This is a genomic window from Streptomyces sp. NPDC014734, assembly GCF_043083325.1.
Taxonomy (GTDB): Bacteria; Actinomycetota; Actinomycetes; order Streptomycetales; family Streptomycetaceae; genus Streptomyces.
On record NZ_JBIBYN010000010.1, the window covers coordinates 115,344 to 305,263 of the forward strand.

Sequence of the window (189,920 nt, forward strand, 5' to 3'; positions counted from 1 at the left end):
AGTGCTCAGACGCTGAGTCTGCGAGGGGCACGACCGTCCAATCGAAATGCGTGTGGCTCGGAAAAGAAATAGAGGAACAGGCGCATGGTGTTCCCTCCGGATCTCTCCTACAAGATCCCGCAGAAGGGGCATGACATTCATCACGGCGTTCATAACAAGCGTCATTGCGGCGCGCCTGGTGACTGATGTCATCCATCGGCTGATGGATGTCATGGGACCCCACTCGCCGGTGGTGGGCGTGAATTTTCTGTAGTTACCTTTGCGCGGTCCGATGGGCCTGATGCGAAAAGGGAGAAGTATGCAGCCGGGAGTCATCCACCCTTCACGCACCGGCACGAATGATGTGCTTGCTTTTCGGGACGACGTCCGGGTGGAGTTCGAGGGCACATCGGTCACTCTGATCACCCCGGTGAGTACCTTCACGCTGCGCCGGGTGAGCGAGGGTCTGCAGGGCGCCTTCCGGAGGCTGTTGGACGGGCCGGTGGCGATGAAGGAGGTGTCCGACGGCCTCGCCGCAGGTGAGCATGGCCAGTTCGCCGCCTTCGTGGACCGCGCCGGTCATCTGCTGGTGCGCAGTGTGGTGGTGAGCGGGCGGGAGCTGGTGCGCCTGGAGCTCACCGCTCGCGATGCGAAGTACCAGGTGGCCGATGTGGCGGCGGACAGCGTGGTGCGGCTGTCGCGGTTCGCGCTCTGCCGTTCCCGCGAGGGGCGGCTCGTGCTGGAATCTCCGCTGAGCACTCTGCGTGTGCTGCTGGTCGACCGCCGGGCGAGGGAACTGGTGGCGCAGCTCGGCTCCCCGGTGCCCCTTCGGGACCTGGCCGTCGACGGCCTCGGTCCGTCGGAGACCGCCGAGTTGCTGGGGCATCTCGTGGGTGCGGGCTTCGTGGACGCGGGCACGGTGGAGTCGGGGTTCATGCGGGACGAGGACCAGACACTGCGGCAGTGGGACTTCCACGATCTGCTGTTTCACTCGCGCATCCGCACAGGACGCTACGACGCTCCGGTGGGAGGCGTGTTCCCGCACACGGGGAAGATCGATCCGCAGCCCGCGGTCAAGCCCTTGCCCTCAGGACCCGCGCTGGCGTTGCACCGGCCGTCGCTGGAGGAGATCGCCGCCCGCGACCCGGCGCTGACCGCGGCGATCGAGGGGCGCAGGTCGCTGCGCGACTACGGCGAGAGTCCGCTGACCGCCGCCCAGATCGGTGAGTTCCTCTACCGCACGCAGAGGGTGCGGGTCCATTTCGTGCCCGGACCCGGCGAGCAGCCGGGCGGTGAGATCGTGGGCCGGCCCTACCCGACCGGTGGTTCCGCCTTCGAGCTGGAGCTGTATCTGACGATCCGGAGGTGCAAGGGGATCGACCCCGGCATCTACTACTACGACCCCATCGGGCATCAGCTGATCCTCGTCAACACGGACACCCGGGACAGGGAGTCGATGCTCACCGTCGCCGCCCTGTCGACGGGCATGGAGGCCAACCCGGATGTGCTGATCACCATGACGTCGCGTTTCCAGCGGCTGTCGTGGAAGTACAGCGGCATCGCGTACGCCACGACGATCCGGCACACCGGGGTGCTTTACCAGACGATGTACCTGGTCGCCACCGCGATGGGCATGGCCCCGTGCGGCCTGGGAATCGGTAACGCCGACCTCGCCGCGCGTGTACTCGGCCTCGATTACCTGCGGGAATCGTCCGTGGGGGATTTCATCCTGGGGAGCCGGCCCGACGGCGAGCTGGGAATCTGGGATTCCGAACAGGGCTGGAACTACGTCAACGATGCGGAATGGGCCGCATGGGCGGGTTCGGAACTGAACGGTCAATGACTCTTCCGGATTCCGGCCATGACATATGTCAATGGATGGCATCCGCCTCTGGTAATGCCGACCGGAATTCGGAAGTATTGTCGGTGCAGCCGCCCGGTTGCGCCGCAGCATCCAAGAAAGGGAATTGATATGAACGCGATTCAGACGGCCGACGTGGACCAGGTCTTCGAGGGCTTCAACCTCGACGAGCTGGAGGTCCTCGAGGTCTCGCAGGGCGCGGCCCTGCCGGAGATGGGTGCCTCCAACGGCTCCATCGGCACCTCGTCCTCCTCCTCGACCTGCTCGTCCTGCACCTGCTGATTCCAGTACCCAACTGGTCGGCATTTCGCTGAGCACGGCTGCGCCCGTCCGTACCGTCGGGCGGGCGCAGCCGCCCGACGCAACCGGTCAGCGGTGGCGTGCCATGCGCAGCGCGGTCGCCCACAACACCAGGGCGGCCCCGAAACCGACCACTGCCCGGACGGCGCCGGCTCCCGCGTCGGCGGCGAAGACCAGGATTCCGGCAAGGGAAACGGCCGTCATCAGGGTGCCCGCCCAGCGGTACCGGGGCTCACCGAAAGTCCGGGCGAGAGGCAGGAAGTGAAGTCCCACGATCAGACAGACGACCGGGGGCACAAGCGCCCACTGGCCGATTCGGCCGAGAATCACGAGGGAAACGAAAATCGCCACCGTCTGGGCGAAGTTAATCAGGCCGAAAGACCGGTAATTACCCGTCGCGGCGTTCTCGTCCCGGTCGTCCGGCTCCGCCGGCTGGCTCCGAAGGGAAAAGAAAATCGTGGCCGCGATGAAACCGGCGGCCAGTACGACGGAAGCCGCCGTAACCGCCATTCCGCCAGGAATGACCGAAATGCCGAGTGTTGCCCAGAGGGATGCGAACACGGTCAGGATGAGTATGCCTGTGGTGAGTCCGCTCCGGCGTGGGCGGTGGCTCCTGGTTTCTTCGATCACTGAACGAGTCTACAGGGGTCGGCCGGCACGTCGCCAGCCCTACTGATGTCATTCGGTCCATGACATGTGTCAGGAAAAATGGACCCGGATATTGCCGCACCCGAGTCGACTGCAAATAATCCGAAATCAAGTTCTCGGGCCTATGGGACCCGTCCTCGATCCGTGAAAGATGTGTGAACATGAGGACTGAAAAGGCCGATGTGGCAGGCCTCCGGTTCTTCACCCGGAACCCCGTGACTCTGCCGTGGCTGTCGCGATCCGTGATTCCCGTCGCCCGCGCCGCGCGCGAACACGACGGAGCACTCGTACGTCTGCGCCGGGGGTGGCTGCACGGACCGCACATCGACCTGATGGCACGCGGGGGCATGGGGCGAGCGCCGGACTGGGACCGCCTGGCCGACGGATTCGACGCCGGTGAGCCGGCCACGACGGGCCGGCTCACCGAGGAGAAGTACCTCACCCAGGCAAGGGAGTTCGGGCGACTCGAGAACGTCCCGCCGCCCTACCTCCCGCTGCGGGACCACGGCGTGATCGAGTACCTGGGATCCGACGACGTCCACGTACACGACCCGCTTCTCAGGAATCTGCAGGAGATCGAAGTCGTCGACAGCGCCCTGTGCGCACCGATGATGGACACGATCGACACGCTGGCACACCGGCCCGAGCAGGCGACCGTCCGCCTCGCCGAGGCGTTCACCGCGCTTGCCGACTCCTACTTCCTCGGCCTGGCACACGGCACCTTCTCCTTCCGCTCGCACGCCGAGGCATTCCTGGCCTGGGCCGCTCCCACCAAGGACGCGCGGCCCGCCTTCGAGGCACGGCGCGCGAAGGAGGCCCCGCAGCTGCGCCAGGTCGTCGAAGAACGGCTCTCCGGCGACGTCAGCGCCCTCGCCGGCGCCTGGCGCACCGCGTTCGCCTACGCCACGGGCTCCCTGGACAGCGCGGTCAGGGACGGCCGGCTCACCGTACAGATGCTGGACTCCGTCCTGGCAACGGCCGACATCACGCACATGGGGCCGCCCGGTGCGCCCGGGACCGTTCCCCTGGGCGAGCAGCCCGACTCCGATTTCCACCGGACGGTCCTCGACTCCGGCGTCATCGACAGCCCCACGCCCTGGTACGCCTCCTACCGCCTGCTGATCAACCTCTTCTACCCGCAGCTCCCGCTTCTGACCGTCTCCCCGATCCAGCGCGCCTACATGTGTTACGCCCTGGCGGAGACGACCGACGAGGTGCTCGGCGAGACCTGGCGAGAACGCCTGGCCGCCGGGCAGGCGCGGATGGCCCGGGTCGCCTCGAAGGCAGAGACCGCGTGACCGAGTCGTCCGCCCGCCCCGCCCGTGGAGAGTCGCCATGACCACGCAGTACCCCGTCCTGCCGCCCGCATCGCAAACAGCTCCGCGGCCCGGACCTTCCGGGGACCCGGTCCCCTCCGTCGAGACCGTTGAACCGCTGTGGATCCTGAGGATCAACCCGCTGCGGCGCAAGCGGCTGGGCGACGCCGCCCTGCGGCCGCTGCTGGCGCGTCTCGCCGACGCCGAACGGACCGTGCGCGAGAGCGCACGCCTGTGTTCCGACGAGCTCTACGAGCTCATCGGCGCGACCGACGACGAGGAGACCCGGCGCCGGATCGTTGCCCTGCGGCGCACGATCCACAACGACCGCACGCCCAAGTTCGCCGCCCCCGCACCCGGCCCCGCCGTCGCGCAGTGGCTCGCCGCACGCAACAACCGCGCGGCGCTGCGCGAGGAGGTGGCCCACGCCTACGCACCGGCGGCCGACCGGGAACGCGGAACTCTGGCGGACCTCCTCGACGACGAGGACCTCAACCGCTCGCTGGCCCTGGTCTCCCCGGAGGTGTACGAGGAGTCGAGGCGCTACCGTTCCGCGGTCGCCGCCGGCGCGTCCCTGTCCGCGCGGGCTCGCAAGTCGGAACGCGGTCTGATCCAGTACGTCACACGGGCGATGGTGCGCACCAGCCCCCTCGCCCGGTTCACCGCGGTCGGTATCGCCGTCCCGGACCCCGGGGGCCTTTCCCCCGAGAATCCCCGGTTCACCTCGGCCGTCCCCTTCGCCGGCCTCGACCGGGTCATGCTCGCCTACGTCCTGGGCGGCCTGAACCCACCGGTCGGCGCGCAACTGCTGGAGGCGTGGGTGGGCATGTCGCCCACCTCCGCCCTGGAACCGGACGGCAGCAAGCTCTTCTTCCTCAGGCCCACGGAGACGGGATACCAGCGGCTGGCCATACCGGTGAAGGGAACCCTCCAGGCCTTGGTCGACGCCACCGTCATGGGACCGCGGCCGGTGCGTTCCGTCGTGGCGCACATCGCGGCCCAGGCCGGCTGCTCGCCCCAGGACGCGGCCAAGGTGGTCATGGGCGGTGTGCACCAGGGCATCCTGTGCACCTACAACGAGGCCGAGGACGGTGCGGTGGAGCTGTCGGCCACGCTCGACCGGCCCTCCACGCCCGCCGCACACCTCCTGGGGGACGTCCGTGACCGGCTGGCCCGCCTCGGCGCCACGCCGGCCGCCGACCGGGGCGCCGAACTCGCCACCATCCGGGACGACTTCGCGCAGGTGAGCGGGATCGCGCGGCGCCCCGCACAGATCACCGTGGAGGAGGACTTCGTTCTCTCCCCTGCCCGGGTGGCCTCGCAGCACTGGCAGAAGCCCTTGGCGGATCTCGGCCCGGTCGTAGAGCTCCTTTCGGTCTTCGACTGGCTGCACGACGTGCGCGTCGTCACCACCGCCGCATTCGTGCAGCGTTTCGGCGCCGGCGCGAACATCCCCCTTGCCGAGCACGCCGAGTCCCTCGTCAAGGAGGTCTCCCGGCGCGCGGCGGTGATGGGCGAGGTGTATCTCGAAGGCAATGTCGGCGCGCTGACCGGCCTGGGGACCGATGACGGCAGCCTTGAACAACTGCACGCCCTCCGCCGGCGGATCGTCGAGGCGACGGAGCACCGCATCGGCGCAGCGGCCGACGAGGGCGGTCAGGAGGTGTCGTTCTCCACCGAGGAGGCGAACGAGTTGACCGGGGAGCTGCCCGAGCGGCTGCGGCGCGATCCCCTGAGCTACGGCGTGCTGACGCAGTCCGCGGGCGACGGGCGGCTTGTCTTCAACGACGGACTTCCCGGACACGGCATGCTCTACGCCCGTTTCCTGGACGCCGACCGGCGACTGGGAGGCGACGCGCTGGCCCGGCTCGCCGAACGGCTGACTGCCCGTTACGGCTGGGACGGCAGCCGGGTCGTGGAGGACCTCGGCCTGCACCGCCTCAACGTCAACGCCCACCCGCGGATCCTGCCGGACGGCCTGCGGCCCGACGACTGGTATGCGCTGCGCCTGGTCCACGACAAGGGCACCGACCAGCTCAGGGTCGAGGACGCCGACGGCCGGGCGCTGCGCATCCTGCCTCTGGGCACGGGCCACCCGGGTCTCTTCCCGCCTCCGCTGTCCCTGGCGTCCTGCCTGGCCACCGGGGGGCGCCTGAACAACGACCTGCTGGACGGCTGGCACCGGTCCCTGGCATGGGATCAGCGGACCACACGGGTGGCTCCGCGGATCTCGGTGGGCGAGGTCGTGCTCGCCCGCCGCCGCTGGTACGGCGGGGAGGAGCTCGAAGCTGCCCTGAACAGCGGTGGCGCCGAGCACGAACGGCTCGCGGCCCTGACGGAATGGCGCGGCCGGTACGACGTCCCCGAGGAGGTCGTCGTCAAGACCGCGCTGGAGCAGGTGTCGCCCCGCACGCTCGACCCGGCCGACGTGATGCCGCGGCGCCGTCAGCTCAAACCGCAGTACGTCGATCTGGCCTGCGCGCTCGGCACGCGGGTGCTGCCGCGGATGCTGGAGCGCCGGGCCACGGACGTAGGCACCGTCAACTACCTGGAAGAGGCGCTGCCCGGCGTCACGGACGGTACGCACGCGTCCGAGTGGATCGTGGAGATCGGCCGGAAACCGGGCGGGCTCTTTCACTACGAGGGGGATTTCGGGTCATGAAGCTCAGGGCGAAGCCGTACCTGCACTGTGCACCGTTGCCGGACGGCGTCTACTTCAGCGGTGCCCGGACCGAGTTCACCATCCGGGGATGGGACCAGCTGTTCAAGATCGCCGATGTGTGCGTGCCCATGCTGGAGGACGGTGCGAGCGAGGACGCGCTGGTCTCGGCGCTCGGGTCCGAGCGGGCCCGGCCCGTGGTGCGGCGGATCGTTCAGGGACTGCGTGAGCACGGCATGCTGCTGGAACCGGAGCGGTGGACCGCCCCCGAGCCGTCCGCGGACGTACGGGAACGGTACGCGGGGCCGCTCGCACACCTGGAGTCGGTGAGCGCGGACCCCTACGCCGCCTTCGCACGGGTCCGGGCCGCCACGGTCGTGGTGTTCGGCCCCGAGCAGGTGGTGCGTCCCGCGACGCGCGGACTCACCCGGGCGGGCGTGGGCCGGGTGATCGCCCCCGGCACGGCGTCGTGGGATCCCTCGGTCGTGGCCGGGGCGGACGCGGTCATCTGGTGCGCGGCTCCCGGCGAGGGCGACGAGCGGACACGGCTGCTGCCGGACCCGCGGCCGGGCGGGCCCACCGACGTGGCCCCGGTCGTACCGGTGTGGCTCGACGACCGGCTGCTCCTGGCCGGCCCGGTGCTCGGCTCCGCCGTGCCCGGAGCGGACGTATACGGTCCCGAGACGTTCATCGGGCTGCGCAACAGAGCTCTGGCCTGGGCCGATGCCGAGGGCGTGAGCGCGGCGGCCCGGCCGGTCGCGGACGCGCTGGCCGGAGCGCTCGCCGCTCAACTGGTGTTCGAAACCCTCACCGGTTCGACCGACAGCGGCGCCGTACATGTCGTTCACGGCGCCGAGCTGAGGAGCGACCGGATCGCGGTCGAAGCGTCCGGCCCTGCGGACGGCGCCGGGTCCTCGCTCCCGGGCCCGGCCGACGGCGTCCCCGCGCCCGGCCCCGAGGAGGCCGTGGAACTGGCGCGAACCCTCACACAGGAGTGGACCGGCCTGTTCCGGCGCAGCGCCGACGAGGACGCACTGCCGCAGATGCCGCTGGCCCTGCGCGAGCTGACCTGCGTAGCGCGGAACACGGGCACCGTCACGGTCTGGGCGGCGGACCAGCAGGCTGCCACCCTGGCCGTGTCTCTGGAGGCGCTGCGGCGCTCCTGCACGGGTGAGGGCACGGCCGCCGCGGGCCTGAGCGAGGAACAGTGGCTGCTCGACGGCGCTCTGCGGCTGCTGGCGGACGAGGCGGCCGAGTCGGACGTCGCGGCCGGGGAGATCATGGCGGCGGAGACGCTCCGTCTCCGGAAGATCCTGCGGGAACTGCGGCCGGACGCCGACAGCGTGCGCCTGTTCCATGTTCCGGGCGTCGACTGGCACCTGGGCACCGTCGAGGCGGCGAGCACGGGGGAGGTACTGGGCCGGGCCTGGGCCGCCGACGCCGATGGCGCCGTACGCGACGCGATCAGCACGGCACTGGCCCGGGCCCAGGTCGCCGCGTTCGACAGCGACCGGACCGTCCCGGTGATGTGCACCAACGCGCTGATGCTCGCCGACGCGACGGCACTGGCGACGCTGCGCGCCCAGCTCGGCGCCGCCGCGGACATCCGCGGGATCACCTACCGGGGCCGCCCGCAGCGCGTCGACCCGGTGTTCGGACACGTCCCGTTCTGGCACGGCCCGATCCAGGCCCGGCCCGCCCAGACCCGCCCGCTCGCACAGGAGGCGACCGATGCGCGCTGAAGCCGAACTCATCCACACCGGCCCCGGCATGGCCGCCGCGCCACCGGCCGACTGGGCCGATTCCCTCGCGTCTCTGGGCACCCTGGCGGGCGGCGGCGAGGTGGCGGTCAACCGCGGCTGGAACCTCGCCTGGGAGCGGGAGCGGTGGCAGCGCAGCGCCACCGCGGGACGCGAGCTGCTCTCCGTCCGCCTGTACGACGACGAGGTCGTCATCGGGCCCCGGTGGGTGCCCGGCACGGCCACCGGATGCGCCGGATGCACGGAGGTGCGCGAACGCACCACCCTGGAACATCCGTTGGTCGAGTTCGTGGCGGAACAGCGCACACGGCCGGGCGCCACCCACCCGCTGCTCCCCGAACTCTTCGGTGCGGCCGTGACCCATCTGGCGGATGTGCCCCTGCGTCCGGGCGAGTTGTGCGCGGTCGGCGTCGGCGGCACCCGCCGTCATCGCATGGCGCGCAGCTTCCACTGCCCGCTCTGCGCGCCGGCCCGGCCGGAGCTCGACGACCGCTGGCGTCCCGCACCGCTGGAGCTGCGGCCGCTGCCCGCCCTGCCGCAGGATCCGACCCGGGGCGCCGAAGGGGCCAGGGTCCTGACGCCGGGCAGGCTGCGCGAACAGCTCGTCGACATCCGCTACGGACCCGTGCAGACCATCATGCGCGAGTCGGTCGTACCGTTCGCGATGAGCATGGCGCTCGAACTCGACGCGCCGGCCATGGGCCACGGACGGGCCAGGACCTACGCCGAGACCGAACCGGTCGCGATCATCGAGGCGTACGAGCGGCTCGGCGGCTTCCCGTTCCAGGCACCGGTCCTGATGGACCGTTCCTATGACGACGTACGCGGCCATGCCGTCGACCCGGCCTCGCTCGGTGAGCTCACCGAGGAACAACTGGCCCATCCCACCTGCAAGGTCAAGCCCTTCTCGGCGAGCACGCCGATGGACTGGGTGTGGGGGCACGATCTCGCGACCGGGGAGCCCCGTCTGGTGCCCGCTGAGATCGGCTTCTACCAGTACGAGAACCGCTACCGGCTGAACCGGCACCGGGCGCGCGCGGACCGGGCGGCCGGACCGAACCGCTTCGACAAGTTCTTCCACGACTCCTCCAGCGGCTGCGCGGCGGGATCGAGCCTCGAAGAAGCGGCCCTGCACTCGCTGCTGGAACTGGCCGAACGCGACGCCTTCCTGCTGGCCTGGCACCGGGCCGTACCGCTGCCGTACATCGACGACGCCTCCATCACCGATCCCGAGAGCCGCGCTCACCTCGACCTGATCCGGGCCCGCGGCTTCGACGTGCACGTTCTGGTCGCCGCCCAGGACATCGAGCTGCCCATCGTGTGGGTCCTGGTGGTCAATCGCGAGAACCCCTTTCCCGCCAGCTACTCGTCGGGCGGCTCGGGCGCCAATCCCGCAACCGCCATCCGCGGCGCGCTGCGTGAGGTCGCGCAGCTTGTCACGTACAACGCCGAGTGGGACCGGGCAGAGGTCGAACGAATGGCCGACGACCCGTGGCTGCTGGAGGAACTGGAGCACCACCTGCGGCTCTACGCCCTTCCGCGGAATCTGTCGCGGGCCACCGCGGCCCTGGGCGGTCCGCGCGTGACCCTGGACGAGGCGTTCCCCGACTGGCCCGGCACCCTGCGCCGTGCGGCGGGCGGACATGTGCGCGGCGCCCTCGACCACGTCCGGAGCCTGTACGCCAAGGCCGGGCTGGAACAGATCGTGCTGGTCGACCAGACCACGACCGAACACGCGGATGCCGGTATCGCGGTCGCCAAGGCGGTCGTCCCGGGCATTCTGTCGATGTGCTTCGGCCATGCCCAGCAGCGGCTGAAGAACGTGCCGCGGCTGACCGCCGCCCTCGCGGGCACCGAGCAGGCGGACCGGCCCCTTCCCTATGACCCGCACCCCTTTCCGTGACGAGCGGGCGTACCCGTGAGTCCCCCGGCATCCCAGCGCCCTCAGGAGTTCCGCATGACGATGGATACGCAGCGGCGTGCTCCGGTCGATCTGCCCTCCCCGTTCGGCAACAACAACATCGAGCGGGAACCCCTGTGGTACGCCTTCGCGACCGGGGACGACGAGCCGCCGGTCCCGCCCTGGGTCTGGGCGACGGAACCACCGATGACCGCGCACGTGCATCCGCCTGCGCCCGAGGTCGTTTGTGACGGTGCCCGCACCGCGCTGCCCCTGGGCACCACCGAACTGCTCGAAGCGGCCCCGTACCCGAAGGGCCGTCCCGCGCGGGTGGCCCACGGGCGCGTGGCCGGGACGGACGACCGTCTCGGCCACGCGCTGACCGCCGCCTTCGGGGTGCAGTGGTTCGACCCGGACAACGCCTACAACCCGCACCGGGGATACGCCTCACCGCGCTGCCTGTACCCGGTGCAGGCATTCCTGCGAAGCGCCGGGCGCTGGCGGCTGCTGGCCCCGGAGCTGCACTCGCTCATCGACCTCGACGTGCCGCCTTCCGACCGGTCCGGAACATCCGCGGAACACCGGTTGGCGCTCCTCGGCCGCTACACCCGTATTCCCCGTGGCTACAAGTGGTTCCGCGGATCGCTGGTCAATCTCGAACTCGGCTTCGTCCTGCGGTCGCTGGCGCTCGGTCTTGAACTCTTCGGTCTCACCGGCCACGTGCGACTGCCCGGGGCGAACGCGGTGCATCTGCTGGCCGAGTTGGGCCTGGAGCCGGCCGGCGATTGGTCGCTGCCGCTCATCGTCGATGTCGGCGAGGGTGCCGACGGTCCCGACCCGGTGCCCGCCGTCCGTCGCGCCGGCGCCGCGCCCGGCGCCCGCCGTAAGAACGCGATGCCCGGCGTCCCGTCCGCCGACGCCTCCCTGGTCGAACTGGTGCGCGTCAACCGTGCTCAGAGCTTCGCGGAGCCGCCTGCCGAGCTGGGCCCGGCGGCACCCCCCGGTGCCAGGCCGTCGGCCAAGGCCGCTTCCTGGGCGGAGCTCATCTGGCAGCGCAACTCCGGGCGGATGCCTCGCGGCCTGCTCGGCATGAGCGGACGGCGCCGCCAGGTCCAGGCCGACACCCTGCACGACGCCATCGACTGGCTCGGTGTGCCCCCGCCGGGCGCGACCCTGCGAGCCGTCTTCGACGCCATCGATGTCACCGTGGTCGTGCAGGCCGTCGACGGCTACCCCGACGGCATCTACCGGATCCGCGACGGCCGGGCCGTCCTGTGGACCGAGGATCCCCGCACCGCGGCACGCATCGAGCAGGAGTACGGCTACCCGCTGAGCCCGGGCGCCGGCTGCGACATCCGGCATGCCTCCACCCTCTGGTTCCTCTCCGTGCGTCCCCGGGAGCTCGTGGACGCCTTCGGCCCGGCCGGGTGGAGCGCGCTGCAGTACGTGTGCGGATGGGCCATGCACGGACTGTGCCTCTCCTCGACGGCCTCCGGCATGTTCGCCCGGCCGGTCCGCGCGTTCAACGAAATTCCCCTCCAGGCTCTCCTCGGGCTCGGCACGGACCACATGATCGCCCTGGCGGCGGTGGTCGGCACCCCGCGCCACCCCACCGGGGCACTGCTGGACATCCGGCTGTGACGGCCTGGCCCGACGCTGCCGCCCACCAACCCGTTAGTGAGGAAGCACCGCATGACACTCCCGGCCCCGGCCCCGACAGCGGCCCCGGACAGCCACCGCTGGACGTCCTGGAACCTGCATCTGGCCTCCAACGCCCAGTCGTTGCTCGACCGGGTCGTGACCGAAGTCGTCGGACCCGTGGCCGGCTCCCACCCCTGGTTCTTCATCCGCTACTGGCAGGGGGGTCCGCACGTGCGGCTACGGATGGCGGACCTGGACGAAGCGGCCCTCGAACGTGTCGAGGACGAGCTCACGCGGCGACTCGGGACAGCCGGACGGCTCGCCGCGGACGAGGAACCGCTGAGCGAGGCCGCCTATCGTGCCGACGCGACACGGTTCGCGGCGAGCGAGCGAGGTGTGGACCGGAATGTCCAGGGCCTGCGCGCACCGGGTGTCCACCGCGCCGTCTACGAGCCGGAATCCGAGCGCTACGGCGGCGCACACCTGATGCCCAGCACCGAGGAGCTGTTCCAGCTCTCCAGCGAACTCGTGCTCGCGCTGATGCCCCACATCTCCACCCCCGCCTCCCGCTCCGTCATCGCCCTGCGTGCGACGATCGCCGCGGCGGCCGCCCTGGGGGACACCCGGGAACAGGCCGCCTTCTACGCGAACAGCACGGCGGCATGGCGCGCCTGGGCCGCGGAATCCGGCTGCCCCCCGGAACAGATCGACGCGCTGTGCCGGGTCGAGGGGGGCACGGCCCCGACCCGCACAACCGACCCGGAACAGCACGGGCCGTTCCAGGGGTGGCACACGGCGCTCGCCGGTCTCGCCGGTGAGATCTCCCGCACCACCCCGGTCCATCCCGGACAGATCCTCTTCTCGCACGTGCACATGTTCCACAACCGCCTGGGCCGCAGCCTCTTCGACGAACTGCGCACCTACGCCTGGCTCGCGCACCACTTCCCCGCCGCCGCGGACGGTTCCGGGGACGCGGGATGAGGGCACATCCGCGGATCGCCGTGATCGGCGCCGGAATCGGCGGCCTGACACTGGCGGCGGCGCTCGACCGGGCCGGCATCCCGTGCCAGGTCTTCGAGCAGGCCAGGCAGCTCACGGAAGTGGGCGCCGGCGTCCAGCTCGCCCCGAACGCGATTCGTCCCCTGCGTCAACTCGGCGTCGTGGAAACGCTCCAGCGCAGCGCGGTGCGGATCGAGGCGATGGAGACGCGGAGCTGGGCCGGTGCCCCGATCGCGCGCACACCGTTCGGCCCCGCCTGCGAGAAGCTCTTCGCCGCCCCGTACTACGCCATCCACCGCGCCGACCTGCAGGCGGCGCTGCTGGCGAGGGTGGGGCCGCGGCCGCTGCGGCTGGGGCATGCGCTCACGCGGATGGAACCCGCCGAAGACGGGGTCCGGCTCGGCTTTCGCGACGGGACCACGTACCACGCCGATCTCGTGGTCGGTGCGGACGGCATCCACTCCGTGGTGCGCCAGGCGCTCACGGACGACGCCCCGGTCTTCTCCGGTCTGGGGGTCTTCCGCGGCCTCGTGCCGGTGCGGGACCTTCCACAGGCGGCACGCGAGCCGCTGATCCGCATGTGGCTGGGGCCCGGCCGGCACTTCGTCTGCTACCCCGTCCGCGGCGGTGAGCTGATCAGCTTCGCGGCGATCGCCCCGCTGTGTGACGCGCCCGTGGAATCCTGGTCCGCCGATGGGAGCCCGGGCGACCTCGTCGAGGCCTTCGACGGCTGGCGCGGCCTGGTCCGGGACGTGACCCGCGCGGCCCGGACCGTCCGCCGCTGGGCGCTGTACGACCGGGAGGAGCTGACGACCTGGTCGGCCGGTCGCATCACGGTGCTGGGCGACGCGGCCCACCCCATGCTGCCCTTTCTGGCCCAGGGCGCGAACCAGGCCGTCGAGGACGCCGTGGAACTGGCGTCCCGTCTCGACGGCACGACGCGCGCGGACATCCCAGCGGTACTCGGCGACTACGGGGCCACGCGCGGCGACCGCACCACGGCGATCCAGCAGGGCGCGCGCGGTCACTCCGAAAGCATGCACCTGCCCGACGGCCCCCGTCAGCAGGAGCGCGACCTGGCGCTGCGGGCGTCCTCCGGCATCGCCGGACTACGAGGGCGCGCGTGGCTCTACGCATACGCGGCCGGGGCCACCCCGGCGGCAGGAACGTGAGGACGTGGAGACGTGAACAACCACATGCGGGTGGCCGTCGTCGGCGCGGGCGTCTCCGGGCTGGCGATCGCCACCCTGCTGAGACGGCGCGGTGTGCACTGTGAACTGTTCGAGAAGTCCACAACGCTGAGCGCCGTCGGTGCGGGCATCCAGCTCTCGCCCAACGGGGCACGCATCCTGCACGAACTGGGGGCGGAGCGGCTCATGCGGCGCCGCGGCATCACGGCTCAGGCCATCGAGACGCGGCGCTGGGACAACGGCGGTCTGCTGTCCCGGGTCCCCCACGGCCCCGCCTGCGAAGCACGCTTCCAGGCGCCGTACTACCTCATCCACCGCGCCGACCTGCAAGCCTGCCTGGTGGATCTGCTGCCGCCGGGCTCCTTGCACCTCGGCCGGGCAGTGAAGGACGTCATCGAGCAGGCCGACGGGGTGGAACTGCGGCTGGCCGACGGCGAGTCCGTCGAGGCCGACGTGGTGATCGGCGCGGACGGTGTGCATTCCGCGGTACGCGGCGCGGTGGTGTCCGACGAACCGCTCTTCTCCGGCTACTCCGTCTACCGGGCGTTGGTGCCGGCCGAGGCCGTACCGTCCTTCGCCCCGGATCCCCGGGTCATGTTCTGGCTGGGCCCGGACCGCCACATCACCTACTATCCAGTCTCCGCGGGACGAACCGTCCACTTCAGCGCGGTCTGTGCCCATCCCGACGGGGAGGGCGCCCCGAGAACGTCGGACGCCGACGCGCACCGTCTGCTGGAGGAGTTCGACGGCTGGCACGTCTCGGTGAGGCAGGTGCTGAAGGCGGCGGAGTCCGTAACCCGCTGGGGACTCTTCGACCGCGACATCGCCGAGCGGTACTGCCTGCAACGGGTGGCGCTGGTGGGAGACGCGGCCCACCCGATGCTTCCCTATCTGTCGCAGGGCGCGGGGCAGGCGCTGGAGGACGCCCGTGAGCTGTCCGACTGCCTCATGTCCGGCATGGATGTGCCGAGCGCACTGCGCCGGTACGACACCCGGCGGCGCGCACGCACCGCAAACGTGCACCGTCAGTCACGGCTGCGTGCCACGACATTCCACTTGGCGGACGGGCCGCTCCAGCGCCGACGTGATGCCGTGCTGGGCAGCCAGAACACGCTCGACCACCTGGAGTGGCTGTACGGGACGCCCTTTTAAGAAGAGCCGTAGACGCCGGTGGGGAGGGACAGCGAGTGACGCTGTCCCTCCCCACCGGCGTTCCGGGCCTCCGCTCCGCTTCCGGCCGCTACTCCGGGCGGGGGTCCCAGCGGAAGCGCCGCACGGCCACCACCGCACCGACGACGCCCCAGGCGGCCAGGATGCCGAGTTCCTTCCACTGGAAGCTGCCGTTCTGTGTGAATGGTGCCAGCATGGCGTCGTTGAAGGGCTTGACCGGAAGCACACCCGCGATGGTGTTCAGAACGCCGGAGTGGATCGGGAAGTAGCTGCCCGACACGAAGACCAGCGGGAACTGAATGAACTGCACTACGGCCGGGGCGGCTTCGGCATTACTGATCACCGAGGAGACACCCGCACCCAGGGCGCAGAAACTCGCCGCCCCCAGAAGGAGGGTCAGCCCGATGGCGGCCCAGTGCGTGGGCAGTTCGACCCCGTACAGTGAGCCGACGGAGATGACGAGCACGACGTCGATGAGACTGACCAGCACGCAGTGGAAGAGCAGGCCCACGAAGTAGGCCGAGGGCGGCAACGGTGTCGCGTGCAGGTGTTTGAGCATGCCGGTCTGACGCCGCTGGGACAGCACGATGGCCAACTGCGCGTAACAGGCGCCGAGCACCGACACCGCGGCGATCGTCGGCGTGTAGTACTGCATACCGCTCAGGCCGAAGAAGAATTCCTCCTCGCCCTCCGCGCCGAACACTGCCCCGAAGATCAACACCACGACGATGGGAAGCAGGAAGGTGAAGATCACCGCCTGCGGGTTGCGCCAGAACGACAGCTGCTCGTAACGGATCTGATGCAGCATCAATTCAATTAGGCTCCGCCGATCGGGGCGTTGGCGGGACGCCTTTCCCTCATCGGTGGCACCTTGCTTCTTCGAGGCGGCCACGGAAGACATCGTGGTCATGAGCGGCTCCGCTTCGCTCGGCGGCCAGCCGCGACGGCGGGCTCGGCCGGGGACTGTTCATCGAGGGGACGGGTCAGGCTCAGATAGACGTCTTCGAGCGAGGGGCGTTCGACGGTGAGGTCGTGCAGGTCCAGCCCGCGGTCCAGGGCCCAGCCGGTCAGGCGGTGCAGTACGGCGGTGACCTCCTCGGCCGCGGCCTCGGTCGTGACGGTCCCGGCGTCGTCGGCGGGCGCCGCGAGCGGCAGGTCCGCGAGCGAACATCGCGCCGGGAGCAGGAAACTGATCCGAGTCAGGGCGTCGTCGCGTCCGCCGAGCGTGGCAGGCGTACCGGAATCGATGATCTGCCCGCCGGCCATCACCGCCACCGAGTCGGCCAGGGCCTGTACCTCGTCCATGTAGTGCGTCGTCAGCACAATTGTGGTGCCGCTGTCCCGCAGGTTCCTCACCACCTCCCAGGCACCGCGCCGGGCACCGGGATCGAATCCCGTCGTGGGTTCGTCGAGGAACAGCAGTTGCGGATCTCCGATGACTCCCAACGCCAGATCGAGGCGCCGCTTCTGCCCGCCGGACAGGTCCTTGACCTTCGCGGTGCGCTTCTCGTCCAGACCGACGAGCGTGATCACCTCGTCGACGTCGCGGGGCGCCGGGTAATAGCCCGCGTTCCGTGTCACCGTCTCCAGCACCGAGAGATGCGGTTCCACCGCGATGTCCTGCAGGACCAGTCCGATCCGCTCGCTCAGCCGGCGCCGGTCACCCCGCTCCGAGGGATCGAGTCCCAGCACTTCGACGCGGCCGCCGTCCCTGCCACGGAAACCTTCCAGAATCTCCAGCGTGGTGGTCTTGCCGGCACCGTTCGATCCGAGCAGCGCGAAGATCTCCCCCTCCTCAACCGAGAAGTTCATGCCTCGCAGCACCTCGTGCGTCCCGTAACTCTTGCGCAGGTGTTCCACCACCACGGCGGTCACAGAACCAGCTCCGCAGTTCTCACTGTCACCCTCCGTACCTCCTCGGTTCGCCTCGCGGGCAGTGCCAGGCAAACCTGACGTTAGGACCGCTCCGCGTCGCTCCGCGATATCCGGGGAAGGAGCAGTGACCTCCGTCATGAAAGTGACGACACTTGTCAGCGGACTTGGACGGCGTCGGCTCCCGCCGCCGTGCAGGCGTCGGCCCACCGCGGCGCCGCACGGAGTACGCCCTGAGCGAAAGACACCGTCGCCGGCATGAGCCGGGGGACGACCGCGTCGCCGTCCGGCACGCCGTCGAAGTCGGTGAGCATGATGTCCGGGTGCTGCGCGGGGGCCTTGACCCCGAATCCTGGACACCCGAGACATTTGGATCTTGATGGTTCAGGAGAACGGATGTTCCGTAGTCATGACGCCGACCTGGTCCTGACCACGCTGGAGTATGCCCTGGCCAGCCGCGAAGTCGCCCCCGGTGAGAGTTCATCCACCACGCCGACCACGGCTGTCGATACACATCCGTGAAGCTCACAACACGCCTGCTCAGGGCAGGTATCCAGGCGTCCATGGACTCGGTCGGCGACTCGTTCGACAACGCCCTGGCGGAGAACCTGTGGACGGTCATCAGGACCGAGTGCATCCGCGGCCGCGTCCTCGCCACCAGAGCCGGAGCGAACCTCACGCTCTTCGAGTACATCGACGGACTCTGTTGCCCAATTGGTCTCATGCCGCAAGGTCGAGTGCTGCCAGGCGGGACGTACGTGTGCGGGCGAGGGGCGTTTCGTTCCACCATGCGTCGAGACGGATCAGATTGATGGCGGTAGCTGTGAGGATGTGCGCGAGACGTGTCTTGGCTTGGCCGATCTAGCGGGTCCGCCGGGCTCCGGCAGCAGCGACGGCCTGGTGGATGGTGCCTTCCACTCCGGCACGTGCCGCATACCAGTCCTTCCACTCGTCCGTGGACTGCCCGGCGCGGACGCGTTCCAGCAGTGCGTCCTGGTCCTGGGGACGGACGGTGAGCTGCCGCCCGTACCTTCGCCTCCCCGGGATCGTCGCAGCTCTCGCTGAGGTGGATCTTGCAGCCGACCCAGGCGGACCCGCGCTTCTTCGCGTAACGGGCCTCGGGATCATAGGGCGAAGCGACCACCGCCTCTGCTCGGCGGGAGATCGTCTTTCCCCCGCCAGGCCACCTCTTCCTCGCCGTCGGTGACGGTGCGGGTGAACTGCCGCACCCACACCGTGCGCAGGACGGAGACGGCGGGCACCTGCCTCAGCCATACCGGCGCCGTCGGGGCGAAGACGGCTTCGAGCAGCCGGTATCCGTCGGCGGCGATCTGCTGGGCGAGATCGCGCCGCTCCTGCTCGTCGGCCGGCAACCGGTAAGCGTCGACCATCGCCAGACACCCCTTGGGGAACGCTGCCCGGGCGACATCCCGTGTCACCGCAGGAACCTCCACCTCCGAACTCGACCGCATCGACACAACGCCACCCCCGATTTCCGCGGCCAGACGCCCAGTTCACGCCCTCGAAACCGCCTGCACCACACACTCGCGAACCGGAATGCCACGCGACAGGCGATCACGGCAGCTTCACTCAATTGGGCAACAGGGTCATCGACGGCTTCTACAACCCCCGCCGCATCCAGAAACGACTCGGCTGCCTCAGCCCCATCGAGTACGAGGAGAAGCACTACGCCAACCAGACAACGACCGAACAAGTGAACCTGAAACCACGTCAAACCGCCCTGACCAGCTAGTCAGCCACCCCCACACAGCGGGGGAACCTCACCGTGGTGTACGGTTCACCGCCTGTCTGGCCACTGGGTTCGGATTCTTCGCCTGTCTGTGGCTCGAACGCTGTGTGGCTCCCGACTCTGGAGAGCCGCCTGAGCTCAAGCCGCGACACGCGTGGGGAGCATCGCTTGCGACGGGTGTGATCCTGGCGGTGGGCAGATGGGGATTGGTCTATTTGATGCGGTGGACGCTGGCTTGATCTTCCAATAAGGTCTGCGCGGACTTCGAGTTCGTAATACCCGAGTCTTGGCGGCGTTGGGGACTGGCACGGTTGCGAATGCTCCGTTTCCAGTCCCCACTGCTTCAAACCGTGCGGGCGGTCGGGCCCCGATCCCGCCATGCCCCAACGACCAGCCGACGCTGACGTTCATCCAGATGCGGCAACAACGCCTGGAACTTCGCAGCCAGGACGGCCTCGATCCCCTCCGGTCTTCCTATACCAGAACAACGACCCCCACAGCCGGAAGCTACGACTTGTTTCCCTGCAAGCCCTATAGAGGTGGTGGCGGCTTCGTCTTGGGCTGAGCAGCCGGTCTCATCGTGCAGAAGTCGAAGAACGCACCGGGCGTCGGGGGTAGCAAATCGGTCACCGTCTTCGCCGCTTCGGAGCACCCAGCGGCGATACAGCAGAAGCCAGCTGAGGCACCGCAGGTGTCAGCACCTTTCGCTCCCCGCCGCTCGCTGACCCTGCACACCAGAACAGGCGGCTGGGCGCCGCGGCCCTGCCGTCCCACCCTCTCGGCCCCCTGTCGCGACGTAAGACCCCAGTCGCACGCAGCGAGGCCCCAGGCCATGCCGGAGAGGACAGACCGCAGGGGCCGGAGACCAGCACTGGCCTCCGGCCCCTGCGGCGATTTCACCCAGATTCTCCCTCCTCGGCCAGGCGGGAAACTGGGAAACCGAGGGGAAAATGATCATGCAGATCGCTGCAACGCACTGCGCGACGATGCGACGATTCACTCGAACGTGCATGCTGCGTCGCAGGTCGGAGGGATACGCACGCCGCGACCTGCTGCGGCTCAGAGCGTGATGCTGTTCATGACGCTCAACCCATTCCCGCGGGAGCCCGGAGGCGCCGGTACCCACCCCGACTATTTAGTGGAATATTCAACCACTATGCCGTGTTGCCGCAAGCACGGGAGGACCGGGCACATGGGCGGGCCGGAGCCGCACGGGCCAGGGATCCCGGCGTTCGGTCCATGGACGAGGAGGTCACATGAGCGACACCTATTTCGAGTTCGGTACGGCGGCCGACCGCTGGGACCGTGCACAGATGTTCTTCGAGGCGAAGGAGTACATGAGCGCCGCCCGGATTCTCGAAGGGCTGGTCGAGGAAGTGCCGGATCAGGTGTCCGCGCGGCTGCTGCTGGCCCGCACGTACTACCACTCGGCCCGGCTCGGCCGGGCGGAGGCGGAACTGCGGGTGATTCTGGAGCGCGACCCGGTGGAGCCCTACGCCCGGCTGATGCTCGGCCGCACGCTGGAGCGCCAGGGGCGGGGGCGGGGCGCGGAGGCGAGCGGTCATCTGCGGATGGCGGCGGCGTTCTCCGGGGACTTCGGCCCGAACCGAAGCGGCCGGGGGTGAGAGGCGGGGGCCGCCGGGTGATTCCCGGCGGCCCCCGTTGCCCAGGCGTGGCGGGTGATGCGTCAGCCCGCCGCTGCGGCGGTCCGGTTCGAGGCGGCGGCCGAGGTCCCGGCCGAGGCGGCGCCCGGTGCGAGGAGCCGTTCCGTCAGGTGACCGAAGACGACGCCGAAAACGGTCCAGAGGGTGACCTGGACGGCGAGGGTGGCCAGTCGGAACTCCCACAGCAGCGTTGCCGGGAAGTCCTTTCCGACCTCGTTGAACGAGGGCAGGAACGCGTAGGCGAGGCCGATCACGACGACGTAACCGGCAGCCGCGGCGATCGTCGCGTTCCAGTTGCCCAGGCGGGGGGCGAGCCGTCGGCCGAGGATGACGGCGGCGACGGCCAGCAGCACGCTCAGGGCGACCATCAGGAAGAAGAGCCCGGTACGCCTGCCGATGGTGTCGGGGTTGCCGACGGCCGGCGGGTTGGCCGGGTACTTCAGGAACGGCACCACGTACACGGTCAGCAGTGCCGCGCCCGCGATCAGCGCCGCGGTGGCCCGCGGACCGAACCTGCCGATCCGGCCGAGGGCGTAACAGAAGACGAGGGCGGCGATGCCGCCGATCGCCACGCCGAAGACCAGCACGCCGGTGGCCAGACCGGCGGTGGACTGCAGGGCGCGGCTGACGAGTTCCTCGCCGTCGTGCTCGTGGCTGTGCGCCTCTTCGAGCGCGATGGCCGCGTCCACCCGGGACTCGCCCAGGAAGTACGCGACGGCGAGAGCGAGCACGCCCGCGATCAGTCCGGCCAGCATGCCGCGGACGAGAAGGGCTCTGACGGATATGGAGTTCATGAGGTTTTCCCCTGGTTCGGACGGTACGTCAGTGGCAGGGGAAACCGAGGAGGTGGCGTCCGTCGTGGACCCACTCATGTACTCCGGCGCCGGAGATGACGGAGGTGGCGCCCTGCTCGGCGCCGACGAAGTACAGCAGGACGAGCATGAGGACGCCGAAGAAGACCGCCCAAGGGGCGAGGGCCTTCAGGGATATGGGGGTGATCGCCGGTACGACGGTGGCGGGGGCAGCGGACTGTGCCATGGCAGAACCTCCTGAGGGAACACGCGTCCCGATCGTGGTGCTGAGGCGAAGGCGCTGGGTCTGACTTCCCGTACGGGTACGGGTACACAGTGGCGCGACCGTGCCGGAGTCTCACCGGGCTTCCGTCACGCCTTCGTCATGTGCCCCGGACGATACCGCCTGGACGTGGGCACGGCCATGGCCCCCGCACGCCGTCGCGGACCGGCGTGGAAGGGTGGGCACGCTCCATGCCCACAGCTCAAGGGGGTTGACCTGACCATGACGGAACACGTGATGTTGATCTCACCCGCGCTCAACGCGGCGCTGCGCGAGGCGCGTTTCGACGGTGACGCCCCGCTCGACCCGGCCGGGGCCCGGCAGGCGCGGGAGGCCGCGGCGGCGGTGCCGTCCGCCGACCGGTACGTGTGCGGGCCGTCGGAACGCTGCGCCGGCACCGCCGACGCGTTGGGGCTGCGCGCCGCCCGCGAACCCGCGCTCCGCGGCTGGGACATGGGCCGGTGGGCCGGACGGCGGCTGGCGGACGTGGGCGCGGACGAGCCGGACGCGGTGTCGGCGTGGCTGGCCGATCCCTCGGCGGCTCCGCACGGTGGCGAGTCGCTCCTGGCGTTCTGCGGGCGGGTCGGCGAGTGGCTGGAGTCGGTACCGGGCCCGGACGGCGGCGACCGCGTCCGGTGGGTGGCGGTCGCCGAGCCCGCCGTGGTGCGGGCCTCGATCGTGGCCGCGCTCGCTCTGCCGGCGTCCGCGTTCTGGCGGCTGGACGTCGCCCCGCTCACGCTGACCGGACTGCGTGGCCGGTCGGGGCGGTGGAACCTGGAGTGCGGGCGCCCGCTCCCGCCCGCCCCGGCACGGTGAATCCGCCCGGTGCGGGTGGAAGCGGGTCCGGCCGCCGACTGCGCGGCCGGCCGGTCGTCCCACCGCCGCCTACGCGTCCCGGTACGCCTCCAGCAGGCGCAGCCAGATCTCGCTGATCGTCGGGTAGGAGGGGACGGCGTGCCACAGCCGGTGCAGGGGGACCTCGCCGGCGACGGCGATCGTCGCCGAGTGGAGCAGTTCGCCGATGCCGGGGCCGACGAAGGTGACCCCGAGCAGGATCTGCCGGTCGAGGTCCACGACCATGCGGGCACGGCCCCGGTAGCCGTCCGCGTAGAGCCCGGCACCTGCCACCGCGGCGAGGTCGTGATCGACGGCACGTACGCGGTGACCGGCTCGTTCCGCCTCGGCGAGGGTGAGGCCGACCGAGGCGGCCTCGGGATCGGTGAAGACGACCTGGGGGACGGCTCCGTGATCGGCGGTGGCCGCGTGGGCACCCCAGGGGCCGGTCTCCAGCGGCGCGCCGTGGGCGCGGGCGGCGATCGCCGCGCCGGCGACGCGCGCCTGGTACTTGCCCTGGTGGGTGAGGAGCGCCCGGTGGTTGACGTCGCCGACGGCGTACAGCCAGGTGCTGCCGTCGACACGGCAGCTGTCGTCGACGGTGAGCCATGAACCCGGGGTCAGGCCCACCGTTTCGAGTCCGAGGTCGTCGGTGCGCGGGGCTCGGCCGGTGGCGAAGAGGATCTCGTCGGCCTCGATGAGCTCGCCGCCGTCCAGTTCGACGGTGACCGGGCCGTCGGGCACCGGACGGCGTACGGCGGTCGCCGACGTTCCGGTACGGATGTCGGCGCCCGCCTCCGTCAGTGCCCGCGCGACAAGTTCGCCCGCGAAGGGTTCCATCCTGGGCAGCAGTCCCTCGCCGCGGATCAGCATCGTCACGTGGGCGCCGAGCGCCTGCCAGACCGTGGCCATCTCGGTGCCGACGACGCCTCCTCCGACGATCACGAGGCGGCCGGGCACCTTCTTGGCGCTGGTCGCCTCCCGGCTGGTCCAGGGGCGGGCCTCGTCGATGCCGGGCAGGTCGGGTACGACGGCACGGCTGCCGGTGCAGACGGCGACGGCGTGCCGGGCCGTGAGGCGGCGTTCGGTCCCGTCGGGGCCGGTGACCGAGACCGTCCGCTCGCCGGTCAGTCGGCCCCGGCCACGGAGGATGTCCGCCCCGATGCCGTCCAGCCAGGCGACCTGTCCGTCGTCCTTCCAGTGCGAGGCGTAGTCGTCCCGGTGCGCGAGGACAGCGGCGGTGTCCAGCGGCCCGCGCACGGCGTCGGCGAGGCCGGGCACCCGGCGGGCGTCGGCGCGGGCGACGACCGGGCGCAGCAGCGCCTTGCTGGGCATGCAGGCCCAGTACGAGCATTCGCCACCGATGAGTTCCGACTCGACGACCGCCGTGCTCAGGCCGGCGGCACGGGCCCGGTCGGCGACGTTCTCGCCCACGGGGCCCGCTCCGATCACCACGACGTCGTACTCGGCGTTCAGGGAGGGATTCGTCATGGGAACAGTCTGGTGTCGGGTGTGGACGGTGGCCACATGGGCAAGCGGAATACCGCGGGTACAGGGCACCGTTGTGCCGGACAGATCCGTGCCGCCGAGGGAAGAGGTAAGAGGCATGAGCACCATCGAGCTCACCAAGGAAAACTTCGATCAGGTCGTCAACGACAACGACTTCGTCCTGATCGACTTCTGGGCTTCCTGGTGCGGCCCGTGCCGGCAGTTCGCGCCGGTGTACGACGCGGCGTCGAAGCGCCACGAGGACCTGGTCTTCGCCAAGGTCGACACGGAGGCGCAGCAGGAACTGGCGGCGGCCTTCGACATCCGTTCCATTCCCACGCTGATGATCGTCCGGGACAACGTGGCGGTCTTCGCCCAGCCCGGGGCGCTGCCTGCGGCCGCGCTGGAGGACGTCATCGGGCAGGCCCGGAAGCTGGACATGGACGAGGTCCGCAAGTCCATCGAGAACCAGCAGAAGGAGCAGCAGCAGTAGGACGGCGGCGGGGGCCGTGCCCGTGCGAAGGGGCGGCCCGGACCGTCCCACCGTGCGGGCCGCTTTCCCGGACGGTGGGGCGGTCCGGTCTCAGATGTCGGTGGCGGCTTCGGAGCCGCCACCGGTGTCCGTCTCCCTGATCCGGACGGAGAGCCCGTAGTCCAGTTCGGCCCCGTCCACGAGGAGGGCTTCGACGGCGTGCGTCGCCGGGTCGATGTCCGCCACGACTCCTTCGCCCGCGTACCGCGGGTAGCCCGATGCCCCGGTCTCGCCGGTCGCCGCCACCACCGCCGAGCGGATGGCGGCGCCCGTCCGGGTGGTGCCGGTGGTGTCCTCGGTGAATTCGGGGACGATCAGGATCTCGTAACTCTGCGGGTGGCTCATGGGCACGACGCTAACGACCTCGCCCACGATCGGCAGTGGGCGAGGAGCGGCGCCCGGTGCCCCCGCGTCCCGGGCGGGAGACGCCCCGGCCCTCCCCGTGCGCCCGTCGGTGGGCACGGGGCAGCCGTGGGGCGCGGGCCCGGGCACGCGCCCCGTCCGGGCGCCACGGCCCTGCCGACGGGTCTGCCGTGGGGTGCCGGGCTCAGCTGGATTCGCGGTGGACCACGTCGACCCGTAGCAGGTCGTGGTGCTCGGGTGCGCCTTTCGGGTGGCGCACCAGCCGGTCGACGAGGTCCGCGAGCGGCCGGGCCGTGGCGGGTTCCATCCGCACGGTGCTGAGCCGGGGCCGCAGCAGTCTTCCGAGCATCAGGTCGTCGGCACCGACCACGGCAGTGTCGTGGGGCACCTCGACACCCACATCCTGCAGCGCCCTCATCAGGAGCATCGCGTACTCGTCGTTGTACGCGAACACGGCGTCCAGGCCCAGGGCGGGCCAGGCGGAGGCCAGTCGGGCGGCCGACTCCTCCTCGTAGCGCAGCGGCAGCGGTTCGATGTGGGCGCCGCGGCCCCGCGCGACCTGCCGGGCGCCGGCCAGCCGGGGTTCCGCAGTGGGGCCGAGGCCGTCCTCCTCCGGCATGACGACGCCGATGCGGCGGCGGCCGCGGCGCAGCAGGTGCCCGACGGCGCTGCCGCCGACCTCCTGCTGGTCCATGATCAGTGCGTGGGCCCCGGCCACCGGCCGGGGTCCGAGAGTGATGACGGCCTTGGCCCCCGAACGCCTGAGCACGGATATGCCCCGCGGGGTGAGGGCGATGGTGCCGGGCGCGACGACGGCGACGGGGCGCAGTTCGGCCCAGGCGCGGGCGGCCTCGTCGGCGTCCAGGCCGGTGCTGCCGTACTGGACCGCGGTGTAGTCGAGGCGACGCAGCCCGGTCTCCAGGTCGTGGACGAATCGGTGGTGGAGCGGGCCGGACGGAACGTCGACGGTGGGCAGGACCACCGTGCGGGTGTGTCCGGCGCGCAGGCTGCGGGCCGCCGCGTGCGGGACGTAGCCGAGTTCGGTGGCGGCCTCCCTGACCCGGCGTCGGGTGGGTTCGCTGATCCGGACGGCGCTGTTGTCGTTCAGGACGTACGACACGGTGGCCCGGGAGACTCCGGCGACTCGTGCGACATCGGCACTGGTCGGGACGGGCCCCTCGGTGGACTGGTTCGGTAACTGGCTCATGGCGACGGGCAGTCTTGCAGACCCGGGTGCCATGAGCGGCTCGTTCAGGCCGATATGACGCCCTGTCGGGACATCGGGCGGTCACCGCCGGGGGCGGCGGGCCCCGCGGGCCCGCCTCGGCGGACCTTCCGCCCCGCTCGCCGGGCCGGGCGAAGCGGGCTCTACGGTGAGGGGATGAACACGCAGCACCATGACGACGAAGCCGGGGCCCCTGCCTCCGTTCCCGGTCGTACCGGGCCCGCAGCGACCCACGAGGCCGATCCGCGCGACGTGGGCACGGTCCGCACCTCGTACGCCCCCGACCGGGACGGTGATCCCGATCCGGGCGAGATCGTCTGGACGTGGGTGCCGTTCGAGGAGAACGACGGGCGCGGCAAGGACCGTCCGGTGCTGGTGGTGGCCCGGGAGGCGGCGGGCACGCTTCTCGCCGTGCAGTTGTCCAGCAAGCAGCACGACCGGGACCGCGAGTGGGTGGCGCTCGGGGCCGGGCCGTGGGACAGCTCGGGCCGCCCGTCCTGGGTCGACCTGGACCGGGTGCTGCGGGTCCACGAGGACGGGATGCGGCGTGAGGCGTGCGCCCTGGACCGCGACCGGTTCGACAGGGTCGTCGGGCGGCTGAGGGAACGCTACGGCTGGGGCTGACCGCCGAACACCCGGGTGAAGGCGGACCGGGTGGCGGCATCGGGGCCGCGGTCGAGGATGCCGAAGACGATCTGCTCGAAGTGCCCGGCGAACCTGCCCCCGTCCAGGAGCAGGGTCCGGAACGTGCGGGCCACCTGTACCGGGTCGTTGCCGAACACACCGCATCCCCAGGCGCCCAGCACCAGTCTGCGGTAGCCGCGCACCGCGGCGACCTCCAGCACCCGTTCGGCGCGCGAGGCCAGGGCGGCGGGGATGCGGTGGGCCTCCTGGGGGGTGCGGTTGCGGACGGCCGAGGCGTTGGGTGCCGCAGAGGTGAGGAATCCGACGGTGAACGGCTTGTCCAGCAGCCTGCCGCGGTCGTCACGGAAGACCGGAACGCCCGGTGAGTGAATCACCCGGTCGGTGTAGAGGACGCTGCGTTCGGCGCGGTGGTGGGCGTAGTACTCGGGCGCGCGCAGCAGTGTGGCGTGCAGTGCCGAACTCCGGCAGAGGGCTTCCTCCTGCGCCTGGGCGCCGTTGAGGTATCCGCCGCCCGGGTTGCGGGCGGAGGCGTAGTTCAGGACCGCGATCTTGCCGGATGCCTCGCCGGTCATGCGGTGCGCGGCCCGCAGGCTGCTCTCGTCGGTCACTTCCACGGCGGAGGCGCGGTCCGCGTCCAGCGCGGCGACCGGCACCGGCGCGGGGCCGTACATCCGGGTGCCCGAGAGCGCGGCGGCCAGGGCCCGTTCGATGGTCACCTCGCGGCCCTGCGGTGTGCGGTAGCGGCCGGCCTCCACGATGTCCTCGGTCTCGCGCGCGATGGCGCGCAGCCGTGCGCTCATCGATACTCCCCCATGTGGTGCATACGGGGCATGTTCGATGCTCCGACGGCACGCGCGCAACCGAATTTCCGACCCGTCGGGGCGCTCTTGTGCGATCCCCCCGGCAGGGGTTTGGCTGGTACGGACGAACCGAGCAGAAGGAGGCCCGGCATGTCATCCGACGCATCCGGCGACCACGGTCCGCCCTACCCGGCCCCGCCCCTGGACGAGAGCGGGGCGGAGGATTTACTGCGCTGCATCTGCTTCAAGACCGGACCGCCCACCGCGGTCGGTGTGGAGCTCGAATGGCTCATTCACCACCGGGACCGTCCCCGGGTCCCGGTCCCGCACGACCGTCTCGACGACGCCGTCGCCGCCCTGCGGGCGCTGCGTCTGAGCGCGGCGCTCACCTTCGAACCCGGCGGCCAGCTGGAACTCAGCTCGCGCCCCGCGGACTCCCTGATGGCCTGCATCGACGCCACGGCCGCCGATCTCGCCGCCGTACGCGACGCCCTGGACCGGCTCGGTCTCGCTCCGGTGGGCTTCGGTGTCGATCCGTGGCACGCGCCGCGCCGTCGACTGCGTGAGCCCCGCTACGACGCCATGGAGAGCGCGCTGGACCGGTCGGGTCCCTCCGGTCGCGCCATGATGTGCACCTCGGCGTCCGTGCAGGTGTGCCTGGACGCCGGGGAGGAGGAACCCGGACCGCTCGGCTACGGGCGGCGCTGGCAACTGGCCCACCTGCTGGGCGCGGTGCTGGTCGCGGTCTTCGCCAATTCACCCCTGCGCCACGGTCGTCGGACGTCGTGGCGGTCCACCCGGCAGTCGCTCTGGAACGACCTCGATCCGTGGCGGACCCTGGCACCGGCCGGTCATCTGCCGCCCCGTGACGCCTGGGCCGCGTACGTCCTGGACACGCCGGTGATGTGCATCCGGGAGGAGGCGGGGCCGTGGGCCGTGCCGAACGGTCTTACCTTCCGTGACTGGATCCGCACCGGCGTACCGCGGCCACCGGTGCGCGACGACCTCGACTACCACATCAGTACCCTCTTCCCGCCCGTACGTCCGCGCGGGCATCTCGAACTCCGCATGATCGACGCACAGTACGGCGTGGACGGGTGGCTGGTGCCGCTGGCCGTCATCACCGCCGTGTTCGACGACCCGGAGGCCGCCGAGACCGTGTACCGCACCGTCAAACCACTGGCCGAGACGGCGGGGCCGGGGCCCGCGCCGCGCAATCCGTTGTGGGTGGGTGCCGCCCGTGACGGACTGACCGACCCGGACCTGCGGGCGGCCGCCACGACGTGCTTCGAGGCCGCGCTGGAGGCACTGCCCCGGATGGGGGCGACCGCGGCCGTGCAGCAGACGGTCGCGGAGTTCAACGATCGCTTCGTCGCCCGGGGCCGGTGCCCCGCCGACGATCTTCCCGGACTGCTCGCACCGGACCCTGCGGGCGGCTCCGGCCACGACGAGGGGCCCCGCTCATGACCCACTCCCCCGCACCCGACGCGGCCGGGGCCGGTGTTCCGGCCGGCCCCGCGCTGACGGACCCCGAGGCACTCCGTCGGCGCGCACTCGCCGCGCTGCTCGCCGCCCGGGAACGCACCGCGCTGCTGACCGACAGCGTGGAGGACCATGAACTCACCTCCCAGCACTCGCCGTTGATGTCGCCTCTGGTCTGGGATCTCGCACACATCGGTAATCAGGAGGAGCTGTGGCTGCTGCGCGCGGTGGCCGGACGGGAGGCGATGCGCCCGGAGATCGACGGGCTCTACGACGCCTTCGAGCATCCCCGGGCGACCCGCCCCACGCTGCCGTTGCTGCCGCCCGCCGAGGCACGCGCGTACGCCTCGGAGGTGAGGGGGCGTGCCCTGGACGTCCTCGACGGGACGGCCTTGCGCGAGGACCGGCCGCTGCTGCGGGACGGGTTCGCCTTCGGCATGATCGCCCAGCATGAACAGCAGCACGACGAGACGATGCTGATCACCCATCAGCTGAGGTCGGGGCCCGCGGTGCTGAGCGCGCCGGTGCCGCCCGCCCCCACCGATGCGGACGCCCTCCCCGTCGAGGTCCTCGTCCCGGGCGGACCGTTCACGATGGGGACGTCGACCGAACCGTGGGCCCTCGACAACGAGCGCCCCGCCCATGTGCGCGACGTGCCCGCGTTCTTCCTCGACACCGCCCCGGTCACCTGCGGCGCCTACCTGCGGTTCGTCGAGGACGGCGGGTACACCGAACGGCGCTGGTGGGCCCCGGAGGGCTGGGCGATGGTCCGCGAGCACGAACTCGCCGCTCCGCTGTTCTGGCACCGGGACGACGGCCGGTGGCTGCGCCGCCGCTTCGGGGTGACGGAGACGGTGCCCGAGGAAGAGCCGGTGCTGCACGTCAGCTGGTACGAGGCGGACGCGTACGCCCGCTGGGCGGGGCGCCGGCTGCCCTCGGAGGCGGAGTGGGAGAAGGCGGCACGCCACGACCCGGTGTCGGGGCGTTCGACGCGCTATCCGTGGGGCGACGAGGACCCGACGCCGGACCGGGCCAACCTGGGACAGCGTCACCTGAGACCGGCCCGGGCGGGGGCCTACGCCGCCGGGCAGTCGCCGCTCGGCGTGCGGCAGCTGATCGGTGACGTGTGGGAGTGGACGTCGAGCGACTTCCTGCCCCACCCGGGCTTCGCGGCGTTCCCGTACCGCGAGTACTCGGAGGTGTTCTTCGGTCCGGCCCACAAGGTGCTGCGCGGCGGTTCGTTCGCCGTGGATCCCGTGGCCTGCCGGGGAACGTTCCGCAACTGGGACCTGCCGGTGCGGCGCCAGATCTTCTCCGGTCTCCGGACCGCGAGGGATGCCTGATGTGTCGTCATGTGGCTTACCTGGGACCGCCGGTGGCCCTGGGAGAGGTGCTCGTGCTGCCCCCGCACGGTCTGGTGCGCCAGTCCTGGGCGCCACGGCGACAGCGGTACGGGACCGTCAACGCCGACGGCTTCGGTGTGGGCTGGTACGCGGACGGCGATCCGGTGCCGGGGCGGTACCGGCGGTCGGGCCCGGTCTGGGGCGACCGGACGTTCTCCGATCTGGCCCGGGTGGTGCGCAGCACCGCGCTGCTCGCCGCGGTGCGGGACGCGACCGAGGCGAGCGACGACGGCGAGGCCGCCGCCGCGCCGTTCGCCGACGGCACAGTGCTGTTCAGCCACAACGGCGCGGTGGCGGGCTGGCCCGGTTCCCTGGAACCGCTCGCCGCCGCGCTGCCCCCGGCCGCGCTCCTCGCCCTCACCGCCCGTTGCGACTCGGCCCTGGTCTGGGCCCTGGTCCGGCACCGCCTGTCGGACGGCGACGCGCTGCCGCAGGCCGTCGCCGACACCGTGCTCGACGTGGCGTCCGCCGCTCCGGGTTCGCGGCTGAACCTGCTCCTCACCGACGGCACCCGGATCGTGGCGACGGCCTGGGGCGACACCCTGTGCTATCTCACCGGGCCCGGCCCGCGCACGGTCGTGGCCTCGGAACCGTACGACGACGACCCGCGCTGGCGCGCGGTCCCCGACCGGACACTGCTGACCGCCACCCGCGACGACGTTCTGCTGACCCCGCTCAAGGAGCCCTCCCCGTGAGTCCCTTCCTGTTGACCCGCACCCTGCCGGCGGACGCGACGGACGCGGCGCTGCGCGCCGATGTGCTGCACGGTCTGACCCGGCGGCCCAAGACGCTGCCGCCCAAGTGGTTCTACGACGCGCGCGGCAGCGAACTGTTCGAGGAGATCACCCGGCTCCCGGAGTACTACCCGACCCGTGCCGAACGCGAGATCCTCGTCGAGCGCGCGGCGGAGATCGCCGCGGTCTCGGGGGCGCGGACCCTGGTGGAACTGGGCTCGGGGTCGTCGGACAAGACCCGGCACCTGCTGGACGCGCTGCCCGCACTGCACAGCTACGTGCCGGTCGATGTGAGCGAGAGCGCGTTGCGCGGTGCGGCCGAGGCCCTGCTGGCGCAGCGCCCCGGGCTCTGCGTGCACGCGCTGGTCGCCGATTTCACCGGCGGTCTCGCGCTGCCGGGAACCCCGGGGCCCCGGCTGGTGGCGTTCCTCGGCGGCACGATCGGCAATCTGCTGCCCGAGGAGCGGTCGGTGTTCCTGAGATCGGTGCGTTCGCTGCTGTCCCCCGGCGACGCCCTGCTGCTCGGCACGGATCTGGTGAAGGACGAGGAGGTACTGGTCGCCGCGTACGACGACGCCGCGGGGGTGACGGCGGAGTTCGACAAGAACGTGCTGCGCGTCGTGAACCGGGAGCTGGGCGCGGACTTCGATCCCGCGGACTTCGACCACGTGGCGCTGTGGGACCCGCGGCGGGAGTGGATCGAGATGCGGCTGCGGGCCCGTGAGGCGCTGACGGTGAAGATCCCGGGACTGGACCTGGTGGTCCCGTTCGAGGCCGGCGAGGAGGTGCGCACGGAGGTGTCGGCCAAGTTCCGGGAGGAGGGCGTCCGGGACGAACTCGCCACCGCAGGGCTCCGAATGGATCAGTGGTGGACGGATTCCGCCGCCCGGTTCGCGCTGTCGTTGGCCACCGCGGTCTGAACGAGCCGGGCCAGGGCCCGGCGATCCGGCCGGTCGGCGGCCCGGATCGGTGGCAGGACGTGGATCTCGGCGGTCAGTCCGACGGCCGTCACCACGCGCCAGAGCGAGGCCGTGAGCGGGTCGTCGCCGACGAACGCGGCGGCGCCTGCCGGGGCGTCCGGCGCCGCCGGCAGGGAGCCGCCGGCACCGGAGGCCCGGCCGTCGCGCTCGGTGTCGCGCGGCGGCCGGGTCCGGTAGCCGATGCGCACCGGCCGGACCTCGGCATCCGCGTCGATCGCGGCCTGGAACACGGCGGGTCCGTAGCGGCCGCCGCCGCGCCCGCAACGGGTCGTGCCCTCCGGGAAGGCGATCACCCGGGAACCGCCGCGCAGCGCCGCCCCCATCTCGCGCACGGTGGCGGGCAGCGCGCGCAGCCGGTCGCGGTCGACGAACAGGGTGCCGCCCGCGGCGGCGAGCGGGCCGAGAACCGGCCAGGCGGATATCTCCCGCTTGGCCAGCATCCGGCCGGGGAACACGGCGGCGACGAGCGGGACGTCCAGCCAGGAGATGTGGTTGGCGACGACGAGGGTGCCCGGTGCGGTGCGGGTCCCGTCGTCCGGTGCCCGTCCCCCGGTGATCCGCACGCGTACGCCGAAGGCCCGCACGACCCCGTACGCCCAGCGCCGGATCAGCCGTTCCCGCGGAGCCGGGCCCAGCATCAGCGCGAAGGGGGCGCCCAGGGCTCCGGCCAGCACGAGCACGCAGCCGGCGCACAGCAGCGCCGCGGCGAAAAGGCGCGGCCGGGTGGGACCGTCGTGTCCGGCACAGTCGTGCGGTGTGCAGGACGCGGCGGGCAGCCAGGGGTTCATCGCAGCGGGGCGAGCGAGAGGAAGTGGCGCAGGTAGCGGGGGTCCGTGCTGCTCAGCGACAGCAGCACGTACAGGTCGGCGACGCCGAAGTCGGGGTCGTGGGCCGGTGCCCCGCAGACCCTGGCGCCCAGCCGCAGGTACCCGCGGAGCAGTGGGGGGAGCGCCGCGAGACCGGTGGGCAGGTCCGCGCGTGCGGCGACGGCCGCGTCGGCCCGCCAGAGGCGGTGCGGGGTCACCCAGTGGTCCTCGGGTGCCAGGTACTTCGTGCGAACGGTCTCCCAGGCCCCCGCAGCCGCCAGGCCGCCGTCGGCAAGGGGTACCGAGCAGCAGCCTGCCAGCCAGTTGTGGCCGGTGCGCTCCATGTAACGGGCGAGTCCGGCCCAGATCAGCGCGATGACGGCACCGTCGCGGTGCGCCGGATGGACGCAGGACCGGCCCACCTCCACCAGGTCGTCGCGGATCGGGGCGAGCCGTGCGAGGTCGAACTCGCCCTCCGCGTAGAGCCTCCCGGCGATCCGCGCCCGGTCGGGCGGCAGCACGCGGTAGGTGGCGACGATGTCCCCGGTGCTCTGTTCCCGCACCAGCAGGTGGTCGCAGTAGGCGTCGAAGGCGTCGCTGTCCAGGCCGGGCTCGGAACCGTCCAGCCGCGCGCCGAGTTCCCCCGCGAAGACCAGATGGCGCAGGCGCTGGGCCGCGCGCACCTCCTCCTGGTCGACGGCGAGGGACACCCGGTAGCGCGGTGGGGCGGGAGGACCGGGTCGCGTCGGAGCGACGGGGGCGACGGGGGCGACGGGGAGGGACGTGACAGGCAGCGCGTTCATGACGGTCTCCGATGACGGATCGGCAAGGGCGGCCGCCGGGCCGTCGCACCGCTGCGAAGGCCCGGCCCCCTACTTCTTCCGTCACCGGCTGGATTCGACATGACCGGCCGGGAGAGCCGGGATGTGCGAAGGCTGAATCCCGGGTGCGCCCCCCGAGCCGGGCGCGGCCGGATCCCCGGTGTCCCCGGGCGCGGCCCGCCGCGGCCGGCCGCGCCCCCGCCCGACCCGTGCGAGCCGCAGGCCCCCGGATCAGCTGCCCGCGAGCTGCTCGCTGATCTTCTCCGACGCTTCCTTCGCCGCCTTGCGCGGGTCACCGCCCTCCAGCACGGTGGTCATGTACGGCTTGATCGGGTTGGCGCCCTCGACCGCCGCCCACTGCGGCGAGTTGGGGGTCGCCCGGCCCTTCGTCGCTCCGTGGGCCATCGCCGCCGTGCCCTCCTGGCCGTCGATGACTTGGGCGAGGCTCGGCTTGTTGGGCACGTAGCTCATGGTCTTGGCGAGCTCCTCCTGCCACTTGCTGCTCGCCAGCGCCTTGACCACGTCGATGCCCGCGGCCCGTTGATTCGCCTTCTCGGGAACGATCAGGTCGGACCCGCCGGTGAATACGGAGCCGGGTGCTTTCGCGGTCTTGCCCGGGATCGGGAAGTAGCCGAGTTTTCCCTTGAGTTCGGGGTTCAGCCGCTCGATCTGCGCCGCATCACCCGGTATCGCGATGATCTGTGCGACATCTCCCTTGGCAAACACCTCGGCCTGCGGGGGCTTTTCCTCGTCCGCGTTCTTGGGGCCGTCGCCGAGCGCCTGGAGTTTCTTGTAGAAGCTCATGCCGCGCAGCGCCTCGGGACTGTCGAGGGTGCCTTTCCACTCGCCGGTGCTGTCGTCGGCGAGTTCGCCCCCCTCGTCCCAGATGAATCCGGCGAGCACGTACCAGTTCTGGCCGGCGAGGTAGATGCCCTGGTTGCCGTCCCGGTCGAGTTGCTCGCCGGCCTCGATCCACTCGTCGCGGGTCTTGGGCAGGGACTTGATTCCGGCCTGCGCGAAGAGGTCCTTGTTGTAGATGACCACTCGGTTGGCCGCGTACCAGGGGATTCCGTACTGGACGCCGTCGATGCTGCCGGGGTCGGCGAGGCCGGGCAGCCAGTCCTCGCTGCCGAGGTCGCGCACGGACTCCAGTGTGAGGTCGCGCAGCCCGCCGCTGCCCGCGTACTGGGACACCTGGGTGTTTCCGACCTCGATGACGTCCGGCGTGTCCTTGCCGTTGAGCGCGTCCATGACCTTCGGGCCGATGCCGCTCCAGTTCTGGATCTTGAACTCCAGCCGAATGGAGGGATGCTCGTCCTCATATGCCTTCGTGAACCGCTTGAGGAAATCGCTGGACACGCTGTTCTTCATCAGCCAGATCGTGACCTTCTTGTTGCCTGACCCCTCAGCCCCCTGAAGGATTCCGCATCCGCCCAGGGCGAAAGTGGAAACGAGCGCGACGGCTCCGACGATCATGCGGTTCTTCACCAGGTTCACCTTCTGCGAAACGGCACGACTAAATCCAGAACCCGGTGTGGGGGACTGCGGGCTGCGCTCGCACGGGCGTGGCTGGATTTTGGTATGGACCATTGAATTGGTCAAGGCCCGTTCACGGGACATTCTGCACACCGACCCCTCGCGTACCCGGTCCGGGTGGGGCACCGTGGTAGGAGCGAGAGGGGACATAACATGTCGAACCACACCTATCGGGTCACCGAGATCGTAGGAACCTCCCACGAGGGCGTCGATGACGCCGTCCGCAGGGCCGTCGCGAGGGCTTCGGAAACGTTGCACAATCTCGATTGGTTCGAGATCACAGAGGTTCGCGGAGAGATCAGAGATGGCCGGATCGAGCACTATCAGGTGGGCCTGAAGGTCGGCTTCCGGCTCGACGAACCGAAGTGAGCGAGGGCGACCGGGCCGACGGGACCAGGTCGGCGGAACGGGGCCTGCGCGCCCCGGCGGTGCGCCCCCGTCGGCGGCCTGCGCGCACCGCCGGGAACGCGGCGACGACCGCGCCGGGCCGCTCGCGCATCCCGTCGACGCACCGGCACGTCGGCCGGCGGTGACGCGGCGTGAGGTGTCGCGGTGCGACGCGGCGTGACGTGCCCCGGTGTGCATCCGGCACGTCGGACCTCAGGTGCGGCCCTCGCGCTCCTGAGCGTCTTCGAGCGCGGGTGACACGGCGGCCCAGCGGGCCCGCACCACGGGGAATCCGGCCCGCTCCGCCGCGTCGCAGACGAGTTCGTCGTCGTCGACCAGCACGCGCACCTCACGCTCCCGGCCCAACCGCCTCAGGATGTCGAGCTTGGTGTGCCGGGCGGGCCTGCGGTCGTCGTTGCGCCGCATGTACAACCGCCCCTCGGGCAGGCCCTGCTCCGCGAGCCAGGCCAGGGTGTCCCGACGGCACCGCTCGGGCCGCCCGGTGAGATACCTGATCTCGCACTCCTCGGCACTGCTCAGGACGAGGCTCACCCCTTCGGGCAGCGGCGGGTCGTCGGTGGCGGCGGAGAAGAAACCGTTCCAGTCCCGACGGGCCCCCGCGAGGAAGTGCTGGCGATGGCCGGTGTCCGCGAGCGTGCCGTCCACGTCGAATACGGCCAGTGGCCGGTGGTCGCTGTTCACAGCGGTCAGTCTCCCGCACGCGCGACCACGCGTCCTCGCGCCCGAACCGGCCGAGCGACGGAACAGGACCGGCCGAGGCCGGGAACGGTGGCCCACCGGTCGAACCGGCGGGCCACCGAACCGCTGGACGCCGGCGTCAGAATTTCTTCATGACGTCTTTTATCCAGTCCAGGCTGCGGGGGACCGAGGCGTAATTATCGCCCCGCCCGGCACACTCCGTGTCGCCGCTGGACAGGACACCCACCTGATAGCGCTTGCCATCGACCAGCTTGAAGAGCGGACCCCCCGAATCCCCGTGACACACCGCGCCATTACTGGCAACGACACGTATCGCCTCGCCGCCGTACAAGTCGGTCCATGAAGTGGAGTCCACGTACTGCTCGGCACGCTTGAGGGTGAGCGACGAACCACAGTTCTTACATGTCGCACCCCACCCGAATGCATAGGTCGTCGCCTGCCACTTGGGATTGGCGGATGCCAGCGACACCGGCTCGGCATTGGCGGAGCGATCAAGCTTCAGCATGGCGATGTCGTTGTTCGTTCGCACCTTCGAGAGCGATACCTTGACCACTCCGCCACCGGTGCTCCGGTTCAGGCTCTTCACCCGGACCGAGAGCGACGAGTCCGGATATCTGGACGAGCCGTTGTACAGACAGTGTTTGGCGGTGAGTATCCATCGATTGTCGACAATGGACCCGGAGCACTGGTAGGCGCCGTACGCGTGCACCGCCGCCATGCCTCTGGAGGAGGATGCCTTTTCACCGTTGGCTATCCGGGCCTCGGGGCCCTCCCTACCGGTTTTGGTCACATCGCCGTCGGCATCGACCGCGACGGGTGCAACCGCCGGCCCCTGGTCGGCGGCGACCGCCGGACTCCCGGCGAGTACCAGGAGTCCGGCGACCACGACGGAGGACCGCTGCCATTTGACGCGCTTCATGCGTACTCCCCTATCACTCACGCGTGCATACGTTGACGGCTCTCTTTCCAGCCGTCCATGAAAGGGCCGGGATACATGCCGATTCGTGCCGCCATCGACGGGACCAGCCGTCATGAAGGACCCTCGAAAGGCTTCTCGAAGAGGGTCGCGACCGCAAAAAGGAGCACGTCGGTACCGGACGGCGGCGCCGTGACGCACGCCCCCCCAGAAGGGCCGACAGGACCGGAATGACCGGAAGGAAGACATCGGAAGATGCCGAGGGAGCCCCTGCCTGCGGAATCGCATTCGTTCGAAGCCTGAGCCCGTCGAACATCCCCCCGCCCCAGAAAAACCTGATCATGAAGATAACGCAGCCATTTGGTATAGACAAGGTTCACATCATGTAAAGGACGCGCCCGTTCAGGAGGACCGAAAGACACAGACAGCGCATTAGGAAGATTTTTCTTTTCCGTGCAGAAAGCACCCAAGCCCGCGCATCCCCTTGGGCACGCCTCCTCGGAGCCCCATCGCCTCCCACGCTCCGAGTCGCCGCCGATCACGGGCGGGCGCTCGGCGCGGGCCGAGGCGCGCCGCCCGGTCGGCGCGTACGCCGGGACGCGGGGCCCGCCGCCGTGCGATGCACCGCGTCCGGCGCCGCGCACCGATCCACCACGGATTACGGGACAGCCTTAAAATCGAGAAGATGCGGCCGGGGCCGCACGAACCATCCCGAGCCGTACGGAGACCCGCCATGCACTCCCCCCACGATCCGTACGTCCGGGTGCGCGGCGCGCGTGAGCACAACCTCCAGGACGTCTCGGTCGACATCCCGCGCGACACCCTCACCGTGTTCACCGGTGTCTCGGGGTCCGGAAAGTCCTCGCTCGCGTTCGGCACCATCTACGCGGAGGCGCAGCGCCGCTACTTCGAGTCCGTCGCGCCGTACGCCCGTCGGCTGATCCACCAGGTCGGCGCTCCCGCGGTCGGCGAGGTCACCGGACTGCCGCCCGCCGTCTCGCTGGAGCAGCGCCGCTCGGCGCCCGGCGCCCGGTCCTCCGTCGGTACGGTCACCACGCTCTCCAACTCCCTGCGCATGCTGTTCTCGCGTGCCGGTGACTACCCGGCCGGCGCCGAGCGGCTGGACTCCGACGCGTTCTCGCCGAACACGGCCGCGGGGGCCTGCCCGGAGTGCCACGGTCTCGGCCGGGTGCACCGCACCAGTGAGGAGCTGCTCGTCCCCGACCCCTCGCTGTCGATCCGGGACGGTGCGATCGCCGCCTGGCCGGGGGCCTGGCAGGGCAAGAACCTGCGCGATGTGCTGGACGCCCTCGGATACGACATCGACCGGCCGTGGCGCGATCTGGACGCCGGGGACCGCGAGTGGATCCTGTTCACCGACGAGCGGCCGGTGGTGACGGTCCATCCGGTGCGCGACGCTGGACGCATCCAACGCCCTTACCAGGGCACGTACATGAGTGCGCGCCGCTATGTGATGCACACCTTCGCGGACTCCAGGAGCCGCACCCTGCGCGCCAGGGCCGAGCGTTTTCTGACCAGCGCGCCCTGCTCGGTGTGCGGCGGAAGCCGTCTGCGGCCCGAGGCGATGGCCGTCACCTTCGCCGGCCGTACCATCGCCGGTCTCGCCGCGCTTCCGCTCGGTTCGCTCGCCGAGGTGCTGCGCGCGGCGGGCGGCGGTGAGACGGCGCGGGTGCTGACAACGGAGCTGCTGGCCCGGATCGATACGGTCACCGAGCTCGGCCTCGGCTATCTCAGTCTGGACCGGACGGCTCCGACGCTGTCGTCCGGCGAACTGCAACGCCTGCGCCTCGCCACGCAGTTGAGATCCGGACTGTTCGGTGTCGTCTATGTGCTGGACGAGCCGTCGGCCGGTCTGCACCCGGCGGACACCGAGTCGTTGCTGACGGTCCTGGGCCGGTTGAAGCGGGCCGGGAACTCGGTGTTCGTCGTCGAGCACCAGATGGACGTGGTGCGCCGGGCGGACTGGCTCGTGGACGTGGGGCCGCTGGCGGGCGAGCACGGGGGGCGGGTGCTGCACAGCGGTCCCCCCGCGGGTCTTGCCGACGTGGCGGAGTCGGCGACCCGGCGTTTCCTCTTCGAGGACGGGCCCGCGCCGGTGCGGCCGGTGCGCACCCCCTCGGGGTGGCTGGGGCTGAACGGGGTGAACCGGCACAACGTGCGGGACGTGGACGTCGCGTTCCCGCTCGGTGTGTTCACGGCCGTCACAGGGGTGTCGGGCTCCGGGAAGTCGACCCTGGTGGGGCAGGTGCTGGCCGGGGTTCTCGCCGGCCGGCAGTCCGCCGCCGACCGGGTCCCGGACGCCCCCGCCGCGGGGTGCGCGTCGGTCGAGGGTGTGGAGGCGGTGGACCGGCTCGTGCAGGTCGACCAGAAGCCGATCGGCCGCACCCCCCGGTCCAATCTGGCCACGTACACCGGGCTCTTCGACGTGGTGCGGAAGTTGTTCGCCGGGACGGACACGGCACGGGAGCGCGGCTACCGGGCGGGGCGGTTCTCCTTCAACGTGGCGGGCGGGAGGTGCGAGACCTGCCAGGGCGAGGGGTTCGTCTCCGTGGAGCTGCTCTTCCTGCCCAGCACGTACGCGCCCTGCCCGGACTGTCACGGGGCCCGGTACAACCCCCGGACCCTGGAGGTGACCCTGCGCGGCCTCGACATCGCGCAGGTGCTGGATCTGACGGTGGAGTCGGCGGCCGGTTTCCTCGCCGGCACGCCGGCCGCCGAGCGCAGTCTGCGGACGCTGCTCGATGTCGGGCTCGGTTATCTGCGGCTCGGTCAGCCCGCCACGGAGCTGTCGGGCGGCGAAGCCCAGCGGATCAAGCTCGCCGCCGAGCTCCAGCGCGCCCGCCGGGGCCATACCGTGTACCTCCTCGACGAGCCGACGACCGGCCTGCACCCGGCCGATGTCGAGGTGCTGATGCGGCAGTTGCACGGTCTGGTCGACGCGGGCGACACGGTGGTGGTCGTGGAGCACGACATGGCGGTGGTGGCGGGCGCCGACCATGTGATCGACCTCGGCCCCGGTGGTGGCGACCGGGGCGGCCGGATCGTGGCGGCGGGAACGCCCGCGGAGGTCGCCCGCGCGGATGTGGGCCGTACGGCGCCCTTCCTCCGGGCCGCCCTCGGATCCGGCTGAGGCACGGGTCCGTTCAACTCGCCGCATGCCATGGCAAGTTGCTGTTTCAGGCAAGCAATCGGACATGAAACGGCAAAGAACATTGACCATGTGTTGGTCCAGACCAATCATGGGCATGCCTCACGGCCGCTCCTCGCCGTGCGGCATGTGACCCCGGCCGGGATTCACAGGAACGGGCCGCGCCCCTCCCCGGGCGCGGCAGAGCCGCGCACATCCGCCCGTTGCCTCACCCCGCTGGGAGCACCCCATGAGACGTCCAAGAGCACTCGGCGCAGTCCTGAGTGTCCTGGCGACGACCGTCGCGTCCGCCGGCCTCGTCCTCGGATCGAGCGCCGGCGCGCAGGCCGCCGCGACCGCCGCCACCCCCATGCCCGCCCATGTCTTCGCGCCGTACTTCGAGTCGTGGAACGGCGAGAGCCCGGCCGCGCTCTCGCAGCAGTCCGGCGCGAAGTACCTGACCATGGCCTTCATCCAGACGGAGGCCCGTGGTTCCTGCACCCCGTACTGGAACGGTGATTCGGACCAGCCGATCGCGCAGTCCGTGTTCGGCGCCGACTTCACGACCATGCGGTCGCGCGGCGGCGACGTGATCCCCTCGTTCGGCGGCTACACGGCCGACAACGAAGCCACCGAAATCGCCGACAGCTGCACCAACGTCGACTCGATCGCCGCGGCGTACGAGAAGGTCATCACCACCTACGACGTGTCCCGCCTCGACATGGACATCGAGGACAACTCGCTGGAGAACAACGCCGGGATCGACCGTCGCAACAAGGCGATCAAGAAGGTGCAGGACTGGGCCGCCGCGAACGGCCGCCCGCTGCAGATCTCCTACACCCTGCCCACCACCACGAGCGGCCTCGCCGACAGCGGACTGGCGGTGCTGGAGAACGCCGTGTCCAACGGCGCGAAGGTCGACGTCGTGAACCTGATGACGTTCGACTACTACGACGGTGCCTCGCACAACATGGCGCAGGACACCAAGACGGCGATCAGCGGCCTCAAGGACCAGCTCGCCGATCTGTACCCGTCGAAGACCGACGCACAGCTGTGGGGCATGACCGGCGTCATCGAGATGCCGGGCATCGACGACTACGGTCCCGCGGAGACGTTCACCACGGCGGACGCCCCGGTGGTCTACGACTGGGCCGTGTCCAAGGGCCTCAGCACCCTGTCGTTCTGGGCGCTCCAGCGTGACAACGGGGGCTGCCCCGGCACCGGGGGCAGCGACACCTGTTCCGGCATAGCGCAGGACACGTGGTACTTCAGCCACACCTTCGCGCCCTTCACCAGCGGCTCCGGCCCGGCGACGGACGACTACTCGGTGGCCGTCGCGCCGGCATCGGCGACGGTGGCGCCGGGCGGTTCCACCACGGCGACCGTGAACACGGCGGTGACCTCCGGCAGCGCGAAGACCGTGGACCTCACGGTGAGCGGGGCGCCGTCCGGCGTGAAGGCGATCCTCGAACCGGAATCCGTCACGGCGGGCGCGACGTCGAAGCTGACGGTGGCCACGTCGGCGTCCGCCGCACCCGGAACGTACCGGCTCACGGTGACCGGCGCCTCGGGCACGCTCAGCCACACGGCGACCTTCACCCTGACGGTGTCGGGGCCGGGTGGTTCCACCGGCTCCCTGGTGAACGGCGACTTCGAGTCGGGTGCGCTGAACCCCTGGACCTGCCAGCCCGGCGGTGCGGTCGTGTCGACGCCGGTGCACGGCGGTTCGCACGCCCTCGCCGTCGCGGCGACCACGTCGCAGACGGGTGAGTGCGCGCAGGCGCTGACCCTGGCCCCGAACACCAAGTACACGCTGAGCGGCTGGGTGCAGGGCAGCTACGGCTACCTCGGGGTGCGGGGCGACGCCTCGGCCGACACCTGGGGTTCGTCGAGCGGTTACACGAAGCAGTCGGTGACCTTCACCACCGGTTCGACCGGAGCGGTCACCGTCTATCTGCACGGCTGGTACGGGCAGGGCACCGTCTACGCGGACGACCTCTCCGTGACGTCCTGATCCTGCCGGGCAGGACTTCCCGGTCCCGGGGGTGGGCGGCCCCCGGGACCGGGAACCCGTCGTTCCCGACGGGCTCTCAGCGGCGCACCTTGCGGGTGGCGCGCAGCCATTCCCTGTTCATGGCGGCGATCGACGGCAGTGGAATGCCCTTCGGGCAGGCCGTGGCGCATTCCCCGGTGAGCGTGCAGCCGCCGAAGCCCTCGCTGTCCATCTGCCCGACCATGTCGAGGACCCGGGTCTCGCGCTCGGGCGCGCCCTGCGGCAGGACGTTCAGGTGGTTGATCTTCGCCGAGGTGAAGAGCATCGCCGAACCGTTGGGGCAGGCCGCGACGCAGGCGCCGCAGCCGATGCACTCGGCGTGCTCGAAGGCGAAGTCGGCGTCCGGCTTCGGCACGGGGGTGGCGTGCGCCTCGGGGGCGGTGCCGGTCGGGGCGGAGATGTAGCCGCCCGCCTGGATGATCCGGTCGAAGGCGGAACGGTCCACCACCAGGTCCTTGACGACCGGGAACGCGGCGGCGCGCCAGGGCTCGATGTCGATGGTGTCGCCGTCCCGGAAGGACCGCATGTGCAGTTGGCAGGTGGTGGTGCGCTCGGGTCCGTGGGCGTCGCCGTTGATGACGAGACTGCACGCGCCGCAGATGCCCTCGCGGCAGTCGTGGTCGAAGGCGACGGGGTCGTCGCCTTCGAGGATGAGCTCCTCGTTGAGGGTGTCGAGCATTTCGAGGAACGACATGTCCTGCGAGATGCCGTCCACCTCGTAGGTGGACATGGCGCCGGGGGCGTCGGCGTTCTTCTGGCGCCAGACGCGCAGGGTGAGCTTCATGCGTAGCTCCGCTGAGTGGGGTGGACGTACTCGAAGACCAGGTCTTCCTTGTGCAGGACGGGTGGCTCGCCGGTGCCGCCGAACTCCCAGGCGGCGGCGTAGGAGAACTCCTCGTCCCGGCGGGCGGCCTCGCCGTCCGGGGTCTGGGACTCCTCGCGGAAGTGACCGCCGCAGGATTCGGCGCGGTGCAGGGCGTCGAGGCACATGAGCTCGGCGAGCTCCAGGTAGTCGACGACGCGGTTGGCCTTCTCCAGGGACTGGTTGAACTCGTCGCCGGTGCCGGGCACCTTGATGCGGCGCCAGAACTCCTCGCGGATCCGCGGGATGCGCGCGAGGGCCGTGCGCAGTCCGTCCGCGTTGCGGGCCATCCCGCAGTACTCCCACATGAGTTCGCCGATCTCGCGGTGGAAGGAGTCCGGGGTGCGGTCCCCGTCGACGGCGAGCAGCAGGTTCAGCCGGTCCTCGGTGTCCGCGACGGCCTCCTCGACCGCGGGGTGCGTGGCGTCGATCTCGTCGTGGTGCGGGTTGCGCGCCAGGTAGTCGTTGATGGTGGAGGGCAGGACGAAGTAGCCGTCGGCGAGGCCCTGCATCAGCGCGGACGCGCCGAGCCGGTTGGCTCCGTGGTCGGAGAAGTTGGCCTCGCCGATGGCGAAGAGGCCGGGGACGGTGGTCTGGAGGTCGTAGTCGACCCAGAGTCCGCCCATCGTGTAGTGCACGGCCGGGTAGATCCGCATCGGCGTCTCGTACGGGTTCTCCGCGGTGATCCGCGCGTACATGTCGAAGAGGTTTCCGTACTTCTCCTCGACCTTCTCGCGGCCCATCCGCCGGATGGCCTCGGCGAAGTCCAGGTAGACGCCCTGTCCTCCGGGGCCGACGCCGCGCCCCTCGTCGCAGACGTTCTTCGCGGCGCGGGAGGCGATGTCGCGGGGCACGAGGTTGCCGAAGGAGGGGTAGATGCGCTCCAGGTAGTAGTCGCGCTCGTCCTCGGGGATCTCGTTCGCGGGGCGGTCGTCGCCCTTGGCCCGCGGTACCCAGATCCGGCCGTCGTTGCGCAGCGACTCGCTCATCAGCGTCAGCTTGGACTGGTGGTCGCCGGTGCGCGGGATGCAGGTGGGGTGGATCTGGGTGAAGCAGGGGTTGGCGAAGTACGCGCCTCGGCGGTGGGCGCGCCAGATGGCGGTGGCGTTGGAGTTCATGGCGTTCGTCGACAGGTAGAAGACGTTGCCGTATCCGCCGCTGGCCAGGACGACCGCGTCGGCGAAGTAGGTGTCGATCGCGCCGGTGACCAGGTCGCGGGCGACGATGCCGCGGGCCTTGCCGTCGACGACGATCAGGTCGAGCATCTCGGTGCGGGCGTGGAGTTCGACGTTGCCCGCGGCGATCTGCCGCGACAGCGCCTGGTAGGCGCCGAGAAGGAGTTGCTGCCCGGTCTGGCCGCGGGCGTAGAAGGTGCGGGAGACCTGTACGCCGCCGAAGGAGCGGTTGTCGAGGAGGCCGCCGTACTCGCGGGCGAACGGGACGCCCTGGGCGACGCACTGGTCGATGATCTCGACGGAGATCTGGGCGAGCCGGTGGACGTTGGACTCGCGGGCGCGGAAGTCGCCGCCCTTGACCGTGTCGTAGAAGAGACGGTGGATGGAGTCGCCGTCGTTGCGGTAGTTCTTCGCGGCGTTGATGCCGCCCTGGGCGGCGACGGAGTGGGCGCGGCGGGGCGAGTCCTGGAAGCAGAACTGGACGACGTGGTAGCCCTGTTCGGCAAGGGTCGCGCCGGCCGAGCCGCCGGCGAGGCCGGTGCCGACGACGATGACGGTGTGCTTGCGCCGGTTGGCCGGGTTGACGAGCTTGGCCTCGAAGCGGCGGGTGTCCCAGCGCTCGGCGACCGGGCCGTCGGGGGCCTTGGTGTCGAGGACGGGCGAGCCCGTCCCGTAGTGCGAGTAGTCGGTCATGTCAGTTCACTGCTCCGGTCATGACGGCGACGGGTACGGAGACGAAGCCCACCGTCAGCGCCAGGGCGAGGACGTCGGCGAGGGTCTTCAGGAGACGGTCGCGGGTCGCGTTGCCCGCGCCGAGGGTCTGGGCGGCGCTCCAGAAACCGTGCCGGACGTGGAGTCCGAGGGCGAGCACGGCGACGATGTAGATGACGTTGCCGTACCAGGTGGAGAAGGTGTCGACGACGTTCTGGTAAGGGTGCCCGGCCTGGAATCCGCCCGGATGCACCGTTCCGGTCGTCAGGTCGAGGATGTGCCAGACGATGAAGAGGGCGAGGATGATCCCGCCCCAGCGCATGGTCCTCGTGGCGTAACTGGCACGCGGCCTGCGGTGGACGTACCCGGTGGGGCGGGCCCGGATGTCGCGCCGGCTGAGCTGGTACGCGGAAACGGCGTGCAGCACCACGGCGGCCACCAGCACCACACGCAGCAGCCACAGGGCCCACTCGTAGTGCAGGACCGGCTCGCCCATCGTGCGCAGCCAGTGCGCGTAGTGGTTGAACTCCACCGCCCCGAAGAAGATCTTCAGGTTGCCCACCATGTGCGCGACCAGGTAGAGGAGCATGATCAGGCCGCTCACGGCCATGATCGTCTTCTTGCCGACGGTCGAGTCCCAGAGCGAGCGTGCCATGGACGGCCGTCGGTCCGTCCGCGTTGCCAATGCCATGGACACGACGCTAGGGCCGAACGTCCCCATCAGTCCAAGACATGAAGTAGCTCATGTTCATAGTTTCTGGCTATCGTGGCCGCTGAGGGCTGTCCCGCAATGCGTGGTGGACCGGCGCGCCGCGTCGGATGTGATGCCTCGCAGGACGGAGGAGCGTCCGCATGCTGGACGTATGCGGACGTTCCGACCACGCGGCGAGGTGCCGCAGCTCTCGTCGCGCGCCCGCCGGGGACCACGGAACAGCTCTTAGGCTGTCGTGCATGCAGTTCCAGCAGCTGACGTATTTCGTGGCCGTCGCCGAGACCCGGCACTTCACCCGTGCCGCCGAGGAGGTCCACGTCTCGCAGCCCTCGCTCTCCCAGCAGATCAGGGCTCTGGAGACCGAGCTGGGGGCGGAGCTGTTCAGCCGGGCCCGCGGCAACATCACGCTCACCGATGCCGGTGAGGCCCTGCTGCCGCTGGCCCGGCGCATCCTCGCGGACGCCGACACCGCACGCCACGAAGTGCAGGAACTGGCCCAGCTGAGGCGCGGCCGGGTGCGGCTCGGGGCGACGCCGAGCCTCTGCACGGGGCTGCTCCCCGACGTCCTGCGCGCCTTCCACGACCGTCATCCGGGGATCCGGTTGCTGCTGGAGGAGGGAGGTTCGCTGGACCTGGTGCGGGAGCTGGCGCGCGGTGCCCTCGATCTCGCGCTGGTGGTGCTGCCGCTGCCGGCCTCCTCCCCCGCGCTCACCACGGTCGAGCTGCTCCAGGAGGATCTGGTGGTGGTGTCGTCGGCGCACGCCCCGCGCCCCGGCCGGGGCGGAAGCGTGGCCGTCGCCGATCTCCGGAACGCGCCCCTGGTGATGTTCCGGCACGGCTACGACCTGCGCGACATGACGGTCGCCGCGTGCCGGGCCGAGGGCTTCGAACCTTCGTTCACGGTGGAGGGCGGGGAGATGGACGCGGTGCTCGGGTTCGTCCGGGCGGGGCTCGGCATCGCCGTGGTGCCGAGCATGGTCGCCGGCCGGGCCGGTCACGACCTGCGGACCACCCCGCTGGCCCGGCCGGGCCTGCGGCGCACGATCGCGCTCGCGCACCGCAGCGACGTCGCGCCGCCGCGGGCGGCCCGCGAGTTGCAGAAGGTACTGCTGGCCAGCCGGACGGTTCCCCCGGCTCCGTCCGGCGCTTGAACGCTGACGTCCGTCCCCCGTCGCATCCCCGTCTCCCCGGCCTCCGCCCGTCCCGCGCCCCCGTCCCGTCGGCCGGCGGTACCGTTCACACCGCGTCGGCCAGCAGCAGCGAGTGGATCCGGTCGGGTGCGCCGGGCCTGGCGTAGTACCAGCCCTGGGCGGTGTCGCAGCCCAGGTTCCGCAGCTGCTCGGCCTGTGCCCCGGTCTCCACGCCCTCGACGGTGACCGCGAGGTCCAGGCTGTGCGCCAGCGAGACGATCCCTTCGACGATCTTCAGGTCGACCGGGTCCGCCGGATGCCGCTGCATTCCCTGGGTGAAGGAACGGTCCAGCTTGAGCACGCTCACCGGAAGCCTGCGCAGGTTCGCCAGGTTGGAGTACCCCGTGCCGAAGTCGTCGAGCGCTATGTCGACGCCCATCTCGGCGAGCTGGCGCAGCGGCTTCAGCAGGTCGTCGTCGGCGCCGATGAGCGCGGACTCGGTGACCTCCAGGCACAGGGCCCCGGGCTCCAGCCCCAGCCGCTCCAGTACGTCCACGGTCTCGGCGACCAGTCGCGGGTGGTGCAGCTGGGCCGGCGAGACATTGACGTTGATCCGCAGCGGGCCGCCGTCACTGTGCCGTTCCTGCCAGAAGTGCGCCTGCCGCACGGACTCCTCCAGGACCCACCGGCCGAGCGGCACGATCAGTCCGGTGTGCTCGGCGAGCGGGATGAACCGGTCCGGCCCGAGCACTCCGTGCTGCGGGTGGCACCAGCGCACCAGCGCCTCCGCCCCGTGCACCGTGCCGTCCCCCAGGTGCACCAGCGGCTGGTACTCGATGAAGAACTCGCCGCGTTCCAGGGCCGCGGGCAGAGCGGTGGTCAGCCCGTGCCGGGTGATCGCGCGGGCATCGGCCTCGGCGTCGGCGAACTCGAAGCGATTGCCGCCGGACGACTTGGCCCGGTACATCGTGATGTCCGCGCTGCGCAGCACCTCGGCGGCACTGCGCTCACCGGCCCGCCCCTCGACGATCCCGATGGAACCGCGGACCGTCAACTCGCGGCCCTCCAGACGGATCGGGGCGCCGAGCGCGCCGAGGATGCGGCAGGCGAGTTCGTCGACCTCCTTCTGGGTGTCGGGCCCGGTGGTCAGGGCCACGAACTCGTCGCCGCCGAGCCGGGCCACCATCTCGCCGGGCGCGGTCGCGCAGCTCTGCAGCCGGTCGGCCACCTCGACCAGCAGCCGGTCCCCCGCCGCGTGGCCCAGGCTGTCGTTGATCGCCTTGAAGCCGTCGAGATCGAGGTAGCACAGCCCGAAACGGCTGCCGTCCTCGGCGGACAGCGCCTTCTCCAGCCGTTCGAAGAACAGCGTGCGGTTCGGCAGACCGGTGAGCGCGTCGTGCGTGGCCTCGTAGCGCAGGCGCAGGTTCAGCAGCCGACGCTCCGTCGTGTCCTCCATCAGTGCCAGCTGGTACTCCGGTCTGCCCTCGGAGTCGCGCAGCAACGACACCGTCAGATTGGTCCACAGCACCGTGCCGTCGTTGCGGTAGAACGGCTTCTCGACCCGGAAGTGGTCGCGTTCGCCGCGCACCAGCTCGTCGTAGTACCTCCAGACCTGCGGCGAGTCCTCGGGATGGACCCACTCGTTGACCCGATGGCTGCGCACATGGTGTTCGAGCCCGCCGAACATCCGGGTCAGGGTGTCGTTGATCTCCAGCACATTGCCGTCCAGGTCGGCGATCCCGATGCCGATGGCCGCGTCCTCGAAGACCGCGCGGAAGCGTGCCTCCGTGGCGTGCAGGGCCTGTTCGGCGCTCGAACGCGCGGTGAGCGCCGAGCGGGCGATCGCCTCCTGTTCGGCAAGGGTCCGCTCGCGCAGCGCCTGGGTGAAACCACCGGCGAGGGCGTGCTGGATGCGGGCGCAGCGGGCCCTGCCGTCCTCGGTCGGCAGCGCGGACGCGCCGTTGCCGCCGCAGTAGAGCACGAGGTAGGAGTCGATGACTCCGAGCGTGCTGCTCAGCGCGTCCGGGTCCGTGCAGTGCGCGGCGACCAGGGAGCCGCCCACCCCGCTCGCGGGGGCGGCGTCGAACGGCCGGGCGTGGAGGATCTCGCTGAGCCTCCGGGCGAGCGGCAACAGGTGCTGTTCGAATTCCGGGCGTGTCATGGAGGTGGCCGTCGACGGGAAGATGGCCCGGCTCCAGATCGTGGCGAATCTCCGGAGCCGGTCCTCGGGGCCGTCGGGCTCCGTTCCTGCCGTTCCGGACGACTGGGCGGGGATGCTCACGCCTTGCGTCCCACTCCGGCGAAGCCCGAGAAGGCGAACGGGTCCTCCTGTGCCGGGGCCGTCGGGGTGTCGGGGCGCCAGTTCGGCATCGGGACGAGTCCGGGCTCGACCGTCTCGTACCCCTCGAAGAAGCGGGCGACCTCGTCCTTCGACCGCATGACCAGGGGGTTGCGGATGTCCTCGTACACCCCGACCGCGCCGCCCGCCTTCTCCTGGCTGAGCGGGATTCCCTCGTAGGAGGCGTGGGTGATGACGACGAGGCTGCCGGGGGCGAGTGCCTCGCGCAGTTCGGCGACGGCGGCCTGCGGCTCGTCGCGATCCTCGATGAAGTGGAGCACGGCGACGAGCAGCAACGCCACCGGACGGTCGAAGTCGAGCAGCCGGGAGATCTCCGGGGACTTCACGATCTCCTGCGGGCGGCGGATATCCGCGGCGGCGACCACCGCCCGCTCGTTTCCGTCGAGCACGGCCTGACTGTGCGCGACCGCAACGGGATCGTGATCGACATACGCCACCCGGGCCTCCGGATCGGCAGCCTGGGCGACTTCATGCACATTGCCGAAAGTCGGTATTCCGGAACCGATGTCCAGGAACTGGGTGACGCCCTCGCTCACCGCGTATCGCACGGCCCTGCGCATAAAGGCGCGATTCGCCTGCATGATCTTGGGGAGCCCCGGCATGAACTCCATGGCCTTGCGGGCCGCTTCCCGGTCCACCTCGAAATTGTGCGATCCGCCCAGATAGAAGTCGTACATGCGAGACACGCTCGGCACCGAAATGTCTATGCCTTGCGGTGCCCAGGCGGGACGCTCCATCGATGTCTCCAACAAGTCGCCACGGCGGTCCGGCCATGTTCATGGTCAGTGTGGACCAGAGGCTACTGATCGACCGCCAAGAGAGCGAGCGGAAACGGAAATTAGCCGTCCGTTATTGGTCACACACCAGTGGCATGTGCAACCGGCCCGTCGCTGCGTGTGACATTCCCCGACGGCTCCGTCGGCGCGGGTCCTTCGAGGGGCAATCGGGCCCGGCCGGCGGAAGGCCGGGAGACACCGCGTCCCGAACCGGAATGCCGTTGTTTCCGGGCTCCGTATCGTCTCGCCGCGTCGCCGTTCGCCACCGCGCACGTCGCCGTGGCACCCGCCCTCGTCCCGGGGTGACCGGCCGGACCGTTCCCGCCGTCCGGCCCGACGGGCCGGTGTGCCGCACGGGTCCGCGATCCGCCCGCGCGAGCGTCCCGCGGGGAACGAAGTCCCCCTGAAAGCATCCCGGTTCACGCGGGAGAGGAATCGGCACGGGTGTCGCCGCCCGGCCGCGTGCCCGGCCCCACGAGGGCATAACCCCTTCCGTCAGGGGGAGTTCAAGGTTTTCCCTCGGCCGCAACCCACTTGACGTTCATGTCCCTCCATCAGGGGAATCCCGCCCGTCCTCGGCGCGGCGTACGACCGGCAGGACCATGCTCGCCGTCGTGTACGGATCCCTCATAGCGCGGCTCACGGCGGCCGTGGTGCTCCTCTGGCTGTCGGCCGCACCCTCACCGGCGATGGCGGACAGTTGCGCGTACGCCGTCGTCGGGGACGGCGGCGGAAGTTCGGCGGTCGCCGTGGCGGGCGGCGATCGCTGCCGGCCGGGCCCGGTACCCGAGCCGTCCCCGTCGCCCACACCGCCGCCGCCCTCGCCCTCACCGTCCCCACCGCCGGCGTCCCCACCGCCTCCGGCGTCGACGCCGCGGGTGCGCCCGGCGTCGACGCCCCCACCGCTCCCGGCCCCGTCCCGCCCAAGGCTTGAGCCCGTGCCGCCGTCGCCGTCACCCACCCCCGCCGTGCGCTCCGCACCGCCCACGCCCCGGCCCGCCGCCCTCCCCCACTACCGGCGGCCGGTCCGGCAGGTCCCTCGGCACGGCCCCTCCCTGGTGACCCTCACTCTGCTGATCACGGCTCCCGCGGTGTTCGCCGTCGCCGTCCTGCGTCCCCGCTCCCGCTGAGCTCCGGAGAAACTCATGTCGGAATGGCTCGTTCTCGCCCTCGCGATGGTCGCGGTCACCGCCGTGGTCCTGACCATCGCCGTACTGAACAACCGTCGGGTCGGCGTGGACGACGACCCGTCCCAAACCCCTGATGTGATCGAGTACATGACGATGATGATCGGTGTGGTCTACGCCATTGTCCTGGGCCTCGCGATCGCCGGCGTCTGGGAGGGCCGCAGCTCCGCCCAGGAGTACGTACGCCAGGAGGCCCAGGCCCTGCACGAGGTGAGCGCCCGCTCCTCGGTGTATCCGGCCGAGGTGCGCACACGCATCCGCACCGATGTCAACGCCTATGTGAGCCATGTTGTCCACCAGGAGTGGCGGACGATGGCCGAACACGGCTCCCTCGACGCCGAAGGGACCCGGCTCCTGGCCCGGGTGCGCGCCGACGTCACCGACTACCGGCCGAATGACGACCACGAGAGGGAGGCCTACCAGCCGCTTGTCGATCAGGTCGCCGCCGTCGACGACGCCCGCAGCGCACGCGGGCAGAGCGCCGGAGCCACCATGCCGGGTGTCGTCTGGTTCGGCCTGATCATCGGGGCGCTGGTGACCGTGGGGCTGATCTTCACCCTGCAGATCCGCAGAACCTTCCGCGAACTGCTGCTGGCCGGGCTCTTCAGTGTTCTGATCGCCTTTCTGCTCTTCCTCATCTGGGACTTCGACACGCCCTTCGGCCGGGGCATCTCGGCCACCGCGGCGCCGTTCCTCGACCTGTTCCCGGAGGCGGCGGGCGGCTGAGGACGGTCCCCCGTGCGACGGCGCGGTGCGCCGCACGGGGGACAGCGGTGCCCCGTGCGGCGCACTGCGATCGACGACGGTGGACGCGACTCCTAGCGTTCGGTGCGTCGAGGTGCATGTCTGACGCTCCGTGGAAACCCGTTCCGCGACTGCTCCTCGGGGACTCGGAGGACACACCCATGCGCGCGATAGACGTCGCACCCGTCGTCCTGCTGGGCGCCGCCGCCTACGCCCTGACCGCTCCGGCCGCGACCGCGTACGCCGAGGGTCCGGGAGGCGCGTCCTCCACGACCGGATACACCGTCACTCCGTCGGTGGTCGCGCCGGGGAGCCAGGTCGTCCTGGCCGCCCGGGGGTGCTCTGCAACAGCCACGGCAGGCTCCGGAGTGTTCGACACGGTCACCATTCCCCCCGGTGGCACCGCGGCGGCCACGGTCGACCGGGACGCGAGACCCGGCGTCGCCCACGAGGTGACGTTCATCTGCGACGCGTCGCCCGCCGCCACGGTCGCGGTCGCCATCGTGGTCGGTCCCGCCCCGGGCGCCCCGGCCACCGCCGCCGCGGTACGGGGCGGGCGGGGCGGCGACACCGACCGGACGCGCACCGCCGAGGTGGCCGCGGGAACGGCGGCGGCGGTCGTCACCGCCACCGCCGCCGTCCACGTGGTGCGTCACCGCAAGGAGAGCCGTCCGCGCTGAGGGCAGGACAGCGCGGTTCGACACGCCCCTCGCCCCGGGACCTCCACCAGGTCCCGGGGCGAGGGGCGTGTCGGACCGGTCACCGACGCCGCGGCACGGTGATCCGGTAGCCGTCGTCGAGCAGTTCCGGCAGGTACCGTCGCAACGCCGCCACGCTCTGTGAACGGTCTCCCCCGGCGTCGTGCGACAGCACCACGACACCGGGCGCCGCGCCCGCCCGGACCCGGCGGACGATGGCTCCGGCACCGGGCCGCGTCCAGTCCAGGGTGTCGACGGTCCAGGCCATCGGCTCCATGCCGAGTTCGGCGCCGGTCTCGAAGGAGCACCGGTTCCACGCCCCGTACGGTGCCCGGTACCAGGACGGTGGAGCGCCGGTGGCCCGCTCGATCACGTCGCTGGTACGGCCGAGCTCGTCGCGCACCCCCGCCCGGGAGAGCCTGGTGACCAGCGGATGGCTCCAGGAGTGGTTGCCGATGGTGTGGCCGTCGGCGGCGATCGCCCGCACCAGGTCGCGGTTGTCGTCGGCCATCTCGCCGCAGACGAAGAACATCGCGCGGACATCGTGCTCGCGCAGTGTCGCCAGGATGTGCGGTGTGTGGATCGGGTCGGGACCGTCGTCGAAGGTCAGCACCATGGCCCGGCCGATCTCGGGCAGCGCCTCGAACGGCCGGGTGCGGACCGGTGGCGCGGCGGGCCGGAAACGCGGCGCGGCGCCGCCCGTCATGGGACTCAGCCGGTACCCGGAGGACCGTGTCCGGAGGTCCGCGGGCGGCCCCGCGGCCCCCTTCGGAGGCCTTGCGGGCTGCCGGAACGGCGTTCCGGCCGGATCCGCCGCGATCACCCGCACGGCACCGGCCGTCCCGAGCCCGGCGGCAAGCCGCAACAGCGTCCTGCGCCCCGGCAGCCTCTGATCGTTCGTCATGACCAACAGCTCGCACGTCCGTCGCCCCGGACCGGTGAACGACACCGGTGGCCGGCCGTTTTGCACCCCATGGGGGTACTGCCCATGAGGCAACCGGCGCGCGCCACCCCGCCGTGCCCTCGTCGGGGCCGATTCCGTGAACGGATAGCCTCACTGCCGTGACAGATCAGCAGCGCAGTATGTTCGAACGCGGCACAGATGGACCGAAAGTGATCGTCGCTGGACTGGACGGGTCCGACTCCTCCATGCGTGCCGCCGCGTACGCGGCGGGGCTCGCCCGTCGGCAGGGCGCCGTGCTCGCCCTCGTCTACGTCCAGCCCGTGATCCCCGCCGGTGCGGCGCTGGGCGCCCCGGTCGCCGACACGACGGGGGAGGTCGCGGAGAGCCTGGTGAACGAGATCCGGGAGGCGACGGAGCGGATGAAGGACATATGGAACGTGCGCTGGGAGTTCCACACCTTCCGCGGTGACCCGTACAACGGGCTCGTGACGGCGGCGGACGAGCTGAAGGCCGACGCGGTCGTCGTGGGTGCCTCGGAGTCGGCGGGACACCGGTTCATCGGCTCGGTGGCGGTACGGCTGGTGAAGGCGGGCCGTTGGCCCGTCACGGTGGTCCCGTAGCCGTCGCGGAAGCCTTGCCCCGCCCCGACGGCACGCCGTCTTTCGTCCCGGCTCCGCCTGGGCCATCATGAGCGCCCGTCAGCGACAGCCGTCAGCGAAGAGGTGGGTCATGGCCAGGCTCCGGGTGGGCGAGGGCGTGCTGCGCCGCAAGCCGATCGAGCAGATCGACGAGAAGGGGCCGGCCGGGGACACCACCACTCAGCTCACCCGGACACTCGGCCTCTGGCAGCTCACCGCGATCGGGGTCGGCGGCATCATCGGCGCGGGTATCTTCACCCTCGCCGGAACGGTCGCGAACGGCACCGCCGGTCCGGCGGTCCTGATCTCCTTCCTGATCGCGGGGGTGGCGAGCGCCGCGGCGGCGTTCAGCTACGCGGAGTTCGCGGGCCTGATCCCCAAGGCAGGGTCCGCCTACACCTACGGATACGCGGTGCTCGGCGAGCTGGTCGGCTGGTTCATCGGCTGGGACCTGCTGCTGGAGTACACGGCGATCGTCGCGGTGGTCGCGATCGGCATCTCCGGGTACTTCGGTTTCCTGCTCGGCGAGGTCGGGCTCGACCTGCCGAAGTGGATGCTGGGCGCTCCGGGCACCGGCGACGGCCACCGGGTGGACCTGTTCGCGGCGCTGCTCTGTCTGCTCGTCGCGTACCTCCTGACCCTCGGCATCAAGAACGCCGCCCGCTTCGAGACCGTCGTGGTCGTACTGAAGGTCCTGGTCGTCCTGCTCGTCGTCGGGGTCGGCGTGTTCCACATCAACACCGCCAATTACCATCCGTTCTTCCCCTTCGGCGTGAGCGGTGTCTTCACCGGGGCGGCCACCGTCTTCTTCGCCGTGTTCGGTTACGACGCCATGTCGACCGCCGCCGAGGAGTCCAAGGACGCCCAGCGGCACATGCCGAAGGCGATCCTGTACTCGCTCGCGATCTCCATGGTGCTCTACGTGGCGGCCTGCCTGGTGCTGACGGGGATGCAGAGCTACCAGGACATCGACCCGGAGTCCGGCTTCTCCACCGCCTTCAAGTCGGTGGGACTCAGCAGCCTCGCCGACGTGATCGCGGTGGGCGCGATCATCGGCATCCTCACGGTGATGTTCACCTTCATGCTCGGGGTGACCCGGGTGTGGTTCTCGATGAGCCGTGACGGGCTGCTGCCGAAGTGGTTCGCCAAGACCCACCCGACCCGGCACGTGCCGACGCGGGTGACCTGGATCGTCGGCGGGGCGTCGGCGGTCATCGCCGGGTTCCTGCCGATCGGCGAGGCCGCGGAACTGACGAACATCGGCATTCTGCTGGCGTTCGTCGTGGTGTGCATCGCGGTGATCGTGCTGCGCTACAAGCAGCCCGGTCTGCCGCGCACGTTCCGCACCCCGGGCATGCCGTTCGTTCCGGCCCTGGGCGTGGTGTTCTCCATCTGGCTGATCACCTTCCTGCAGTGGCAGACATGGGTGCGGTTCGTGGTCTGGTTCCTGGTCGGACTGGTGATCTACTTCGGGTATTCGTACCGGAAGTCGGAGTTGGCCGGGGCGTCGCGAAAGGACGCGCGCTGACCGGCGCGGCCGGTCGCCGGTACCCGGTCGCGCCCCCGCGCCGGCCGCCCGCCGTCGTTCGTGACCCCGCCCGTCGTCCGTCGGACCGTTCACCGCACCATTCGCCGCACTGTGCGACCGCTCGTCGCACGGCACCGCTCTTCGCCTGTTCCCGGGCGCCCCGATGCGTTCGGATACGCCAGTCGGCAGGGAAGCGGCAGGGGCCACTGCGGGGAAGGGCGTTCATCATGACCACCACGACGACGGACGAGCGGGCCCTCGCGGATCTTCAGCGGGAGCACGGCCCCGCCCTGTTCCGTTTCCTGCTCGGCCTGACCTTCGGCGACCGGCAGCGCGCCGAGGATCTGCTCCAGGAGACGCTGGTACGGGCCTGGCAGCACCCGGAGGCGTTCGACGCCCCCTACGCGTCGATGCGTCCCTGGCTCTTCACCGTCGCGCGGCGCCTGGCGATCGACGCGCGCCGGTCGCGGCAGGCCCGGCCCGTCGAGGTCGGTGACGTGGTGCTGGAGACCGCCGCGGAGGAGGAGGACAGCGCCGAGGCCACGGTCTCGGCCCTCGACGTGCGGGAGGCGGTGCGCGCCCTCGGTCCGGAGCACCGGGCGGTCCTCGTCCACATGTACTTCCGCGGGCTGAGCGTCGGCGAGACGGCACAGGCCCTCGGCATTCCGCCGGGCACGGTCAAGTCTCGGTCCTACTACGCGCTGCGCCGGCTCTCCCGCAGTCTGCCGGGCTACTCCAGCAGTTCGTCACCGTCCAGCAGCGCGAGCAGTGACGCCGCCTGCGCGACCTCCACGTAGTCGGCTGCGCAGGAGTCGCAGGTCCCGAGGTGGCGGGTGACGGCACCGGTCTCGGCGGCCGTGAGCGCGTCGAGGACGTAGGCACCGAGCAACTGCCGCACGTGCGGGCCCTCCCGGGGATCGGCGGTCATCGCATCCTCGTGTCGTGGGCGGATCGGTTCGTAACGGATCCTGTCCTTCTGGCCACGCGCGCCGGGCTCCCCCGGTTCAATGCTCCCTGGAGCCCGGTACCGAGAAGAGGAAGAGGCGAGACGGGATGCGCCCGGAACGTCAGGACGGAACCAGCGGGGGCGGGCCGCTGGTTCCGATGGCCTGGATGTACGCCGAATACGTCGCCGACGAACTGCTGCGGACCGGCGATCTGATGGAACCGTGCACACTGGAGTACCGGGCGGGCCGCGACGCACTCGCGCTGACGGTCTTCCTGTCCGACGTCAGCCACCCCGATGGCGGGTCCGCGGGTGCCCTGCCCGTGATCCGGATCGACGAGTTGCTGCTGTTGACGGCGTACGGCGCGGCCTGGCGCGGCTGGGTCCGTGAACGGCTCGGCACCCTGGAGGACGGACCGGGGCGGACCGGCGGCGGGCCCGGTCCGGATGCCGCACTGGCCCGTGCGGCCTGGCGGTGGCTGGAGGAGACCGAACTGCTCGCGGCCGACCTCGACGCGATCGGTTCGCCGCCCCGTGAACCGTCCGGGGACGACGAGGGTGCGCAGGGGTCGGCCCAGGTGTGGACACCGGCCTGGCAGCTGGGCCTGCCGCTCGGGCACCTGGCGGTCCAGCTCCACTGACCGCCGGCCGGTCCGGTGGTCAGGAACCGTGCACCCCCGCGCGGTACTTCGGCAGCCGCACCGTGATCTTCATCCCGGCACCGATGCCCGTCTCGATGACGAGTCCGTAGTCGTCCCCGTACACCTGGCGCAGCCGTTCGTCGACGTTCGGCAGACCGATGCCGGCGGACCGGCCGCCCTCGCCGCGCAGGATGTGGCGCAGGCGTTCGGGGTCCATTCCGGCTCCGTCGTCCTCGATGACGACCTCGGCCTCCGAGCCCGCGTCGAGTGCGCGGATGGTGATACGGGTCGCGGTCCGGGCCGGCCTGCCGGTACCGGGGGCCCGGGAGGGGGTGACCGCTCCTTCGAGTCCGTGCTTGACGGCGTTCTCGACCAGGGGCTGGAGGCAGAGGAACGGCAGTGCGACGGGCAGCACCTCGGGGGCGACCTGGAGGGTGACCGAGAGGCGTTCGCCGAACCGGGCCCGGACGAGCGCGAGGTACTGATCGATGGAGTGGAGTTCGTCGGCGAGGGTGGTGAAGTCGCCGTTGCTGCGGAACGAGTAGCGGGTGAAGTCGGCGAACTCCAGGAGCAGTTCACGGGCCTTCTCGGGGTCGGTGCGGACGAACGAGGCGATGGCGGCGAGCGAGTTGAAGATGAAGTGCGGGGAGATCTGTGCCCGCAGTGCCCTGATCTCCGCCTCGATGAGCCGGGTGCGGGAACGGTCGAGTTCGGCGAGTTCCAGCTGCACACAGACCCAGCGGGCGACTTCGCCGGCCGCCCTCGCCAGCACCGCCGACTCGCGGGGGGCGTAGGCGACGAGGGTGCCGAGGACCCGATGGTCGACGGTGAGGGGGACGGCGACGGCCCAGCGCAGGGGGCAGTCGACATCGTCGCACTCGCTGGTGAAGGCGGTGCCGCGAGCACTGTCGAGGAGGTCCCGCACCCGGTCCATGACCTGCCTGCCGTGGTGTTCGCCCTCGCCGTCCCAGACGAGCACCCGGTCACGGTCGGTGAGGCAGAGGGCTTCGGTGCCGAGCAGGGAACGGAGCCTGCGGGCGGCCTTGCGGGCGCTCTCCTCGGTGAGGCCCGCGCGCAGGGGGGGTGCGGCGAGGGAGGCGGTGTGGAGGGTTTCGAAGGTGGCGTGCTCGACGGGGGTGCCGATGTCGCTCGGGCGGGCCGTGCGGGCGGTGCGGCGGCCGAGCAGGAAGCCCGCGACCGGCAGCAGCAGGACGAGCACGACGAGAGCCGCGCATCCGGCCCCGGTCATCGCTGTCTCCCCGAGGTGAGTGCCTCCGGCAGATGGAAGCGGGTCATGGCGGCGTTCGTTCCGGGGGGTATCCGGCCGGGCGTGGCCAGGGACACCAGGACCATGGCGAGGAAACCTACGGGCACCGACCAGACGGCGGGCCAGGCGAGCAGTGCGTGCGGCCAGCCGGGCGGGCGCACCGCGCCGCTGACGGTGATCGCGACGGACAGGAACGCGGAGCCGCCGCCGAGGAGCAGCCCGGCGATCGCGCCGGGCGGGGTGAGCCGCCGCCACCAGATCCCGAGGACCAGCAGCGGGCAGAAGGAGGACGCGGAAACGGCGAACGCCATGCCCACCGAGTCGGCCACCGGCACCCGGCTGACCAGCAGCGAACCGGTGAGCGGTACGCACATGGCGAGCACGGTGGCCAGTCGGAAGTTCCGTACGCCCCGGGAGGGGAGCACATCCTGCGTGATGACCCCGGCGACGGCCATCGTGAGACCGGACGCGGTCGACAGGAACGCCGCGAAGGCACCGCCCGCGATGAGCGCGCCGAGCAGGTCCCCGCCGGTCCCGCCGATGAGTCTGCCGGGCAGCAGCAGGACGGCGGCGTCCGCGTCCCCGCCGTGGATCAGTTCGGGGGCGTACAGCCTGCCCAGGGCCCCGTAGACCGGTGGCAGCAGGTAGAACACGCCGATGAGGGCCAGAACGGCGACGGTCGTGCGGCGGGCGTCGCGGCCGTTGGGACTGGTGTAGAAGCGCACGACGACGTGCGGCAGGCCCATGGTGCCGAGGAAGGTGGCGATGATCAGGCCATAGGTGGCGTACAGCGGGTGGTCGGCGCGGAAGACCGAGAGGTGGTCGTCGAAGGTGACGCGGGGCCGTCCGTCGCCCTGCCAGGCAAGGACCAGGAAGATCGCGGGAACGAGGAGGGCGGTCAGCTTCAGCCAGTACTGGAACACCTGAACGAAGGTGATGGACCGCATGCCTCCGGCGGCGACGGCGGCGACGACGACGACCGCCACCAGGACGTCGCCGAGGCGGCCGGGCGCACCGGTGAGGATCTTGAGGGTCAGCCCCGCGCCCTGGAGCTGCGGCACCAGGTACAGCCAGCCCGCGGCGACGACGAGGACGCTGACCATGCGGCGCACCCGCCGCGATTCCAGCCGCCCCTCGGCGAAGTCGGGCAGGGTGTACGCCCCGGACCGGCGCAGCGGTGCCGCGACGAAGACCAGCAGCACCAGGTAGCCGGCGGTGTACCCGACCGGGTACCAGAGCATGTCGGGTCCGTGCACGAGCACCAGGCCCGCGATGCCGAGGAAGGAGGCGGCGGAGAGGTACTCGCCGCTGATCGCCGCGGCGTTGAGCCGGGGCCGCACGGTGCGCGAGGCGACGTAGAAGTCGGAGGTGGTGCGGGAGATCCGCAGTCCGAACCCGCCGACGAGGACGGTCGCGGCGACGACGACGGCGACGGCCGTCACCGCGTACGTACGGCTCACTGCGCGGGGCGGCCTTCCACGAGCCGGGCGAAGTCTCGTTCGTTGCGCTCGGCGCGTCGCACGTACCACCAGGCGGCCAGGGTCAGCGGCGGATACGCGGCGAACCCGAGGGCCGCCCACACCAGGGCGTCGCTGCTCAGGGCCTCGAAGACCAGCGGAAGCGTGCCCACGACGACGGCGAGCACGGCGAACACGGTTATTCCGGCCCGTAGTTGACTGCGCATCAGCGAACGGACGTAGGCGCCGCCGAGCGCGGTCTGCTCGTCGATCTCCGACTGGGTGCGGTAGCGCGGCAGCGGGCGCACCCGCCGGGGCTCCCCCGTCACCACTTCGCGCCGGGGTGTGGGCTCTGCGGACATGGGCCCGGAGTGTACGCAGCACCGGGCCGCCGTGGGAAGGGGGTTGGCCCCTGGTCGGCCCTGGTCAGCGGCCGGTCCGGCGCATGAGCAGATCTCTCAGGGCGCGGCTGTGGCGGCGGCTCACCGCGAGTTCCGCGGTGCCGATGCGCACACTCATGCTGCCCGCGTCGAGGCGTAGTTCGTCGATCCGGCCCAGCGCGACGAGGTGGCGGCGGTGGATGCGTACGAAGCCCCGGGAGCGCCAGCGCTCCTCCAGTGTGGTGAGCGGGACCCGGACGAGGTGGCTGCCGGTGGCGGTGTGCAGCCGGGCGTAGTCGCCCTGGGCCTCGGCGTAGGCGATGTCGTCGATGGGGACGAACCGGATCACTCCGCCGAGCTCCACGGGTATCTGGTCACCGGCGGTGTCCAGTACCGGCGCGGAGCGGTCGCCGACCTGTTCGGCCACGCGGCGGACCGCCTCGGCGAGGCGTTCGCGGCGCACGGGTTTGAGGACGTAGTCGACGGCCTTGAGGTCGAAGGCCTGGACGGCGAAGCCCTCGTGGGCGGTGACGAAGACGATGAGCGGCGGCGCCGCGAATCCGGCCAGCAACTGGGCGACGTCGAGACCGGTGAGGCCGGCCATGTGGATGTCGAGGAAGACGACGTCGAGGGCGGTGGGGTCGTCGGGTCCCGCGTCGACGGCGCCGCCGATCCGGCGCAGCGCCTCGGTGGCGCCCGAGGCGCCCTCGGCGCTGCGGATGCGGGGATCGGCGCGCAGGAGGTAGAGGAGTTCCTCCAGTGCGGGTTCTTCGTCGTCGACGGCGAGTACGCGCAGCATGGGCGGAGTGTAGAACGTGTGTGGGGGTGCCGGGCCGTCGACGGAGCCTGCCGTCCGGCCCCGGGGCGGGAGCCGGTGGCCGGGCCGGGTCATTTGAGGAGTCGGGAGAGCCTGCGGTCGGCAAGCGGTCTGCCGCCGGTCTGGCAGGTCGGGCAGTACTGGAGCGAGGAGTCGCTGAAGGACACCTCCCGGATGGTGTCCCCGCACACGGGGCACGCCTCACCGGTGCGTCCGTGGACGCGCATCGCGCTCCGCTTCTCGGCCTTGAGCTGCCCGGCCGCCAGCCCGCCGGAGCGGACGACCGCGTCGCGGAGCGTGGTGCGCAGCGCGGTGTGGAGCAGGGTGATCTCGTCGTCGGTGAGGCTCGTGGTGAGCTTGTACGGCGACATCTTCGCGGCGTGCAGGATCTCGTCGCTGTAGGCGTTGCCGATGCCCGCGATCAGCGACTGGTCGCGCAGGGCGCCCTTCACCCGCCGGTTGTCCCGCGCGAGCAGTGCGGCGAGCGCGTCGCGGTCGAAGGAGTCGTCGAGCGGGTCCGGGCCCAGCCGGGCGATGCCGGGGACCTCGGCCGGGTCGTGCACCAGGTGTACGGAGAGGCGTTTGGTGCTGCCCGCCTCGGTGAGGTCGAAGCCGTCGCCGCCGATCAGGACGGTGCGCAGGGCCAGGGGCCCCTTGCCGGGGCGGGGCGGGGCCGCGGGGAAGGCGTCCTGCCACCGCAGCCAGCCGGCCCGGGCGAGATGGGTGATCAGGTGCAGCGGCCCCGCCTCGATGTCCAGGAACTTGCCGTGCCGGGCGACGCCGGTGACCGCGGCGCCGTGCAGGGCGGTCAGGGGCGGGTCGTACGTCTTGAGGACGCTGACGGCGAGCGGCAGGACGCGGTCGATCTCCCTCCCGGTCAGGCGGCCGTCGAGGAAGATCCGCAGCGCTTCGACCTCCGGCAGTTCGGGCATGGTTCCAGACTGCCGGACGCGTCGGCCGGTCGCTCGTCAGAGCCCGTACACGCGCTCGGCCGTGGTGGCGAGGACGCGGCCGCGCTCGTCGGCGGTCAGCGAACCGGTGAGGGCGTGTGCCGTGTCGACCACCTCTTCGTACGTCGCGGCGAGTCGGCACACCGGCCAGTCGGAGCCGAACATCAGCCGGTCGGGGCCGAAGGCGTCGAGGACGGTGTCGGCGAAGGGGCGCAGGTCGCTCACCGTCCAGGAGTCCCAGTCGGCCTCGGTGACCAGGCCGGAGAGCTTGCACACGGTGTTGGGGAGGGCGGCGAGGGCGCGCAGGTCGTCGGCCCAGGGGCGCGGTTCACCGGCGGCGACGGGCGGCTTGCCCGCGTGGTCGAGCACGAAGGTCAGCCCGGGCAGCCGGGCGGCGGCCTCGACGACGGCGGGCAGTTGGCGCGGCCGGACGACGACGTCGTGGACGAGTCCGGCGTCGGCGACGGCACGCAGTCCGCGCAGGACGTCGGGGCGCAGCAGCCATCGGGGGTCGGGCTCGTCCTGGACCTGGTGGCGGATGCCGACGAGGCGGTCGCCGCCGGGCAGTTCCCGCAGTGCGGCGAGCGTGTCGGGGACGTCGGGGGCGGTCAGGTCGCACCAGCCGACGACACCGGCGACCAGGTCTTCGGCGTGGGCGAGGGCCAGGAGTTCGGGGGTCTCCCCGGGGACGGTGACGGTCTGGACGAGGACGGTGGCGCACACTCCGGCGGCGCGCGCCTCGGGCTCCAGGTCGGTGAGGGCGAAGGTGCGCCGCAGGGGTGCGAGTGCCTCGCCGGTGATCCATTCCTGGTCGCGGACCGACAGGTCCCAGACGTGGTGGTGCGCGTCGACGACGCGGTCGGGGCCGGTGGTCATGTCACAGCTCCCAGACGACCGGGAGACCGGCCGCGGCCCCGTCCGGCGAGTAGTCGTGCGCGACGTCGAGGAGCTCGGCCATGCGCGCCTGCCAGACGACGTTGGCCGGGAGCGCGTCCAGTTCGGCCAGGAGCGCGGCGTAGTCGTCGCAGTCGATGACGTGGAAGAGGTGGGTGCCGCTGCGCCAGATCGTCCAGGAGGTGGCCCCGGCCGCCCGGATCGCGGCGGTGAGTTCCGCCGGGACCTCGCGGTGCGCGGCCTCGTACTCCTCGACGCGGTCGGCGCGGACCTCGGTGTGCAGGGCGATTCTCATGTCAGTGTCCGTCCTCGGTCAGCAGTCCCTCGGCGCGCAGTTCGGCCCAGAGGTCGTCGGGTATCGGGCGGCGGAGGAGGGCCGCCGCGTCGCGGACCTCGTCCGGGGAGCGGGCACCGACGAGCACTCCGGCGACGGCGGGGTGGGCGAGCGGGTAGTGGAGGGCGGCGGCTCTCAGCGGGACGCCGTGGCCCTCGGTGACGGCCTTGATGCGCAGGGCCCGGTCCAGCAGGGTCAGAGGTGCTGCCGCGTAGTCGTACGTGGCGCCGGGGCGGGGGTCGGCGAGCAGCCCGGAGTTGAACACCCCACCGATGACGACCCCGCGCCCGCGGGCGGCCGCCTCGGGCAGCAGTTCGGTGAGGGCCGACTGGTCGAGGAGGGTGTGGCGGCCCGCGCAGAGCACGACGTCGACATCGGTGTCGCGCAGGAAGCGGGTGAGCAGGGCGGTCTGGTTCATCCCGGCGCCGATGGCTCCGACGACGCCCTGTGCGCGCAGCCTCTCCAGCTCCGGGTAGGCCTCGCCGAACGCGGCCTCGGCGTGGTCGTCGGGGTCGTGCAGGTAGGCGATGTCGACGCGGTCGAGGCCGAGGCGTTCCAGGCTGTCGCCGATGCTGCGTCGTACGCCCTCGGCGCTGAAGTCCCAGCGGCGGCGGTGGGTGGCCGGTACGGCGAAGCCCTCGGAGAGGCCGCCGGACGGGTCCGCGGGGGTGGGACTTCCGGAGGGCAGCGGGTCGAGCACCCGGCCCACCTTGGTGGAGAGCACGTACGCGTCGCGGGGTCTGCCGCGCAGGGCCTCGCCGAGGCGTCGTTCGGAGAGGCCGAGTCCGTAGTGGGGCGCGGTGTCGAAGTAGCGGACGCCCTCGTCCCAGGCGGCGTCCACGGCCGCGGCGGCCCGGTCGGGGGCCACGGCGGCGAAGAGGTTGCCGATGGCAGCCGCTCCGAAGGACAGCTCGGTGACCTCGACCGCACTGTTCCCGAGCCTGTTGCGCCGCATGGATCCGTCGCCCTCCCCCGTGATCATGTCCCGCATACAGCGAATATTCATCGGATCACTTGGGGGCGTCAACCTCTCAGGCGGCACTGATCACCGGGGCTTCTCGGAAAATTCCAGGCAATCTGTCCGATCTATGACGTTCAATGGGCGTGAAAACGCGAAGGGCGCTCGACGGCGCGAGGACGCGGGTCGCTCACTCGGGCGGCAGCAGCGTGAGCAGCTCCGCCACCTCGTCGCCGGCACGGACCGCCAGCCGTTCCAGGTCCGGCAGCGCCTTCCCGTCGGCCACCAGCCCGACGTGCACCCGCCCGCCGTACGTGGACAGCGCGACGGCGAGTGCCTGGCCCCGTGCCAGCGGCGCCATCGGGTACACCGCGCGCAGCGGGCAGCCGCCGAGCGAGAGGGCCGAGCGCGGCAGCGGCACGCTGGTGACCAGGACGTCGAACAGCATCCGGGCCGCGCCACCGGCGATCGGCGCCCCGAAACGATGGGCCAGCGACGGCAGTTGATCGGCGAGCACGGCGACCGCGCCGGCTCCGCGCAACGGCCCCGCGGACTTGTTCCGGTCCATGGCCGCGCGGACGCGACCGAGCCGTCTCCAGGGGTCGGGTTCACGCACGGGCAGTCCGAGCAGGTAGCCGGAGAGCCTGTTCCCGGTCGCGGCGGCCCGACCCGGCCGGCGTCGCGAGACCGGAACGAGTGCGCGCGGGTCGTCGGCGGGCAGCGACTCCCCCCGCTCCAGCATCCAGCGGCGCAGCGCCCCGGCGACGATGCCCAGCAGGACGTCGTTGACCGTGCCCCCCGCGGCCCGGCGGATGCGCCGGACGGCGGCGAGGTCCAGATCGGCGGTGGCCAGTCGCCGGGTGCCGCTGGACCGCGCGGTGAGCGCGGGCACGCCTCGCGGGTCCAGCCGGCTGGCACGCACCATGGACGCCCCGACGCCCAGAGCCCGCCCGAGATCCTCGATCCGTCCCAGTGCCAGGCCCGCCACCTGGCGCGGGCCCGGCATCCAGGAACGGGGCGGGACCGCACGCGCCCGGACCGACGGGGCACCACCCCGGGGCCGGTCGGCGAGCGGGGCGATCTCGTCGAAGATCCCGGCGCCGATGGCGACCGCGCGCATGCCGTCGGCGAGCGCGTGGTGGAGCTTGACGAGAACGGCGAACGGACCGCCGTCCGGGCTGCCGATCACGTACATCTGCCAGGGCGGCCTGCCTCGTTCCAGGGGCCGTTCCATCAGCTCACCGGCGAGCCGGGTGGCGTCCGCGAGAAATCCGGCATCGCCGCACCGCGCCCATGGCCGGCCCGTCGTCACCCGCTCGATGTGGTGGCGTACGTCGATGTCCTTGTCCGTGAACCAGGCGGCGCCGCCGACCGGCAACAGGACGTCCCTGACCCGCATCCGCAGCCGGGGGATCGCCTCGGTGCGGGCGGCCAGCAGGTCCACGACGGTTCCGGGGCCGGCGGCGCCCTCCGGGCCGGTGGCCGGGGAGAAGACGGCGAGCGCGCCGAGGTGCATGGGGTGGGTGTCGGATTCGAGGTGCCAGAAGGCCAGGTCCAGCGGTGTCAGGAGTTCGGTGCCCAACGGGTCCCCATGTCATCGGCGGACGAAGACGAACGGAGTCGCTCTCGGAAACGCGACCGGAAGCACGGCAGGACGACCCACCGATCCGGAGTCAATCGCTTTCGGTCAATCGCGGTCAAGCACCGACATATGATCTTCTTCCGCGACCGCGAGACGGAGGAAGGGCCGCCACGTTCCGAGGGGCCGGCCCCGGCCCAGGGGCTGTCACGCACCCGGCCCGGTCGCACACAGCCCCGGTCCCGTTCCGGCGGTCAGTCCCGTTCCGGGATGACGAACTCGCTCCACACGCACTTTCCGGTACCGCGCGACTCCACTCCCCAGAGGTCCGCGAGCCGGTCCACCAGCATCAGCCCCCGGCCCGAGACCCCCGTCTCCCCCGCGTCCCTGCGGCGGGGCAACGCACTGGAACGGTCCTCGACATCGACGCGCAGACGTCGCTCGGGGCCGGTGAGCACCCGGATCGTGACGATCGCCCCACCGTCCGTGTGCATGAGCGCGTTCGTGATCAGCTCGTCGGCGGCGAGTTCGATCTCGTCGGCCCGTACCCCGGCGCCCCAGGCCCGCACCGCCGCCCGGATCATGTGCCGCGCGGCGCTCAGCGCCTCCGACTCGCCCTGGGCTACGTGCTGCTGGAGCCGACCGCCGGGCTGGGGCGCGTGCGCCGCCTCGCGGCCCAGCAGCAGCACCGCCACGTCGTCCTCCCCACCGCGGTCGTCGACCGCCTCGCAGAGCTGGTCGGCGAGCTTCTGGAGATCCCGGGGCCCCGTACGCACCAACGACGTCAGCAGGTGCATGCCCTCGTCGAGATCGGCGCCGGGCAGTTCGACAAGACCGTCGGTGAACAGCACCAGCGCCTGCCCCGGGTCCAGCTCCACCGTGCCGACCGGGTACTCCAGCCGTCCGAACTCGGCGGAGAGCCCCAGCGGCAGCCCGCCCTCGGCGGGAAGCCTGCGGCAGTCGCCGTCGACGTCGCGCACCAGTGGGTCGACGTGACCGGCCCGGACCAGTTGCACCACCCCGGTCGTCAGATCCACCTCGGCATAGGTGCAGGTGGCGAAGCGGTCCGTGTCCAGTTCGTGAAGGAAGACGGACGCCCGGGCCATCACCGTCGCGGGACTGTGCCCCTCGGCCGCGTAGGCTCTCAGCACGATGCGCAGCTGCCCCATCACGGCCGCCGCGTGTGTGTCGTGGCCCTGCACGTCCCCGATGACCGCCCCCACCCGTCCGCCGGGGAGCGGGATGACGTCGTACCAGTCGCCCCCGATGTCCCGGCCCAGCCGGGCCGACCGGTAGCGCACCGCCACCTGCGCGCCCGGCACGTCGGGAATCCGGCGCGGCAGCATGGCCTGCTGGAGGCCCTCGGCGAGATCGTGCTCCTGCTCGTAGAGCATGGCCCGCTGAAGACTCTGGGCGATGGAGCTGCCGAGCGCGACCAGCAGATTGCGTTCGTCGTCGGTGAAGCCGCCCTTGTCGCTGTACAGCAGCCCGAGGGCGCCGATGGGCCGGGCCTGGGCGATCAGCGGCAGATAGGCGGCGGACGTGATGCCCAGGTGGCTGATGTGGGGCCACAGGATCGGGTAGGAGGCGGCGAAGTCCGCCGCCGATTCGATGAAACGGGGCGCGAGCGTGCGCACCACCTCACTCATCGGGTACGGCTCGTCCGTCCGGGTGTAGCGGGTGCCGGGGACGAACGAGCCCTCCGGGCCGTCCGCGACCAGGTGGATGCGTCCGGCCTCGATCAGCCCCACGACCAGACTGGTGGCGCCGAGGTGCGCCAGCCCCTGGGAGTTCCGCAGCACCTCGATGACGTCCCCGACCGTCCGCGCGTGGGCAAGCGCGGCCGTGGTGCCGTCCACGAGACTGGTGCGCCGTCGGCGCCGCCGGTCGAGGTCCTGCCGGACGGTGGCGTCGGAGAGCTCCTGGGTCGCGTCCCGGACGATGCCGATGATGCGCCGGGGGCGGCCGGTCCCGTCGCGGCGGATGAACCCCTGTGTGTGGGTCCATCGCAGGCTCCCGTCGCGTCTGAGGACCCTGAAGTACGCACCGTAGTTGCTCTCCCCGCTCTTGAGCGCCCGCGCGACCATGGCGTCCAGGCGCACCGCCTCGTCCGGCGGCACCCGCACCCCGAGCGACTCCGGCCGGTCGTCGTACTCCTCGGCCCGCAGATCGAACACGTCGAGCGCGGGCCGGTCCATGTGCATGAGGCCACTGTCGAGGTCCCAGTCGAAGCAGCCCATACGGTTCAGGGCGAGACTGAGATCCGGGTGGGCGGGCCAGTCGTCCGGGAGTGACAGGGCACCCGCTACCCGATCATCCATGTGGGTCACTCTGCCATCATTTGTCCGATTCTTCGAGCGAACGCCGCGCCCCCCGGGGGCTTCCGGGGCGGACACCCGGGGACGACGCGGGGCGGCGCGGCGAGCCGCCCGGAGCGGCGCCCGCCCGGAGGCGGCAGGTCAGGAACGGTTACCGTGTCCCATGAAGCTCGGTAAGCCGAGCCTTACAAGCTGGGGAGCAATACGCCGGGAGCCCGCCCTTCCCCTGCCCCCCAGCTCGTCACTTCGCCCTGCGTCCGCACCGCCCGCATCGGCCCGTTCTAAGGACCTGCACTCCATGACCCGCCCCGTCCGCGTCGCCATAGTCGGAGCCGGCCCCGCCGGAATCTACGCAGCGGACGCGCTGCTCAAATCCGAGGCCGCACAGGACCCGGGTGTTTCGATCGACCTGTTCGAACGGATGCCCGCCCCCTTCGGCCTGATCCGCTACGGGGTCGCCCCCGACCACCCGCGGATCAAGGGCATCGTGCAGGCGCTGCACCAGGTGCTCGACAAGCCCCAGCTTCGCCTGTTCGGCAATGTCGACTACCCCTCCGACATCGACCTGGACGACCTGCGGTCGTTCTACGACGCCGTGATCTTCTCCACCGGTGCCGACGCGGACCGCGCGCTCGACATCCCCGGCAGCGATCTGGACGGATCCCACGGCGCGGCCGACTTCGTCTCCTGGTACGACGGCCACCCGGACGTGCCGCGCACCTGGCCCCTGGAGGCCGAGAAGGTCGCCGTGCTCGGGGTCGGCAACGTGGCCCTGGACGTGGCGCGCGTCCTCGCCAAGACGGCGGACGAACTGCTGCCGACCGAGATACCCGCCAACGTCTACGACGGGCTCAAGGCCAACAAGGCCCTGGAGGTGCACGTCTTCGGCCGCCGCGGTCCGGCGCAGGCCAAGTTCAGCCCGATGGAGCTGCGCGAGCTGGACCACTCACCGAACATCGAGGTCATCGTCAACCCCGAGGACATCGAGTACGACAAGGGCTCGATCGAGACCCGGCGCAACAACAAGCAGGCCAACATGGTGGCCTCCACACTGGAGAACTGGGCCATCCGCGACGTGGGCGACCGCCCGCACAGGCTCTTCCTGCACTTCTTCGAGTCCCCGACGGAAATCCTCGGAGCGGACGGCCGGGTCGCCGGCCTGCGGACCGAGCGGACCGAACTGGACGGCACCGGCAACGTCCGGGGTACCGGGCAGTTCACCGACTGGGACGTGCAGAGCGTCTACCGCGCCGTGGGCTACTACTCGCAGGAGTTGCCCAAGCTCCCCTTCGACGTGACCTCCGGCACCGTGCCGCACGCCGCGGGGCGGGTCGTCGAGGGCGGGGAGCCGATGGCCTCGGTGTACGTCACCGGGTGGATCAAGCGCGGCCCGGTCGGCCTGATCGGCCACACCAAGGGCGATGCCAACGAGACGGTCGCCTGTCTGCTGGAGGACCGCGCCGCGGGCCGGCTGCCCGCCCCGGCCCGGCCCGAACCGGAAGCCGTCACCGCCCTGCTGGAGGACCGCGGCGTCCGCTACACCACCCGCGAGGGGTGGCACCGCCTGGACGCGCACGAGCAGGCGCTGGGCGCCGAGCAGGGACGCGAGCGCATCAAGGTGGTGGAGCGGGAGGGCATGCTGGACGCCTCCGAGCCCCGTCCCTGACACCTCCGGGCCCGGCCCCTGCCGTATGCCCTCGGCCCCTGCTGCACGACGAAGGGCGGCTCGGTACGCCCCGGGGCTGTCCCGCGATCCGCGTTGAAGCACCACGGATCGCGGGACAGCCCTTCGGCGGAGCCGCCCGGTTCACGGTGTGCTCAACGGCCCTGGAGTGCCTTGACGTTGTCGCCGAAGGTCCAGTTCCTGGAGCCGTCCCAGTTGAGCGACCAGGTCATCAGGCCCTTGAGGGCGTTCCCGTAGTGGCTCCACGCCTGCGACACCTGACTCGGCGTCATGTGGCCGCCACCGGCGCCGGGCTGGGCCGGGAGTCCGGGCACCTGCTTGTCGTAGGGCACCTTGATGGTGGTGCCCTGGACGACGAGCCCCTTGTTCAGGCAGTCCGTCTGGGCGGTGAATCCCTCGACCGTGCCCGCCGAGTACGAGTCCCCGGAGCATCCGTACATGCTGCCGTTGTAGTACTGCATGTTCAGCCACCACAGGCGGCCGTTGTCCGCGTACTTCTTGATGATGGGCAGGTAGGCGCCCCAGATCGACCCGTAGACGATGCTGCCGCCGGTCACGTAGGCGGTCTCCGGAGCCATCGTCAGGCCGAAGTTCGACGGCATCTGCGCGAGGACTCCGTCGATGATGCGGATGAGGTTGGCCTGCGACGCGGACAGCGTGTTGATGTTGCCGCTGCTCGACAGGCCGGTCTCGATGTCGATGTCGATGCCGTCGAAGTTGTACTTCTTCAGGATCGGCACCACCGTCTCGACGAACCGGTCGGCGACGGCGCTGGAGCTGAGGTCGATACCGGCCGTGGCGCCGCCGATGGACATCAGGGTGGTGAGCCCGGACGCCTTGGCCTGACACATCTCGGCGGGGGTCGGGACCTTCACCGTCGAGTCCATGCCGTCCTCCCACAGCACGGTGCCGTCCGAGAGGATGACGGGGAAGGCCGCGTTGATCACGTTGTAGCCGTGCGCCGTGATGCGGCTGTCGGTGACCGGGATCCAGCCGAGGGGCGGGTGCACGCCGTTGGTGGCGCCGTCCCAGTTCTCCCAGTACCCCTGGAGCACCCTGCCGGCGGGCTTCGACTTCACCGCGCACGTGTCCTCCTGCGCGACACCCGGCCTCTCCTGCGCGGCACCCGATGTGGCACCCACCAGCATCTGCACGACGCACGCCGCGGCGACGCCCAGCCCCAGCAGGCGCGATGTCCGACCGATCATGTTCCGTTCCCTTCCGGACGAATGAAACAACGACTACGAAGCTGTCATGGTCCTGACAATCTCGACAGCCGTCGACCGCGAACTCCACGCCACGATGCGCACAACGTAAGTTGGTCCAGACCTTTCGTCAAGAGGTCTGAACCAAAGACGATCCGTGAACCGCGGCCGAACACCGGCACCCCGAGTCGGCCGCGACCTGGGCGATGACTTAGCTTAGGCTTACCTAAATCCCCGCACCGTTCGCGGGGCCCTCCTTCGCCAACCCATGAGGAACACCCATGTCCCGGTTCACCCGCGCGCGTCGCCGGACGCTCGTCGCAACCGCCGCCGCCGCGGCCCTCGCCCTCGTCCTCGGCGGCTGTTCGTCGGGCGACGACGGCAAGGAGACGTCCGGCGCGTCCGGGAAGAGCGGCGGGGCGTTCCCCGTCTCCGTCAGGAGCGCACTCGGCACCGCGGAGATCAAGAAGCAGCCCGAGCGCGTCGTCACGCTCGGTCAGGGGTCGGCGGAGACCGCCATCGCCCTGGGCCACACCCCGGTCGGCATCGAGAGCTACGAGTGGGGAAGCGACAGGACGGGCTACCTGCCCTGGATCCACGAGGCGGTGAAGAAGCGGGGCGAGAAGCTGCCGACCCAGTTCAAGGGCGGCGAGGACATCGACTTCGAGGCCATCACGGAGCTGGAGCCGGATGTCATCCTGGCCCCGTGGTCCGGGATCACGCAGAAGCAGTACGACATCCTCAAGGACATCGCCCCCACCGTCGCCTACCCCGACCTGGCGTGGAGCACCGACTGGGACCAGCAGATCGACATCATCGCGAAGGCGCTGGGGCAGCCCGACGACGGGAAGAAGCTCATCGCGCAGGTCGAGAAGCGGCTGTCCGACGCGGCGGCGACCCGGCCGGACTACAAGAAGTACACGTTCTCCTACATCTACACCTCCGGCCCCGGCACCCTCGGTGTGTTCAAGCCGGAGGAGCAGCGCGTCAAGATGGTCTCCTCGCTCGGCCTCACCGTCGACCCGGTGGTCAACACCTTCAAGGAGACCAAGGGCACCGACTCGGCCCTCATCGGCCTGGAGAGCGCCGAGAAGCTGAAGGACAGCACCTTGGTCTTCACCTTCTACACCGATGACAAGACCCGCAAGGAGATCGAGGCGCAGCCGCTGTACGCGGCGATCCCCGCGGTCAGGAGCGGCGCCGTGGTCGCGAGCAAGGACAACTCCTTCGTCACGGCCTCCTCGATCATCAACCCGCTCACCGTTCCGTGGGTGATCGACCGCTACCTGCCGCTGATCGACAAGGCCGTCGAGGCCGCCGACGGCGCCCGGGGCTGACCGGCACACAGATGGCCGCCACCACCCACGCACCGTCGAGCGGTGTCGGCGCCTCACGGACCGGCGCCGCCCGACGGGCGTTCTCCGTCGTCCTCGCACTCGCCCTGCTCCTGCTCGCCGTGGTCGCGAGCGTCATGTTCGGCAGCCGGACCACCTCGTTCGACGACGTGCTGCACGTCGTCTCCGGAACCGCCGATCCGAATGTCACCGCCGTCGTCGAGAGCCGGTACCCGAGGACCGCGCTCGGGATGCTCGCCGGTCTCTGCCTGGCGGTCGCGGGCACGCTCATGCAGGGCGTGACCCGCAATCCGCTGGCCGAACCCGGCCTGCTCGGCATCAACGCCGGCGCCTGCGCGAGCATCGTCACCGCGACGGCCTTCCTGGGGGCGTCGGGCAGCACGGACACCATGTGGTGGGCGCTGCCCGGCGCGCTGGTCGCGGGTCTGCTGGTCCACACGATCGGCTCGGCGGGCCCGGGCGGCGGGCTGGTGCGGCTGGTGCTCGCCGGTGCGGTGCTCTCCGCCGTGCTCATGGCGTACATCCAGGCTGTCACGCTGAGCAGGCCGCAGGTCTTCGACAGCTACCGGTACTGGGTCGTCGGAGCGCTCGGAGGCCGGGACTTCGACGTGTTCTGGTCGGTCGTGCCGTTCGCGGCGGCCGGTCTGCTGATCGCTGCGCTGTCGGGCCCCGCGCTCAACACGCTCGCTCTCGGCGACTCGGCGGCGACGTCCCTCGGGGCGAATCCGGCCCTGGTGCGGGCGGGCGGGCTGCTCTCGGCGACGCTGCTCGGCGCCGCGGCGACGGCAGCGGTCGGTCCGATCGCCTTCGTCGGCCTGGCCGTACCGCACGTGGTGCGGGCGCTGGTGGGTGTCGACTTCCGTCTGCGGATCGCCATGTCGGCGCTGGTCGGCCCGGCACTGCTGCTCCTCGCGGATGTCGTGGGCCGGGTGGTGATGCGACCGCAGGAGTTGATGGTCGGCGTGGTGACCGCGTTCCTCGGGGCGCCGGCGCTGCTCGTCGCCGTACGCAGGATGAGAAGTGACGCGAGATGAGAAGCGACACGGTATGAGGGGCGACACGGGATGAGGAGGAACGCATGACGTCGCGGCGGACGGGTTCTCGTCCCGCGTCACCTCGGGTGCTGCTGAGGGTCGGCCGGGGCCTGGCGCTTCCGGTGCGCCGGGTGTCGGTGGTGACGGCTCTTGTGCTGTTCGTACTCCTCGCGGCGGCAGCCGTGGCCACGCTGTCGCTGGGCCGGCTGGGCATCGCGCTGCCCGATCTGGCCGGGGCGGTGACCGGTGGAGCCGAGGGAAGGAACGCGTTCGTCCTGGAGCGGCTCCGCGGGCCGCGCCTCACGGTCGCGGTGGGCACGGGCGGGGCGCTCGGGCTGTCCGGGGCGCTGTTCCAGTCCGTCACCCGCAATCCGCTCGGCAGCCCCGACGTGATCGGCCTGGCGTCCGGCGCCGGCGCGGGTGCGGCGATCGCGGCGCTGCTGTTCCCGGACACCGTGCCGGTGGGGCTCGGCGCGCTGCTCGGCGCCGTGCTCGCCATGGTGCTGGTGTACGTGTCGACCGGTACCGGATTCCGCAACCCCGCCCGGCTCGTCATCGCCGGGATCGGGGTGGCCGCGATGGGTACGGCGATCACCCAGTACGTCGTCTACGCCATGGAACGCGACCGGGCCGCGGTACTCACCGCCTATGTGAACGGCAGTCTGTCGGCACGGTCCTGGGACGATGCCGGCACCATCTGGCTTGTCCTGCTGGCGGCGGCCCCGCTCACCGCCCTGGTCTCCCGGCGGCTGTCCGTCGGGGAGATGGGGGACGACATCGCGGGCGCGCTCGGCTCCGAGCCCCGCGGCACGAAGACGGTCGCCGTGGTGCTCGCGATCGTGCTCTCGGCGGGCGCCGTCGCCGTCGCCGGGCCCATCGCCTTCATCTCGCTGACGGCCCCGCAGATCGCCAAGCGGATCACCCGGGTCCCCGGCCCTCATCTGGCGCTCTCGATGCTGACGGGGGCGCTGCTCCTGGTGCTCGCGGATCTCTGCTCCCAGCAGCTGCCGCTGTTCGACAACCTTCCCGTCGGCATCTACACGATGGCCATCGGGGGCGTGTACCTCGGCTGGCTGCTGGTGCGGGAGTGGCGCCGGGGAGCCCTGTGACGGAGCTCGCGGGCCGCCGCACGCCGGTGCGCGGCGACGGATGTTCCGGGCGGCCCGTCGCCCCGCACCGGCCGGAACCGAAAAACCGGAACCGAAAGGTCTGAGCCGAAAAGCCGGTGCCGGAAGACCGGTGCCGGAAGACCGGAGCTGAAAGGCCGGGGCGACGGGCCGATACTGGAGGGGATGGACTGGTTCACCGCAGACGGGTACTGGCTCAGCCGGCTGATCTTCCAACGCGCGCTCGCCGGTGTCTATCTGTTCGCCTTCCTCACCGCCGCGCTCCAGTTCCGGGCGCTGATCGGTGAACGGGGCATGCTGCCCGTCCCCGACTTCCTGCGGCGCACGGACTGGCGCAGTGCGCCCGGCCTGTTCCGCCTCCACTACTCCGACCGGTTCTTCGCCCTGGTCGCCTGGACGGGCTGCGCGCTGGCCGCGGCCCTCCTCGTGGGCGCTGACGCGTATCTGCCGCTCTGGGCCGCGATGATCCTCTGGGCGCTGCCGTGGGCGCTGTACCTGTCGGTCGTCCAGGTCGGGCAGACCTGGTACGGCTTCGGCTGGGAGTCGTTGCTGCTGGAGACCGGCTTCCTCGCGGTGTTCCTCGGCAACGCGCACACGGCTCCGCCGGTTCTGGTGCTGTGGCTGCTGCGCTGGGTGCTGTTCCGGGTGGAGTTCGGTGCCGGGCTGATCAAGATCCGGGGCGACGCGTGCTGGCGCGAGCTGACCTGCCTGTACTTCCACCACGAGACCCAGCCGATGCCAGGACCGCTGAGCTGGTTCTTCCACCATCTGCCGAAACCCGTCCACCGGGCCGAGGTGGCGGCGAACCACGTCACCCAGCTCCTGGTCCCGGTGCTGCTCTTCACCCCCCAGCCGGTGGCGAGCGTCGCCGCGGGGCTGATGGTCGTCACCCAGTTGTGGCTGGTCGCCTCGGGAAACTTCGCCTGGCTGAACTGGCTGACGATCACGCTCGCCCTGTCCGCCGTCGACTGGTCGTTGTTCTCGGAGCCTCCGGCGCAGGCCGCGCCGCCGCTCTGGTACGAGATCGTCGTGATCGCGGTCGTCGCGCTGGTGGTGTTCCTCAGCTACCGGCCGGCTCGCAACCTGGTCTCCCGCCGCCAGGTGATGAACCGGTCGTTCGACCCGTTGCACCTGGTCAACACCTACGGCGCGTTCGGCAGCATCAGCCGGGTCCGGCTGGAGGTCGTGGTCGAGGGGACGGACGAGCCGGCACTCCACGAGGACACGGTGTGGCGGGAGTACGGGTTCCGCGGCAAGCCGGGCGATCCGTGCAGGCTCCCCCGCCAGTTCGCCCCCTACCATCTGCGGCTCGACTGGCTCATGTGGTTCGCGGCCCTCTCCCCCGCCTACGCGGGCCCCTGGTTCGGCCCGTTCGTGGAACGGCTGCTGGAGAACGACCGGGACACCCTGCGGCTGCTGCGTCACAATCCGTTCCCCGATGCCCCGCCCACGCATGTCCGCGCACGGCTGTACCGCTACCGGTTCACGACCTGGCGCGAGCTGCGTGCCACCGGACGCTGGTGGCACCGGACGTATGTACGGGACTTCATGCCACCCGTCGCGCTCGGCCCCTCCCGGGCGGGACGGACCGGGCGGGCCTGAGAGCCTGTCGGGTGGCCGCTGACCGGGCGGCCACCCGACAGGCTCCGAGCGCGGCCGGCCGATCCGTCGTGCGGCGGGGCCTCACTTGGACTCCTCGCGGGCCCGCAGCAGCCGGGTGATCTGCCGGACGAGTTCGTCGTCGCTGGTGACCGCCTTGCCGGAGACCAGCGCGCCGAGGCGTTCGGCGGTCTGGAAGTCGTAGGCGCGCTCCACCTCCGAACCGGGGACCTTGTCGTACTCGTCGGCCGCACGGAATCCGACCGTCAGGTTCACCACCTTCGCGATGATCCAGGTGAGGACGAAGGAGAACGCGATCACCGCGACGATCGCGACGACCTGCTTGCCCAGCAGCCCCCAGCCGCCGCCCTCGAAGAGCCCCTTCTTCCCGCTGATCCGGGCGGTGGCGAACAGACCGACCATGATCAGCCCGACCAGTCCGCCGACGCCGTGCACCCCGACCACGTCGAGCGTGTCGTCCACGCCGACGCGGTACTTGAGCGTGATCGCGTAGGCGCAGACCGCCCCGACGACGAGCCCGGTGACGACCGCGCCGAGCGTGTCGATCTCGCCGCAGGCCGGCGTGATGGCCACCATGCCCGCCACCGCCGAGGAGACGACGCCCATGGTGGTGACCCGGCCGGTGCGCCACTTCTCGACCAGCGGCCAGGTGATCATCGCGCCCGCGGCGCCGAGCTGGGTGTTGATGAACGCGGCGGCCGCCGTTCCCCGGTCGGCCAGCGCGGATCCGGAGTTGAAGCCGAACCAGCCGAACCAGAGCAGGCCCACGCCGATCACGACGAGCGGGATGTTGTTGGGCCGCTCCTCCCGTCGGGCGAAGTCCCTCGGCGCCCGCAGCACCAGTGCGACCGCGAGCCCCGCGACGCCGGAGTTGAGTTCCACCGGCAGACCACCGGCGAAGTCGAGGGCGCCGAGGTGCTTCACGATCCAGCCGTCCTTGTCGAACACCCAGTGCGCCAGCGGGACGTACACGATCAGCAGCCACAGCACGACGAAGACCAGCCAGCCCTTCATCGTTGCGCGGTCCGCGATCGCACCGCTGATCAGAGCCACGGTGATGATCGCGAAGCCCATCTGGAACGTGCTGTAGACGTAGGTGGGGATGTGGCCGGACAGCGTGGTGAGTCCGATGTCGTGCATGAAGACATGGTCGAGATTGCCGATGAGTCCCAGGCCGCCGACGTCGGGGCCGAACGCCAGGCTGTAACCGAGCACCCACCACAGGAGCGTCCCGAAGGCGAGCGCGGCGAAGCTCATCTTGATCATCATCAGGATGTGCCGGGTGCGCACCATGCCGCCGTAGAAGAACGCCAGTCCCGGCGTCATCAGCAGCACCATGGCGGTGGAGGCGAGCAGCCAGGCGGTGTCCCCGGAGTCGTACGCGGCCGGCATCGGCGCGGGAGCGGTGTTCATCGGCGGTACCTCGTCGGTGTGGGGGCGGGTCGGTGGCCGGTCTACGGTTTGCGCAGGCCCGGGGCCTGATGGCCGGTGAGCAGCAGGTGCGCGGAGCACCGGGCGGCGTCCTGGGCGGCGGCGACCCGCACCGGGTCGTCGGCCAGGAACCGGACCCAGGCGCCGCAGTCGTGGGGCAGCACGCTGACGCCGTACAGGACGCCGAGTCCGGCGAGGGCCTCGTGCAGGGTGTCGGCCAGTTCGTCGGGGGGCACGCGGTCGGTGACGACGAACAGCGAGCCGACGTGGTCGTGCCCGGCGAACACCCCCGGTCCCAGCACGCCGCGGGGCCGCCCCGGCGCGCCGGGAACCAGGCGCATCGTGTCGATGACCAGGAGGGTCCCGTCGGGCCTGGCGATCCGCAGGTCCGTGGTGAGGACCCGGTAGTCGTGGTGCTCCCCCCGGGCGAGCCGCCCGGAGGTGACGGTGTCGCCGACCAGCAGGGTGGCGCCCTGCGCGACCACGGCCTCGGTGCGCTGGTGGAACCGCGCGTCCCGGAACAGGATCAGCGGGTCGGGCAGGTACTCGGCATAGGCACCCGCCTCCGCCGCGATGTGGACGCGCTGGGTCGCGTAGTCGTGCTCCATGCGGAAGACCTTGGTGGCCGCCTGGGTGGTCAGGTGCACCTCGGTGTCCGGTCCGCAGTGGAAGTCCATCCGGTAGCGGTCGGCCTGGGCGATGCCGCCGCCGGTCGCCATCAGGTAGACGTAGCTCATGGCGGGCATGGCGGGGTCGATCCACAGCGGTCGCATGATCTGCAACGGGGTCTTCTGGTAGCGCTCGACGAGTTCGGTGCGCCCGCCCCGGACCGCGAAGGCCAGATCGAGGATGCCGACCTTGGCCGGGGAACCCGGGGCGAGCGTGTCGGGTACGGAGGCCAGGGCCGCCACGTCCGGCGGGACGCGGGGCACGGTGTAGTACGCGGGCGCGAGCCGGTCGGGGGCGGTCCGGGGCAGGGCTGGGGGCACGTCAGATCAGCACCTTGCGACGCGACTCCAGGAAGAGCGCGATGTCGTCGATGCCGATGCCGGTCAGGCAGTCGGTGAGCACGACGGGACCGTCGCCGCGGACCCGGTGGGCGTCGGACTCCATGACGTCGATGTCGGTGCGCACGTACTTCGCGATGTCGATCTTGTTGATGACGAGCAGGTCGGAGTCGGTGATGCCCGGACCGCGCTTGCGGGGCATCTTCTCGCCCTCGGCCGTGTCCAGGACGAAGAGGAAGAGATCGACGAGCGCGGGACTGAAGGTGAGGGTGAGGTTGTCGCCGCCGGACTCGTAGAGGAGTGTGTCGGTGTCGGGGAACCGCTCCAGCAGCTCGGCACCGGCCGCCAGGTTCATCGTGGGGTCGTCGCGCACCGCGGTGTGCGGGCAGGCCCCCGTCTCCACCCCGACGATCCGGTCCGGTGCGAGGACTCCGTCCAGGGTACGGCGGATGTGCTGGGCGTCCTCCTGCGTGTAGATGTCGTTGGTGACGACGCAGGGCCGGTGGCCGCGTTCGATCAGTACGGGGACGAGCGCCTCGATGAGCGCGGTCTTGCCGGATCCCACCGGACCGCCGACGCCTACCCGCAGAACCTTGTCGTCCATGGTGCTGGTGCTCCTTCGATGTGTACGTGGTGGATGGATTCAGCTGGCGAAGAGCCGTGCGTCGGCGCGCTCGTGACGGCACGACATGATGTCGGAGGCGAACACGGTGGCTCCGACGTCGTCGAGTTCGCGGCGCAGCGCCTCCTCGACGACCGCCTCGATGACGGGCGCCGTGCCGTGCAGCAGGATCTGTGCGCCCCGGTGATCGGTGAGCCGCAGCCTCAGTGCCGCGCCCGCGAAACTGGCGCAGAAGGCGAACAGGTCCGAGGCGACGGCCTGCGCCACCGGCACCCCGGTCGCCGCGTGGACGATCCCGGCGGCCACCGCCTGGGTGCCTGGCGCCTGGCTGCGTACGACGCGTGCGAAGTAGTCGTCGATCTCCGGGTGCCCGAAGACCTCCCGGGCGAGGTCGAGGAGCTGCCGCCCGGTGCGGGTGGCGGCCCGGCGCATCTCCCGGCCCAGCTTGGTGGCGTACAGGTGCCGGTCGATCTCGACGACGGTCTCCGGATCGCCCGCGCCGATGGCCCGGTGGGCGAGCGCGAGCGCGGTGGCGTCGGCGGGGCCGACGCCGTTGCGCAGCAGGTCCTCCAGCAGCAGACGCAGGGTACCGGCCTCGACCGCACCGGCCTGGGCGAAGCCCTCCAGGCTGTGCGACAGCGTGTAGAAGCCGCTGGGGAAGGCCGAGTCGGTCAGTTGGAGGCTGACCAGCAGCGGACCGAGCCCGGGCTCGGGTGCGGGCTCGCGAGACCCCGGTCCGGTGACGGTCCTCGCGGCCGGCGGACCCGCCGGGCCCGCCGGGCGGGCTTTCTCGTCCCGGTACATGGCGGCTAGACCAGGAAGTACAGGTGGTTGAGGGGAAGTTCCTCGGCCGGGTCGATGGTGGCGACCTTGCCGTCGAGGGTGACCTTGAACGTCTCCGGGTCGACCTCGACCTTCGGCAGCGCGTTGTTGCGGATCATGTTGTGCTTGCCGATCGTCCTGGTTCGGCTGACGGGCAGGACCATGCGTTCCAGACCGAGTTCGGCCGGTACTCCGGCGGCGATGCCCGCCTGGGACATGAAGGTGGCGTGGGTGGCCTGGATCGCCTTGCCGTACTGCCCGAACATCGGGCGGTAGATCACCGGCTGCGGGGTGGGGAGTGAGGCGTTGGGGTCGCCCATCTGCGCCCAGGAGATGATGCCCCCCTTGATCACCATCTTCGGCTTGGCCGCGAAGGAGTGGATCGGCCAGAGCACGATGTCGGCGAGTTTGCCCTTCTCGATCGAGCCGATGTGGTCGGAGATGCCGGTGGCGATGGCGGGGTTGATGGTGACCTTCGCCAGGTAGCGCAGCACTCGCTGGTTGTCGTTGCGGGCGCTGTCGCCCTCCATGACGCCCAGTTTGTCCTTGCAGTGGTGGGCGGTCTGGAAGCACCGGGTGACGGACTCCCCGACCCGGCCCATGGCCTGGGAATCGGAGGAGAACATGCTGATCACGCCGAGGTCGTGGAGGACCGTCTCGGCGGCGATGGTCTCGGCGCGGACCCGGCTGTCGGCGAAGGAGACGTCCTCGGGGATGTCGTGGCTGAGGTGATGGCAGACCATGACCATGTCGAGCAGTTCGTCGACCGAGTTCTTGGTGTACGGCAGCGTCGGGTTGGTGGAGGACGGGAGCACGTTGGGCTCGCCGGTGACCCGCAGGATGTCCGGGGCGTGGCCGCCGCCCGCGCCCTCGCTGTGGAAGGTGTGGATGGTGCGGCCGTCGATGGCGGACCGGGTGTCCTCGAAGAATCCGCTCTCGTTCAAGGTGTCGGTGTGGATGGCGACCTGGATGTCGTGACGGTCCGCCACCTTGAGCGCGTTGTCGATCACGGCGGGGGTGGCACCCCAGTCCTCGTGGACCTTGAGTGCGCAGGCTCCCGCCACGACCTGTTCGTCCAGGGCCTCCGGCAGGCTGCCGTTGCCCTTGCCCATGATGCCGAGGTTGACCGGGAAGGTCTCGGCCGCCTGGAGGAACCGGGCGATGTTGTACGGGCCCGGCGTGCAGGTGGTGCCGTTGGTGCCGTCGGACGGGCCGGTGCCGCCGCCGATGAGGGTGGTGATGCCGTTGGTCAGTGCCTGCTCGGCCTGTTGCGGCGCGATCAGGTGGACGTGGCTGTCGATGGCGCCCGCGGTGGCGATGAGGTGCTCACCGGCGATGGCCTCGGTGCCGGGCCCGATGACCAGATCCGGGTCGACGTTGTTCTGGGTCTGCGGGTTGCCGGACTTGCCGATGCCCGCGATGAACCCGTCCTTGATGCCGATGTCGCACTTGACGATGCCGGCGATCGGGTCGATGACCACGACGTTGGTGATGACGGTGTCCAGTGCGCCCTGGCAACTGGTGGCCTGCGGGTCGGAGGCCATGCCGTCCCGCATCGTCTTCCCGCCTCCGTAGAGGACCTCGTCCCCGTACTGGCCCTCGCTGAAGTCCTTCTCGACCTCGACGACGAGGTTGGTGTCGCCGAGGTGGAAGCGGTCGCCGACCGTCGGACCGAACATGTCGGTGTACTGCTTGCGCGGCAGGATGGGCATCAGCGCGACCCCTTCTTCTTCACCTTGGACTTCTTCGGTTCGCCGGCGGCCCCGGCCGAGGCCGCGTCGGTGTTCTTGGACTTCCTGGACTTCTTGCGGCCCGGGGCGTACGCGTCGGCCCCCTCGAAACCCTGCTCGATCGCCTTGCGCACGGCCTCGACCTTCGCCGGGTGGGAGGCGAGACTGCCGTTGAGCAGTCCGCTGAAGCCGACGAGACGCCCCGTGCCGGCGTACGTGCACAGCTCCACCTCGCGCGAACCCCCGGGTTCGATGCGTACGGAGGTGCCGGCGGGAATGTTGAGGTGCATGCCGAGCGTCTGCTGGCGGTCGAACGACAGCGCCGAGTTGACCTCGAAGAAGTGGTAATGCGAACCGATCTGGACCGCCCGGTCGCCGGTGTTGGTGACGGTGAGCCCGACCGTGCGGCGACCGGCGTTGATCTCGACAGGGTCCTTGCCGTAGAGGTATTTCTGACGGAACGTCATGAATTGCTCCTGGTGACTCGGCCCGCACCGCGGGCATGCGGGTGATGGTGCGCGTGCGGATGTCCGTGACCGCGGCCGTGGTCGTGGTCGTGCCCGTCGCCCTGCGGACGGGGGTGGGAGTGGGTATGCCCCGCGCCCGGCGGGTGCGCGTGGGAGTGGCCCTCACCGACCGCGTGGGAGTGGGCGTGGCCGTGGTCGTCGGCGGCGGACAGGCCGGAGTCGATGCCGTCGTCGCCGTGCTCGGCCCACCGCCGTTCGGCGTCCGCCACGCGCTCGGCGAGGATCCGGGCCAGCGCGGCGGGCGATACCGGCGGACCGGCGCACTCGACGCCCGCGTCCGGGACGCCGGGCAGGTCCGGCAGGGCGAACGCCGCGGGAAGCAGCACCACGTGGGAGGCACCGAGCAACCGGCAGCGCCGCACCCCCTCGACCGGATCCGGGTCTCCGCGGCCGAAGGCGACCTCGACCACCGGATGGCTGCCGTACCGGCGTACCAGGCTCGCCACCCGGTACAGCTCGGCGTCCTCGAACGGGTCGCCCGAGGGGGCCGTGACGAGCAGTGCGGCGGTGGCGGGGACCCGGACTGCGGCGGCCCGCAGCCAGGCGATCAGATGCTGCGGGGTGCCGAAGGGTTCGGCGAGCAGGGTCCCGGCGCGTTCGGCTGCGGGCAGTGCGCGCAGGGTGCGGGCGGCATCCGCGACGAGTCCCGGTTCACGGCCCAGCGTCATCGGGACCACACAGCAGCGCTCGCCCGCGCGCCGTGCCGCGACGACGCGGCGGTAGAGCTCGCGGCCGCGGGTCACCACGGTCACCGCCGGGGCGACCGCGCCGCGCAGCGCGGCGCCGTTCGCGGCCTCGTGGCCGCACACCGCGATCACCCGGGATGCGTCGGACACGGGTTCAGCCGCCGATGGGGTCGTGGCAGGACACCAGCTTGGTGCCGTCCATGAAGGACGCCTCGACCTGGAGCAGCCCGAGCATCTCCCGGACGCCGGGCATGGTGTCGTCCTCACCGACGACATGACGGCCGAGTTCCATGCAGTCGGCGACGCTCCTGCCGTCCCGGGCCGCTTCCAGGATCGCCTCGGTGATCAGTGCCACGGACTCGCTGTAGTTGAGTTTGAGGCCGCGGCCCTGACGCTTGCGGGCCAGGTCGGCCACCACGTACACGAGCAGTTTGTCGATCTCGCGAGGTGCGAGGTTCATCGTCGGTCCCTTCATCGGAAGGTGCGGGGAAGGAGGCGGAAAGGAGGGGAACGCGCGGGTGGGTCAGTCGCTCGGGCGGAACCTCGGCAGCAGCGGGACGGCTGCCATGAGTGCCCAGGTCGTGAGGATGAACGGCCAGGTGAAGGTGTGGCCGCCGAACGGTTTGAAGAACGAGGTCAGCGAAGCCGTCAGACCGGTGCTGGCAGCGGCGCCGAACAGGGCGTAGGCCCCGTTCCAGACGGTGGGGCCGAGGAAGACCGCGCCCACGGCGATACCGACCAGGACGGCGTTGTACCCGTAGATGCCCTCGGCGATCAGCGCCGTGGGGGCGCCGAGCGCCCAGGCCGCGAGGATGCCCATGGCGCTGCCGCCCGCCGCGAAGAACACGACGCGCCAGCCGGAGCACGCCAGACCGACGAGCATGATGAGCCCGACGTACCAGTCGCCGACCAGGAAGATCTGCGACACGTTGCTGAAGAAGGCGTGCCACAGGTCGTTCCAGGACATGCCGGTGTCGCCGCTGGTGGTACTGGCGACGGCCCGCGGCGCGCCGTGCCAGATCCGCGCGAAGGACGGCGCGCCCAGCACCATGACGCCGGAGACCAGGCAGAACGGCGCGGTGAGCGCGGTCAGCCCGTAGGGCTTGAGCAGCGTCGTCAGGGTGGCCGTGAGCAGGGTGCACATGATCGCGCCGATGACGGTGAGTACATAGGTGGCGGGGTGGTGTCCGAGCGAGGTGACCAGGGCGATACCGGTGAGGCAGCCGCTGTAGCCCTGGAGTCCGAGGGCGATGCCACGGCGGTCGGCGCCGAGCACGCAGGCGGTCGCGGTGGAGATCAGCGTGCCGAGGCTGGCGAACAGTCCGATCTGCCAGCCCGCCGCCCAGAGCCCGGCGAGGATGAGCGCCCCCGTCCAGATTCCGGGCTGGAGGTCCACCTGTCCGACGCCGCGCACGGAGGCCAGCAGATAGCCGATCGGCCGGCGGCTCTCCAGCCTGCGGATGACGTCCGGTTCCGCGACGGGCACAACGGTCTCCAACGGTAGTGAGGACGGTCGCCCCCGCGCGCACTGCGGACAACCGGGGAGTCACTGACGCCCTGGCGGGCGACAGGGGCGGCCTCCGCAAATCGTTACCGTCATCCACACACGTGGTGTGCGTCTTTTCCTGCTGGGAGGCCCTCCGCTGCCCCATTGGAGTCCTGTTGGGGCCCGTCCGGCGCGCTGTGCGCACCGTGCATGCGCGCGCTCATTACCGTCGCCGGATGTTCCCGAAGTTGCGGTTGCACCACTTCAGCCACCCCGATCACCACCCCGGAGTCCAGTTCTCCGTCGTGGCGGCCGTCGCGGTCGGCGGTGCGGCAGGGGCCTGTGCCCGCCGCGGCGCAGAGGTGCTCTGGCCGCACGGCCCGGCGGCGTTCCCGTGGACGATCCTGCTGGTCAACGTGGTGGGCTGCTTCCTCATGGGCGTCCTGATGGTCGCCCTGAAGCAATATTTCTCCGATGCGCCGCGGCTGATCAGCCCGCTTCTGGGCACCGGTCTGCTGGGCGGGTTCACCTCGTTCTCGCACTACACGAACAACGTGCGCGAGCTGTTCGAGCACGACCGGCCGGGCTATGCCGTCGGCTGCCTGCTGCTGACCGTGGCGGCGGCGTTGGCCGCGGTGACAGCGGGCGCGTTCCTCGCGCATGCCGTGTTCGGGCGTGGTCGCGTGATCCGGGAGGTCGCGTGATGCTGGCGGACTGGCTCCTGGTGCTCGCCGGCGGACTGGTCGGCGCGCCGTTGCGCTATCTGCTCGGGGTGGACGCCAAGTTCCGCCTCCACGCCGCCTTCCCCTGGGGCACCTTCGCCGCGAACACGGGTGCGGCACTCATCCTGGGCTTCGTCTCCGAGGCCGTGACCGACGGGGATCTCGGTCCCCGTCTCCACCTGCTGCTCGCCACGGGCTTCTGCGGCGCCCTGTCGACCTGGTCGACGTTCTCGTACGAACTGATGACCTTCGGTTCCGCCCGCCGGCTGGGACTCGCCGCCGGCTATCTGACGCTCAGTGTCGGCGCGGGAGTCGGCCTGTCGTTCGCCGGGGCCGCGGTGGCACGGGCCGCCTTCTGAGAGCCTGTCGGGTGGCCTTCGACCGGAAAGCGGACGGGGCATGGTGCGTGCGGTTCCGGGGCGCCGGGAGGGCCCGGTGGCGGAGCTGCTCGGTCAACTCGGCAACGCCGGAAGCGTGCGTGCCAGGACGTGGCCGCCCGGCCGGTGGCCGCCCGACAGGCTCTGAGCACGCCCGCGCCCCGGACGCGCACCCGGATCGCCGTGCCCGGCGCGCGGACACGCCCGGACACGGCGTTCCGGGCCCACCCCGTCAGGAGATGGACCCGGAACGCCGGTGCGATGCGGTCAGTCGATGCCCGGCAGGATGTGCGGCTCGGCGAGGTCGTCCTCGTAGCCGGCCAGCCTGATGGGTGCGGACCTGGCCCAGACCTCGATGTTCCGGAGCTTCTCGGGTCGTCGGGACCGTTCGCCGTACTGTTCGGCGGGTCGCTTCTCGTGCTTCGTCAGTTCTGGTGTCGTCACCGCGCACTCCTTCGTGTCGCGTGGCCCGGGGCGCCGTCGGCCTCGTACCGGGAGTCGGCCACCCGTGAGGGGCAGGGAAAGGAAACGGTTCGGTCGCGGTGGCGCCGGATGGGGGGTGGGACGGCGGCCCGGTTGACGAGCCCGTCCCAGGACGGTCGGGGAAGGTTTGTGGACTCCCCGATGGCGTCCGTTCGCATCAGAGTAACCACATGAGCACGTTCCCGCTCGATGGAACGTGTGCTATGGGTCACTTTCAGCCACCGATCACAAAAAGACCCGGCCAGGAGCGCTGTCCCGGCCGGGTCCTCGGCGCCGACGGCCCGCGGCGCCCCGTCCTCACCAGTTGCCGGGGGCGTAGTCCTTGAGGAAGCAGCCGTACAGGTCCTCGCCCGCTTCGCCGCGCACGATCGGGTCATAGACGCGGGCGGCGCCGTCGATCAGGTCGAGCGGGGCGTGGAAGCCCTCCTCGGCGAGGCGGATCTTGTCGGGGTGCGGGCGCTCGTCGGTGATCCATCCGGTGTCGACGGCCGTCATCAGGATGCCGTCCTTCTGGAACATCTCCTGGGCGCTGGTGCGGGTGAGCATGTTCAGCGCGGCCTTGGCCATGTTGGTGTGCGGGTGTCCCGCCCCCTTGTAGCCGCGGCCGAAGACGCCCTCCATGGCGGAGACGTTGACCACGTAGGCACGCCCGGCCGCGGTGGCCGCCATGGCCGGGCGGAGCCTGCTGATGAGAATGAACGGGGCGGTGGAGTTGCAGAGCTGGACTTCCAGCAACTCGATCGGACCGACCTCGTCGACCGTCTGGATCCAGCTGTTGGTGTCGTGCAGATCGGGCACCAGGCCCCCCGCGTCGATCGCCCGGCCGGCGGCGATCCGCTCCAGCGAGGCGGACCCGGTCACCAGGGCGAGTTCGGTGACGTCCTGCGCGGTGAGGCCGTCCTTGCGGGCGGCGGGCAGCGCCGCCACGCGGTCGACGGAGCCGCTTCCGAAGGTGCCGATGACCTCGGCGGAGGGCAACTCGCCCGCCGGGAGCGGAGCGGACTCGGCCTGGACCAGCTCGCTGTACGCGTTGGCGGAACGGCGCACGGTCTGAGCGGCGTTGTTGATCAGGATGTCCAGCGGGCCCCCGGCGGCGACGGAGTCGGCGAGGGCGACGACCTGGCCGGGATCACGCAGATCTATGCCGACGATCTTCAGCCGGTGGATCCACTCGTCGCTGTCCGGCATCGCCTTGAAGCGGCGGATCGCGTCGTTGGGGAAACGCGTGGTGATGGTGGTGTGCGCGCCGTCCCGCAGCAGCCGCAGCGCGATGTACATGCCGATCTTCGCGCGGCCGCCGGTGAGCAGCGCCCGCCGCCCGGTGAGATCGGTGCGCGCGTCGCGGCGTGCCCGGTTCTCCGCGGCACAGGACTGGCAGAGCTGGTGGTAGAACGCGTCGACCTCGACGTACCGGGTCTTGCAGATGTAGCAGGACCGGGGGCGTCGGAGCACGCCCGCGATCTCGGCCGTGGCGGAGGAGGACGGCAGGACACCATTGGTCTCGTCGTCGATCCGGTCGGCCGAGCCGGTCGCGGTGGCCTCGGTGACCGCCTTGTCGTGGGCGGTCTTGGCGGCGCGGCGTTCCTGGCGGCGACGCTGCTTCACCGTCCGGTAGATCCCGGCCGTGGCGCGGCGCACGGCGATGGCGTCGGGGTGGTCGACCTCGATGGTGTCGAGCTCGTCCAGCACGCTCAGACAGACGGCCAGCCGCTCCGGGTCGATGCCGGGGCCGAACTCCTCGGTGCCGGGAGCGAGCTCCGGACCGTCCTGTGTCACCGTCACTGCCATTCCTCTGTCACTCGTCGCTCGTGCTGTCACTCGTGGCTCGTGGCGAAGACCGCCGTGCCTGCTGCCGGGCAGAACGCCCCGGTCAAGTCTGCCATGCACCGGGGGCTGCTCCGTTCGCGTGACGCCGGGCGCACGGACTCGCCGCAGGCCGCGCGGACGGAGCCGACGGCCGGGCCCGTCGCGGGCGTCCCGAAGGGGCCCGGCCACGGCCCGGATCCACTCGGTCCTTCCCGGAGTGGGACCGTGCGTCGCGGGTATGCGAACGTCCGGAAGCTTTCTCCCGACACCCCTGTCGACCTGGCTGGAGCACATGAACGAACGGGTCACCTCGCGACCGGCCGACCGTCCCCGTCTGGACCGGCACACGGAGGTGCTGCACAGCGCCGAGGTCTTCGACGGAGAGCCCGGCTGCATCGCCAGCGCCCGTGCGCTGGCCGACCGTTTCCTGGTGCGGCTCGCCGCGGAGTGGCTCGCGGTGTTCGGTGAGCGCACCCGCGGCGACCTGATGCTTGCCGTGAGCGAGCTGGTCACCAACGCGGACCGCTACAGCCAGGGCCCGTATCTGCTGGAGCTGGAGGGCACCGCGGAACGCGTCAGCGTCACGGTGTACGACAGCAGCACCGCGCTTCCGTTGTTCTGCTCGCCCGACCCGGCCCGGCCGGGCGGCCACGGGATGGAGATCGTCGTGGCGCTCTGCGACCGGCTGACCGCCGAGCGGGTGCCGGTGGGCAAACGCATCCGGGCCGAGTTCGAGCTGAGCGGCTGAGCTCCGGGGCGGGCGGGACGCCGCCCGCCCCACGACCGGGCGGCCGGGCACACCGGCGCGAGGGCGGGCCCGTTCCCCGGTCCGTCGTGCCCGCCGGACGCGGCGGGTGTTCCGTCCGGGGGCGTCCACCGCCTCGTGCCCGCCCTCGTCCTGGTCGCCGACCGCGCCTCAGGAACGCGCGAAGACGCAGTCGCCGCACAGCCCTCCGGCGGGACAGCGGTAGTAGAGGCAGCAGCTACGGCGGCGGAACGCGGTGTCGTGCGGGGCGCCGGTGTCCCGCAGGTCGGGGTGGTCGAAGAGTTCCGCGGTCAGCGCCCGGGCCCGGGCCGCCGCGTCGGGGCGGCGGTGGGTGCGGGACCAGTCGACCAGCTGGCTCAGGGCGCCCGCCAGCGCGGACCCCGCGTTGCCCCACATCAGCCGGTCCGCCAGCGGTCCGTCCCGGTGGACCGCCTCGGCCAGCGGCACCAGGTGGCCGTACTGGACGATGTCGCGGATCCGGTCGGCGGTGGCGGGCAAGGTGTCGGTGGTGTCGAGCCACAGGTCGTCGGGGGTGGAGAGCCGCGGGTCCCAGTGCACGGCGCCGGGCCGGAGGTCGGGGACGCGCCCGGTCAGTACCGCCGGACCGAGTGCGATCGACCAGAGCCGGGCGGCGAGTCCCAACTGCGCGATGGAGGCGGCGACTCTGCGCTCGTGCGTGCGATGCCGGGCGGCGACCGCGTCGATCCGGGCCGTGAGCGGTGCCGTGTCCCCCGCGTACAGCCGAGCCAGCGGGCGGTGCGCGCCCTCGGGCGGGGCGGTGGTGCGCAGCGCGAAGAAACCGCCCGGCGCAACCGTCGCGGACTCGTCCATCGTTCCGATTCCCTCCGCCTCACCCACGGTCGCCGGTCGCCCCGCCACGGTCGCCGGTCGCCGTGCCCGGGGTTCACCGTAACCCCTTCGGCCCCGTGCGTCGCGGGTCGTCCTGAAGGAGGAGCACGACCGGACGAAGGCCCCGGGGGGCCACCCCCGTACTACCCCGGCAGTACGGAAGATCGCCGACTCAAGGACGACGACGCGACGGCCGTGAGGAGACATCGTGGGGTACATGAGTTCCCTCGCGCTGTCCGTGCTCCTCTCGTTGGTCTCGGCGGTCGCCTACGCGGCCGGGGCGATCGTCCAGGAGCACGTGGCCACGGCCGGTGACGGTCGCGTGCTCGCCCTCGTCCGCGACCGTGTCTGGTGGGCGGCGGTGACGCTGAACGGAACGGGCGCGGTGCTCCATGTCGCGGCACTGGCGTACGGTCCGCTCAGTCTCGTCCAGCCGCTCGGCGCGCTGACCATCGTCTTCGTGCTGCCGATGGCGGCGATGTTCGTGGGGCGTCGGCCGGGGGCCGCCGCCTGGCGCGGAGCGGTCATGGCCTCCGTCGGCCTGGCGGGCCTGCTCGCCCTCACCGGCGGCTCAGGACCGCACGCGCTGGACGACCGGGAGCAGTTGAGGCTCGCCGGTGTGACGCTCGGGGTGCTCGGTGCGCTCCTCCTGATCTCCAGGGGTGCGCGCCGCTCCGTCGTACGCAGTGTGATCCTGGCCGGGGCGGCGGGCGTCGCCTTCGGCATGGCGTCGGTGTTCACGAAGACGGTGGCCATGCAATGGGGTTCGGGCACGCCGACGGCCGGTGTGCTGTCGCTTCCGGCGATCGCGGTCTTCGCCGCCGCCGGCTTGCTGCTGTCCCAGGCCGCGTACCGGGGTGCCGGGCTGACCGCGCCGCTGGCGACGGTGACCGTGGCGAATCCGGTGATGGCCGCGGCTGTCGGCATCACGATGTTCGACGAACGGTTCCGGTACGGCGCCTCGGGAACCGTGCTCGCCCTGGTCTGCGGTGTGGCCGCCGCCGGGGGGCTGGTCCTGCTCACGACGGAACGGCTTGGCGCGGAACAGGGCGCCCGGCGTCCCGCGGACGACGGGCGACCGTGCACCACCGCGAAGGCGCCGGACCCGGCGTACGCGAACGCGGGGGCGGGCGATGTCGCGGACGGCGGGCGCCCGGCACACGCCGGCCCCGCACACCTCGGCGACACACTGGCCGGGGCCGACGGATCCGGGCCCCCGGCGGCGGTTCAGACCCTGACGCCGCCCGCCCTGAGGTAGGCCAGCGGGTCGACGTCCGAACCGTAGCCGGGGCCGGTGCGGATCTCGAAGTGCAGGTGCGGACCGGTCACGTTCCCCGTGGAGCCCGAGCGGGCGATCCGCTGCCCCGCCGAGACGTGCCTGCCCTCGCGCACGTGGAGCGCGGACAGATGCGCGTACTGGCTGTACTTGCCGTCGCCGTGCCGGATGACGACCTGGTACCCGTACGCCCCCGCCCAGCCCGCCGAGACAACGGTGCCGGAGGCGATCGCCTTCACCGACGTGCCGGTCGGAACGGGGAAGTCGACTCCGGTGTGATAGCCGCTGGCCCAGGAACCGGCCCGGTGGTACGGGGTTCCGATGCCCGCGGCGACGGGCGCGACGAGACCCGGCCGCTGCTGTGCGCGCGAGGGGTGCTGCGCCTCGGTCTTCTTCGGCTGCGGCTTCGGCTTCGGCTTCGGCTTCGGCTGCGCGGACGATCCCTGTGATGTGGCGGCCCGTTCCGGGGACTTGAGGGCCTGTTGCCGGGGCTTCGCCGCCTCGTGCCGCTCCTCGGCGACCTGCTGCTGCGGCGGGACCGTTCGTCCCTGCTGCCCGGTCTGCCCCTTGCCTGGTTCGGCCCGCGGGGGCTGCGGCTTCGCCTTCGGTTTCGTCTGCGGTTTCGTCTGCGGTTTCGCCGTCGCGGCCCGGCCCGCTTCGGATCCCGGTCCCGGTGTTCTGCCCGTATCGAGGCTCAGCCGCTGTCCGGGAAAGATGAGATCCGGGTCGGTTCCCACGACTTCGCGGTTCGCCGCGTAGAGATGTTGCCAGCCACCCGAAAGGCGCTCGCTCTCGGCGATCGCGGACAGCGAGTCACCGCGGGCCACGGTGTACGACTCGTGCGTGCCGGGCACGGTGGTGGGCGTGGCGGGCGCGGAGGTCCGCTTCGTCGGGGCCTTGCCCGCCGCGGTTCCGCCGGACGACCGCGTGCCGTGTGTCTCCTGGGCGGACGGCCGCTTCCCGGGAGCCGACCTCTCGGAGGTCTTCCCGGACGTCTGCTTCCCGGAGGACTGCTTCCCGGAGGACTGCTTCTCGGACGTCGGCTTCCCGGACGTCTGTGCGCGGCCGCTGTGCTCCGACTGCGGTGCGATCCCGGAAGCTGCCCCGCCGGTGGTCAGCCCGGCCCGGCCGGAGCAGCGCGGCCAGGCGCCGGGCCCCTGTCCTGCGAGTACCTTCTCGGCGACGGCGATCTGCTCGCCCCTGGTGGCCAGGTCGGCACGCGGGGCGTAGACCGTGCCGCCGTACGCCGCCCAGGTCGACCGGGAGAACTGAAGGCCGCCGAAGTAGCCGTTGCCGTTGTTGATGTGCCAGTTGCCGGTGGACTCGCAGGCCGCGACCTTCTCCCAGACGTCCGCCGACGCGGCGCCCGCCGAGGCCGCCGTGATGAGCGGGAGCGCGAGTCCGGCACCACCGGCGGTGACCGTGAGCGAGACACGGTTCAGCCGACTTGGCTGGTATCTGCGGTGCCGTCCGGTTGCGGCCATGTTGTGGCTCCCCCACTTGCGGTTGGACACGTCGCAAGCGCCCAACTTATGGGCAGACAAAGCAAGATGACAAGAGCTCCCCGTCGGTCCGCCCCCGGTTCCCCGCCGTGGCGCCGCGGCACAGTCCACGGTTCGCCGCCGGTGGCGTGCTCGGACCGGGGAGGGATCGACGGGCCGCCGGAACGGCCGCCCCCGCAGGACCCACCGGGTCAGAGGCGGCCGCCCGCCCGGTTCAGTCGAGCAGAACCTCCCGCAGCCGGTCGGCGAACGCGTCGGGCTCCTCGACCGAGCCGATGTGACCGCCCGGGAACTCCACAAGCCCGCTGCCGGTCCGTTCCGCCAGCCGGACGCCCGGAATCGCCGTCAGCAGGCCGCGCTGCTCCCGCCCCACCGCGACGGTCAGCTTCTTCGCGTTCCGCCCGAGGGCCTCCAGGTCCGGGACGTAGCCGCTGAAGGAGCACAGGACGTGTTCCAGGAACACCGGCATGTTGGCGCGCATCCGCCCGAAGGTCTCGATCTCCCGGGGAGTGGGGATCACCGCGGTCCGCTCGCGCCCGCCCCCGCCGGACCCCTCCGTCGGCGAACCCACGAGCCCCTGGGCCATCGTGGCGAGCGCCGCCTCCGCCCCGTTCTCGCGGAAGGACGCGCGTACGGAGGCGAAGAGCGTGCGTCCCACCTCCGGGTCGGGCAGGAGCTCCACGACCGGCGGCTCGTGCGCGATCACCCGGTTCAGCCGGTCCGGGTGACGGGCGAGCAGGTCCAGGGCCACGACGGCACTCGAACTGGTGCCGAAGACGTCGGCGGGCCTCCCGTCCGGCGCCAGCAGTTCGATGAGCCGGTGGGCGTCCTCGCTCTGCACCTCGACCCGCTGCTCGGCGGGGCCGTCGTCCAGGACACTGCGCGAGTATCCGCGCGGGTCGAACGCGGCAACCGTCCACCGGTCGGCAAGACGGGCCGCCAGCCGGTCGTGGATCCCCGCGTCGGCGCTGCCGCCGGGCATCATCAACAGGAGCGGTCCCTCGCCCCGCACCTCGTAGTACAGCGTCGCCCCCGGCACCCGCAGCAGGCCCGTGCGGTCGGGCCCGTCGTGCTCGGGCTTCCCTCGGTCAGTCATCGTGCTCCCCCTCTTTCATGGCGGACGGCCAGTGCTCCAGCAGGAAGTGCAGGGCCCCGACGGCGCGTTCCCACGACGTCCGCACGTCGCGGGGCGCGCCGAAGCCACCGTTCGCCTCCAGGGCGCAGTAGCCGTGGAGGGTGCTGCGCAGCAGCCGTACCACGTCCGTGAGGTCGGGCTCGGCAAGTCCGTAGGCGCGCAGCATCGCGCCGATGGTCTCGATGGTTCTCCGGTACGCGGAGGTCCGGGCGGCGAAGGCGGGATCGACCCGCATCTGCGTCGCCTCGTAGCGGCCGGGGCATTCCAGCGCGAAGGAGCGGTAGGCGTCGGCGAACGCCATCAGGGCGTCCTTGCCCGCCCGGCCCACGACCGCGGCGTTGATGCGGTCGATGAACTCCCCCGCGGCCAGCAGGGCGACCCGGGTCCGCAGGTCGTGCAGATTCCTCACATGGGAATACAGGCTGGCGTCCTTGACCCCGAAGCCGCGTGCCAGCGCGGAGATCGTGACCTTGTCGAAGCCGACGGAATCCGCGAGATCGGCCGCCGCCTCCACCACACGTTCGGTCGTCAGGCCCGCGCGAACCATTCCCCACCCCACCGGAACCACAAGCGATATCGATGCCTAGAGGCCCTAGGCACCTGCCTAATATACCTAAGAACGCCCCGGACGGCCCATGCCGAACGGCCCGCACCCCACGCCGTGCCCATACTGAGGAACCCGGCCTCCGACACAGATTGCAGGCACACGGATGAGCGGCACCGCACAGATCGGCGTCACGGGACTCGCGGTCATGGGCCGCAACCTCGCACGCAACTTCGCCCGCAACGGCTTCGAGGTCGCCGTGCACAACCGGACGGCCTCGAAGACGGATGCCCTGGTCGAGGAGTTCGGCCACGAGGGTTCGTTCGTGGCCGCGCGGACGCCGCAGGAGTTCGTCGCGGCACTGGAACGGCCTCGCCGGCTGGTGGTCATGGTGAAGGCGGGCGATCCCACGGATGCCGTGATCCAGGAGTTCGCCCCGCTCCTGGAGGAGGGCGACCTCATCATCGACGGCGGGAATGCGCACTTCGAGGACACCCGACGCCGGGAGAAGGACCTGCGCGGGCGTGGCATCCACTTCGTGGGGGTCGGCATCTCCGGCGGAGAGGAGGGCGCGCTGAACGGGCCGAGCATCATGCCCGGCGGCTCGTCCCGGTCGTACGCCTCGCTCGGGCCGATGCTGGAACGGATCGCCGCCCGGGCGAAGGACGGCACCCCGTGCACCACCCACATCGGTCCCGACGGCGCCGGGCACTTCGTGAAAATGGTCCACAACGGCATCGAGTACGCCGACATGCAGCTGATCGCGGAGGCGTACGACCTGCTGCGCAGGGTGGCGGGCTACTCCCCCGCGCGGATCGCCGAGACCTTCCGCCGCTGGAACACCGGCCGCCTCGACTCCTATCTGATCGAGATCACGGCGGAGGTCCTCGCCCACACCGACGCGGCCACCGGAGAACCGTTCGTCGACATCGTGGAGGACCGGGCCGAGCAGAAGGGGACCGGCCGCTGGACGGTGCAGACCGCGCTCGACCTCGGAGTTCCCGTCTCCGGTATCGCGGAGGCCGTGTTCGCCCGGTCGCTGTCGGGTCACGCGGATCTGCGCGAGGCGGCGAGGGACCTGGCGGGACCGTCGGCCCGGGCGCTGGACGAGGCGGACGCCGCCGCCTTCGCCGACCGGGTGGAGCAGGCCCTGTACGCGTCCAAGATCGTCTCGTACACGCAGGGGTTCCACCAGATCAGGGCGGGCAGCGAGGCATACGACTGGGACATCGATCTCGGCGCGGTGGCGGCGATCTGGCGGGCCGGATGCATCATCCGGGCCGCTTTCCTGGACCGGATCCGGGAGGCGTACGACAGTCGGCCGGGGTTGCTGAGTCTGCTGTCCGACGAACGGTTCGCCGAGGAGATCGGCGCGGCGCAGGACGACTGGCGCGCGGTCGTCGCCGAGGCGGCGCGGCAGGGGGTGCCGACGCCCGGATTCGCGGCCGCTCTGTCGTACTACGACGGGCTGCGCGCGGACCGGCTGCCCGCGGCGCTCACCCAGGGGCAGCGGGACTTCTTCGGCGCGCACACCTACCGGCGCACCGACCGCGCGGGCTCCTTCCACACGCTCTGGGGCGGGGACCGGTCCGAGGTCGAGACGGGCTGATCGCCCGCCCGCGGTGTCCGGCCGAGGACGCGAACGACGGCGGTCGCCGCGGAGCCCGGTCCGAAGCCGTCCCGCACCTGGCCGGCCCGGCCGCGGGCCCGCCGGACCCGGTGCGGACGTCGTGGACGTGCTGACATATGGACGTGCGGACGTGCGGACGTGTCCCCGCGCCGATCACGGGGACGGCTGGGCCGAGCACCCGTCCCCGACCGAAGTCCTGTCCCCCACCGAAGTCCTGTCCCCGGCCCGAGCCCCGTCCCGGACCGGATGCGCCTGAGTCCGCGCCTGCGATCCGTCCGCCCCCGATCCGTCCGGCTCCGCGTCACCCGGTCCTCCGGCGGCGGTCACCCCTCCGGACGCCTCCGGGTGCGGCGGCGCCCTCCGTATGCGTAAGTAGCAGCGAGCCCGCCTTCCGGCGCGTCTCGGACCGACGGTCGCGAAGGCCGCCGCGGCCGGACCGCCGTCACCGCCCCGCGGTGTCCGGCAGACGCCCCGGGCGACGCCGACGCCAATGACCCTGGAGCCTTCGTATGCCCGACGTTCCACCGGATCCGGCCGCGGCCCAGCCCGTCGTCACCCCGTTGACCAGCGCCGCCCTCATCCTGGTCGCCGCGGTCGAGCCCGGGGGCGAGAGGACCGTGCACGCGGTGCTGCCGGATCTTCCGGCGATCGCCCGCTCCCTCGCGTTCCGGTTTCCCGGTTCGGAACTGGCCGCGGTGGTCGGCTTCGGTTCCGACGCCTGGGACCGGCTGTTCGCCGGTCCGCGGCCCGCCGGGCTCCACCCGTTCCCGGAGCTGCGCGGTCCCCGGCACCATGCCCCCGCCACCCCCGGCGACCTGCTGTTCCACATCCGGGCCGAGCGCATGGACGTGTGCTACGAATGGGCCGCCCAGCTGCTCGACCGGCTCGGTCCGGCGGTGACGGTGATCGACGAGACTCAGGGCTTCCGCTACCTCGACCACCGGGACCTGCTCGGCTTCGTCGACGGCACCGAGAACCCGCTGGGGGCGGACGCGCTGGCGGCGGCCCTGGTCGGCGACGAGGACCCCGGTTTCGCCGGTGGCAGCTACGTGATCGTGCAGAAGTACGTGCACGACCTCGCGGCCTGGAACGACCTGAGCACCGAGGAGCAGGAACGCGTCATCGGCCGGACGAAGTCCACCGACATCGAGTTCCCCGACGACGTCAAGGCCGCCGATTCGCACGTCGCCCTCAACACGATCACGGAGCCCGACGGAACCTCACGCGAGATCCTCCGCGCCAACATGCCGTTCGGCAGCTTCGGGCAGGGCGAGTTCGGCACCTACTTCATCGGCTACGCCGCCGACCCGGACGTGACCGAGCGGATGCTCCGCAACATGTTCCTCGGCGATCCGCCGGGCACGCACGACCGCATCCTCGACTTCTCGACGGCGGTCACCGGCACGCTGTTCTACGCCCCAGGCGCCGACTTCCTCGACGCCCCGCCGCCGTCGCCCGCCGTGACCGCGGCCGAGGCCCCGTCCGAGCCGGCGCCCGTGCCGGCCCTCGCGCGGGCCGCGGCTCCGGACCGGCCGGACGACGGCTCGCTGCGCATCGGCAGCCTGCAAGAAAGCGCCACGTGATGAACAACCTCCACCGCGAACTCGCCCCCGTCACGGAAGCCGCCTGGGACCAGATCGAGGAGGAGGCCCGGCGCACCTTCAGCCGTCACGTGGCGGGCCGCCGCGTCGTCGACGTCACCGGGCCGGCCGGTCCGGAACTGGCGGCCGTCGGGGACGGCCATCTGCACGACATCGACCCGCCGACGCCGGACGTGATCGCCCGGGCCCGCAGCTCGGTGCCCGTCATCGAGTGGCGGGTGCCGTTCACGGTGACCCGGGCGGCCGTGGACGACGTGGAACGCGGTTCCGACGACAGCGACTGGCAGCCCGTCAAGGACGCGGCCCGCACCTGTGCGTTCGCCGAGGACATGACGATCATCGACGGGTACGCGTCGGCGGGCGTGACCGGGCTTCGGGACGGCTCCTCGCACACCCCGCTGGCGCTGCCGGCCGACGCCCGCGACTATCCGGCCACCGTCAGCCAGGCGCTGACCCAGTTGCGGCTGGCCGGAGTCGACGGACCGTACCGGCTGCTGCTCGGTGCCGACGCCTTCACCGAGGCGACCGAGACCTCCGACCACGGGTACCCGGTCGCCACCCACCTGGCCCGGCTGCTCGACGACCGGATCCTGTGGGCGCCCGCCGTGAAGGGCGGTGTGCTGCTGTCCACGCGGGGCGGCGACTTCGAACTGAGCCTCGGCCAGGACCTGTCGATCGGCTATCAGGACCACGACGCGACCGGGATCCGGCTCTACTTCCAGCAGTCCTTCGCGTTCCGGATGCTGACGCCGGAGGCCGCGGTCCCGATCATCGCCTGACCGGCCGCTCCGGGTGCCCGGCCGCCCGGACGCTCCATGTCAGGGACTCGGTGGCCAGCGCCCGGACCGCGGGGTCCCGGATGGCGTCGGTACGGTCCACGGCCCTGGCGGTCACCTCGTGGGCGCGACCGTCCGCACGGACTCCGAGCGCCGCCGGGGTGACGGCGGTGCGGCCCCGGGCGAAGGCCCTCTCGACGCCGTCCACGTACCAGCGCAGATCCGTCCGGGCGAGCCCGGCGCCCGGTCTGCCGGGCCGATGTGCGTCCGGACCGGCGCGCCCGGCCCCGAGACCGGCGAGGGTCACCGTGATGCGCCGGCCGGGACCGACGGCGGTGTCGGTGCCGAGGGTGCTGCTCAGCGCGTTGCCCGCACGGTAGAACCCGGCGATCATCGCCTCGCGTCCGGGCAGGTTGAACGCGGTGTTGCTCAGTTCGCGCATGATCGACGAGGCGGTCGGACGGAAGAGGCCCGACGGGTGGTAGGCGCTGCCCTCGTACGTGCCGACCGTGCCGCCGGCGGGGTCGCCCCGCCCGAGCCAGCGGTACCACTTGGCCCGCTTCTCGGCGAGCCGGGCGGCCGTGTGGGTGGTGGAGTTGATGCCCCCGGGCTCGCCCCCGGTCCAGGTGCCGTAGGAGTCGTAGGTGTACTCGTCGTCGAGCAGGCCGACGGAGTGCCCGATCTCGTGGGCGGCGATCAGCCCGGACGAGGGGTGGCCGGAGGAGAGCGTGGAGACACCGTTGAAGGGATATCCCTCGGCCCGGAGACCGGAGTAGCCCGCGCCGCCGTACTTGGTGGAGTTGGCGACGACGACCACGAGGTCGGCAGCCGGGGCCTTGGCGGCGTAGGCGGCCACCTTGTCGATGTCGGCACAGATCAGCCGCTCGGTGTCCTCGCACCAGAAGTAACTGCCGAGGGCGGTGTCCTTGACCGTGTCCGCTCCCGGGTCGCCGCTGATGCCCGACTCGCGGGAGACCGCGTCGACGGTCCGGACGTTGAACAGCCCCTGGTAGCTCCGGTAGGGCTCCAGAGCGGTGATGTCGGCCCACTTGGCGGCGGCGTCCGCGTGGAAGTCGTCCTGCTGGTCCGCCGTGTAGCCGTCGCCGATGATCACGACGTCCAGACGGTCGTCGGTGGGTCCGGTCACGGCGTGTTCGCCCACCGTGCCGTCGACGGCCGCCTCGGCGGCATCCCGCGGGGCCGCGACACCGGCACGACCGTGCGAGGAGGCCACCGGGACCTCGGTGGTCCGGCCCGGACCGCCGGGATCGGGGAAGTACTCGGCCACGACCCGCCTCGCGCCGTCGGCGTTCGCGGGCACGGCCGACGCGGGGACGGGGGCGGTGGCCGACAGCGCGGCGGCCAGTACAAGTCCCCCGAGTGCTCCGGCCGTTCGGCGTGGACGCAGGCGTATGCGCATGGACAGCTCCTTCGGGTCCTGGTGGTTGTTCCGGGGCACCGCCGGCCGCTCCCGGGAAGGCGACCGGTGCACAACTCGCGCGTCAACTCTCCTTAATGCGACGCTTAACCTAGGAGGCGGCGAGCTCCCCGACAAGCCCCGGAAGACGAGTGGCCGAAGAGCGTATCCGGGCAATTACGATGCATGGGCCGCATTTCGAGAGCGGGCACGACGAGGGGTCGGCAGGATGGACAGAAGAAGCACACCGGGGCGGGGCACCGCGGCGGACTCCGGTCCGGGACCGGACGGCACCCCCGCGGCGATCGGACGGCGCGTACAACGCCTGCGTTCAGAACGTGGCCTGACGCAACGCCAGCTCGCCGAACCCGCCTACACCCCCGCCTATGTCTCCACCCTGGAGGCGGGCCGGGTCCGGCCGTCGGAGACGGCCCTGCGCCACCTGGCGGACCGGCTCGGTGTGACGTACGACGAACTGGCGACGGGCCGTCCCGCACGTCTCGCCACCGAACTCCGGATGAGGCTCGTCGAGGCCCAGCGGACGCTGGCGACCGGCGGCGCCGAGGACGCCGCGGTCTCGTACGGCGAACTGCTCAGCGAGGCCGCCCTGCACGGCCTCGACGACGAGCGGGCCACGGCCCTTCTCGGACTCGGCCAGTGCGCGCTGGAGACGGGTGATCTGCCCGCGGCCCGCGACCACTTCGAGGCCGCGGAGAAGGCGCTCGCCGACGCACCGCTCCCCCGGCGCGCACCGGCCGTCCGGGGCCGCGCGGTCGCGCACCTCCTGGCGGGCGAACTGCGCTATGCCTGCTATCTGCTGGAGAGCGCCATCGACGAGCTCAACGCCTCCGGTCTGCACGACCCGGGCGCGCTCCTGCTGCTCTACACGGCCTCGATCGCCCCGTACATGGACATGGGGGCCCACGCACGCGCCGCCCAGGCCGGTGAACTCGCGCTGGCGCTCGCACCGCAGGTGTCCGATCCGGAGCTGGTCGCCGGTCTTCACCGCAGCGTGGCCCGCACGTTGATCGCCGCGGGCCGCACGGCGGAGGCGGACGCGTCCCTGGCCAGGGCAGCCGAGATCTATCAGCAGCTCCAGATCCGTACCGAGCTGGCACACTGCCACTGGATGCGCGGCTACGTCCGCGCGCAGGACGGCGACCTGCCGGGCGCCGAGGCCGAACTGCGGGCGGCCCGCGACATGCTGGCGTCGAAACGGGCCGCCCTGTACACCGCCCAGGTCGAGGTGGAGCTTGCCGACGTGCTGAGGCGCCGGGGCCGGGCAGGCCGGGCCCAGGAGCTGCTGCACCGCCTGCTGGGAGAGCTCCACCCGGAACGGGGCGCGGTCCACGCCGGCGGCGCGCACCGCCTGCTCGGCCTCATCCATGAGGAGCGCGGCGACCTCGAAGCCGCAGAGGAGCACTACGTCAGCGCTCTGGCCCTGCTGGAGCGCGCGGGTGCCGTGGGCGATCTGGCGGACATCTGCCGGCTCCTGGGCGATCTGTTGCGGCGGCTCGGCCGGACCGAGGCCGCGATGGACGCCTACCGGACCGGGCTCGGGCACCGGGCGTCCCCGGGCAGCACCACACTGGGACCGGCCCCCGTGCGGCCCCCCACAGCGTGAGGCCCGCCCCCGGTGGCGGGCCGTCGGTCCCGGCCCGGCCGAGGGTCCGCCCGTGCGCGCACCGGCATCACCGCACGGCCCGGGGCGCCCTCCACCGGGCCCCGTTCCGCACGGCGCGTCCGGAAACGGTCACCCCGGGGGTTGGGGCGACGGCTCCGGTTCCGGCACCGGCTCGGGGGTCGGCGCAGGCGGCTGCGGAACCGGGTCCGGGGCCGGGCCCGGCGGTACGGGACCCGGCGGAACCGGTGGCCGCGGCATCGGCGGCGGCTCGGGCATCGGCCCGGGAGTGGGAGCCGGTGGCACCGGGTCGGGGTACGGGTTGGTCATCGCGGATCTCCGAATGCCGAGGAGTGGGTCTGTCTCCACCGTCGCGCGGAGTGGCCGCCCGCGCCCGGTGAGCCCATGCGTCCGGGTTCCGAATGGTCTGTCCGGGGCGACGGGCGGCACGGCGCCCTCGTCACGGCCCGGGCCGGGGCACCCTCCTCGCCGCGGCGGCCGCGGCGGCGAGACCCGAACGGGGACTGGACAGCAGCGGAACCCGGGTCACCGTGCGCCGGCACGCTTCCGCCATGGACGCCTGGGCCAGAACGATCACGTCGGCGTCCTCCACCGCGTCGGCCGCCGCCGCGACCAGGTCCAGGTAGCCGTCGCGGTCACCGGCACAAAACCGCGCCCAGGCCCCGTCGACGAGCACGGCCCGGACCCCGGCGGGCCGATCCGCCGCCTTTTCCGCCTCCTCGGCGAGCAGCGCGAGTGTCGGTGCCAGGGTGCCGGCCAGCGCCGCGAGCACCACCACGCGCCCCCGTTCCACCGCGGCTGCCGCCATCGGACGGTCGACGCGCAGCCCGGGCACGCCGACCGTCGCCGCGGCCGACTCCGCGACCCCGCCGATCGTGGAGCAGGTGCAGAGCACGGCCGACGCGCCTTCGGCCACCGCGTCGGCGAGCACCGCCCCGACCTCGGCCGACACCGCTTCGGGGCCGGATTCCACGGCCCCGGCGAGCAGGTCTTCACGCACCAGATGCCGCAGCCCGAGCCCGGGGTGTTCCGCGTCGCGCAGGGCGTCGAAGACCGGGATGTGGGCCGGGGAGGTGTGCAGCAGGGCGAGCGTCATCGGCCGAACCGTATCTCGCCGCCCCTGCGGCCTGACGCCGCGCGAGGGCGGCCCAGCGGGGCGTCTGCCGCGGTCAGTGCGGCTCGGGGCGCGACGCGAGCTGCGCCTTCGCCCGCTCCACGAGTTCCGTCGGGGCCTCGGGAGCGAGGTCGGGGTGGCGCTGCGCCCATGCCGCGGCGTACGGGCAGAGCGGGACGACGGGAACCCCTTCCCGGTCCGCCATGGCGTAGAACTCCCGGACGAGGGCACCCGCGATGCCCCTGCCCTCGTGGTCCGGCTCGACGACGGTGTGCACGGCGACGAGCGCCGCGGGCTCACCGTCCATCACGAAGTACGCGACGGTTCCGGCGGTCTCGCCGTCCTCGTACGCGCGCAGGTCGCCGTTCGCACGGTCGTCGCGCATGTCGATGCCGGTCCGGCCGGTCTGCTCCGCCACGGCGGCTGCTCCCTCTTTGGTGGGACGGTTCTCGGATCAGTGCCCCGCGGGAACCGCGTGCGGACTCCGCTCGGTCGCGGTGCCCGGCGCGGGCTCCGATGCGTCGGCACCGAGCCCGACGATACGGTTCGAGGCGTCGACGTGCACGACACGCGGGGTCAGCGAGCGGGCCTCGGCGTCGTCGACCTGGGCATAGCTGATGAGGATGACCAGATCACCGGGGTGGACCAGATGGGCGGCGGCGCCGTTGATACCCACGACTCCGGAGCCTCGCTCGCCTTCGATGACATACGTCTCCAGTCGGGCCCCGTTGTCGATGTCGACGATGTGCACCAGCTCCCCGGGCAGCAGATCCGCGGCCTCCATCAGCTCGGCGTCGACGGTGACGGAACCCACATAGTGCAGGTCGGCCTGGGTCACGGTGGCCCGATGAATCTTGGACTTGAACATGGTACGCAGCATCGCGGTGCTCCCGGTCTTAGGCTCCCTGCCTGCGTTTTTGCAGGTCAAGGGCGTTTGCCCACCCTACAACGAGTCGCTTGCCCGGACAGCGTTCCCCAGGTCGCTTCAGGAGCTTGTGCTGATCACTCGTCAAATCTTCCGACGAGTCGTCAGACGACCGCAAAAGGGCTTCGCCCGCCCGCCGCCGGGCGAAGAGCACGAGTGCGACGTCCTCATCGTCCCGGGCGCCGGCCCGCGCAGGGTCACCCGCGCGGCAGGGGCCGGGGCGTCGCTCCGGGCCGACTCGTGGGCGACGACCGCGAGATCGCCTGCCCCACGAGTCGTACGCGGAGCGCGCACGCGTGGTGACACGACCCGGCTCACACGGGTTCGAGCTGCGGTTCCGGCTGTCGTTTCGGCTCCTCCCGCGGTTCCCACCGTCCGGTGATCCGTACGTAGCAGTAGATCACCGAGACCATCGCGAGGATCAGCAGCGGTCCGAACACCCACGGATATGTGGCCATGTGCACCGGCAGATAGCGGTACGACATCAGGAGCACGGCGAAGACCGCCGCTCCGTAGGCGACCAGTTGGATTCCCGACCGGTCCCAGCCACGTGCGACCGAGCGCAGCGCCGCCTCGATCGTGAGCGTGAACACCACGCCGGCGACGAGGTCCGCACCGTAGTGGTATCCGAATCCCAGCGTCGCGCCGAGCGTGGCGATCAGCCAGAACGTGCCTGCGAAGCGCAGGAGTCGTGGACCCTTGCGGGAATGGATGAAGATCGCGGTGGCCCACGCCGTATGAAGGCTGGGCATGCAGTTGCGTGGGGTGATCTCGTCGAACACCATCGGGTGCGGGGTGTTCATCGGTGGCGGCGTGCCCGGCCATATGTCGGCCACCGCCCAGTGTGTGCCGTCGGCGCCGTAGGCGAAGATGGGTCCGACCACCGGAAAGATCATGTAGATGCCCGGCCCGAGAAGGCCGATGACCAGGAAGGTGCGGACCAGATGATGGCTCGGGAAACGCCGCTCGGTCGCCACGTGACGCAGTTGGTACAACGCGAAGATGACCGCGGCCACCGCGAGTTGGCCGTAGACGAAGCTGAGGAGATGGGTGCCGACCGGACGGGTGGCCTCCACGATCCGGCCCACCAGCCATGACGGGTTGCCCAGCGCGTGATCGGCGGTCGCCACGTACTGGTCGAGGACCGTCGGGCGGGTCTTCGACGTGATGAGCAGCCAGGTGTCGCCCGTCTTGCGGCCCGCCACCAGCAGCAGCCCCAGCCCGACTCCCTTCAGCAGGAGTACGCGTTCCCGGCCCGTGCGGCGCGTGACCGCGATGACCGCACAGCCCAGAATCACCCACAACGCGCCGCTGCCGAAGGGATGCCCCTCGGTCACCTTGATGTCCGCCACCCACCGCACGAGCACGAGGACGACATCGATTCCGATCGCGACACCGGTCGCGATGAACCGTTGCCGCCAGGTGAGCACCACCATCATCAGCGCCATGCTGGCGTACAGCAGAAAGCCTGATTTGGGGGCGACCACCACCTCTTTCGCCTGGTTGAAGATCGGACCCGGCAGACCGTAGTGACGCGCGGCGATCTCCAGCGCGACGAGGAACGCGAGGGTCACCAGACTCGCGGCGGTCCACAGTAGAGCCCGCGGTCTGCGCCACGCGGCGAACGCGGCTCTGCAATTTATTCGCGAAAACACCCGCGATACTTTAGGTATCAATTACTTGGCCGATTTGTTAGGTTTCAGTTGGATGGGTAGCTCTTCGTGCCGGATGGCATGATCTTCCGGTGAAGGACCGGCGGTGGGGCGCCCGTCACGAGTTCGAACATGCTAACGGAGCGCCGCGCGTGGGTTCGCTGGTCACGGGCGGTGCGCCGGCCGATCGGCCTGCGGCCGGGGATCCGATGCGCCGAAACGGGCCACCCGCGCCCTGACGTCCGGTGGACATCGAGGACCGCACGCGTGGCCCGGCGGCTGCCAAATTCCTTTTTATCGCGACATTTCGACCAGAGGTTCCTGGCGAACCGGCCGTTCCCTCTTGCCGCTTCCTCTTGCCGGGCGGAGGTCGGCGGACCCCGCAGCCGGGGCTTCCGGTCGCCCCGGGCAGAACGGTCGGCCGGCATGGCCAGGGCCACCCGTCGGCCCGAACAGGGCTGTCGGCCGGCCCTGTCAGGGCTGTTGGTCGGCCCTGTCCCGCAGGGCCTCGGCCACTGCCTCGCGCACCCGCTCCTCCTCACGCCGTGCACGGCGGGCGCGGCCTCGCCGGACGAGCACGAACGCCGACGCGGCCGCGGCGAGGGCGAGGGCCAGGAGCAGGAGGAGGGTCCAGGGAACGGCCCAGCCGTGGGCCGTGGCCCGGACGGGCGGGAGGGCGGTCGTGGAGCCTGCCGCGTCGGTGATGAGCGGGGTGACGGTGACGGCGGCGGAGAGCCGGAGGGCCGGAGTGACGCCCTGAACGGGGACCGTGACCCTCCAGCGTTCTCCGGGCAGCAGTTCCGGTGGCGCGGGGATCGTTCCCGCATCCGTGCTCAGCGCCCCGAACGGGCCGGTGAGGGTGACCTTCTGGGTGCCGGAGAGCAACGCGTTGCCGGTGTTGCGGAGGCTGTAGGTCACCGTGGCGTCGCCGGGGGCGAACGGGTTGGCGGTGCCGTCGTAGGCGACCCGCACGTCCTCGACGGCGAGGGCGGGCCGCAGGGCTCCGCTGACGCGGAGCTTGATCCGGATGCCGAGGCGCCTGTCGACGGCGATCCCCTCGGCGTCGTCGGACTGCTTGAGCGACGTCAGGATGCCGCCCACGTAGTCGCCGGGGGTCGCGTCGCGCGGGACCTCGACGGTGAAGGGGATCTCGGCGCTCTTGCCCGGGGCTATCCGGATGCTCTCCTGGGAGGCGTGGACCCAGGAACCGATGGCGCGGGACTTCTTCTCCTTGGTGAGGAGGTCGAGTTGGCCCTTCTCGGTCGTGTAGCCGTCGGCGGCGTAGACGGCGAGGCGCAGCGGGGTGGTGCCGTGGTTGGCGACGACCATGGCGTCCTCGACCCGGCCACCGGGGTTGACGCCGTGGCTGAAGCTCGACCGGTCGTCCCCGTAGTCGTTCGCGGCCGTCCGTACCGTCCAGGTGACGTCCCCGTTGTCGGCCGCCAGGGCGGGGCCGGCCGATGCGAGGGCGGCCGTCAGGGCCGCGAACAGGGCGAGGACGGCGGTGCGGACGAGGACGGCGGTGCGGACGAGGACGGCGGTGCGGACGAGGACGGCGGTGGTGCGGCGAGGTGGTGCCACTGCGTGCATGGGGTCTCTCTCGGAACGGGGGCGTGGCGGGCTCCGGCGGACCGGGACCCGCCACGCCGGTACAGCGGGAGGGGTCAGCTGCTCAGCGCGGTGATCGTGAGGGTCGCGCGGTAGCCGCCCTTCTGAACGGTGTCCGGGATCTTGAGGTCCAGGTCGGCGCCCAGCTTGGCCGTGCCGCGGGCGTGGCCCTGCGGCGCGGCGCCGAGGCCCCGGGAGACCGACAGGCCCTTGCCCTGGTCGTCGTAACCGGAGGCCACCGGCGAACCGGCCTCGGCACCGGCCCCCTGGTCGAGGACGTACGGCGACCAGCCGAGGTAGGAGCCGGCGAACTTCTTGCCGGCGTCCTTGAACTCGCTCACGTCTGCCGAGACCGACCACGGCGAGAGCGAGCGGCGGGTGTCCGACACCAGGATGGGGTTGATCTTGCCGGAGGCGGTGAAGTGGTCGCCGTCCTTCTCCTTGGCGGTGCCGAGGTCCACCAGGCCGTTGTAGCCGTCGATGGTCCAGCCGAACTCGCCCGGGGCCGGGTTGGGGACGTCGACCTGGAGGGACTGTCCGTCACCGTTGTACGGGTGGACGCTCACCTTGTCGACGACCGAGCCGACGGGCTGCGCGGCGGTGGTGTTGTTGCACCAGTCGCCATGCGACACCTCGGAGTTGGGGGCGTCGCAGGTGCCGCTGCGGAGGTTCTCCACGACGAGCTTCTCGTTGCGCACCTGGACCTTGACGTAGCTGCGGACGTGCTCCTGGTTCTGGACCGAGTTGTACCAGTAGTTGCCCGGGTTCAGCGGGTCGGCGCCGTTGCCCGCGCCGCTGGTGCCGCTGGAGTCGGGCTTGGTGATGTCGTAGTACTTCGACCCCGAGGCGGAGTTGGCCGTGACGTAGAGGACACCGCCGGGGCCGGGGTAGACGTCGGCCGCGCCGGGCTTCTCCTTCGGGTCGGCCTTCTCACCGTTCTTGATGAGGTAGCTGCGGGAGTAGCTGTGGTCGTGGCCCTGCAGGACCAGGTCGACGCCCAGCTTGGAGAAGGTCGTGGGGAAGTCGACCCGGCGGGCCTTGTTGTCCTTGTCCTTGGCGTGCGAGGCCGGCGAGTAGATCGAGTGGTGGTAGACGAGCACCTTCCACTTGGCCTCGGAGCCGTGCTGGTTGATGACGTCCGCGACGTACTTGGTGTGCGCCTCGTCGCCCCCGCCGCCCTGGGAGGTGGCGTAGCTGTTGCTGTTCAGGTCGATGAACAGCACGTCCTTGTAGATGTACCAGTAGTTGCCGCCGGAGGTGTTGGACTCCGGCTTGCCGTTGGCGTACAGCGCCTCCGAGCGGTCCGTGTTCGGCGTCGAGAAGTGCTGCTCGTACGCCTTGCCGCCGACGTCGTGGTTGCCGATGGTGGCGGCCCACGGGTACTGGCGCAACTGGTCGGGCGCCAGGAAGGCGTTCCACTGGGACTCGTTGTTGGCGCTCTCGACCTGGTCGCCCCCGGAGACCAGGAGTTCGGCCTTCGGGTTGGCCCTGGTGGCCACGTCGAGGGTGTCCTGCCAGCCGGCCTGGTCCTGTGCCAGGTCCCCGGAGGAGCCGATCTGCGGGTCGCCGAGGAAGAGGAAGTCGTACTCGCCCTCGAAGTCCTGCGTGGTGAAGGAGTACGTCGTGGACCAGTTGCCCTCGGTGCCGACGCGGTAGGAGTAGGCGGTGTTCTCCTTGAGACCGGTGATGGTGGCCCGGTGGTTGTAGCCGCCGCTGCTGGCGATGTTCGCGGCGCCGAGCGCGTCGAAGGTGGCGGAGCCGGCGGGGAACTCGCCCGCGGCGAGCCGCGCGGTGGGGGCCAGCTGGACCTTCTGGGCGGCGTCGGTGGAGGAGTACCAGCTGACGGTGCGCTGGGTCTCGTTGGCGCCGACGCCCAGGACGATGCCGGTGAGGGTGGAGGATTCGGCCGCGGCGGCGGGCGTGAGCTGCCCGCTCCCGAGAACGGCGGTCAGACCGAGGAAGGCGGCGGTGGCGCCGGTGGCCACACGGTGCCGCAGGGGCCCTCGGGCCTGCTGAGAGGAGTTCGGTCTCATGAAGTGTCGTCTCTTTTGTGTATGAACGGTGCGCATGTGGTGGACATGCGAAGGAGGATGCCAAGCTCTCGGCATCAGGTGAACGCCGTTCGAATGCGATCTTGGCGAAGGTTGAACATCACCGCTGACCTGCGGTTCCTACGATCCGGTCACCCGCTGCACGAACCAGACGAGCCCCATGACGGCCACTCCCGCCGACAGTGCCCCGGTGACCCACGGGGCGACCCGCGGCAAGCGGCGCCCGAGCAGCAGCAGGAGTGGGAACAGCACGGCGATGATGGCGAGTTGGACTGCTTCGATGCCGATGTTGAACACCAGCAGGGACCACAGCAGGGTCCAGGACCACGCGGCCTCGATGCCGAGCGCGCCCGCGAAGCCGAGACCGTGCACGAGACCGAAGCAGAACACCACGCAGAGGCGGATCCACCCGGCACGGTCCAGGCCGAACCGAGTCCCGGTCGGCGCCCGGAGTTCCGTGGCGCGGGCGCCCCGCTCGCGGATGCGCCACAGGTGCCAGCCGGCGACCACGGCGATGGACAGCGCGATGACCGGTTCCACCAGGTCCGCGGGAACGTCGACGAGTCCCAGGGCGGCCAGCAGGAACGTCACCGAGTGGGCCAGGGTGAAGGCGGTGGCGGCCAGGACGACCTCGCGGGGCCGCCGGGACCCGGCGATGAGGGCGAGCAGGAACAGGATGTGGTCGGTTCCGGTCAGCAGGTGCTCGGCGCCGAGGCGGAAGAACTCCCAGAAGCGCTCCGTCCAGGACTGGCTGATCGAGAAGGACGGGTGCCCCGCGTCGAGGGCGGCGCTGCCGGTTCTGCCGTCGACGGCGTAGGTGACGATCGTCTTGGTTCCCTTGACGTACCCCTCCGCGTCGGGGAAGAGGGCGCTGCGTATCCCGTGGTCACCGGCGCCGTGTTCGGCGCAGGTCCAGTCGAGCGTCAGCAGCGCGTAGGGCACGCCCTCCTCACGGCCCATCCGGAACGCGCCGACGGGAGCGGGTTCGCAGGCGCCGCCGCCCGCGGTGACGGAGAAACGCCGGGTGACATAGCCGACGGCGGCCGCGCGGTGGGCGTCAAGTGCCGCGGCCTGGGCCCGGGTGTCCCCTGCCTCGAACGCGTCGGTTCCGGCGCGGAAGAGGGGATCGTCGGATCCGGCGTCGGCGGCAGAGACGACGAGGAGGTCGTACTCCAGTTTCAGTTCGGTCCTCAGCACGCCGTCGCCGTCGGCGGTGACGTGCGCGTACACGGTGGAGGTGAAGCCATGGGCGGCGGCGGGCCGGACCAGGCCGAGGAAGAGAAGAACCGCCGCGGCGAGAGCGAGCAGGAGGCGGCGGACACGGTGTGACATGGGGCTCCTTGGGGTTGCCCGTGCACCGTGCTGGTCGCGGATGAACCGATGACGACCGATCGACGAATCATGAGGGAACAAACGTGCGATGACGGTCGAGTCGATGGAGATCTCGCGGAGGGAAAGAGCAGGATGTGGGAAAACCCGCTCCGCGTCAGCTCCGCATCGGCACCGCGCTCCTGCCGGGCCGTCGGCCGGCGTTCCGCCCGGCCGGGGCGACGGTTCCCTCCCCCCAGCGTCGCAGGCCCCTTCCTCAATCCCCTTCCGCAATCCCCTTCCCGGAGGACGATCGTCTTGCACCGCCCACTCCTGGCCGCCGCGCTGGTCGTGGCCGCCGTCCTGCTCACCGGATGTGCCTCGGGCGACGACTGGTCGAAGCCGCGCCCCCGCCCCTCGGCCGTCGGCGAACTGGGCGCGGGCTTCGTCGATCGGGCCGGAACCCCCGCACCGGAGTCGACCGTCACGCCGAGTCCGGGTTCGTGGTCCGGGGTGCGGCCGTCGGCCGGCACGCGCGTCGTCCTGCTCGCCGCGGGCCACGACCGGACGACGAAGGCCCTGGTGAAGGCGGTGAGGGGATGGGCGAAGGACGAGGCGGTGGACCTGCGGACGGTGACCGCGACCGACGCCGCCGATCTCGTGCCGGCCATCACCCGGGCGCTGGACATGAGCCCGGACCTCGTCATCAGCGCGGGCAACGACCTCATCGACCCCCTGGCGACGGTGAGCCCGAGCCATCTCGACCAGGAGTTCCTGGTCGTGGGGGCGGAACTCGCCGAACCCACCGAGAACGTGACGGCGGTCGACTGGTCGGGGGCCTCCTTCCGCGGGGAAGGGCTCGGCATGTCCTCGACGTACGACCCCGCCTCGTTCACCGACGCCCGCTGCGCGGCCGCCGTCAGGGCGGGCGCGGCGGCGGTACTGACGGGACACACCGGCATCGTGGTGTGGCTGGACACGTTCTGAGGGCGATCCCGCGGCTCCCCCCTCCCGCCCCGCCGAACAGGTCGGACGCGCGGGTGCGGGCCGTCCGGGGGCTCAGCGCTTCCGGTCGCTCATGGCCGCCATCACCGTCAGCACGGTGCCGACGAGGATCGGCACCGTCATCGCGACGAACAGCCACGGCGACACGTGCGGATCGGGCACGGAACGCCACAGGATTCCGCAGCCCACGAGCAGGGAGACGCCGACGAGTGTGTTCAACAGCAACAGGGATCGCGCGACCCGGCGTGCCGAGTCACGGCTGCCGGGCCTGTTGAGGGACGAGGACGCGCCGACGGCGAACCGCCTCGTGTCCGCGCCGGTGTCGGGCAGTTCGTCCCGCGGGGTCACGCGGAGAGTCAGTTCGGCACAGCCGGTCATCAGCACCGTCACCGCCGCGTACACGAAGACCAGCGCGAAGGCGCTGCCGATGGACCGTCCCGTCCAGGCGTCGACTCCGCCGGAACCGATGTGTCTCGGGATCCGCTCCGGCAGGTGGGCGTAACGGACCACGCCCCAGACCGCCATGGCGGCGAGGAGCACGAGGTTCGGGAACAGCCACAGCCGGACCGGGGAGGAGAACACCATGACACCGATCCTCCGCCGCGGGCGCGTGTTTGCAAAGCCCTGCCCGCGGTCCGCCCGCCGTGCCGGCCACGGGCGGGAACGACCGGCCGGACCGCGGCACTTGGGCGGCAGAGCCCGGGGGCCGTCGTCCCGGCCACCACAGGATGTCCGAGGGCGCGACCGGGACTCGCGCCGCACCTGCCCGCTTTCGCCCACCCCTCATCGATGAGTTAGGTTAGCCTTACCTTTATTGAGGCGGGGGAGGTGAAGTCCATGCCGGCTCGGACCACGGTGGGCGTGGGCTCGTTCGCCCACGGGGTCGGCACCGCCCGGCACGGCATCGGGCCGATCGGCGTCGGAGAGCCGATGCCGGGCCCGACCGGCGTTCCGGTACCGCGACACGGCCCCGGACGGCCCGTCGGACGCGCGAGGACGACCGTGCGCGGGTGACCACCGACGTCTCACGACGGACCGACCCGGTCGCCGCACTCCGCCGCGGGCGTCACGACCACGCACGCCCACGCGTCGCCCTGTGCCGTGACCTCTCAACCCCCGCCCCACGAACCGCCGTCGGCGCGCCGGTCGCGCCGCACCATCAGTCCTCCAGGAGGCATCCGATGAACCGCACCTCGTCTCGCACACGCGTCCGCTCCGATCACGCGCAGCCACCGGACCTCGCTCCCACCGGGACGGCGCGCGGCGTGGAACCGGCCGAGCAGTGCGAACCGGCGTACCGGACGGCGCCGCTGACGGGTGGGACGGCGTGATCCGGGTCGACCACCGTCACCGCCATCTGGACCGGATCGCGGAGGTCCGGGCGGGCAGCCATGCGGAGAAGGTGGGCTACCCGATCCGCATCCGGGCGGCCGAGGTCGTGCGCACCACAGCGGTCGGCGCCGGTCTGGTGCGGGTGACCCTGGGCGGGCCGGGCACCGAGGGGTTCGAGGCCCACGCGCCGGACGAGCACGTGAAACTCCTCTTTCCGGAACCCGACGGCTCGTTGCGGCTGCCCGAGCCGAACGGCGCGGTGCTGAACTGGCCGCGCCCCGCGCCCACCTCACGGGAGTACACGGTGCGCCGGTACGACCCGGTCACCGGCGAGATCGACATCGACGTCGCCTCGCACGGCGGCGGCCTGGCATCGGACTGGGCCCGCGGGGCCCGGCCGGGTGCCGTCATCCATGTCGCGGGGCCGCCCGGCGGGATGATCGTCCCGTACACCTACGACCGGTACCTGCTCGCGGGCGACATCACGGCCCTGCCCGCGATCGCTCGTTGGCTGGAGGACCTGCCCAGGAGCGCGAAGGGCTGGGCGTTCGTCGAAGTCGCCGACGCCGCGGAGGAGATCGGACTGCGCGCGCCCGAGGGCGTGGAGGTGCACTGGCTGCACCGCGACGGAGCTCCGGCGGGAACCGGTGACGCGCTGGCGCGGGCCGTGACCGCGGTGACCGTGCCCGAGGGCGAACGAGCGTACGTGTGGGTCGCGGGCGAGGCGGGGCAGATCAAGCCCCTGCGCCGCTGGGTCCGCGACGAGCTGCGCCTGGACAGGGCCGACCACGACATCACCGGTTACTGGAAGCGCGGCATCGCCGACTTCGACGAGGACGACCACTGATCACCCGCGGGTCCGCCACGACGGGGCACGACACCGCCCCGAGCACCCCGCCCGTTCCCTTCACCGAGGTGGGCCCCGGCTCACCGGCAAGGAGCATCACATGTCCATACCCAGATCGTCCGGCCCGGTCGGCACCGTCGCCCTGGCCCTGGCCCTGACCGGTTGCGGGTTCTCGTCGGAGGGCGGGTCCGAGGCCTCGGAGGAGGGCGGGACCCGGGTGTTCGCCGCGGACAACGGCAAGATCACCATCCCGGTCGCCCCGAAGCGGGTGGTGGCCACCGGCTACGCCGTGCCCGCCCTGATCGAGGCCGACGCGCCCCTGGTCGGAATCTCGTCGTGGAAGCGCGGCGAGCCGATGATGACGAAGGAGGACCTGGCCACCTACAAGAAGCTCCCCAAGGTGGCGGGCGAGCAGGCCGCCGAGACCAACTACGAGGCCGTCGCCGAGGCCGATCCCGACCTGATCGTCATCGGTGTGCCCGCCCCCGTGCTCGGCGACATCGACATCAAGCGGCTGGAGTCCATCGCCCCCGTCGTGGCGATCGGTCCGACGGTGCCGTCCGCGTGGCGCGAGTTGTCCCGCAAGCAGGCGGATGCCGCGGGCTCGCTCAAGCAGTTCGACGCCGCGAAGAGCACGTACGAGACCAAGGCCGCCGAGCTGGCCAAGAAGTACGAGGACGTACTGCCCGGGCTCAGGCTGGGCCACGTCGGCGCGTACGGCGAGGCCGCCAAGGGCACCTTCCAGCGCGAGTTCAACGGTTCGTGGGGCACCAACATCGCCGAGGACATCGGCGCGACGTACTACGGCAAGGTCAAGGAGCCCGGCCCCGGCTCCCGTTCGGTGAGCGAATACCCGTCCGTCGAGGAACTGCCTGCCGCGTACGCCGAGGCCGACGTCCTCACGTACTCGGTCGGCTCCGACGGCAGCGTCCCCGCGTCGGTGCGGTACGTCCTGGACTCGAAGCTGTGGAAGAACCTGCCCGCCGTCAAGGCCGGAAAGGCCTTCCCGTTCCGGTACACCGAGGCCGCCACCTACGGGGAGGCCTTGACGACCCTGGACGCGATCGACACATCGCTCGCTCCGCTGCTGAACCGGTGACCGTCGCGGGCCGCGCGTCCGGGACGGCCGGAACAGGGCGGACCGCCCCCCGGATCGGTCTGCTCGTCGGCGCGCTGGTACTGCTGGCAGCGGTCGCCGTGCTCAGTATGGGCGTCGGGGCCCGCCCGGTCGCGCCCGGCGAGGTCGTGCGGGCCTTGCTGGACTACCGGGGCACCGACGACCACGTGATCGTGCGTGACGTCCGTGCACCACGCGCGCTGCTGGCCATCGCGGTGGGCGCCGCGCTCGCGGTGGCCGGCGCGCTGATCCAGACGCTGGCCCGCAACCCGCTGGCCGAGCCCGGCATCCTCGGGGTCACCGCGGGTGCCGGGTTCGCCGTCACCGTCGGCTCGGCACTCGGTCCGGCCGCCGGGCAGGCGGGCGAACTGGGCTTCGCGATCACCGGCTCCGTGCTCGCGGCCGTGCTGGTCGCCGCGGTCGGCGGACGCTCACCACTGCGCCTGGTACTCACCGGCGTGGCCCTGACCGCGGTGCTGAGCGGCGTCGCGCTGGGCATGCGCCTGATACTCCCGGACGTCTTCGACACCTACCGGTTCTGGTCGGTCGGCTCGCTGGCCGCCCGTGAACAGGCTCCGCTGGCACTGCCGCTCGTCGCGATCGCGGTGTCGCTGCTCGGCGCGCTGCTGCTGAGCCGGGCGCTCGACGCCCTGGCCCTGGGCGAGAACGTGGCACTCGCGCTCGGTGTGGGTGTCGGGCGTGTCCGGGGCGCCGCACTCGTGCTGATCACCGTGCTCAGCGGGGCGGCGACGGCAGTGGCCGGGCCGATCCTGTTCGTCGGGCTGATCGTGCCCCACCTGGTCCGCAGGCCGGCCGCGGGCTCGGTGCCCTGGCTGATCCTCTGCACGATGGTGCTGGGACCTCTCCTGCTGCTGGTCGCCGACATCGGATCGCGGGTGCTGCTGCCCACCGGGGAGGTCCCGGTGGGCATCGTGACCGCGTTCCTCGGCGGCCCCATGCTGATCTGGGCCGTTCGCCGCCACGGGACGGGATCCCTGTGACCGCGCACGGGCCGAGGGCCGAACGCCGCACGGTGGTGCTCGTCGTCGTGCTGGTCGCCGTGATGCTGGGCCTGGGTCTGCTCGGGCTGTGCCACGGGGCGTCATGGTCCTCCCCGGGCAGGGTGTTCGCCGTGCTGACCGGGTCGGATCATTCGGTGGTGATCCGGGACTGGCGGTTGCCGCGGGTGCTGGCCGGGCTCGTCTTCGGCGCCGCGCTCGGCGTGGCGGGAGCGATCTTCCAGAACCTCACCCGTAACCCGATGGGCAGCCCGGACGTGATCGGTCTCGACGCGGGCGCCTACACCGGCGCCCTGGTCACCCTCACCGTGCTGTCGGGCACGTCCGCGCAACTTGCCGTCGGCTCGGTGCTCGGCGGCCTGCTCGCCGCTGCCGCGATCTATCTGCTGGCGTACCGACGAGGCTTCTCCGGACTGCGGTTGGTCGTGATCGGCATCGCGGTCAACGCGATGGTGACCGCGGTCAACTCGTGGATCGTGCTGCGCGCCGAACTGGAGGTGGCGATCGCCGCCGTCGGGTGGAGCGCGGGTTCGCTCAACGGCGTGGGCTGGGCCGACCTGGGAATTCCGTTCTCGGTGATCGGCGTGCTGCTGATCCTGATGACGGCGCGGGCGCACGCCATGCACCAGGCGTCGCTCGGTGACGCGATCGCGGTGACCACCGGCGTCGAACTCGGCCGGCTGCGGCTGTTGATGGTGCTGGTCGGCGTCGGCTGTACGGCCACGGTGACCGCGGTGGCCGGGCCGATCTCGTTCATCGCCCTGGCCGCTCCGCAGATCGGCCGCAGGCTGGCGGGAGCCGCCGGGGCTCCGCTGCTCCCGGCCGCGCTGACCGGGGCCGTTCTGCTCCAGGGCGCCGACCTGGTCGCCCAGATGCTGCTGGCGCCCGTCGCACTGCCCGTGGGAGTGGTGAGCACCGCGATCGGCGGTTGCTATCTGATCTGGCTGCTGACCAAGGAGGTGAGGCGCGCGTGACCGCACGCCTGACAGCGCGGGAGATCACCCTGCGCTACGGAGACCGGATCGTGTCCACACGGCTGAGTCTCGACGTCCCCGACGGCGCGTTCACCGCCATCGTGGGCCCCAACGCCTGTGGGAAGTCGACGCTGCTCGGCGCGCTGGTCCGGCTGCTGCGCCCCGACACCGGGCAGGTGGCGCTCGACGGCCGTGACATCGGCTCCCACGGGACCAAGGCCCTGGCCAGGCAACTCGGCTTCCTGCCCCAGGATCCGCTGGCCCCCGAGGACATCGGGGTCCGCCGGCTCGTGGGCCGGGGGCGGTTCCCGCACCAGTCGCTGCTCGCCTCGTGGTCGGCGGACGACGAGGAGGCCGTCACCGAGGCGATGGCCGCGGCCGGTGTCGACGACCTGGCCGACCGGCCGGTGCGGGAACTGTCGGGCGGGCAGCGTCAGCGGGTGTGGATCGCGATGGTGCTCGCCCAGCGGACGCCCTGTCTGCTGCTCGACGAACCGACGTCGTTCCTGGACATCACCCACCAGTACCAGTTGCTCGGCCTGCTGGCCAGGTTGCGCGACGAGGGCCGCACGGTGGTCGCCGTGCTGCACGACATCAACCAGGCCTGCCGGTTCGCCGACCACCTCGTCGCCATGAAGGCCGGCGGGGTGGTCGCCGAGGGCAACCCCGGTGACATCGTGAACGCCGCGCTGATCGAGGAGGTCTTCGACCTGCCGAGCGTCGTCGTCCCCGACCCGGTGACCGGCACGCCGATGATCGTTCCCGCACTCCAGCGGGGGTGAGGGAGCGTCCTGCCCGCAGTGTCCCGGGCCGTCGTGCCCCGTCCCGTGGCTCGGTCCGTCACCGGCCACGGGACGGGGCGCGACGGCCGCTCCCGGTCGTCGAGACCCTCGAAACGGACGGGACGTGCGGCATGCCGGATCCCGCGGCCCGGCCGCCCCGTACGCCCGACCGCGTTTCCGGGCAGGCCTCGTCGCCCACGCGCGGAACACCTCGTGGAAGACCTTTCGCCGCCGCCCCGATGCGAAACTTAGGTATACCTAACATTCGCTTACAACACAACATCTGGCCAGGCGGCACCATCCATCATCTAGATGTAGTGTTGGCCGTGCTGGTGGTTCGCCAGGCACCCCTGTGCCCGGCGAGGCAAGAGGGAACCTGGTGGGAATCCGGGACTGCCCCGCAGCGGTGAGCGGGAACGACCGCCGTCACACGCACTGGGCCCGTCGAACGGGCTTGGGAAGCGACGGCCGGTAGGTGCCCCCCTCGGTGGACGAGGAGGGTGTGCCCGCGAGTCCGAAGACCTGCCACCGGTGCGCACGCCGATCGGCGACGTGCGCGCTCCGAGGCCCCGAGGGAGGGCCGCGTGGCCGTCGTACGGACCCGGGTCCGGCGTGCCCTCTTTCCGCCCGCCGCCCCGATGCCGCCCCGATGCCGCCCCGCACGCCACCGCCGCCTCCCCCGGTCCTCGGACCGAGACGGGAACGAGCGAGAGGAGGCGGCGGACCGATGAGCGGTCTCGTGTATTTCTCCAGCGTCTCGGAGAACACCAGGCGTTTCGTGGAGCGGCTGGAGCTGCCCGCCACACGCATCCCCCTGCACCCGCACCGCGCGGGCATGCCACAGGTCACCGAGCCCTTCGTGCTGATCGTGCCGACCTACGGGGGCGGCGACCGCCGTGGTGCGGTGCCCAAGCAGGTGATCCGCTTCCTGAACGTCCCGGCCAACCGGGCGCTGTTGCGCGGGGTCATCGCCTCCGGCAACACCAATTTCGGCGCGGACTACTGCCTGGCGGGCCGTGTGATCTCGGCGAAGTGCGGGATTCCGGAGCTGTACCGATTCGAACTGCTGGGCACGGACCGCGACGTCCGTGCCGTGAGGGAAGGACTGAGAGGGTTTTGGACACGACACACGTCGCCCCTGCCGCTGGTGGGGAGAACGGCATGAGCACCACCACGGCGGTCACTGTTCCCGTGCCCCCGCGCGAACCGGTCGGCACGCGCAAGGACTACCACGCGCTCAACGCCATGCTGAACATGTACGACTGCGACGGCCGCATCCAGTTCGGCAAGGATCGCGAGGCCGTCCGCCAGTACTTCCTCCAGCACGTGAACCCGAACACGGTGGTCTTCCCGACGCTGGAGGAGAAGATCTCCTACCTGATCGAGAACGACTACTACGAGGAGACGCCGATCCGGCGCCACCGCTGGGAGTTCGTCAAGGGCCTGTACCGGCAGGCGTACGCGCACGGGCACCGCTTCCGCACCTTCCTCGGCGCGTTCAAGTACTACACGTCGTACACGTTGAAGACCTTCGACGGCTCCCGTTACCTGGAGCGGTACGAGGACCGGGTGGTCGCCACCGCGCTGCACCTCGGTGCCGGTGACGAGGAACTGACCTGCCGGCTTGTCGACGAGATGCTGACCGGCCGCTTCCAGCCGGCCACACCGACCTTCCTCAACGCCGGGAAGGCACAGCGCGGCGAGCTGGTCTCCTGCTTCCTGCTGCGCGTCGAGGACAACCTGGAGTCCATCGGACGCGGCATCAACTCAGCGCTCCAGCTCTCCAAGCGGGGTGGCGGCGTGGCACTGCTGCTGACGAACCTGCGCGAGCAGGGCGCCCCGATCAAGAAGATCGAGGACCAGTCCTCCGGCGTCGTGCCCGTGATGAAGCTGCTGGAGGACTCCTTCTCCTACGCCAACCAGCTCGGCTCGCGGCAGGGCGCGGGCGCGGTCTACCTGCACGCCCACCACCCGGACATCATGCGGTTCCTGGACACCAAGCGGGAGAACGCGGACGAGAAGGTCCGCATCAAGACCCTCTCGCTCGGTGTGGTCGTCCCCGACATCACCTTCGAACTCGCCAAGCGCGACGAGGACATGCACCTGTTCTCGCCGTACGACGTGGAACGCGAGTACGGCAGGCCACTCTCCGACCTGTCCGTCAGCGAACACTACGACGACCTGGTGGCCAACCCGCGCATCCGCAGGACCACACTGAGCGCCCGGGAGTTCTTCAGGACGATCGCCGAGTTGCAGTTCGAGTCCGGCTACCCGTACCTGCTGTTCGAGGACACGGTCAACCGGGCCAACCCGATCCCCGGCTGGATCAACATGTCCAACCTCTGCTCGGAAATCCTCCAGGTCAACACACCGAGTACCTACGACGCCTCGCTCGGCTACGAGAGCGTGGGCAAGGACATCTCCTGCAACCTGGGATCACTGAACATCGCCGCCGCGATGGCCTCCCCCGACCTCGGCGCCACCGTCGAGACCGCCGTACGCGGGCTGACCTCGGTCTCCGACCAGTCCCATATCGATGCCGTACCGTCTGTGGCCCGGGGCAACGCCCTCTCCCACGCCATCGGGCTCGGCCAGATGAACCTGCACGGATACCTCGCCTCGCAGCGCGTCCACTACGGCAGCGAGGAGGGCGTCGACTTCACCGACCTCTACTTCTACACCGTCACCCACCACGCGCTGCGCGCCTCGAACCGGATCGCGATCGAGCGGGGCACGGCCTTCGACGGCTTCGAGCTGACCGCGTACGCCGACGGCTCGTACTTCGACAAGTACACCGAGCGGGTGTGGGAGCCGGCCACCGACCGGGTGCGCGCCCTGTTCGCCGAGGCCGGCGTGCGCATCCCGACGCAGGACGACTGGCGCGGACTGCGGGCGTCCGTCATGGCGCACGGCCTGTACAACCAGTACCTCCAGGCCGTCCCGCCCACCGGTTCCATCAGCTACATCAACGACGCCACCGCCTCCATCCACCCGATCGCCTCCAAGGTGGAGATCCGCAAGGAGGGCAGGCTCGGCCGCGTCTACTACCCGGCGCCGCACATGGACAACGACAACCTTGAGTACTTCCGGGACGCGTACGAGATCGGCTACGAGAAGATCATCGACACCTACGCGGCGGCCACCCAGCACGTCGACCAGGGCCTGAGCTGCACGCTCTTCTTCCGGGACACGGCCACCACCCGCGATCTGAACAAGGCGCAGATCCACGCCTGGCGCAGGGGCATCAAGTCCCTCTACTACATCCGGCTGCGGCAGGAGGCCCTGGAGGGCACCGAGATCGAGAACTGCCTGTCCTGCACCCTGTGACCCCGCCCGACCGCTCGTGAAAGCACCGACGATGACCACTTCCCCCGCCCCGCTGACCGACATCTCGGTCACGCCCCCGTCCTACCGCCTCGACCGCGCCGCACGGCTGCGCCCGGTCAACTGGAACCGCGTCACCGACGAGAAGGACCTGGAGGTGTGGAACCGGCTCACGGCGAACTTCTGGCTGCCGGAGAAAGTCCCGCTCTCCAACGACATCAAGGCCTGGCAGCAGCGGCTCGGAGCGGAGGAACGCACCCTCACCATGCGGGTGTTCACCGGTCTCACCCTGCTCGACACCGTGCAGGCCACCGTGGGCGAGATCGCCCAGATCCAGGACGCCCGCACCGAGCACGAGGAGGCGGTGTACACCAACATCGCCTTCATGCAGGCCGTGCACGCCCGCAGCTACTCGTCCGTCTTCTCCACCCTCTCGACCACCCCGGAGATCGACGACGCCTACCGCTGGGCGGTACGGAACGACGTCCTCCAGCAGCGCGCCAAGGCGGTCCTGAGGCACTACTACGGCGACGACCCGCTGAAGCGGAAGGTCGCCTCCACACTCCTGTCGTCCCTCCTGCTGTACGCGGGGTTCTACCTCCCGCTGCACTTCTCCACCCACGCCCTGCTCACCAACACGGCCGACATGATCCGGCTGATCCTGCGCGACAAGGCGGTGCACGGCTACTACTCCGGCTACAAGTACCAGCGCGGCCTGGAACGGCGGACCCCGGCCGAGCGGGAGGAGATGCGCGCCTTCACGCACGAGCTGCTGGACAAGCTGTACGAGTTGGAACTGCGTTACTCCGGCGAACTGTACGAGCCGCTGGGGCTCATGGACGACGTGTCCGCCTTCGTCCGCTACAACGCCGACAAGGCCCTGATGAACCTCGGCTACCCGGCCCGGTTCGGCGCGGCCGGGACCGAGGTCAACCCGGAGATCCTGGCGGCCCTGTCCCCCGGTGCCGACGAGAACCACGACTTCTTCTCCGGCTCCGGCTCCTCCTACGTCATGGGCAGGGCGGAGGACACCGCCGACGACGACTGGGACTTCTGAGGAATCCCCGCGCGTCCGGCGGTCCCCCCGTACACCCGCCCCCGGTCCGACGGCGCGTCACGGGGCCGTCGGCACCGCCCGGCGGCCCCGGCCCTCGTAGGAGGCCAAGGGCCGGATGAGGGCGTTGTGGGCGAGCTGTTCCGTGATGTGGGCGGTCCAGCCGGTGATGCGGCTCATCACGAAGATCGGTGTGAAGACGGGAGTGTCGAAGCCCATCAGGTGATAGGCGAGCCCTGCCGGGTAGTCCAGGTTCGGGTGGATTCCCCTGCGGGCGAGCATGGTGTGGCGCAGGGCCGCGTGGAGCGTGGCCAGGCGGGTCACCCCGGGGTCGGCGGCACGGGCCACCAGGCGGTCCAGGGCTTCCTGCATGACCGGTACGCGGGAGTCGCCGTGCTTGTACACCCGGTGGCCGAACCCCATGATCTTCCGCCGGGCGGCCAGGGCCCCGTCCAGCCATTCCTCGGCCCGGCCCGGGTCGCCGATCTCCTCCAGCATGTGCATCACGGCCTCGTTGGCGCCGCCGTGCAGCGGGCCCTTGAGGGCGCCGATGGCGGCGGTGACCGCGCTGTAGAGGTCGGAGAGGGTGGAGGTGACCACGCGGGCGGTGAACGTGGAGGCGTTGAAGCTGTGTTCGGCGTACAGCACGAGGGAGATCTCGAAGCAGCGGACCACGTCCGGATCGGGTACGTCGCCGAAGCACATGTGGAAGAAGTTCTCCGCGTACCCGAGGCCGGGGTCGGGAGGGATCGGGTCCAGGCCCCGGCGCCGGCGCTGGTCCGCGGCGACCACCGTGGGCAGTTTCGCCAGCAGGGTCAGGGACTTGGCGCGGTTGGCGGCGGGACTGCCGTCGTCCTCGGTGGGGTCCTCGGCCCCGAAGAAGCTGACGGCGGTGCGCAGCACGTCCATGGGGTGGCAGGTCCCGGGCAGTCTGGCCAGCAGTTCGGACGTGGTGCGGTCCAGGGGGCGCAGGGCGCGTTCCCCGGCCCGGAAGTCCCGCAGCCGGGCGGCGTCGGGGAGTTCGCCGTGCCACAGCAGGTGGGCAACCTCCTCGAAGGAGCGGCCGGCCGCCAGGTCCTGGACCGGGTAGCCGTGGTAGGTGAGGGAGTTGGTCTCCGGTATGACGGTGGAGATCCCGGTGGTGTCGACGACGACACCGGCCAGGCCGCGGTGGATCCCGGGCGCGGAAGTGGACATGGATGCCTCCGGTGTGTCAGGTGTCCGACGGGTGGGAGAAGTCGAGGACTGTCGAGTCGAAGGCCGTGAATTCCTCGTAGCCGAGGAGTTCGTACAGGCGCGAGCGGCTCTGCATGCACGGCAGCAGGGACTCCTGGGTGCCCTCGGCGGCCAGCGTGCGCAGACCGTCCTCGACGGCACCCATGGCCAGGCGCAGCAGGGTGACCGGGTAGAGGGCGATGTCGTAGCCGAGGCCGTCCAGGGTGCGCGCGTCCAGCAGGCGCCCCCTGCCGAACTCGGTCATGTTGGCGAGCAGCGGGACCGGCACGGCCTTGCGGAAGGTCTCGAACTCGCTCTCGTCGGCGAGGGCTTCGGGGAAGATCGCGTCGGCGCCGGCGTCGACGTACGCCTTGGCCCGGTCGATCGCCGCGTCGAGCCCCTCCACGGCGCGGGCGTCGGTGCGGGCCATCAGCAGGAAGTCCGGGTCCCGCCGGGCGTCCGCGGCGGCCCGGACGCGCCGGATCATCTCCTCGCGGGGAACGACCGTCTTGCCGTCGAGGTGTCCGCAGCGCTTGGGGTTGACCTGGTCCTCCAGGTGCAGGCCCGCCAGGCCCGCGTCCTCCATCAGCTGAACGGTGCGGGCCGCGTTCATCGGCTCGCCGAAGCCGGTGTCGGCGTCGATGAGCACGGGCAGGTCGGTGACCCTGGTCGTCTGCTGGGCCCGGGCCGCGATCTCGGTGGACGTGGTCAGGCCGATGTCGGGCAGGCCCAGGTCGGCGGCGAGGACGGCGCCGGAGAGGTAGGCGGCCTCGAACCCGGTGTCCTGGATGATGCGGGCGGAGAGCGGGTTGAGCGCGCCCGGCATGAGCAGGAGACGACCGGTGGCCAACCGTTCGCGCAGGGCCCGTCGGCGCCCGCCGGGGGTGGTGCGGGTGTGCAGCATCAGAACAGTCCCTTCGGCAGGCGTGCGTCGTACGCGGCGACGGCCTCGGTGTCGACGGCCGGGAAGAGGCCGTCGAGGCCGGTGGCGTCCAGCTCGGGCAGGTGCTCGGCGGCGGACAGGAAGCGGTCCTGGCCGGCCGGGGTGACGATGCCTTCGGCCAGGGTCCGGAACTTGGTGGCGTAGGCGGGACGGCCGAAGGGGCGGGCACCGGCCGGGTGCGCGTCCGCGACGGCGAGCTCGTCGTCGACGACCGTTCCGTCGTCCAGGGTGACGACCGCTCGTCCGCCGAAGGCGCGGCGGCCCGGGTCGGGGTCGTGGTAACGGCGGGTCCACTCCGGGTCCTCGACCGTGGTGATCTTCCGCCACAGTGCGACGGTCCCGGGACGGCGGGCCCGCTCGGGGGCGTAGGAGCGCTCGTGGTGCCAGGTGCCGTCCTCCAGGGCGACGGCGAAGATGTACGGCACGGAGTGGTCCAGGGTCTCGCGACTGGCCGTCGGGTCGTACTTCTGGGGATCGTTCGCACCGGTGCCGATCACGTGGTGGGTGTGATGGCTGGTGCGCAGCACCACCGAGCGCACCCGTTCCAACGGGCCGGTCCGCTCGCGCAGTCGCCGGGCCAGGTCGATGATCGCCTGTGCCTGGTACTCGGCGGAGTGTTCCTTGGTGTAGGTGTCGAGGATCGCTGCGCGGGGCTCGTCCGGTCCGGGGAGCGCGACGGTGTAGTGGGCACCGGGGCCGTCGAGCATCCAGGCGAGGAAGCCGTCCTCGCCCTCGTAGACGGGGGACGGGGACGTCTCGCCGCGCATCGCCCGGTCGACGGCCTCGACGGCGGCCTTGCCGGCGTGGGCGGGTGCGTACGCCTTCCAGCTGGAGATCGTGCCCTTGCGGGACTGCCGGGTTGCGGTCGTGGTGTGCACCGCCTGCTGCACGGCCTGGTACACCGTCTCGGTCGGCAGCCGCAGAAGGGCGCCCAGGCCGCAGGCGGTGGCCGCGCCGAGGTGGGCGACGTGGTCGATGCGGTGCTCGTGCAGGCAGATGCCCTTCACCAGGGCCACGTGGATCTCGTACGCGGCGATGATGCCGCGCAGCAGGTCGGCGCCGGTGCGACCGGTGTGCTGGGCGACGGCGAGCAGGGGCGGGATGTTGTCGCCGGGGTGGGAGTAGTCGGCGGCGAGGTAGGTGTCGTGGAAGTCGAGTTCGCGCACCGCGGTGCCGTTGGCCCAGGCGGCCCATTCCGGGGAGACCCGGGCGCCCGTTCCGAGCACCGAGGCGCCCGGGGCGGCCGCTCGGTGTGCGGTGGCCTGGGCGCGGGCGACGGCGACCGGGCGGCGCAGCAGGGAGGCGACGGCGACCGAGGCGTTGTCGATCACCCGGTTCACTGCCATCGCGGCGCCGTCGACGGTGATTTCCCCGGTGGCGGTGGCCACGGCGGCGAGCTTCCAGGCGAGTTGGTCCTCGCGCGGGAGCCGGTCGGCGCTGGGGTGGACGCGGACGTTGTGCTCGATCACAGGTCTCCTCGCGGGTGACGGGCGGTCGTGGCGGATGTGCCCATGTGATCGAGACTGCCCGGCGGACACGCGCCGGGCCAGCGTTCCGCCGTGCGGAATCCGTACCGTTGCCCGCTGCGAATGTGCGAAAGCTGCGAATCCTGCGGATGCTATGTTCGCAGCCGAGTGCCGCCGTGGCCGTACGGCCGTCCCGGCGCACGGCAGGACCGGACGAGAAGAGGTGGAGGCGCGCCATGGTCCGCCGGCCGGCCGACCGCAAGGTCTACGCCCGCACGAAGCTGCGCAGGCTGCGCCGCGAGCACGGTATGAACCAGGTCGACATGGCCCGCGCGCTCGCCATCTCCACCAGCTATGCCAATCAGATCGAGCAGAACCAGCGCCCGCTGACCGCACCCGTGCTGCTGCGGATCGCGGAGGTCTTCGGCGTCGGCGCGGAGTTCTTCTCCGAGGCCGAGGAGGACCGGCTCGCCGCCGACCTGCGCGCCGCGCTCGCCGACGAGGCGTGCGGGGTGCCGCTGCCGACCGCCGAGGAGACCTCCGAGGCCGCACGCGACCACCCGGAGGTGGCCCGGGCCCTGGTGGCCCTGCACCGCCGCTACCGCGACACCGTCGAACAGGCCGCCGCGCTCGCCTCACCGGGCTCGGGCGGGGCCTTGCTGCCTCCGGGCGAGCCGCACGACGAGGTACGGGATTTCTTCTACGCCCATCACAACCACTTCGAGCCCCTGGACACCGCGGCCGAGCGGACGGCCGAGGCCCTGGCGCTGCGGCCGGGCCGGTCCGCCGACCCCCTCACCGCACGACTCGCCGAGCGACACGACGTCACAGTGGTCCGGGCGTCGGCGGGGCACTCCGCCGACGCCCGACGCTACGACCCGGCCACCGGCCTGCTGTTCCTGTCCCCCTGGCTCGACGACGGACGGCGTGCCTTTCAGCTCGCCACCCAGCTCGCGCTGCTGGAGCACGGCCCGTTGCTCGGCCGGCTCGCCGACAGCGCCGCGGAACTCACCTCGCCGGAATCGACCGCGCTGGCCCGCATCGGCCTGGCGAACTACTTCGCGGGCGCCCTCCTCATGCCGTACACCGCCTTTCACACCGCCGCCGAGGAGGTGCGCTACGACATCGAACTGCTGTCCGCGCGCTTCGGCGTCGGTTTCGAGACCGTGTGCCACCGGTTGAGCACCCTGCAACGCGGTGGCCGCCGGGGCGTGCCGTTCTCCTTCCTGCGGGTCGACCGGGCCGGCAACATCTCCAAACGGCAGTCCGCGACCGACTTCCACTTCTCCAGGCTGGGCGGCACCTGCCCGCTGTGGACGGTGTACGAGGCGTTCTCCGCGCCCGGACGGATACTGACCCAGGTCGCCGAGATGCCTGACGGCAAGCGGTACTTCTGGATCGCGCGCACCATCACCCGGGGCGGGTTCGGTCACCACGCCCCGCGCGCCGAGTTCGCCGTCGCGCTCGGCTGCGAACTGCGCCACGCGGACCGGCTCGTCTACGCCGAGGGCGTCGCCCTGGACGATCCCCGGGCCGCGACACCGATCGGCCTGGGCTGCCGGATCTGCGAGCGACGCGACTGTGCGCAACGGGCCCGTCCCCCGGCCGGTGGCAGGCCTGCCATCGATCCCGACCGGCGCACCTACGTGCCGTACCCGGTGGAGACCCGCGTCCCCCGACACGACGGCGAACGGTCGGGCGACCGGCCCGGCACGTCCTCGTACGGACCGGGCCCCACTCGCTGATCCGGCCCGATCCGTACGAAAGGCCTTACGAGCCGGGGGCGGCAGAGGGCGGACGCTCGGCGGCATGTTCCCCAGCTCGTTAGCCGCAGCGGGCCCATGCCGTCTCGCACTTCGCACGTCTTCACCCTTTCCAGGGAGCTTTCCGCTCCTCTGGCGCGGTGTGCGGGGTGCCGGCCCTCCGCGGTGGTGGGATACGGCCACCAGTCACCCCTCGATCTGGAGGATCAGCCATGTCATGGATGTCGGAAATGCGTGTTCGACACGTCGCCGCGGCCTCCGGGGCAGCCGCAGCCGTGGTTCTCGGTGCTGCGCCGCTCGCCTCCGCGGCCCCTCTCGTTCCCGCCAAGCCGTACGCGACAGTGCTCAGCACGACGGGCCTGAACGAGCGGCAGTACCCCAGCACGGACTCGTCGGTGGTGGGCACTCTGCGCTACCGGGATCAGGTGGGCCTGCGCTGCAAGGTCCGGGCACAGGACTCCGCGGGCAATGACGTGTGGTACCTGCTGCGCGACAGGGAGGCGTGGATCTCCGCCAGGTACGCCGACCAGACCGGGACGGTCCCCTACTGCAAGGACGCCCGGCAGGGCCCGCCCGCCCTCAGCGCGCAGGCGCAGCACGCCATGGGGTGAGCACGCACGTCCTTCCGGGCGGGCCACGGAGCCGAACCGGTGAACCGGGGGCGGCCGTGCCGCGCGGGGGACGGTGAGCGACGACAGGCGGCTGTCCGACCGGCGGATCGACCAGCAGGTCGGTGACTTGTCGGTGGAACACGGACGCGTCCTGGAGAACTACCGCGCAGCTCACGAGGTCAGTGACCGCGGCACCCGGCACGGGGCGACCACGGAAGAACCGCGCGGAGCGATGGTCCGTCGCCGGGCCCCGGGCCCGGCCGGAAACGTCCCGGGGAGAGGTCTGCACGTCCGCTGCGCAGTCTTCTGCCGGGAGTCACGGCGTTCGCCCGGGTCCGGCCGCGTCGCGGTCCGGACCCGGGCAGGCCTCAGGACTTCGGGGAGAAGCGCAGCCGCGTGGCAGCCAGCGCACCGAGTGCCAGCAGGACGATGGAGACCCACAGCCCGGACAGGTGGTTTCCGGTGGCGTCCTCGGCGTAGCCCATGATGTACGGGCCGACGAAGCCACCGGTGATGCCGATGGTGTTGAGCAGCGCCAGACCGCCCGCGAGGGTCTTGCCGGCGAGGCGGGTGGCGGGGAAGTTGAACAGCAGGGGCTGGACCACGAAGAACGCCAGGCCGGTGAAGCAGAAGCCGAGCAGGGCGATGACGGGTCCGGCGACGGCCGCGACGATCAGACCGGTGAACATCATCAGCAGACCGACCACCACGAAGTTGCGGGAGCGCCGGGGTGTGGTCGCACGGGGCGGCACGAGTACGGCGCCGACCGCCGCGGTGAGCCAGGGCAGGCCGGTCAGCAGACCGATGGTGAAGGGCGAGAGGTGGCCCCAGCCGCCGATGATGCCGGGCAGGAAGTAGACGACGGAGTACAGGGCGACCTGGTGCGTCCAGTTGGCGAAGATGGCGAGCAGCATCTGCTTGTCGCGCAGCACGGTCAGCAGCGAGCCGGACTTGTTGCCCGCGGCCTCGGCGCCCTCGTTCTGTTCACGGGTGACGGCGTCCTTGACCAGCCGGGCCTCCTCGGCCGTCAGCCACGGGGCCTGGTCCGGTCCGTCGGGCAGGAACTTGAAGATGGCGATCGCCAGGAAGAGGCAGGGAACGCCTTCGATCACGAACATCCACTGCCAGCCGTGCCAGCCGCCCATCCCGTCCATCTCCATGAGCAGTCCGCCCAGCGGGTTGCCGACGACGCTGGCGATGGAGGCGCCGAGCAGGAGCAGTCCGATGGCCTTGCCACGGGTCTCGGAGCGGAACCAGTACGTGAAGTAGAGCAGGATGCCGGGCAGCAGTCCGGCCTCGGCCGCGCCGAGCAGCAGGCGCATGGCGTAGAAGGACTTCTCCCCCTGCACGAAGGCCATGCAGGCCGAGATGACTCCCCAGGTCAGCATGATCCGGGTGATCCACCAGCGGGCGCCCACCCGGTACATGATCAGGTTGCTGGGCACCTCGGAGGCGGCGTAGGTGAGGAAGAACAGCCCCGCGCCCAGGCCGTAGGCCGCGGCGGAGATGCCGAGGTCGACCTCCAGGCGTTCCTTGGCCAGGCCGATATTGGTCCGGTCCAGGAACGACATGATGTAGGCGGCCAGCAGCAGCGGCATCAGCCGCCGCATATTGCGGTGGTCGAGCTCGCCGAGCGCGTCGCGCGGGGTCTCGTGTGATGTGGCCGCACCGGGGGTGCGGGAACCTCGGATCAAAGACATCGGTGTCCTTTTGGAATGCTCTGGCAGCCGACGGGCTCGGGGCTGCGGCCGAGGGGCGGGGTCCGGCGGCCCGCGGCGTCACCGCCGCGGGCCGCCCGGCCACCGGATGGGGTTCAGACGACGAGCCGGACGGGGTTCTCCACGGCCTCGGTGAAGGCCGCGAGCCAGCGCGCCGCGATGGCGCCGTCCACCGGACGGTGGTCCACGGACAGGACCACGCCGAGCACCTTGGCCGCGGTGACCGCGCCGTCGCGGACCACCGCCTCCTCGCGTGCGGCGCCGACGGCCAGGATCGCGGCCTGCGGCGGGTTGATGATGGCGGCGAACTCCTCGACCCCGTACATGCCGAGGTTGGAGACGGTGATCGAACCGCCCTCCAGGTCGGCGGGGTGCAGCGCCCCGGAGCGCGCCCGGTCCGCGACCTCGCGGGTCCGGGTGGCGATCGCCGACACCGACAGGTTCTCGACGCCGCGCAGCACCGGGGTCACCAGGCCCGTCTCGGTGGCCACGGCGACCGACACGTCGACAGCGGCGAACCTGCGGACGGCGTCCTCCCGCCAGATCGCGTTCATCTCCGGCACCTGCGTGTGTGCCGTGGCCACGGCCTTGATCAGCAGGTCGTTGACCGAGATCTTGACCGGGCTGACGGCGTTGATCCGCTGCCGCAGCGCGAGCAGTTCGTCGACGGCGCAGGTCGCCCGCAGGTAGAAGTGCGGGGTGTGCTGCTTGCTCTCGGTCAGCCGTCGGGCGATGGCCCGGCGCATCCGGGTGTGCGGGATGTCCTCGTGGTCACCGGTGCCGGCGACGGCGGCGCTCCGCGGTGCGGGGGCAGGGGCCTGCGCCGGGGCCGGTGTCAGGGCCTGGGTGCGGCGGAGCGCGACCGCGGTCTCGACGTCACTCCGGACGACGCGCCCGCCGGGTCCGGTGCCGGTGAGGGTCTCGATGTCGAGGGCCGCCTCCCTGGCCAGCCGACGGGCCAGCGGGCTGCTGAAGACGCGCCCGCCGCGCTCCGCGGCATCGGCGGACGCGGTGGGCGGGGCCGCCGGGGGTGCTGCGGCCCGCACGGCCGGCTCCTCCGGCACGTCGCGGCGTACCGCCTGCGGGGCGGTGCCGGGCGCGGTGACGGTGACGCCGAGTTCCGCGAGCAGCGCGTCCAGGTCGCCGGCCTGCTCGCCGACGGCGCCGAGGACCGCGATCGGGTCGCCGACCTCCACCTCCACGCCGGGCTCGTAGAGCGCCTTGAGCAGCACGCCGTCCCGGTCGGCGGCGACGTCCACCTCCGCCTTGTCCGTCTCGATGGAGACCAGCGCGTCGTCCTTCGTGAACGTCGCGCCCTCCGCCACCTGCCAGGCGGACAGCACCGCGGCGTCCGCGTCCGCGGCGACGGCGGGCATTCGGAACAGTTCTGCCATGATCAACCCTCCAGGGTGTTCTCTCGTAGGGGAGGGTCAGTTCCCGGTGACCCGCTTGAGCGCGGCCACGACCTCTTCGGTCCGTGCGATGGCCGCCCGCTCCAGGACCTTGCTGATGCTGGGCGAGGACTCACCGGCGTGGACGCGCTGGACCGGCTGGTCCAGCCAGTCGAACCAGCGGCGCTGGATCTCGTCGGCGAGCCACCCTCCGTAGGAGGTGCCGACGGGGCCCTGCTCGGCGAGGAGCACGTTGTTGGTCTTGCGGATGCTCGCGCCGAGGGTGTCCCAGTCGAGGCTGGCGCGGTCCAGCCACCGCAGGTCGATGACCTCGGCGTCCAGTCCCAGCTGCTCGACGGCTTCCAGGACGTAGTGGGTCATCGCCAGGTACGTCACGATCGTGATCTTCGATCCGGTGCGGCGCACGGCGGCCCTGCCCACCGGCAGACAGTAGTCGAAGTCGTCGACCGGGCCGGGACCGACCGAGTTGTAGAGGTCGGTGTGCTCCAGCACGACGACCGGGTCCTTGCAGGTCAGCGCGGTGTTCATGAGGCCCACGTAGTCGAAGGGCGTGGACGGTGCGACGATCCGCCAGCCGGGGGCCGTGGCGAAGACGCCCGCCGGGTCCATGGAGTGCTGGGAGCCGTAGCCGGTGCCCATGGCGACCTTGCTGCGCAGGACGAGGGGGACGCCGGTCCCCTGTCCGTCGCCGCCGAACATGTGCCGGGCCTTGCCTATCTGGTTGAAGATCTGGTCGGCCGCCACCCACATGAAGTCGGCGTACATGAACTCCACGACCGGCTTGTACCGGCCGTCGAGCGCGATGCCTCCGGCCAGGCCCGCGAAGGCGTTCTCGCTGATGGGGGTGCCCAGGACCCGGTCCGGGTGGGCTTCGGCGAGACCCTTGGTCGCGCCGTTGGTGCCGCCCTTGAGACGGTGCACGTCCTCGCCCATGACGACGACCGAGTCGTCCTCGGCCATGCGGTGGCTCATCACCTCGGCGACGACGTCGATGAACTTGCGCTGTTCCACGCGGCCCCGGAACGCGTCCGGTCCGTCGTCGGCGGTGTCGGCGAGGCGGACGCCGTCGAACTCGCTGAGGTCTCCGCGCACGCCGACGTCGCGGAACGACGGGTCGGGCCACTCGGCGGGCCTGATCCGGCGGGTGCCCGGCTTGCCGTCGGGGTCGGGCTCCAGGAGCTCGTCGCCGACGGCGGCCATGAGCGCCTTGGCGCGGACGGTGCACTCCTCGATCTCGTCGGCGCCCAGGACGCCGTTCTCGACGAGTTGCCGGGATACCAGGGCCAGCGGGTCGCGGGCCCGCCACTCCTTCTCCTCGTCCTTGGTGCGGTAGCCGAAGGCGCTGCCGGGGAACGGCCCGTTCTGGTGGAAGAAGCGGTAGACCTCGGCCTCGACGACGGTGGGGCCCTTGCCGGCCCGCATGTGGTCCACGGCCTCGGTCATCGCCAGGTACACGGCGAGCGGGTCCATGCCGTCCACGCGCCAGCTCGGGATGTTGAAGCCGAGGCCGCGCGCGGAGAGGCGGGGCTCGGCAGTCGCCTCGTCCACATGGGTGGAGACGGCGTACTTGTTGTTCTCGATGAAGAAGCAGACCGGCAGCTTCCAGGCCGCGGCGAGGTTCATGGTCTCCAGGACCGAGCCGATGTTGACGGCTCCGTCACCGAAGTAGGTGACCGAGACGGCGTCGGTGCCGGCCTGCCGCGCCGACCAGGCGAAGCCGGCGGCCTGCGGCACGCCGCCGCCGACGATCGCGTTGGTGCCCATGGCCCCGGCCTCGGCCCACTGCAGGTGCATGGATCCGCCCCGCCCCCGGCAGAATCCCCTGGCCAGCCCGCAGATCTCGGCAAGGCTGCGCGACAGGACGGTGCGCACCTCCTCGTCGACGGGCCGACGCAGGTCGATTCCGCCGGGTGCGACGTAGCCGAGCGCCTTGGCGAGGAACTGGTGGTGTCCCCGGTGCGAGCCGCCGACGAAGTCGGCGCCGGTCAGAGGGAGCACGGAGCCGACGGCACCGCCCTCCTGGCCGATGCTGGAGTGCGCCGGGCCGTGCACCAGGCCCTGGCCCGCCAGGTCGAGGACGTACTCCTCGAAGGTCCTGATCAGCAGGGTCTGGGTGAACATCGACATCAGCAGCTGCGGGTCGGCGCCGTGCCAGTCCTTCTTGGTCGCCGTCACCTCGGTCCAGGGTGACGCGGGGACCAGTTTCCGGTGTGTGGGCATGAGCACTCTCCTGTGTGATTCGGTGAGCACTGTCGCAGCGAATGGATCCATAGCCAATACCTCGTTGCCGGAACGTTACATTCAAGTTTCCGACATATCCATTGACTACCCCCCTCATCGCGGCGCAGTGTGAGACACATGGCGGAGAAATGGATCCATTCGAAGGCCGGACAGGAGCGAGGGCTTCCCGGCCTGGCCGGCGTCGAGCACATCGGCTTCACCGTTCCGGACCTGGAGGAGGCGACCCGGTTCTTCGTCGAGGTGATCGGCTGCGAGCACGTCTACTCACTCGGCCCGTTCCGCTCCGACGGCACCTGGATGAGCGACCACCTCGGCGTCCACCCGCGCGCGGTCATGCGCGAACTGCGCTTCTTCCGCTGCGCGGGCGGCCCGAACTTCGAGATCTTCGAGTACGAGGCCCCGGATCAGGGGCGCGAGCCGCCGCGCAACAGCGACATCGGCGGTCACCATCTCGCCTTCTACGTGACCGACCTCGATGCCGCCGTGGCACACCTGCGGCGGCACGGTGTGCGGATCCTGGGCGAACCCACCGCCAGTTCGGGCCCGAGCGAGGGCCAGCGGTGGGTCTACTTCCTCACTCCCTGGGGGATGCAGTTGGAGCTGGTCTCCTACCCGGGCGGAAAGCGGTACGAAGCCGACTCGCCGGTGCTGCTGTGGCAGCCTTCCGTCTGAACACGCCGCCGTACCACCGCACCAGGGAGAGCCATGTCACGGAAGCCGGCCACCGGATCCCGCACCCCCGGATCCAGCGCGTCCGCGTCCAGCGCCGCCGTCGCCAGCCAGCGCGTCGCGGACCATCTGCGGGCCGCGATCCTGAGCGGTGAACTGCGCCCCGGCGCACGGATCATGCAGGAGCAGGTCGCGGCGCAACTCGGCGCCAGCCGGCTGCCGGTCCGCGAGGCCCTGCGGATACTGGCGGCCGAGGGCCTGACCGTCGTGAAGTCCAACAGCGGTGCCTGGGTCTCCCGGATGGACATGGCCGAGTGCGAGGGCGTCTACAAGATCCGCGAACGCCTGGAACCGCTCGCCCTGAGCGAGAGCATTCCGCATCTGACCGACGAGCAGGTCATCGAACTGGAGGCGATCGCGCGGCAGATCGAGCTCACCACCGACGTGGACCGCTTCCTGACCCTCGACCGCCGTCTACACCTGCTCACCTACGCCGGATGCCGGGTCGACCAGATCACCACCATGGTCGACCGGTTCTGGAACACCACCCAGCACTACCGGCGCGCCTTCGCCCGGCTCGCGGGCGACAGCGGCTGGGAGCTGATCCACGCCGAGCACCGCCTGATCATCGAGGCGATCAAACGGCGCGACGCCGTCGACGCCGAACGTTTTCTCACCGGTCACATCCGCCGCACGCGGCTGGAACTGGCCCAACATCCCGAACTGTTCACCGAGGACGACCATGACAGCCACCACACAGCAGACGCAGCCGACTTCGCAGGCTGACCCCCGCCCCTTCGAGGGCAGGACCCTCCTCCTGTCGGGCGCGGGCGGCGGCATCGCCCGCGAGGTCGCCCGCCAGTTCCACGCCGCGGGCGCCAATCTGGTGCTGGGCGACCTGAACGCGGCGGCGCTGGGCGAGTTCGCCGCGACGCTCGACCCCACCGGCACGACCGTTGTCACCCGCACCCTGGACGCGGCCTCCTCGGAGAGCAACAACGCCTTCGTCGCGGCCGCGGTCGAGGCGTTCGGCTCGGTCGACTTCCTCGTGCCCGCCGCCGGGATCTACCCCGAGCAGGCGGTCGCCGACATGACCGACGAGCAGTGGCACACCGTCATCTCGGTCAACCTCGACGGTGTCTTCTACCTCACCCGCGCCGTACTGCCCCATCTCAACGAGGGCGGCAGCATCGTCAATCTGACCTCCATGGCCGGGCACCGCGGCAGCGTCCGGCACGCGCACTACGCGGCGACCAAGGGCGCGCTGCTCGCCTTCTCCCGCAGCCTGGCCTGGGAACTGGGTTCACGGGCGCGGATCAACATGGTCTCGCCCGGAATCATCGAGACGCCCATGACCCGCGGCTACGTCGCCGACCGGGGCGACACCGCGCTCGCCACCACCCCGCTGGGCCGCCTGGGCCGGCCGGAGGAGGTCGCCTCCGTCGTCGCCTTCCTCTGCTCTCCCGCCGCGAGCTTCGTGCAGGGCGAGGTCATCCATGTCAACGGCGGCATGCACATGGCCTGACCGGACGACACGGCATCCGGCGGAGCACACATCAGAAGGAGCGAACGGAACATGACGACAGAACCGGCCGTCTACCCCGACCTGCGCGGCGGATCGGTGTGCGTCACCGGCGCCGCGCGCGGCCTCGGCCTGGCGATGGCCGAGGCGTACGCGCGCGCGGGATGCCACGTGCTGCTGATGGACATCGACGGCGGCGAACTGGACCGGGTGCGCCCCGCGCTGGCGACGGGCCGGGCGGACCAGGTCATCGCGACCGCGACCGCCCCGGTGAGCGACGAGGACGCCGTGACGGCGGCGCTCACCGCCTTCACCGCGCGGACCGGCGAACTGTCCGTCATGGTGTGCAACGCCGGGGTGTCCGCCAACGCCCCTTCCCTCGACCTCGGACTGGACCGCTGGAACACCGCGCTGGACGTCAACCTCACGGGCGTCTTCGTCTGCGCCCGCGCGGCCGCCCGTGTCATGCGCGAGGGCGGCGGAGGCGTCGTACTCACCACCTCGTCGATGTACGGGGTGACGGCGGGCCCCGAGCGGGCGGCGTACTGCGCGACGAAGGCCGCCGTCGTCGCGCTCACCAAGGTGCTGGCCGTCGAGTGGGCGCCGTTCGGCATCCGCGCCAACGCACTCGCCCCCGGGTACGTCGAGACCGACCTGGTCGCCCGGCTCTCCGCCGACGGGCGGCTGGACACGGACGCGCTGCGCCGTCGCACGCCGCGCGGCCGGCTCGGCAGTCCGCAGGACATCGCGCAGCTCGCTCTCTTCCTGTCCTCCGAGGTGTCCGCGAACATCACCGGCCAGGTGTTGGTCAGCGACGGGGGCTGGACGGCCGACGGGTACGCGGTCGCCCCGGGCTGAGGCGCCCCGGACCGGGACCCTCGGACGGCCCCGAAGACCAGGACGGGGCGGTCTCCCGGCGGGCCGCGAAGGCCCGGGCGGGACGGCACGGCGGGTCCCGGGGCCGCCCGGTCCCCCGGTCCCCCGGGTCCCTGGGCCGCCCCGCCCAGACATTCATGATCGCTTCACCCGGAATTCGACCGGGTCGCACCCTTGTCCGACTTGCGGCATCTAGCGTCTCTGGTTCAGACCGGTTGCTGTTTCGTTATGCGACCGGCAGTCGGTCCGGGAGGGACTCCCGGACCACGGAGAAGAGAACAGGGACCCCCCGTGAGACTCACGCCTCTCGTGATCGCCGCGACATCCGCCGCGCTCGTCGCCCCGACCGCCGCGCAGGCCCACTCCCCCGGCACCGCCGCCCCCGCCGCACCCGGAGTCAGTGTTCCGGGCGGACGTTACGAACAGCCGGTCACCCTGAACTTCCGGGCCGAGCGGGGAACCACCGTCCGCTACACCCTGGACGGCACGACCCCGACCCGGGACAGCCGCGTGTACTCCCCCGGCCGCCCGCTGCGGATCGCCGAGGACACCAACGTCACGGCGGTGGCGTTCCACGGCGGGCAGAGCAGCGTCCCGGTGTCGTACGGCTATCTGATCAAGACCCGGGAGAAGCCGCTGGCCCGTCTCGTCGTCATGTCCGACGTGCACGTCGGCAGCCACGCGACCGCCGACAAGAAGTACGAGAGCTTCTTCGACACCATCGGGTCGATCTTCCCGCAGCCGGACGCGATCCTGTCCAACGGCGACATGATCAACGACAACGGTGACGGCAAGGGCCCCGACCACCGGATCGTCTCCGAGATCTTCCAGGCCAACCTCGCCCGCAAGGGCATGAAGAAGACCCAGTTGCTGATCTCCAACGGCAACCACGACGCGAGCCTCGCCGCGATACGCGCCGGATACCCCAGGCAGTGGTTCCCGGACTCGGGCGGCGGCTACTACGAGTCCGACGTGAAGGGCGTGCACCTCTTCACGGTCAACACCGAGACGTACGAGTCCGACACCGCCCAGCGCGCCTGGCTCAAGAAGCGGCTCGCCGCGGTCACCTCCGACCCGGCCTACGCGGGCAAGCCGGTCCTGGTGCAGGGGCACCGGCCCACCACGAACACGACCATGGACGGCCAGCAGGCGACGAACCCGGGGCTCGCGGCGGACCTGAGCGCCTTCCCGCAGGCCATCCTGTTCTCCGGCCACTCCCACCTCAACATCAACGACGACCGTTCGATCCACCAGCGCGACTTCACGTCCGTCAACGACGGTTCGATGAGCTACGTCGAGGTCGACCACGGCTACCAGATGGTGACCGACGACGGTCTCGCCGACCGCTTCGAGACGCCGACCGCGCAGGCGCTCTTCGTCGAGGTCTACAAGAACCGCACGGAGATCGCGCGGGTGAACATGGCCGCGGACAAGCACGACATCTACACCGGCGGCCAGTGGTCCGCGAACTGGCAGCCGCCGTACGCCAGCGCCGGCACCCTGAGCGGCGACACCTGGACGGTGCGTCTGAAGGGCTCGACGAACCAGCAGATCAAGAAGAACTTCCGCTACACGGACGCCGAACGCAACACCGTGGCGCCGAGGTTCACCGCCCGCGAGCCGCTGTCCCGGATCCACGACGCGAAGGGCGGCACGGCGCTGCGGATCGCGCAGGCCGAGGACGACCAGATGGTGCACCACTACACCGTCGACATCACCGACGCGTCCTCGGGTGCCTCGGTCGTCTCGTCCGAGGTCCTCTCGGACTACTCCTTCATGCCCCGTCCGAACACCCTCGACATCCCGGTTCCGGGTGCGGTCGCGGGCAAGCGGTACGTGGCGCGGGTCGTCGCCGTCGACGCGTACGGGAACGCCTCCCGCACCGCGTCGCTGACGTTCCGCAAGTAGTGCGCCGGGGCCGGACCGTTCCCGGCTCCGGGGACCGTCCGGCCCCGCCTCCCGGCAGGTGTTCAGGTCGCGTCGGGGTCGACCGCGACGCGGCGCCCCCTGGCCCTCCTGCCGACGACGGCCGCCGCGGCGACCGCGCTGCCCGCGAAGGCGAGGGCCACCGTCCAGGGCCGGTCGAAACAGTGCCGGGTGAGACGGTCGACCGAGTACCGGCCCGGTCCGGCCAGGCCGATCGCCGCGGCGGTGAAGCCCAGGAACGCCGGGTACTCGTAGCCGCCGCCCTGGGCGAAGAACCCGGCGGGCGCGTGGACGGCCACGGCGCCCGCCATCGCCCCGGCAGCGGCCGCGCCGGCCGCCGGCGTCGCCAGGCCGAGGGCCAGCAGCGCTCCGCCGCCCGCCTCGCCGAGCCCGGCGGCGACCGCGCTGTGCCTCGGCGGATGGAAGCCCATGGCCTCCATCGCGGCCGTCGTGCCCTCGATGCCCCCGCCGCCGAACCAGCCGGCCAGCTTCTGGGCGCCGTGCGCGGCAAGTACCGCGCCGGTGCCCAGGCGCAGGACGAGCAGGCCGAGATCACTCCGGGCGGGACGGGCCATGGGGGTCTCCACGGGTTTCGGGGGCCGGGAAGCCCCGGTGCAGGACGCGGTCACCGGAGCAGGAGGCCCGGCCGCCCTCCCACTCTCCGGGGTGCCCGCCGCCGACGTGTCCCGATGCTGGGCCGTCCGGGGGACCGCTCGTGCGCGCCGCACTGAGACGAACGCCATTATGCAACTTGTTGCACAATGGCGTGCCGCTGGATTACAACTGGCCCGACGACACCGCGCGAGGAGCCATCGCATGAGCCCGTACCCGCATCTGCTGAGCCCGCTCGATCTGGGCTTCACCACCCTGCCGAACCGTGTGCTGATGGGTTCGATGCACACCGGCCTGGAGGAGGCCGAGCGCGGTTTCGAGCGGATGGCCGCCTTCTACGCGGAACGCGCCCGGGGCGGTGTCGGCCTGATGGTGACCGGCGGAATCTCCCCGAACGCCCGGGGCTGCTCGATGCCCGGCGGAGCCGCGATGACCACCGAGGCGGAGGCCGCGCGGCACGCCGGGGTCACCGCGGCCGTGCACGCCGCGGGCGGCCGGATCGCCATGCAGATCCTGCACTTCGGCAGGTACGCACACCATCCCGACATGGTGGCGCCGAGCGCCCTCCGGGCGCCGATCAGCGCCTTCACACCGCACGCGCTCACGGACGACGAGGTCGAGGAGACCGTCGAGGACTTCGTCAGGGCCGCGGAGCTCGCACGGCACGCCGGGTACGACGGCGTCGAGATCATGGGCTCCGAGGGCTACCTGATCAACGAGTTCGTCGTCGCGGCCACCAACCACCGCACCGATCGCTGGGGCGGCTCGTACGAGAACCGCATCCGCTTCCCGGTCGAGATCGTGCGCCGGGTCCGGGAGCGGGTCGGCGACGACTTCATCCTGATCTACCGCCTCTCGATGCTGGACCTGGTTCCCGGCGGCTCCTCGCTGGAGGAGGTCGTGCGCCTTGCCCGCGCGATCGAGGCGGCCGGCGCGACGATCATCAACACCGGGATCGGCTGGCACGAGGCACGGATCCCCACCATCGCCACGTCCGTGCCGCGCGGCGCCTACACCTGGGTCACCGAGCGGCTGCGCGGCGCCGTCTCCGTCCCCCTGGTCACGAGCAACCGCGTCAACACGCCCGAGCTCGCCGAGGAGATCCTCGCCTCGGGCCGGGCCGACCTGGTGTCGATGGCCCGCCCGTTCCTCGCCGACCCCGATTTCGTCGCCAAGGCCGCCGAGGGGCGCGCCGACGCGATCAACACCTGCATCGGCTGCAACCAGGCGTGCCTGGACCACGTCTTCAGCGGCCGGATCACCTCGTGCCTGGTCAATCCGCGCGCCTGCCACGAGACCGAACTCGTGCTGTCGCCGACCCGGACCGTCAAGCGGGTGGCGGTCGTGGGCGCCGGGCCCGCCGGCCTCGCCTGCGCCGTGACGGCGGCGGGCCGCGGGCACCGGGTCACCCTGTTCGACGCGGCCGGACAAATCGGCGGACAGCTGAACGTGGCGCGCGCGGTTCCCGGCAAGCAGGAGTTCGACGAGACGCTGCGCCACTTCCGGACCCGGCTGGCGGAGGAATCCGTCGAACTGCGGCTCGGTACGCGGGCCACGGCCGAACTGCTCGTGGATTTCGACGAGGTGGTCCTCGCCACCGGTGTCACGCCCCGCTTCCCCGCGATACCGGGCCTGGACCGTCCCGGTGTGGTCGGCTACCTCGACGTTCTGCGGGACGGTGCGCGAGTGGGTGACCGGGTGGCGATCATCGGGGCGGGCGGCATCGGCTTCGACGTCGCGGAGTTCCTGACCGACCCGGGCGACGGCGCGAGCCGCGATCCCGAGGCGTTCTTCCGCCAGTGGGGTGTGGACACCGAGTACCTCGACCGGGGCGGTCTTCGCGCGCCGGAGCGTCCGCGGACGACGCGCACGGTCCATCTCGTCCAGCGCAGGGACGGCAAGGTCGGGGCCGGCCTGGGGCGGACGACCGGCTGGATCCACCGCACCGAGCTGCGCCGTCGCGGCGTGACGATGATCGCGGGCGCCCGCTACGACCGGATCGACGACGAGGGACTGCACCTCACGGTCGACGGCGAACAGATGCTTCTGCCGGTCGACACGGTGGTGGTCTGCGCGGGCCAGGAACCGCGCCGCGAGCTCCACGAGGAACTGCTCGCCGCGGGCCGCCCGGCGCATCTGATCGGCGGCGCCGACGTGGCCGCCGAACTGGACGCCAAGCGCGCGATCCGCCAGGGCACGGAGCTCGCGGCCTCGCTGTGAACCGTCGGGGAGCCCCGGCCGCGGCTCCCCGACCGGCGGGCCCGTCGCCCGGACCTCCTTAGGATGCACCCCATGTCACTCCCGCACGCGATCCTCACCGCCCTGCTCGAAAAACCGTCGTCGGGGCTGGAGCTGACCCGCAGGTTCGACAGGTCGATCGGCTACTTCTGGTCCGCCACCCACCAGCAGATCTACCGGGAGCTGGGAAAGCTGGAACAGGCCGGCCGGATCCGCGCGCTGCCGTCCGAACAGCCCGCCCGGGGCCGGAGGAAGGAGTACGAGGTGCTCCCGGCGGGCCGGGAGGCGCTGTCGGACTGGGTGGCCCGCTCCGAGGACCCCAGACAGATCCGTGATCCGCTGCTGCTGCGGATCCGGGCGGCGGCGGTCGTCGGCGCGCCCGGTCTGGACGCGGAGCTGCGCCGCCATCTGGAGCTGCACCGCCGGCAGTTGGCCGAGTACCTGGAGATCGAGGAACGGGACTTTCCTCCCGAGCGGAACACCGAGCAGGACCGGTTGCGGCATCTGGTGCTGCGCGGCGGGATCGATCTGGAGAACTTCTGGATCGGCTGGCTGACACGGGCCCTGGCCGGGGACGGGACGCCGGGTCCGGGGCCGGGCTCCTGAGGTTTCCCCATCGCCCTGCGGCCCGGGGGCCGGCCCCGTCCGCGCGTGCCGCTACCCGCCCACCGGAACGGCTTCCCGTTCCCCTTCCGTCCGCCGGGCCGACCGGTCCGTCGGCACCCGGGCCGCGCCGTCCCCGATCCGCGGGTGCGAGCCGGGCGCGGGCCGTTCCGCGGCGACCGGGACCGCCGCCTGCGCACGGCAGAGCAGCACCACGCCGCGCACCGCCGCGACCGCCCCCAGGAGTGCCGGGAGCAGGCTGATCGTGCCTCCCCTGAGGTTTTCGCCGAGCAGCACCAGCCCGATGACCGTCGCGGCCACCGGATTGGCGAGGGTGACCACCGCCAACGGCGCCCCCAGCCCGCCCCGGTAGGCGGTCTGGGCGAGCAGCAGCCCGCCCAGGGCGAACGCGGAGACGAGCACCGCGACGACCACCAGGCGCCAGCTGAACAGCGGGCCGGTGCGGTCGGTGACGGAGACGGTGAGGGTCTGGGTGAGCGCGGAGGCGACCCCGGAGGTGATGCCGGAGGCGGCGGCGTGCCGCAGACCGGGACGCGCGCCCGGACGGCCGAGTCCGGCGACGACGGCCATGGTCCCGGCACCGACGGCCAGCGCCTCGGGCAGGCTGAGCGTCTCGTGCGGAACCGTGCCGCCCGCGGCCATCAGCAGGGCGCCGAGGCCGAGCAGCGTCAGGATCGTGCCGCGCCACTCGATGCCGGTGACCCGCCGTCCCGCGGCCCGCGCGCCGAGCGGGACGGCGGCGACCAGTGTGAGGGCCCCGAGCGGCTGGACGAGCATGAGCGGGCCGTACCCCAGTGCCGCGACGTGCAGCAGGGCCCCGCCCGCGTTCAGGCCCACCGCCGACCACCAGGCGCCACGTCCGAGCAGGCTCAGCAGTCCGGCGCCCGGCTCGGTGCGTGTCGCGAGCCGGGCCTGCGCAACGGCCGCCGCGGCGTACGCGACGGCGGAGACCAGCGACAGCGCGACGGCGATCACCGTGGCGTTCACCGCCGGACCCCGGACGCGGCGCGGGGGTACTCGGCACGGGCCGACGGGACGGCGTGCACGGCCGGCACGTACGTGCCGCCGATCGCCTCCGGCCCCGCCGCGGGCCATGGACGGTGGCCGCGTACCGGCTCCGCGCGCCGCAGCGGCAGCGCGGCGAACGCCACGGCGAGGAGCGCGGAGACCACGATCGAGTCGAGCCAGTAGTGGTTGGCCGTGCCGACTATCACCAGGAGCGTGACGGCGGGGTGCAGCAGCCACAGCCAGCGCCACCGGGTGCGGGTGGCGACGATCAGGCCGACGGCCACCATCACCGCCCAGCCGAAGTGCAGCGAGGGCATCGCGGCGAACTGGTTCGCCATCGAGTCGGTCGCGGGCTTCGCCCCGTACACCGTCGGCCCGTACACCTGGCCGGTGTCGACGAGCCCGGTGGCGGCGAGCAGCCGGGGCGGCGCGAGCGGGAACAGCAGGTGGAGGGCGAGGGCCGCGCCGGTGAGGGCGGCGAGGATGCGGCGCGACCAGATGTAGTGGCGCGGTCGGCGCCAGTAGAGCCATACGAGGAAGAGCAGCGTGGCCGGGAAGTGCACGACCGCGTAGTAGGTGTTGGCGAGGTGGATCGGTGCGTCGCCGTGCAGCAGCAGGCTCTGCACCGCGCCCTCGCCGGGCAGGTGCACGGCCCGTTCGAGGTTCCAGACGCCGTCGGCGTTGCGGTAGGCCTCCTCGGTGTGACCGTTCGCGGCCTGTCGGCCGAGCTTGTAGATCACGAAGAGTCCGACGACGAGAAGGAGCTCGCGGACCAGGGGTGGTCGGGCAGAACTGTCCGGCTCCCGGCCCGCGGGCGCGCTGCCTGCGTGCATCACCCGATGCCCCTTTGCTGAGAAACGGTGTGTACCGCGGCATGGTCCAGTCCATGCCGAATCGATACGCCAGTGTACCGATACGCGAACGTATCGGTACACGCGCGTTTCGGTACACTGGCGTATCGATGGGCCTCGCCGCAGAATCGCCGAGAGGGAAGACGTATGTCGCCGCAGGACACCGCGCACGAACCGGCACACACCTCACGCCGCTCGAAGATCACACCGGAGCGGGCCCAGGAGTTCTACACGGCCGTGCTCGACATGCTGAGGGAGTCCGGGTACGAGGCCCTCACCATGGAGGGGGTGGCCGCTCGGACGCGCTGTGGCAAGTCCACGCTCTACCGGCAGTGGGGGTCCAAGCCCGAACTCGTCGTCGCCGCGCTCCACGGCACCCGGCGGGTGGTGCTCCCGCGCATCGACACCGGCACACTGGCGGAGGACCTGCGCGAGGTGGCGCGGGCCATCGGCGCGGGCTCGGGACGCGACACCCCGCTGATGCACGCGCTCGGCCATGCCGCGCTGCAGAGCCCCGAGCTGATGGCCGCGCTGCGCGAGTCGCTGATCGTGCCGGAGATCGCGGCGATCGAGGCGATGGTCCGGCGCGGCGCGGCGCGCGGCGAGATTCCCGCGGACGCTCCGGCGGCGGAGTTCGTCGCGGTGCAGTTGCTGGGCGTGCTGCGGGCCCGGCCACTGCTGGAGGGAGAGTTCGTGGACGAGGCGTACCTCGTCCGCTTCGTGGACCACGCCATCCTTCCCGCACTCGGACTGGGCGCCCCGGCGTCGCGGTCCTGACAGACGCGGGCTGTCGTCCGAGCGGATGACGGCAGCCCGTCGACGCCGCACCGTGGGGACGGGGGCGGCGTACCGGCCGGGCGGTCGACGACTTCTCCGAAGCCGTCGACCGCCCGTTCGCGTCCCCGCGCCCACCGGAACCACCACGACGGGCCGCCGGCCGCGAGCGCCCACAACCCCGCACCGGCGTCCTCCGGCCGCAGTCGGCGCACCCATTTTCGTCCACTTGACGATATTGAACCACTCCCTTTATCGTCTTCATGACGAGAAGAAGGGGGTCCCTCATCATGGCCGACATCACCCAGCGCTTCGGCTGGCGGCACCTGCGCTCCGCACCCACCGCCCACATCCGTCACCACAAGCGCGGCAGGCTCGCCCACGACGGACCGGGGCTGAGCTTCTGGTACCGGTCGCTGACCGCCGCCCTCTCCGAAGTCCCGATAAACGACCGCGAGTTGGCCATGGCCTTCCATGCGCGCACATCGGACTTCCAGGACGTCACCGTGCAGGCCACCGTGACGTACCGGATCAGCGACCCGGCCGAGGCCGCGGCCCGCCTCGACTTCTCCGTCGACCCGGACACCGGGGTCTGGCGCGGCGCACCGCTGGAGCAGATCGCCACACTGCTCACGGAGACCGCCCAGCAGCACACACTCGACGTCCTGGCCCGGACGTCGCTGGCCGAGGCCCTCGTCGACGGCGTGGCCTCGGTGCGCGAACGGGTGGCGGCCGGACTCGCCGCCGAACCCCGGCTGCCCGCCACGGGTATCGACGTGGTCGCGGTGCGGGTGGTCGCCATCCGCCCCGAGGCCGAGGTGGAGCGCGCTCTGCGCACCCCCGCCCGCGAGCAGATCCAGCAGGAGGCCGACCGGGCCACCTACGAACGCCGTGCCGTGGCGGTGGAACGGGAACGGGCCATCGCGGAGAACGAGCTAGCCAGCCAGATCGAGCTGGCCCGGCGCGAGGAGCAGTTGGTCGAGCAGCGCGGCACCAACTCCCGGCGCGAGGCGGAGGAGAACGCGGCGGCCGACCGCGTGCGCGCGGAGGCGGAGGCGGCCCGCACGGTACGGCTCGCCCGCGCGGAGGCCGAGGCAGCACGCGAGGTCGGCGCCGCGCGCGCGGAGTCCCAGGCCGCCTGGTTGCGGGTGCACGGCGAGGTGGCCCCCGAGACCCTGCACGCCCTGACGGCGACCAGGCTGGCGGAGAACCTGCCGCGCATCGACAGCCTCACCCTCTCCCCCGACGTGCTCACCGACCTGCTCGGCAGGCTCGGCAGGCCCGGTCCGGGGCCGCGGGCATGAGTCTGGCCCCGCGCGCCGTGCTGGTGCACCGCACCACGGAGTACGAGGAGTTGCTGGCCCGGCACGGCACGCACGGCCAGGCGGCGTTCTTCCTCTCCAGTCGCGGCCGGTCCATCGACCAGGTCGCGGAACGGCACCGGCACGCCCGGCAGGCCCTCGCCGACGTGGCGGCGGCCGTACCGCTGCAATGGCGTCAGTCCCGGGTGGAACGCGCCGACCTCGACCGCTTCCTGTTCGGCCCCGAGGACGTGGTGGTGGTCGTCGGACAGGACGGTCTCGTCGCCAACACCGCCAAGTACCTGTCCGGGCAGCCCGTCGTGGGCATCGACACCGATCCCGGACGCAACCCCGGGGTGCTGGTCCGCCACCGGGCGCCGGACGCGGCGGCGCTGCTGCGGGCCGCCGGGTCGCCCCGGTGCGCGGCGGACGAACTCACCATGGTCGAGGCGGTCGCCGACGACACCCAGCGCCTCCTCGCCCTCAACGAGATCTACCTGGGCCCGGCGGGCCACCAGACCGCCCGGTACCGGCTCGGCCCCGACACGCCCGACGCGCCCACCGAGGCACAGGCGTCCTCGGGTGTGCTGGTCGGCACCGGCACCGGCGCCACGGGCTGGCTCCGCTCGCTGTGGCAGGAGCGCGGCAGCGCCCTGCCGCTCCCGGGGCCCACCGACGCGCGGCTGCTCTGGTTCGTCCGCGAGGCCTGGCCGTCACCGGCGACCGGCACCTCGTTGGTCTCCGGCGAGCTGGAACGGGGGCAGGGGCTGAGGCTCACTGCCGAGTCCGACCGGGTGGTGGCCTTCGGCGACGGGATGGAGGCGGACGCACTGGAACTGACATGGGGCCAGAGCGTGCGACTGGGCATCGCGGACACCTCGCTGCGGCTGGCCCTCTGACCGGCCGGACCGGTGGATCGCGCGACCCGGCACACCCGCCCCGCGGCCGGCCCCCCGTCGATGCCCCGCGGGCGACCGGTCACCGCGCCGGCGACGAGGGTACGTAGGCTTGTCCTCGGGCCGCCGCCCGCGGATGCCGTGTCGCCGTGGCCCGTGACATCCCGCGCCCGACCGCAAGGAGCACCATGCACTCCGGCCCCGCCGATCCCCTCCCCCGCAACGCCCGTCCGCCGGTGGCGCAGGCGGCGCTCGGTGTGGGCGTCATCGTGCGGGACGCCCGAGGACACGTGCTGCTGGGCAGGCACCGCGGCGGAACCTGGGAACTTCCCGGCGGGAAGGTCGACCCGACGCACGAGTCCGTCGCCGCAGCCGCCGTCCGCGAACTCCGCGAGGAGACGGGGCTCCAGGTGGACGTGGACGACGTGACCGTCTTCGCCATGCTCCACGACGTCGTCGCGGGGATCAACCGGGTGTCGATGGCGGCCCTGGTGACGGTGGAGTCGGCGGAGCCGCGGGTGACCGAGCCGCACCTCATCAGCACCTGGCGGTGGACCGCGCCCGACGCGCTGCCGAAGGACTTGTTCGACCCCTCCGCCCAGGTGCTCGCGGCATGGCGCCCCGATCTCCCGATCACGCACCCGCCGGCCCACCGGCTGGACATCACGACCGGTACGACCGGGGCATAGCCCTCAGGACGCAGTCCGCCGGGGCCCTCGGGCGGTCCGGTGGCCACCTCACCGGACCGTACGAGGTGCCGTACGATCCCCGTGCCCCGCTGCCCCCCTCACGTCCGGCCGACCGGATCCGCCGGACCTCGTGGGCCGGTCGTCCCGGACCCCGTCGCACCGCCCGCGGGGCTCCCGCCCCGGTGCGCCGCGTCGCCCGTGTCTCAGCTCACCATCCGGATCGTGGACGACGTGCCCCGTCGGATCACACCACCCTCTAGGCTGGGCCTCGCAGCTGGTTCGCCCCGTCCGCCAGGCGGGATGCGTCGCAAGAGGGAACCCGGTGGGAATCCGGGACTGCCCCGCAGCGGTGAGCGGGAACGACCGCCGTCATACGCACTGGGTCCGACGTACAGGGCCTGGGAAGCGACGGCCAGTAGGTGCCTCGTACGACACGAGGCGTGCCCGCGAGTCCGAAGACCTGCCAACTGCCCGCACACGAACCACTCGTGCGCGGACATTCCGGTGACCTCGTGGGCGGGTCGGCGTACATATCGGTCGGACGACCGCGCTGTGCCGCGCGAGGTCGTCGCCGTCCGGTCCGTCACCCCTTCGCGTCCTCGTCCCGTCACCGGGATCTCAGGGATTCATCTCGCGAAGGAGATCTCCGTGACCACCACGACCGCAGCCGCGGCAGCACGGGCCACCGTGTACGGCTACCCCCGCCAGGGCCCGGACCGGGAACTGAAGAAGGCGATCGAGGGCTACTGGAAGGGCCGCGTCACCGCCGACGCCCTCCGGTCCACCGCCGCCGGACTGCGCGCCTCCAACTGGCGGCAGCTGGCCGGGGCGGGCATCCAGGAAGTACCGACCGGTGACTTCTCCTACTACGACCATGTCCTCGACACCACCGTCATGGTCGGTGCGATCCCCGCCCGGCACCGGAGCGCCGTCGAGACGGACGCCCTGGACGGCTACTTCGCCATGGCACGCGGCACCCAGGACGTCGCGCCCCTGGAGATGACCAAGTGGTTCGACACCAACTACCACTACCTGGTGCCCGAGCTGGGCCCGGACACGGTGTTCACCGCCGACTCCAGCAAGCAGGTCGCCGAACTGCGGGAGGCCCTCGCCCTGGGCCTGACCGCGCGTCCGGTACTGGTCGGCCCGGTCACCTATCTCCTCCTCGCCAAGCCCGCCCCGGGCGTCCCCGCGGACTTCGAGCCGATCACCCTCCTCGACCGCCTGCTTCCGGTGTACGCCGAGGTCCTCGCCGATCTGCGCGCGGCGGGCGCGCAATGGGTGCAGGTCGACGAGCCCGCCCTCGTCCAGGACCGCTCCCCGGCCGAACTGGAGGCCGCCGCGCGCGCCTACGGCGGCCTCGGTGCGCTCACCGACCGGCCCAAGCTGCTGGTCGCCTCGTACTTCGACCGGCTCGGCGACGCCCTGCCCGTCCTGGCCAAGGCTCCGGTGGACGGGCTCGCCCTCGACTTCACGGGCGCGGCCGCGGCCAACCTGGACGCCCTCGCCGCCGTCGGCGGACTGCCCGGCAAGCGCCTGGTGGCGGGGGTGGTCGACGGCCGCAACATCTGGGTGAACGACCTGGAGAAATCCCTGTCCGTCCTCGGCACCCTGCTCGGACTTGCCGAACGGGTCGATGTCTCCGCGTCCTGTTCGCTGCTCCACGTGCCGCTGGACACGGCGGCCGAACGGGAGATCGAACCGCAGATCCTGCGCTGGCTCGCCTTCGCCCGTCAGAAGACCAGCGAGGTCGCCACCCTCGCCAGGGGGCTCGCCCGGGGCACCGGCGCGATCGCCGCGGAACTCGCCGCCAACCGCGCCGATCTGGCCTCCCGCGCGAGTTCGCCGATCACCCACGACCCGGCCGTACGGGGCCGCGCCGCCGCCGTCACGGAGGCCGACGCCCGCCGCTCCCAGCCGTACCCCGAACGGGCCGCGGCCCAACGGGCCCACCTCGGCCTGCCGCTGTTGCCGACCACCACCATCGGCTCCTTCCCCCAGACCGGCGAACTGCGCACCGCCCGCGCAGACCTGCGCGCGGGCCGGATCGACACGGCCGGCTACGAGGAACGCATCAGGGCCGAGATCCAGGAGGTCATCTCGTTCCAGGAGAAGGCCGGACTGGACGTCCTCGTGCACGGCGAGGCCGAACGCAACGACATGGTGCAGTACTTCGCCGAACAGCTCAGCGGATACCTCGCCACACAGCACGGCTGGGTCCAGTCCTACGGCACCCGCTACGTCCGGCCGCCGATCCTGGCCGGTGACATCTCCCGCCCCGAGCCCATGACGGTCAGGTGGACGGCCTACGCCCAGTCCCTGACCCCCCGCCCGGTCAAGGGCATGCTCACCGGACCCGTCACCATGCTCGCCTGGTCCTTCGTCCGTGACGACCAGCCCCTCGGCGACACCGCCCGGCAGGTCGCCCTCGCCCTGCGCGACGAGGTGAACGACCTGGAGGCCGCCGGGACCTCGGTCATCCAGGTCGACGAACCCGCGCTGCGCGAGACACTCCCGCTGCGGGCGTCCGACCGACCGGAGTACCTGGCGTGGGCCACCGAGGCCTTCCGGATCAGCACCGGCAACGTGCGCCCCGACACCCAGATCCACACCCACATGTGCTACGCGGAGTTCGGCGACATCGTCCAGGCCATCGACGACCTCGACGCCGACGTCATCAGCCTGGAAGCGGCTCGCTCCCACATGCAGGTCGCCCGTGAACTGGCCGCCCACGGCTATCCGCGCGAGGCGGGACCGGGTGTCTACGACATCCACTCCCCCCGCGTTCCGGGCACCGGGGAGGCGGCGGAACTGCTGCGCACCGGTCTGAAGGCCATCCCCGCCGAACGGCTGTGGGTCAACCCCGACTGCGGCCTGAAGACCCGCGGCTGGCCCGAGACCCGGGCCTCCCTGGAGAACCTGGTCGCCGCCGCCCGCACGGTCCGCGAGGAGCTCTCCACGTCCTGACACCGGCAACGACGGGCCGGGGAGGGGTCGTCCGGCCTCCTCCCCGCCCGAGGCCCGGCGCCTGCCGCGACGGGCCTCGGGCGGTCGTTCGTCGGCGGAGGCGGACATCTCCCCCGAAGGCAGCGACATGCCGACGGCCCCGGCGACCACGGACATCGGTGCTTCGGGGGAGCCCTCCCGGCGGGCGGCTGGCACTCCGGCCCGGCGCCCACGGCAGGGATCCCCCGTCGGCGGTGACGTCGAGTTCCGTCAGAACGGGCAGAGCGCACAGGAGTTGGGCGCAGGCTCGACCGTCACCCCCGTGGGGCACCGTCTCAGCCGCGGCGGCGGGCCAGAAGCGTCGTCCCGGCGATCACACAACCGATGGCCAGGACCTTGCCGGCCCCGTAGTAGCGGGACCAGTCGTCGTCAGCCGCGTCTCCGCGCAGCACCAGCCACAGCAGCAGCCCCGCCCCGCTCACCGCGAGGGCCACTCCTCCGGCCGGCCCGAGCCCGGCCCACCAGGGGGCGTCTCCGCCGGGGGCGGGCCCGGTGTCCTGGTCTCGCTCGCGGTCACTCACCTTGTGTCCTCTCCTACGACCGTGATCTTCAGCAGAAGGGACGTGTCGCGCCACGGCGGGGTTGCCCTCCTGGACCTGAACCGTGATGTCGGGGGGGGCGTGCCAGGTGCTGGGCAGGGACGGGCCGGTTTCCGGGACCAGAGCAGACCGTTCCCGCCACTGGTTCCCAGGAATGATCAAGGGCCGGTTTCGAATACCTCCGAAACCGGCCCTGATCTACGACTCTCACGAGTCGGGACGACAGGATTTGAACCTGCGACCCCTTGACCCCCAGTCAAGTGCGCTACCAAGCTGCGCCACGTCCCGCTGCGTTCCCCCGGTGTTCCGGGTGACCGCGCAGGACAAACATTACCTCACTCCGCGGACCGGATCGACGCCCGTGCCTGGTGAGCACGGTTCGCGAGGGATTCGGCGCCGCAGGCGGTGGCCAGTTTGTGGGCCCTGGCGAGTTCCCGCGGGGACCGGATCGCGATCCCGTAGTCGACGAGCGCCAGGGCGTGCTCGTACGCCGACGGGGACGACTCCAGGTGGCGCACCGACTCGGACAGCAGGTGAACGGCGTCCTCGGGACGGGCGAAGAGCGCGACACAGCGCAGGGCCTCGCCGATCGCGGTGTCCGTCCCGAAGCGTTCGGCGTGCACTCGGGAGGCGGTGGCCAGTTGGGCGGCGCGCTGCGGGTCCTGCTCGGCCAGGGCACGGGCGAGGTCGCCGGCCCATGGCGCCCAGACGCCGTTGAACCTGCCCCGCGCCTCCAGGGCCCGGCCTGCCGCCTCAAGTTCGTTGACGGCCTCCGCCGTACGGCCCTCGGCCAGCAACAGCCTGCCGCGCAGGCACGGGGCGTCGGGCAGCACCATCGCGCTGGGGTAGGGCGGACCGAAGTCGTAGCGGTCGGCCATCTCGCGGGCCTCGGCGACACGTCCCCGGGCGACCAGGGTGTCGATCAGCAGGCAGGCCGCGTCCCAGTGGACCGGAAGCCCGCTGCCGACTCGGTCGGCGAGGCGCAGTCCCTCACGGAGGAATCCCTCGGCCTCGGCGAGTCGGCCGCGACGGCGGTGCACCAGCCCCAGCAGCGTGTGGGCGAACGCGAGGTGCGCGCCGCTCCATCCGGAGATCTCGAAGGCGCGGACGGCCTCGCCGAACAGTGACTCGGCCCGGTCGAGTCGGTCGGTGAACGCGTAGGTGATGCCGACCAGCGTCGGGAGTTCGAAGCCCCATTCGGTATCGGTCCAGCCGAGTCCCCGGGCGGGGTGGCCGTCGACCAGAGCGCGTTCGCAGAGGTCGACGATGAGCTGGGCGTTCTCGCCCCGCATCATGGCGTCGAAGGCGCGGAGTGTGAGCAGGGCGCGCTCGGCGTTGTCGCGGCCGGTGAGGTGATCGGCGTTCCGGGCGAGCCGGCCGGAACGGGCGGGTCCGTCGTCCTCGGTGGCCTGCATGCCCTCCCAGAGGAAGTGGGCGGCCTGCAGCCGCATCAGGCCGGGACCGGGAGCGGTGCGTGCCGCCTCGGCCGCGAGGGCGCTCGCCGCTTCCTTGAGCTGGTTGTTGTGGGAATGCGCGGCCGCCAGCCGGTACGTCGCGTCGATCCGCCGGTCGTTGTCGAGTCCGGGCATGTCGAGAGCGGCCCGCAGGTGTCGGACCGTGGTGGCCGGGGAGCTCAGCAGTGTGGCACAGCCCAGTTCGTACAGCAGGGTGGCCCTGACGTCCTGGCGCGGCGGTTCCTCCAGAGCGCGTTCGAGGCAGCGGCGGGCGGCCTCCGGGGCACCGACCGCGAGGTGCTGCCTGGACGCTTCGCGGAGCTGCTCGACGAGTTCCTGGTCGTCGTCGGGGTGCACTTCGAGGAGGTGGCGGGAGGCCGCCGCGGCGCCGAGCCCCGCGCGGGTGATCGCCCAGGCGGCCCGGCCGTGGAAGGCGGTGCGGGTGGCCGCCGGGATGGAGCGGTAGACCGCGGAGGCGATCAGCGGGTGGACGAACTCCAGCGGATCGAATCCGGTGACGATACGGGCCTCGCGCAGTTGCGCCGTGCAGTCGGCGGCCTCGGCCTGGCTCATTCCGGCGAGGGTCGCGGCGAGGTCCTGGGAGATGTCCGTGCCGAGGACGGCCGCGGCCCAGGCGAATCGGGTGGCGTTGGTGCCGAGACGTTCCAGCCGGGCGACGAGACCGCTGCCGCGGGCGGACGCGCCGAGTTCGCGCAGCAGCCCGGCCGACTCCTCAAGTGGTGGCAGTTCGCGGTCCTGGACCTTGGCGACGAGTTCGACGGCCTCGTAGGGGTTGCCCCCGGTGACGGCCCACACCTCGCGGCAGAACGGGTCGTCGGTGTGTTCGCCCAGGGAGGCGCGGACGAGTTCGGCGGTGGCGTCCGGGGTGAGGGCGCGGAGCTCCACCCGGGTCTGGGCGGGGCGGGGGTCGATGTGACCGGTCTCCCGGCGCCGCGCCGCCATCTCCTCCGGCCGGTGGGCCTGGACGACCAGGATGGGCAGTTCACCGAGGCGGAGCGTGAACGCGTCCAGCCAGGCGAGGGTCTCGCCGTCGGCCCAATGGGCGTCGTCGATGATGAGCACCAACGGACGGTGGCTCAACCGGGACGCGAGGCGGGACACCACGAAGTCGAGGCCGTCCCGGACGCCTTGCGGATCGGGCTGGGGGCCGCTCGGTTCGGCGAGCCCGAGTGCGGGTGCCGCGATTTCGTACCAGGGGCCGAACAGGGACCTCACTTCGTCGGGCGGGAACTGGTCGAGAGCCGGTTGCAGTAACTGACGGACGACGTGGAAGGGCACGGACGTGACCGTCTCGCCGCCCCGGGCGGACCAGACCGTGCAGCGGTCGGCGGCCCTGGACCGGATCTCGTCGAGGAGTGCCGTCTTGCCGATGCCCGCCTCTCCGCTGAAGATCAGCAGCCCACCGGCGGCCTGGGCGCCGCACAGGGCATCCACGGCTTGTGCGGCAGCGGCGACTTCTGGTTCGCGCTCGTACAGTGGCCGGGACTGCTTCATCCCTACCCTCCCCAAAGTGGTGCGGACGACTGTTGACACTAGTCGTGCGCGAGGGTCGACGGACAGTGGTTCGCACACTTCATCGCAGGTGCGGGGCACAATCGAATGATGGATGCCACCAGCAGGGACCGGGACGCGGAGGGCCGGGCGCGCAACGCGCGTCCCCGTGACGGGTTGGGACGTCCGCTGCCGTACGGGACGCCAGGGGTGGAGCGCCTGCCCGAGGGCGTGGTACGCACCCCGGAGGAGACGTTGCGGGAGGCCCAACGGCTGTTGGACGAGGGGATGCCGTTCCACGCGCACGAGGTGTTCGAGGACGCGTGGAAGTCGGGGCCTGCCCCGGATCGGGAGTTGTGGCGCGGGCTCGCGCAGCTGGCCGTGGGCTTGACGCACGCGGCCCGGGGCAACGCGACCGGCGGCGCCCGGCTGCTGCGTCGCGGCGCGGCGGCTCTCGCCGGTTTCGGGGTCCCCCTGCCGTACGGGATCGGGGGCGACGCGCTGATCGACTGGGCCCGGGAGCTGGCGGACCGGGTGGAGGGGGAGGGTGTCCGGCGCGCGGACGGCGGTGGTGTCGCGGCGCGGCCCGTCGACGCGGCGGACGAGGCGCCCCGTCTGCGGGCCGGGGGCCGGTAGGCCGTTTTCGGTCGAGTTCCGGGTCGTGGGCCGCGGTACGCCGGCGTGGCCCGGTCGGCCCCGGGGCCGCGGCATCGGGCAGACTCGGTGGGGTGAAGAAGATCTACGTCATCGGTATCGGCGCGGGAGACCCCGATCATCTGACGCTTCAGGCCGTCAAGGCACTGAACGAGGTGGACGCGTTCCTCGTCCTCGACAAGGGCGAGGAGAAGTCCGGTCTGACCCGGCTGCGGCGGGACATTCTGGACGCGCATGTGAAGGACCGGTCCTTTCGGATCGTCGAGGCCCGTGATCCGGAGCGCGACCGCGACACGCCGGACTACGCGCCCGCGGTGGACGACTGGCGCCGGCGCCGTGCGGACCTGTACGAGCGGTTCATCGCGCGGGACCTGGGCGAGAACGAGTGCGGGGCGTTCCTGGTGTGGGGCGATCCGGCGCTTTACGACTCCACGCTCGGCATTCTCGACGAGATCGCCGGCCGGGGCGCGGTGGCCTTCGACCACGAGGTGGTGCCCGGGATCAGCAGTGTGTCCGCGCTGCTGGCCAAGCACCGGACGGGCCTGAACAGGGTGGGGCGGCCGGTGCAGATCACCACGGGCCGCCGGCTGGCCGAGGGCTGGCCGGAGGGGGTCGACGACGTCGTGGTGATGCTCGACGCCCGGCAGGCGTTCACCCGCCATCTCGACCAGGACCTGTTCATCTACTGGGGGGCGTACGTGGGGACCGAGGACGAGATCCTGGTCTCCGGTCGCCTTCGCGAGGTGTCGGACCGGATCGAGGAGTTGCGGTCCGAGGCGCGTGCCCGCAAGGGCTGGATCATGGACACGTATCTGCTGCGTCGCGACTGAGCCGCACCGTCGCCGGCGGCGGCCGGCCGCCGGGCCCCGGACACGCCCCGAGGGCATGGACGCGGTCGGGGCGCCGGGGCGCGCCCGGCCCGTGCGGGTCGGACCCGTATCACTTCCGCCACCCGTCTCCCGGACGGTGAACGGACGGGCCCGCAGCCATTACGATCCGGCGTCATGAGCACTTCTGACCAGGACCAGGCAGTGGACACCCCGATAGCCGCTCCCCAGGCCGCCGCCGACGGCGTCCCCGGGGACGGGCCGAAGCGGACGCCCCGGACGTCGGACGCGGAACCGGCCTCCTCGGCAGGCCCGGAGGCCGCTCCCGGTCCCGCCGACGAGGAGCTGGAGCCGGAGGGCTCCGCGGAGGAGGCGTCCGGGGCCGAGGCCGGGGACCGTCGCCTGACGCCGCGTCAGGCACGGCGGCTCCGTGTCGCGCTGTCCTCGGTGGGCATGGCCGCGATGGCGGTCGTTCTCGCGCTGCGGATCGCCAGCCGGTCGTCGGTGCTCGTGGTCGGCGTCTACGGACTCGCGCTCATACTCTGCGGGATCGTGATCGAGCTCAGCAGGAACGGCCGTACCCGGCTCGGCAGTTGGCTGCTCGCGGTGGGTCTCGTCGCGGCGATCGGTTCGGACTGGCTGCTCATTCCGTGACGTGGAGGTCAGAGCACCGCGATCCGTACGGTCGAGCCGTGCGGATCGACCCGGTCGACCCAGTCGGCGCTCAGGTGGAACGGGTGCCCGGGTACGGCGGGCAGCAGCAGCCGCCGACGGTGCAGGATCCGGTCGCCCTGGTGGACGGCGAGCAGCGGTGAGAACAGGGTCCGGGTGGTCCAGAGGCTGAAGCGGTCCCGGACCGGAATGTCGTGCCCCGGGCCGACGAGGTTCGGCGCCACCCATCGCAGCGGAGGGTCGACGGCGACGGGCAGGCGGGCTGTCGGCCAGTCCGCAGCCGCCAGGTGACGCAGGACGGGTGCGGCGACGGCCCGCCCCTCGTCGGCCGCGACGCGGGCGCTCTGCACTCCGTGCAGGAGGTTGCCGACGGCGAAGACACCGGTCACGGTCGTCCGGAACGAGGCGTCGTGCGCGGGGCCCCGGGTGCCGGGGTCGAGGTCGACGGCCGCGCGTCGGGCCAGTTCGTGTTCGGGGATCCAGTCGCCGGTGAAGACGACGGTGTCGCAGCGCAGCGTCGTGGTCCGGCCGTCCTGATGCCGCAGGCCCACGCCGTCGAGCCGTTCCCGCCCGGTCAGCAGGGTGACGGTGGCGTGGGTGAGGAGCGGTGTGCGGTCCCGGTACCGGTTCCACGCGGTGAGCACGGAGGGCGGCTGGTCGGTGACCCGGGCGACGACTTCCACTCCGGCGGCGCGCAGCGTGCCGGTCGCGGCACGACCGACGGGTTCGTCGCCGACGACGACCGCGCGGGTGCCGATCCGTTGCCGGTGGAGGTGAACGGCCTGCTGGAGTTCGCCGGTGGTGTGGACGCCGGACGGGCGGCTGCCGGGTACGAGACGGGCGCTGCGGGGGCGCTCCCGGGCGCCGGTGGCGAGGACCACCGCGCGGGCCGTGATCCGTTCGAGCCCGGTCGGCGCGGTGGTGTCGAGGGTCAGCGGCCCGGCCCACCCGGTGACGGTGACGCCGGTGCGCAGGGCGGCTCCGGCCCGTTCGGCCGCGGCGACGCACGCTCTGGCGTACTCCGGTCCGGTCGTCCCGCCGCTCCCCGCCAGCACCGTTCGTCCTTCACGACCGCCGAAGCCGTCGCGGAAGCAGTGGCGCGGGATGCCGCCCGCGGTCTGCTCGCGTTCCAGGATCTCGACCCGGCCCGCGCCGGACGCGGCGAGTTCGGCCCCGGCGGCGAGGCCCGCGGGGCCGCCGCCGACGACCAGTACGTCGACGGTGCGCTCACGCCGGGTCATGACCGGTCCTCCTCGAAGAGTGCGCGGACCGCGGCCCCGCAGTGGAATCCCTGGCAGCGTCCGTTGCCGGCTCTCGTTCTGCGTCGCAGGCCGTCCGGGGAGCACGGTGGGACCGTCGAGGTCAGGGCGTCGCGGATCTCCCCTGCGGTGACGCGTTCGCAGTGGCAGACGAGGGTGCCGTAGGCGGGGTCCCGGGCGATCAGCGCGGCGTCCTGATACGGGCGGGGACACGCCTCGCCCAGGTTCGGCATGGTGACGGGCGGCAGTTCGGTCGGGTCGCCGAGGTCGAGGCCCGACTCGGCGAGCAGTGCGGTGACATGTGCGGCGATGGCCATGGAGGCGGTGAGTCCGGTGGACCGGATGCCGCCGACGGTGACGCCGCGCCGCTCCGGGTGGGCCCCGATGCGGTAGTCCTCCCGACCGGTGGCGGCGCGCAGTCCGGCGTAGACGGCGGTGACCTCCTCGTCGAGGAGCGCGGGCAGGATGCGCCGGCCCTTCTCGCGGAGCAGGCCGATGCCCTCGGCGGTCGATCCGGTGGCGGTCCTGTCGTCGAGTTCCTCGGCGGTCGGGCCGAGCAGTACGTTGCCGAAGACGGTCGGTGCGACCAGCACGCCCTTGCCTGCGGTGGTGGGCACGGGCAGCAGGATGTGGGTGACGAGGTCCCGGGCGAGCTTGTCGAAGACGATGAGCTGGCCGCGGCGCGGGGTGACGGTGAAGTCGTCGTGGCCGAGTTCCCGGTCGAGTTCGTCGGCGTGCAGCCCGGCGGCGTTGACCAGGTACCGGGTGCGCAGCGGTCCGCGGGTGGTGGCGAGGGTGTGACCGTCGCCGTCGCTGTCGACGTGCCGTACCCGGCAGTCGAGGTGCAGATGGACCCCGGCCCGCACGGCCTGGGTGGTGTAGGCGAGTGGGGTGGTCCAGGGACAGATGATGCTCTCGTCGGGGATTTCGAGCGCGCCGAGTGCTCCCGGTCCCAGATGGGGTTCACGGGCGCGCAGTTCGTCGGCGTCCAGGAGTCGGGCCGCGTGGTAGTCGTTGTGTTCGGCCTTCTTCAGCAGGCCGGGAAGCGCGGCGAGTTGTTCCTGGTCCCAGGCGACGAGCAGGGCTCCGACACGTTCGACGGGGATGCCCGACTCGGCCGCGTACGCGCGGAGCCGGTGCCGGCCCTCGCGCACGAGACGGGCCTCCAGCGAACCGGGCACGGCGTCGAACCCGGTGTGCAGGATGGCGGTGTTGGCCTTCGACGTGCCGTTGCCGATGTCGTCGCAGGCGTCGACGAGTGCGGTGCGCAGCGGGTGGCGGGCGAGTTCGCGGGCGATGGCGGCCCCGACCACGCCCGCGCCGACGACGGTCACGTCGTAGGCCGGGGTGTGCCGTGTTCCGGCCGTCAGAGGTCCGGTCGATGTGACCGTGCCGCCCCGGGCCTCGCGCGTCGTGTCCTTCGTCGTGCGGTTCATCGGGGCTCTCGGGCGTTTCGGTCGGATTCCAGCAGGGTCCGTACGGCGGCGCGGAATCCGGCGAGGCGTTCCGCCGCCTCGTCGGCGCCGATCCGCGGTTCGTAGACGGCGGCGGGCCTCCACGCGGGAAGCGCCTGCCGGAGCGGGAGTCCGGGGTCGGCGCCGAGGCGGGCGACGGCCGCGGCGCCGAGCGCGGTGGCGTCGGGCAGCGCGGACACCTCGACGGGGCGTTGCAACAGGTCGGCCTGGGTCTGCATGAGCAGCGTCGAGCGGGTCAGTCCGCCGTCGGCGCGGAGCGAGGTGAGCGGGGAGCCCTGGTCGGCGGCGACGGCCTCGGCGAGTTCGACGACCTGTGCGGCGATGCCGTCGCACAGGGCGCGCACCAGGTGGCCGGGGGTGGTGTCGAGTCCGAGCCCGGTCACCGATCCGCGCAGGTCGCCTCGCCACCAGGGGGCGGCGAGACCGGCGAGCGCCGGTACGAAGGAGACCCCGCCGGCGTCGGGGACGGCGGCGCCGACGGTGTCGAGGCCGGCGGCACCGGAGATCACGCCCATCCCGGCGAGCCAGTCGACCGCCGATGCGGCGGTGTAGACCTGTCCGTCGAGGCAGTAGCTGGTGCGACCGCCCAGCCGCCAGGCGACGCAACTGACCAGGCCGGTGGAGCCGCGGCGCGGGACGGGTCCGCTCTGGGCGAGCAGGAACGCGCCGGTTCCGTAGGTGCATTTGGCGTCGCCCGGGTCCAGGGCGTTCTGGGCGAGGAGCGCGGCCTGCTGGTCGACGAGGAGACCGGTCAGCGGGATGTCCGCGCCGAAGGCGTCCGTCGTGCCGACGGTGGTGTCGGAGTCGACGACGGCAGGGAGCCGTTCGTCGCCGAGGCCGAAGATGTCCAGGGCCCGGGCCGACCAGCCGGCCCGGTCGAGGTCGAGGAGCTGGGTGCGTCCCGCGGTCGCCGTGTCGGTGACGAACGCCCCGGTCAGCTGATGGACGAGCCACGAGTCGCTGGTGGTGACAACGCCTTCGCATGTCAGTTCCCGGCGGATCCAGGCCATCTTGGGAGCCGCGAAGTAGGGGTCGAGCGGCAGACCGGTGAGGTGTGTCAACTCCGCTTCGTGGGCCGACAGTCGGGAACAGACCGATGCGGAGCGGCGGTCCTGCCAGACGATCGCTTCGGTGAGCGGGCGGCCCGTGTCCGGGTCCCAGGCGAGCACCGTCTCGCCCTGGTTGGCCAGGCCGACGGCCACCACGGGCTCGCCCGCCTCGCCTAACGCCCGGCGTCCGGCGTCGAGAACCGAGTCGAGCAGTTCCGCCGGATCGACCTCGACCGCTCCGCCGCCGCCGTGCCGCGGCCGCACCGGTGACGAACCGGAACCGATCACGCCGCGCTCGGGGCAGACCACGAGGGCCTTGGTTCCCGACGTGCCCTGGTCCACGGCGAGTACCGGGCCTGTCATCGACGCTCCAGCTGTGCGAAAGCTCTGCGGCTTGAACGGAATCGTGATCGTTGATCCGAGACGCCCAGAGTGGTGCAGACCACCGCCCGCGTCAAGGGCCGTCCGGCGCCGGACCCGGAACCAGTGACGAGCAGTCAAGGTGCGTTCTGATAAGTCGACTTGAGTAAGATCCGCGAATCGGTCGGGAGCCCCGGGTAACTGGCCTTACACTCACCGCCGAGCAACAACCTGATGATGCACAGCAGTTCATATTTCAACAGCTGCACCACCCCCCACGTCCCCGAGGACTCATGACACCGACACCCTGTCCCGAGCGCCGACACTCCGCCTCCCGGGCGTTTCACCGCCACACGGATTTCATGCCGCCGGGTTGCGTGACGTGGTGAGGCGACATTCCACCCCCGGCATTCCGTCCCGTCGCACGGGGGCAGGGCGATTCCATGGCCAACAGTGATTTCCGGCCGGTGTATCACCCGGCCGGTCATGACAACGAATTACGGGTCGCGTTACAGGATCTGCGCACCGGACGCTGGTTGTCCATGCGCAATCTGCTGGAGAGCACGCCGGACTGGGCGTTGTGGACCCAGCGCACGCAGGTGCTGGGTGCGGTGGCCGCCGGGTCGGACGCGGTACAGGCCTGGCTGGCCGAGGAGCCCCGCAGCGTGGCCGGTGCCGTGATGCACGCGCGGGTCGTCGTGGAGCGGGCGGTCAGGGCCCACCGCGAGGGCCATCACCGGGCCCGGGAACTGTGGCAGGAGGCGTGGGCGACGTGCCGGACGGCCGCGCACGCCTCGCCCGCCGATCCCGTGCCGTGGGTGTGTCTGCTGGCCCTGTCCCAACTGGACGAGCGCCAGCAGTTGGAGGAGCACCGGGTGCACCCTCCGGGGCCGATGCTCTTCCCCGGCCCGTGGGGTCTGCTCGCGGAGGCCGACAAGCGCGACCCGTGCAACCGTGAGGCGTACCACCGGATGCTCCAGTTCGTGTACGCGCGCAAGGCCGGCGGGACGATCTCGGAGGCGGTCAACTTCGTGCAGTGGGCGTCGTCCTCCGCCCCCGACGGCTCCGCACTGCACGTACTGCCGCTGTATGTCCGGGTCGAACGGTACCGGCGCGAGCACGGACACGAGAAGGCCCTGGATCTGCACTGGGTCACCGAGGACGCGGAGCGGGACGCGATGCGCGCACTGGAGCTCTGGTTCCGGCGTACGCCACCGATCGCACGTTCCCTGCCCGACCTCAACCACGTGGCCCACGCGTTGTGGGGAGCGCTCAAGTTCGCCGAGGCGGCGGCGGTGTTCGAGGAGCTCGGCCCGTACTTCACCTCCGTGCCCTGGGTGTACCGCACACGCGACCCCAAGGGCCCGGGCGGCGCCGAGGAGGTCTTCCTGCGCGCCCGGAACCGCTGCCTCGCCGCGCCCCGCGAACCCGGCCGGGGGCCGCACGGCTGAGCCGGGGGTGTCATCGCCCACCCGCTCCTGCGGCCGCCCGTGTTCCGTGTCCCGGTCCGGCCGCACCCTTCCGCTTCCCGTTCCACCGCTCATGGAGGTCTTCCCATGCCCATATCCACCCCGACCCAGTCGGGCGCGGACGCCGCCCCGCCGACCGACGAGGAACAGAGGCTGCGCGAACTCGGCTACCAACCGGTGCTCGCCCGCCGCATGGGCGGCTTCGGTAACTTCGCCATCAGCTTCTCCGTCATCTCGATCCTCTCCGGCTGCATGACGCTGTACGGCTTCGGCATGTCGACCGGCGGCCCGGCGGTGATGCTCTGGGGCTGGGTGGGTGTCGGCCTCTTCGTGCTCTGCGTCGGCATGGCACTGGCCGAGGTCACCAGCTCCTACCCGACGTCCGGGGCGCTCTACTACATGGCCGACCGGCTGGGCGGTCGCAAGTGGGGCTGGTACACCGGGTGGCTGAACCTGCTCGGCCTGCTCGGCGCGATCGCCGGGATCGACTACGGCGCCGCGTTGTTCACCGGTGCCTTCATGAACCTGCAGTGGGGATTCACCCCCACCCCGGGCAAGACGATGATCATCTTCCTCTGCATCCTGCTGCTGCACGCCGTGCTGAACCTCTTCGGCGTCCGCCTCGTCAGTGTGCTCAACTCCATCAGTGTGTGGTGGCATCTGATCGGTGTCGCGGTCATCGTCACCGTGCTGGCGATCGTGCCCTCGCACCACCAGTCCCCATCGTTCGTCTTCACCGAGTTCGTCAATGGCACCGGGTGGCACAACCCGTTGTACGTGGCGGCGATCGGCCTCCTCCTCGCCCAGTACACCTTCTGCGGCTACGACGCCTCCGCGCACCTCTCGGAGGAGACGTCGAACGCCTCGGTGACGGCCGCCAAGGGCATCGTCCGCGCGATCTGGGTGTCCTGGGTCGCCGGTTTCGTCCTGCTCGCCGGGCTCACCTTCGCCATCCAGGACTACCAGGGCACCCTGGACAGCCCGACCAAGGTGCCTCCGGCCCAGATCCTGATCGACGCGCTCGGCACGTCCGGCGCCACGGCTCTGCTGCTGATCGTGATCGCGGCACAGCTCTTCTGCGGCAACGCGGAGGTCGCCGCGGCCAGCCGGATGGTGTTCGCGTTCAGCCGCGACAACGCCCTGCCGGGTTCGGCCCTGTGGCACAAGGTCAGTTCGCGCACCCAGACACCGGTGAACGCGGTGTGGCTGTCGGTCGTCGTCGCCGGGCTGCTGGCGGTGCCGTCGCTGTACTCCGAGACCGCGTACGGCGCCGTGACCGCCATCAACGTCATCGGCATCACGCCCGCCTACGCCATCCCGATCTTCCTGAAGCTGCGCGCGGGCAACCGGTTCGAGCGCGGACCATGGCACCTGGGCCGCTGGAGCAAGCCGATCGGCTGGATCGCCGTGGTGTGGGTCGCCTTCGTCACCGTGCTGTTCCTGCTCCCGCAGTCCTCCCCGGTGACGGTCGACTCGATGAACTACGCGTCGATCGCCCTGGTCGCCGTGCTGATCCTGGCCACCGTCTGGTGGTTCGTCGCACGCCGCTCGTACAGCACGCCGTCGGCGTACGGAAACGCCCGTGAGCAGGCGCAGATCGAGGAGGACATCATCTGACCCGGCTCGCGCACAGCCGTACGTCCCCGGCCCTCCCCCGCCACCACCGGCGATCGGGGAGGGCCGGGGCGCGCGGCGAAGAATCGCGGCAGAGCGGACCGGCGGCCGTCCCGTCCCGGACGAGGAGCAGCGTTGCGCGCCCTTCCCGGCCACGGCCGCTCGTCCGGCGCATGACGCCCCCGTTCCGGCGCCGGCCGCCCCGCACGCCTGATCACTTGATCGCTTCACTTTCTTACGATCATTCTCTTGACCAGAAACGATCAGTCGATCAGGATTCCTCGTGACCCGCATCAGGAGCCGCAGGAGGTACGCATGCCCGGTCCCGAGCCCGCGGCTCCGGTCGCACCGGGCGTCGCGGGCACATCCGGGTCCTCCCAGGAGACTCCGGCGGACGACGGCCGGGACCCGATGGCCGACGGCACCGGCCCCGGGCCGCGGGCGACGCGTACGCCCGTCCCGCACGACGTGAAAGGCTTCCCTTCCCCATGACCGCTCCCCACCCCGTCCACACCCTCGCACTCCCCGTCGACGACCGGGTGTCGAGCCCTCGCACCGGCTATACGCGTGCGCACTGGGAGGCCGCGGCCGACGGGCTGATCGGGGCAGCCATGAAGTGGGCCACGCCCGGTGGCGCGCTGCTGGACCTCCCGGGCAGGCCGTCCGTGTCCGGCGTGCGTTCCGACGGCCTGGAGGGGTACGCGCGCACGTTCCTCGCCGCAGCCTTCCGGGTGGCGGGCGCGGACGGCGGTGATCCGCACGGCTGGCTCGACCGGTACGCCGAGGGCCTCGCGGCCGGGACCCTCGCCCCCGGCCGGGACGACACCGAGTCGTGGCCGCTGATCCGCGACCACGGGGTCTTCGGCCAGCCCATGGTCGAGTCCGCGTCGGTCGCCATCGGTCTGCGGCTGACCCGGCCGTGGCTCTGGGACCGTCTCGACCCCGGAGTGCAGGACCGCGCCGAGACGTGGCTGCGCGACGCGCTGCGGCACACCCCCTCCCCCAACAACTGGTACCTCTTCCCCTACTCCGTCGCCGGGTTCCTGGAGTCCGTGGGCCGGGGCGACGCGGAGACGGCCCGGGCCAAGGAACGCGCGCTCGGCCTGCTGGAGACCTGGTACCGCGGAGACGGCTGGTACGCCGACGGCGACGGTCGCGCCTTCGACCACTACAACGGCTGGGCGCTGCACCTCTACCCCGTGCTGGACGCCCATCTGTCCGGCGACGCAGGACTGTCCGCGCACCACGGCGCCCGGCTGCGCGAGCATCTGGAGGGCTTCTCGCTGCTGTTCGGGGGCGACGGCGCGCCGATCCACTTCGGCCGGTCGCTGACCTACCGTTTCGCCGCCGCCTCGTCGGTCGCGCTCGGCGCCGTCACCGGGCACACCCCGCTCACGCCCGGCACCTCGCGCCGGTTGATCAGCGGGTCGCTGCGCTACTTCCTCGACCGCGGCGCGACCGGTACGGACGGTCTGCTGAACCTGGGCTGGCACGGTCCGCACGACGCCACGCTGCAGAACTACTCGGCCCCCGCGTCACCGTACTGGGCGTCCAAGGCCTTCGTCTCGTTGCTCGCCCCGGAGGGCCACCCGTTGTGGACGGCGCCCGAGGAACCCGCCCCGAGCGAGGGCCCCGACCGGGTTCTCGCACTGCCCGCACCGGGCCTGCTGGTGCAGACCACCGGGGCGGACGGCATCGTGCGGCTGCACAACCACGGCAGCGACCACGTACGTCCGCACGAGGGCGAGGCGCAGGTGGCGGACGATCCGCTGTACAGCCGTCAGTCGTACTCCACCGTGACCGGTCCGACGTCGGCGGCGAACACGGCGGACAACCACGTGGCCGTGGTCGTCGCCGGAACACGCAGCGGTCGCCGTGCCATCCGCGCGCTGGGAGCGGGCGGGGGTGACGGTTGGGGGTGGGCCGCCTCCTGGCACCGGCCCGTGTTCACGTCGGGGCCGCCGATGGTGCCGGGGCTTCGGGTGGAGAGCGTCACCGTGGCACGCGGCCGGTACGAGCTGCGCGTGCATCGGGTGGTCGGCGCGCCGGACGGGGCCCGGGTGGAGCAGACGGGCTGGGCGACCGGTCGCGACGACACCGTCGTGTCGGCGCTGCACGGCCTGCACGGCTGGGAGACCCGGGACGTGGTGCGGGCCCCGCAGGGCACCGCGTACACGCCGTGGGCGGTGGTGCCCCGACTGTCCGCCCCGGCGAGCGGGACGATCGTGCTGGTGGCGCTCGCGTCGCTGACCGCCGAGCCCGGGGCGGCGCCGCTCGACGCCGTGGTGAGCGGCGTCGGGGTGGACGGGGACACGGTACGGGTGACCTGGGCCGACGACGCGACGACGACCCGGATCGACTTCGATCCGCTCTCGGTCGCGCACGGCTGAGCAGCGGCCGGACGGCGGGGTGTGCGTGCCGGCCGGTCTCCGGGTCCGCGGCCGGGCCGCGGACCCGGCTTCGACGGCTGTCGCCCGGGGAGTGGTGGACCGCTCCCCGGTCCGTCCGCGCGGAGGTTGCCGCGTACACCCCCGCGCGGGGGCCGGGTTACGCGTCGGTGCGGATCACCACCACCAGGGTGCGCGGGCCGTGGACGCCCTCCACCCGCTCCAACTCGATGTCCGATGTGGCGGAGGGGCCGCTGATCAGCGTCGTCGGCCGGTCGGGCACCAGCCGGGCCACCGCCTCCGGCACGCCCACCTCGACCGTCGACAGGTCGACGACGCACACATGCAGGTCGGGGACGAGGGAAAGCGCCCGCCTGCCCTGGTCGGGCGATCCGTCCAGGAAGATCGTGCCGGTCTCGGCGCAGCCGACGGCCGAGGCGGTGACGACACCGTCCAGCGTGTCGAGGGCGGGAGCCGGAGTGCCGGCGGAGTCCTGCCGGACCTCGCCGTCGTGGGCGGCGAGCCACGCCGGGTCGAGGCCGGCCGGCACACCGATCCGTCGTGCCCCGTGCTCCCGCAGCGCCTCGGCGACGGTCCGCGCGGTGTGGTCGGCGGTGCAGGTGAGCACCTGTGCCTTGTAGTCGACGAGCCGGTCGGTGAAGAGCGCCAGGCGCTCGTCGTCCGCGAGGGTGCGGCCGGTCCGGTAGGCGCGGGGGACGGGGACGTCCCGGGGCGGTGCGAGGGTCAGGGCGTCCCTGATCCGGCCCAGGACCGTTTCGCGTGCGGTCGTCACTCGTCCTCCTCCTTCGTGTGCCGGTTCTTCGTGTGCTCGTCGGCCGCGGTCCGCATCGCCGCGGCGCCCTCGGCCGATGCCAGCCAGGCGCGGAAGGACTGCTTGGGCGGGGCGGCGGTGTCACGGGCGGCGCTCCAGCCGTCGAACGGCGGTGGCAGATGCGAGATCTTGCCGTCCCGCCCGGCGACGACCCGGCCGACCGCCGCGCCCCGCTGCGCGGCCGTGTACAGTCCGGGTCTCCTCATCACCCCGGCGGCCGCCCTCATCGCCAGTTTCTCCGCCGTCATGCCGGTCCGCTCGGTGTGCTGGTGGCGCAGTTCGACCAGCAACGAGGGAATGTCGATCTTGACCGGGCAGGCGTCGAAGCAGGCGCCGCAGAGACTGGAGGCGTACGGCAGCGAGCCGTTGGGATCGTCCTTGGCCATGTCCATCCCGGCGAGCTGCGGGGTGAGCACCGCGCCGATCGGTCCCGGGTACGTCGATCCGTACGCGTGACCGCCGGCCCGTTCGTACACCGGGCAGACGTTCAGGCAGGCCGAACAGCGGATGCAGTTGAGCGCCGCGCGTCCGACCCGGTCGGCGAGCGCCGCCGTGCGTCCGTTGTCGAGCAGCACGAGGTGGAAATCCTGCGGCCCGTCGCCGGGTGTCACCCCGGTCCACATCGAGGTGTACGGATTCATCCGCTCGCCGGTGGAGGAACGCGGCAGCAGTTGCAGGAAGACCTCAAGGTCCTGGTAGCGCGGCAGCACCTTCTCGATGCCCATGACGGTGATGAGGGTGTCGGGCAGGGTGAGGCACATGCGGCCGTTGCCCTCGGACTCGACGACGCAGAGCGTCCCGGTCTCCGCGACACCGAAGTTGGCGCCCGAGACCGCCACCTTGGTCGTCATGAACTTCTCGCGCAGATAGGCGCGGGCCGCGGCGGCGAGATGTGCGGGAACGTTGTCCAGGCGCGGGTCGACACCGGGGATCTCCTTGAGGAAGATCTGCCGGATCTCGTCGCGGTTGCGGTGAATCGCGGGGACCAGGATGTGTGACGGCCTGTCGTGGGCGAGTTGGACGATCAGTTCGGCGAGATCCGTCTCGTAGGGAGTGATGCCTGCCGACTCCAGGTGCTCGTTGAGGCCGATCTCCTGGGTGGCCATCGACTTCACCTTGATGACGTCGGTGCTGCCGGTCGCCCTGACGAGCCGGGTGACGATCTCATTGGCCTCGACGCCGTCGCGCGCCCAGTGGACGGTGCCACCGCGCTCGGTGACCTTGCGCTCCAGTTCTTCGAGCAGTTCGGGAAGCCGGTTCATGGTGTCGGTCTTGATGGCCGAACCGGCGTCCCGCAGTGCCTCCCAGTCGGGGAGTTCGCCGGTGACGCCCAGGCGCTTCGCGCGGATCGTGTGGGTGGCCCGGCCGAGGTTGCGGCGCAGTTGCTCGTTGCGCAGTTCGTCGTGGGCGGCCTTCGGGAACGTACGGTCGCCGCGCAGATTGCCCGTTCCGTACGGGGAACGGGGCGGGGGCGTGGGCATGCCGAGGAAGGTGCTGCTCATCGGACGGCCTCCGTCGGGACGTAGGGCGCGGTGCGGGTGGCGGAGAGGACCTGCGCGAGGTGCAGGGTCCGGGTGCCCGAACTGATGCGGGACAGGCCGCCGCCGATGTGCATCAGGCACGACGAGTCGCCCGCGGTGCAGACGTCGGCCTCGGTGGTGGCGATGTTGCGCATCTTGTCCCGGAGCATCGCCGTCGACGTCTCGGCGTTCTTGATGGCGAACGTGCCGCCGAACCCGCAGCAGGCGTCGGCCTCGGGGAGTTCGACGAGATCGATGGAGTCGACGGCCCGGAGCAGTTCGAGCGGCTTCTCGCCGACCCGGAGCATGCGCAGGGAGTGGCACGTCGGGTGGTACGTCACACGGTGCGGGAAGTAGGCGCCGACGTCGGTGACGCCCAGGACGTCGACGAGGAGTTCCGACAGCTCGTACGTCTTGGCCTTGACGATGGCGACCCCCGCCCGCAGCGCCGCGTCCCCGTACCGCTCGGCGACGATCTCGTGCTGATGCCGGACCGATCCCGCGCACGATCCGGACGGCATGACGACGGCATCGATCGACACGTCACCGAACTGCTCGGCGAAATTCCGCACCAGCGGCACGGGCTCGCGTTGGTATCCGGTGTTGACGTGCATCTGTCCGCAGCAGGTCTGTCCGGGCGGGAACACCACGTCATGGCCGAGCCTGGCGAGCAGGACCGCTGTCGATTTCACCGCCTCGGGGAAGAGCGTGTCTCCCAGACAGGTGGCGAAGAGTCCGATGCGCATGGGTCTCTCCGATCTTTTCGTTACGTCGCGTCATTTCGTTACGTCGCGATTCCCTTATGGTCTGACCATACTAAGGGCTGTCCCGTAATCCCCGGCGGATCAGCGCGCGACGCCGGACGGGAGCGGCGTCTCGCGGGACGGAGGGACACGGAGAAAGGAATGTCCTGCGCATGACAATTCTTGCCCGGAGCCCACCGCGTCCTCGCGACCGGGGCGGGGGCGGTGCCCTCAGCTCTCGGTCCCGCTCCCGTCGACCAGGGTGCCGTGCAGATTGCGGATGTGCCGTTCGACCAGGTCGGCGGCGCCCGCCCCGTCGCCCGCCCGCACCAGCGCCAACAGTTCGGCGTGCTCGGCGTTGAGAGCCGCGGCCGCGGTCGGCCAGTCCTCGACCCGCTCCAGGGCCCGCAGGATCAGCGGACGCACCGACTCGCGGACGGCGGATGTGAGCGTGGAGGTCAGGGCGTTGCCGGAGCCCCGGGCGATACAGACGTGGAACCGGGTGTCCATCTCGTTGAACTCGGACACCGTGACGCCCGGCTCACCCATGCGCGCGACGAAGCCCTCCGCCTCGTCGAGATCCCGCGCCGAGGCATGGCGCGCCGCAGCCTCGAAGCTGGACCGCTCCAGCGCGACGCGCGCCTCCAGAACGTCGTGCAGGCCGTAACTGCCCAGGGCGAAGTGCAGACGCAGCAGCCGCCCCAGGGCGTCGTCCGGGTTGCGTACGATCCGCGCGCCCGCGTCCGGCCCCCTGCCCGGCTGCGCGACCAGCACACCGATGGTCTCCAGCACCCGCAACGCCTCGCGCAACGCGGAACGGCTGACGCCGAGCACCGGCGCGAGCTCCCGCTCGGGGGGCAGTCGGTCCCCGGCCCTGAGTTCCCCGGCGAACACCCGCTGCTCGATGCTCTGGAGCACGAGTTCGTGCGTGCGGGACTGCCGTACGGGCTGCCATTCGACCGGCATCCGTCACCCCCTGCCTCGGCCGGAACCATCCGGTCGCCGTCCGCTCTGCTGCACAGCTTCCACTATGTCACATATAACGTATGGTCCGACCAGAAAGCTGTCGGCGCATACATCCGTCACCGGCCCGCCGAACTCCGCGGACCGGTGACGGCCGGGTCCGCGTCGGACACGACGACGGCGGGCGTGTCCGGACACACCCGCCCGGCTCGGCGCCGAAGGGCCGTTCAGTCGCCGAAGGCACCATGGCGGCCCGCACCGCCGTCGAACCGGGCGGCACCGGCCCGGGTCTCCCCGGCCGTCAACGGCACCAGGCCGTGCCGATGCTCCACCGCCAGGGCATCCCTCTCACCGAGGCCGTGCTGTTCCCGCACCGAGAGCCGGTCGTGGCGCAGGCACAACTGCGGGAAGGCCGCCAGTTCGCGGGCCAGGCGCTCCGCGGCGCCGCGGGCCTCGCCCGGCGGGACGATCCGGTTGGCGAGCCCCATCGCATACGCCTCGGGGGCAGGAACGGGACGTCCGGTGAGGATCATGTCCATGGCCCGGCTCTCACCGATCAGACGCGGCAGCCGCACGGTCCCGCCGTCCACCAGCGGCACGCCCCAGCGGCGGCAGAACACCCCGAACACCGCGTCCTCCTCGACGACCCGCAGATCGCACCACACGGCCAGCTCCAGTCCCCCGGCCACCGCGTGTCCGGACACCGCCGCGACGACCGGCTTGCTCAGGCTCATACGAGTGGGCCCCATGGGCCCGTCGCCCTCGGCCCGGACCCGGTTGCCGCGGCCGGTACCGATGCTCTTGAGATCGGCACCCGCGCAGAACGTGCCGCCCTCGCCCCAGAGCACCGCCACCGACGCCTCGGGATCGGCGTCGAAGGCGCGGAAGGCATCCGCGAGCAGGTCCGCCGTCGGACCGTCCACCGCGTTGCGCACCTCGGGCCGACTGAGGATCACGGTGAGCACGGGGCCGTCGCGCTCGACCCGCACCGCCGGTTTCTCGTTCATCGTCCGCCTTCCCGCAAGGGGTTGCGCAGGGGCCCGGCGCGAAACCCCGCGCCGGGACGTACCCCGATGGTGCACACGGAGCACACTCCCTTCCACCGGATTCATCTGATTCTCACGTGATCGCTCTACGGTGGGCGGTGTGACCCAGACGAGCCCGCCCGGCTGGCATCCCGACCCCGGGCATACAGGAATCGGTCCCCTGCACGAACGCTGGTGGGACGGCAATCGCTGGACCGACCACCTCCGCGTGCCGCCCGCCGCGGTCCGGCGGCGCCGCATGCGCGTCGGCGCCGGAATCACCGTGGGTGCGGTCGTGCTCGCCGCCGTCGGGGGCGGCCTCTTCCTCCTGTCGGACCGCTCCGGCGACCCGAAGCGGGACGCGGCCACGGGCCCGTCCGCCGCGCCCTCCGGCGCACCCGGCGGCGGTGGACGCGAGGGCGGCGGGCGCGGCGAGGACGGGGTGCCGGGCCAGGGCCGGCCCCAGGTGGAGGACGGCTATGCCACGGATCTGCTCAGCGGCATCGGCCTTCCCGTGCCGGACGGCTGGAAGGGCCAGTCGGGCATCGGGGGCGCGGGGGTGACCACGGGCGAGTACCCCTGCCCGGGCGACACCTCCGAGCAGTGCGTGCGCGGCGGAGTGTTCTCCATGCCCGCGAAGTCGCTGAAGCTCGACACGACGACGGCGAAGGCCACGGCGGCACAGGACATCTCCGCCAACGCCGAGGAGTCCTACGGCGAGAAGATCTACGGCGGCATCACCTCGCACGAGCAGCTCAAGTCCGAGCCGGTCACGGTGGCCGGCCGTCAGGGCTACCTGGTGCGGTGGAAGGTGGTGACGAAGAACGGCGACAACGGGTACGTCCAGTCGTTGGCCTTCCCGTCCCCCCGTTCCGAGGACACGATGATCGTCGTCCGTTCCGGTTTCGACATCGATCCCAAGGCACCGCCGCTCTCCGTGATGGACGACATCACCAAGGGCATCAAGGCTGCCTCCGGGGCGCGGTCCGGGCCGGGCACCACCGTCTGAGAGCTGCCCCGCGCCCCGCACGGGCCCCCTCGGACGGATCGCGTCCGGCGGGGCCCGCACCGCGCGTACGACGGAACTGAGTACGAGGGACGGCCGGGCTGAGTACCTCGCCCGATCCGCCCTCGGGCCGGGTCCGGTCGAATGACGGCCATGGTTCCCGACGTACCGCACCGTCGCCGCATGCAGCACATGACCACGGCGGGCACTGCCCTGGCCGTGACCCTGGGCCCGCTGGTCATCGGGGTACTGCTGGCCAAGACCATGGCGACGGATCCGATGACCCCGGTCAACGCTCTGGTGACGAGGGGAAGCCAGCCCGTGCTCCTCTCCCCCGCCGAGTGGTGCGGCTGCGGCACCCGGGCGTTGGGCCGGTGGCGGGGCCGACTCGGCCTCCGCCCGCATCCGGGAACGCCCGGACCGTGGCGGCCCGGGCGTTCCCGGAAACTCTGAGGGGCCGGGCGCAAGCTCCCGGGAGTCAGTCAGGACAGCAGTGCAGGAACAGTTCGGGTTCGGGGACGGCCGCTCCGTGGGCCGGGGTGAACAACTCACTGTGTTCCCAGAGCACGGAGAATCCGGCCGCGGTGACCGTCGCGAGGAAGTCGTCGGGGGCGAAGCTGGACACGCGCATCTCCTGCCCCATGAAGACGACCGGGACGTCCTCGACGTCCAGCGGCACTGTCGCGACCGCCAGCACACCTCCGGGCTTCAGGAGCCGCCGGAGCTTCCGCAGCAACCGCTCCTGGTCGTCGCGCCCCATCTGCAACAGCGAGAAGTACGCGCACACCGCGTCGAACCCTCCCTCCTCCAGGGTCAGTTCGCGAATATCTGCGCAGACGAACGAGGCGTCCGGCACCTGACTCGCCGCCAGTTCCACCATGACGGGCGAGACATCGACGCCCAGTACGATGTGGCCGGCCTCGGCCAGGGTCGACGCGGTCGGCCGGCCCGTTCCGCTGCCGACGTCCAGCACCCGGCCACTCGGCGGGAGTTCACCCAGCAGACGCCGGAGCGAGGCGTGCCGGCCGGCCGAACCGGCGAATGCCCGCTCGTACTCGACGCCGAGAGCGTCGAACACCGCCGCGGCCGATCGGCCGTGGTCTCCGTCCATCGATGCGGTCCCTTCCTCGCTCCGGCGACTTCTCGCGATCGTCGCATCATCCGGGACGGTCATCAACGCCCGACTCCCCCGGGCCGTGTCCAACCGCCGTCCGCCGTGCACGACCGGCGCGGTGCCGACTTCGTCCGGTCACGGTGCGGGCGGCTCCGGAAAAACCGATACTCCGCCGGTGCCCGGGTTCACTACACTCGCCACCGATCACGCGCCACGAGTGGACGACCGGGCGCACACCGTGACAGGACAGGACGAGGGAGGACCGGCCATGTGCGACCGCACCGCCGCCGTCTCCCCCCGCTCACGGTACGAGGTGATCCTGGTGTCCCGGTGCCGCCGGTGCCCGCTGCGCGGTCGGCACCGGATGCCCGTGACGGGCAACTGACCCCGATTCGATCCGAGTCACCGCTTCGGCCGTATGCCGATGCGGTTGCCGGTGCCCGGGTTCCTCCGGGCGCCGCCTCGGGCCGGATCGTCGGCACATCGCGCCGCCCGATCCCGCATCATCCCGAAAGGCCATGGGCCGTGCGCACCAACCTGCTTCCTCGTTCCACCAGTCCGCTCCACCGTGTTCGCAACCTGGGCATCCTCGCCCACGTCGACGCGGGCAAGACCACCGTCACCGAGCGGATCCTGTACGCCACCGGCACCGTCCACAGACGCGGCGAGGTCCACGACGGGACGACCGTCACCGACTTCGACCCCCAGGAACGCGATCGCGGGATCACCATCTTCGCCGCCGCCGTGAGCTGCGCCTGGGACGACCACCGGATCAACCTCATCGACACTCCGGGCCATGTCGACTTCTCCGACGAGGTGGAGCGCTCGTTGCGGGTGCTCGACGGAGCGGTCGCGGTCTTCGACGCCGTGGCCGGAGTCGAACCCCAGAGCGAGTCGGTGTGGCGTCAGGCCGACCGGCACGGCGTGCCCCGGATCGCCTTCGTCAACAAACTGGACCGTGCCGGTGCCGACCTCGACACCGCGGTGTCGTCGATACGCGACAGGCTTCACCCTGTTCCGCTGGTCGTGCAGTTGCCGATCGGAGCCGAGGGCGGGTTCACCGGCGTGGTCGATCTGCTGCGCATGCGGTCGCTGGTCTGGCCGGACGATCACGGCACGTACGAGGAGGGGGAGGTACCGGACGCCCTGCGCGAGGAGGCGCACCGACGTCGTCGGCTGCTCGAGGAGGCCGTGGCGGAACTCCATCCGGCGGCGCTGGAGGAGTTCTGCGCGGAGTCGACGGTGTCCGCGCACACGCTGGCCGCGGCCCTGCGCGACCTGACCCGCACGGGTGAGGGCGTCGTCGTGCTGTGCGGTTCGGCCTACCGCGACCGCGGGATCGAGCCGTTGCTGGATGCCGTCGTGGCCTATCTGCCCTCCCCGTCGGACGTGCCCGCGGTGCGCGGCACGCTGGACGGTGCGGAGCAGGAGCGGCCCGCAGATCCCGAGGCGCCGTTCGCCGCGCTGGCGTTCAAGGTGAACTCGACGGCCACGGGGCGGCTCACCTGTCTGCGGGTGTACTCGGGAACCGTCCGGAAGGGGGACACGGTGCTGGACGCGGGTGCGCGGCGCAGTGAGCGCGTCGGCCGGATCCTGCGGATCCAGGCGGACCGGCATTGCGATGTGGACCGGGCGGTGGCCGGGGACATCGTCGCGGTGATCGGGCTGAAGGGGGCCCGTGCCGGGACGACCCTGTGCGCACCGGCGGCCCCTCTGGTCCTTGAGGCGCCCTCCGTGGCCGACCCGGTCGTCTCCGTGGCGGTGGAGGCGCGTCGTGGCGTGGGCACCGACCGTCTGGTGTCGGCCCTGGCGCGGCTGGTCGAGGAGGACCCGTCGCTGACGATCCGGACCGATCCCGAGACCGGCCAGACCGTGCTGTCGGGGATGGGTGAACTGCATCTGGAGGTCGCGGTGGAGAAGATCCGCCGCGCCCACGGGCTGGAGGTCGGTGTCGGCAGGCCCCGGGTCGCGTACCGGGAGACCGTCGTGCGCGGCGTGTCCGGGCTGGTGTACCGGCACGTCAAGCAGGACGGGGGCGCCGGCCAGTTCGCCCACCTGGTGCTCGACACCGCGCCGCTGGACACCCCCGGTGAGGCCGGCGGCGCCGCGACGGGCTTCGTGTTCCGGTCCACCGTCGTCGGCGGCCGGGTGCCGCAGGAGTACGTCCGGGCCGTGGAGGCGGGCTGCCGGGACGCCCTGGCCGAGGGTCCGCTCGCCGGTCACCCGGTGACCGGGCTGCGGGTCACCCTGACGGACGGGGCGACCCACTCCAAGGACTCCTCCGAGATGGCGTTCCGGACGGCCGGCCGACTCGCACTCCGTGAGGCGCTGCGCAACGGCGGCATGGCGTTGCTGGAGCCGGTGGTGGAGGTGACGGTCACCGTGCCCGAGGACGCCGTGGGAGGGGTGCTCGGCGACCTGGCCGCGCGGCGCGGACGGGTCTCGGGCTCGGTCGCCCGGTCCGGTACGTCGGTGATCACCGCGGCCGTGCCGCTGGCGGAGCTGTTCGGCTACGCCACGCGGCTGCGCAGCCGCACCCGGGGCCGGGGAACATTCACCACCCGGGCCACCGGGTACGCCCCGGCGCCGATCGCACCGGTCCACGGGGCGCCGCCCCGGTAGCCGACCGGCGGGCGGTCCCGCCCGTACGCGGGCGGGGCCGCTGCGGGGGCGGCGGCGAAGCCGTTGAGCGCCACGACGGCCGGGACCTGCGCGCCGCGCACCGGCCGGGCAGTGCCGTTGGACCTCTGCCCAGCCTTTGAGGTCACCGGAGCTGGACGGGCAACCGGCGAAACGTCCATGACTCGGCACGTCATGAACTGTCCCTCGTTCAGACGGGACGTCCTCCCGGAACGGCTGGCCGTGATGGCCCCCTGGTGAGGTGCGGGGGGAGACGACGGGCAGGACGAGGGGCGGCAGTCCGCCGCCGTCAGCGCGCCAGCCACAGACGGGCGTAGGGGCCGTTGCGGGAGAGGAGATCGGCGTGGGTGCCCTCCTCGGCAATGGCACCGGCGGCCAGGACGACGATGTGGTCCGCGCGGGCGGCGGTGGTGAGCCGGTGGGCGACGATCAGGGAGGTGCGTCCCTCGGCGAGTTTGGCCATGGCGTCGGAGACGGCTGCTTCGGTCACCGGGTCCAGGGCCGAGGTTGCTTCGTCGAGGAGGAGCACATCCGGCGAGATCAGCTGGGCGCGAGCGAGGGCTATGAGTTGGCGCTGGCCCGCGGACAGGGTGCGGCCGCCCTCCCCGACGGGGTGCCGGTAGCCACCGGGGAGTCGGGAGAGCAGTTCGTGAGCTCCAACGGCACGCGCCGCCGCCTCCACGTCGCCCTCGGCCGCTCCAGGACGTCCGTACGCGATGGCGTCGTAGACCGTGCCACCCGTCAGGTGTGGTTCCTGCGGGACAATGCCGAGGCGGCGCCGGTAGTCCCCGAGTTCCAGCGTGCGCAGGTCGTGCCCGTCCACGCGTACGGTTCCCGCAGTGACGTCGTAGAACCGGACGACCAGCTTCACGAGTGTCGACTTGCCCGCGCCGGTCTCTCCGACGAAAGCCACGGTCCGGCCGACCGGGATGCTCAGGCGCACCCCGTCCACCGCGTCGCGGGTCGCGCCCGGGTACCGGAAGCGGACGTCTTCGAAGTCGATCGTGCCCTTCAGCTGGGTTACGGGTAGCGGTTGCAGGGCCCGGGGAGTGCCGGTAGGGGTTGCGAAGAGCTCCAGGATGCGGCTGAGCCCGACCGACGCCTGCTGGTAGCCGTCGAAGACCTGGGAGAGCTGCAGGACGGAGGAGAACAGGACGTCCACGTAGAGAAGGAACACCACGAGCAGGCCCATGGTGAGGCCGCCGTCACGGGTCCGGTCCGCGCCGAAGGCCAGGACGCACGCGGCGGTGGCGCCCGGCAGGAGTTCCACGAAACCGAAGTAGCCGGCTGCGTACCACTGGGCGCGCAACCGGGCCGCGCGGTAGGCGGCGCTCTTGTCGGCGAACCGGTCGGCGCCGCGCTCTGTCTGGCGGAAGGCCTGGGCGATGCGCAGGCCCGCGACGTGCTCCTGCAGCTCCGCGTTGACCGCGCCGGACGTGTCGCGGGCGGCGCCGTACGCTCCTGCGGCCACCCACCGGAACAGCGCCGTCGCGACGGCCAGGGCCGGCAGGCCCGCGCACACCACCAGGCCGAGCCGCCAGTCCAGGACGAGCAGCACGGTCATCACGCAGACGGTGGAGATCAGGCTGACGGCCGCGGTGGCGAAGCCGGTCTGGGCGAACGCCGCGACCGACTCCACGTCCGCGGTCATCCTGGTCATGATCCGGCCGGACAGCTCGCGTTCGTAGTACGCGAGGTCGAGGCGCTGCAGATGGGCGAAGCCGCGCAGCCGCAGCACGTAGCGGAGGCGCTCGCCGAGGAGGCCGTTCGTCCTGATCTGGGCCATGCTGACCGCCCAGCCGGCGAGCACGATGGCGACGGCGGCCACCGAGGTCGCCAACACCACGTGCGAGGCCGCCTGTTGGATGCCGTCGTCGATGCCCGTGCGGATGAGCAACGGAACGAACACGCTCACCAGGGCGTCGAGCAGGACGAACACCGCCCCCAGGACGAGCGCGCGGCGGAAGGGGCGCAGCAGACCGCGCAGGCCGAAGCCGGGCTCCGCTTCGAGGACGGGCGCGGTGGCGGTGGGAGCGAGGGCGGCGAGCCGCGGCGGGACGGCGGCGTCCCGCCGCAGAGCTTCCGTGCTGAGGGCCGGGCCGGTGCCGAAGGGCACCAACTCGTCGTACGGAGCGGCGGTACGGGCTGCCGCGTCGTGGCGTCCGGCCTCCTCGTCGTCCGGGGCGGCGCACGCGAACAGGTCCCGGTACGCCGCCGAGCGCGCCATGAGCTCGTCGTGCGTGCCGGTGTCGCCGACCGTGCCGTCCTCCAGGAGGGCTATGCGGTCGGCGAGTCGAAGGGTGGAGCGGCGGCGGGCGACGAGCAGGGCGGTCCGGCCCCGCATGACCTTCCGGAGCTCGGCATGGATCGCCTCCTCGGTGCGGGGGTCGACGGCCGAGGTGGCGTCGTCGAGCAGCAGGACGCGAGGTTCGGTGATCAGGGCCCGGGCCAGGGCGATCCGCTGTCGTTGGCCGCCGGAGAGGGTGAAGCCCCGTTCGCCGACGGTGGTGTCGTAGCCGTGGGGCAGCTCGCGGATGAAGCCGTCGGCGCCGGCCGCCGTGGCCGCCGCCGTGATCTGGGCGTCCGTGGCCTCGGGGCGGCCGTAGGCGATGTTGTCGCGCACGGTTCCGGAGAACAGGAAGCTGTGTTCCGGGACCAGGCCGATTGCGGACCGCAGCGAGTCGAGGGCCAGGTCACGCACGTCGCTGCCCCCGATGCGCACGGCTCCGCCCCGCACGTCGTAGAAGCGCGGCAGCAGCAGCGAGACCGTGGACTTGCCGGAGCCGGGCGCTCCGACCAGGGCGAGCGTCTCGCCCGGCCGGACGGTGAGGGAGAGTCCGTTCAGCACGGGGCGTGCGTCCGCGCGTGTCTCCTCGTCGTGGTGTGCCTCGGCCCCCTCGTACCCGAACGTGACGTCGGTCAGCTCGATGCCGAGAGGACCCGGCGGCAGCTGTCGCGCATCGGGGCGGTCCGTGATGCCGGGGCGGGTGTCGATCACTTCGAGGACTCGGACGACGCTGGCCCGCGCCTGGTGGAGGCCGGTCACCACGGTGGCCAGGCCGCGCAGCGGCGAGACGATCTGGGCCACATAGGTGGAGAACGCGACGAACGTGCCGAGGGAGATGGCGCCGCGCGAGGCCATCCAGCCCCCGGTGGCGAGGATGCCGACCTGGCCCAGGAGCGGCAGGGCCTGCAGAGTCGACCCGTACAGAGCGTTGAGGCGTATGACGCCCTGCCGTGCGGTGAACAGGGCGTTCGCGACGGCACCGAGCCTGCGCAGCTCACGGTCCTCCTGCCCGAACCCCTTGACGACACGGACGCCGGCGACCGCGTCGTCGACGACCGAGGCGACGGCGGCCTCGCGCTGCCGCGCCTCCAGGGTGGCCGGGTACAGGCGTCTGCTGCTGTGCCAGGCCGTGTGGAGGAGCGGCGGCAGGACGAGCAGCATGACCAGGGTGAGCAGCGGCGACAGGGCGAGCATGACGGCGAGGGACAGGATGAGGAGCAGAACGCTGCCGAGGATGGTGGGCAGCATCGCGAGCAGGCCCTGCGCCATGGACAGGTCGTAGATCGACCGGCTGACGACCTGGCCCGTTTGCAGGGCGTCCTGGCCCGCGCCGTCCAGGCGGGAGAGCGCGGTGAAGGTACGCATCCGCAGGTCGTGCTGGACGTCGCAGGACAGCCGCGCCGCCAGGCAGCGCTGGGCGGCGCCGGCGCCGAAGCGCGCGAAGCCGGCCAGCAGGAGCACCAGCAGACAGGGCAGCAACGGGAGTTCGTCCGCGAGGATCACCCGGTCGACGATGGCCCGGGAGATCAGCGGCACGGCCGCTGCTGCCACGATGGCGGCCACGGTGGCGCCGAGGGTGAGGGCGATGGTGCGTGGGTAGCGGCGGCAGCAGCCGAGGAGGCGCCGTATCGGCGCGCCGGGGGCGGCGGACATGCCCCGCATGCCGGATGCACCGGGTGCGCCCGACGTGCCGGACACGTCGCTGCGACGCGACTCCCGCCGTTGGGTGGAGGACGTCACTTGCCTTCCTCGTCGCCGGCAAGCCCCTGGTCCTCGCCCGCGAGCCCGTCCTCGCCCGCCGCGAGCGCGCCGAGCTTCGCGGCCACCGCGCCGGAGATCTCCTTGAGCGGACCCGACGTGACGAGTTCGAGGTGCGTGCAGTCCACGGAGTGTTCGGTGATGCGTCCCTCCACGTACGGGGCCCACAAGGTGCGGGCGTCGAGCCGGTCGGGGCGTCCGCGGGCCGCCGTGAAGAACTCCATGTCGCCGCGGAGTACCGCGGGACGGAACCGGGCGGAGACCCGCATGCCGTTGGCGCAGACGGCCGCGACCCGGGCGAGCGTCCTCTCGTCGAGTCCGGCGAGCGCGCCGCCCTGGCGGCGCAGCAGCTCCGCTGCCCTGACGAGTGGCGGCACGGTGCCGTCGCGCAGGTCGTCGTCAATGCCCATGTCGTGCAGGAGTCCCTGCAGAATGGTCACCTCGTCCAGCCCGTCCGGCTCATCCGGCCCGCCCGGCTCGTCGTCGCGCGGGTAGCCGTCGAGGAGCCCCAGGTAGGCGACTGTCTCGCCCTGCTCCTGAAGGGCCGTCGCGACGGCGTACGCGGCGAGCGCCCCGAAGGACCAGCCGAGGAGGTGGTACGGGCCCGAGGGCTGGACCTCGCGGATCCGCTCCGCGTAGTCGGCGGCCATCTCCTCCAGTGAGCCGGGCAGCCGCTGCTCCTCCGCGATGCCGCGCGCCTGGAGTCCGTACACCGGCTGGTCGGGGCCGAGGTGCTGCAGCATGCCCACGTAGGCCCAGCTGAGACCGCTCGCGGGGTGGACGCAGAACAGCGGAGGCCGGCTGCCGTCGGCACGCATGGGCATCAGCACGGCGAGGCCGTCGCCGATGTCGTCGCCGTCGAACCGCTGGACGAGGCCCGCAATGGTGGGCGCCTCGAACAGCGCCCGCAGCGAGACCCGTACGCCGAACACCGTTCTGATGCGGTTGAGCAGGCGAATGGCGAGCAGCGAGTGGCCACCGAGGTCGAAGAAGCTGTCGTCGATCCCGACCCCGGTCACGCCGAGGACCTCCGCGAACAGGCCGCACAGGGCCTCTTCCTGAGGGTTGCGCGGGGCGCGCCCGGTGCCGGCACGCACCTCGGCGGCGGGCAGCGCGCGCCGGTCGAGCTTGCCGTTCGGGGTGAGGGGGAAGGAGTCCAGGGCCACCAGGGTCGCAGGCACCATGAAGTCCGGCAGGGCGGAGGCGAGGCGCCCCCGCAGCTCGGTGAGGTCGAGCGCGGTGCCGTCGGCGGGCACGACGTACGCGACCAGACGCCGGTCACCGGGCCTGTCCTCGCGGACCACGGCGGCGGCGCGGGCGATCTGCGACTGCGCCGTCAGCGCCGCCTCGACCTCGCCGAGTTCGACCCGGAAGCCCCGCAGCTTGACCTGCTCGTCGACGCGCCCCAGGAACTCCAGGTCGCCGGTGCGGCGTCGGCGCATGAGGTCACCGGTGCGGTACATACGGGCGCCCGGGGGGCCGTACGGGTCGGCCACGAACCGTACGGCCGTCAGGCCGGGGCGGCCCGCGTATCCGCGCGCCAACTGGGCCCCGGCGACGTAGAGCTCGCCGGGGACGCCAACGGGCACCGGCCGCAGCCGGTCGTCGAGGACATACGCGCGTACGTTGCGCACGGGGTGTCCCACCGGCAGGTACGCCTCACCGCGGCCGTCGGCGCCCAGCGCGGCGATCCGCGCCTCGTGGTGGGTGACCTGGACCGTGGACTCGGTGGGTCCGTACAGGTTGACGCACGGTACGTGCCACGTTTCCCGGGCGAGTTCTGCCAGGGCGGCGGGCAGTGGTTCGCCGCCCACGAACAGCCGCCGCAGCACGGACGTGCCGCCCACCGTGACGGCGGCGGCGCACAGCTCGGACAGCAGGGAGGGCACGACCTGGACGACGGTGATGCCGTGGCCACTGATGTGATCGGCCAACTGATGTACGTCCGTGGCCACTTCGTCGGACACCACGTGGGCGGAGGCCCCGGTCAGGAGCGGCAGCCATGTCTCCCACACCGACGCGTCGAAGCTGAACGCCGTCCGGACGAGCACGCGGTCCGAGCCGTCCAGCGGGTATTCCTCGGCCATCCAGCGCAGATGGCCGGTGACCGCCGCGTGTGCGACCGTGACGCCCTTCGGCCGGCCCGTGGAGCCCGAGGTGTAGATCACGTACGCGGGGTGGCCGGGCAGGAGGGGGCGCGGCCGGTGCGCGTCCGTCACGTCTGATCCGGACTCCCGGGCGACCTCCGCGGCCACGTCCTCCAGGACGGATGCGGCACACGGCACGCGGTCCCGCTCGGCCGCTGCGGTGAGCACCACCGCGGGCCGGACGTCCGCCAGCATGTGCGCGATGCGCGCGGCCGGGTACCGCGGGTCCACGGGCAGATAGGCCGCCCCCGCCTTCAGCACCGCCAGCATCGCCACAACGGTGTCCGCGGAGCGCGGCAGCACCAGGGCCACCGTGGCCTCGGGTCCCGCGCCCCGCCCGATCAGGTACCGGGCCAGGCGGTTCGCGCGGGCGTTCAGCTCCGCGTAGCTGATTTCAACTTCCTCGAACAGCAGGGCCGTTGCCTCGGGTGTCCGCGCCACCTGGTCCTCGAAGAGGTCGACCAGGGTGCGTTCCGTGACGTCCTCGCAAGCCCCCTGCCAACCCGTCAGCAGGTCTTCGTACTCCTGGGCGGAGAGGATCTCCAGCTCCCCGACCGGCCGGTCTGGTTCGGCCGTCGCGGCGGCCAGCAGCCGCCCGAACCGCTCGGCGATCCCCTCGACCGTCACCCGGTCGAACAGGTCGACCGCGAACTCGAAGGCGCCGTTGAGCCCTGCTTCACCGCCGTCCGCGTCCTCCGTCTCGTGCACGCTCAGCGACAGGTCGAACTTCGCCGTGTCAGCGGGTGTGCCCTGCTGCTCCAGCGTCACACCGGACAGCCGCATGTCGGCACGGGGGTTGTTCTGGAAGTTCAGCACGACCTGGAACAGGGGGTGCCGGGAGGTGGAGCGGGCGGGATTGACGACCTCGACGAGGTGCTCGAAGGGCACGTCCTGGTGTGCGTACGCGGCGAGGTCGGTCTCGCGGACCCGCTCCACCAGCTCGCGGAAGGTGGGGTCACCGGAGACATCGGTGCGCAGCACGAGGGTGTTGACGAAGAACCCGACCAGGCCGTCGAGTGCCTCGTCCGTGCGGCCCGCCACCGGCGAGCCGATCGGGATGTCCGTGCCCGCGCCGAGCCGCGACAGGAGTGCGGCGAAGGCCGCCTGCACCACCATGAACACACTGGCGCCCGACGCGCGGGCCAGCCCGGCGAGACGGCCGTGCAACTCCGCGTCGAGGGCGAACTCCACGAGCTCGCCCCGGTACGAGGACGCCGTGGGCCTGCTCCGGTCGGTGGGCAGGTCCAACTGTGCGGGCAGCGCCGCCAGTTGGGTCTGCCAATGGGCGAGCTGTCGGCTCAGCAGGCTGTCGGGGTCGTTCTCGTCGCCGAGCAGCTCGCGCTGCCAGAGCGCGTAGTCGGCGTACTGCACCGGCAGCGGCTGCCACTCCGGTGCGTGCCCGGCGGCCCGTGCCTCGTACGCCTCGGCGAGATCCCGCGCCAGGGGTTCCAGGGACCAGCCGTCACCGGCGATGTGGTGCAACACCACAACCAGGACGTGCGCGGCCTCGTCCACGGCGAACAGCCGTGCGCGAAGGGGCGGTTCGGACGCCAAGTCGAAGCCGCGCGACGTCTCGGCCGCCACCGCGTCGGCGAGCTCCGCCCCGGAGACCGGTACCGCCATCAGGGACGGGCAGGCATCACCAGTGGCCAGGAGGTGCTGGTACGGGGTGCCGTCGGTGCCCTCGGGGAAGACCGTGCGCAGCGATTCGTGGCGGGTGATGACATCGCGCAGAGCCGTGGCGAGGGCGTCCCGGTCGAGGGTTCCGGTGAGACGCAGGGCGATCGGGAGGTTGTACGTCGATGACGTCTCGCCCTCCAGACGGTTCAGGAACCAGAGCCGGCGCTGGGCGAACGACAGCGGGACCTCGACCGGGCGCTCCATCGGCACGAGCGCGGTGCGGGCCTCGCCCGCCTGCGCCACCCGCTCGGCGAGCTGGACCACGGTGGGTCCCTCGAAGAGCGCGCGCAGCGGCAGTTCCACGCCCAGACGGGTACGGACACGGCTGATCAGACGAGTCGCGAGCAGGGAATGACCGCCCAGATCGAAGAAGCTGTCGTCGATCCCGACCTTCTCCACCCCGAGCACCTCGGCGAAGGCCGCGCACAGCACCTGCTCGTGGCCGTTGCGCGGACCACGGCCCGCACCGGCCGCCCCGTACTCGGGTGCGGGCAGGGCGCGCCGGTCCAGCTTGCCGTTCGCCGTCAGGGGCAGCGCGTCCAGGACCACGACCGCCGCCGGGACCATGAACTCCGGCAGCCGGCCGCTCAGGAAGCGGCGTATGCCGGCGGCGTCGGCCTCCTCGCCCTCGCGGGGCACGACATAGGCGACGAGGCGTTTGCCGCCGGGCCCGTCCTCACGGGCCACCACCGCGACCTGGGCGACATCCCGATGCGACGCGACAACCGCCTCGACCTCACCAGGCTCCACCCGGAACCCACGAACCTTCACCTGGAAGTCCGCACGCCCCAGAAACTCCACCGTGCCATCCGCCCGCCACCGGCCCAGATCACCCGAACGGTACATACGCTCACCCGAACCCACGAACGGATCCGCCACAAACCGCTCCGCCGACAGACCCGGACGATTCAGATACCCACGCGCCAACTGCGCACCCGTCAAGTACAGCTCACCCGCCACACCCACCGGCACCAGACGCAGAGCCTCGTCCAGGACATACACACGGCTGTTCGCCACCGGTGCGCCGATCGACGGCAGCACCGGCCACTCCGCCGGATCACCCTCCAGGGAGAGTGCGGTCGCCGCGTGGGTTTCGGTCGGACCGTAGTGGTTGTGCAGCCGCCGGCCCGGCACCGACGCGAAGAACTCCCGCACCGGACCGTGCAGGGTCAGCGCCTCACCGGCCTGCGCCACATCCATCAACGCCGGGAGCGGCAGACCGAGTTCGCACGACGTCTCCGCGACGGCCTCGATCATCAGGTTCGGCGCGTACAGCTCGTGCACGTCGTGCCGGTGAAGCCAGCGGACCAGCTCGGCGGCGTCCTTGCGGACGTCCTCACGCGGCAGCGCGAGGGTTCCGCCCGACCACAGGGCCGTGAAGATCTCCTGTGCCGCGACGTCGAAACTGATGGAGGTGAACTGGGCGGTGGTCACCCCGGACGACGCCCCGGCCGTCACGCCGGACGTCACCCGGGTCGCGCGGCCTCGGTGGTGCCAGGCAAGGAGGTTGGTCATCGCCCCGGCCGGGAACACCACAGCCTTCGGCCGCCCCGTCGACCCGGACGTGTACATCACGTACAACGGATGCTCCGGCCGCAGCCGGCCACCACGCTCCGCCGCCGACAGATCGGCATCCGCATACCCGGCCACCGTCTCCGCCGCGACCTCGACACCCCGCCCCGCCAGGCCCTCGGGCAGCCGCGCCAGGGTCTCCTCCGAGCCCAGCACACACACCGGATCGGCGTCCTGGAGCATGTAGTCGATGCGCTCGGCCGGATAGGCCGGGTCCACCGGCAGGTATGCCGCCCCCGACTTGACCGCGGCCAGCAACGCCACCGGCAACCACTCCGAACGCGGCAGTATCAGCGCCACGACCCGCTCGGGACCGGCGCCCTGTTCCACCAGCACACGGGCCAGACGATTCGCCCGCGCGTTCACCTCGGCGTACGACAGCTCCACGCCCTCGAACACGACCGCCGTCGTCTCGGGCGTCCGCGCCACCCGCTGCTCGAACGCCACCGGCAAAGACACCCACGGAACCGCGACTTCCATGGTGTTCGGGAACTTGAGCAGGTCGCGCCGCTCGACGTCCGACAGCACCTCCAGCTCGCCCACCGGGCGGTCTGCATCGGCCACCGCCGCGGCGAGCACCCGGCCGAACCCCTCCACAAGTCTCTCGGCCGTCGCCCGGTCGAAGAGGTCGGTGGAGAACTCCAGGACGCCGGTGAGGCCGTCGGGCCGTCCGTCGGGGGCGGTGCGCTCGGCGACGCTCAGGAACAGGTCGAACTTGGCGGAGCCCGTGGCCGTGAGGCTCTCCACGTCGAGGCCCGGCATGGTGAGCTGGGCCGTTTCGTTGTTCTGGAACGCCAGCATCACCTGGAACAGCGGGTGGCGCGACATCGAGCGTTCCGGATTGAGGACCTCCACCAAGTACTCGAACGGCACATCCTGATGCGCGTACGCGGCAAGGTCGGTCTCGCGGACCCGCTCCACCAGCTCGCGGAAGGTGGGAGCGCCGGAGAGGTCCGTCCGTAGTACGAGGGTGTTCACGAAGAAGCCGACGAGGTCGTCCAGCGCTTCGTCCGTACGTCCGGCGATCGGGGAACCGATCGGGATGTCCGTACCGGCCCCGAGCCTCGACAGGAGCGCGGCGAAGGCCGCGCGCACCACCATGAACACACTCGCGCCGGACTCCCGGGCCAGCTCGGTCAGGCGGGTGTGGACCTCCGCGTCCACGTCCAGTTCCACCTGGTCGCCCCGGAAGGACGCCACCACGGGGCGGGGGCGGTCGGCCGGGAGTGCGAGCTGCTCGGGAAGATCTGCCAAGTGCCGCTTCCAGTAGGCGATCTGACGACTCAGCAGGCTGTCGGGGTCGGACTCGCGGCCGAGCAGCTCACGCTGCCACAGCGCGTAGTCGGCGTACTGCACCGGCAGCGGCTGCCACTCCGGTGCGTGCCCGGCGGCCCGTGCCTCGTACGCCTCCGCCAGATCCCGCGCCAGCGGCGCCATCGACCACCCGTCACCGGCGATGTGGTGCAGCAGCACGAACACCACATGGGCTCCGTCGGGCAGGGCGAACAGGGCGGCCCTGACCGGTGGTTCGGACCTCAGGTCGAAGCCATGTCCGGCCGTCGCCGCGATCGCGCCGTCGATGTCCTCCTCGCTCATCTCCCTGACCGGCATGTCCACCGTGGCGTCCGCCGCGTCCAGGACACGCTGGACGGGCACGCCGTCCTCGCCCTCGGGGAAGACCGTGCGCAGCGACTCATGGCGTACGACGACGTCCCGCAGCGCGGTCCGCAGCGCCTCCCGGTCCAGCTCGCCCGCCAGGCGGAAGGCGAGAGGCACGTTGTACGTGGCGGCTTCGGCGCCCTCGAAACGGTTCAGGAACCACAGACGCGACTGGGCGAAGGACAGGGGCACCGTCTCCGGGCGCACGGCCGGCGCGAGGGCGTTCCGTGCAGCTCCGGCGCCCGCGATGCGCTCCGCGAGCCGCGCCACCGAGGACGCGTCGAACAGGTCCCGCAGCGGCACCTCCACGCCGAGGACGGTGCGGATCCGGCTGACCACGCGGGTAGCGAGGAGCGAGTGCCCGCCGAGGTCGAAGAAGCCGTCGTCGATGCCGACCCGGTCCAGGCCGAGCGTCTCGGCGAAGATCGCGCAGAGGGCTTCCTCCCGGCCGTCGCGGGGGCGGCGCTCCGAGGCCGCGTACCGCGGTGCGGGCAGCGCGCGCCGGTCGAGCTTGCCGTTGGGAGTCAGCGGCAGCTCGGTCAGGGGCACAATCGCGGCCGGCACCATGTAGTCGGGCAGAAGCGCGGCAACGGAACGGCGCAGCTCGGCCGGGTTCACGGATGCCTCGCCGTGAACGGACGCCCCTGCGTGGGCGGGCACGACGTACGCGACCAGGCGCTTGTCTCCCGGTCGGTCCTCCCGGACCACCACGGCCGATTGGGCGACGTCCGGGTGACGGGTGAGAGCGGCCTCCATCTCGCCCGGCTCGATACGGAAGCCGCGGACCTTCATCTGGCCGTCCGCGCGTCCGGCGTATTCGAGGTTGCCGACACCGTTCCAGCGGACGAGGTCTCCAGTGCGGTACATGCGTGAACCGGCGGGACCGTAGGGGTTGGCCATGAAGCGTTCGGCGGTCAGCGCGGGGCGGCCGAGGTAGCCGCGGGCCAGGCCGTGCCCGGCGATGTAGAGCTCCCCGATGGTGCCCGAGGGCACCGGCCGCAACGACGCGTCGAGAACGTACACCTGGGTGTTCGCGAGCGGGCGTCCGATGGGCGGAACCCCGGGGCCGTTGGTCACCTCGGCAAGCGTGGAGACGATGGTGACCTCGGTCGGACCGTATGCGTTGATGACGCTCTCGGCGTACTCGCACATGGTTTGGGCGAGGCCGACGGGCAGGGTCTCACCACCGGCCAGCGCCCGCAGCCCCCGGAGCATATCCGGGTCGTGCGCCACCAAGGTCTGCCACAGCGAAGGCGTCGCGTGCATGAGGGTGACCCCCGCACTCCTGATCAGCTCCCGCAGCAGTGCGGGCCGGGACGCCTCGTCCTTCTCGGCGAGCACCAGGCGCGCGCCCGCGAGCAGCGGCAGGAGGATCTCCATGGTGGCGAGATCGAAGGCGACCGTCGCCAACGCAAGAACCCGGTCGTCCGGTGTCAGCCGCAGCCGTTCCAGGAGCGAAGTCAGCTGGTTGGCCAGTGCCGCGTGCGGGACGACCACACCCTTGGGCGTGCCCGTCGAACCCGATGTGTAGATCACGTATGCCGGATCGCCGGGCGTGGGACCGGACACCGGGGGCCCGCCGGCCGCGTGGTCGGCAAAGCCGCCCGCCATGTCGTCCGGGCCGAGCACCAGATGTGCGTCGGAGTCCTGGATCATGAAATCCACACGCGCGGCCGGGTGGTCCCGGTCGATGGGCACATAGGCGCCCCCGGCCTTCAGCACGCCGAGGAGTGCCACCACCAGGTCGACCGACCTCGGCAGCGTCAGCGCCACACGCCGCTCCGGCCCGACACCGCGCTCGGCAAGCCAACTCGCGACCCGGTTGGCCCGGTCGTTCAACTCCGCGTACGAAAGCGCCACTTTGCCGTGCACCACGGCTGTGGCGTCCGGTGTCGCGGCGGCCCGGCGCGCGAAGAGACCGGGCACGGTGAGGTCCGGGGCCGAGGCCGCGGTGTCGTTCAGGCCGTGCAGCAGCCGCTCACGCTCGCCCGGCCGAAGTACGTCGGCGGCGCCGATCCGCAACTCGGGGTCGCCGACCACCTGCCGGATCAGGCCGTGGAACCGCTCGGCCATCGCCTCGACCGTCTCGTGGTCGAACAGGTCGGTGGCGTAGCGGAAGGCGCCCATGAGCCCGGCCGGGCCTCCGTCGTCCGTGCGCCGCTCGCCGAGCGTGACGGCCAGATCGAACTGGATGACGTCCATGGGCGTCGCGGCGGCGGACACGGTGAGCCCCGGCAGGCCCAGTTCGGCCTGCTCGTTGTTCTGGAAGGCGAGCATCACCTGGAACAGTGGGTGGTGGGACATCGACCGGACGGGGTTGAGGACCTCCACCAGCTGTTCGAAGGGCACGTCCTGGTGGGTGTGGGCCCCCAGATCGGTCTCGCGCACACGGTCGATCAGTTCACGGAAGGTGGGGTCGCCGGACAGATCGGTGCGCAGCACCAGGGTGTTGATGAAGAAGCCGACGAGATCGTCGAGCGCCTCGTCCGTACGTCCGGCGATCGGCGAGCCGATCGGGATGTCCGTACCGGCCCCGAGCCGTGACAGGAGCACCGCGAGGACGGCCCGCACGACCATGAACTCGCTGGCGCCGCAGGCACGGGCGAGATCTGTGATCCTCCGGTGGAGATCCGCGTCCAGCGTGAACGGCACGAGGCCGCCGCGGTTGGTGGGGACCGCGGGGCGAGGCCGGTCGAACGGCAGCTCCAACTGCTCCGGCAGGGCGTCCAGTTGCTGCTTCCAGTAACCGATCTGCCGGCCGAGCGGGCTCTCCGGGTCGGACTCCTCGCCGAGGGCGTCGCGCTGCCAGAGCGCGTAGTCGACGTACTGGACCGGCAGGGGCTCCCACTCCGGGGCACCGCCCGCGGCCCGGGCGGCGTATGCGGTGGCCAGGTCGCGTGCGAGGGGGACCATGGACCAGCCGTCACCGGCGATGTGATGGAGGACGACGACCAGCACGTGGGTGGTGTCGTCGATCACGAACAGCTCGGCGCGGAGGGGACGTTCGTTGGTCAGATCGAACCCGCGCCGCGTCGTCCGGGCGATCGCCTCGGCGACCTCGTCCTCGCGGATCGGCCGGGCCGGGAGGGTGATCCGCGTGTTCTCGGGGATTCCCTCGGCGACGTTCCGGGGTACGGGGAGCACGTTCTGGTAGGGGGTGCCGTCGGGTTTCTCCGGGAAGACGGTGCGCAGGGTCTCGTGTCGAGCCGTCAGGTCGTCGAGGGCCGCACGCAGAGCGTCCCGGTCCAGCGTCCCGGTGAGTCGCAGGGCGATGGGGATGTTGTACGTGGCGGCCTCGGCGCCTTCGAAGCGGTTGAGGAACCACAGCCGCCGCTGAGCGTACGACAGCGGGACGCGGGCGGGCCGCACGGCGGGACGCAGCGCGGCCCGTGCGGTGTCCGCCCGCTCGACGCGGCGCGCCAGCCGGTCGACCGTGGGTCCTTCGAAGAGGGCGCGCAGCGGCAGTTCGGCGTTCAGGACGGTGCGGATGCGGCTGATGACGCGGGTGGCGAGCAGGGAGTGTCCGCCCAGTTCGAAGAAGCTGTCGTCGATCCCGACGTTCTCCACGCCGAGCACCTCGGCGAAGATCGCGCACAGAGCCCGTTCGCCTTCCGTGCGCGGGGCACGGAAGGCCACGACCGCCGCATAGTCCGGGGCGGGCAGGGCTCGCTTGTCGATCTTGCGGTGGGCGGTGAGGGGCAGCTCGGGCAGACTGACCACCGCGGCCGGGACCATGAACTCGGGCAG

157 protein-coding genes, 1 tRNA gene and 2 riboswitches (1 of these 160 only partly in view) are annotated in these 189,920 nt (G+C 71.5%); of the genes, 77 read left to right on the top strand and 81 right to left on the bottom strand.

The features are described 5' to 3' along the window. A protein-coding gene (locus ACF1CT_RS18145) for a class I adenylate-forming enzyme family protein (protein WP_391784848.1) crosses the window boundary here: on the bottom strand, positions 1-31 show its beginning. Its footprint begins 1,502 nt before the window's first position; 31 of the gene's 1,533 nt are visible here — the first part of the coding sequence; it begins with the start codon at positions 29-31; the stop codon falls past the left edge of the window. 378 nt (positions 32-409) lie between these two features. Between ACF1CT_RS18145 and ACF1CT_RS18150 the strand changes: the two genes are divergently transcribed. Both ACF1CT_RS18150 and ACF1CT_RS18155 read left to right on the top strand, forming a co-directional pair. After that, a complete protein-coding gene (locus ACF1CT_RS18150) occupies positions 410-1,822 on the top strand; it encodes a SagB family peptide dehydrogenase (RefSeq protein WP_391784849.1) in 1,413 nt (470 codons plus the stop codon). A gap of 129 nt (positions 1,823-1,951) precedes the next feature. Beyond that, entirely contained in the window at positions 1,952-2,122 is a 171-nt protein-coding gene (locus ACF1CT_RS18155) for a thiazolylpeptide-type bacteriocin (RefSeq protein ID WP_391784850.1), read from the top strand. 87 nt (positions 2,123-2,209) lie between these two features. On the opposite strand, the gene ACF1CT_RS18160 is transcribed toward ACF1CT_RS18155, so the two are convergent. Next, complete coding sequence (locus ACF1CT_RS18160; RefSeq protein WP_391784851.1) at positions 2,210-2,770, bottom strand: hypothetical protein; 561 nt, start codon at positions 2,768-2,770, stop codon at positions 2,210-2,212. A gap of 179 nt (positions 2,771-2,949) precedes the next feature. Between ACF1CT_RS18160 and ACF1CT_RS18165 the strand changes: the two genes are divergently transcribed. Genes ACF1CT_RS18165 through ACF1CT_RS18200 form a run of 8 tightly spaced genes read left to right on the top strand, consistent with a single transcriptional unit; the run spans position 2,950 to position 15,405 of the window. Beyond that, the gene (locus ACF1CT_RS18165; protein ID WP_391784852.1) at positions 2,950-4,086 is read left to right on the top strand and encodes a hypothetical protein; all 1,137 of its coding nucleotides are present in this window, start codon (positions 2,950-2,952) and stop codon (positions 4,084-4,086) included. Between the two features lie 37 nt (positions 4,087-4,123). Beyond that, positions 4,124-6,766, top strand: a complete 2,643-nt coding sequence (locus ACF1CT_RS18170; protein WP_391784853.1) for a lantibiotic dehydratase — start codon at positions 4,124-4,126, stop codon at positions 6,764-6,766. Continuing rightward, a complete protein-coding gene (locus ACF1CT_RS18175) occupies positions 6,763-8,505 on the top strand; it encodes a hypothetical protein (RefSeq protein ID WP_391784854.1) in 1,743 nt (580 codons plus the stop codon). Before ACF1CT_RS18170 ends, ACF1CT_RS18175 begins: the two co-directional genes overlap by 4 nt. Further along, entirely contained in the window at positions 8,495-10,426 is a 1,932-nt protein-coding gene (locus ACF1CT_RS18180) for a TOMM precursor leader peptide-binding protein (RefSeq protein WP_391784855.1), read from the top strand. The genes ACF1CT_RS18175 and ACF1CT_RS18180 overlap by 11 nt, the downstream gene beginning before the upstream one ends. Before the next feature lie 54 nt (positions 10,427-10,480). Beyond that, positions 10,481-12,064, top strand: coding sequence for a hypothetical protein (locus ACF1CT_RS18185; RefSeq protein ID WP_391784856.1), 1,584 nt, complete (start codon positions 10,481-10,483; stop codon positions 12,062-12,064). A gap of 51 nt (positions 12,065-12,115) precedes the next feature. Continuing rightward, the gene (locus tag ACF1CT_RS18190) at positions 12,116-13,045 is read left to right on the top strand and encodes a thiopeptide-type bacteriocin biosynthesis protein (protein WP_391784857.1); all 930 of its coding nucleotides are present in this window, start codon (positions 12,116-12,118) and stop codon (positions 13,043-13,045) included. Beyond that, entirely contained in the window at positions 13,042-14,235 is a 1,194-nt protein-coding gene (locus tag ACF1CT_RS18195; protein WP_391784858.1) for an FAD-dependent monooxygenase, read from the top strand. Before ACF1CT_RS18190 ends, ACF1CT_RS18195 begins: the two co-directional genes overlap by 4 nt. Before the next feature lie 12 nt (positions 14,236-14,247). Continuing rightward, positions 14,248-15,405: an FAD-dependent monooxygenase gene (locus tag ACF1CT_RS18200; RefSeq protein WP_391784859.1), complete on the top strand. Its 1,158-nt coding sequence runs from the start codon at positions 14,248-14,250 to the stop codon at positions 15,403-15,405. An 88-nt stretch (positions 15,406-15,493) separates the two neighbouring features. Here ACF1CT_RS18200 and ACF1CT_RS18205 read toward each other — a convergent pair whose 3' ends face one another. Both ACF1CT_RS18205 and ACF1CT_RS18210 read right to left on the bottom strand, forming a co-directional pair. Then, positions 15,494-16,231 (bottom strand): ABC transporter permease, encoded by a 738-nt coding sequence (locus ACF1CT_RS18205; RefSeq protein ID WP_391784860.1) that lies wholly within the window; start codon positions 16,229-16,231, stop codon positions 15,494-15,496. Positions 16,232-16,329: 98 nt separating this feature from the next. Further along, positions 16,330-17,298: an ABC transporter ATP-binding protein gene (locus tag ACF1CT_RS18210; protein ID WP_391784861.1), complete on the bottom strand. Its 969-nt coding sequence runs from the start codon at positions 17,296-17,298 to the stop codon at positions 16,330-16,332. A gap of 393 nt (positions 17,299-17,691) precedes the next feature. Here ACF1CT_RS18210 and ACF1CT_RS18215 point away from each other — a divergent pair, with 393 nt between their 5' ends. Next, a complete protein-coding gene (locus ACF1CT_RS18215) occupies positions 17,692-17,817 on the top strand; it encodes a hypothetical protein (protein ID WP_391784862.1) in 126 nt (41 codons plus the stop codon). 602 nt (positions 17,818-18,419) lie between these two features. On the opposite strand, the gene ACF1CT_RS18220 is transcribed toward ACF1CT_RS18215, so the two are convergent. Continuing rightward, positions 18,420-18,686: a hypothetical protein gene (locus tag ACF1CT_RS18220; RefSeq protein ID WP_391784863.1), complete on the bottom strand. Its 267-nt coding sequence runs from the start codon at positions 18,684-18,686 to the stop codon at positions 18,420-18,422. Positions 18,687-18,889: 203 nt separating this feature from the next. Between ACF1CT_RS18220 and ACF1CT_RS18225 the strand changes: the two genes are divergently transcribed. Both ACF1CT_RS18225 and ACF1CT_RS18230 read left to right on the top strand, forming a co-directional pair. Further along, positions 18,890-19,048, top strand: a complete 159-nt coding sequence (locus tag ACF1CT_RS18225) for a hypothetical protein (protein WP_391784864.1) — start codon at positions 18,890-18,892, stop codon at positions 19,046-19,048. 1,253 nt (positions 19,049-20,301) lie between these two features. Continuing rightward, on the top strand, positions 20,302-20,670 hold the full coding sequence (locus ACF1CT_RS18230; protein WP_391784865.1) for a tetratricopeptide repeat protein: 369 nt from the start codon (positions 20,302-20,304) through the stop codon (positions 20,668-20,670). A 62-nt stretch (positions 20,671-20,732) separates the two neighbouring features. Here ACF1CT_RS18230 and ACF1CT_RS18235 read toward each other — a convergent pair whose 3' ends face one another. Then, the gene (locus ACF1CT_RS18235) at positions 20,733-21,503 is read right to left on the bottom strand and encodes a CbtA family protein (RefSeq protein ID WP_391784866.1); all 771 of its coding nucleotides are present in this window, start codon (positions 21,501-21,503) and stop codon (positions 20,733-20,735) included. Positions 21,504-21,531: 28 nt separating this feature from the next. Then, the gene (locus ACF1CT_RS18240; protein ID WP_391784867.1) at positions 21,532-21,747 is read right to left on the bottom strand and encodes a CbtB-domain containing protein; all 216 of its coding nucleotides are present in this window, start codon (positions 21,745-21,747) and stop codon (positions 21,532-21,534) included. Between the two features lie 273 nt (positions 21,748-22,020). Between ACF1CT_RS18240 and ACF1CT_RS18245 the strand changes: the two genes are divergently transcribed. Next, entirely contained in the window at positions 22,021-22,599 is a 579-nt protein-coding gene (locus tag ACF1CT_RS18245; protein ID WP_391784868.1) for a histidine phosphatase family protein, read from the top strand. Positions 22,600-22,668: 69 nt separating this feature from the next. Here ACF1CT_RS18245 and ACF1CT_RS18250 read toward each other — a convergent pair whose 3' ends face one another. Then, positions 22,669-24,108 carry a dihydrolipoyl dehydrogenase family protein gene (locus ACF1CT_RS18250; RefSeq protein ID WP_391784869.1) on the bottom strand — a complete coding sequence of 480 codons (1,440 nt, stop codon included), beginning with the start codon at positions 24,106-24,108 and terminating at the stop codon, positions 22,669-22,671. Between the two features lie 115 nt (positions 24,109-24,223). Between ACF1CT_RS18250 and trxA the strand changes: the two genes are divergently transcribed. Then, a complete protein-coding gene (trxA, locus tag ACF1CT_RS18255) occupies positions 24,224-24,598 on the top strand; it encodes a thioredoxin (protein ID WP_391784870.1) in 375 nt (124 codons plus the stop codon). A 90-nt stretch (positions 24,599-24,688) separates the two neighbouring features. Here trxA and ACF1CT_RS18260 read toward each other — a convergent pair whose 3' ends face one another. Continuing rightward, positions 24,689-24,982, bottom strand: a complete 294-nt coding sequence (locus ACF1CT_RS18260) for a hypothetical protein (RefSeq protein ID WP_391784871.1) — start codon at positions 24,980-24,982, stop codon at positions 24,689-24,691. 202 nt (positions 24,983-25,184) lie between these two features. Next, entirely contained in the window at positions 25,185-26,207 is a 1,023-nt protein-coding gene (locus ACF1CT_RS18265; protein WP_391784872.1) for a LacI family DNA-binding transcriptional regulator, read from the bottom strand. Between the two features lie 174 nt (positions 26,208-26,381). On the opposite strand from ACF1CT_RS18265, the gene ACF1CT_RS18270 reads away from it, so the two are divergent. After that, complete coding sequence (locus tag ACF1CT_RS18270) at positions 26,382-26,849, top strand: type II toxin-antitoxin system PemK/MazF family toxin (protein ID WP_391784873.1); 468 nt, start codon at positions 26,382-26,384, stop codon at positions 26,847-26,849. Here the strand turns inward: ACF1CT_RS18270 and ACF1CT_RS18275 are convergent. Next, a complete protein-coding gene (locus tag ACF1CT_RS18275) occupies positions 26,834-27,670 on the bottom strand; it encodes a TIGR02452 family protein (RefSeq protein ID WP_391784874.1) in 837 nt (278 codons plus the stop codon). The genes ACF1CT_RS18270 and ACF1CT_RS18275 overlap by 16 nt on opposite strands. A 150-nt stretch (positions 27,671-27,820) precedes the next feature. Here ACF1CT_RS18275 and egtA point away from each other — a divergent pair, with 150 nt between their 5' ends. The 4 genes from egtA to egtD are packed head-to-tail and all read left to right on the top strand — an operon-like array spanning position 27,821 to position 32,209. Then, entirely contained in the window at positions 27,821-29,137 is a 1,317-nt protein-coding gene (egtA, locus tag ACF1CT_RS18280) for an ergothioneine biosynthesis glutamate--cysteine ligase EgtA (protein ID WP_391784875.1), read from the top strand. After that, complete coding sequence (gene egtB / locus ACF1CT_RS18285; protein WP_391784876.1) at positions 29,134-30,495, top strand: ergothioneine biosynthesis protein EgtB; 1,362 nt, start codon at positions 29,134-29,136, stop codon at positions 30,493-30,495. The genes egtA and egtB overlap by 4 nt, the downstream gene beginning before the upstream one ends. Then, positions 30,495-31,250 (top strand): ergothioneine biosynthesis protein EgtC, encoded by a 756-nt coding sequence (gene egtC / locus ACF1CT_RS18290; protein WP_391784877.1) that lies wholly within the window; start codon positions 30,495-30,497, stop codon positions 31,248-31,250. Before egtB ends, egtC begins: the two co-directional genes overlap by 1 nt. Then, positions 31,247-32,209 carry an L-histidine N(alpha)-methyltransferase gene (gene egtD / locus ACF1CT_RS18295; protein ID WP_391784878.1) on the top strand — a complete coding sequence of 321 codons (963 nt, stop codon included), beginning with the start codon at positions 31,247-31,249 and terminating at the stop codon, positions 32,207-32,209. Before egtC ends, egtD begins: the two co-directional genes overlap by 4 nt. Here the strand turns inward: egtD and ACF1CT_RS18300 are convergent. From ACF1CT_RS18300 to ACF1CT_RS18310, 3 genes are all read right to left on the bottom strand, one after another. Continuing rightward, complete coding sequence (locus ACF1CT_RS18300) at positions 32,152-33,057, bottom strand: lysophospholipid acyltransferase family protein (RefSeq protein WP_391784879.1); 906 nt, start codon at positions 33,055-33,057, stop codon at positions 32,152-32,154. The two genes, egtD and ACF1CT_RS18300, sit on opposite strands and share 58 nt — an antisense overlap. Then, positions 33,054-33,878, bottom strand: coding sequence for a GNAT family N-acetyltransferase (locus tag ACF1CT_RS18305; protein WP_391784880.1), 825 nt, complete (start codon positions 33,876-33,878; stop codon positions 33,054-33,056). Before ACF1CT_RS18305 ends, ACF1CT_RS18300 begins: the two co-directional genes overlap by 4 nt. A 249-nt stretch (positions 33,879-34,127) precedes the next feature. Next, positions 34,128-35,384 (bottom strand): extracellular solute-binding protein, encoded by a 1,257-nt coding sequence (locus tag ACF1CT_RS18310; protein ID WP_391784881.1) that lies wholly within the window; start codon positions 35,382-35,384, stop codon positions 34,128-34,130. 201 nt (positions 35,385-35,585) lie between these two features. Here ACF1CT_RS18310 and ACF1CT_RS18315 point away from each other — a divergent pair, with 201 nt between their 5' ends. Beyond that, positions 35,586-35,801, top strand: coding sequence for a dodecin (locus ACF1CT_RS18315; protein ID WP_391784882.1), 216 nt, complete (start codon positions 35,586-35,588; stop codon positions 35,799-35,801). Between the two features lie 231 nt (positions 35,802-36,032). Here ACF1CT_RS18315 and ACF1CT_RS18320 read toward each other — a convergent pair whose 3' ends face one another. Together ACF1CT_RS18320 and ACF1CT_RS18325 are read right to left on the bottom strand one after the other, a co-directional pair. Continuing rightward, positions 36,033-36,521 carry a hypothetical protein gene (locus tag ACF1CT_RS18320; protein ID WP_391784883.1) on the bottom strand — a complete coding sequence of 163 codons (489 nt, stop codon included), beginning with the start codon at positions 36,519-36,521 and terminating at the stop codon, positions 36,033-36,035. Between the two features lie 136 nt (positions 36,522-36,657). Beyond that, a complete protein-coding gene (locus tag ACF1CT_RS18325) occupies positions 36,658-37,458 on the bottom strand; it encodes a S1 family peptidase (RefSeq protein ID WP_391784884.1) in 801 nt (266 codons plus the stop codon). Positions 37,459-38,188: 730 nt separating this feature from the next. Between ACF1CT_RS18325 and ACF1CT_RS18330 the strand changes: the two genes are divergently transcribed. Both ACF1CT_RS18330 and ACF1CT_RS18335 read left to right on the top strand, forming a co-directional pair. Further along, a complete protein-coding gene (locus tag ACF1CT_RS18330; RefSeq protein WP_391784885.1) occupies positions 38,189-40,606 on the top strand; it encodes an ABC transporter in 2,418 nt (805 codons plus the stop codon). 247 nt (positions 40,607-40,853) lie between these two features. Beyond that, a complete protein-coding gene (locus ACF1CT_RS18335; protein WP_391784886.1) occupies positions 40,854-42,617 on the top strand; it encodes a glycosyl hydrolase family 18 protein in 1,764 nt (587 codons plus the stop codon). 76 nt (positions 42,618-42,693) lie between these two features. Here the strand turns inward: ACF1CT_RS18335 and ACF1CT_RS18340 are convergent, their stop codons facing one another. The 3 genes from ACF1CT_RS18340 to ACF1CT_RS18350 are packed head-to-tail and all read right to left on the bottom strand — an operon-like array spanning position 42,694 to position 46,095. Beyond that, a complete protein-coding gene (locus tag ACF1CT_RS18340) occupies positions 42,694-43,440 on the bottom strand; it encodes a succinate dehydrogenase/fumarate reductase iron-sulfur subunit (RefSeq protein WP_391784887.1) in 747 nt (248 codons plus the stop codon). Continuing rightward, a complete protein-coding gene (locus ACF1CT_RS18345; RefSeq protein ID WP_391784888.1) occupies positions 43,437-45,386 on the bottom strand; it encodes a fumarate reductase/succinate dehydrogenase flavoprotein subunit in 1,950 nt (649 codons plus the stop codon). Before ACF1CT_RS18345 ends, ACF1CT_RS18340 begins: the two co-directional genes overlap by 4 nt. A 1-nt stretch (position 45,387) precedes the next feature. Continuing rightward, positions 45,388-46,095, bottom strand: a complete 708-nt coding sequence (locus ACF1CT_RS18350; RefSeq protein ID WP_391784889.1) for a succinate dehydrogenase — start codon at positions 46,093-46,095, stop codon at positions 45,388-45,390. Between the two features lie 260 nt (positions 46,096-46,355). Between ACF1CT_RS18350 and ACF1CT_RS18355 the strand changes: the two genes are divergently transcribed. Further along, entirely contained in the window at positions 46,356-47,267 is a 912-nt protein-coding gene (locus ACF1CT_RS18355) for a LysR family transcriptional regulator (protein ID WP_391784890.1), read from the top strand. An 85-nt stretch (positions 47,268-47,352) separates the two neighbouring features. Here ACF1CT_RS18355 and ACF1CT_RS18360 read toward each other — a convergent pair whose 3' ends face one another. Together ACF1CT_RS18360 and ACF1CT_RS18365 are read right to left on the bottom strand one after the other, a co-directional pair. Then, on the bottom strand, positions 47,353-49,527 hold the full coding sequence (locus ACF1CT_RS18360; RefSeq protein WP_391784891.1) for a putative bifunctional diguanylate cyclase/phosphodiesterase: 2,175 nt from the start codon (positions 49,525-49,527) through the stop codon (positions 47,353-47,355). Then, a complete protein-coding gene (locus ACF1CT_RS18365; RefSeq protein WP_391784892.1) occupies positions 49,524-50,342 on the bottom strand; it encodes an SAM-dependent methyltransferase in 819 nt (272 codons plus the stop codon). The genes ACF1CT_RS18360 and ACF1CT_RS18365 overlap by 4 nt, the downstream gene beginning before the upstream one ends. A 1,007-nt stretch (positions 50,343-51,349) precedes the next feature. Between ACF1CT_RS18365 and ACF1CT_RS18370 the strand changes: the two genes are divergently transcribed. The 3 genes from ACF1CT_RS18370 to ACF1CT_RS18380 all read left to right on the top strand — a co-directional run bounded on the left by ACF1CT_RS18370 (position 51,350) and on the right by ACF1CT_RS18380 (position 52,992). Then, the gene (locus ACF1CT_RS18370; RefSeq protein WP_391784893.1) at positions 51,350-51,511 is read left to right on the top strand and encodes a hypothetical protein; all 162 of its coding nucleotides are present in this window, start codon (positions 51,350-51,352) and stop codon (positions 51,509-51,511) included. A 15-nt stretch (positions 51,512-51,526) separates the two neighbouring features. Further along, positions 51,527-52,294: a DUF4239 domain-containing protein gene (locus ACF1CT_RS18375; RefSeq protein WP_391784894.1), complete on the top strand. Its 768-nt coding sequence runs from the start codon at positions 51,527-51,529 to the stop codon at positions 52,292-52,294. A 179-nt stretch (positions 52,295-52,473) separates the two neighbouring features. Next, complete coding sequence (locus tag ACF1CT_RS18380; RefSeq protein ID WP_391784895.1) at positions 52,474-52,992, top strand: hypothetical protein; 519 nt, start codon at positions 52,474-52,476, stop codon at positions 52,990-52,992. Between the two features lie 79 nt (positions 52,993-53,071). Here the strand turns inward: ACF1CT_RS18380 and ACF1CT_RS18385 are convergent, their stop codons facing one another. Further along, positions 53,072-53,914, bottom strand: a complete 843-nt coding sequence (locus ACF1CT_RS18385) for a polysaccharide deacetylase family protein (RefSeq protein ID WP_391784896.1) — start codon at positions 53,912-53,914, stop codon at positions 53,072-53,074. A gap of 158 nt (positions 53,915-54,072) precedes the next feature. Here ACF1CT_RS18385 and ACF1CT_RS18390 point away from each other — a divergent pair, with 158 nt between their 5' ends. The 3 genes from ACF1CT_RS18390 to ACF1CT_RS18400 all read left to right on the top strand — a co-directional run bounded on the left by ACF1CT_RS18390 (position 54,073) and on the right by ACF1CT_RS18400 (position 56,877). After that, positions 54,073-54,534: a universal stress protein gene (locus ACF1CT_RS18390; RefSeq protein WP_391784897.1), complete on the top strand. Its 462-nt coding sequence runs from the start codon at positions 54,073-54,075 to the stop codon at positions 54,532-54,534. A gap of 109 nt (positions 54,535-54,643) precedes the next feature. Continuing rightward, positions 54,644-56,080 carry an amino acid permease gene (locus ACF1CT_RS18395; protein ID WP_391784898.1) on the top strand — a complete coding sequence of 479 codons (1,437 nt, stop codon included), beginning with the start codon at positions 54,644-54,646 and terminating at the stop codon, positions 56,078-56,080. Between the two features lie 227 nt (positions 56,081-56,307). After that, positions 56,308-56,877 (top strand): sigma-70 family RNA polymerase sigma factor, encoded by a 570-nt coding sequence (locus tag ACF1CT_RS18400; protein WP_391784899.1) that lies wholly within the window; start codon positions 56,308-56,310, stop codon positions 56,875-56,877. Here the strand turns inward: ACF1CT_RS18400 and ACF1CT_RS18405 are convergent. Further along, complete coding sequence (locus ACF1CT_RS18405; RefSeq protein ID WP_391784900.1) at positions 56,811-57,008, bottom strand: zf-HC2 domain-containing protein; 198 nt, start codon at positions 57,006-57,008, stop codon at positions 56,811-56,813. The genes ACF1CT_RS18400 and ACF1CT_RS18405 overlap by 67 nt on opposite strands. A gap of 125 nt (positions 57,009-57,133) precedes the next feature. On the opposite strand from ACF1CT_RS18405, the gene ACF1CT_RS18410 reads away from it, so the two are divergent. Next, the gene (locus ACF1CT_RS18410) at positions 57,134-57,667 is read left to right on the top strand and encodes a hypothetical protein (protein ID WP_391784901.1); all 534 of its coding nucleotides are present in this window, start codon (positions 57,134-57,136) and stop codon (positions 57,665-57,667) included. A 19-nt stretch (positions 57,668-57,686) separates the two neighbouring features. Here the strand turns inward: ACF1CT_RS18410 and ACF1CT_RS18415 are convergent, their stop codons facing one another. The 10 genes from ACF1CT_RS18415 to ACF1CT_RS18460 all read right to left on the bottom strand — a co-directional run bounded on the left by ACF1CT_RS18415 (position 57,687) and on the right by ACF1CT_RS18460 (position 68,624). Further along, a complete protein-coding gene (locus ACF1CT_RS18415; protein ID WP_391784902.1) occupies positions 57,687-58,916 on the bottom strand; it encodes a sensor histidine kinase in 1,230 nt (409 codons plus the stop codon). Next, positions 58,913-60,394, bottom strand: coding sequence for a cation acetate symporter (locus ACF1CT_RS18420; RefSeq protein WP_391784903.1), 1,482 nt, complete (start codon positions 60,392-60,394; stop codon positions 58,913-58,915). Before ACF1CT_RS18420 ends, ACF1CT_RS18415 begins: the two co-directional genes overlap by 4 nt. Next, positions 60,391-60,753 carry a hypothetical protein gene (locus ACF1CT_RS18425; RefSeq protein WP_391784904.1) on the bottom strand — a complete coding sequence of 121 codons (363 nt, stop codon included), beginning with the start codon at positions 60,751-60,753 and terminating at the stop codon, positions 60,391-60,393. Before ACF1CT_RS18425 ends, ACF1CT_RS18420 begins: the two co-directional genes overlap by 4 nt. Positions 60,754-60,817: 64 nt before the next feature. Next, positions 60,818-61,570 (bottom strand): LytR/AlgR family response regulator transcription factor, encoded by a 753-nt coding sequence (locus ACF1CT_RS18430; protein WP_391784905.1) that lies wholly within the window; start codon positions 61,568-61,570, stop codon positions 60,818-60,820. 89 nt (positions 61,571-61,659) lie between these two features. Next, positions 61,660-62,520, bottom strand: coding sequence for an Fpg/Nei family DNA glycosylase (locus ACF1CT_RS18435; RefSeq protein ID WP_391784906.1), 861 nt, complete (start codon positions 62,518-62,520; stop codon positions 61,660-61,662). A gap of 36 nt (positions 62,521-62,556) precedes the next feature. Then, positions 62,557-63,414, bottom strand: coding sequence for an amidohydrolase family protein (locus ACF1CT_RS18440; protein WP_391784907.1), 858 nt, complete (start codon positions 63,412-63,414; stop codon positions 62,557-62,559). Between the two features lies 1 nt (position 63,415). Next, positions 63,416-63,727 carry an L-rhamnose mutarotase gene (locus tag ACF1CT_RS18445; RefSeq protein WP_391784908.1) on the bottom strand — a complete coding sequence of 104 codons (312 nt, stop codon included), beginning with the start codon at positions 63,725-63,727 and terminating at the stop codon, positions 63,416-63,418. A 1-nt stretch (position 63,728) separates the two neighbouring features. Further along, on the bottom strand, positions 63,729-64,721 hold the full coding sequence (locus ACF1CT_RS18450) for an aldo/keto reductase (RefSeq protein ID WP_391785005.1): 993 nt from the start codon (positions 64,719-64,721) through the stop codon (positions 63,729-63,731). Positions 64,722-64,914: 193 nt separating this feature from the next. Further along, positions 64,915-66,306, bottom strand: coding sequence for a wax ester/triacylglycerol synthase family O-acyltransferase (locus ACF1CT_RS18455; protein ID WP_391784909.1), 1,392 nt, complete (start codon positions 66,304-66,306; stop codon positions 64,915-64,917). A gap of 251 nt (positions 66,307-66,557) precedes the next feature. Beyond that, positions 66,558-68,624: a SpoIIE family protein phosphatase gene (locus tag ACF1CT_RS18460; protein ID WP_391784910.1), complete on the bottom strand. Its 2,067-nt coding sequence runs from the start codon at positions 68,622-68,624 to the stop codon at positions 66,558-66,560. A gap of 295 nt (positions 68,625-68,919) precedes the next feature. On the opposite strand from ACF1CT_RS18460, the gene ACF1CT_RS18465 reads away from it, so the two are divergent. Next, positions 68,920-70,287 carry an FAD-dependent oxidoreductase gene (locus tag ACF1CT_RS18465; protein WP_391784911.1) on the top strand — a complete coding sequence of 456 codons (1,368 nt, stop codon included), beginning with the start codon at positions 68,920-68,922 and terminating at the stop codon, positions 70,285-70,287. A 152-nt stretch (positions 70,288-70,439) separates the two neighbouring features. On the opposite strand, the gene ACF1CT_RS18470 is transcribed toward ACF1CT_RS18465, so the two are convergent. Then, positions 70,440-71,513 (bottom strand): chitinase, encoded by a 1,074-nt coding sequence (locus ACF1CT_RS18470; RefSeq protein ID WP_391784912.1) that lies wholly within the window; start codon positions 71,511-71,513, stop codon positions 70,440-70,442. 278 nt (positions 71,514-71,791) lie between these two features. Here ACF1CT_RS18470 and ACF1CT_RS18475 point away from each other — a divergent pair, with 278 nt between their 5' ends. The 4 genes from ACF1CT_RS18475 (at position 71,792) to ACF1CT_RS18490 (ending at position 76,628) form a co-directional block, all read left to right on the top strand. Next, on the top strand, positions 71,792-72,847 hold the full coding sequence (locus ACF1CT_RS18475; protein WP_391784913.1) for an iron-siderophore ABC transporter substrate-binding protein: 1,056 nt from the start codon (positions 71,792-71,794) through the stop codon (positions 72,845-72,847). Positions 72,848-72,858: 11 nt separating this feature from the next. Further along, positions 72,859-73,899 (top strand): FecCD family ABC transporter permease, encoded by a 1,041-nt coding sequence (locus ACF1CT_RS18480; protein ID WP_391784914.1) that lies wholly within the window; start codon positions 72,859-72,861, stop codon positions 73,897-73,899. A gap of 44 nt (positions 73,900-73,943) precedes the next feature. Next, a complete protein-coding gene (locus ACF1CT_RS18485) occupies positions 73,944-75,008 on the top strand; it encodes a FecCD family ABC transporter permease (RefSeq protein WP_391784915.1) in 1,065 nt (354 codons plus the stop codon). Positions 75,009-75,191: 183 nt separating this feature from the next. Further along, positions 75,192-76,628 (top strand): lipase maturation factor family protein, encoded by a 1,437-nt coding sequence (locus ACF1CT_RS18490; protein WP_391784916.1) that lies wholly within the window; start codon positions 75,192-75,194, stop codon positions 76,626-76,628. A gap of 81 nt (positions 76,629-76,709) precedes the next feature. On the opposite strand, the gene ACF1CT_RS18495 is transcribed toward ACF1CT_RS18490, so the two are convergent. The 9 genes from ACF1CT_RS18495 to ACF1CT_RS18535 form a co-directional block, all read right to left on the bottom strand. Next, on the bottom strand, positions 76,710-78,059 hold the full coding sequence (locus ACF1CT_RS18495) for an ammonium transporter (RefSeq protein ID WP_391784917.1): 1,350 nt from the start codon (positions 78,057-78,059) through the stop codon (positions 76,710-76,712). A 41-nt stretch (positions 78,060-78,100) separates the two neighbouring features. Next, positions 78,101-79,066: an urease accessory protein UreD gene (locus ACF1CT_RS18500; RefSeq protein ID WP_391784918.1), complete on the bottom strand. Its 966-nt coding sequence runs from the start codon at positions 79,064-79,066 to the stop codon at positions 78,101-78,103. Position 79,067: 1 nt separating this feature from the next. Then, positions 79,068-79,688: an urease accessory protein UreG gene (gene ureG, locus ACF1CT_RS18505; protein ID WP_391784919.1), complete on the bottom strand. Its 621-nt coding sequence runs from the start codon at positions 79,686-79,688 to the stop codon at positions 79,068-79,070. A gap of 39 nt (positions 79,689-79,727) precedes the next feature. Further along, the gene (locus tag ACF1CT_RS18510; RefSeq protein WP_391784920.1) at positions 79,728-80,510 is read right to left on the bottom strand and encodes an urease accessory protein UreF; all 783 of its coding nucleotides are present in this window, start codon (positions 80,508-80,510) and stop codon (positions 79,728-79,730) included. 5 nt (positions 80,511-80,515) lie between these two features. After that, positions 80,516-82,240: an urease subunit alpha gene (gene ureC / locus ACF1CT_RS18515; protein ID WP_391784921.1), complete on the bottom strand. Its 1,725-nt coding sequence runs from the start codon at positions 82,238-82,240 to the stop codon at positions 80,516-80,518. Then, positions 82,240-82,725, bottom strand: coding sequence for an urease subunit beta (locus ACF1CT_RS18520; protein ID WP_391784922.1), 486 nt, complete (start codon positions 82,723-82,725; stop codon positions 82,240-82,242). Before ACF1CT_RS18520 ends, ureC begins: the two co-directional genes overlap by 1 nt. Further along, positions 82,722-83,621, bottom strand: coding sequence for a cobalamin biosynthesis protein CbiX (locus ACF1CT_RS18525; RefSeq protein WP_391784923.1), 900 nt, complete (start codon positions 83,619-83,621; stop codon positions 82,722-82,724). The genes ACF1CT_RS18520 and ACF1CT_RS18525 overlap by 4 nt, the downstream gene beginning before the upstream one ends. Before the next feature lie 4 nt (positions 83,622-83,625). Beyond that, complete coding sequence (locus ACF1CT_RS18530; RefSeq protein ID WP_391784924.1) at positions 83,626-83,931, bottom strand: urease subunit gamma; 306 nt, start codon at positions 83,929-83,931, stop codon at positions 83,626-83,628. Between the two features lie 63 nt (positions 83,932-83,994). After that, positions 83,995-84,957: an urea transporter gene (locus tag ACF1CT_RS18535; RefSeq protein ID WP_391784925.1), complete on the bottom strand. Its 963-nt coding sequence runs from the start codon at positions 84,955-84,957 to the stop codon at positions 83,995-83,997. Between the two features lie 236 nt (positions 84,958-85,193). Here ACF1CT_RS18535 and ACF1CT_RS18540 point away from each other — a divergent pair, with 236 nt between their 5' ends. Both ACF1CT_RS18540 and ACF1CT_RS18545 read left to right on the top strand, forming a co-directional pair. Further along, positions 85,194-85,661 carry a fluoride efflux transporter FluC gene (locus ACF1CT_RS18540; RefSeq protein WP_391784926.1) on the top strand — a complete coding sequence of 156 codons (468 nt, stop codon included), beginning with the start codon at positions 85,194-85,196 and terminating at the stop codon, positions 85,659-85,661. A 2-nt stretch (positions 85,662-85,663) separates the two neighbouring features. After that, the gene (locus ACF1CT_RS18545; RefSeq protein ID WP_391785006.1) at positions 85,664-86,038 is read left to right on the top strand and encodes a fluoride efflux transporter FluC; all 375 of its coding nucleotides are present in this window, start codon (positions 85,664-85,666) and stop codon (positions 86,036-86,038) included. A gap of 285 nt (positions 86,039-86,323) precedes the next feature. On the opposite strand, the gene ACF1CT_RS18550 is transcribed toward ACF1CT_RS18545, so the two are convergent. Together ACF1CT_RS18550 and ACF1CT_RS18555 are read right to left on the bottom strand one after the other, a co-directional pair. Continuing rightward, the gene (locus ACF1CT_RS18550; RefSeq protein WP_391784927.1) at positions 86,324-86,500 is read right to left on the bottom strand and encodes a hypothetical protein; all 177 of its coding nucleotides are present in this window, start codon (positions 86,498-86,500) and stop codon (positions 86,324-86,326) included. A gap of 336 nt (positions 86,501-86,836) precedes the next feature. After that, a complete protein-coding gene (locus ACF1CT_RS18555) occupies positions 86,837-88,321 on the bottom strand; it encodes an SDR family NAD(P)-dependent oxidoreductase (protein ID WP_391784928.1) in 1,485 nt (494 codons plus the stop codon). A gap of 316 nt (positions 88,322-88,637) precedes the next feature. On the opposite strand from ACF1CT_RS18555, the gene ACF1CT_RS18560 reads away from it, so the two are divergent. Beyond that, positions 88,638-89,093, top strand: coding sequence for an ATP-binding protein (locus ACF1CT_RS18560; RefSeq protein ID WP_391784929.1), 456 nt, complete (start codon positions 88,638-88,640; stop codon positions 89,091-89,093). Between the two features lie 168 nt (positions 89,094-89,261). On the opposite strand, the gene ACF1CT_RS18565 is transcribed toward ACF1CT_RS18560, so the two are convergent. Then, positions 89,262-89,942, bottom strand: coding sequence for a (2Fe-2S)-binding protein (locus ACF1CT_RS18565; RefSeq protein ID WP_391784930.1), 681 nt, complete (start codon positions 89,940-89,942; stop codon positions 89,262-89,264). Between the two features lie 235 nt (positions 89,943-90,177). On the opposite strand from ACF1CT_RS18565, the gene ACF1CT_RS18570 reads away from it, so the two are divergent. Then, positions 90,178-91,218 carry a DMT family transporter gene (locus ACF1CT_RS18570; RefSeq protein ID WP_391784931.1) on the top strand — a complete coding sequence of 347 codons (1,041 nt, stop codon included), beginning with the start codon at positions 90,178-90,180 and terminating at the stop codon, positions 91,216-91,218. Here ACF1CT_RS18570 and ACF1CT_RS18575 read toward each other — a convergent pair. The 3 genes from ACF1CT_RS18575 to ACF1CT_RS18585 all read right to left on the bottom strand — a co-directional run bounded on the left by ACF1CT_RS18575 (position 91,188) and on the right by ACF1CT_RS18585 (position 94,420). Continuing rightward, on the bottom strand, positions 91,188-92,720 hold the full coding sequence (locus tag ACF1CT_RS18575; RefSeq protein WP_391784932.1) for a peptidoglycan DD-metalloendopeptidase family protein: 1,533 nt from the start codon (positions 92,718-92,720) through the stop codon (positions 91,188-91,190). The two genes, ACF1CT_RS18570 and ACF1CT_RS18575, sit on opposite strands and share 31 nt — an antisense overlap. A gap of 232 nt (positions 92,721-92,952) precedes the next feature. Beyond that, positions 92,953-93,834, bottom strand: a complete 882-nt coding sequence (locus ACF1CT_RS18580) for an alpha/beta fold hydrolase (protein WP_391784933.1) — start codon at positions 93,832-93,834, stop codon at positions 92,953-92,955. After that, positions 93,827-94,420 carry a TetR/AcrR family transcriptional regulator gene (locus ACF1CT_RS18585; RefSeq protein WP_391784934.1) on the bottom strand — a complete coding sequence of 198 codons (594 nt, stop codon included), beginning with the start codon at positions 94,418-94,420 and terminating at the stop codon, positions 93,827-93,829. Before ACF1CT_RS18585 ends, ACF1CT_RS18580 begins: the two co-directional genes overlap by 8 nt. Before the next feature lie 163 nt (positions 94,421-94,583). Here ACF1CT_RS18585 and gndA point away from each other — a divergent pair, with 163 nt between their 5' ends. From gndA to ACF1CT_RS18600, 3 genes are all read left to right on the top strand, one after another. Then, positions 94,584-96,026, top strand: coding sequence for an NADP-dependent phosphogluconate dehydrogenase (gene gndA / locus ACF1CT_RS18590; RefSeq protein WP_391784935.1), 1,443 nt, complete (start codon positions 94,584-94,586; stop codon positions 96,024-96,026). Positions 96,027-96,556: 530 nt separating this feature from the next. Continuing rightward, entirely contained in the window at positions 96,557-97,630 is a 1,074-nt protein-coding gene (locus ACF1CT_RS18595) for a Dyp-type peroxidase (RefSeq protein WP_391784936.1), read from the top strand. After that, positions 97,630-98,427, top strand: coding sequence for a family 1 encapsulin nanocompartment shell protein (locus ACF1CT_RS18600; protein ID WP_391784937.1), 798 nt, complete (start codon positions 97,630-97,632; stop codon positions 98,425-98,427). Before ACF1CT_RS18595 ends, ACF1CT_RS18600 begins: the two co-directional genes overlap by 1 nt. On the opposite strand, the gene ACF1CT_RS18605 is transcribed toward ACF1CT_RS18600, so the two are convergent. After that, a complete protein-coding gene (locus ACF1CT_RS18605) occupies positions 98,417-99,844 on the bottom strand; it encodes a M64 family metallopeptidase (protein WP_391784938.1) in 1,428 nt (475 codons plus the stop codon). The two genes, ACF1CT_RS18600 and ACF1CT_RS18605, sit on opposite strands and share 11 nt — an antisense overlap. A 226-nt stretch (positions 99,845-100,070) precedes the next feature. Here ACF1CT_RS18605 and ACF1CT_RS18610 point away from each other — a divergent pair, with 226 nt between their 5' ends. Next, positions 100,071-101,465: a helix-turn-helix domain-containing protein gene (locus tag ACF1CT_RS18610; protein ID WP_391784939.1), complete on the top strand. Its 1,395-nt coding sequence runs from the start codon at positions 100,071-100,073 to the stop codon at positions 101,463-101,465. Between the two features lie 457 nt (positions 101,466-101,922). On the opposite strand, the gene ACF1CT_RS18615 is transcribed toward ACF1CT_RS18610, so the two are convergent. The 7 genes from ACF1CT_RS18615 to ACF1CT_RS18645 all read right to left on the bottom strand — a co-directional run bounded on the left by ACF1CT_RS18615 (position 101,923) and on the right by ACF1CT_RS18645 (position 110,165). Next, entirely contained in the window at positions 101,923-102,579 is a 657-nt protein-coding gene (locus tag ACF1CT_RS18615) for an arylsulfatase (RefSeq protein WP_391784940.1), read from the bottom strand. 73 nt (positions 102,580-102,652) lie between these two features. Continuing rightward, positions 102,653-102,982, bottom strand: a complete 330-nt coding sequence (locus tag ACF1CT_RS18620) for a GNAT family N-acetyltransferase (protein ID WP_391785007.1) — start codon at positions 102,980-102,982, stop codon at positions 102,653-102,655. 69 nt (positions 102,983-103,051) lie between these two features. Then, the gene (panD, locus tag ACF1CT_RS18625) at positions 103,052-103,477 is read right to left on the bottom strand and encodes an aspartate 1-decarboxylase (RefSeq protein WP_391784941.1); all 426 of its coding nucleotides are present in this window, start codon (positions 103,475-103,477) and stop codon (positions 103,052-103,054) included. Positions 103,478-103,836: 359 nt separating this feature from the next. Further along, positions 103,837-105,099 (bottom strand): phosphatase PAP2 family protein, encoded by a 1,263-nt coding sequence (locus tag ACF1CT_RS18630; RefSeq protein ID WP_391785008.1) that lies wholly within the window; start codon positions 105,097-105,099, stop codon positions 103,837-103,839. Positions 105,100-105,648: 549 nt separating this feature from the next. Beyond that, entirely contained in the window at positions 105,649-106,764 is a 1,116-nt protein-coding gene (locus tag ACF1CT_RS18635) for a WxL protein peptidoglycan domain-containing protein (RefSeq protein WP_391784942.1), read from the bottom strand. A 74-nt stretch (positions 106,765-106,838) separates the two neighbouring features. Beyond that, positions 106,839-108,815 carry a fibronectin type III domain-containing protein gene (locus tag ACF1CT_RS18640; protein ID WP_391784943.1) on the bottom strand — a complete coding sequence of 659 codons (1,977 nt, stop codon included), beginning with the start codon at positions 108,813-108,815 and terminating at the stop codon, positions 106,839-106,841. A 138-nt stretch (positions 108,816-108,953) separates the two neighbouring features. Continuing rightward, positions 108,954-110,165, bottom strand: coding sequence for a HupE/UreJ family protein (locus ACF1CT_RS18645; RefSeq protein WP_391784944.1), 1,212 nt, complete (start codon positions 110,163-110,165; stop codon positions 108,954-108,956). Between the two features lie 294 nt (positions 110,166-110,459). Here ACF1CT_RS18645 and ACF1CT_RS18650 point away from each other — a divergent pair, with 294 nt between their 5' ends. Then, positions 110,460-111,128 carry a hypothetical protein gene (locus ACF1CT_RS18650; RefSeq protein WP_391784945.1) on the top strand — a complete coding sequence of 223 codons (669 nt, stop codon included), beginning with the start codon at positions 110,460-110,462 and terminating at the stop codon, positions 111,126-111,128. Between the two features lie 72 nt (positions 111,129-111,200). Here ACF1CT_RS18650 and ACF1CT_RS18655 read toward each other — a convergent pair whose 3' ends face one another. Next, entirely contained in the window at positions 111,201-111,731 is a 531-nt protein-coding gene (locus ACF1CT_RS18655; protein WP_391784946.1) for a DUF1648 domain-containing protein, read from the bottom strand. 742 nt (positions 111,732-112,473) lie between these two features. Here ACF1CT_RS18655 and ACF1CT_RS18660 point away from each other — a divergent pair. The 8 genes from ACF1CT_RS18660 (at position 112,474) to nrdF (ending at position 121,598) form a co-directional block, all read left to right on the top strand. Further along, entirely contained in the window at positions 112,474-113,325 is an 852-nt protein-coding gene (locus ACF1CT_RS18660) for a siderophore-interacting protein (protein WP_391785009.1), read from the top strand. Positions 113,326-113,425: 100 nt separating this feature from the next. Beyond that, entirely contained in the window at positions 113,426-114,424 is a 999-nt protein-coding gene (locus tag ACF1CT_RS18665; protein ID WP_391784947.1) for an ABC transporter substrate-binding protein, read from the top strand. Then, positions 114,421-115,443, top strand: coding sequence for a FecCD family ABC transporter permease (locus ACF1CT_RS18670; protein WP_391784948.1), 1,023 nt, complete (start codon positions 114,421-114,423; stop codon positions 115,441-115,443). The genes ACF1CT_RS18665 and ACF1CT_RS18670 overlap by 4 nt, the downstream gene beginning before the upstream one ends. 62 nt (positions 115,444-115,505) lie before the next feature. Next, positions 115,506-116,435: a FecCD family ABC transporter permease gene (locus tag ACF1CT_RS18675; RefSeq protein WP_391785010.1), complete on the top strand. Its 930-nt coding sequence runs from the start codon at positions 115,506-115,508 to the stop codon at positions 116,433-116,435. Then, positions 116,432-117,217, top strand: coding sequence for an ABC transporter ATP-binding protein (locus ACF1CT_RS18680; protein ID WP_391784949.1), 786 nt, complete (start codon positions 116,432-116,434; stop codon positions 117,215-117,217). Before ACF1CT_RS18675 ends, ACF1CT_RS18680 begins: the two co-directional genes overlap by 4 nt. Before the next feature lie 316 nt (positions 117,218-117,533). Beyond that, a riboswitch (cobalamin riboswitch) is annotated at positions 117,534-117,762 on the top strand. Between the two features lie 182 nt (positions 117,763-117,944). After that, positions 117,945-118,382 carry a class Ib ribonucleoside-diphosphate reductase assembly flavoprotein NrdI gene (gene nrdI, locus ACF1CT_RS18685; protein WP_391784950.1) on the top strand — a complete coding sequence of 146 codons (438 nt, stop codon included), beginning with the start codon at positions 117,945-117,947 and terminating at the stop codon, positions 118,380-118,382. Then, positions 118,379-120,544: a class 1b ribonucleoside-diphosphate reductase subunit alpha gene (gene nrdE / locus ACF1CT_RS18690; protein WP_391784951.1), complete on the top strand. Its 2,166-nt coding sequence runs from the start codon at positions 118,379-118,381 to the stop codon at positions 120,542-120,544. Before nrdI ends, nrdE begins: the two co-directional genes overlap by 4 nt. Positions 120,545-120,575: 31 nt before the next feature. Continuing rightward, positions 120,576-121,598: a class 1b ribonucleoside-diphosphate reductase subunit beta gene (gene nrdF / locus ACF1CT_RS18695; RefSeq protein WP_391784952.1), complete on the top strand. Its 1,023-nt coding sequence runs from the start codon at positions 120,576-120,578 to the stop codon at positions 121,596-121,598. A gap of 57 nt (positions 121,599-121,655) precedes the next feature. Here the strand turns inward: nrdF and ACF1CT_RS18700 are convergent, their stop codons facing one another. The 3 genes from ACF1CT_RS18700 to ACF1CT_RS18710 are packed head-to-tail and all read right to left on the bottom strand — an operon-like array spanning position 121,656 to position 125,222. Further along, complete coding sequence (locus tag ACF1CT_RS18700) at positions 121,656-122,792, bottom strand: bifunctional 2-methylcitrate synthase/citrate synthase (RefSeq protein ID WP_391784953.1); 1,137 nt, start codon at positions 122,790-122,792, stop codon at positions 121,656-121,658. 16 nt (positions 122,793-122,808) lie between these two features. Further along, entirely contained in the window at positions 122,809-123,714 is a 906-nt protein-coding gene (gene prpB / locus ACF1CT_RS18705; protein ID WP_391784954.1) for a methylisocitrate lyase, read from the bottom strand. Next, positions 123,714-125,222: an MmgE/PrpD family protein gene (locus tag ACF1CT_RS18710; RefSeq protein WP_391784955.1), complete on the bottom strand. Its 1,509-nt coding sequence runs from the start codon at positions 125,220-125,222 to the stop codon at positions 123,714-123,716. Before ACF1CT_RS18710 ends, prpB begins: the two co-directional genes overlap by 1 nt. A 233-nt stretch (positions 125,223-125,455) precedes the next feature. On the opposite strand from ACF1CT_RS18710, the gene ACF1CT_RS18715 reads away from it, so the two are divergent. Further along, on the top strand, positions 125,456-126,964 hold the full coding sequence (locus ACF1CT_RS18715) for a short-chain fatty acyl-CoA regulator family protein (protein ID WP_391784956.1): 1,509 nt from the start codon (positions 125,456-125,458) through the stop codon (positions 126,962-126,964). A gap of 248 nt (positions 126,965-127,212) precedes the next feature. Further along, the gene (locus tag ACF1CT_RS18720; RefSeq protein ID WP_391784957.1) at positions 127,213-127,593 is read left to right on the top strand and encodes an SH3 domain-containing protein; all 381 of its coding nucleotides are present in this window, start codon (positions 127,213-127,215) and stop codon (positions 127,591-127,593) included. Positions 127,594-127,961: 368 nt separating this feature from the next. Here ACF1CT_RS18720 and ACF1CT_RS18725 read toward each other — a convergent pair whose 3' ends face one another. The 3 genes from ACF1CT_RS18725 to ACF1CT_RS18735 all read right to left on the bottom strand — a co-directional run bounded on the left by ACF1CT_RS18725 (position 127,962) and on the right by ACF1CT_RS18735 (position 132,943). Then, on the bottom strand, positions 127,962-129,293 hold the full coding sequence (locus ACF1CT_RS18725; RefSeq protein ID WP_391784958.1) for an MFS transporter: 1,332 nt from the start codon (positions 129,291-129,293) through the stop codon (positions 127,962-127,964). Positions 129,294-129,406: 113 nt separating this feature from the next. Next, positions 129,407-130,705 carry a 2-oxo acid dehydrogenase subunit E2 gene (locus ACF1CT_RS18730; protein WP_391784959.1) on the bottom strand — a complete coding sequence of 433 codons (1,299 nt, stop codon included), beginning with the start codon at positions 130,703-130,705 and terminating at the stop codon, positions 129,407-129,409. Positions 130,706-130,741: 36 nt separating this feature from the next. Then, positions 130,742-132,943 carry a thiamine pyrophosphate-dependent enzyme gene (locus tag ACF1CT_RS18735; RefSeq protein ID WP_391784960.1) on the bottom strand — a complete coding sequence of 734 codons (2,202 nt, stop codon included), beginning with the start codon at positions 132,941-132,943 and terminating at the stop codon, positions 130,742-130,744. A 138-nt stretch (positions 132,944-133,081) separates the two neighbouring features. On the opposite strand from ACF1CT_RS18735, the gene ACF1CT_RS18740 reads away from it, so the two are divergent. From ACF1CT_RS18740 to ACF1CT_RS18760, 5 genes are all read left to right on the top strand, one after another. Further along, a complete protein-coding gene (locus tag ACF1CT_RS18740) occupies positions 133,082-133,636 on the top strand; it encodes a VOC family protein (RefSeq protein WP_391784961.1) in 555 nt (184 codons plus the stop codon). A 33-nt stretch (positions 133,637-133,669) separates the two neighbouring features. Beyond that, on the top strand, positions 133,670-134,419 hold the full coding sequence (locus ACF1CT_RS18745) for a GntR family transcriptional regulator (RefSeq protein ID WP_391784962.1): 750 nt from the start codon (positions 133,670-133,672) through the stop codon (positions 134,417-134,419). After that, complete coding sequence (locus ACF1CT_RS18750) at positions 134,376-135,158, top strand: SDR family NAD(P)-dependent oxidoreductase (protein WP_391784963.1); 783 nt, start codon at positions 134,376-134,378, stop codon at positions 135,156-135,158. Before ACF1CT_RS18745 ends, ACF1CT_RS18750 begins: the two co-directional genes overlap by 44 nt. Positions 135,159-135,209: 51 nt before the next feature. After that, on the top strand, positions 135,210-136,013 hold the full coding sequence (locus ACF1CT_RS18755) for an SDR family NAD(P)-dependent oxidoreductase (RefSeq protein ID WP_391784964.1): 804 nt from the start codon (positions 135,210-135,212) through the stop codon (positions 136,011-136,013). 309 nt (positions 136,014-136,322) lie between these two features. Further along, on the top strand, positions 136,323-137,939 hold the full coding sequence (locus ACF1CT_RS18760; protein WP_391784965.1) for a chitobiase/beta-hexosaminidase C-terminal domain-containing protein: 1,617 nt from the start codon (positions 136,323-136,325) through the stop codon (positions 137,937-137,939). A gap of 62 nt (positions 137,940-138,001) precedes the next feature. Here the strand turns inward: ACF1CT_RS18760 and ACF1CT_RS18765 are convergent, their stop codons facing one another. Continuing rightward, positions 138,002-138,532: a DoxX family protein gene (locus ACF1CT_RS18765; protein ID WP_391784966.1), complete on the bottom strand. Its 531-nt coding sequence runs from the start codon at positions 138,530-138,532 to the stop codon at positions 138,002-138,004. 241 nt (positions 138,533-138,773) lie between these two features. On the opposite strand from ACF1CT_RS18765, the gene ACF1CT_RS18770 reads away from it, so the two are divergent. Together ACF1CT_RS18770 and ACF1CT_RS18775 are read left to right on the top strand one after the other, a co-directional pair. Further along, on the top strand, positions 138,774-140,789 hold the full coding sequence (locus ACF1CT_RS18770; RefSeq protein ID WP_391784967.1) for an FAD-dependent oxidoreductase: 2,016 nt from the start codon (positions 138,774-138,776) through the stop codon (positions 140,787-140,789). 72 nt (positions 140,790-140,861) lie between these two features. Next, positions 140,862-141,413 (top strand): PadR family transcriptional regulator, encoded by a 552-nt coding sequence (locus ACF1CT_RS18775; protein WP_391784968.1) that lies wholly within the window; start codon positions 140,862-140,864, stop codon positions 141,411-141,413. Positions 141,414-141,464: 51 nt separating this feature from the next. On the opposite strand, the gene ACF1CT_RS18780 is transcribed toward ACF1CT_RS18775, so the two are convergent. Together ACF1CT_RS18780 and ACF1CT_RS18785 are read right to left on the bottom strand one after the other, a co-directional pair. Next, entirely contained in the window at positions 141,465-142,418 is a 954-nt protein-coding gene (locus tag ACF1CT_RS18780) for a hypothetical protein (protein ID WP_391784969.1), read from the bottom strand. Further along, positions 142,415-143,272 (bottom strand): phosphatase PAP2 family protein, encoded by an 858-nt coding sequence (locus ACF1CT_RS18785; RefSeq protein WP_391784970.1) that lies wholly within the window; start codon positions 143,270-143,272, stop codon positions 142,415-142,417. Before ACF1CT_RS18785 ends, ACF1CT_RS18780 begins: the two co-directional genes overlap by 4 nt. A 165-nt stretch (positions 143,273-143,437) precedes the next feature. On the opposite strand from ACF1CT_RS18785, the gene ACF1CT_RS18790 reads away from it, so the two are divergent. From ACF1CT_RS18790 to metE, 5 genes are all read left to right on the top strand, one after another. Further along, the gene (locus ACF1CT_RS18790) at positions 143,438-144,067 is read left to right on the top strand and encodes a TetR/AcrR family transcriptional regulator (protein ID WP_391784971.1); all 630 of its coding nucleotides are present in this window, start codon (positions 143,438-143,440) and stop codon (positions 144,065-144,067) included. A 287-nt stretch (positions 144,068-144,354) separates the two neighbouring features. Next, on the top strand, positions 144,355-145,368 hold the full coding sequence (locus ACF1CT_RS18795; RefSeq protein ID WP_391784972.1) for an SPFH domain-containing protein: 1,014 nt from the start codon (positions 144,355-144,357) through the stop codon (positions 145,366-145,368). After that, positions 145,365-146,264 carry a hypothetical protein gene (locus ACF1CT_RS18800; protein WP_391784973.1) on the top strand — a complete coding sequence of 300 codons (900 nt, stop codon included), beginning with the start codon at positions 145,365-145,367 and terminating at the stop codon, positions 146,262-146,264. The genes ACF1CT_RS18795 and ACF1CT_RS18800 overlap by 4 nt, the downstream gene beginning before the upstream one ends. Before the next feature lie 185 nt (positions 146,265-146,449). Beyond that, positions 146,450-146,950: an NUDIX hydrolase gene (locus ACF1CT_RS18805; RefSeq protein ID WP_391784974.1), complete on the top strand. Its 501-nt coding sequence runs from the start codon at positions 146,450-146,452 to the stop codon at positions 146,948-146,950. Positions 146,951-147,208: 258 nt separating this feature from the next. Continuing rightward, positions 147,209-147,433: riboswitch (cobalamin riboswitch) on the top strand. A gap of 165 nt (positions 147,434-147,598) precedes the next feature. Beyond that, positions 147,599-149,917, top strand: a complete 2,319-nt coding sequence (gene metE / locus ACF1CT_RS18810; RefSeq protein WP_391784975.1) for a 5-methyltetrahydropteroyltriglutamate--homocysteine S-methyltransferase — start codon at positions 147,599-147,601, stop codon at positions 149,915-149,917. A gap of 314 nt (positions 149,918-150,231) precedes the next feature. On the opposite strand, the gene ACF1CT_RS18815 is transcribed toward metE, so the two are convergent. The 3 genes from ACF1CT_RS18815 to ACF1CT_RS18825 all read right to left on the bottom strand — a co-directional run bounded on the left by ACF1CT_RS18815 (position 150,232) and on the right by ACF1CT_RS18825 (position 153,464). Next, positions 150,232-150,477: a hypothetical protein gene (locus tag ACF1CT_RS18815; protein ID WP_391784976.1), complete on the bottom strand. Its 246-nt coding sequence runs from the start codon at positions 150,475-150,477 to the stop codon at positions 150,232-150,234. A gap of 232 nt (positions 150,478-150,709) precedes the next feature. Continuing rightward, positions 150,710-150,783: transfer RNA gene (locus tag ACF1CT_RS18820), tRNA-Pro, on the bottom strand. 47 nt (positions 150,784-150,830) lie between these two features. Further along, on the bottom strand, positions 150,831-153,464 hold the full coding sequence (locus ACF1CT_RS18825) for an ATP-binding protein (RefSeq protein WP_391784977.1): 2,634 nt from the start codon (positions 153,462-153,464) through the stop codon (positions 150,831-150,833). A 108-nt stretch (positions 153,465-153,572) separates the two neighbouring features. On the opposite strand from ACF1CT_RS18825, the gene ACF1CT_RS18830 reads away from it, so the two are divergent. The 3 genes from ACF1CT_RS18830 (at position 153,573) to ACF1CT_RS18840 (ending at position 155,596) form a co-directional block, all read left to right on the top strand. Beyond that, positions 153,573-154,097, top strand: coding sequence for a DUF309 domain-containing protein (locus ACF1CT_RS18830; RefSeq protein WP_391784978.1), 525 nt, complete (start codon positions 153,573-153,575; stop codon positions 154,095-154,097). Between the two features lie 92 nt (positions 154,098-154,189). Further along, the gene (cobF, locus tag ACF1CT_RS18835; protein ID WP_391784979.1) at positions 154,190-154,945 is read left to right on the top strand and encodes a precorrin-6A synthase (deacetylating); all 756 of its coding nucleotides are present in this window, start codon (positions 154,190-154,192) and stop codon (positions 154,943-154,945) included. A 174-nt stretch (positions 154,946-155,119) separates the two neighbouring features. After that, positions 155,120-155,596 (top strand): hypothetical protein, encoded by a 477-nt coding sequence (locus ACF1CT_RS18840; RefSeq protein WP_391784980.1) that lies wholly within the window; start codon positions 155,120-155,122, stop codon positions 155,594-155,596. An 8-nt stretch (positions 155,597-155,604) separates the two neighbouring features. Here ACF1CT_RS18840 and ACF1CT_RS18845 read toward each other — a convergent pair whose 3' ends face one another. The 3 genes from ACF1CT_RS18845 to ACF1CT_RS18855 are packed head-to-tail and all read right to left on the bottom strand — an operon-like array spanning position 155,605 to position 159,760. Then, positions 155,605-156,855, bottom strand: a complete 1,251-nt coding sequence (locus ACF1CT_RS18845; protein ID WP_391784981.1) for an FAD-dependent oxidoreductase — start codon at positions 156,853-156,855, stop codon at positions 155,605-155,607. Further along, positions 156,852-158,309, bottom strand: a complete 1,458-nt coding sequence (locus ACF1CT_RS18850) for an NAD(P)/FAD-dependent oxidoreductase (protein ID WP_391784982.1) — start codon at positions 158,307-158,309, stop codon at positions 156,852-156,854. The genes ACF1CT_RS18845 and ACF1CT_RS18850 overlap by 4 nt, the downstream gene beginning before the upstream one ends. After that, positions 158,306-159,760, bottom strand: a complete 1,455-nt coding sequence (locus tag ACF1CT_RS18855) for an FGGY family carbohydrate kinase (RefSeq protein WP_391784983.1) — start codon at positions 159,758-159,760, stop codon at positions 158,306-158,308. The genes ACF1CT_RS18850 and ACF1CT_RS18855 overlap by 4 nt, the downstream gene beginning before the upstream one ends. Before the next feature lie 440 nt (positions 159,761-160,200). Here ACF1CT_RS18855 and ACF1CT_RS18860 point away from each other — a divergent pair, with 440 nt between their 5' ends. From ACF1CT_RS18860 to ACF1CT_RS18870, 3 genes are all read left to right on the top strand, one after another. Next, positions 160,201-161,208, top strand: a complete 1,008-nt coding sequence (locus tag ACF1CT_RS18860; protein WP_391784984.1) for a hypothetical protein — start codon at positions 160,201-160,203, stop codon at positions 161,206-161,208. A gap of 105 nt (positions 161,209-161,313) precedes the next feature. After that, complete coding sequence (locus ACF1CT_RS18865) at positions 161,314-162,843, top strand: amino acid permease (RefSeq protein ID WP_391784985.1); 1,530 nt, start codon at positions 161,314-161,316, stop codon at positions 162,841-162,843. A 485-nt stretch (positions 162,844-163,328) separates the two neighbouring features. After that, entirely contained in the window at positions 163,329-165,230 is a 1,902-nt protein-coding gene (locus tag ACF1CT_RS18870; protein ID WP_391784986.1) for a DUF2264 domain-containing protein, read from the top strand. 157 nt (positions 165,231-165,387) lie between these two features. On the opposite strand, the gene ACF1CT_RS18875 is transcribed toward ACF1CT_RS18870, so the two are convergent. The 5 genes from ACF1CT_RS18875 to ACF1CT_RS18895 all read right to left on the bottom strand — a co-directional run bounded on the left by ACF1CT_RS18875 (position 165,388) and on the right by ACF1CT_RS18895 (position 170,292). Next, on the bottom strand, positions 165,388-166,020 hold the full coding sequence (locus ACF1CT_RS18875) for a lactate utilization protein C (RefSeq protein WP_391784987.1): 633 nt from the start codon (positions 166,018-166,020) through the stop codon (positions 165,388-165,390). Next, positions 166,017-167,561: a lactate utilization protein B gene (locus ACF1CT_RS18880; RefSeq protein WP_391784988.1), complete on the bottom strand. Its 1,545-nt coding sequence runs from the start codon at positions 167,559-167,561 to the stop codon at positions 166,017-166,019. Before ACF1CT_RS18880 ends, ACF1CT_RS18875 begins: the two co-directional genes overlap by 4 nt. Further along, positions 167,558-168,325 carry a (Fe-S)-binding protein gene (locus ACF1CT_RS18885; RefSeq protein ID WP_391784989.1) on the bottom strand — a complete coding sequence of 256 codons (768 nt, stop codon included), beginning with the start codon at positions 168,323-168,325 and terminating at the stop codon, positions 167,558-167,560. The genes ACF1CT_RS18880 and ACF1CT_RS18885 overlap by 4 nt, the downstream gene beginning before the upstream one ends. A 228-nt stretch (positions 168,326-168,553) precedes the next feature. After that, positions 168,554-169,288, bottom strand: a complete 735-nt coding sequence (locus ACF1CT_RS18890; RefSeq protein ID WP_391784990.1) for a FadR/GntR family transcriptional regulator — start codon at positions 169,286-169,288, stop codon at positions 168,554-168,556. 224 nt (positions 169,289-169,512) lie between these two features. Then, positions 169,513-170,292: a crotonase/enoyl-CoA hydratase family protein gene (locus ACF1CT_RS18895; RefSeq protein ID WP_391784991.1), complete on the bottom strand. Its 780-nt coding sequence runs from the start codon at positions 170,290-170,292 to the stop codon at positions 169,513-169,515. 139 nt (positions 170,293-170,431) lie between these two features. Here ACF1CT_RS18895 and ACF1CT_RS18900 point away from each other — a divergent pair, with 139 nt between their 5' ends. Together ACF1CT_RS18900 and ACF1CT_RS18905 are read left to right on the top strand one after the other, a co-directional pair. Then, on the top strand, positions 170,432-171,319 hold the full coding sequence (locus ACF1CT_RS18900; protein WP_391784992.1) for a DUF2510 domain-containing protein: 888 nt from the start codon (positions 170,432-170,434) through the stop codon (positions 171,317-171,319). A 180-nt stretch (positions 171,320-171,499) separates the two neighbouring features. Beyond that, positions 171,500-171,769 (top strand): hypothetical protein, encoded by a 270-nt coding sequence (locus ACF1CT_RS18905; RefSeq protein WP_391784993.1) that lies wholly within the window; start codon positions 171,500-171,502, stop codon positions 171,767-171,769. 25 nt (positions 171,770-171,794) lie between these two features. On the opposite strand, the gene ACF1CT_RS18910 is transcribed toward ACF1CT_RS18905, so the two are convergent. After that, entirely contained in the window at positions 171,795-172,427 is a 633-nt protein-coding gene (locus tag ACF1CT_RS18910) for a class I SAM-dependent methyltransferase (protein ID WP_391784994.1), read from the bottom strand. A 178-nt stretch (positions 172,428-172,605) separates the two neighbouring features. Between ACF1CT_RS18910 and ACF1CT_RS18915 the strand changes: the two genes are divergently transcribed. After that, a complete protein-coding gene (locus ACF1CT_RS18915; protein ID WP_391784995.1) occupies positions 172,606-172,815 on the top strand; it encodes a hypothetical protein in 210 nt (69 codons plus the stop codon). Between the two features lie 140 nt (positions 172,816-172,955). Further along, a complete protein-coding gene (gene fusA / locus ACF1CT_RS18920) occupies positions 172,956-175,052 on the top strand; it encodes an elongation factor G (protein ID WP_391784996.1) in 2,097 nt (698 codons plus the stop codon). A 307-nt stretch (positions 175,053-175,359) separates the two neighbouring features. On the opposite strand, the gene ACF1CT_RS18925 is transcribed toward fusA, so the two are convergent. Continuing rightward, positions 175,360-179,097, bottom strand: a complete 3,738-nt coding sequence (locus tag ACF1CT_RS18925) for an ABC transporter ATP-binding protein (protein WP_391784997.1) — start codon at positions 179,095-179,097, stop codon at positions 175,360-175,362. Beyond that, complete coding sequence (locus tag ACF1CT_RS18930) at positions 179,094-189,893, bottom strand: amino acid adenylation domain-containing protein (RefSeq protein WP_391784998.1); 10,800 nt, start codon at positions 189,891-189,893, stop codon at positions 179,094-179,096. The genes ACF1CT_RS18925 and ACF1CT_RS18930 overlap by 4 nt, the downstream gene beginning before the upstream one ends. Positions 189,894-189,920: the final 27 nt, after the last annotated feature.

Excerpts from the sequence above, each read along its gene's own strand:
- ACF1CT_RS18890 (WP_391784990.1), bottom strand. The coding sequence starts at position 169,288 with ATGCCGGTCGAATGGCAGCCCGTACGGCAGTCCCGCACGCACGAACTC.
- ACF1CT_RS18770 (WP_391784967.1), top strand. The coding sequence starts at position 138,774 with ATGAGCCCGTACCCGCATCTGCTGAGCCCGCTCGATCTGGGCTTCACC.
- ACF1CT_RS18240 (WP_391784867.1), bottom strand. The coding sequence starts at position 21,747 with ATGGCACAGTCCGCTGCCCCCGCCACCGTCGTACCGGCGATCACCCCC.
- ACF1CT_RS18265 (WP_391784872.1), bottom strand. The coding sequence starts at position 26,207 with ATGAGCCAGTTACCGAACCAGTCCACCGAGGGGCCCGTCCCGACCAGT.
- prpB (WP_391784954.1), bottom strand. The coding sequence starts at position 123,714 with ATGCTGCACACCCGCACCACCCCCGGCGGGCGCCGACGGGCCCTGCGC.
- ACF1CT_RS18675 (WP_391785010.1), top strand. The coding sequence starts at position 115,506 with ATGCTGGGCCTGGGTCTGCTCGGGCTGTGCCACGGGGCGTCATGGTCC.
- ACF1CT_RS18340 (WP_391784887.1), bottom strand. The coding sequence starts at position 43,440 with ATGAAGCTCACCCTGCGCGTCTGGCGCCAGAAGAACGCCGACGCCCCC.
- ACF1CT_RS18825 (WP_391784977.1), bottom strand. The coding sequence starts at position 153,464 with ATGAAGCAGTCCCGGCCACTGTACGAGCGCGAACCAGAAGTCGCCGCT.
- ACF1CT_RS18560 (WP_391784929.1), top strand. The coding sequence starts at position 88,638 with ATGAACGAACGGGTCACCTCGCGACCGGCCGACCGTCCCCGTCTGGAC.
- ACF1CT_RS18410 (WP_391784901.1), top strand. The coding sequence starts at position 57,134 with ATGCGCCCGGAACGTCAGGACGGAACCAGCGGGGGCGGGCCGCTGGTT.
- ACF1CT_RS18615 (WP_391784940.1), bottom strand. The coding sequence starts at position 102,579 with ATGACGCTCGCCCTGCTGCACACCTCCCCGGCCCACATCCCGGTCTTC.
- ACF1CT_RS18845 (WP_391784981.1), bottom strand. The coding sequence starts at position 156,855 with ATGACCCGGCGTGAGCGCACCGTCGACGTACTGGTCGTCGGCGGCGGC.
- ACF1CT_RS18620 (WP_391785007.1), bottom strand. The coding sequence starts at position 102,982 with ATGCGCGACGACCGTGCGAACGGCGACCTGCGCGCGTACGAGGACGGC.
- ACF1CT_RS18865 (WP_391784985.1), top strand. The coding sequence starts at position 161,314 with ATGCCCATATCCACCCCGACCCAGTCGGGCGCGGACGCCGCCCCGCCG.
- ACF1CT_RS18610 (WP_391784939.1), top strand. The coding sequence starts at position 100,071 with ATGGACAGAAGAAGCACACCGGGGCGGGGCACCGCGGCGGACTCCGGT.
- ACF1CT_RS18730 (WP_391784959.1), bottom strand. The coding sequence starts at position 130,705 with ATGGCAGAACTGTTCCGAATGCCCGCCGTCGCCGCGGACGCGGACGCC.
- ACF1CT_RS18600 (WP_391784937.1), top strand. The coding sequence starts at position 97,630 with ATGAACAACCTCCACCGCGAACTCGCCCCCGTCACGGAAGCCGCCTGG.
- ACF1CT_RS18790 (WP_391784971.1), top strand. The coding sequence starts at position 143,438 with ATGTCGCCGCAGGACACCGCGCACGAACCGGCACACACCTCACGCCGC.
- ACF1CT_RS18785 (WP_391784970.1), bottom strand. The coding sequence starts at position 143,272 with ATGCACGCAGGCAGCGCGCCCGCGGGCCGGGAGCCGGACAGTTCTGCC.
- ACF1CT_RS18365 (WP_391784892.1), bottom strand. The coding sequence starts at position 50,342 with ATGGAGCGTCCCGCCTGGGCACCGCAAGGCATAGACATTTCGGTGCCG.
- nrdF (WP_391784952.1), top strand. The coding sequence starts at position 120,576 with ATGACCACTTCCCCCGCCCCGCTGACCGACATCTCGGTCACGCCCCCG.
- ACF1CT_RS18275 (WP_391784874.1), bottom strand. The coding sequence starts at position 27,670 with ATGAGCGCACGGCTGCGCGCCATCGCGCGCGAGACCGAGGACATCGTG.
- nrdI (WP_391784950.1), top strand. The coding sequence starts at position 117,945 with ATGAGCGGTCTCGTGTATTTCTCCAGCGTCTCGGAGAACACCAGGCGT.
- ACF1CT_RS18480 (WP_391784914.1), top strand. The coding sequence starts at position 72,859 with ATGGCCGCCACCACCCACGCACCGTCGAGCGGTGTCGGCGCCTCACGG.
- ACF1CT_RS18425 (WP_391784904.1), bottom strand. The coding sequence starts at position 60,753 with ATGTCCGCAGAGCCCACACCCCGGCGCGAAGTGGTGACGGGGGAGCCC.
- trxA (WP_391784870.1), top strand. The coding sequence starts at position 24,224 with ATGAGCACCATCGAGCTCACCAAGGAAAACTTCGATCAGGTCGTCAAC.
- ACF1CT_RS18715 (WP_391784956.1), top strand. The coding sequence starts at position 125,456 with ATGGTCCGCCGGCCGGCCGACCGCAAGGTCTACGCCCGCACGAAGCTG.
- ACF1CT_RS18300 (WP_391784879.1), bottom strand. The coding sequence starts at position 33,057 with ATGAACCCCTGGCTGCCCGCCGCGTCCTGCACACCGCACGACTGTGCC.
- ACF1CT_RS18215 (WP_391784862.1), top strand. The coding sequence starts at position 17,692 with ATGTTCCGTAGTCATGACGCCGACCTGGTCCTGACCACGCTGGAGTAT.
- ACF1CT_RS18665 (WP_391784947.1), top strand. The coding sequence starts at position 113,426 with ATGTCCATACCCAGATCGTCCGGCCCGGTCGGCACCGTCGCCCTGGCC.
- ACF1CT_RS18755 (WP_391784964.1), top strand. The coding sequence starts at position 135,210 with ATGACGACAGAACCGGCCGTCTACCCCGACCTGCGCGGCGGATCGGTG.
- ACF1CT_RS18570 (WP_391784931.1), top strand. The coding sequence starts at position 90,178 with ATGAGTTCCCTCGCGCTGTCCGTGCTCCTCTCGTTGGTCTCGGCGGTC.
- ACF1CT_RS18530 (WP_391784924.1), bottom strand. The coding sequence starts at position 83,931 with ATGAACCTCGCACCTCGCGAGATCGACAAACTGCTCGTGTACGTGGTG.
- ACF1CT_RS18765 (WP_391784966.1), bottom strand. The coding sequence starts at position 138,532 with ATGGCCCGTCCCGCCCGGAGTGATCTCGGCCTGCTCGTCCTGCGCCTG.
- ACF1CT_RS18885 (WP_391784989.1), bottom strand. The coding sequence starts at position 168,325 with ATGCGCATCGGACTCTTCGCCACCTGTCTGGGAGACACGCTCTTCCCC.
- panD (WP_391784941.1), bottom strand. The coding sequence starts at position 103,477 with ATGCTGCGTACCATGTTCAAGTCCAAGATTCATCGGGCCACCGTGACC.
- ACF1CT_RS18165 (WP_391784852.1), top strand. The coding sequence starts at position 2,950 with ATGAGGACTGAAAAGGCCGATGTGGCAGGCCTCCGGTTCTTCACCCGG.
- ACF1CT_RS18375 (WP_391784894.1), top strand. The coding sequence starts at position 51,527 with ATGTCGGAATGGCTCGTTCTCGCCCTCGCGATGGTCGCGGTCACCGCC.
- ACF1CT_RS18895 (WP_391784991.1), bottom strand. The coding sequence starts at position 170,292 with ATGAACGAGAAACCGGCGGTGCGGGTCGAGCGCGACGGCCCCGTGCTC.
- ACF1CT_RS18640 (WP_391784943.1), bottom strand. The coding sequence starts at position 108,815 with ATGAGACCGAACTCCTCTCAGCAGGCCCGAGGGCCCCTGCGGCACCGT.
- ACF1CT_RS18355 (WP_391784890.1), top strand. The coding sequence starts at position 46,356 with ATGCAGTTCCAGCAGCTGACGTATTTCGTGGCCGTCGCCGAGACCCGG.
- ACF1CT_RS18250 (WP_391784869.1), bottom strand. The coding sequence starts at position 24,108 with ATGACGAATCCCTCCCTGAACGCCGAGTACGACGTCGTGGTGATCGGA.
- ACF1CT_RS18245 (WP_391784868.1), top strand. The coding sequence starts at position 22,021 with ATGTTGATCTCACCCGCGCTCAACGCGGCGCTGCGCGAGGCGCGTTTC.
- ACF1CT_RS18740 (WP_391784961.1), top strand. The coding sequence starts at position 133,082 with ATGGCGGAGAAATGGATCCATTCGAAGGCCGGACAGGAGCGAGGGCTT.
- ACF1CT_RS18490 (WP_391784916.1), top strand. The coding sequence starts at position 75,192 with ATGGACTGGTTCACCGCAGACGGGTACTGGCTCAGCCGGCTGATCTTC.
- ACF1CT_RS18855 (WP_391784983.1), bottom strand. The coding sequence starts at position 159,760 with ATGACAGGCCCGGTACTCGCCGTGGACCAGGGCACGTCGGGAACCAAG.
- ACF1CT_RS18405 (WP_391784900.1), bottom strand. The coding sequence starts at position 57,008 with ATGACCGCCGATCCCCGGGAGGGCCCGCACGTGCGGCAGTTGCTCGGT.
- ACF1CT_RS18345 (WP_391784888.1), bottom strand. The coding sequence starts at position 45,386 with ATGACCGACTACTCGCACTACGGGACGGGCTCGCCCGTCCTCGACACC.
- ACF1CT_RS18380 (WP_391784895.1), top strand. The coding sequence starts at position 52,474 with ATGCGCGCGATAGACGTCGCACCCGTCGTCCTGCTGGGCGCCGCCGCC.
- ACF1CT_RS18205 (WP_391784860.1), bottom strand. The coding sequence starts at position 16,231 with ATGCTGCATCAGATCCGTTACGAGCAGCTGTCGTTCTGGCGCAACCCG.
- ACF1CT_RS18260 (WP_391784871.1), bottom strand. The coding sequence starts at position 24,982 with ATGAGCCACCCGCAGAGTTACGAGATCCTGATCGTCCCCGAATTCACC.
- ACF1CT_RS18335 (WP_391784886.1), top strand. The coding sequence starts at position 40,854 with ATGAGACGTCCAAGAGCACTCGGCGCAGTCCTGAGTGTCCTGGCGACG.
- ACF1CT_RS18465 (WP_391784911.1), top strand. The coding sequence starts at position 68,920 with ATGACCCGCCCCGTCCGCGTCGCCATAGTCGGAGCCGGCCCCGCCGGA.
- ACF1CT_RS18565 (WP_391784930.1), bottom strand. The coding sequence starts at position 89,942 with ATGGACGAGTCCGCGACGGTTGCGCCGGGCGGTTTCTTCGCGCTGCGC.
- ACF1CT_RS18470 (WP_391784912.1), bottom strand. The coding sequence starts at position 71,513 with ATGATCGGTCGGACATCGCGCCTGCTGGGGCTGGGCGTCGCCGCGGCG.
- ACF1CT_RS18775 (WP_391784968.1), top strand. The coding sequence starts at position 140,862 with ATGTCACTCCCGCACGCGATCCTCACCGCCCTGCTCGAAAAACCGTCG.
- ACF1CT_RS18605 (WP_391784938.1), bottom strand. The coding sequence starts at position 99,844 with ATGCGCATACGCCTGCGTCCACGCCGAACGGCCGGAGCACTCGGGGGA.
- ACF1CT_RS18475 (WP_391784913.1), top strand. The coding sequence starts at position 71,792 with ATGTCCCGGTTCACCCGCGCGCGTCGCCGGACGCTCGTCGCAACCGCC.
- egtA (WP_391784875.1), top strand. The coding sequence starts at position 27,821 with ATGTCATCCGACGCATCCGGCGACCACGGTCCGCCCTACCCGGCCCCG.
- ACF1CT_RS18840 (WP_391784980.1), top strand. The coding sequence starts at position 155,120 with ATGAGCACTTCTGACCAGGACCAGGCAGTGGACACCCCGATAGCCGCT.
- nrdE (WP_391784951.1), top strand. The coding sequence starts at position 118,379 with ATGAGCACCACCACGGCGGTCACTGTTCCCGTGCCCCCGCGCGAACCG.
- ACF1CT_RS18850 (WP_391784982.1), bottom strand. The coding sequence starts at position 158,309 with ATGAACCGCACGACGAAGGACACGACGCGCGAGGCCCGGGGCGGCACG.
- ACF1CT_RS18220 (WP_391784863.1), bottom strand. The coding sequence starts at position 18,686 with ATGGTCGACGCTTACCGGTTGCCGGCCGACGAGCAGGAGCGGCGCGAT.
- ACF1CT_RS18495 (WP_391784917.1), bottom strand. The coding sequence starts at position 78,059 with ATGAACACCGCTCCCGCGCCGATGCCGGCCGCGTACGACTCCGGGGAC.
- ACF1CT_RS18180 (WP_391784855.1), top strand. The coding sequence starts at position 8,495 with ATGCGCGCTGAAGCCGAACTCATCCACACCGGCCCCGGCATGGCCGCC.
- ACF1CT_RS18400 (WP_391784899.1), top strand. The coding sequence starts at position 56,308 with ATGACCACCACGACGACGGACGAGCGGGCCCTCGCGGATCTTCAGCGG.
- egtC (WP_391784877.1), top strand. The coding sequence starts at position 30,495 with ATGTGTCGTCATGTGGCTTACCTGGGACCGCCGGTGGCCCTGGGAGAG.
- ACF1CT_RS18235 (WP_391784866.1), bottom strand. The coding sequence starts at position 21,503 with ATGAACTCCATATCCGTCAGAGCCCTTCTCGTCCGCGGCATGCTGGCC.
- ACF1CT_RS18595 (WP_391784936.1), top strand. The coding sequence starts at position 96,557 with ATGCCCGACGTTCCACCGGATCCGGCCGCGGCCCAGCCCGTCGTCACC.
- ACF1CT_RS18270 (WP_391784873.1), top strand. The coding sequence starts at position 26,382 with ATGAACACGCAGCACCATGACGACGAAGCCGGGGCCCCTGCCTCCGTT.
- ACF1CT_RS18720 (WP_391784957.1), top strand. The coding sequence starts at position 127,213 with ATGCGTGTTCGACACGTCGCCGCGGCCTCCGGGGCAGCCGCAGCCGTG.
- ACF1CT_RS18330 (WP_391784885.1), top strand. The coding sequence starts at position 38,189 with ATGCACTCCCCCCACGATCCGTACGTCCGGGTGCGCGGCGCGCGTGAG.
- ACF1CT_RS18155 (WP_391784850.1), top strand. The coding sequence starts at position 1,952 with ATGAACGCGATTCAGACGGCCGACGTGGACCAGGTCTTCGAGGGCTTC.
- ACF1CT_RS18880 (WP_391784988.1), bottom strand. The coding sequence starts at position 167,561 with ATGAGCAGCACCTTCCTCGGCATGCCCACGCCCCCGCCCCGTTCCCCG.
- ACF1CT_RS18350 (WP_391784889.1), bottom strand. The coding sequence starts at position 46,095 with ATGGCATTGGCAACGCGGACGGACCGACGGCCGTCCATGGCACGCTCG.
- ACF1CT_RS18430 (WP_391784905.1), bottom strand. The coding sequence starts at position 61,570 with ATGCTGCGCGTACTCGCCGTCGACGACGAAGAACCCGCACTGGAGGAA.
- ACF1CT_RS18795 (WP_391784972.1), top strand. The coding sequence starts at position 144,355 with ATGGCCGACATCACCCAGCGCTTCGGCTGGCGGCACCTGCGCTCCGCA.
- ACF1CT_RS18585 (WP_391784934.1), bottom strand. The coding sequence starts at position 94,420 with ATGGTTCGCGCGGGCCTGACGACCGAACGTGTGGTGGAGGCGGCGGCC.
- ACF1CT_RS18635 (WP_391784942.1), bottom strand. The coding sequence starts at position 106,764 with ATGCACGCAGTGGCACCACCTCGCCGCACCACCGCCGTCCTCGTCCGC.
- ACF1CT_RS18510 (WP_391784920.1), bottom strand. The coding sequence starts at position 80,510 with ATGTACCGGGACGAGAAAGCCCGCCCGGCGGGCCCGGCGGGTCCGCCG.
- ACF1CT_RS18580 (WP_391784933.1), bottom strand. The coding sequence starts at position 93,834 with ATGACTGACCGAGGGAAGCCCGAGCACGACGGGCCCGACCGCACGGGC.
- ACF1CT_RS18175 (WP_391784854.1), top strand. The coding sequence starts at position 6,763 with ATGAAGCTCAGGGCGAAGCCGTACCTGCACTGTGCACCGTTGCCGGAC.
- ACF1CT_RS18540 (WP_391784926.1), top strand. The coding sequence starts at position 85,194 with ATGTTCCCGAAGTTGCGGTTGCACCACTTCAGCCACCCCGATCACCAC.
- ACF1CT_RS18750 (WP_391784963.1), top strand. The coding sequence starts at position 134,376 with ATGACAGCCACCACACAGCAGACGCAGCCGACTTCGCAGGCTGACCCC.
- ACF1CT_RS18435 (WP_391784906.1), bottom strand. The coding sequence starts at position 62,520 with ATGCCCGAACTGCCGGAGGTCGAAGCGCTGCGGATCTTCCTCGACGGC.
- gndA (WP_391784935.1), top strand. The coding sequence starts at position 94,584 with ATGAGCGGCACCGCACAGATCGGCGTCACGGGACTCGCGGTCATGGGC.
- ACF1CT_RS18725 (WP_391784958.1), bottom strand. The coding sequence starts at position 129,293 with ATGTCTTTGATCCGAGGTTCCCGCACCCCCGGTGCGGCCACATCACAC.
- ACF1CT_RS18745 (WP_391784962.1), top strand. The coding sequence starts at position 133,670 with ATGTCACGGAAGCCGGCCACCGGATCCCGCACCCCCGGATCCAGCGCG.
- ACF1CT_RS18190 (WP_391784857.1), top strand. The coding sequence starts at position 12,116 with ATGACACTCCCGGCCCCGGCCCCGACAGCGGCCCCGGACAGCCACCGC.
- ACF1CT_RS18450 (WP_391785005.1), bottom strand. The coding sequence starts at position 64,721 with ATGCGGCGCAACAGGCTCGGGAACAGTGCGGTCGAGGTCACCGAGCTG.
- ACF1CT_RS18170 (WP_391784853.1), top strand. The coding sequence starts at position 4,124 with ATGACCACGCAGTACCCCGTCCTGCCGCCCGCATCGCAAACAGCTCCG.
- ACF1CT_RS18910 (WP_391784994.1), bottom strand. The coding sequence starts at position 172,427 with ATGGACGGAGACCACGGCCGATCGGCCGCGGCGGTGTTCGACGCTCTC.
- ACF1CT_RS18460 (WP_391784910.1), bottom strand. The coding sequence starts at position 68,624 with ATGGATGATCGGGTAGCGGGTGCCCTGTCACTCCCGGACGACTGGCCC.
- ureC (WP_391784921.1), bottom strand. The coding sequence starts at position 82,240 with ATGCCCATCCTGCCGCGCAAGCAGTACACCGACATGTTCGGTCCGACG.
- ACF1CT_RS18445 (WP_391784908.1), bottom strand. The coding sequence starts at position 63,727 with ATGAGAATCGCCCTGCACACCGAGGTCCGCGCCGACCGCGTCGAGGAG.
- ACF1CT_RS18195 (WP_391784858.1), top strand. The coding sequence starts at position 13,042 with ATGAGGGCACATCCGCGGATCGCCGTGATCGGCGCCGGAATCGGCGGC.
- ACF1CT_RS18645 (WP_391784944.1), bottom strand. The coding sequence starts at position 110,165 with ATGTCACACCGTGTCCGCCGCCTCCTGCTCGCTCTCGCCGCGGCGGTT.
- ACF1CT_RS18485 (WP_391784915.1), top strand. The coding sequence starts at position 73,944 with ATGACGTCGCGGCGGACGGGTTCTCGTCCCGCGTCACCTCGGGTGCTG.
- egtB (WP_391784876.1), top strand. The coding sequence starts at position 29,134 with ATGACCCACTCCCCCGCACCCGACGCGGCCGGGGCCGGTGTTCCGGCC.
- ACF1CT_RS18315 (WP_391784882.1), top strand. The coding sequence starts at position 35,586 with ATGTCGAACCACACCTATCGGGTCACCGAGATCGTAGGAACCTCCCAC.
- ACF1CT_RS18520 (WP_391784922.1), bottom strand. The coding sequence starts at position 82,725 with ATGACGTTCCGTCAGAAATACCTCTACGGCAAGGACCCTGTCGAGATC.
- ACF1CT_RS18395 (WP_391784898.1), top strand. The coding sequence starts at position 54,644 with ATGGCCAGGCTCCGGGTGGGCGAGGGCGTGCTGCGCCGCAAGCCGATC.
- ACF1CT_RS18575 (WP_391784932.1), bottom strand. The coding sequence starts at position 92,720 with ATGGCCGCAACCGGACGGCACCGCAGATACCAGCCAAGTCGGCTGAAC.
- ACF1CT_RS18415 (WP_391784902.1), bottom strand. The coding sequence starts at position 58,916 with ATGACCGGGGCCGGATGCGCGGCTCTCGTCGTGCTCGTCCTGCTGCTG.
- ACF1CT_RS18440 (WP_391784907.1), bottom strand. The coding sequence starts at position 63,414 with ATGACCACCGGCCCCGACCGCGTCGTCGACGCGCACCACCACGTCTGG.
- ACF1CT_RS18860 (WP_391784984.1), top strand. The coding sequence starts at position 160,201 with ATGGCCAACAGTGATTTCCGGCCGGTGTATCACCCGGCCGGTCATGAC.
- ACF1CT_RS18700 (WP_391784953.1), bottom strand. The coding sequence starts at position 122,792 with ATGTCCACTTCCGCGCCCGGGATCCACCGCGGCCTGGCCGGTGTCGTC.
- ureG (WP_391784919.1), bottom strand. The coding sequence starts at position 79,688 with ATGGACGACAAGGTTCTGCGGGTAGGCGTCGGCGGTCCGGTGGGATCC.
- ACF1CT_RS18870 (WP_391784986.1), top strand. The coding sequence starts at position 163,329 with ATGACCGCTCCCCACCCCGTCCACACCCTCGCACTCCCCGTCGACGAC.
- ACF1CT_RS18830 (WP_391784978.1), top strand. The coding sequence starts at position 153,573 with ATGGATGCCACCAGCAGGGACCGGGACGCGGAGGGCCGGGCGCGCAAC.
- ACF1CT_RS18655 (WP_391784946.1), bottom strand. The coding sequence starts at position 111,731 with ATGGTGTTCTCCTCCCCGGTCCGGCTGTGGCTGTTCCCGAACCTCGTG.
- ACF1CT_RS18905 (WP_391784993.1), top strand. The coding sequence starts at position 171,500 with ATGCAGCACATGACCACGGCGGGCACTGCCCTGGCCGTGACCCTGGGC.
- ACF1CT_RS18735 (WP_391784960.1), bottom strand. The coding sequence starts at position 132,943 with ATGCCCACACACCGGAAACTGGTCCCCGCGTCACCCTGGACCGAGGTG.
- ACF1CT_RS18385 (WP_391784896.1), bottom strand. The coding sequence starts at position 53,914 with ATGACGAACGATCAGAGGCTGCCGGGGCGCAGGACGCTGTTGCGGCTT.
- ACF1CT_RS18230 (WP_391784865.1), top strand. The coding sequence starts at position 20,302 with ATGAGCGACACCTATTTCGAGTTCGGTACGGCGGCCGACCGCTGGGAC.
- ACF1CT_RS18185 (WP_391784856.1), top strand. The coding sequence starts at position 10,481 with ATGACGATGGATACGCAGCGGCGTGCTCCGGTCGATCTGCCCTCCCCG.
- ACF1CT_RS18800 (WP_391784973.1), top strand. The coding sequence starts at position 145,365 with ATGAGTCTGGCCCCGCGCGCCGTGCTGGTGCACCGCACCACGGAGTAC.
- ACF1CT_RS18305 (WP_391784880.1), bottom strand. The coding sequence starts at position 33,878 with ATGAACGCGCTGCCTGTCACGTCCCTCCCCGTCGCCCCCGTCGCCCCC.
- ACF1CT_RS18325 (WP_391784884.1), bottom strand. The coding sequence starts at position 37,458 with ATGAAGCGCGTCAAATGGCAGCGGTCCTCCGTCGTGGTCGCCGGACTC.
- ACF1CT_RS18805 (WP_391784974.1), top strand. The coding sequence starts at position 146,450 with ATGCACTCCGGCCCCGCCGATCCCCTCCCCCGCAACGCCCGTCCGCCG.